This is a genomic window from Streptomyces sp. NPDC058279, from assembly GCF_042881255.1.
Taxonomy (GTDB): Bacteria; Actinomycetota; Actinomycetes; order Streptomycetales; family Streptomycetaceae; genus Streptomyces.
The window spans coordinates 225,365-449,065 of the sequence record NZ_JBHVYA010000002.1 but is presented as its reverse complement, the minus strand read 5'-3'; the positions used below and the strand labels follow the sequence as shown (position 1 = coordinate 449,065).

Here is a 223,701-nt window from a genome sequence, read left to right as displayed (position 1 = left end):
GGGGTGCGGGACTCCACCAGCCCCGACACGGCGGCGTCGCCCTGCGCGAGCCGCAGGTCGCACGGGTCCATACCGCCCGGAGTGATCGCGATCGAGGTCTCGGCGGCGAACTTCTGGTCGTCCTCGAAGGCGCGCAGCGCGGCCTTCTGGCCCGCCGCGTCCCCGTCGAAGGTGAAGATCACCTCGGCCGTCGCGTTGTCCATCAACAACCGGCGCAGGATCTTGATGTGGTCCCCGCCGAAGGCCGTGCCGCACGTCGCGATCGCGGTGGTCACCCCGGCCAGGTGGCAGGCCATCACATCGGTGTACCCCTCGACCACGACCGCCCGCGAGGTCTTCGCGATCTCCTTCTTCGCCAGGTCGATGCCGTACAGCACCTGGGACTTCTTGTAGATCGCCGTCTCGGGGGTGTTCAGGTACTTCGGGCCGTTGTCGTCGTCGCGCAGCTTGCGCGCGCCGAAGCCGACGACCTCCCCGCTGATGTCCCTGATCGGCCACATCAGCCGCCCGCGGAACCGGTCGATCGGCTTCCCGCTGCGGCTGTCCTGGGCCAGGCCGGAGGTGATCAGTTCCTTGTCGCTGAAGCCCTTGCCGCGCAGGAAGCGGGTCAGGTGGTCCCAGCCGGCCGGGCTGTAGCCCACGCTGAAGTGCGCGGCCGCGGCCTGGTCGAAGCCGCGCTCCGCGAGGAACTTGCGGCCGATCTCGGCCTCGGGGCCGTCCAACTGGTCGACGTAGAACTGGGCGGCGGCCTTGTGCGCCTCGACCAGTCGGATCCGCTCGCCGCGGCCGCTGGTCCCGGCGGTGTACCCGCCCTCCTCGTACCGCAGGGTGATGCCCGCCTGGCCGGCGAGGCGCTCGACCGCCTCCGAGAAGGAGAGGTGGTCGATCTTCATGATGAAGTCGAGGGTGTCCCCGCCCGCCTGGCAGCCGAAGCAGTGGTACAGCCCCTTGCTGGGGCTGACCTGGAAGGACGGGGACTTCTCGTCATGGAAGGGGCAGAGGCCCTTGAGGTTGCCGCCGCCGGCGTTGCGCAGCTGGAGGTAGTCGGAGACCACGGCGTCGATCGGGACCGCGTCCCGTACCGCCTTCACGTCGTCGTCGTTGATCCGTCCTGCCACGCGTGAAGTCTACGGCCGGGCGCCGACAAACCCGTCAGGCCCCCTCCGCCGCCACCAGCGAGGAAAGCGGAACGGATGGGTCCGCCAGTTTCTCCCGGTCGACCGGCGCGTGGGAGCGGATCAGGGCCTGGATGTGCTCCGTGACGTCCCACACGTTGACGTTCATCCCGGCCAGGACCCGCCCCTGCGACAGCCAGAACGCGATGAACTCCCGCTTGCCCACGTCCCCGCGGATCAGCACCTGGTCGTAGCCGCCCACCGGCGCGTACCCGGAGTACTCCAGCCCCACGTCGTACTGGTCCGAGAAGAAGTAGGGCACCCGGTCGTAGGAGACCTCCTGCCCGAGCATCGCCCGCGCGGCGGCGGGTCCGCCGTTGAGGGCGTTGGCCCAGTGCTCGACCCGCAGCCTGGTCCCCAGCGCCGGGTGGTGGGCGGCCGCCACGTCCCCGACGGCGAAGACGTCCGGGTCGGACGTCCGCAGCGACGCGTCGACGGCGATCCCGCCGCCGTGCTCCCGATCCACCAGGGCCAGCCCCGAGGTCTCGGCGAGCGCCGTGCGCGGCGCGGCGCCGATCGCGGCGAGCACCGCGTGCGCCGGATGCTCCTCGCCGTCGTCGGTCCGGGCGGCCAGCACCATCCCGTCCTGTCCGACGATCTCGGTGAGCCGGGCGCCGAAGTGGAAGCGGACCCCGTGATCGGCGTGCAGGTCCCCGAAGAGCCGGCCGATCTCCGGGCCGAGCACCGCGTGCAGCGGTGTGGCCAGCGGCTCCACGACGGTCACCTCGGCGCCGTACCCGCGGGCCGCCGCCGCGACCTCCAGGCCGATCCAGCCGGCCCCCGCGATCAGCAGGTGGCCGTTGTCCCGGCCCAGCCCGGCCAGGACCCCCTTGAGCCGCTCGGCGTGCGCGAGCCGCCGCAGGTGGTGCACCCCCACCAGGCCGGTGCCGGGGACGTCGAGGCGGCGCGGCTCGGCCCCGGTCGCCAGCAGCAGCTTGTCGTAGTGCAGCGCCGTACCGTCACCGAGGACGACCTTCTTGGCCTCCCGGTCGAGCTGGACGGCGGGCTGGCCCAGGTGCAGCTCGATGTCGGCGCGCGCGTACCAGGACGGCTCGTGGACGAAGACGCTGTCGCGTTCCTCCTTGCCGGTCAGGTACCCCTTGGACAGGGGAGGGCGTTCGTAGGGATGCTCCCGCTCGTCCCCGACCAGGATCACCCGGCCCGTGAACCCCTCCGACCTCAGCGTCTCGGCCGCCTTGGCCCCGGCGAGACCCGCGCCGACGATGACGAACGTCCGGTGTGCGTCGACCACCTGATGCCTCCTCATAACCTCTGCGCCACATGCGACCACATGCGAGCGTCCCGCACCGAGCCTGCCCCGGGAAGGGGGAGTGGCCCGATCGGCTCACCCTTCGGCGCGTCGTGGCCGCCTGGTGAGACGGGTGTGCAACGAGCGGGCCGAGGCGTCGGTGAGGGCGGCGATCTGGTCGATGACCGCGCGTTTCCTCGCCTTGTCGTCCGGCGCTGCCTCGAAGATCGCGCGGAACTGGGGGTCGAGGCCCTCGGGAGCCCGGGCGCTGAGCGCCTCGGCGAGTTCGGCCAGGACGATGCGCTGGTCCGCGCGGAGCCGCTCCTGCTCGTCGCGCTGCATCACGTACAGGTCGGCGACCGCCTTGAGGACGGCGCACTCGTTGCGCGCCTCCCGGGGCACCACCAGCTCGGCCGCGTACCGGGTGAGCCGGCCCGTCCCGTACGCCTCCCGGGTCGCGCCCTCGGCGGCCAGGCAGAAACGGCCGATCAGCTGGCTGGTGGCGTCCTTGAGCCGGGCCTGGGCGACGGCCGAGCCGTCGTAGCCGTGCGGCCACCACTCCTGCCCCATCAGCCGGTCCAAGGCCTCGCGCAACTCCTCCGGCGCGGTGTCCGCGGGCACGTACCGGCCGATCGCGACCCGCCAGATCGCCGCGCGGTCCGGCTCGGCGAAGAGCATGTTCGGGTCGAGGTGTCCGGCGTGCAGGCCGTCCTCGAAGTCGTGGACGGAGTACGCGACGTCGTCCGCCCAGTCCATGACCTGCGCCTCGAAGCACTTGCGGTCGGCGGGGGCGCCCCGCCGCAGCCAGGCGAAGACCGGCAGGTCGTCCTCGTACGCGCCGAACTTCACCGAGTCGGGGTCCGTGGGGTGCCCGCCGCGCGGCCAGGGGTACTTGGTGGCGGCGTCCAGCGAGGCCCGGGTGAGGTTGAGACCGACGCTGACCAGCTCACCCGTGGCCGGATCGGGTACGAACCGCTTCGGCTCCAGCCGGGTCAGCAGGCGCAGCGACTGGGCGTTGCCCTCGAAACCGCCGCAGTCCTTGGCGAACTCGTTGAGGGCTTCCTCGCCGTTGTGCCCGAAGGGCGGGTGGCCCATGTCGTGGGAGAGGCAGGCGGCCTCGACCAGATCGGGGTCGCAGCCGAGGGCCAGCCCCAGCTCGCGGCCCACCTGGGCGCATTCCAGGGAGTGGGTCAGCCGGGTCCGGGGGCTCGCGTCCCAGTCGTAGGAGCGGGTTCCGGGGGTGACGACCTGCGTCTTGCCGGCGAGGCGGCGCAGCGCGGCGGAGTGCAGCACGCGGGCGCGGTCCCGCTGGAAGGCGGTGCGACCGGGCCGTTTGTCGGGCTCGGCGGCCCAGCGCTCGGTGTCCGCGGGCTCGTACGGGACGGGGTGCGGGGTGGCTCGGGGGGTGGTGCGGGGGGTGCCTTCCATGCCTTCCATGTTCAGACGTTAACCGGAAGAGCCGACAAGGCGGGTGATCCGGGCGGCCCCGCTCCGCGCGCTGCCCTACGCGGTGGCGAGCACCGGCGGCGTCCGCCGCCGGGCGAGGGCCTCGTCGTAGCGCAGCAGGACGAGCCGGGCGAGGGCCGGGTGGTCGCCGAGCGGCGCCGCGGCCGGGCCGGACGCCGCCGCCGCGCTCTGGGCGGCGAAGCGGCCTGGGGCGGTGAAGTAGGAGGCCACGGCGGTCCGGTGGTGGCCCCGGGCGGCGAGGGCGCGCAGGGCGTCGGGGACGGTGGGGGCGGCGGCCGAGGCGTAGGCGGCCACCACGGGCACCCCGTCGAGCCGTTCGGACAGCAGGGTGGCGGTGCGGCGGACGTCCTCTGCGGCGTCCCGGTCGCGGGAGCCCGCGGCGGCGAGCACGACCGCCGTACCCGGAACCCAGCCGGCCTCCAGGAGCCGTTCGGACAGGGCCTCGACCAGCAGCGGGTGCGGGCCGAGCGGGGCGGCGACCCGGGTGAACAGGTGGCCGGCGCGGGCGGCCGCCGCGGGCAGGTCCCGCTTGACGTGGTGGCCGCGGCTGAGCAGCAGCGGCACGAGGACCGCCGAACCGGTGGCCCCGCCCAGGGTGTCGCCGAGCAGTGGCCGGTTCAGCTCGATGTGCCCGAGGCGGACGTCGAGGCGGGGCCGGAGTTCACGGACCCGGTCCAGGAGGGCCCGGACGGTCCGGAGGGCGTGCGGGTCACGGCTGCCGTGGGCGACGGCGACGAGGGTGGGCTGCATGCGTGGGCTCCGTGGGACCGGGCCCCCGGCGGACGCACGGCGTCCAACTGCGCCCCGAGCTGAGCGGTGATCCGGGACAGCAGCTCGCCGGCGGTTGCGGGGGGAAACGGGAAGGACGGGAGGGGCGGGAGGGGCGGGCCGGACGGGGATGCGGGAGGGTGCGCGGGCTCCGTCATGCACCGATCCTGCGGGTCGGAGATTGCCGTCGCGTTGCGCCGCGGTGACGGGTCTTTTCCGGCTGCTCACAGCCGGCCGGCCGGGCACCGACGGGCGGCGGTGAAACCGCACCGGCCCCACCGGCGTCCTGACCAGCGGAGACCGGGCGAGGACAAGTACCGGACGACAAGCCGGTATCGGACGACAAGCCGGAACCGGACGACGGCCGGGGACCCGGCGACGACCAGGAGGGGAACGTCATGCGCGGAGCGCGCCTGAGCCGGATCGCGGGCGGGGTGCGCGGCCTGGTGCCGCGTACGGTACGGGCCAGGCGGCGCGCCGTCCGGGCCGTGATGACGCTGTGTGTGCTGGCGCTGCTGCCCTCGGCGTGGACCCACGCGGTGGCCGCCGACCGGGTCGGCGACACGGCCCGGGCGCCGGCCGCCCCCGTGGCGGTGGTGTTCGGCGCGGGCCTGCTGGGCGCCCGCCCCACCCCGTACCTGGCCGACCGGCTCGACGCGGCCGCCGAGCTGTACCGCGCGGGGAAGGTCAAGGTCGTCCTGGTCACGGGGGACAACAGCCGCACCGAGTACTCGGAGCCGGACGTGATGCGGGCCTACCTGGCCCGCCACGGCGTCCCGAACGACCACATCGTCAGCGACTTCGCCGGCTTCGACACCTGGGACTCCTGCGTCCGGGCCCGACAGATCTTCGGCGTGCGGCGCGCGGTGCTGATCAGCCAGGGCTTCCACATCCGGCGGGCCGTCGCCCTGTGCCAGGCGGCGGGCGTGGACTCGTACGGGGTCGGGGTGGCGGACGTACACGACGCGACCTGGTACTACGGCGGCGCCCGCGAGGTCTTCGCGGCCGGGAAGGCGGCGCTGGACGCGGCGTTCAAGCCGAAGCCGACGTTCCTGGGGCCCAAGGAGGACGGGGTGTCGCGGGCCCTGACGCTCTGACAAACTGGCACGGATTGTCAGACTCTAGGGGTGGGGCACCGTGGTGGATCTGAAGGGCAAGGCCGTCGTCATCACCGGAGGCGCGCGCGGGCTCGGCGCCGCGGCCGCCCGGGCCGTCGTGGCCGGCGGCGGCCGGGTGCTGATCACCGACGTGCTGGAGGCCGAGGGCGCCGCGACCGCCGCCGAACTGGGCGACGCCGCGCACTTCCTGCGCCACGACGTCACGAGCGAGGACGACTGGCGGACGACGTTGGAGTACGCGACCGCCGCCTTCGGCCGACTGGACGGCCTGGTCAACAACGCGGGCATCGCCTCGGGCCGGCTGCTGGAGGAGGAGAGCGTCGAGCACTTCCGCCGGGTCCTGGAGATCAACCTGGTCGGCGTGTTCATCGGCGTCAAGGCCGCCGTTCCGCTGATGCGCGCGGCCGGCGGCGGCTCGATCGTCAACATCTCCTCGGCGGCCGGGCTCACCGGGCTGCCGCTCACCGGCGGCTACGGGGCCTCCAAGTGGGGCGTACGCGGCCTGTCCAAGATCGGCGCGGTCGAACTCGCCGAGTCCCGGATCAGGGTCAACTCCGTGCACCCCGGCATGACCTACACCGAGATGACCGCTTCCGTGGGCATCCGCACCGGCGAGGGCAACTATCCGGGCACCCCCATGGGCCGGGTCGGCGTCCCGGACGAGATCGCCGCCGCCGTCGCCTTCCTGCTCTCCGACGCCGCCGCCTACATCACGGGCGCCGAACTCGCGGTGGACGGCGGCTGGACCGCGGGTCCCACCCTGAGGCAACTGACCGGCGGGTGACCTCGGGCGCGGCCATCCTCACCGGGCCCCGGCGGGCGCGCTGAGGTCGCCGAACAAGAGGCGTAACCGGACGCGGCGGCCCGTGTAACACCGGCGGCGCACCGTGGCCGTATGAGCGCCGAAGCCACCGCCGGACCCGCCGCCACCGGCCCCGTCACCACCGGCCCCGTCACCGCCACGCACTGCCCCTACTGCGCCCTGCAGTGCGGCATGAACCTGCGCGCCGGGGCGACCGGCGGCGTCGTGGTGGAGGAGCGGCCCGACTTCCCCGTCAACCGCGGCGCCCTGTGCGGCAAGGGCCGCACCGCCCCCGCCGTGCTCTCCGCGCGGGTGCGCCTGACGGAGCCGCTCGTGCGCGGCCGCTCCGGCCGGCTGGAACCGGCCGGCTGGGACGAGGCCCTCGACGCCGTCGCCGAGGGCCTCTCCCACACGGCCCGGACCCACGGCCCGGACGCGGTCGGCGTGTTCGGCGGCGGCGGGCTGACCAACGAGAAGGCGTACGCGCTCGGCAAGTTCGCCCGCGTCGCCCTGCGCACCTCACAGATCGACTACAACGGCCGCTTCTGCATGTCCTCCGCGGCCGCCGCCCACCAGCGCGCCTTCGGCCTCGACCGGGGCCTGCCGTTCCCGCTGGAGGACGTCCCGCGCACCGGCTGCGTGATCCTCGTCGGCTCCAACCTGGCCGAGACCATGCCGCCGGCCCTGCGCTTCCTGCGGGAACTCAAGGACAACGGCGGCACGTTGATCGTGGTGGACCCGCGCCGCACCCGCACCGCCGAACACGCCGACCTGCACCTCGCCCCCCGCCCCGGGACGGACCTCGCCCTCGCCCTGGGCCTGCTGCACCTCGTCGTCGCCGAAGGGCGCACCGACGAGGCGTTCATCGCCGAGCGCACCAGTGGCTGGCCCGAGGCGCGGGCCGCCGCGATGGCGCACTGGCCGGAGCTGGTGGAGCGGATCACCGGTGTCCCCGTGCCTCGGCTGCGGGAGGCGGTGGACATGTTCTGCGCCCCGGAGTCCGCCATGGTGCTGACCGCCCGCGGCCCCGAGCAGCAGTCCAAGGGCACCGACACCGTCGGCGCCTGGATCAACCTCTGCCTGGCCACGGGCCGCGCCGGTCGGCCGCTCTCCGGATACGGCTGCCTCACCGGCCAGGGCAACGGCCAAGGCGGCCGGGAGCACGGGCAGAAGGCCGACCAGTTGCCCGGGTACCGCAAACTGACCGACCCGGCGGCGCGCGCCCACGTCGCCGGCGTCTGGGGCGTCGACCCCGACAGCCTCCCCGGCCCGGGCCGCAGCGCCTACGAACTCCTCGACGCCCTCGGCACGGACGTGAAGGCGCTGCTGCTGATGGGTTCCAACCCGGTGGTCTCCGCGCCGCGCGCCGCCCACGTCGAAGGCCGGATCCGCTCCCTGGACTTCCTCGCCGTCGCGGACGTCGTGCTCTCCGAGACCGCCGAACTGGCCGACGTGGTGCTCCCCGTCACCCAGTGGGCGGAGGAGACCGGCACCACCACCAGCCTGGAAGGCCGGGTCCTGCTGCGCCGGCGGGCCCTGACCCCGCCGCCGGGCGTCCGCACCGACCTGGAGGTCCTGCACGGCCTGGCCGCCCGCCTCGGCGTCGAGAAGGGCTTCCCCACCGCCCCCGAGGAGGTCTTCGACGAACTCCGGCGCGCCTCGGCGGGCGGCCCGGCCGACTACTCGGGCATCTCCTACGCCCGCGTCGAAGCCGAACAGGGCGTCTTCTGGCCCTGCCCCGAGGGCTCGCCCGGAACGCCCCGCCTCTTCCTGGACCGCTTCGCCACCGAGGACGGCCGGGCCCGCTTCGTGCCCGTGGCGCACCGGGACGCGGCCGAGGTGCCCGACGCCGCGTACCCGCTGCTGCTCACCACCGGTCGGGTCGTGGCCCAGTACCAGTCCGGGGCCCAGACCCGGCGGGTCGCGGAGCTCAACGCCGCCGCCCCCGGCCCGTTCGTGGAACTCCACCCCCGCCTCGCGGCCCGCCTGGGCGTGACCGAGGGCGCCCCGCTGGCGGTGGTCTCCCGGCGCGGGCGCGCGGTGGCCCCGGCCAAAATCACCGACACGATACGGGCGGACACGGTGTTCATGCCGTTCCACTGGCCGGGGGAGGGACGCGCGAACACCCTCACCAACCCGGCCCTCGACCCGATCTCGCGGATGCCGGAGTTCAAGACCTGCGCGGTGCGCGTCGAGCCGGCCTGACCGGCGCCGTCCGGCAGGGACGGCCGGGCCGCGGCCCGCTCGGACATGCGTCCGGGCGGCTTCGGGCACGTCGGCGAGGGGTAACCATCCGGTCACGCACCGGACTCAGAAAGTGCTCGCACGCCCCTCGTGGCCGTGATGTGTCGTACCCCACACTGAAATCCGGTGCCCCCGTCCTCGGAGCCCTGGAGGTCGCCCCCGTGCAGACCCAGACCCTGACCGTGAACGTGAGTCACCCCGCCCGGGTCGACGAACCCGCCGACGCGGAGGCCCAAGCCGTGGACACGGAACCGGAGGAGCCGGAGGAGCCGGAGGAGCCGGAGGAAGCCGAAGAGGCGGAGGAGCCCGGGGAGCCGGCGGCGCTCGACCTGATCGAACGGGTGCCGGCGCAACGCGGGCGCGGCGCCGGCAAGGCCGGAGGGTCGGCCGGTTCGGGTCCGTCCGCGGACCTCTTCCGGCAGTACCTGCGCGAGATAGGCAGGATCCCGCTGCTGACCGCCGCCGAGGAGGTCGAACTCGCCCGGCGCGTCGAAGCGGGACTCTTCGCCGAGGAGAAGCTCGCCGCCGCCTCCGGCCTCGACCTCCAGCTCACCCTCGACCTGGACCAGCTCGTCGTCATGGGCCGCATGGCCAAACGCCGCCTCATCGAGTCGAACCTGCGCCTCGTCGTCTCCGTCGCCAAGCGGTACGTGGGCCGCGGGCTCACCATGCTCGACCTCGTCCAGGAGGGGAACCTCGGACTGATCCGGGCCGTTGAGAAGTTCGACTACGCCCGCGGCTACAAGTTCTCCACCTACGCCACCTGGTGGATCCGGCAGGCGATGTCCCGGGCCCTCGCCGACCAGGCCCGGACCATCCGCGTGCCCGTACACGTCGTCGAACTGATCAACCGCGTCGTGCGCGTACAGCGCCGCATGCTCCAGGAACGCGGGTACGAGCCCACGGCCGAAGAGGTCGCCGCGCACCTGGAACTGACTCCCGAACGGGTGCTGGAGGTGCTCCGCCTCGCGCAGGAGCCGGTCTCGCTGCACGCGCCGGTCGGCGAGGAGGACGACGTCGCCCTCGGGGACCTGATCGAGGACGGCGACGCCGCCTCGCCCGTCGAGTCCGCCGCTTTCTTCCTGCTCCGCGAGCACCTCGAAGCGGTGCTGTCGACGCTCGGCGAACGCGAACGCAAGGTCGTCCAGCTCCGCTACGGCCTGGCCGACGGCCGCCCGCGCACCCTGGAGGAGATCGGGCGGATCTTCGGCGTGACGCGCGAACGCATCCGCCAGATCGAGTCCAAGACGCTCAACAAGCTGCGCGACCACGCCTTCGCCGACCAACTGCGCGGCTACCTCGACTGAAAGACCGTCCTGGACCTCCCCGTCGGGCGGGGACGCGCGAGGGGTGCCCCCGTACGAGGGCACCCCTTGCGGCCGACGACAGGACCTGTTCGTCCTGGTCGGTCTAGTCGACCTCGGCGACCGCCTGCGCGAACTGGGCCGCGTACAGCCGGGCGTAGGCGCCGTCCGCCTCCAGCAGCTCCTCGTGCGTGCCCTGCTCCACGATCGACCCGTTCTCCATCACCAGGATCACGTCCGCGTCGCGGATGGTGGAGAGCCGGTGCGCGATCACGAAGGACGTACGGCCGTGCGCCAGGCGCGCCATCGCCTTCTGGATCAGCACCTCGGTACGGGTGTCCACCGAGCTCGTCGCCTCGTCGAGCACCAGGATCACCGGGTCCGACAGGAACGCCCGCGCGATCGTGATGAGCTGCTTCTCGCCCGCGCTGACGCCCGCGCCCTCGTCGTCCAGCACCGTGTCGTAGCCGTCCGGCAGGGTCCGGACGAACCGGTCCGCGTGCGCCGCGCGCGCGGCCTCCTCGATCTCCTCGCGGGTGACCTCGCGCGAGGCCCCGTAGGCGATGTTCTCCGCGATGGTGCCGCCGAACAGCCAGGTGTCCTGGAGCACCATGCCGATGCCCGTGCGCAGTTCCTCGCGGGTCATCTTCGCGACGTCCACCCCGTCCAGGGCGATCCGGCCGCCCGTGACCTCGTAGAACCGCATCAGCAGGTTGACGAGGGTGGTCTTGCCGGCGCCCGTCGGACCGACGATCGCGACCGTCTGCCCCGGCTCGACGCTCAGCGAGAGGTTCTCGATGAGCGGCTTGTCCGGCTCGTAGCGGAACGCCACCTTGTCGAGGGTGACCTGACCGCGCAGCCGCTCCGGCCGCTCGGGGACCGCCACGTCCGGCTCCTGCTCCCGCGCGTCCAGCAGCTCGTACACCCGCTCCGCCGAGGCGACACCGGACTGCACGAGGTTCGCCATCGACGCGACCTGCGTCAGCGGCATCGAGAACTGGCGCGAGTACTGGATGAACGCCTGCACGTCACCGATCGACAGGGTGCCCGAGGCCACCCGCAGACCGCCGACCACCGCGATCAGCACGTAGTTGATGTTCGAGATGAAGAACATCACCGGCTGCATGATCCCGCTGACCAACTGCGCCTTGAAGGAGGCCCGGTAGAGCGCCTCGTTCTGCTCGGCGAAGACGGCCGCCGACTCCTTCTGTCGCCCGAAGACCTTGACCAGCGCGTGCCCCGAGTACATCTCCTCGATGTGCGCGTTGAGCACGCCCGTGGTCTTCCACTGCGCCACGAACTGCGGCTGCGACTTCTTGCCGATCTTCGCCGCGACGAAGATGGACACCGGTACGGTCACCAGCGCGACCAGCGCCAGCAGCGGCGAGATCCAGAACATCATCGCCAGCACACCGACGATCGTCAGCAGCGAGTTGAGCAGCTGCCCCATCGTCTGCTGGAGCGTCTGCCCGATGTTGTCGATGTCGTTGGTCGCCCGGCTCAGCACCTCGCCGCGCTTCTGCTGGTCGAAGTACGACAGCGGCAGCCGCGACAGCTTCGCCTGGAGCTCCTCGCGCATCCGGTACACGGTGCCGTTCATGACGTGGTTCGACAGCCGCGTCGCGACCAGCATCAACAACCCCGCCAGGGTGAACGCCAGCAGCGCCCACAGCGCCACGACCCCCACGGCTGCGAAGTCGATGCCCTCGCCGGGGGTGAAGTCGGTGCCGGACAGCATGTCCGCCATCCCGCCCTGTCCCTTGGCCCGCAGGCCGTCGAGCGCCTGCGCCTTGGTGATCCCGGGCGGCATCTCGCGCCCGACGATCCCCGCGAACACCAGGTCGGTGGCGTTGCCGAGGATCTTCGGCCCGACCACCGAGCAGCCGACGCTGCCGACGACGGCGGCGACCATGCCCCAGATCTTGGCCCGGTCCTGCGCGAGCTGGCCCAGCAGCCGCTTGCCCGATCCCTTGAAGTCCATGGACCGCTGGACCGGCCCCATCATCATCCGTCCTCCGGGCCCGCTCATGCGGCCTCCGCCTCCGTCAGCTGGGAGAGCACGATCTCCCGGTAGGTCTCATTGCCGGCCATCAGCTCCTGGTGGCGTCCCTCGCCCACCACTTGGCCCTCGTCCAAGACGACGATCCGGTCGGCGTCGCGGATCGTGGACACCCGCTGCGCGACGATGACGACGGTCGCGTCCTGCGTCTCGCGGGCCAGCGCGGCCCGCAGCGCGGCGTCCGTCGCGTAGTCCAGCGCCGAGAAGGAGTCGTCGAACAAGTAGATCTCCGGACGCTGGACCAGCGTCCGGGCGATCGCCAGGCGTTGCCGCTGACCACCGGAGACGTTCGTTCCGCCCTGCGTGATCGGCGCGTCCAGGCCGCCTTCGAGCTCGGAGACGAACCCGGCCGCCTGGGCCACCTCCAGGGCGCGCCACAGCTCCTCGTCCGTCGCATCGGGGCGCCCGTAGCGCAGGTTGGAGGCGACGGTCCCGGAGAACAGGTACGGCTTCTGCGGCACCATGCCGACCGTCTTGGCCAGCAGCTCCGGGTCGAGCCGGCGTACGTCCTCCCCGTCGACGAGGACCGCGCCGCCGGTCGCGTCGAACAGCCGGGGGACCAGACCGAGCAGCGTGGACTTGCCGCTGCCCGTGGAACCGATGACGGCGGTCGTCTCGCCGGGCCGGGCCAGCAGGTCCACCCCGCGCAGCACCGGCGCCTCGGCGCCCGGATAACGGAAGTCGGCGCCGCGCAGTTCGAGCTGCCCGTGGCGCAGCAGCTTGCGGACCGGGTCGACGGGCGGCACCACGCTGGAGTCCGTTTCGAGGACCTCCTGGATGCGCTCGGCGCAGACCTCGGCGCGCGGCACCATCATGAACATGAAGGTGGCCATCATCACGGACATGACGATCTGCATCAGGTAGGCCAGGAAAGCCGTCAGTTGGCCGATCTCCATGCCCTTGCCGTCGATGCGCATCGCACCGAACCAGATCACGGCGACGCTGGAGATGTTCACGACGAGGATGACGACGGGGAACATCAGCGCGAGCAGCTTGCCGGAGGCCAGGGACACCCCGGTGAGCTCCGCGTTCGCCTCCCGGAAGCGCTCCTTCTCGTAACCGTCGCGGACGAAGGCGCGGATCACCCGGTTGCCGGTGATCTGCTCGCGCAGCACCCGGTTCACGATGTCCAGCCGCACCTGCATCTTCCGGAAGAGCGGGCGCGTCTTGAAGACGATCGTGCCGACGGAGAGGCCGAGGACGGGGACGACGGCGAGCAGCACCCCGGACAGCTTGACGTCGAGCGACAGCGCCATGGCGATGCCGCCGATGCACATGATCGGCGCCGAGACCATCAGGGTGAAGGTCATCAGGACCAGCATCTGGACCTGCTGGACGTCGTTCGTCGTACGGGTGATCAGCGACGGGGCGCCGAACTGGCCGAGCTCCCTGGCGGAGAAGCTCTGCACCCGGTCGAAGACGGCGGCCCGGATGTCGCGCCCGACGGCGGCGGCGGTGCGGGCGCCGAAGTAGACGGCGCCGATGTTGCAGATGAGCTGGACGAGCGAGACGCCCAGCATCAGCGCGCCGAAGCGCAGGATGTAACCCGTGTCACCGTTGACGACACCGTTGTCGATGATGTCCGCGTTGAGCGTGGGCAGGTAGAGACTCGCGCTGGTCTGCAGCAGTTGCAGCAGGACCAGGAGGGCGATGGGTTTCCGATACGGACGCAGATGCGTCCCCAGCAGTCGTATGAGCACGCGCAGGCTCCGGTCGGCAAGATCGAGGGGGTTCACCCCATCTTCGGCCAACCGGCGGCCCGAACCCCAACCCTTTTCGCAAAGCCCGGTCAAAAGGAGTAGCCCCCCGGACGGGGGTCCTACGCCGTGACGCCCTGGAACGCCCCGGGGTGGATCTGCTCCCGCGTCGCGATGTACTGCCGGCGCACCGCCTGCCACACCGGCAACTCCTCGCCCGGCTCGAACGTCCGGCCGGCGGGGGCCGGCCACACCGGCGGGGTGTGCGGTGCCAGCGTGCCCTGCGCCACACCGAGTGCCCACGCCGCCTGGCGCGCGGAGCCCAGCGCGGCGTAGTCGGCCGGGGCCGGGACGATGACCTGCGTACCGAACAACCCCGGTGCGGCGGCCTGTACGGCGGCCAGCTCGGCCGCCGCCCCCAGCAGGAACACCCGGCGGATCTCCACCCCCCGGTGCCGCAGCACGTCCAGGGCGTCGACCAACCCGCACAGCATCCCCTCGAACGCGGCCCGCGCCAGGTGCTCGGGCTTCATCGAGTCCCGGCGCAGCCCGGACAGGGTCCCGGCGCTTTGCGGCAGGTTCGGCGTCCGCTCCCCTTCCAGGTACGGCAGGAGTACGAGGCCGTGGGCGCCCGGCGTCGACTTCAGCGCGAGCGCGCTCAGCCCCTCCAGGTCGGTGCCCAGCAGCTCGGCGGTGCCGCGCAGGGCCCGTACGGCGTTGGAGGTGTTCACCACCGGCAGGTGCATCCCGCCGGCGTCGGCGAGCGAGGTGATCAGACCGCCCGGATCGGAGACCGCCTGGTGGTGCACGGCCATCACCGACCCCGAGGCACCCAGCGAGACCACCGCGTCGCCGGGGACCAGCCCCAGCCCCAGCGCGGCGGCCATGGTCTCCCCGGTCCCGGCGGAGATCAGCAGCCCCTCGGGCGTCGTCCCGGCGGCGTCGGAAGGACCGAGCACCTCGGGCAGCAGTGCCTGGTGGCCGAGCGCCAGCTCGACCAGGTCGGGGCGGTAGGTGCCGGTGGCCGGCGACCAGTAGCCGGTGCCGGAGGCGCCGCCGCGGTCGGTGGTGCGGCGCGCGGGCCGGCCCAGCAACTGCCAGACGAGCCAGTCGTGCGGGGACATCAGCACGGCCACCCGCCGGGCCGCCTCCGGCTCGGTCCGGGCCAGCCAGGCCAGCTTCGCCAGCGGCTGCGCCGCGTGCGGGACCGAACCGACGGCCTCCGCCCAGGCATGCCGGCCGCCGAGCGCCTCGATCAGGTCGGCCGCCGCGACCTGCCCGCGCTTGTCGTTGCCGACCAGCGCCGGCCGGACCAGGGCGCCCTGCGCGTCGAGCGGGAGCAGGCCGTGCTGCTGCGCGGAGACGCCGATGGCCTGGACCCCTTCGAGGAGTCCGTTGCCGGCCGCCTCCCCGAGCGAGAGCAGCCACGCCTGCGGATCGGTCTCGTGCGGGCTCGCCCCGGCGGCCTCGCCGGTCGGCTGCGGGTGCGGGGCGTAGCCCTGGCGCAGCACGGCCCCCGTGTCGGTGTCGCAGACGACGATGCGAGTGAAGGCGGAAGAGCTGTCCAGCCCGGCGACTATCCCCATGCGGTGAATTCTGCCGCACCGCGCGCCGGTCCTGACCGCCGAGTAGGCACAGAACCGCCGCGGGCCCCGGAAAGTCCCGGGACCCGCGGCGGTTCGGCGTCGGCCGTCAGGTGTTGCTGGTACCCCACTCGTCTTCGCGGCCCGAGCCGCCCCGGCCGCGCAGCGTCCGTACCCGTCCGGCGAGGGACTCCGGCAGCGCGTCGCCGACCTTGTCGCCGACCACGGTGAACGCCTTGCCGGCGTAGGCGCGCCCGGCCTGCCCGGCGGTCTCGGCGGCGTTGCGCACCGCCGGGGTCTGCGCGACCTGACGCGCGGACTTCTTCAACTGCTCGTACCGCTCGCGCCCGGCCCGGGTCCCGAGCACGTACCCGACGGCCAGTCCGACCACGAACGTGACCTTGTACCGCATGCTTGCCACCCTTCGTCGTGTGGTGCCCGGCCCACTGCCGATACCGATTGGCGGAGCACCCCCCTGCTTGCGCTAATCTATGACTCGCAACGGGCGCTCGCCCCCCGGCAAGGCCGGAGGTGGGCTGTTCGGCGCACCGCAGCAATCCCCTGTAGCTCAATTGGCAGAGCAGCCGGCTGTTAACCGGCAGGTTACTGGTTCGAGTCCAGTCGGGGGAGCGCGATCCCCTGTAGCTCAATTGGCAGAGCAGCCGGCTGTTAACCGGCAGGTTACTGGTTCGAGTCCAGTCGGGGGAGCACGGAAGACGAGGGCCCCGGGTGGGTCCTCTTCTTTTTTGCCCCGAATCGGAACCGGGCAGCGCTCGGCACGGTCTTCCAGGGCAGGCGAAGCCGATCATGCGAGGCAGCAGATCGTATGAGCGGCTATGCTGCGGCAGACGGCGCGCACACATGTACGCGCCACGCCGTAGAGGGGCGGTAGCTCAGCCGGTTAGAGCAGCGGACTCATAATCCGTCGGCCGTGGGTTCGAGTCCCACCCGCCCCACTGCGTCGCGAACATGCAGGAACGTTCGGATCTGCATGTTCGCGATCCCGGCCCGTTCTGAATGCGGAGTAGCCGCCCAGAGGCCCGCTCGACGTCTTGCAACCGACCGTTCCGCAATGCCTTTTCGTGGTCAATGGACGGCAGCGGCGTTCGAGGAACCATGCCTGCTCCCCGAACGCCGGAACACGGGTACGGGCCGGCAGGGAGCCGGCGGTGGTCAACCGTCGGACCAGCGGTCCGTGAGCGTGGTGATCGATGCCGCGGTGCGGTCGAGCCCCGTGTCGTCCCCGCGGACCGTCCGGTTCAGTTCGAGGTGCAGGAAACGGACGTCGTCGCCGGCCGCGACCTGGCCCTGCTCGTTCTCCGTTCCCGACAGCCGGCACCGCTCGGAGTAGGCCGTGCAGACCTGTCGGCCGTCGCGGCGCAGCGCCGCGGCCAACTGCTTGGCGTCCGCCGTGGCCCGGTCGCCGGCGCCCGTGGACACCACCGCGTCGCGGCCGGGGAACGACTCGTTGGCGAAGCCGTGCAACTGGATCCCCGGGAGGTCGCGTCGCATCAGCTCGTCGACCACGCCGTGGAAGACGGAGTCCGTGCGGTGGGCCATGTCCGCCGCGCCGTCCCGGCCCGCGTTGCGGTGGGCTCCGGCGATCACCATCACCCCGCCCGGCGCCCCGCGGAGCACCCGTGCGCCCAAGAGCTCGGTGCGGGCGTCGGCGATCGGGTGGGGGACTTGTACCGACCAGCGCGGACGATGGTCGAGGTCCACGTACACGCGGCCCCAGCCCCGGTCGTCGCGACCCGACTCGCTCACCGCGTCCGCGACCTCCGCGTACCGGCGCCCGCTCACGTCGTCCGTCACGGTGCGCAGGGCGAAGTCGACGGTGGCGAGTTGTGTCCGCGCCGCGTCCTGATCGCCGTCGAGCAGGAGGGCGACGCCCCGGGTGAACGCCTGTCGTTCCCCGCTCGTGGGGACGCGGTAGCCCCCGTGCTCGCCGAAGCCGGCGGTGAAGCGGGCGATCCGTCGCACGAGGTCGTTGTCGGCGGTCGGGTGTGGCGCGGGGGCGGCCTGCCGAGCCTGCCGCGGGGAGGACGCTCCGTCCGGCCGCCCAGTGAAAAGCATCAAAACGGCACAAACCAAGGTAAACGCGCCGCATAGTATCGCAATTGTTATTCGCTGGGTCGACGGTGCGGTCATAGTCGTATGAAAATAGCGGAACGGCGCTTTCCGGTTACCCTCGCGCCGCACCCCCTCGGCCACACCGGCTCCAGGACGAAACGAAGAGGAGCCTGCGTTGGCCGCGTCGCGACCGAGGCGGCGGCGCCGCGCGCGCCGTAGAGCGGACATGTCCCTGCTCGGCGGCATCCGCCCTCCCATCGCAGCCCTCTCCGCCCTGCTGCTGGCCCTCGCCGCCCTCACCGCGTTCCAGCTCGGCCACGTGGGCAAGGGAACCGTACCGCCCGCCGTCCTCACCTCCCAGGAGCACTTCGCGGAGGACGGGGCCATCGCCCTGCGCGCCTCGCTCGACGAGAGCGTCACCGACATCGGCCGGACCGCTTCCCTGTTCACCGCGGGTGAGCCGGTCTCCCCGGACTCGGTGCTCGACAAGCTCGGCAACGTGTACCAGAAATGGCGCGGCACGGCCGTGATCGAGATCAAGTCGGGACGGCTCGAAGCCCAGCGCGGCGAGAACCTCCCGCTGACCGCCCTCGACCTCACCACCCTGAACGCCCCCAACGGCCTCGCCCCCCGCATGGTGCGGCTCGAAAACGGCGAGACCCGCCTCCTCACCCTCGCCCTGCTCTCCTGGCAGGGCCACCCGCAGCAGCTCCTGGTCGCCTCCAGCAGCCTGAAGGTGCCGGGTGTCAGCCTGGGCCAAGGACGCGCGATCGCCGTCCTCGACGCCGCCGGTCAGGTCCTCGACAGCAGCGGCGTCGGCAGCTCGGGGCGCGAGCGCAAGCAGCTCGACGCGTTCGCGAAGACCACGGCGCAGAAGGCGAAGCAGCACCCCCTGCAGTCCAAGGAGCCGGGCTCCGGTGGCTTCCCCGGCGTCAGCGGCAGCCTGCTCGGGGATGCCGCGTCCGGTCACCGCTCCGTGGCCGGCTACGCGAAACTCGCCGGTCCGGCGCCCGGTGAGGGCACCGACGCGACCGCCCTCGGCCTCACCGTCGTCTCGTTCGTCAGCGTCGCCGAACAGCGCTCCGCGGTCGGCGACTCCTTCTTCTGGCTCGCCGCGGCCGGCGCCCTGCTCGTCCTCGGGGCGCTCGCCGTCGCCCTACTCGTCGTCACCGTGCAGCGCCCACTGCTCCAACTGTTCCTGGAGAGCCGCCGGATCGGCCGCGGTGACCTGCACCGCCCGGTCACGCTCCCGAAGTACGGTGAGGCGGCCCGCATCGGCGCCGCCCTCGACCGACTGCGCCGCCAGTCGCTCGGGGAGCCCGGCTCACCCACCGACAGCCCCCGCCCGGGCCGCCGCGGCCGGATCGGATCGCGCGCCCTGCTCGCGGTGTGCGCGGTCCTCCTGCTGGTGTGGTCCGCGCCGCTCCTGCTGACGCTCAACCGCGCGGGCACCTCCGTGAAGGTGCCCCAGACGATCGTCGACGACCAGCGCGAGCGCACCGACACCCTCGCCGACCGGGTGCGTCGGGCCCTCAACGAAGGCCACGCCGACCTCACTTCCGTCGCCTCGGTGCTCACCGCCAAGGCCACGCCCGCCGAATTGACGGGCGTACTGGAACGCACCCGCAGCGAGCACGCGCGCTACGAATCGCTCTACGTCCTGAAGTCGGACGGCAGCATCATGGCGCGAGCCGGCGGCACGCCCCACCACACCGGCACCAAAGCGGCCTCCCGGGAACCGGTGACCGTGATCGACAGCGGCCACGAGCCCGTGATCACCGAGTACGCCGAGGCGCCCGCACTCGGTGGCGCGGTCGTCGTCGGTGAGCTGCGCATGGACTTCATCAACGCGTTGCTCAGGCGGCCGGGGATGGGCGAGGTCCGCGTGGTCGACGCCAAGCACCGCGTCATCGGCTCGAACAGCGGCTACCGCGCCTTCACCAAGCTGCCGGACGCCGAGCTCGACGCCCTGGTGACGAGCGCCAACCAGAAGAGCGGCAAGGGCCCCGGCCCCCACAGCAGCGTGCTGCGCCACGGCGGTACCTCCATCGCCGCCGCGGCGCCCATGACCGGTGGCGGCGTGGCCCAGCCGTTGGGCTGGACGGTCGTCACTGTGCAGCCCGCCAAGGGCCTGGAGATCGCCGCGTACACCACGCAGAACCGCACCGTCCTGGCCGGACTGCTCGGACTCACCGGCGCGGCGGCCTGCCTGGGCTGGCTGCACATCATCGTGGTACGACCGCTGCGCGCCCTCGCCGAGCGGGCCGAGGCCCTCGCCGACGGCGACCGTCGCACCGTCCTCTACCCGACCCACCACGACGAGGTCGGCGCCGTCACCCGCAGCCTCGAGGTCATCCGTCAGCAGCTGCAGGAGCAGCGCAAGCGGGACGCCGGCGGCGGCACCGGCCGGACGCCCGGCCGCACCACCCCGGCCGGAAGGAACTGATCCGCCGTGCTCTTCCTCTACTGCGTGCTGCTCGTCTGCTGCCTGGGCATGCTGGTCGCGGGCATCGTCGAGCAACGACGCCACTACGCCAACCTCGACCGAATACCCCACCGGGTCCTCGTCAACGGCATCCGCGGCAAGAGTTCCATCACCCGGCTCTGCGCCGGAGCACTGCGCGGCGGCGGACTGCGCACGGTCGCCAAGACCACCGGCACCGCGGCCCGCTTCATCCACCCCGACGCCACCGAGGAACCCGTCTACCGCAAGTTCGGCATCGCCAACGTCGTCGAACAGATCGGAATCGTCCGACGCGCCGCCGCCTACCAACCGGACGCGCTGGTCATGGAGTGCATGGCGGTCATGCCGGCACTCCAGGAGATCAACCAGTCCAAGCTCATCCAGTCGACCATCGGCGTGCTGTGCAACGTCCGCGAGGACCACGTCGCCGAGATGGGACCGACCCTCGACGACATCGGCCGCTCCCTGTCGCGGTCGATGCCGCACGGCGGTATCTGCGTCACCGCGGAGAAGGAACGCTTCCACGTCCTCCAGCAGGAGGCGGACGCGCGCGACTGCAGGCTGATCTACGCCGACCCCGACACGGTCAGCGACGAGGAACTGCGCGGATTCAGCTGGTTCACCTTCAAGGAGAACGTCGCGATCGCGCTCACCGTCGCCGAACTGCTCGGCGTCGACCGGGAGACCGCGCTCCAGGGGATGTACGACGCCCCGCCCGACCCGGGCGTGCTCTCCGTGGAACGGTACGTCGCGCCCGGCGGCAAGCGGGTGCGCTTCGCGAACGTCTTCGCCGCGAACGACCCCGAGTCCACGCTGATGAACATCAACCAGTTGCTCGACCTCGGGGCCGTCGACCGTCCACTGCACGTGGTGATCAACTGCCGGCCGGACCGGGTCGAGCGCAACGGACAGATGGGCCAGATCGTGCCCGACCTGATGCCCGAGAAGGTCTTCGTGATCGGGCACCCCGCCAAGAGCGCCATCGACGCCATCCCCGCCGAGTGGCGCTCGCGCGCCGTCGACCTCGGCGGCGACCAGCGCGACGGCGAGGAGTTCATGCACGAGCTGCTCGGCCACCTGGGCGCGGAGTCCTCGTTGGTCGCCATCGGCAACATCCACGGTCAGGGGGAGATCCTGCTGGAGCACCTCGCGGAACTCCCCGGGTTCGAGGACGAGCCCGCCCCCGAGCCGCCCGGGGAGGACCGGCCGCAGCAGCCGCAGTACGTCCCGCACCTCGACCCGTACGCGGACCTCACCGCCGCGCAGGAGGCGCGGTACGCGCAGCCGCCCGTGCCGAGGCAGTACGTGGCGGAGCAGCCGTACGGGGACCCGGCGCGGTATCCGCAGCCCTCGTACCCGCAGGACCGGCCGTACCCGCCGCAGCCGTACGACCCGCAGTGGCACGACCCGCAACAGCACTATCCAGGAGAGCCCCGTTGATCCCCGCAGTCCTCACACCCGAGATCGCCGCGATCGGCATCGCACTGGGCCTGCTCTTCTCCCTGCTGTGCTACCTGACCACGAACCTCTCGCCCGGCGGCATGATCACCCCGGGTTGGCTCGCCCTCACCCTCATCGAGGACCTGCAGCGGGCGGCCCTCGTCGTCGGCATCACCGTCCTGACGTACGTGCTGACGCTCGTCACGCAGAAGTTCGTGATCCTCTACGGCAAGCGGCTGTTCGCGGCCGTCGTCCTCATCGGCGTGCTCCTGCAGGCCACGGTGGTCATCGTGCTCCAGATGAAGTTCCCCCTGCTGTACGCCAACCAGACCCTCGGCTTCATCGTCCCCGGACTGATCGCCTACCAGCTGGTCCGCCAGCCCAAGGGCGCCACGCTCCTCGCCACCGGGTCCGCGACGCTCATGACGTACGTCGTCCTGACGTCGGGCATCCTGCTGGGCTTCCTGCCGCACGCCTGACCGACGCCCGCCCCGACCGACGCCGCGCCCGACCACCCGCACCGCCTGCCGTACCGCCCGGAGCCACGATGACCGCCAAACCCGCCCGTCGCGCCCGTCCCGTCCTGCACGCCTTCGTGGTGACGAGCCTGCTGGCCGCCAGCGCGTACTTCACCTACGAGCTGCGCACGGAGCAGCAGGCCCAAGCCCCCGCCGTCATGCGCGTGACCGACCAGGCGGTGAAGGGCGGCGCCAAGGGCGGTCAGGACGGCACCCAGAAGTGGGAGCGGCTGAAGAACCCACAGCGCTCGGTGCTCCGCAGCGGGGACGGCGCCGTCCTCGCGACGTTCACCGACGGGGCCCGGACCGCGACGCTCACCGGCAAGAGCCGTACCTTCACCGAGCCGGCCACCACGCAGACCCGTGTCGTCACCGACACCTGGGTCCGCCTGCTGCCGGAGCCCTGGCGCGTCGGCGCGGAGCGCGAGCAGTGGTTCCAGGACTGGTTCAAGAAGTACAACGGCAGCGAGGAGGACGACGTCTTCGCGATCGCCTTCCAGTACGGGGACAAGGCCCCCGTCAAGAAGGACGGGGCCGGCGTCCCGTACGCCGGCGACGCGGCCTTCGGCCCGATCAACCCCAACGGCTCCGTGGGCAACGACCTGCGCCTGGAGCAGTCGGACTTCTACGACTACCTCGGCATCCCGTACACCTTCCGCGACGGCACGACGGAGCAGCCCGAGAAGCCCAAGTTCCGGGCCGTCGACTGCTCCGGCTTCATCCGCACCGTCTTCGGCTACCGCAGCCGCTTCCCGCTGATGGCCACCGACACGGGCGGCACCGGGCTGCCCCGTACCGCCAACGGCATGGCGCGCTCAAAGGTCGGGGTGGACATCCTTCCGCTCAAGGGCGTCACGGCGAAGGACCGGCCGGCCTCCATCGACGTCCTCCAGCCGGGCGACCTGGTGTTCTTCAAGCTCGACGCGCGGACCGGCGAGCGGCTGGACCACACCGGCATGTACCTCGGCAACGACACGGACGGCCACAAGATCTTCATATCGAGCCGTGAAGAGGCCAACGGCCCCACCATCGGCGACAAGGGCGGCGCCTCCCGCCTCGACGGCAACGGCTACTACGCCACCACCCTGCGCAGCGCCAAGCGTCTCTAGTGCTGTGGCCGCGGTCAGGTAGGACACGGTCGTTTCGGTGCCTCGGCCCGGCCTTCGCCGGGGCGAGGCACCTGTGGTTCGGGGTGGTCGGGGAGGGTCAGCAGTCCTCCGTCTCGTCCGCCGCCTCGCGCAGGACGTCCAGGAAGTCCCGGTGGTGGGCGTACGCGCGGCGTTGCCGGTGGGCGCCCGAGCCGTCGCGCAGCAGGCGGGCCATCGTCTTCGCCGCGTGGTCGAGGTCTCCGTACGCCGCCAGCTCCGGGGCGACCAGGTCGAGCAGGGCCTCCGCCAGGTCGGCCGCCGGGAGTTCGACGCCCGTGTACGGGTCGAGGCCGAAGCCCTCCAGGCCGTCGTGGGCCGCCCGCCAGCGGGCGAGGCGCAGGACCTCGTCCCGCAGGGGCGGATCGGGGCGTCGCTCCGCGATCTCGTGCAGCGCGGTGGCCACCAGGGCGCGGCCCAGTTCCGCCTGGAGGACGGCCGAGTCGATGTCCGAGGACATGTCGGGCGCCCGGATCTCCAGGGTGGGCCAGTTCCCGGACGGGCGGAGGTCCCAGTAGACCATCTTGGTGTCCAGGGCGGCCCCGGAGCGGAGCAGGGTCTGCACCGAGCGCCGGAAGTGGGCCGTGGACGGGAAGTGCGGCGGCAGCCCGGCGGAGGGCCAGCCGGACCAGGCCATCGCCCGCCAGCTGGCGTGGCCGGTGTCACGGCCGCCCCAGAACGGCGAGTTGGCGGCCAGCGCGATCAGCGTCGGCAGCCACGGTCTGACCCGGTTCGACACCGCCACCGCCGTGTCCACGTCGAGGGTGCCGATGTGGATGTGCCGCCCGCAGCTGACGAGGGTCTCGGTGAGCGAGCCGAAGCGCCGGTGCTGCTCGCGCTGGCGCGGCTCGTCGTCGGTCAGGTGCAGCGGCCCCTCCACCGCCACGATCGGCGAGGGCGCCGCCACCAGCCGGCAGCCGTGCGCCCGGGCGGCCGCGGCGAGGGTGCGCCGCAGGGCCGCGAGCTCCGCGCGGAGGGTGACCGCCGAGTCGGCGACGGGGGTGGAGAGTTCCACCTGGTAGCGGGTGCCCTCCGCGTGCAGTTGGTGCGCGTGCCCGCCGGCGGTGGCGAGGATGAGCGGGGCGGCCGGGACCACCCGGAAGGTGCGGGCGTCGACGAGGAGGAACTCCTCCTCGACCCCGACCGTGAGGGGGGCGGTGCCACCGTTCAAGGTGCGCAGCCGGACCTCCGCCTCACTGGTGCTCGTGGTGCTGTTGCCAGGTTCGATCACTACGCCTCCCTGGACATACGAGTCTTTTCATCATGAGCGGAACCGGAGGGAGGGCGGCTACGCCGATTCGGTCAAATGTCCGGTGGTGGTGGCGGGTTAGCGGCAAGGGCGGCGGCAGGTCGGGGCGTGCGGGACCCGGGGGGCGGCCGTTGCGGGGGTGTGAACAGGTGTCCGGGTCCGGCGGTCCTCGACCGCAGGATGGTTATCATCCGTTGTGACCGCTACGACGACCCCGCCCCGACCCCGACAGCGCATATTCGCCGACCTGACGCCCCTGCGCACCTCCCCCGACTACCGGCGGCTGTGGGTGGGCAACACCGTCTCCTGGGTAGGCCAGGCGATGACCACGCTGGCGATCTCGCTCCAGGTCTACGAGATCACCGGCTCCAGCTTCTCGGTCGGGCTCGTCGGACTCTTCTCCCTGGTCCCGCTCCTCGCCTTCGGCCTCTACGGCGGCGCCATCGCCGACACCGTCGACCGCCGCAAGCTCGGCCTCTACAGCTCGCTGGGCCTGACCGTGCTGTCGGTCGGCCTGGCCGCCGCCGCGCTGCTCCACTACGACCGGGTCTGGCTGCTGTACGCGGTCGTCGCGCTCCAGGCGGTCTGCGGCGCCCTCAACGGGCCGGCCCGGTCGGCCATGATCCCCCGGCTGCTGCCGGCCGAGCAGTTGCCCGCCGCCAACGCGCTGAACTCCGTCACCATGACCTCCGGGATGATGGCCGGGCCGATGCTGGGCGGCCTCGCCGTCGGATGGTGGGGTTACCAGGCCGCGTACCTGATCGACGCCGTCACCTTCGTCGCCGCGCTCTACGCGATGTGGCGACTGCCCTCGATGGCACCCGAGCGGGGCGACGGCACGCGGGGCCGGGCGTCGGTGATGGACGGGCTGAGGTTCCTCGGGACGCGGCCCAACATCCGGATGACCTTCTTCTCCGACCTGGCCGCGATGGTGCTGGCCCAGCCGAAGGCGCTGTTCCCGGCGATCGCCGTGCTCTGGTACGGGGGCGATGCCAAGACCGTCGGCCTGCTGGTCGCCGCGCCCGCCGTCGGGGCGCTGCTGGGCGGGCTGTTCTCCGGCTGGCAGGGCCGGATCCGGCGGCACGGGCTGGCGATCCTGCTGTCCGTCGCCGCGTGGGGGCTCGCGATCGCCGTCTTCGGGCTGACCCGGAACCTGTGGCTCGGCCTGCTCTTCCTCGCGCTGGCCGGCTGCGCCGACACCGTCTCCATGGTGTTCCGCTCGACGATGATGCAGGCCGCGACCCCCGACGAGATGCGGGGCCGGCTCCAGGGCGTCTTCATCGTGGTCGTCGCGGGCGGACCCCGGCTCGGGGACTTCCTCGCCGGGACCGCCGCCGACCTCAGCTCCCCGGCCGTCGCGATCACCGGCGGGGGCCTCGGCTGCGTGCTGGTGGTGGGCCTGCTGGCGGCCCGCTGGCGCGGCTTCGCCCGCTACGACGCGCGTTCGCCGCAAGCCTGACGCAGGGGGTGTCCGACGGGTGGGGGTCGGGCCGACCCTGTCCCGTCAGACACCCCCTGGCTGTGACCCGGCGCCCGTACGTCCGCGCCGGCCCCGCGGGCTCGGCCGAGCCAGAGTGCCGCGCGGCGGTGACGGGCGGGTCGGATGTCCGTGTCCGCCGCCTGGGACAGGTCGAGCCGCCGGTCGCGGCCGCGGTCCGTGCGGCGAAGCGGCGTACGGGCGTCCGCGCGCAGCCGCAGCCGCAGCCGCAGCCGCTGCCGCGCACGGCGTTCCTCCTGCGCGGCCCGGCCGGACAGGGACCGGTCGCGCAGGACGCGCGGAAGGCGACGGACCACGGCGCGCCGGCGCACGGCGCTCGGCCGGGGACGCCGGCCGGCGCGGGCCGCCCCGGCGCGGCGGCGGGAACGGACGTGGTGGGCGGTACGGGACACGGACGGCTCCGGGATCGGGACGCCGCCGGGCGAGTCCGGCGGGCACTACCGGAAGCGGCAGGGGCCCGCCCCACGGGAGCGGGCCGTCATCCGCGGGCCTCCGGCGCCACGACGCCCCGGGCCACGCCGAGGGCCACCAGGTCGTGCGGGCGGATACGGAGCTGGTCCGCCGTGGCCGGGGCCTCGGAGGCGGGGCGCTTGAGGATGGCCGCCGCCAGTTCGGGGGCGATGACCGAGAAGTAGCTGTCCGGGGTGACCCAGGTGTTCCCCGGCGCGGCCAGCGCGAGGGCGCCGCCCGAGCCGCCCTCGCCGATCAGGAGCGTGGTCACGGGGACGCCGGCCGACGCCACCGCGGCGAAGGCGTCCGCGATGGCCGCCCCCGCCCCGGCCCGTTCCGCGGCGGCGTCATTGGCCGCGCCCGGGGTGTCGACCAGAGTGAGCACCGGGATGCCGAGCCGGTCCGCGAGGCGGATCACGCGGGCCGCCGTACGGTAGCCCGCCGGGAGGGTGGCGGTGCCGCACTGGGCGACGTACGCGACCGCCCGCCCGTCCCGCAGGCCGAACCCGCAGAGGAGCCCGGGGTCGGTGCCGCCCGCCCGGTCGCCGCGCAGGGGGAGGCGGAGCGTGAAGTACGCGTCCAGGTACGCCCCGGCGCGCGGCCGGTCGGGGTGACGGGCCCGCCGCACGGCGTCCCACCCCGTCGCGGGCGCCGCCACGTCGGCCAGGGCGGCCGGGGGCGCGACGGGTCCGGTCGGGCGGGGCGCGGCCAACACCCGGAGCCAGTCGCCCACGGTCCGGGCGAGCTCCGGGCCGGGCACGACGGCGTCGACGTGCCCGGCCGCGTACTGCCCCTCGGCGGTGTAGGCCGCCGGGTCCGCGTCCGGCGGGCGCACCCGGGACCCGGCGAAGCCGACCTGGGCACCCGGCAGGGCGAGCACGATGTCCGCCCCCGCCCCGAGGGTGGCCCAGCCGCCGCCGGTGGTGGGGTCGCGCAGCACGGCGATCTGGGGGAGCCCGGCGGCCCTGGTGAGGGCGGACTGGGCGGCCACGCGCTGGAGTTGGGTCAGCGCGAGCATCCCCTCCTGCATCCGGGAGCCGCCGGTGGCGATGAGGGAGACCAGGGGGAGCCGGTGCTCGCGCGCGTACCGGTACGCGGCCTCCAGTCGGTCCCCGGTGTGCCGACCCAGCGAGCCACCGAGGAAACCGAACTCGAACGAGATGAGCACGGCCTCCCGACCGCCGATGCGCGCGGCACCGACCACGACGGACTCCGTCTCCCCGGTCCTCGCGGCCGCCCGGGCGCGCGAGCCGGCGTACCCCGACCAGGCCAAGGGGCCGTCCGGAGCCGACTCCCGCTCGGGAACGTCGAGTTCGGTGTCGAGTTCGGCGAACGTGTCGGGGTCGGCGAGGGAGGCGATGGCCGCGCGGGCCGACAGGCGGGTCGTGGTCACGGGGCCACTGTAGGTCGTGGTGGTGCGGCCGTGGCCCGGTGTGTGCGGCGGCTCACGGGAGCGGGAAGGCGATCTTGAGGGCGTAGCCGGCGACCAGTCCGTAGCCGAGGCGGAACGTCCACACGCGGACCCCGGGGGAGATCCGGGCGGCCGCGAAGGAGCCGACCACGACGAGCAGTTGTTGCCAGATCAGGGAGGCCAGGCCGACGCCGACGAGGAAGGCGGTTCCGGCCGCGCCGGTGCGCAGGCTCGCCCCTTGGGCGGTGGTCAGGGCGGCGAAGTAGAGGGCGGTGGTGGGGTTCACGGCGGTGAGCCCGACGTAGCGGGCGAACGCGGCGCCCACCGATCCACCGAAGCCGAAGCCGAAGCCGAAGCCGAAGCCGAACCCGCGCCGCGCAGCCGGCACCGGCGCGTGACCGGCGGGGGCGGACCCGCCGGCGCCCGCCGGGCCCGGTCGGGCCGCTCGGAGGCTGCGGAGGGGCCGCCGGGCCCCGGGTGCGGGCGGCACGGCTCGGACGGAGCGCGTGGCACGCAGGCCCCGGGCGGCGATCGCGAGGAGGACGACCGCGGCCACCAGGCGCACCCACGCCTCGACCGGGCCGACCCGCGCGGCGACCCACGGACCGAGCGCGGTGGCCAGGGCCGCGTACCCCAGGTCCACCACGGCGATGCCCGCCGCGGCGGCCACCGCCGTACGGCGGTGCCGCATCGCCTCCTGGAGCAGCAGCACGCTCATCGCGCCCATCGGCATCGCCACGCCCAGGCCGGCCACCGCCCCCGACAGGGCGGTCGCCGGCAGCCCGCCCGGCCCGCTCATGCCGCTCAAGGTGCTCATGCCGCTCAACGCGCTCAGCCCGCTCGGATCACTCATGCGGGAGAGCCTGGTCCGGGCGGGTGCCGCGAAGGCGGCGGATATCGGCGCTGACTGCGACAATCGCGGAATGGACCGCCTGGACAGGGACATCCTCGGAATCCTGCGGGAGGATGCGCGGATCTCGTACCGCGACCTCGGCGCCCGCGTCGGGCTCAGCGCCAACGCCACCGCCGACCGCGTGCGACGGATGCGGCGGGACGGGGTGATCCTCGGCTTCACCGTCGTGGTCGATCCGGCCGCCGACACGCGCGGCGGGCTCGTCGTGTTCATCGACCTGACGCTGCGCGAGGGGGTCACCAACGAGGAGTTCGAGCAGCGCGTCGTCCGACTGCCCGGGATCACCGAGGTCGTCCATGTCACCGGCGCCTACGACTACCTCGTACGGGCCCGCGCCGCCGACGCCGCCGCGCTCGACGCGCTGCTGCGCCGGCTCAAGCGGGAGGCCGGGGTGGCCCAGTCCAGTACGCGGATCGCGCTGCGGGCCGCGAACACCGCGGGATGACGGCGGAACGCCGTCGGGCGGGAGCCCTCAGAGCGGGGATTCCCAGGTGAGCGTCGTCCCGCGGGTGCCCGCCGGCGTACGGCCGTCGTCGGTGACGGTCAGCCGGACCCGGTCCGGGACCGCGTCCACCTCCACCTCGATCGAGGTGACGTCCGCCCGGCGGTGGGCCGCGGCCAGGGCGCTGCGGAGGGCGGCGAGCAACTCGGCCGCCACCGACTCCGGGACCAGCGCGTCGACGGCCCCGGCGAAACGCACCGACGGCTGGAAGCCCAGCGGCACCGCCGCGCCGCCCGTCTCGCGCAGCACCCGGCCCCGGAAGGTCGTCGGGGCGTCCGTCGGGGGCTGCTGGAGCGCGAAGATCGCGGTGCGGACCTCCTGGATGGTGGAGTCCAGCTCGTCGACTGCCCGCCCGAGTTCGGCGCCGACCGTGTCCCCGGAGGCGGCGGACGCCGAGCGCTTCTTCGTGCTCTCCAGCATCATCTCCGTCGCGAACAGCCGCTGCACCACCAGGTCGTGCAGATCGCGCGCGATCCGGTCGCGGTCCTCGTAGACGGCCAGTTGCTCGCGGTCGTGCTGCGCGCCCGCGAGGACGAGGGCCAGCGCCGCCTGGGAGGCGAACTGCGAGGCCAACAGCCGGTCCACGGCGTCGTACGGGCGCCCGCCGCGGGCCCGCGGCAGGGCGAGGGTGCCGATCAGCCGGCCGCCGCTCTGGAGCGGGAGCATCATGCTCGGGCCGAACCGTTCCCGTACGCGGGTGGTCATCCGCGGGTCCGTCGCCGAGTCCTCTATGAAGACGGGCTCCCCACCGAGGAGTTGTTCCAGGACCGCCGAACCCGGGGCGATGGTGGTGCCGACCAGGTCGCCGGGGTCGCCGTGCGTCGAGGCGGCGACGATCTCCATGCCGCCCTCGGGGGTCGGTTGGAGCACCACCCCGGCCGTCGCGTCCGCCAGCAGCCGGGCCCGTTCCGCGACACACATCAGCGCGTCGGCCGCCGGGCGGCCCGCCAGCAGGGTCGTGGTCACCGCGGCGGCGCCCTCGATCCAGCGCTCCCGGCGGCGGGCGGTGTCGTAGAGGCGGGCGTTGCCGATCGCTATCCCGGCCTGCGAGGCCAGGACGCGCAGCAGGGACAGGTCCTCGTCGGTGAAGGGGCCGCCGCCGCGCTTCTCGGTGAGGTAGAGGTTCCCGAAGACCTCGGTGTGCACCCGGATGGGTACGCCGAGGAACCCCCGCATCGGCGGATGTCCGGGCGGGAAGCCGGCCGAGCGGGGGTCCTGGGCGACATCGTCGAGCAACAGTGGTCGCGGGTCGCCGATGAGCGCGCCGAGCAGGCCCGTGCGACCGTCCGGCAGCCGGGGGATCGCGGCCCGCTGGGCGGCCGTCAGACCGGAGGTGAACAGCTCGGTCAGCCGGCCGCGCTCCGGGTCGACGACCCCGAGCGCGGCATAACGCGCCGCGCACAGGTCGGCGGCCGAGTCCACCAGGTGCTGGAGGGTGCTGTGCAGCTCCAGCTCCGACCCGACGGCGAGCACCGCCTCCAACAGCACGGGCAGGCTCGCCGACTCCGCGGACCGTGCGTACTCCGCCGGGCCCGCAGCGTCCGGTGTGCCGGGCTCCCGGCCCGGCGCGCCCTCCGGGTGTTCAGGTGCGTGTGGCGTCATTCGGTCAAGGGGTTGAGGACCATCGGGGCGATCTTTCCTTCCAGCATCGCGCCCAGACCCAGCACGGCGCACACGTCGGGGCGTTCGGCGATGGCCACGGGCATCCCCGTCGCGTCGCGCAGCATCTGGTCCAGGCCCGGCAGCAGGGCACTGCCGCCGACCATCATGATGCCCCGGTCCGTCAGGTCGGCCACCAGGTCCGGCGGGCAGTCCCGCAGCACCTTGCCGATGCCGTCGAGCACCGCGGTCAGCGGCGTGTGGATCGCGTCGCGCACCGCCGCGGTGTCCACCTGCACCGAGCGGGCCAGCCCGGTGGCCACGTCCCGGCCGTGGATGAGGGTGGAGGCCGGACCCTCGGCGGTGATGCCGTTGCCGTGCAGGGCGAGCTGGAGCGGCCGGACGGCCTGGCTGGGGAGCATCAGCTCGTGCGCGTGGCGCAGGTGTTGCACCACCGCGTGGTCGATGGCCTCGCCGCCGACCGGAATCCGTTCGGCGGTGACGATGGACCCCAGGGACAGCACCGCCACCTGGGTGGCCGCCGCCCCGCACACCATGATCATGGTCGCGGTCGGCTGCTCCACGGGCAGGCCGCAGCCGACGGCCGCCGCGATCAGGGTGTCCACCAGCTCGACACGCCGGGCGCCGAGGCCGACCAGCGTCTCCACGGCCGCCCGCTGCGCGAGCGGATCGGCGTCGTGCGGGGTGCAGGCGGCGGCCCGCAGCCGCGGCTTGCGCCGCAGGGCCCGGCGCAGCTTCTCGCCGAGCAGGTGACGCAGCATCCGCTGCGCCATCTCGATGTCGACGACGGTGCCGCCGGAGACGGGGCGCACCACCCGGATGTAGTCGGGCGTACGGCCCGTCATCCGTTCGGCGAAGGTGCCGACGGCGATGAGTGCCCCCGTACGGGTGTTCACCGCGGCGACGCTGGGCTCGTCGACGACCAGGCCGGCGCCCTTCACGTAGACGCGGGTCCTGGCCGCCCCCAGGTCGACAGCGACGTGGCAGCGGCGCAACTGCTCAAGACTGACGGTCACGGCAGATCCCTCCGAGAGCGCTGACGCAAGAAGACCGGCGACTGCCGGTCGGACAACTCATATCTTCTCGGGTCAATAGGGTCCCGCGCCTGTTGAGATGCTCCGGCCGGGGTGGGTCGCGTGTGCCGGGCGGTGCTGCACAGGGGTGGTCTTCTGTACCGACAGGCGCCACGATGCGCGCACTGTCCGCGCTACCGGCGCGTAACGAGGTAAAGGGGACCCGATGCTGACGCCCCGCCAGGGACTGCCGGCCCTCCTGACGCTCTGCCTGACGCTCTGCGTCGCCCTCCTCGCGCCCGCGCCGGCCCGGGCGGCGGCCGGACCCGCCGAACGGACGGCCGCCCGCGATCCGGTGGTCTTCGTGCACGGTTACAACGCCGATCCGGGTGTGTGGGGGTCGCTGCGGGAGGACCTGCGCGCCGACGGGTACACCGACGCGCAGCTCTTCTCCTGGGGCTACGACACCCACCAGTCGGTGAACGAGGTCCTCGCCGGGCGGCTCGGCGCCTACGTGGACCAGGTCCGCCGGCAGACCGGAGCGGCCAGGGTGGACATCGTCGGCCACTCCTTCGGTTCGCTGGTCAGCCGCTGGTACGTGAAGTTCGGCGGCGGTACGGCGACCGTCGCCCACTGGGTCTCGCTCGCCGGCCCCAACCACGGCACCTCCACCGCCTGGGCCTGCGCCCTGTGGGACCAGGCGTGCCGGGACATGACCCCCGGTTCGTACGTGGTGAAGAACCTGGCCGTCGGGGACGAGACGCCGGGCGCGGTCGCCTACGCCACCTTCCGGTCGGACTGCGACGAAGTCGTCAACCCGGACGACAGCGTGGCACTGGCCGGGGCCACCAACGTGGTCGTGGGCTGCCTGAAACACAACGACCTGCTCGGGGACGACGCCACCTCGGCCGGCGTACGGGCCTTCCTGGCCTCCTGAGCCCGGCCGGGCGGCTCAGGCCGTCCCCGGCCGGACCTCCTGGAGGAGGCCGTACGTGAACTCCGCCACCAGCGGCGTCCCCGACGCGGTGAAGGCCAGCCGCCACCGCGTCGGGGCGGTGCCCTCCATCGGCCGGACCGGCGCGAAGGCGCGGGCCACCTCGTCCACCGTCGCCGACCAGGGCCGCAGATCCTCCGGGCCCTCCAGTACGGGCCCCGGCGCGCCCGGGGCCCGCACCAGCCACTCGTTCCACACCGCCCCGTCCGGCCCGGCCAGCACCTCGAAGCGCAGGTCGGGCCAGAGCGGCACCGGCCACAGCAGCGCCTCGCACTCCAGGTCCCCGATCCGCCGGGGCCCGGTGGACTCGGGCGGGCCGAGCACCGAGCGGTAGCGGGCCAGGGCCCCGCGGGACCGGGGCGAGCGGACCATGGCCTGCCAGCGCTTGTTGGCCTGGCGCTGCTCGGCGAGCGAGGCGCCCAGGCGCAGCCGGGCCCGTTCGGCGAGGTCCGGTCGGAAGTCCGCCATCCTGCGCAGCAGCACCAGTTGGAAGGCGGCCGGGCCGAAGGCTCCCGAGCCGGCCGGGGGTGGTTTCGGCGGGATCGCGGTCATGGAAGTCACGATTCCACACAGGATCCTTACGTTCCCGGAATCCCGCTGTTGCCGATCACCACGTAGCCTGCGGGCCCTATGAATTACTGCCCTGCCTGTCGGAGGTACCTCAACGGCGCGCTCGCGTGCGCCGGATGCGGGACCCCGGCCGAGTACCTCATACCCGCCCCGCCGGCCTCCGCCGCGGCGCCCGGCCATGAGCGGTACGGCCACGAGCAGTACGGCCCTGGACAGCCGGACCCGGCGCGGCACGACCCCGTGCGGCCGGGGTACGCGCAGCCGGAGTACGGGCACCACGGAGACCCCGGCCACGCCGGCGGGACCGCATACGCCGAGCCGGGGTACGCCGAGCCCGATTACGCCCGGCCCGAGTACGCCGAGCCGGGGTACGCCGGGCCCGAGTACGCCGGGCCCGGTCACGGCGACGCCCCCGACCCCGCCCTCCGGCCCGCCGACCCGTACACCGAGTCGATCGTGCTGCTCTCCGGGCCGGTGGAGGGCCGGGGCCGGTCGCGCGGCCGGGCCGCCGCCCGCGGCCGCCGGACCGTGCTCAGCGTCGGACTCGGCCTGCTGCTGGCGACCGGCGGTTCGGTGGCCCTGGCCCGGATGGCGACGGACGACGAGGGCGGTGGCCGGGCCGCCAAGGTCGAGCTGACCGACGAGGTCGGCCCCGAGAAGCCGGAGCCGGCGCCGGACGCGCCGAGCGGGGCCGCGCACTCCGGCGCGACGGGCACGGGCAAGGGCGCCGGGGGTGCGAAGGCCACCGGGGGCGCGACGAAGTCGGCCGGGCCCGGCGGGAGCCCGAGCGCGTCCGCGCAGCCGGGCGCCGGGGCGAGCGCCTCCGCATCCGGGACACCGGGGCCGACGCCGACCGCTTCCGGGCCGGGTACGTCCGTACAGCCCACGAAACCGGGACAGCCCGCGCCCAGCACGTCCGGCACCGCGAAGCCGCCCACGCCGCTGCCCACCCCCACCAAGACCAAGAAGCCCAAGCCGACCTGCTGGCTCTTCTGCTGGTGAGGCTCAGCCCAGCATGCGCCTGAGCAGGTCCCGCAGTGTCCCCCGCTCGGCGTCGGAGAGGCCGGCCAGCGGTTCGCGCGCGAAGTCGAGCGACTCGCGGAGCCGGTCGGCGGTCTGCAGGCCCTCCTCGGTCGGGGCGGCCAGCTTCACCCGACGGTCCGCCGGGTCCGGCCGGCGTTCGACCAGACCACGCGACTCCAGCCGGTCCACGATGCCGGTGATGTTCGAGGGCTCGCACTTGAGCTTCTGCGCGATCCGGCGCATGGGCATCGGTTCCAGGGACAGCAGGTTCAGGACGCGGGCCTGGGCGCCGGTGAGCTGGTGGCCCGCGGCCGCGTGCTCGTACTCCTGGTGGTAGCGGGCCACGACGTCGCCGATGAGTTCGACGACCTCAAGGGTCAGGGGGTCTGTGCGACGACTGGGCATGGAACCAGCGTACCCATTTACTTGACAACATGAAATATCCAGGAGCATGGTTGTTTCAGGTAGTGAAGTATTTCGCCGCCGGGTTCCGTTTTCCCCATGCCTCAGGAGCACACCATGTCCCAGATCCCCGCCGTGAGCCGCGAGTGGCACCTCGTCCGCCGCCCGCAGGGCTGGCCCGTCGCCGAGGACTTCGCCCTGCGCGAGGTCCCGGTGAACGCCGAGCCCGCCCCGGGCCGGATCCTGGTGCGCAACCTCCACATGTCCGTCGACCCGTACATGCGCGGCCGGATGAACGACGTGAAGTCCTACGTACCGCCGTTCCAGCTGGACCGGCCGATGGACGGCGGCGCGGTCGGCGAGGTCGTCGCCTCCGCCGCCGAGGGCTTCGCGGTGGGCGACCACGTCCTGCACGGGCTGGGCTGGCGCGAGTACGCCGAGCTGGACGCCAAGCACGCCACCAAGGTCGACGGCTCGCTCGCCCCGCTCTCCGCCTACCTGGGCGTGCTCGGCATGCCGGGCCTGACCGCCTACGCGGGTCTCTTCGAGGTCGCCTCCTTCAAGGAGGGAGACGCCGTGTTCGTCTCCGGCGCCGCCGGCGCGGTCGGCAGCCTCGTCGGCCAGTTCGCGAAGATCAAGGGCGCGTCCCGGGTGATCGGCTCGGCCGGCTCGGACGAGAAGGTGACGCTCCTCACGGAGAAGTACGGCTTCGACGCCGCCTTCAACTACAAGAACGGCCCCGTCGCCGAGCAGCTCAAGGACGCCGCTCCCGAGGGCATCGACGTCTACTTCGACAACGTCGGCGGCGACCACCTCGAAGCCGCCATCTCCTCCCTGAACGTGCACGGCCGGGCCACCCTGTGCGGGGCGATCGCCCAGTACAACGACACCGAGCCGGCGGCCGGCCCGCGCAACCTCGTGCAGGTCATCGGCAAGCGGCTGCGCCTCCAGGGCATCCTCGTCAGCGACCACGCCGGCATCCAGGACCGGTTCGTCCAGGACGTGGCCGGCTGGCTGCGCTCGGGTGAGCTGCGCTACGACGAGACGGTCGTCGAGGGCGTCGAGAACGCGGCCGACGCCTTCCTCGGAATGCTGCGCGGCGAGAACACCGGAAAGATGATCGTTTCCTTCACCCGTTAGGCTCACTCCACACCGTCGTGATCGTGGGCGCGAGTCACGGCGATTCCTATGGAGGATCCACTTTCATGTCCATCACGCAGTCCGACGTCGCGTACACCGCCGTGGCCACCGCCGAGAACGGCCGTGACGGTCGCGTCGCCACCAACGACGGCAAGCTCGACGTCGTCGTGAACCCGCCGAAGGAGCTCGGCGGCAGCGGCGCCGGTACCAACCCGGAGCAGCTGTTCGCCGCCGGTTACAGCGCCTGCTTCCAGGGCGCCCTCGGGGTCGTCGCGAAGAACGAGAACGCCGACATCTCCGGCTCCACCGTCACCGCCGAGGTCGGCATCGGCAAGAACGACGACGGTTTCGGCCTGATCGTCAAGATCTCGGCCGTCATCCCGAACGTGGATGCCGCCACCGCCAAGGACCTCATCGAGAAGGCCCACCAGGTCTGCCCGTACTCCAAGGCCACCCGCGGCAACATCACGGTCGAGCTGGCCGTCTGATCCCGCACCGCGCCGAAGCGAAGGCCGCACCCCCCTGGGGGGTGCGGCCTTCGCCGTAAACTGGGCCGCATGGGTGATCTTGTGGGGGGCTTCCGGTACCTGCTCGCCGGACAGCGATGGGTGTTCGGCAACGGCCGGTGGCTCGGCTTCGGCCTGCTGCCGGGGCTGGTCTCGCTCGTGCTGTACGCGGGCGCGCTGGTCGGGCTCGGGTACGGCGCCGACGACATGACGGCCTGGGCGACGCCCTTCGCCGACGACTGGTCCGCGCCCTGGCTCGGGCTGTTCCGGGGCTTCCTGACGGCCCTGGTGTTCGCCCTCGGACTCTTCCTCGCGGTGATCACCTTCACTGCCGTGACCCTGCTGATCGGTCAGCCGTTCTACGAGTCCCTGTCCGAGCAGGTCGACCGGACCGAGGGCGGCGAGGTGCCCGAGTCGGGGCGCGGCCTGTGGCGGGACCTGTGGATCTCGGGCCGGGACAGCGTGCGGCTGCTGCTGCGGGTGGCGCTGTACGGGGTCCTGCTGTTCGCCCTCGGGTTCGTCCCGGTGATCGGGCAGACGGTGGTGCCGGTGATCGGCTTCTGCGTGTCCGGCTACTTCCTCACCCAGGAGCTGACCTCCGTCGCCCTCCAGCGGCGCCGGGTCGACCTCGACGAGCAGTTGACGCTGCTGCGGGGGCGGCGGGCGCTGGCGCTCGGGTTCGGGGTGCCGCTGGTGCTGGCGTTCCTGGTGCCGCTGGTGGCGGTGTTCCTGATGCCGGGCGCCGTGGCGGGGGCGACCCTGATGGCGCGGCACCTGGTGGGGGCGGACGGCGCCGCCGAGGACACCGCCGCAGCGGATGCCGAGGATGCCGGCGAGGGCGCGGAACGCGGGGCGCGGACCGTCCCGGTCGGGGAGTTCGGTCCGCCGAAGCCCTGGTAGAACGCCGCGCTCGGACGGCGCTGCCCGGATGCCTCCGGTCGGACGGCTCTGCTCAGACCTCGACGGCGGCCGTCACCACGGAGGGCGTGCGGTCGTCCGCCTCGGCCAGGAGCGTGCCGTCCGGCGCCCATACGGCGGCGCCGCCGCAGCCGGTCCACGGGCCGGCCGGGCCGACGTGGTTGGCCAGCACCACGTACAGGCCGTGATCACGGGCGATCCCGGGGTAGACGGTGGCCCGCTCCCGGATGCCGTCGCCCGTCCCGTAGAGGGAGCTCGCCAGGTGCACCCGGCAGCCGTCGGCCGCGCCGCGCGCGGGCAGGTCCGGGAAGTGGTTGTCGTAGCAGACGCCGAGGCAGAAGCGGATGCCGCCGAGGGTGAAGCGGCCGTCGGCGGCGCCGGCCGCGAAGACGTCGTGCTCGTGCCGGTAGAGGTGCTGCTTCGCGTACGTCGTCACGTGCGCGCCGGTCGCGTCGTGGACCAGCGTGGCGAGGACGGGGCGCGGCCCGGTCGTGCGCAGGGCGACGTTGACGGCGGTGGCGATACCGGTGGAGCGCAGCGGGTCCAGTCGGGGGTCCTCGGCGTCCGTCAGCCACAGGCCCGGGTCGGACGCCAGCGCGTCCATTTCGTAGCCGGTCAGGGTGAGTTCGGGGAACACCACGAGTCCGGCGCCCTGCTCCCGCGCGGCGGCGGCGAGTGCGACGGCCGCGGCGACATTGGCCGTGACGTCGGCCGGGACACAGGTGAGCTGGGCTGCCGCGATCTTCATGGGCTTCAGGATGCCGGCCGCCGCCGGGTCCCGGACGGGGGCCCGTCCCCCTGCGCTAAGGGGTCGCGTCCGGGCCGCGGAGCAGGGTCAGGAAGGAGCGGAAGGCGGCCGGCATGTCCACCGACTGCGGGGCGAGGAGCCACTGGTACTGGAGCCCGTCCATCACCGCGGTCAGCAGCGGGGCCGCCTCCTCGGGGGTGAGGCCGGAGGGGAGGCGGTCGCCGAACTCCGCGCGCAGCACCGCGGCCATCTCGGCGCGCACCTGCGCGTAGCGGTCGGTGAAGAACTCCCGGGCCGGGTGCCCGTCGGTGACGCTCTCGCCCAGCAGCGCCGAGAAGGTCTGCACGATGCCGGGGCGCATCGCGTTGTAGTCGACGAGGGACGCCAGCAGGTCGAGCCGCCAGGTGTCCGCGGAGGCGCGCGAGCCACCGCCGGTGTCCCAGCGGTCGCGTTCCTCCAGCACCGCGACCAGCAGGGCCTCCTTGGTGGGGAAGTAGTGCAGCAGCCCCTGTTGGGTCAGGCCGACGCGTTCGGCGACCGCGCCCAGGGACGCGCCCCGGTAACCGCGCTCCGCGATCACCTCGACCGCGGCGCGCACGATCTCGCCGCGCCGCTCCTCGCTCCTCGCCCTGACCATCGCCCCGGCTCCCCTTCCGTTCGCACCTGCCAGCAGGACCGTACGGTATGCGAGTATCACAAAAACATAACAAGACCTACCGTTCAACAGGTGTCGGCATCAGGATGGGCGCACCGCACCGCACACCGCACGCATCCCAGACGAGGAGGCACGGCCGTGACCGATGCCGATCAGGCCCGCGAAGACGCCGTAGCGGCCGCGCTCGACAAGCTGGACCTCGACACGAAGGCCCGGCTGCTGTCGGGCCGGGACATGTGGTCCCTGCCCGCCCTCCCCGAGATCGGGCTGGCCTCCCTGGTCATGTCCGACGGCCCCATCGGCGTCCGCGGCGTCCGCTGGACCGCCGACGACCCGTCCGTGGCGCTGCCCTCCCCGACCGCGCTCGCCGCCTCCTGGGACCCCGCGCTCGCCCGCCGCGTCGGCCGGCTCCTCGCCCAGGAGGCACGCCGCAAGGGCGTCCACGTCCTGCTGGCGCCGACCGTCAACCTGCACCGGTCCCCGCTCGGCGGCCGGCACTTCGAGTGCTACTCCGAGGACCCGTACCTCACCGGCGCCATCGGCTCGGGCTACGTCAGCGGCGTTCAGGACGGCGGCGTCGGCACCACCGTCAAGCACTTCGTCGGCAACGACGCCGAGACCGACCGGTTCACCGTGGACAACGTCATCGCACCGCGCCCGCTGCGCGAGCTGTACCTGGCGCCCTTCGAGGCCATCGTCAAGAACGCCCGCCCCTGGGGCGTCATGACCGCCTACAACCGGGTCAACGGCACGACCATGACCGAGCACCGGCACCTCGTCAAAGACGTGCTGCGCGCCGAGTGGGGCTTCGACGGCTGCAACGTCTCCGACTGGATGGCCGCCCGCTCCACGGCCGGCGCCATCCTGGGCGGCCTGGACGTGGCCATGCCCGGCCCGCAGACCGTGTACGGGGCCGCCCTCGCCGAAGCGGTCCGCGCCGGGGAGGTCCCGCGGGAGGCGGTGGACGGCGCCGTGCGCAACGTCCTGCGGCTCGCCGCCCGGGTCGGGGCGCTGGAAGGCGCGCCCGCCGTCGTCACCGACCCCCCGGCCGGGATCGACGGCGCGGCCCTGGCCCGGGAGGTCGCCGTCCGCGGCTTCGTCCTGGTCCGCAACCAGGTGGTGGCCGAGGGGCGGCGCGCCCTGCCGCTCGACACCTCCGGCGGTCGCACGGTGGCCCTGATCGGCGCCGCCGCCCGCGACGCCCGGGTCCTCGGCGGCGGCTCCGCGACGGTCTTCCCCGAGCGGGTCGTCTCCCCGCTCGACGGCTTGGCGGCCACGCTCCCCGCCGGGTCGCTCACCTTCAGCGTCGGCGCCGACCCCAGCGAGGAGCTCGTCCCCGCCGACCAGGGCTTCGAACTCCGCGCGATCTGCCGCGACGCGGCCGGCGCCGTCCTCGGCGAAGGCAGCCTGCCGTCCGGCCAGGTCCAGTGGATCGGCGCGGACCTGCCCGCCGGCGCCGCGTACGAGACGATGGCGACCATCGAGGTCACGGGCACGTTCGTGCCGCGCGAGAGCGGCGAGCACGCCTTCGGCACCCGGGGCCTGGGCGCCTTCGCCCTCGCGGTGGACGGGCGCCCGCTCTGGGAGGGCGTCCAGTCGATGGGCGACGAGGCCGACCCCTTCGAGGCGTTCTTCGGCGCCCCCAGCGAACGCGCCCGCGTGACCCTGACCGAGGGCGAGCCCGTCGAGGTGTCCCTGACCTTCCAGGTCCCCGACGTGAGCGCCCTGCCGCTCAAGGCCATCATGTTCTCGCTGCTCCACCTCGGGCCCCGGCGGGACGCGGACGAGCTGATCGCGGAGGCGGTGGCGGCCGCCCGGGCCGCGGACACCGCCGTGGTCGTCGTCGCCACCACCGAGCGCGTCGAGTCCGAGGGCTTCGACCGCAAGGACCTGCGGCTGCCCGGGCGCCAGGACGACCTGGTGCGGGCCGTCGCCGCCGTGAACCCGAACACCGTGGTCGTCGTCAACGCCGGTTCCCCGGTGGAGCTGCCCTGGCGCGAGCAGGTGGCCGCCGTGCTGCTGACCTGGTTCCCCGGACAGGAGGGCGGCGCCGCGCTGGCCGACGTACTCCTCGGCGCGGCCGAGCCCGGCGGCCGACTGCCCACCACCTGGCCCGCCGAGATCGCCGACGCCCCCGTCACGGAGGTCGTCCCCGCGGCGGGGCGGCTGGAGTACCGTGAGGGCCTCCTGATCGGGCACCGGGCGTACGAGGCCCGGGGGGTGGCCCCCGCCTATCCGTTCGGGCACGGTCTCGGTTACACCGAATGGGCGTACGAGTCGCTGGAGGTCACCGGGTCGGTGGCGCGGGTGCGACTGACCAACACCGGCTCCCGGCCGGGCCGGGAGGTCGTCCAGGTCTACCTGGCCCCGCTCGCCGACCCCGCGGAGCGCCCGGTGAGCCGGTTGGCGGGCTTCGCGTCGGTCGCGGCGGGCGCGGGCGAGAGCGTCGAGGCGGAGATCGCCCTGCCCGAGCGGGCCTTCGAGATCTGGGACGAGGCGGCCGGGTCCTGGCGGCGGATCGGCGGCGCGTACGAGGTCCGCGTGAGCCACGCGCACGGCGACACGCGGTTGACGGCCACGCTCCAGGCGTAATGGCCGGAAATCACCCCTGAACCGGACCGGTGGAGGCCCCTGACGGCCGCCACCGGTCCTCTGCAGGCGGTGGGGGAGTTCAGCGCGGCGGCGCCGGCGCCGTCACCTGTCGGTGGGCGAGTTCCGCGAGCCGGGCCTGGCCCGCCTTGCCCGGGTGGAACCAGTCCCAGCGGCTCAACTGGTCCGTGCCGAAGGGGTACTGGAACACGGCACCGCCGTCGTAGCGGCACAGCGGGTCCTTCGAGCAGACGGTGCGCAGCACCTCGTTGTACTCGACCACGCGCGCCCGGACCCGTTCGCGCCGGGCCGTCGCCTCCCGCGTCGACGCCAGCGGCTCGGCCAGCATCGACTGGCAGATGCCGAGCTTCCAGACCTGCCGCACCATCGGGGCGTCCTTGCCCTGCTCCCACAGCCGCTGCAGGTCCGGCACGGAGGACACGTACACCTGGGTCGCGGGAGAGGCAGCCCTGAGCTCGGCGAGGGCCTTCTCGAAGTTGGTCTTGAAGGCGGCCACCGAGGTCATCGAGGAAATGGTGGGCCGGCAGGCGTCGTTCGAGCCGACCATCACCGTGACCAGGTCGGGCTTGTGGGCGGCCGCGGAGGTGAGCTGGCCCGCCAGGTCCGCCATCCGGGAGCCGGTCACCGCGTAGTTCCAGCTGTGCGCGGGCGCGTCGGAGGGGCCGAGCAGTCGGGTGGCGAGGGAGTCGACCTCGGGGTCCGCGCCGGTGGCCCACGAGACCTCGGGGCAGTCCGCCAGTACCGAACAGGCGTCGAACCCACGGGTGATGGAGTCACCCACGGCGGCGATCGACTTCGGGGCGGTGTTCCAGCGGGGCCCGGCCTGCGCCCCGCGACCGCCCTCGGTCCCCGGCCCGCCGGAATCGCAGGCCGTCACCGCCCCTGCCAGCAGGGCGGCCGTCGCGACCGCCGCCGCGAGGGTCCGGCGGGTGCGTCGGCGCGGAGCGGTGGTGCCCATCGGGGTGGTCCCTCCCTCGTCGTCCCCCGTCCCGCGGGGGCGTCCTGCTGAGTGAATGCTCTGTGTTCACGGGGTTCTGAGCGACCGTACGTCACACCAGGACCCCTGGCGCACGGTAGCTTTTTCCCGTGGCGTTTCGGCCGCAGGTCCCGCGACGCAATGTCAGATCATTTCCGTTACATTACATCTCGTCACATACTGTCCGTTTTCTGGAGTTTATTCCCGACCTCGTCCCACACTGGAGGTCCCGGTGACGACACGTGGAGTTCTGTACGTGCATTCCGCACCGCGCGCGCTCTGCCCGCACGTGGAATGGGCTGTTGCGGGGGTGCTGGGGGTGCGGGTGAACCTCGACTGGATCAGGCAGCCCGCCTCCCCCGGAACCTGGAGATCCGAATTCTCCTGGCAGGCCGAGGCGGGTACCGCCTCGAAGCTCGCCTCCGCGCTGCGCGGCTGGCACCTGCTGCGCTTCGAGGTGACGGCCGAGCCCTGCCCGACCGCCGAGGGCGAGCGCTACAGCTGCACCCCGGAACTCGGCATCTTCCACGCCGTCACCGGCCTGCACGGCGACATCCTGATCCCCGAGGACCGGCTGCGCGCCGCCCTCGCCCGGTCCGCGAGCGGCGAGAGCGACCTGGAGACGGAGATCTCCACGCTGCTCGGCAAGCCCTGGGACGACGAGCTGGAGCCCTTCCGCTACGCGGGCGAGGGCGCCCCGGTCCGCTGGCTCCACCAGGTGGTCTGAGCCCGCCACGCGGCCCGGCCCACGCGAAAGGCCCGCCCGGTCACCCGGGCGGGCCTTTCGCGGTCTTCGGGGTCGGCGCGTCAGACCGTACGGAACGCCAGCGTCACGTTGTGGCCGCCGAAGCCGAACGAGTTGTTGATCGCCGAGATCGGACCGTCCACCGGCAGCTTGCGCGGCTCGCCGCGCACGATGTCCGCGTCGATGTCGTCGTCCAGCTCGTCGACGTTGATCGTCGGCGGTGCGATGCGGTGGTACAGGGCCAGTACCGTCGCGACCGTCTCGATGCCGCCCGCACCACCCAGCAGGTGGCCGGTCATCGACTTCGTCGCCGAGATCGCGATGTGGTCGAGGTCGTCGCCGAGGACCTGGCGCAGCGCCTTCAGCTCGGCCGTGTCACCCTGCGGGGTGGACGTGGCGTGCGCGTTCAGGTGCACCAGCTCGGCCGGGTCGAGACCCGTGTTGTCCAGCAGGTTGCGCACCGCGGCCGCGACGCCGCGGCCCGTGGGCTCCGGCTGCGCGATGTGGTGGCTGTCCGCGGACAGGCCCTGGCCCAGCACCTCGCAGTAGACCCGGGCGCCGCGCGCGGCGGCGTGCTCGGCGGACTCCAGGACCACGACGCCCGCGCCCTCGCCGAGGACGAAGCCGTCACGGGCCTTGTCGTAGGGGCGGGACGCCTCGGTGGGGTTCTCGTTGTTCTTGGACATCGCCATCATGTTGGCGAACGCGGCGATCGGCAGCGGGTGGATCGCCGCCTCGGTGCCGCCGGCGACGACCACGTCGGCGCGACCGGTACGGATCATCTCGACGGCGTAGCCGATGGCCTCGGCGCCCGACGCGCAGGCACTGACCGGCGTGTGCACACCGGCGCGGGCGTTGACCTCCAGGCCCACGTTGGCGGACGGGCCGTTCGGCATCAGCATGGGGACGGTGTGCGGCGAGACCCGGCGCACACCCTTTTCCTTCAGTACGTCGTACTGGTCGAGCAGGGTGGTGACGCCGCCGATGCCGGAGGCGATCACGGTGCCCAGTCGCTCGGGGACGATCGAGTCGTCCTCGCCGGCCGGGGCGGTGTAGCCCGCGTCGGCCCAGGCCTCACGGGCCGCGATCAGCGCGAACTGCGCCGACCGGTCCAGCTTGCGGGCCAGCGGCTTGGGCAGGACCTCACTCGGGTCCACGGCGGCCTGAGCGGCGATGCGGACCGGGAGTTCGGCGAAACGTTCGCCCTCCAGGGGCTTGACGCCGGAACGGCCGGCAAGCAGACCTTCCCAGGTCGAAGCGCTGTCGCCACCCAGCGGAGTGGTTGCGCCGATACCGGTGACGACCACGGTGCGATTGGTCGGGCTCACAGGAATTCTTTCTCCACGTCTCAGGGGGTGCTGAATTGTCACGGCGCCACCGCGGGGTGGCGACAAACGCTCGGCAGGCTCTTAGGCCTGGTTCTTCAGGATGTAGTCCGCGGCGTCGCCGACCGTCTTGAGGTTCTTGACGTCCTCGTCCGGGATCTTGACGTCGAAGCGCTCTTCGGCGGCGACGACGACCTCGACCATGGACAGGGAGTCGACATCCAGGTCGTCGGTGAAGGACTTGTCGACCTGGACGTCCTCGGTCGGGATACCGGCGATCTCGTTGACGATCTCGGCGAGACCCTCGACGATCTCTTCCTGGGTGGCGGCCATGAGGCGCTCCTTCGCTAGCTAATTGATGATCAGGGAGGGAAAAACGATCCCGGCCCTAGGGGAGGGTAACGACCGTCGCGGCGTAGACGAGCCCCGCCCCGAAGCCGATGACGAGCGCGGTGTCGCCGCTCTTCGCCGCTCCGGTCGCCAGGAGCCGCTCCATAGCGAGCGGAATCGAGGCGGCCGACGTGTTGCCGGTGGTTTCCACGTCACGGGCGACCGTGACGTGGTCCGGCAGCTTGAGAGTCTTCACCATCGAGTCGATGATCCGCATATTGGCCTGGTGCGGAATGAAGACGTCCAGGTCATCGGCGGTGATCCCGGCCGCGTCGAGCGCCTGCTGGGCCACCTTGGCCATCTCGAAGACGGCCCAGCGGAAGACCGCCTGGCCCTCCTGGGTGATGGCCGGGAACTTCTCGCCGCCGCCCTTGCCGAGGTATTCGTCCCACGGCACGGTCTGCTTGATGGTCTCGGACTTGTCGCCCTCCGAACCCCACACCGTGGGGCCGATGGCCGGCTCGTCCGAAGGGCCGACGACCACCGCGCCGGCGCCGTCACCGAACAGGAAGGCCGTCGCGCGGTCCTCCAGGTCGGTCAGGTCCGACAGCCGCTCGACGCCGATGACCAGGACGTACTGCGCCGATCCCTCGACCACCATGCCCTTGGCGAGCGTCAGGCCGTAACCGAACCCGGCGCAACCCGCGGAGATGTCGAACGCGGCCGGCTTGACCGCCCCGATCCGGTGCGCGATCTCCGTCGCGACGGCCGGCGTCTGCTTGAAGTGCGAGACCGTGGAGACGATCACCGCGCCGATCTGCTCCGGCGAGACGCCGGCATCGGCCAGCGCCTTGCCCGACGCCTCCACCGACATCGCGGCGACCGTCTCCTGGGGCGAGGCCCAGTGCCGGGTCGCGATGCCGGAGCGCGAGCGGATCCACTCGTCGGACGAGTCGATCGTCTCCAGGATGACCTCGTTGGGCACCACACGGGTCGGGCGGTAACCGCCGACACCGAGGATGCGGGCGTACGGGGAGCCCTTGGCAGGCTTGATCTTCGACATGCTGAGGGGGCTCCTTCTCTCAGGCCGCGTGCTCGGCGATCAGCGCCGCGGCCTTCTGGAGATCGTCCGGGGTCTTCAGGGCCACGTTCGGAACGCCCTTGAGCGCGCGCTTGGCCAGACCCGTCAGGGTCCCGCCCGGGCACAGCTCGATGATCCCGGTGACACCCAGCTCGGCGAACGTCTCCATACACAGGTCCCAGCGGACCGGATGGGCGACCTGGCCGACCAGGCGGGCGACGACATCGGCGCCCGAGGTGACGACCCCGCCGTCCTTGTTCGACACGTACGTCAGCGCCGGGTCCGCCGGGGCGAGGGCCTGGGCGGCCTTCTCCAGGGTGGCGACCGCCGGTGCCATGTGATGCGTGTGGAAGGCGCCCGCGACCTTGAGGGCGACGACCTTCATGGAGCCTTCGGGCTTGTCGGCCTCCAGAGCGGCGATCTGCTCCAGGGTGCCGGCCGCCACGATCTGGCCCGCGCCGTTGATGTTGGCCGGAGTGAGCCCCAGCTTCTCCAGGTGCGCCACGACCACGTCGCGGTCACCGCCGAGCACCGCGGCCATGCCCGTCGGGGTGACGGCCGCGGCCTCCGCCATGGCCAGGCCCCGGGTCCGGACGAGCGACAGCGCGTCGGCCTCGCTCAGCACACCGGCGTACGCGGCGGCGGTGATCTCGCCGACGCTGTGACCGGCGACCGCGCCGAAAGCGGCGGGGGAACCCAGCGCCGAAGCGGACAGCAGACCCGCGGCGACCAGCAGCGGCTGGGCCACGGCCGTGTCACGGATCTCGTCGGCGTCGGCCTTCGTGCCGTAGTGGGCGAGGTCGAGCCCGAGAGCGTCGGACCACCCCGAGACGCGCTCGGCGGCGCCGGGGAGTTCGAGCCAGGGAGTCAGGAAGCCGGGCGTCTGAGCGCCTTGGCCTGGAGCGACGAGTACGAGCACCCTCACACTCTCTCTTGTATCCGGCCCGCGCCGCCCGTGGGGACAGGGACGAAGAACCGTCGGGGTAATTGTTGATGTCCGACAAAAGTCTAGGACTGGAGATCGCCGTCGGCCAGACGCCCCAGGATCAGGGCGATCCGGAGCGTGAACGCGGAACGGACATCCGAGGGCGACCAGCCGGTGACGTCGGTCACACGTCGGAGCCGGTAGCGCACCGTGTTGGGGTGGACGAACAACATCCGCGCCGCCCCTTCCAGACTGCTCGCCTGCTCCAGATAGACGCTCAACGTCTCCAGCAGCGCCGAGCCCGCCTCCTCCAGCGGTCTGTAGATCTCCTCCACCAGCTGCTCCCGCGCCGAGGGATCAGCCGCGATCGCGCGCTCCGGAAGGAGATCGTCCGCGAGCACCGGACGCGGGGCGTCCTGCCAGGCCGTGCACGCCTTCAGACCGGCCGCCGCGGCCTGCGCCGACTTCGTCGCGTTCAACAGGTCGGGAACCACCGGGCCGGCCACCACCGGGCCGGCCGCGAACGGCCCGATCAGCGACTTCGCCACCTGCAACGGGTTGTCGCTGCCGCCCGCGATGACCACGAGACGATCGCCCAGCACACCCGTCAGCACCTGGAGCTTGTGGTGGCGGGCCGCGCGCCGGATCGCCTCGACCGTCAGCTCGCTGTCCCCGTCGGGGGCCGTGCCCAGGACGACACACACGTGCTCCGGCGAATTCCAACCGAGCGCCGCCGCCCTCGACAACGCGCCCTCGTCCGCCTCGCCCGACAACACCGCGTTGACGACGAGGGACTCCAGGCGGGCGTCCCACGCCCCGCGCGCCTCCGCCGCCTGCGCGTACACCTGGGCGGTCGCGAAGGCGATCTCCCGCGCGTACACCAGCAGCGCCTCGCGCAGCACCGACTCGTCACCCGGGGCCGCCACCTCGTCGATCGCGGTCTCCATGACCTCGATCGTGGTACGGACCATCTCCACCGTCTGCCGCAGCGTGATCGCCCGCGTCAGCTCCCGCGGAGCCGTCCCGAACACGTCCGTGGAGATCGCCTGCGGGGTCTCCGGGTGCCGGAACCACTCGGTGAACGCGGCGATGCCCGCCTGGGCGACCAGGCCGATCCACGACCGGTTCTCCGGCGGCATCGCCCGGTACCACGGCAGGGTCTCGTCCATGCGCGCGATCGCGTTCGCGGAGAGCCGACCGGCGGACTTCTCCAGCCGGCGCAGCGTCGCGGGATGCGGATGCGCGGGTTGCGCGGCGTGCGCGGGACGCGCCGGGCCGGTCTCGGGGGAATGCTCACGTTCGGGTTGGGGCACGGGACAAGACTGCCTTATCGGCGCCCCGGCGCGGAGCCGGGTCCGGGACCGACCCTCCCGGCCGCCCGCCGGAGCCGTCCCGGAAGCACCCGCCCCGGGGGTCTACGGTGGCCACCATGATTGATGTACGCCGTGCCGCGGACCGGTACGAGGGCGGGAACCCGGCCGCTGGGATCACCACCCGGCACGCCTTCTCGTTCGGGTCCTTCTACGACCCGGACAACATCCGCTTCGGACCCGTCCTGGCTTGCAACGAGGAGCTGCTGCGGCCCGGCTCCGGGTTCGACGAGCACCCGCACAGCCAGACCGAGATCGTCACCTGGGTGGTGGAGGGCGAACTCACCCACAAGGACAGCACCACCGGCCACACCGGCCTGGTCCGCGCCGGCGACGTACAGCACTTCGCCTCCGGGTCGGGCGCGCGGCACATCGAGCGCAACGACGGCCCCGCGCCGCTGCGCTTCGTCCAGACCTGGCTCGCCCCGCTCACGGCGGGCGGCGAACCCTCGTACCGGCTCGTGCCGGGTCTCGCGGACGGGGAGCCCTACGAGATCCCCGCGGCCGGGGCGGTCCTGCGCGTGCGGCGGCCCGGCGCGGGCGAACGGATCACCGTACCGACCGCGCCCCGGGTCTACCTGCACGTGGTCCGCGGCGACCTGCGCCTGGACGGCGAGGAACTCGGCCCGGGCGACTCGGCACGGATCACCGACGAGCCTGGCCTGTCCATCGTCGCCGGCTCCCCGGGCGAACTGCTGGTCTTCGAACTCCCCTGAGCCTCGCCGGAGGCGGCTACCGCCCGCGGAGTTCGGCGAGGACCGCGTCGGTGAACGGGGTCCACGCCTCCACGGCCCACGGGCCGAAGGCGCGGTCGGTCAGCGCCACGCACGCGGCGCGCGCGTCCGGGTCCACCCACAGGAAGGTGCCGGACTGGCCGAAGTGCCCGAAGGTGCGCGGCGAGGAGGTGGTGCCCGTCCAGTGCGGGGACTTGCCGTCGCGGATCTCCAGGCCGAGCCCCCAGTCGTTGGGGGACTGGTGCCCGTAACCCGGCAGGACGCCCTTGAGCCCCGGGTGCACGACGGATGTGGCCTCGGCGACCGTGCGCACGTCCAGCAGTCGGGGCGCCTGGAGTTCGGCGGCGAAGCGCACCAGGTCGGAGACGGTCGACACGCCGTCCTTGGCGGGGGAGCCCTCCAGCGTGCTCGACGCCATGCCCAGCGGCTCGAAGACGGCCTGGTGCAGGTACTCGGCGAAGGGGATGCCGGTGGCCTTGGCGATGTGGTCGCCGAGCACCTCGAAACCCGCGTTGGAGTACAACCGGCGCTGCCCGGGCGGACCCATCACCCGGTGCTCGTCGAACGCCAGCCCGCTGGTGTGGGCCAGCAGGTGACGGACCGTGGAACCCTCCGGTCCGGCCGGCTCGTCCAGTTCGACCGCGCCTTCCTCGTACGCGACGAGGGCGGCGTACGCGGTGAGCGGCTTGGTGACCGAGGCCAGCGGGAAGCGGTGGTCCACGGGCCCGTGGGCGCCGGCGAGGCTCCCGTCGGCGCGCACGACGGCCGCCGCGGCCGTCGCCGCCGGCCAGCTCTCGATGGTCCGCAGGGTCTGCAAGGTCTCCGGGCTCTCCATGCGCCCGAGCCTACTTGCTTGGAGTGCACTCCAAGGATTTAGCGTGGTCGCCATGAGCCTGACGCAGACGCGGTACACGATCAGCGAAGTCGAGGCACGGACCGGTCTGACCCAGCACACCTTGCGCTGGTACGAACGGATCGGCTTGATGCCGCACGTGGACCGCTCCCACTCGGGACAGCGCAGGTTCACCGACAAGGACCTCGACTGGCTGGCCTTCGTCGGGAAGCTGCGCACCACCGGGATGTCGGTGGCGGACATGGTGCGCTACGCGGAACTGGTCCGCGAGGGGGAGCACACCGTCGACCAGCGGCGGGAGCTGCTGGAACGGACCCGCCGAGAGGTGCGGGCGCGGCTCTCGGAGATGAAGGACGCGCTCGCCGTACTGGACTACAAGATCGATCACTACGCGGGGAAGGCTGTACGGCAATGACGGAGAGCACGAAGAAGATCGAGCGGGTCGAACTCGGCAAGGGTGGCCCCCTGGTCGGTGTCCAGGGTCTCGGCTGCATGGGCATGAGCGAGTTCTACGGGGACACGGACGAGACGGCGGCCCGACAGACCCTGGACGCGGCCCTGGCCGCCGGGGTCACCCTCTTCGACACGGCGGACGTGTACGGGCGCGGGGCGAACGAGGAGTTCCTCGCACCGTTCGTCGCCGCGCACCGGGACGAGATCACCCTCGCGACGAAGTTCGGCATAGAGCGCAGCGACGACCCGCAGTACCGCGGCATCCGCAACGACCCGGCCTACATCCGGCAGGCGGTCGAGGGCAGCCTGCGGCGGCTGGGCACCGACGTGATCGACCTGTACTACATGCACCGGCGCGACCCGGCCGTGCCGTTCGCCGAGTCGGTGGGCGCGATGGCCGAACTCGTGCGCGAGGGCAAGGTGCGCCACCTGGGCCTCAGCGAGGTCACGGGGGCGGAGCTGCGCGAGGCGCACGCGGTGCACCCGATCGCGGCCCTCCAGTCGGAGTGGTCGCTGTTCAGCCGGGACGTGGAGCGCAGCGCGGTCGGCGCGGCGGCGGAGCTGGGCGTGGCGTTCGTGCCGTACTCCCCGCTGGGGCGCGGGTTCCTGACGGGCGCGTTCGCGGACGCGGCGGCGGACCTGTCGGAGGGCGACTTCCGCAAGTACCAGCCGCGGTTCACGGGCGACAACGCGAAGGCGAACGCGGCGCTGTTGGCCCCGGTGCGGGAGATCGCCGCCGCGCACGGGGCGACGCCGGCGCAGATCGCGCTGGCGTGGGTGCAGCAGCGGTCGGCGGTGCACGGGCTGTCGGTGGTACCGATCCCCGGCACCCGCAAGCCCGGGCGGCTGGCGGAGAACACGGGGGCGACGCGGATCACCCTGACGGATGCGGAACTGGCACTGCTGGAGCCGATCGCCGCCCAGGTCACGGGCGACCGCTACCCGGACATGTCCTCCACCTCGGCGGCCCGCGAGGGCTAGGGGGTGCCGGCCCCGCCGGCGGGGCCGGGCCATTGCAGCCCTTGCCCGGGTCCGCGGCGCGGGCCCCCGGTCCGGCCCGGCTTGGGCGGAGTCCGGGCGCGGGGGGTGGGGCGCGGCCCCACGGAGCCCGGCGCGGCAGCCCGGCCGACCCCGGCGGGGTACGGCTACGCCAGCCGGTCCCGCAGCGCCGAATACTCCGCGTCCGTGAGCAGCCCCGCGCTGTGCAGCTCGCCCAGGTGATGGAGCCGGTCCCCGCCGGCGGCCCTCGGCCCGGCGGCCGTCACCGGCATCCGCCGCCCCCGCACCGCCGCCAGCACGGCCGCCGCGAACGGCAGCGACTCGTGCACCGCTCCGTACCCCACCCCGAACACGGCCGCCGCCAGGTCGTGGTCCGGCCGGACCTCACCCGTCGCGGCGTCCCGCAACAGCAGCCGCAGGTGGCCCTCCGGCCCCTCGGGGGAGCGCCACACCACCCCCGTCACATCCCCCAACCGATACCGCTGGTCGCCCGCCTTCCACTTGGTGCTGCTGGCCCCGGTACGCGACCAGTGGAAGGTGACGGCCGTCCCGTCGAACCCGACCCGCGCGTCGTACGCCTTGAGGGGCGCGCCCGCCTCGGGGACGGCGACCAGGAAGCGCTCCGCCGCCGTCGCGGGTCCGAGCCGATCGCGTACCTCGTCCGCCAGCGCCGCGGCCTTCGGGGCCGACTCGCCGGGCAGCACCACCCGGTACGGGTCAAGGCTCTCCTTGAGCTGGCCTGCGGCGGCCTCCATCAGCGGGTCCGCCCCGGGCCGGGGCACGGCACGCAGCACCACCGAGTCCCGTTTGCCCCCCGTCAGACTGATCTCCGACAGCGCCTCCAGCGGGATCCGGCGCTCCCTGAGGGCGTGCCAGAGTCGCGGCGTCCGCAGCCCCCGCGCGAAACGGATGGTCACCGAGTCGGAGTCGAACTCCCAGACAGCATGGTTTCCGGCCAGTACGTCCCCCATGCGGCTCATGGTAAAGGGACGTGCCCCCGCTCGTCCCCCTCGCCGCAGAGACGGTTCTGTGGGGCCCGAAGGCCCGTCAGTCCCCCGAAACTCCCTGTCGGCACGTGTCGTCCCCGGTCACGCACACAACGGAACCGAACGCGCCGGTTCCGATCTTCGCGAAGTTGTCCAGCGAGGCGGTCCCTGGCTCGAAATAGCCGGTGTGGCTGCGGGCGCCCGCCGAGGACAGCAGCCGCGCGCCGAAGTCCGGCGACACCGGGTCCGCCCCGTGCCCGAGGCCGCCCAGTTCCAGGTGCGGAACGTCGGCGATCCAGTCCCCGGAGTCCCGCATCGCCCACACCCGGGCCGCCGTGTGCAGCTCGGCGGCGTTGGACACGCGCATCCCGGGGCTGCCGGCCACCACCACGTCGGTCACCCGCGACGGCAGCTCGTGCGCGGCGACCCCGCACACGACCGACCCGTAGCTGTGGCAGATCAGGGCCACGCTGGAGCGCCCGGGCAGTGCGGTGGTCAGCGCCCGCAGCCGAACGGAACCCTCCACGGCCAGCTTTCCGGTGGCGGCGTCCATGCCGACGCCGGTGGGCGCGGTGTACCCGGCCCAGGCGATGACCGCGGTACTGCTGTCCGGCGCGCTCGCGTGTTCGGCCTCGTACAGGGAGCGCGCCATGCCCGACGGCGCGGTCAGGCGGCGCTGGGTCCGCTCGAAGGTGAGCAGGTCGGTGTCGACGCCGGGCACGATCACCGACACCCGGCGGGCCTGGTCCAGGTCGCCGAAGACCTCCGCGACGAGCCCGTCGCCGGTGGGGTCGAAGAGGAGGATCTGCCGCGCCGGGTCGGCCAGCGATTCCAGGCGATGGGCGCGCCGGAGCGCGGTGGCGCGGTCGGCCGGGGTCAGCGCCACGTCCCGGCTGCGGGCCTCCTCCACCCGGCGGGCCTGTTCCAGGGAGTGCAGGTTGGCCCGGTAGCGGGTGGCGGCGGGCACCCCGTCGAGGTTTCCGACGACGAGCGGGTAGCCGTCCGCGAGCCGGGCCCGCTGGGCTCCGTCGAGCCCGGCGAAGAAGCGCGAGACCGCGGCGGCGGGGGCGTCGGCGGAGGGCAGGGCCCGCCCGTCGATCCGGGCCAGGGACCAGGCGGAGAGGGCGGCGGCCCGGGGGGAGATGCCCGCCTCGGGCCGGTGCACCGAGGTCCAGCCGGTGATCACCAGCATGACGAGGACGACCGCGAGCGCGAGCAGGGTGCGCATTGCGGCGGGGGGCGCTGTGGCGCCGGCGGTGTGGTGGACGGAGCCGGGCAGTTTCACTGCAACCAGCCTAGGAGACCGCTGGAGTACCTGGCACTCCGGGTGACGGGTCTCACCGCCGACCGTGTCACAGTCGCTCGGGCCGTCACGCTCGGCTACTGCCCCGGGCGCCGCACGTACGCCCCATGGGCGCGGTCGCTCAGCGCCAGTCCGCGGCCAGCGCCGGGCCGATCTGGTCGAGGTACGCCTCGGTCATCCGCCGGATCGCCGCCACACTGGTGTCCTGACCCTGCCCCCACAGCCGCCCCGTGACCCGCATGACGCCGGAGAAGGCGGCCACCGCCACCCGTGGCCGCGGGTCCGCGTCCACGTCCAGGCCCTCGCGGTCGGCGACGAGCCGGGAGATGCGCTCCTCCAGCTCGGTCGAGCGCCGCAGGTGCACGGCGAGCAGCGCCGGCGTTGACTCGATGAGCTGGTAGCCGCGCATGTAGAGGTCGACGGGCACCACGTCGGAGATCGCCTCGTCGACGGTGTCCCAGGCGACGAGCACCGCGTTCCGCATGGCCGTCAGCGGGCCCTCGGCGGCCGGTCGGGCCCGCAGGGCCGCCACGAAGTGCGATTCGACCAGGTCCTGGACGGCGAAGGCGACCTCTTCCTTGTTGGCGAAGTAGCGGAAGAAGGTGCGCTGGGAGACCTGCACGACGTCGGTGATCTCGTCGACCGTCGTCTTGTCGTACCCCTGGGAGAGGAACAGCAGGAGGGCCGCGCGCAGCAGCGCGTCCCGGGTGCGCCGCTTCTTGCGTTCGCGCAGGCCGGCCGTCGGGACGGCCGGCGCGGGCCGGTGCTCGGTCGTCACCGCGGGGTCCCCTTCCGGTGTGCTGCCGTCGGCCCGATCCGATGCCGAAGGCGACGCGCGGGCGGACGGCCTGTGCCGTCGGCCCGCTCTGACGCTGAGTGAGCGGTCAGGGTACCTGTGACCCACCTGACAGCGACTGTCCTGTTAAGCCGTTTGTGAAGTGTCAGTCGCTGTCACTAGCCTGTTCGCATGACTAGTCAGATCACCGCCAACGGCCGGGTGAACCTGGAGAAGTCCGGCCCGGCGCCGTCGGGTTCAGGCCTGCGCGGCCATCCGTGGCTCACCCTCTTCGCCGTCGCGATCGGCGTCATGATGGTGACCCTGGACGGCACGATCGTCGCGGTCGCCAACCCCGCCATCCAGAAGGACCTCGGCGCCACCCTCGCCGAGGTGCAGTGGATCACCAACGGCTATCTGCTGGCCCTGGCCGTCTCCCTCATCACCGCCGGCAAGCTCGGCGACCGCTTCGGCCACCGGCAGACGTTCCTCATCGGCATCGCCGGCTTCGCGCTCTCCTCGGCCGTCATCGGCCTGTCCAGCGGTGTCGAACTCGTCATCGGCGCCCGCGTGGCCCAGGGTCTCTTCGGCGCGTTGCTGATGCCCGCCGCGCTCGGCCTGCTGCGCGCCACCTTCCCCGCCGAGAAGCTGAACATGGCCATCGGCATCTGGGGCATGGTCATCGGCGCCTCGACCGCCGCCGGGCCGATCGTCGGCGGCCTGCTCGTCGAGCACGTGAGCTGGCAGTCCGTCTTCTTCGTCAACGTGCCGGTCGGCGTCGTCGCGCTCGGCTTCGGCCTGTTCATCCTGCTCGACCACCGGGCCGAGAACGCCCCGCGCTCCTTCGACCTGCTGGGCGTCCTGCTGCTGTCGGGCGCGATGTTCTCCCTGATCTGGGCCCTGATCAAGGCCGCCGAGTGGGGTTGGGGCGACACCAAGACCCTGGTCTTCCTCGGCGCCTCGGTCGTCTGCTTCGGGCTCTTCACCCTCTGGGAGAGCCGGGTCGCCGAACCGCTCATCCCGCTCGGGATGTTCCGTTCGCTGCCACTGTCCGCCGGCACCGTCCTGATGGTGTTGATGGCCTTCGCGTTCATGGGCGGCCTGTTCTTCGTCACCTTCTACCTCCAGAACGTCCACGGCATGAGGCCCGTCGACAGCGGCCTGCACCTGCTGCCGCTCACCGGCATGATGATCATCGGATCGCCACTGGCGGGCGCCGCGATCACCAAGATCGGGCCGCGGGTCCCGCTCGTCGCCGGCATGGTCGCCACCGCGGTGGCCTGCTTCGGGATGGCCCGACTGACGCCGGGCACCGGCACCCTCGTCATGTCGCTCTGGTTCGCCCTCCTCGGCCTCGGCCTCGCCCCCGTCATGGTCGGCGCCACCGAGGTCATCGTCGGCAACGCCCCGCTGGAGCTGTCCGGGGTGGCCGGTGGCCTCCAGCAGGCCGCCATGCAGGTCGGCGGCAGCCTGGGCACCGCCGTTCTCGGCGCCGTCATGGCGGGCACCGTCCGTGACTCGTTCGGCGACAACTGGCGGGCCGCGGGGTTGCCGCCGCTCGGTCCCGAGCAGCTCGACCTCGCGGAGAAGGGGGTGCAGGTCGGCATCGCGCCCGTCCCGCCGGGCGTCCCGGAGCAGGTCAAGCAGGCGATCACCACCGTCGCGCACGACACGTTCGTCTCCGGTATGAGCGCCGCCTTCACGGTCGCGGGCGTGGTCGCGGTGCTCGCGGCGGTCGTGGCCGGCTTCACCAAGCGCGGCGCGAACGCCGCCGCGGGAGCGGGCGCGGCCCACGTCTGAGCCCGCAGCCGGCCCGCCGGCCGCCCGCCGTTCGGGCGCCGCCGGCGTCAACCCCGTGCGTACGACAGCCCCGCCGGACGGTTCCGGCGGGGCTGTCGCCTATCCGGGTGGACCCGGTCGCAGCCCCTTCCGCAGCCGCGTCACCGCAGGTCAGCGTGGGGTCGTCGGAGCTTCCGGAAACGGTCCGGGGCCCGCCGTCCACCAGGAGTTGACCCGTCATGCGTACGAGTTTCCCCGCGCGTCCCGGCGCCTTCCCCGCGCGCCCCACCACCTTCCTCGCCGCCGTCGCCCTGGCCGCGGCCGCCCTCGTCCCGGGCACCGCGGGCCCCGCCCACGCCGCCGGGCCACCGACGCTCGGCGCCTGTGCCACCGGGCAGCTCTGCCTGTGGGCGAAGCCGGACTTCAAGGGCACCCGGCACACCTACGAACTCAGCACCCTCGACATCAACAGCTGCACCGCCCTGCCCGCCGGGACCAGCGCCCAGGCCCTCACCAACCGGACCGGCCGCCCGGTGACCACGTACCAGTCGGCGGAGTGCCAGGAGACGGGCGAGTTCCAGACCTACCCGGGCGACGGCGTCTGGCTGCCGCAGTCGCCGTACCAGGTACGCGCGTTCAAGGTGTGGGAGCGCTGACGGGCGCCGCCGACACGGGGCGGTCGTCCGCCGGCTCGACGCCGTCGACCGCCCCGGCCACCGCCCCGTCCGTTGCCCCGGCGCGGTCCTCCCGCGCCGGGGCGCCACCCGATCCCGGCTCCGACCCTGGTTCCGGCTGCCGCCCCGACCCCGGCTCCGGCGCCGGTCGCGCCGCGCCGCCCAGCCGGGCGACCTCGGCGCGCAGCGCCCGTACCTCTCGCGCCAGTTCGGCGATCGCGGCCGTCTGGGCCCGCTCCACCTGGTCGTCGCGCTCGAACCGGGAGATGAACCAGGCGGCGATGTTGGCGGTGACCACACCCAGCAGCGCGATCCCCGACAGCATCAGCCCGACCGCCAGCAGCCGTCCCAGCCCGGTGGTGGGGGAGTGGTCCCCGTACCCGACCGTGGTCATGGTGGTCACCGACCACCACAGGGCGTCCCCGAGGCTCTTGATGTTCCCGCCGGGCGCGTCCCGCTCCACGCTGAGCACGGCCAGCGAGCCGAACATCAGCAGCCCCACCACCGCCCCCGCCACGTACGTCGTCAGCCGGATCTGCGGCGCCATCCGGGCCCGCCGGCCCACCAGCAACAGCGTCGACACCAGCCGGAGCAGCCGCAGCGGCTGGATCATCGGCACCAGCACCGCCGCCAGGTCCAGCCAGTGACCCCGGACGAACGCCTTGCGCGACGGCGAGAGGGTCAGCCGGACCAGGTAGTCGGCGGCGAACGCGGCCCACACCACCCACTCGGCGTGCGTGCACGCCCGGTGCACCGCGGGACTCGCGTCCGGCGCCACGATCGGCACCGCGTACGCGACGGCGAACGCCACGGCGAGCACGAGCAGCGGGGTCTGGCTCCGCCGCTCCCACCGGGCCTGGCGGGAGGGTTCCTTCCTGACAGCATGGTAAAGAAAGGGTAAGGGGCGTTGGGACACCTGTCCCAACGCCCCCTCGGAAGAGTGACGGCTACGCGTCGCCGCCCGCCGCGCCCGGGTCGGCCGCCGTGACGTCCAGCAGCTGGTACCGGTCGATCGCCTGCTTCAGCACCGAGCGGTCGATCCGACCCGCCTTGGCCAGCTCGGTCAGCACCGCCAGCACCACCGACTGCGCGTCGATGTGGAAGAACCGGCGGGCCGCGCCACGGGTGTCCGCGAAGCCGAACCCGTCGGCGCCGAGCGAGGTGTACGGGCCGGGGACCCAGCGCGAGATCTGGTCCGGCACCGACCGCATCCAGTCCGAGACCGCCACGAACGGTCCCTCGGAGCCCGACAGCTTCCGCGTCACGTACGGGACGCGCTGCTCCTCCTCCGGGTGGAGCAGGTTGTGCTCCTCCACCTCCACGGCCTCGCGGCGCAGCTCGTTCCAGGAGGTCGCCGACCAGACGTCCGCCTTCACGTTCCACTCCGCGGCCAGCAGCCGCTGCGCCTCCAGCGCCCACGGCACGGCCACGCCCGAGGCCATGATCTGCGCCCCGACGCTGCCCTCGGTGCCCGCCGACACCCGGTGGATGCCCTTGAGGATGCCGTCGACGTCGACGTCGGCCGGCTCCGCCGGGTGCTGGATCGGCTCGTTGTAGACGGTCAGGTAGTAGAAGACGTCCTCCGACTCGGGGCCGTACATGCGCCGCAGGCCGTCCTTGACGATGTGCGCGATCTCGTACCCGTACGCCGGGTCGTAGGCCACACAGCCCGGGTTGGTCGACGCCAGCAACTGGGAGTGACCGTCGGCGTGCTGGAGGCCCTCACCCGTGAGGGTGGTCCGCCCGGCGGTCGCGCCGAGGACGAAACCGCGCGCCAGCTGGTCGGCCATCTGCCAGAACTGGTCACCGGTGCGCTGGAAACCGAACATCGAGTAGAAGACGTAGACCGGGATCAGCGGCTCGCCGTGCGTCGCGTACGCCGAACCGGCCGCGATCAGCGAGGCCGTGCAGCCCGCCTCGGAGATGCCGTCGTGCAGCATCTGGCCGGTCGGCGACTCCTTGTACGCGAGCAGCAGCTCGCGGTCGACCGCCTCGTACTGCTGCCCCAGCGGGTTGTAGATCTTGGCGCTCGGGAAGAAGGCGTCCATACCGAAGGTGCGGTACTCGTCGGGCGCGATCAGCACGAACCGCTTGCCGATCTCCTTGTCCCGCATCAGGTCCTTCAGGATGCGCACGAACGCCATCGTCGTCGCGATCGACTGGTGGCCCGAGCCCTTCTTGGCCGCCGCGTACGCCGAGTCGTCGGGCAGCGCGAGCGGCTTGGCGCGCACCACCCGCGTCGGCACGTATCCGCCGTGGGCGTTGCGCTGGTCGTGCATGTACTGGATCTCGGGGGAGTTGCGGCCCGGGTGGTAGTACGGCGGGGCGCCGCTCTCCAACTGCGCGTCCGTGATCGGGATGTGCAGGCGGTCGCGGAAGCGCTTGAGGTCGTCGACCGTCAGCTTCTTCATCTGGTGCGTCGCGTTGCGGCCCTCGAAGTTCGGGCCCAGCGTCCAGCCCTTGACCGTCTGGGCCAGGATCACCGTCGGCTGGCCCTTGTGGGACTTGGCCGCAGCGTAGGCCGCGTAGACCTTCTTGTGGTCGTGGCCGCCGCGCCCGAGGTGCTGGATCTGCTGGTCGGTCATGTTCTCGACCATCGCGCGCAGCCGCTGGTCACCGCCGAAGAAGTGCTCGCGGATGTACCCGCCGGACTCGGTGGCGTACGTCTGGAACTGCCCGTCGGGGGTGGAGTTCATCTTGTTGACCAGGATGCCGTCGCGGTCCTGGGCCAGCAGCGGGTCCCAGGAGCGGTCCCAGATCAGCTTGATGACGTTCCAGCCGGCGCCCCGGAAGATCGACTCCAGCTCCTGGATGATCTTTCCGTTGCCGCGGACCGGGCCGTCGAGGCGCTGGAGGTTGCAGTTGACGACGAACGTCAGGTTGTCCAGACCCTCGCGCGCCGCGATGGACAACTGGCCCAGCGACTCCGGCTCGTCCATCTCGCCGTCACCCAGGTACGCCCAAACGTGGGACTTGGAGGTGTCCGCGATCCCGCGCGCCTCCATGTACCGGTTCATCCGCGCCTGGTAGATCGCACCGAGCGGGCCGAGGCCCATCGAGACGGTCGGGAACTCCCAGAAGTCGGGCATCAACCGCGGGTGCGGGTAGCTGGACAGGCCGTACGGGGCCTTCGACTTCTCCTGCCGGAACGCGTCGAGCTGCTGCTCGGAGAGCCGGTCCAGGAGGTAGGCGCGGGCGTAGATGCCGGGCGAGGCGTGGCCCTGGAAGAAGATCTGGTCGCCGCCGTCGCCCTCGTCCTTGCCCCGGAAGAAGTGGTTGAAGCCCACGTCGTAGAGGGAGGCGGAGGAGGCGAAGGTCGCGATGTGACCGCCGACCCCGATCCCCGGGCGCTGCGCGCGCGAGACCATGACGGCCGCGTTCCACCGGGTCGCGTTCAGGACCTTGCGCTCGATCTCCTCGTTGCCGGGGAAGAAGGGCTCGTCCTTGGTCGCGATCGTGTTGACGTAGTCCGTGCTGCGCATCTCGGGCACGGCCACGCGCTTCTCGCGGGCCCGCTCGATCAGTCGCAGCATGAGGTAACGGGCGCGCTCACGGCCGCGCTCGTCGACGGCCGCGTCCAGGGAGTCGAGCCACTCCCGCGTCTCTTCCGGATCGAAGTCCGGGACCTGGCTCGGCAGGCCGCCAATAATGATCGGATTGCGATCGGATGCGGAAGCCACGCTGTTCCTTCGCTGTCGGGGGGAGTCGTGCCTTGGGTCGCCGCCTCCCATGGTCTTACGCTCGGCCCGAATCTTCACCTCTACCACTGGGTAACCCCTGGAAAGTCCGGGCAACGTCGGTGGAGCGGGCGCAAGGCTCGGCAGAGCGGGTCCGGCCGGACCGCCACCCTACGCCCCGGACGATCAACCCCTTCGCAAGACCGTTCGTCCCTCAAACAGGTGGGAAGTCCCGACCGATGCCGAATGAGGCGGAATGGTGTGGGATGAATCACCACAGGCCCGTACGGGCAGGCTCAAAGTTGCGGCGAGACGGCCGCAATCGTCACCGTTTCGACGGTCTCGGCGGCCGGGTACTTGCGCGATCCGCCGCGCCCGTGTGGACTACGCCCAATGCTGCGCGTACGCGCGCCGCCGAAAGACATTCACCGAACATGAGCAGGAGGCACCCCGTGAGCGCGACCGCGGACCACGCGGAGAGCCTGGCCGCCCGGCTGGGTTTCCAGTCCGAACAGGTGGTCCAGGAGATCGGCTACGACGACGACGTCGATCAGGAATTCCGTGACGCCGTCGAGAAGCTCGTCAGCGAGCTCGCCGACGAGGACTACGACGACGTCGCCGACGCGGTGCTGTTGTGGTTCCGCGACGAGGACGGCGATCTGACGGACGCCCTGGTCGATGCGACCGAGCTGGTCGAGGACGGCGCACTGATCCTGCTGCTGACCCCCAAGACGGGCCGTGACGGCTACGTCGAGGCCAGCGACATCAGCGAGGCCGCCGAGACGGCCGGCCTCTCGCTCGCCAAGGGCGGGCCCGTCGGCAAGGAGTGGACCTCCACCAAGCTGGTGACGCCCAAGACTGCCCCCAGCAAGACCAAGCGCTGAGCCGCGCCCGCAGCCGAGCGGGACACACCCCGCCGACCGGAATCACCCCGGTCGGCGGGGTGTGCGCTTTCCGGCGGCGTACGCGCGTTCCCCTCCCGGAGCCGATACCCCATAGGCTGGCCACACCCGAACAGCCCACCGCAGGAATGCGGGAACGAAGGGATTGCGAGAGATGGCGATCGAGGTCGGCAGCAAGGCCCCGGACTTCGAGCTCAAGGACAACCACGGCGCCACCGTGCGGCTGTCCGACTTCCGGGGGGAGAAGGCCGTCGTACTGCTCTTCTACCCCTTCGCCTTCACCGGCGTCTGCACCGGCGAGCTGTGCGAGCTGCGCGACCGGCTGCCCCGCTTCCAGAACGACGAGGTCCAGCTCCTCGCCGTCTCCAACGACTCGGTGCCGACCCTGCGCGTCTTCGGCGAGCAGGAGAACCTGGACTACCCGCTGCTCTCCGACTTCTGGCCGCACGGCGAGACCTCCCGCGCCTACGGGGTCTTCGACGAGGACAAGGGCTGCGCGGTCCGCGGCACCTTCATCATCGACAAGGACGGCATCGTGCGCTGGACCGTCGTCAACGGGCTGCCCGACGCGCGTGACCTGAACGAGTACATCAAGGCCCTCGACAGCCTCTGACGCGCACGCCGTCCGATCCGCGGGAAATTCGCTGCCGGGCGGGAACCCGTCACTAGGATCGAGACGTTGATCGGACAGCAACCGCACGAAGGGGCGCAGCCCCACATCGAAACCCAATGGAGGACCCGTGGGAGTCAGCCTCAGCAAGGGCGGCAACGTCTCGCTGACCAAGGCCGCGCCTAACCTGACGGCGGTCATCGTCGGTCTGGGCTGGGACGCTCGCACCACCACCGGTGTCGACTTCGACCTCGACGCCAGCGCGATCCTGACCAACGACCAGGGCAAGGTCGCCAACGACTCGAACTTCGTGTTCTTCAACAACCTGAAGAGCCCGGACGGCTCGGTCGAGCACACCGGTGACAACACCACCGGTGAGGGCGAGGGCGACGACGAGGCCATCAAGGTCAACCTGTCCGGCGTCCCGGCCGATGTGCACAAGATCGTCTTCCCGGTGTCGATCTACGAGGCCGAGACCCGCCAGCAGAGCTTCGGCCAGGTGCGCAACGCCTACATCCGTGTCGTGAACCAGGCCGACAACAGCGAGCTCGCCCGCTACGACCTCTCCGAGGACGCCTCGACGGAGACCGCCATGGTCTTCGGCGAGCTGTACCGCAACGGCGCGGAGTGGAAGTTCCGCGCGATCGGCCAGGGCTACGCCTCGGGCCTGCGCGGCATCGCCCAGGACTTCGGCGTCAACGTCTGAGTCCTGGCCCCAGCCAGCCGGCTGTGACCCACAGCCGCATCCTGTCCGGCGCCGTGCACTGTGTGTACGGCGCCGGACCGGCTTTACCGGCCCACCGGAATCCCCGGTTCAGCCGGCCGTCGCCGCCCCACCGCGGCACCGGCACCCGCAGCACGGGTACCACCGCGGAACCCGCGGAACCCGCAGCACCCGCAGTACCCGCAGTACCCGCACCACCATCACCACGTCGTCCGGGGAGGACCACAACATGGGCGTCACACTCGCCAAGGGGGGCAACGTCTCCCTGTCCAAGGCCGCACCGAACCTCACCCGGGTCCTGGTCGGTCTCGGATGGGACGCGCGCTCGACCACGGGCGCCGACTTCGACCTCGACGCCAGCGCGCTGCTGTGCCGCGACGGTCGGGTGCTCGGCGATTCGTACTTCGTCTTCTACAACAACCTGAAGAGCCCCGAGGGCTCCGTCGAACACACGGGGGACAACCTCACCGGCGAGGGTGAGGGCGACGACGAGTCGATCATCATCGACCTGACCAAGGTGCCGGTGGAGGTCGACAAGATCGTCTTCCCCGTCTCGATCCACGAGGCGGAGGCCCGCCGGCAGAGCTTCGGCCAGGTCAGCAACGCGTTCATCCGGGTCGTGAACCAGGCCGACGGCCAGGAACTCGCCCGCTACGACCTCACCGAGGACGCCTCCAGCGAGACCGCGATGATCTTCGGCGAGGTCTACCGGTACGGGGGCGAATGGAAGTTCAGGGCGGTGGGACAGGGGTACGCGTCGGGCCTGCGGGGCATCGCTCTAGACTTCGGGGTCAACGTTTCGTAAAGCCGTACAAGACGATGGGGTGCCAGTGGTTCTCAAAACCTTCGGCTGGTCGTTCGCAATCACTGCGCTCGGTCTGGCCGCAGCGGTGTTCTACGGGGGGTGGACCGCTTTTGGGATCGTGGCGATCCTGTCGATCCTCGAAATCTCGCTGTCCTTCGACAACGCGGTGGTCAACGCCGGAATCCTGAAGAAGATGAATGCCTTCTGGCAGAAGATCTTCCTCACGGTCGGCGTGCTGATCGCGGTCTTCGGCATGCGACTGGTGTTCCCCGTCGTCATCGTCGCGATCACCGCCTCCCTGGGCCCGATCGAAGCCGTCAATCTGGCATTGACCGACAAGGACCGCTACCAGCAGTTGGTCACGGACGCCCACCCGGCGATCGCGGCCTTCGGCGGCATGTTCCTGCTGATGATCTTCCTGGACTTCATCTTCGAGGACCGGGACATCAAGTGGCTCGCCTGGCTGGAGCGTCCGCTGGCCAAGCTCGGGAAGATCGACATGCTGTCGGCGTGCATCGCGCTGATCGCCCTGGTCATCACCTCGGCCACCTTCGCGACCCAGGCCCACCAGCACGGTGGCGCCCACGTCGACAAGGCACAGACGGTCCTGGTGGCCGGCATCGCCGGCCTGATCACTTACATGATCGTCGGCGGTCTCTCCGGCTACTTCGAGAACAGGCTCGAAGAGGACGAGGAGGCCGAGCACGAGGCCGAGGAAGAGGCGAAGCGGAGCGGGAATCCCGTCTCCGCCGTCGTCATGGCCGGCAAGGCCGCGTTCTTCATGTTCCTCTACCTCGAAGTCCTCGACGCCTCGTTCTCCTTCGACGGGGTCATCGGCGCCTTCGCCATCACCAACGACATCGTGCTCATGGCCCTCGGCCTCGGCATCGGTGCCATGTACGTCCGGTCGCTGACGGTCTACCTGGTCCGCCAGGGCACCCTCGACGACTACGTGTACCTGGAGCACGGCGCGCACTACGCCATCGGCGCGCTCGCCGTGATCCTGCTCGTCACCATCCAGTACGAGATCAACGAGGTCATCACCGGCCTCGTCGGCGTCGTGCTGATCGCCTGGTCCTTCTGGTCCTCCGTGCGCCGCAACAAGCGTCTGGCGGAAGTGGAAGGGGTCCCCGTCGAGGCATGAGCCCGGCGGTAATGCGGAACGCTCCATGTGCGGGGCGGCCAGGGGAACCCCAGGGCCGCCCCGCTTCCGTACGCGTGTGGGGTTTCAGGGGGGTAGGGGAAATGGGTCTCTTCGGCAGCGTCTTCGACAGCGGCTTCTTCGACGGCATCAGGGGCGCCCGGGCCATGCGCTTCGACTCGGGCAGCGCCTCGTCCAACGCGATCGAGCTGACGCGGCGGCATCCGACGGTGTCACTCGCCAAACAGGGGGCCGTCCACGGGAACCTGCGGGTCAACCTGTCCTGGCGGATGCGCAGCTCCGACATCGGTGGCCGCTCGGGTCAGAGCGGCCGGCTGCTGCGGCACCCGTTCAAGCTCTTCAAGCCCGACATGGTGCAGGCGCACACCCAGGGCATGGTCAACGTCGACCTCGACATCGGCTGCCTGTACGAGCTGACCGACGGCACCCGCGGCGTCGTCCAACCCCTGGGCGACCTGCACGGCGACATCAACAACCCGCCGTACGTGAAGCTCAGCGGCGACGACCGGTTCGGCGCCCCCTCGGGCGAGACCATCTTCGTCAACCTCGACCACGCCGACGAGATCAAGCGGCTGCTGGTCTTCGTCTACATCTACGACCAGACGCCCGCCTTCGACCGTACGCACGCCCTGGTCACCCTGTACCCCAGCACGGGGCCGCGCATCGAGATCCAGTTGGAGGAGCGCCACCCGCAGGCCCGGTCCTGCGCCGTCGTCTCGCTGGAGACCGTCAAGGGCGAGCTGACCGTGCGCCGCGAGGTGAAGTTCGTCTACGGGTTCCAGGCCGAGCTCGACCGGCTGTACGGGTGGGGGCTCCAGTGGGGGCGGGGCTACAAGAGCACCAAAGCCTGACCGGCCGCGCGCGCGGGCTCCCGGTCAGGCCACGGCTGGTTCCGGTGTCAGCGGCGGATGAACTGGGGGCCCTGCGCCGGCAGCCGGAAGGCGGAGTCGCCGCCCGGGCCCGGAACCGGGGACACCGGCTGCGGGTAGCCGTAGGCCGGCTCGACGGCCGGCGGGGCCTGCGTCGGCGGTGCGGGCACCGGGTTCGCCGGGGACACCGGGTTCACGGGAGGGGTCGGCGGCATCATCGCGGCCGTCTGCTCGTCGGTCGGTCCGGGAGCGGGGGTCGCCGCCTGATCGGGGGCGTTCTCGTCGACCGAGATGCCGTGGTCGGTCGCGAGTCCCACGAGGCCGTCCGAGTAGCCCTCGCCCAAGGCGCGGAACTTCCACCCCTCGCCCCGACGGTAGAGCTCGCCGCACATCAGCGCGGTCTCGGCGCCCGTCTCCGGGTGCACGTCGAAGTACGCCAGCGGCTCGGAGCCGCCGGTGGGCGTGGCGTCGTACAGGAGGATGCGCAGGTCACGGACCCGCTCGAACGGGACGTCCTCGGCAGAGGCCACCACCAGGACGCGGTCCACCACGGCCGGCACCGCGCGCAGGTCCGCCTGGACGGCGTCGGTGATCGCGTCCCCGATCTGTTTCTTGCCCAGGCGCCACACGGCCCCCGAGGGGTGCCGGGGCTGGTTGTAGAACACGAAGTCCTCATCGGAGCGCACGCGCCCGTCCGCCCCCACCAGGAGCGCCGACGCGTCCACGTCGGGCACCTCGGGTCCGGTGGTCCAGCGCAGCACCGCCCGGACCGCCACGGCGGCCACCGGGATGTTCGAGCCCTTCTGCATCGCGTGCGTCATGCCGGTCATCCTGCCCTCCCGGCCATGACCTGGACAATGCGGCCCCCCGTAGACGCCGGTCCGTAGCCACTTGTACCGAACCCGAGACCTGGGCATGGTGCAAGAGGGTTACCTGAACTTCATGCGCTTGCGGAACTCTTGACTCTCATTCGTACGTACTATTACCGGCCACGCCAGTTGGGCCGCCGAGGCAGTACGGGGGAAGCACATGCGTCACTTCGGGCACATATCGCCCAGCGTCCGCAAGGACCTCTTCCACCAGGAGCCGGCCGAATTCACCGCCGCCTCCCCCGCCCGTACGCTCGCCGCCGGACTCGGCGCCACCCTCTACAGCCCCGCGATCCGCCCCCGCCTCGCCGACGACATCCGCAAGCAGGCGGCCCGCGGAGTCGTCTCCATGGTCCTCTGCCTGGAGGATTCCATCAGCGACGGCGAGGTCACGGCCGGCGAGGCCAACCTGATCCGCCAGTTCGCCGCACTCGACGAGACCGCCGCGGAACCCCCGCTCCTCTTCATCCGCGTGCGGACCCCCGAGCAGATACCCGACCTCGTACGCCGGCTCGGTGGCTCCGCGCGACACCTGGCCGGATTCGTACTACCGAAGTTCACGGAGAGCCGCGGGACCGCGTTCCTCGACGCCGTGGCGCAAGCGGAGCGGGAGAGCGGCACGGCCCCCCTGTACGCCATGCCCGTCCTGGAGACTCCCGACCTGCTACACCTCGAAACCCGGGTCGAGGCCCTCGCCGGGATCTCCCGGACCGTGAACCGCTACCGCGAGCACGTCCTCGCCCTGCGCCTCGGCGTGACCGACTTCTGTTCCGTATACGGACTGCGCCGCACCCCCGACATGACCGCCTACGACGTCAAGATCGTCGCGGGCGTCATCGCCGACGTCGTGAACGTCCTCAGCCGCGCCGACGGCACCGGCTTCACCGTCACCGGCCCCGTCTGGGAGTACTTCCGCAGCCAGCAGCGCCTCTTCAAGCCGCAACTGCGCCGCAGCCCCTTCCTCGCGGAAGGCGTCGAGGAACTGCGCACCGCCCTCATCGAGCACGACCTCGACGGACTGCTGCGCGAGATCGAACTCGACCGGGCCAACGGACTGCTCGGCAAGACCTGTATCCACCCCGCCCACGTCACACCCGTCCACGCGCTGTCCGTGGTCTCCCACGAGGAGTTCAGCGACGCCCAGGACATCCTGCGCCCCGAGCGCGGCGGCGGCGGCGTCATGCGCTCCGCCTACACGAACAAGATGAACGAGGTGAAGCCCCACCGGGCCTGGGCCGAGCGCACCATGCTGCGCGCCGAGGTCTTCGGTGTGGCGAGGGAGGAGGTCGGCTTCGTCGACCTGCTCACGGCCGGGCTCCAGGTATGAGCCGGTCGTCGCACACTGGGTATCCGGAGCCTTCGGAGCCCATCGAGAAGGGGAAGACGATCGAAGAGGTGTGGTCGGGAACCTGGGTCGCGGACCGGCTGGGCGTACGCCTGGAACCGGTCGGCGCGCAGCCAGGCCAAGCGGCGCCTGGGCAAGCGGCGCCCGGGCAGGCCGAGAGCGGGCAGCCGCCGTTGTGTGAACTCCTCGGGCTCGCCCTCCGACGCAACCCCAAGCGGGCCCACCTGCTGGTCTCCCGCGTCCTCGGCAAGCACGTCCCGCAGTCCCCGGCGGCCGTCCACGCCGCCGGATACCGGCTCGGCGAACGCGTCCGGGACCTGCTGGGCGAGGAAACCGCCGACGCGGTCGTCCTCGGATACGCGGAAACCGCCACGGGCCTCGGCCACAGCGTCGCCGACGGCCTCCGCGTCGCCCCCTACCTGCACTCCACCCGCCGCCCCGTACCCGGCGTCGAGCCTGCCGGCGGCTTCGAGGAAGCCCACTCGCACGCCACCTCGCACCTGCTGCTCCCCGAGGACCCGAAGCTGCTGACCGGCAGCGGACCGCTGGTGCTCGTCGACGACGAGTTCTCCACCGGCAACACCGTCCTCAACACCATCCACGACCTGCACGCCCGCCACCCCCGCCGGCGCTACGTCGTGGTCGCGCTCGTGGACATGCGTTCCCCGGCCGACCGCGAACGCCTCGACACCTTCGCCGCCGGGCTCGGCGCCCGCATCGACCTCGTCGCCCTCGCCCGCGGCACCGTCACCCTCCCCGACGACGTCCTGGCCAGGGGTCGGGCGCTGGTCGAGGAGTACGAGAGCCACGGGTCCCGGGACGCCCCGGCCGATCCCGCCGGCGCCGACCCCCGCCCGGCCGCCCCCGTCCGGCGCGTCGCCCTGGAGTGGCCGGCCGGGCTGCCCGACGGGGGCCGGCACGGTTTCACCCCCGCGCACCGCGCCCGCCTGGAGGCGGCGCTGCCCGCGCTGGCCGCCCGGATCGACGCCGAGCTGGGGACCGGCCCCCGGCGGGTCCTGGTCCTGGGCAACGAGGAGCTGATGTACGCGCCGCTGCGGCTCGCGCGGGCCCTGGAGGAGTCCGGGGCGCCCGCGGGACGCGAGGTCCGCTTCTCCACCACCACCCGCTCGCCGGTCCTCGCCGTGGACGACCCCGGCTACGCCATCCGGACCCGGCTGACCTTCCCGGCCCACGACGAGCCCGCGGACGGGCCGGGGCAGCGGTACGCGTACAACGTGGCGGGCGCCGGCTTCGACGCCGTCGTCGCCGTCGTCGACTCCCACGCCGACACCGACGCGCTGCACGCCCCCGACGGGCTCCTCGCGCGACTCGCCCCGCACACGGGGCAGGTGCTGCTGGTGGTGGTGCCGTCGTACGTACCGTCGCCCGCGCCCGGGGCCGCGGCCGTGCCGTCCGTCCCGTCCGTCGTGGAGCGGCCCGCCGCCGCCGAGCGTTCAGCGTCTTCCGACCGGCAGGAGCCGATCATGACCGAGCCCCTGCGCGGGCCCGCCTTCTCCTCCTACGCGCCCGAGGACGTCGGCTGGCTGCTCCAGGACCTCTCGGACGTGGAACTGGAGGCCCCGACCGAGGAGCGGGAGGAGGCCATCCAGGCCGGCGGCGCGCACTATGCCGAGTCGCTGCCGGTGGAGTACCAGCCGTCCCCCGATTACCAGCGGCTCTACGAGAGCGCGCTGAACGCCTCCGCCACCCGAATAGCCCGCGCCGTGGGCACCGTCACCGAGACCGTGCTCGCCGAACGGTCCCCGTCCCCCGTGCTCGTCTCCCTCGCCCGCGCCGGCACCCCCGTCGGCGTGCTGATGCGGCGCTGGGCGCAGGTCCGGCACGGCCTGGACCTGCCCCACTACGCCGTCTCCATCGTGCGCGGGCGCGGCATCGACGCCAACGCGCTGCGCTGGCTGGCCGCCCACCACGACCCCGCCGACGTCGTCTTCGTCGACGGCTGGACGGGCAAGGGGGCCATCACCCGGGAGCTGCGGGATGCCCTCGCGGGGTTCGACGGCTTCGACCCGGAGATCGTCGTCCTCGCCGACCCCGGCTCGTGCGTGTCCACGTACGGCACCCGCGAGGACTTCCTGATCCCGTCCGCCTGTCTCAACTCCACCGTCTCGGGGCTCGTCTCGCGTACGGTGCTCAGGTCCGACCTGGTCGGGCCCACCGACTTCCACGGCGCGAAGTTCTACCGCGAACTCGCCGGCGCCGACGTGTCCGTCGCGTTCGTCGACGCGGTCGCCGCCCGCTTCGAGGAGGTGGCCGAGGCCGTCGACGCCGACGTCAAGGAACTGTCGGCCGCCGACCGGGCCCCCACCTGGGAAGGCTGGGCCGCCGTCGAACGGATCAGCGAGGAGTACGGCATCCACGACGTGAACCTGGTCAAGCCCGGCGTCGGCGAGACGACGCGGGTACTGCTGCGCCGCGTGCCCTGGAAGATCCTGGCCCAGCGCGGCGCCGGCGCGGACCTGGACCACGTACGCCTCCTCGCGCGCCAGCGCGGCGTGCCGGTCGAAGAGGTCGACGGGCTTCCCTACACCTGCGTCGGACTCATCCACCCCCGCTTCACGCGCGGCGCCACCGGCGCCGACGGAAAGGCCGTGGCCGCCAAGTGACCGTCCTCGTAGCCAGTGACCTCGACCGCACGCTCATCTACTCTTCCGCCGCCCTGGGCCTGACCATGCCCGACCAGGAGGCGCCGAGGCTGCTGTGCGTGGAGGTCCACGAGAGCAAGCCGCTGTCGTACATGACCGAGACCGCGGCGGGCCTGCTGGCGGAGCTGACCGCGGACCCGGGCGTCGTCTGGGTCCCCACGACCACCCGGACGCGCAAGCAGTATCAGCGCATCCGCTTCCCCGGTCGGCCGGCGGAGTACGCGATCTGCGCCAACGGCGGGCAACTACTCGTGGACGGCGCACCGGACCGGGACTGGCGGCGGCAGGTCGCGGCGCGGCTGGCCGAGGAGTGCGCCCCGCTCGGCGAGGTCAACGAGCACCTGCTCGCGACGGCGGACCCGGCGTGGCTGCGCAAGGCGCGGGTGGCGGAGGACCTGTTCGCGTACCTGGTCGTGGAGCGGGCGCTGGTCCCCGACGAGTGGCTGAAGGCACTGGTGTCCTGGGCGGAGCCGCGCGGCTGGACGGTGTCCCTCCAGGGCCGCAAGATCTACGCCGTCCCGCGCCCGCTCACCAAGAGCGCGGCCATGCGGGAAGTGGCCCGCCGCACCGGGGCCGGCACCACCCTGGCGGCCGGCGACTCGCTGCTGGACGCCGACCTGCTGCTCGCGGCGGACCGGGGATGGCGACCGGGCCACGGCGAACTCGCGGAAGCCGGCTGGACCGCCGGGTCGGTCACGGCCCTCGCGCGGGCCGGGGTCCTGGCGGGCGAGGACATCGTGCGCGCGTTCCGGCGAGCGGTGGGGGAACTCGGCACACTGGGCGCATGACCAAGGGCAACAGCACCAAGATCACCGACGAGCTCTACCGGTACGTGCTCGACCACAACCCCCCGCTGGACGCGGTCCAACGGGGGCTCGTGACGTTGACGTACGAGAAGTTCCCCGACGTGGCGGGGATGCAGTCGGCGCAGGAGCAGGGGCCGCTGCTGGCCTTCCTGGTCCGGCTCACGGGGGCCCGCCGCATCGTGGAGATCGGCACCTTCACCGGTTTCTCCACCCTGTCCATGGCGCAGGCGCTGCCCGCGGACGGCGCCCTGATCGCCTGCGACATCTCCGAGGAGTGGACCGCGTACGGCCGGCAGGCGTGGGAGGAGGCGGGCGTCGCCGACCGCATCGACCTGCGGATCGCCCCGGCCCTGGAGACGCTGCGTGCGATGCCGGGGGAGCCGCACATCGACATGGCCTACATCGACGCCGACAAGGAGAACCAGATCGCCTACTGGGAGGAGCTCGTCCCGCGCATGCGGCCGGGCGGCCTGATCGTCAGCGACAACACGCTCTTCCACGGGCGGGTGCTCGACGAGGCCGCGACCGGCGCGGCGGCGGCCATCCGCGCGTTCAACGACCGCGTACTGGCCGACGACCGCATGGAGTCGGTGCTGCTCGCCATCTCGGACGGCCTGACCCTGTCGCGCAAGCGGTAACGCGGGCCGGCCCGGTCGTGGGCCGACGGTTGTCGCCGGTGCGCGCGGGGGGCCGGTGTGCGAGGGCCGGGGTGCCTGGGCCGGTGTGCACGCGGGCCGGGGTGCGCGGGCCGGGGTGCGCGGGCCTCAGCCGCAGCCGCCCCCACCGCAGCAGCCGCCGCCCATGGCGGGGGCGGGCGTGGCGGCCGGGCCGCCCCGGGCCGATCCGCCGACCGCGACCGCGGAGAGCAGCTTGACGGTGTCGGCGTGACCGGCCGGGCAGTCGGCGGGCGCGGCGGACTCGGCCATCGGACGGCTCACCTCGAAGGTGTCGTCACAGGTACGGCAGCGGTATTCGTAACGAGGCATGCGGACAGGCTAGCCGTACCGCCGCTCCGGATGGGGCGGGCGCCGGGTGCCGAGCGCCCGTCCGGCCGCGGCCCGGTCCTCCCGCGCCGCCTCCTCGGGGTGGCGGGCACGCCAGTACGGGTTGTCGTGCGACAGCCCGCCACCGACCCGCCCGTACATGCCGAACCACATCAGCATCACGCCGACGACGAAGCTGAACAGCACGTTCGGGATGCGGAACGCGAGGAAGTTCAGCCCGGTGTCCAGCAGCGCGAGATTCACGAACCCGCTCGCGATGAACAGCAGACCCAGCACGATGTTCAGGGTCGAGGCGAAGTTCCCGCCCACCACCATCCCGTAGAACAGCAGCGCGCCGATGCAGATCGACAGGACGCTCAGCGCCCCGTTCGTGTTCAGCTCCAGCACCCTGTCGCCGCCGGTGTCGAAGAACCCGATCCGGTGCACCAGCCCCAGGACGCCGAACACGACCAGCAGCAGGCCGGTCAGGCCCGCGCCCGCCCGGTACACCCGGCTGAGCTTGTGATCGACCGGCAGGTGCTCGTCGAGCCGGGCACCGACCGGACGCCGCACGTGCGGCGTCGCGTGAGTGGCCATGACGGCCTCCTCTGCCTGGCGTCTGCCTGACGTCTGCCCGACGTCCCTCCCAGCATCCGCCGCGGGCCCCGCCCGGACAACCCCGGCCCCGCCCGGGCAAGCCCGGCCCCGCCCGGGCCTCAGGCGTGGCCGCGCTCCACCCGGATGTCGTTCACCACCCGGTTCACGGCCGCCCGTACCCCCTCCATCTCCTGGAGGAACCGCCAGTAGTCGGGGTGGCGCCCCTCCAGCCCGGCCAGCGCCCGCTCCACCCGCGCCACCGCCTCGTCCAGCGGCCGGGCGTGCCGCGGTTCGGGCACCGTACGGCCTTCCATCGCCAGCCGCTGCGCGTCGCGGATCGCGAAACGGGTCCGGCGCACCTCGTCCTGGGGGTCCCGCGCCACCGCCTCCAACCGCGTCAGCCGCTCCTGCGCCGCCGACACCGCCTCGTCGGTGGCGTCCAGACCGGCGCGGACCTCGTCGATCAGCGCCCCGACCTCGGCCCAGCGCTGGCCGTCCCGCGCCCGGCCGGCCTCCGCCAGCTTCTCCTCCGCCCGCGCGACCTCCCGTACCGCCTGGTCGGGCACGTGCTGGAGGTCCTGCCAGCACGCCGCGCTGAACCGCCGGCGCAACTCGCTGAGCACCGGATCCACCCGGTCCGCCCGATTGCGCAACGCCTGCGCGCGGGTCCGCAGGCTCACCAGCCGCCGATCGACCTCCGCCGCCCGCTCCGGCAGCCTGGCCGCCTCGGCCCGTACCGCCTCCGCGTCGCGCAGGATGCGGTCGGCGCGCTGCACCGTCTCCTGCACCCCGTGCCGGGCCGCGCCCTGGTTCAGCATGGTCAGCTCCGGCCCCAGCGCGGCGAGGCGCGCCGCCAGGTCGTCGGCCCGCATCCCCTTCGCACGAACCTCGTCCAGCGCGTCACTCGCCGCCAGCAACGCCGCCTTCGCCCGCTCCCGGGCCGGCGCGACCCGGGCCAGCTGCGTCTCCGCCTTGTCCAGCAGCGGCTGCAACCCCTGCTGGAACCGGTCCAGCTCACCCTTGACCCGTACGAGCTCGTCCCGCGCCCGCGTCAACTGCTGCCGCGCCTGCGCGGCGACCGAGCCCTCCAGATCGACACGGTCCAGGTCGTGCGCGTCGACGGCCTCGATGTACACCTGGCTGACCTGGTCGATGCGCTGCCCGAGCGCGACGAACCCCTCGGCCGCCTGCCGCGCGGCGGGCGACCCGTCCGCCGCCGCGATGGTCTCCATCGAGATCCGCAGATCCCGCTGCGCCGTGTCCAACTCGTAGAACGCGGCCGCGGCGGCATCCTTCGCCGCCTGCGCGTCCGCCCGCCGGCTCTCGTCCCGCCCACCGAACCACCGCCGGGATGCCGTTGTCACAATCCCTCTCCCGTACCGCGTCCGCCATGCCCCGCTCCATTCTCCCCTACGGGAACGCGTTTGCGCCGGGGGTGCGCCCTCCATGTACTCTGTCCACTCGTCCACGGGTGCGTAGCTCAGGGGTAGAGCGCTGCTCTTACAAAGCAGATGTCGGCGGTTCGAAACCGTCCGCGCCCACCAGCCCGAAGGCCCCCAACCGATCTTGGTTGGGGGCCTTCGGCATTCACGAGCAGCCCCGAAGCGGGCGATCCGGTCCGGTCCGGCGGCTGCCTGCCTGGCCGCCTCGCGTTGCGGGGCGGGACCGGTGGGTGTGGACAGCCCCGACCTCCGGGGCGCGTGCGATGATCACTCTCTTGCGGGTCCTTGGGGAGGGATTGCCATGGGTGAGATGCTGCGCGTCGGGCAGGTGCTGCGCTATGCGAGTGGCAAGGACCCGACCGAGCCCGTGCTCGACGGGTATCCAAACTTCCACCACCTGACGGATTCCCCCGGTCACAAGAGGGCGCTTCTCGAGTCCGGCATCAACGGCATGGCGAAGGTCCCGGTAGGCGGGCGCCGGCGACGGCCGGCGATCCTGGTCCGCTCCAGTCCGTGGAAAGCGGGCAGTGAGCAGACGCCCTGGCACGATGTCTTCGACATGGACAACGGCCACGTGCGCTACTTCGGTGACCACAAAGCCGGCCTCGCCAAGCCACCCGGAACCACCACCGGAAATGCCGCCCTGCTCGATGCATTTGCAGAGCACCAGGCACCCACGCCGGAGGAGCGAGCCGGCGCGGCTCCGCTGCTGCTGTTCCGTGCGGTGTCGCGCAATGGCAGGGTCAAGGGCTACGTCGAGTTCTGCGGAATCGGCGTCATAGAACGGGCCGAACGGATCGTTCAGTGGGCAGGACACGAGCACACCACATTCACCAACTACGTCTACGACATCGCCCTGCTCGATCTGGCGGTCGAGAACGATCAGGTCGACTGGGACTGGATCACTGCGCGTCGCAGTCCGGCCGTCGCCGATCAGGAGACCCTCGTAAAAGCACCCCGCGCCTGGCGGGAGTGGGTCAAGCGGGGCCACTCCGCCCTGCCGCGGGTCCGCCGGCGCGTTGCTCGAGCTCGCGTCACGAAGGTGCGTGATCAGCGTCCTGTGCCGGGCAGCCGACGACATGAAGACCTGCAGTTCATCTACGGGCAGTTCGACACACGCAAGCACGATTTCGAGGCTGTGGCCTCGGCCGTTGCCGCTCGCGTCCTGAAGGGCTCGGGACACAACTACCGCGAGGGATGGATCACGCGTCGCTCCGGAGACGGCGGGGCGGATTTCGTCGGCCGCATCGATCTCGGCTCAGGGCTTGCCGGTACCAGCCTTGTCGTCCTGGGCCAAGCCAAGTGCGTGAACCCGGACAGCCTCGTGTCTGCCGAGCAGATCGCACGGGTCGTGGCGCGCCTGCGCCGTGGCTGGATCGGCATTTATGTGACCACCGGTGCCTTCTCGGAGCCGGCGCAAGTGGAAATGGTGGAGGACCAGTACCCGATCGTTCTCGTCAACGGGCTGGATGTCGCCCGCGAGTTGCGCGGCATGGCCCGAGACGATCACGGGGACGACCTCACTGCCTGTCTGAACCACATCGTCTACGCCCAGGGCGTTCCGATCACCAGCCGGCGCCCCGAAGAGATCCTTCTTGAGTGAAGCGCGCCGCCGTGCGGCCCCGCCGACAGAGATCGGCCACGCCGACGGCAGCCGCAGTTCCATCGCTGTGGACCACGACGGAGACGACAGGGAGCGGGGGAGTGTGGAGGTCGTCGAGCGGGAGGTGAGGGAGCCCTGGGAAGGCGTGGTCGTGGCTCCCGTGGCGGGTGGGGAGGTCGGCGTTCTGGTGTTGGCCGGGTCCAGTGGGCGCATCGAGCGGGAGCGGGCGCGGATCCTCGCCCGGCAGGGTTTCGTGGCCTTGGCGATCCGCTGGTTCGGCGGGCCGGGACAGCCTCCGGGGATCTGTGAGGTCCCCTTGGAGACCTTCACCGCCGGAGTCGACCACCTCCGGCAGGGCGGGGCGCGACGCATCGGGATCCTCGGCACTTCCAAGGGGGCCGAGGCGGCAACGCTCACGGCGGTGCACGACCCGCGCGTCGATGTCGTCATCGCGCTGTCGCCCACCTCCCGGGTGTGGTGCAACGTCGGCCCCGGCCTCGACGGAGCCCACCATCCGTACCGTTCCTCCTGGACCTGGCGGGGGCGGCCGCTGCCCTTCGTCCCGATGGACGACGCCTGGACGCCCACGGAGCCGGACACGGGCCCGGTCGCCATCCGCGGGTGGTACGAACGCAGCGAGCGGACCTACGCCCACCTGCCGGCGCCGGCCGAGATCCCGGTGGAGGCGGCCGGAGCCGACCTGCTGCTGGTCGCGGGCGGGGACGACGCGATGTGGCCGTCGCTCCCGTTCGCCGAAGACCTCGCCCGGCGGCGGCGCGCGGCCGGCGCCCCCGTGCGTCTCATCACCCGCCCCGAGGCCGGCCACCGGCCACGCCTCCCCGGCGAGGGCCCCGCACCTGCGTCGCAGCGCTTCCTGTACGGAGGGACACCCGAAGCCGACGCGCGCCTCGGCGAAGCCGCCTGGCCCCACATCCTGGAGGCCCTCCGCGCCGGCCGCTGAATCGATCTCACCCCCACGCGGCCCGACGGCCGGCGGCGGGGATCAGCGGTTCATGGTGGTGCCGAACGAGGTAGCGGTCCTCGCGGCGGAGTTCGGCCGAGCCCCATCGGGCGCCCGTCCCGGGGTCTTGGCGGTGGGAGTAGGGCGTGGGAAGGTCGGGGGATGGGGGAGTGGGGTGCGGGGCTGGGCGGGTTGGTCGCGGTGCTCGTCGCCGGGGCGGCGTACATCGTGCTGGAGCGGCGGGCCGGGCAGGCGTTCGAGCGGCGGCGGCAGGCCGAGCGGGAGCGGTTGCTGGCGCTGCTGCCGGGGCCCGGGGCGGAGGCGGGCGATCCGAAGTACGCCGACGTCGGCGGTGTGCCGCATCCCGATCACCGGCCCACGGGGTCGGAGGACGACTTCACGACCCTCCTCGTCGAGTACTACGCCTACGGCCTCACCCAGGCCCGCAGCAGCTTCCTGACCAGTCAGCGCTTCGCCGGCGCGGGAGCGGTGATCCTCCTGGGCGGGGTGGCGCTGGCGGTGTGGAAGGCCGAGAGCAGCGGCGACCTGTACCTCGGGGTCGTCACCAGTTCCGTCGGACTCGTCGTCACCCTCATCGGGCAGCTCTTCCACCGCAGGGCCGACGTCGCGCTGCGCCACATGGCCGGGCAGACGGCCTCGCTGCGCGACGACCGCCGGTCGGCGGAGTCGATGGCGCAAGCGGTCCGGCTGCTGGACGAGGTCGCCGACCCCGAACTGCGCGGACGGCTCCAGGCCGGACTGATCATGAAACTGTCCGGTGCCGAACTGCCGGAGCAGGGCCGAGCCGCCGGGTAGCGGAGCCATAGTGGAGATATGTGCCGTTCCATTAAGACCCTGCGCCCGCCCGCCATCCCCGAGAAGGCCACCGAGGAGGAGATCCGCGCCGCCGCCCTCCAGTACGTGCGCAAGGTGTCCGGGTTCCGGGCGCCCGCCGCACACAACCGGGAGGTCTTCGACGCCGCCGTGAACGCCATCGCCGAAGCGACGGCGGCGCTCCTCGACGGCGTGCACGTACGAGGCCGGGAGCCGGTCGCCCAGGCCCGGTGACCAGATCCGGTGAATGGATCCGGTGAACAGACCCGGTACCGGAGACCGGTCGGAGACCGGCAGGCGTGCCGGAGACCGTCAGACGTGCGACTCCCTGCGCCGGCGCAGCACCCACAGCCCCGCGCCCAGCGCGCTCGCCACCAGCGCGCCGCCGATGGCGACCGGACCCGTACTCATCGAGTCCACGCTGCCGCCCAGCCCGCCACGGGCGGCGCCCAGCCCGACGGTCAACGTCACCGTGACCCGCTCGCCACCGGCGCCCCCGCACTCGAACGTGACAGGGTGCGAACCGGTGGCGGCGCTGCCGAAGACGATGGCACTGCCGGACAGCCGGGTGGCCTGGGCGTTGCCGGGCGCCAACTGCACGTCCCCGAACGCGGGCGAGGACGCCCTCGCGGTCCGGGCGCCGCAGCCCGTCACACTGAGGTTGACCCGGCTGCCCGGGGCGACGACACCGGGTGAGACGGACCCGGACGCGTTGGCGTGGGCGAGGGTCGCGGGGACGACGGCGGTGACGACCAGCGCCGCGGCAGCGGCCCCCGTCAGGCGGTACCGCTTACGGGTAGCGGGCATGGAGTGAACTCCTCGGGCTCCTCGAAACGGCGCGGCCAGGACACGGGCATGACGCGGAATGCGGTCGCGCTCCCTGCCCATGACGCTAGGAGCCCGGCCCGCACCCGGCGATCTCAGCCGGGTGAACGGGTGACCGACTGCCCCGACCGGCCCACATCCGGCCCCATGGGAGCGTCGTGCGAGCGCGGTGGGAGAGCCGTACGCATCCGCCGCGCGCGCCGTCCGCAGGAGCCGCCCTACGCCGCCGGAGCAGCCGACGGGACCGGACGGCGCAACAGGAACACCGCGAGGGAGCCCGCCGCGAACAAGGCGATGACGGACACCGCCGTACCCAGCCAGGCCGCACCCAGCCACTGCGTGCCGAAATATCCCAACGCGACGCTGTAACCGGCCCACGCCATGCCCGCCAGCACCGACCACGGCAGGAACTCCCGCACCTCCCGCTGCGTCTTGCCCGCACCCAGCGACACCACCGAACGACCCGCCGGCGCGAAGCGGGCGATCACCACCAGAGCCCCGCCCCCACGCGCCAGCGCCACGCCCAACCGCTCATGGGCCCGGGTCAACCGGCGCGAGCGGGCGATCGCCCGATCCAGCCGGGCACCACCGCGCCGGGCCAACCGGAACGCGGCCATGTCACCCAGCACCGAAGCCGTCGTCGCGATCACCAGCAGCGCCATGATGTCCGGCACCCGCGCCGGCACCGGCGCCGGCGAACCCGCGGCCCCGGCCGCCGCCGCGGCGGCCGCCGACGTGATCACCAGGACACCGCTCGGCAACACCGGCACGAACACGTCCAGCACGACGGACACCGCCACCACGACATAGATCCAGGGGGTCGTGGTCAGCGAACCCAGAGTCTCAAGCAAAGCGGGACTCCCCAGTCCGAAGCGCCGCGTCGTCGCGGGGAGCGGCAGGGGCGGCTGACAGCCATACAGCGTACGCCCGACGCCACCACCCCCGAGCCCCGGGGCAGCCGGTCCGTCAGCCTCCGCGCACAGCACGCCACACCCGGCCCGCCGACACCGGCGCCCGAGGCCCGGCACACCCTCCGCCGGTCACCCTGCCCCGGTCCGGACGTACGCGTTACTCCGGTTCGGTGAGCCGCCGGTCCAGCACCGTCACCAGCCGGGCACCCGAGCCGCCCGAACGGGCCTGGTCCAGCCAGAGCCGCGCGGTCCGCCCCGCCAACGCCAGCGTCATCAGCTGGTTGCCGAACCACGGTCCGCCCGTACGCCGCCAACTCAACGGCGGTCGGCCCGTGCGACCGTGCCGGGAGAAGCCCCGACCCAGCCACCGCCCCACCCGGGACCACCCCAGACGAAAGCCCCATTTCACCGCCGTGTGGATCGAGTTGTGGACCGGTGAGCAGGTCAACTGGAACACCCGCGCCGTGCTCGGTATTCGGGGCTCGGCCACATAGGCGTGATGCACGTCCCCGGACAGGACCATGACGGTCGCCGGAGCCCTCGGACCCGTCCCCACCTCCTCGATCAGGTCACTCAACGTCGCGAACGAGCCCGGGAACGCCGCCCAGTGCTCCAGATCCGCGCGCCGACGCAGGTCCTCCCCGATCCGCGCCCACCGCGGCCCCCGCTCCCCACGGCACAGCGCCGCGTTCCACACCTCCGCGTCATGGATCAGCGGCGGCATCAACCACGGCAGCGACGACCCGATCAGCAGATGGTCGTAACCCCCGTGTCCGGCCAGGGCGTTCTCCCGGAGCCACTGGTGCTCCGCCGGATCCAGCATCGCCCGCCCGTCCTCGGCCAGCACCCGAGCCGCCCGCGTGTCCACCATCAGCAGGCGCGAACGGCCGAAGTCCCGCCGATAACTCCACCGCACCGAACCGGGATCCGTGTCAGCCCGAGCGGCGAAGGCGCGCAATGCCTCCGTACCGTCCGGGGAAGCCCGTACCGCCCCATACAACCCGTCGGCCGCGAGCTCGGCGGGCGAGAGATTGCCGAGGTGCTGGTGCACCCAGTACGACATCAGCCCGCTGAGCACCCGCTCGCGCCACCAAGGCGTCGCCCGCATCCCCGCCAGCCACGCCTCGCTGGTGTTCCAGTCGTCCACGACATCGTGGTCGTCGAATATCTGCAGGCTGGGCACGGTGGACAGCAGCCAGCGGATCTCCGGGTCCAGCCAGGACTCGTAGTAGAGCCGGGTGTACTCCTCGTAGTCCGCGACCTGGGCACCCGGAGCCTCCCGCAGGTCCCGACGGGCCGCGAGCCATCGCCGGGTATCCCGCGACAACTGGTCGGCGTACACCTGATCGCCCAGCAGGAGCAGCACATCCGGCCGAGCCGCCTCCGGTTGGGCGGCCAGCCGCGCCGCGAGGGTGTCGAGCGCGTCGGGTCCGTGGGGTCCGCGCCGACCGGCCGGTGGCGCCGCCTGCCGGCAGGACCCGAACGTCAACCGCAGCTCCGGCGCGGCCCGGCCGGGGCCGGTGACGGCGGGCATGGTGATGGTGCTCGGCGGGAACCCGCCGCCGGACAGCGGCCACACGCGGACCCCGTCGAGCAGCACCTCGTACGCCGTGGTCGTACCCGGGGTCAGGCCCGTCACCGGGACCAACGCGTAGTGGTGGCCGGCTATCTGGAACGTGCGCACGCTCCCGGCGGCGCCGTCCGCACACCGCACCTCCGCGGTGCACGGGCGGTCGGCCTCGACCCACACCGTGGCGCAGGCGCCGCGGTCCCAGTCGACGTAACGCAGCAGCGGCCCCAGACGCAGTCCGGCCATCGAACTCCCCCTCCTTCGCATCCCCTTCGATCACGGTACGGGGTGGAGGGGGCGCCTGACCTCCCCCTGGTGGGGGAGAAAGATCGCCGTCCGCTTCCGGGCGACGGCAGGCGCCCGGGAGGGCCCGGGGAGGGCCTGGGGAGGGATGCGGGGAGGGCGACCAGGAGGCGGGGGCTGTGGGGGGACGCGGTGGGGCCGCCGCTGTCAGCAGCCGTTGAGGATGTCGACCAGGGCCGTCTTCTCGCCCGAGTTCATGCTCAGACCCCAGTACTGCTTCACGTCGACCCACATGCGGGCGTACGTACAGCGGTAGGCGGTCCTCGGCGGGAGCCACGTGCCCGGGTCCTGGTCGCCCTTGGACTGGTTGACGTTGTCGGTGACCGCGATGAGTTGCGGCCGGGTGAGGTCGTTCGCGAACTGTTGGCGCTTGGCGGTGGTCCAGGAGGAGGCGCCCGAGCGCCACGCTTCCGCGAGCGGCACCACGTGGTCGATGTCGACGTCGGAGGCGGCGGTCCAGGTGGCGCCGTCGTACTCGGAGTACCAGCTTCCGCTCACCGCCGCGCAGGAGGACGAGACGACCACCCCCGAGCCGTCGCGCTTGAGGACGGTCTCCCGGGTGTCGCAGGTGCCGGAGACCGTGCTCCAGTGCGGGAAGAGGGTGCGGCTGTAGCCGCTGAGGGAACCTTCCGCCACCGGGGTCACCGTGGCCAGGTACGAGCGGGCCGCCGCGGCGCTGATGGGGGCGGGCGGGGACGCCTGGGCCGCGGGTGCGCAGACGAGCGAGGTGAGGGCGGCAAGCGCGGCGGCCGAGGCGAGAACGCCGATCCGGCCGGCTCGACGCGCGTAGACGGAAGCTGTGAGCGCCATGGGGGCTCCTTGATGCGGGGGGTGGTGGCCGTGCGACCCGGGCGGATCGCGGCCATGGTGGCGGCGCCAGGTGTCCGACGGGTGGGCGCCAGGTGACAGCGTGCCGACATGAGCACGTCACATCAAGGTGTCCAAGGTGCCGGATTCGCAAGGGACTTGGGATGGGGCTTGGGGTGGCGCGTGAAACAGCCGGGCGAACGTGGGGTCAACGTCACATTCCGGACGCCGCACCCGTCGGCGGGCATCGCGTACCCTGGAGGAGCAGAAGGGGAGTAGCTCTTCGCCGGACCGTCGACATACTGCTGGGTCACACCAGCCGGCGCCCGGAGGCAGACCGCGTCGGCGGTCGGCCAGCGAGACCTTCGGCCGCAGTGTCCTGGCGCCACGCACTTCGCGTGGCAACGTATCCGGGGTGCCGCCGAGCCGAAGCGACCCCCGATACATCCCAGGTCTCTCGGTGCCGACGGCGTCCTGCCCGACCGATTGAGGTTCTGCCCCCGTGTTCAGCTTCAGCGTCACGGCGATCGCCTTCGGCGTCGTCTTCCTCGCCGAACTCCCCGACAAGACGGCCCTGGCCGGGCTGATGCTCGGCACCCGCTACCGCGCTTCCTACGTCTTCGTGGGCGTCGCCGCGGCCTTCGCCCTGCACGTCGGGCTCGCCATCGCGGCCGGCAGCGTGCTCACACTGCTCCCGCACCGACTGGTACAGGCCGTCGTGGGCGTCCTCTTCCTCGCGGGCGCGGCCATGCTGCTGTGGAAGAAGGGCGACGACGAGGAAGAGGTCAAGCCGCCCGCCGACCAGTCCTTTTGGAGGGTGTCGGGGGCCGGCTTCATGCTGATCCTGGTGGCGGAGTTCGGTGACCTGACCCAGATCATGACCGCGAACCTCGCCGCCCGGTACGACAACCCCGTCTCGGTCGGCGTCGGAGCCGTGCTAGCCCTGTGGGCGGTCGCCGGCATCGGCATCCTGGGCGGGCGCACGCTGATGAAGTACGTGCCGCTGAGGTTGATCACCAAGGTGGCGGCGGCCGTGATGGCGGCGCTGGCCGGGTTCTCGCTGTACGAGGCGATCGTGGGCTGAGGCGGCGCGGGCGCGGGGGTGGGCGCCGGGTGCGCGGTGCGTGCTCGCGTGTCGCCTGCCCGTGCTCGTGCGGTCGGCTGCGCGTGCGGGCCTGTTGGTGTGGGCCCGCGAGTAGCGCCCGCAGGTGCCTGGTGGCGCGGGGTCCGGAGCGGTGTGGCCGGCTGTCCGGGCCCCACGCCGCCGTGGCGTCACGCCCGGCCGGCCCCACGCCCGGCCGGGCGGCCGCCGGGCTACGGCGTCGCGCCGGGCCGGTGAGGTCAGGCAGCGGTGCTGAGCGTGAGGCGGAGGGTCCCGTCCGGAGTGGCGTCGACGCGGACCGAGCGCAGATCGGGGACGAGGGCGGTCGGAGCGTGCGCGGACGCGCGCGGGCCGATCCCGACCACACGCATACCGGCGGCCTGACCTGCGGCGATACCGGCGGCGGAGTCCTCGAACACGATGCAGTCGGCCGGGTCCACCCCCAGTTCGGCGGCGCCCTTCAGGAACCCCTCGGGGTCGGGCTTGCTCGCGCCGACCGACTCGGCGGTCACCCGTACGCGCGGCATCGGCAGGCCGGCCGCCGTCATGCGGGCGCCGGCCAGGGTGGCGTCGGCGGAGGTCACCAGGGCGTGCTGCAGGTCGGCGATCGCCGCCATGAACTCCGGGGCCCCCTCGATCGGCACCACGCCGTCGGTGTCGGCCGTCTCACGGGCGAGCATCTCGGCGTTCTCGGCGTGGTTCTGCTCCATCGGGCGCTCGGGCAGCAGGATCGCCATCGTGGCGTACCCCTGGCGGCCGTGCACGACCTTGAGCGCCTCCTGCGGGTCGAGCCCGTGGGCCACCGCCCACTCGCGCCAGCACCGCTCGACCACCGCGTCGGAGTTGACGAGCGTGCCGTCCATGTCCAGCAGCAGGGCCTTGGCGGTGAGGACGACGGTGGTACGGGCGGTGGTGCTGGCCGACATCGGCGGGGCTCCAGACACGGGGGCAAAAGAGAGCAAGTGGTTCCGTCCACCGGTCAGGGAATGAGGACGGAACCACTTTGTTCCTGCACTATACAAAACCGGGAGGGGTTCACGCCACCGAGGGTGCGGCCGGCAGTCGAGCTGTAGGCGCGCGTGGGTGCGCGGAGAGGGGCTGGGCGTCGTGGTGGGCGAGGCGAGGGACGCCGTGGTCGCTTCCGGCGCCGCGCCAAGGCGGCTGCTCGCGAATCGGGCCGGCAGCCGTGCACGCCTTCCGGAGCGGATGGAGCGGACTGAGCGGACTGAGCGGACGAAGCGGATGGAGCGGACGTCGGACCTCGCGGCCCCGTACGTGCTCCCGTCTGCGGCGACGGACGCGTTCGCCCTGCCGGCGGCCTTTCGAGGCGGCCGGGAGCGGGGTCGACACGGTCACGCGCGAGGTGATCGCCGACGACCTCCGCTTCGTGGCCGGGACCTATGGGTCCACGGACGCGGACATCGCGGAGCTCGTCGCCGCTCGTGAGTGGTGCACACCGGTCGCGGGGATTCCGCCTCCGGCGGGCAGGCGGCTCAGCCTTCCAGGGCCTTGCGGGTCGCGGGACCGTAGACGCCCCAGGGGTCCGCGGTGATGTCGTTGTTCCACTGGAACTCCGACACGGCGTCCTCCGTGGACTTGCCGAACTTGCCGTCCGGCCTGCCGCGGTAGAGGCCCTGCCCGGCCAGAAGTTGCTGGAGCTTCTTCACCTCCGGGCCCGAATCGCCGTAGCGCAGGGTCGGACCCTGAGCGGCGGGCGGAGGCGGCGGCGCGGCACTGGTACGGCTCGACGTCGGCGAAGGGGTGCGCGACGGGGCGGCCGAGGAACGGGACGCGCTCGGTGACGCGGACGGCGACGCCGAACGGGATGCGCTGGGCGACGGCGAAGCCGAGGCGGACGCCGAAGCGGACGGGCCGGCCGGCGCGCTGGACGAACCCTGCGACGGACCGGCCGGAGCCATGCCCACCGCCGGAGCCGAAGGCTTCGCGTCGACGAGCTTCGCCTCACCCGACCCGGAACCGCCGGACACGCCGACCGCCACCGCCACACCGCCGAGGGCGACGACGGCGGCGGCGCCGGCGAGCAGCAGGGGCAGCTTTCGCCGCTTCTCGGGGCCCCCGCCCTCGCCCCCGCCCCCACCCTCCCCTCCCGCTGTGACGCCGGCGGTGCCCGACGCCGCCCCCGGCGCCGCGGCCGGGACCGTGCGGAGCGGGACCGTGTGGTCCGGCCACGGCTGCGCCGCCGGTGGTACGGGGGTTCCGTACGCCGGCGTGTCCTGGCCGGGCGCGGGCGGGACCGGGGGCAGCAACTGCGTCGCGTCCGCGTCGGCGTCGGCGGGTGCGCCGGGCCGTGTCACCGCGCCCAGGACCGGCTGGGGGGACGGCCCCGCGTCACCCGCCTGGCCGGTTTCGGACAGGCTGACGTACGGGCGGATGCGCAGGGGGTCGAAACCCGCCGTCGGAGCACACCCGCAGCCGGCGCCCGGGGCGCCGCAATCTGGACAGCGCTCAGCGCTCACTGGAAACCCTCCCTGGCCAATGCCAGCGATTATGCAGACCCGCCAGGCCGCACCCAACCTCCCGAGAGGCCATAACCGGACACACCGCTCAGGATGGAAATGTTGATCCCGCCCGAGGGGGCTCGACGAGGGAGACGAGCCGTCCGCGTGACCGACGGCCGGTCTACCGGACGCCCGAGGGCCCCGACACCTACGGAGGAGCCGATGGCACAGGAAGTGACCACGTCGGCCGTGAGCCCGCGCCCGGGCTCGGAGCACACCTCCCGGGAGGTGCTCGTCGCCATCGGCGCGCTGCTCCTCGGCCTGCTCCTCGCGGCGCTCGACCAGACCATCGTCTCCACCGCGCTGCCGACCATCGTCAGCGAGCTCGGCGGCATGGAGCACCTGTCCTGGGTCGTCACCGCCTACATGCTCGCCTCCACCGCCGCCACTCCGCTGTGGGGCAAGCTCGGAGACCAGTACGGACGCAAGAAGCTGTACCAGGGCGCCATCGTCATCTTCCTCATCGGGTCGGCACTGTGCGGGTTGGCCCAGAACATGCCTCAGCTCATCGGATTCCGGGCCCTGCAAGGCCTGGGCGGCGGCGGGCTGATGGTGCTGTCCATGGCGATCGTCGGCGACATCGTCACACCCCGCGAACGCGGCAAGTACCAGGGCCTCTTCGGTGCCGTCTTCGGCGCCACCAGCGTCCTCGGCCCGCTGCTGGGCGGCCTGTTCGTGGACCACCTGTCCTGGCGCTGGGTCTTCTACATCAACCTCCCCATCGGTCTCGTCGCGCTCGTGGTCATCGCGGCCGCCCTGCACATCCCGAGGCGCTCCTCGAAGCACACCATCGACTACCTCGGCACCTTCCTCATCGCCTCCGTCGCCACCTGCCTCGTGCTCGTCGCCTCGCTCGGCGGCACCACCTGGGCCTGGGGCTCGGCCCAGGTCATCGGTCTGCTGGTGCTGGGCGCCGTGCTGCTCGTCGCCTTCATCGCCGTGGAACGGCGGGCCGCCGAACCCGTCCTGCCGCTGGGACTGTTCAAGATCCGCACCTTCACCCTCTGCTCCTTGATCAGCTTCGTCATCGGTTTCGCGATGTTCGGGGCGATGGTCTACCTGCCGACCTTCCTCCAAGTCGTCCGCGGCGTCTCACCGACGTTGTCCGGTGTCCACATGCTGCCGATGGTGTTCGGTCTGCTGATCGCCTCCACCGCCTCCGGTCAGGTCGTCAGCCGCACCGGGCGCTGGAAGGTCTTCCCGATCGCGGGCACCGCCGTCACCACCGTCGGGCTGCTGCTCCTGCACCAGTTGCAGCGCACCAGTTCCGACCTGGTCATGAGCGTCTACTTCTTCGTCTTCGGCGTCGGTCTCGGCCTGGTCATGCAGGTACTGGTCCTGGTGGTGCAGAACTCCGTCCGCTACGAGGACCTGGGCGTCGCGACCTCGGGTGCCACCTTCTTCCGCTCCATCGGCGCCTCCTTCGGCGTGGCCATCTTCGGCACGATCTTCAACAGCCTGCTGGGCGAGGAACTCTCCGCCACCCTCACCGGGGTGCCCCTGCCGCCCGGGGTGAGCGTGAACGGCCTGGAGGCCGACCCGCGGGCGATCGCGATGCTGCCCGCCGATCTGCGGCCGCGCGTGCTCGACGCCTACTCGTCCGCGATCACCGATGTGTTCCTCTACGCCGTGCCCGTGGTCCTCGTCGCCTTCGTCGTCGCCTGGTTCCTCAAGGAGGACAAGCTGCGCGGTTCGGTCACCGCACCGGACGCGAGCGAGACCCTCGCCACCAACCCCGTCCAGCGCTCATCCCGGGACGAGGTGGCCCGGGCGCTGTCGGTGCTCGGGAGCCGCGAGGGCCGCCGTCACGTCTACGAGAAGATCACCGCGAAGGCGGGTTTCGATCTGCTGCCCGCCGCGAGCTGGATGCTGTTGCGCATCAACAGATACGGATCCGTGGAACCCGCGATGCTCGCGGACCGCACCACCGTGCCCATCAAGACCATCACGGAGGCGGCCCGTCAGATCGAGGGGCGCGGGCTCGCCGTCCGCGACGGCCTGCCGCTGGTCCTGACCGAACCCGGCCGCGAGGTGGCCGGCCGGCTGTCCCGCGCCCGTCAGGAGTCCCTCGCCGAGCTGCTCGGTGACTGGTGGGGCCCCGACCGGCCGACCGACCTGGTCGACCTGCTCAAGGAACTCAACGACGAACTCTGCGGCTCCGACTCCGAGGAGCCCTACGACACCTCCCCGCGCCGCGACCACTCCAACCACTGACCGGCCGCCCAGCGCCGACCACCCCGCGCCGACCCGTTCCCGTCGGGAGCAGCCGTCAGCGGGGCAGGCCGGCCCCGACCCGTTTCTCGAACCAGTGTTCCGCGTACGGGCCGGAGTTGTAGGCGGGTATCTCGCTGTAACCCTGGCGCGCGTACAAGCGGCGGGCCTCCACCAGATCGGATCGGGTGTCCAGGCGGACGCGCTCCGCTCCCAGGTCCCGAGCCGCGTCCTCAAGAGCCCCGAGGAGGGCCGCCCCGCCGCCGGTACCCCGGGCGCGGGGGTCGACGTACACCCTGGTGAGCTCGGCGGTGGTCGCGTCGAGGAGGCGTATGCCGCCACAGGACAGGGGCCGGCCGTCGTACCGGCCGACCACGAAACAGCCCGTCGGCGCGGTGAGCCCGTCGGCCGGGTCGTCACGCAGACCCTCGTCGATCTCGGCCTCGGTGACGGGTCTGTGCCAGTACCGGCCCGCGACCTCGGCGTAGTAGGCGCGGCGCAGGGCGGTGGCGTCGGGAGTGGTGAACGGTTCGGGGGCGACCGTCCAGGTGCCCTCGGCGGTGATCTGTTCGTCGGTCATGGCGTCATTCTGGGGCGGCTGGCGGGTGGTCGCGTTGGAATATCCACAGGGACGGACCGATGATGTGAAAAGGGGTAAATCGCTTCGATGAAGAGGATGTGGGCGCCATGTCCGAACACCCTGACGCGGCCTTGGTCCGCCGTGGCTACGAGGCTTTCAACAAGGGCGACATGGAGACGCTCGGCTCCCTCCTGACGGCCGACGTCATCCACCACATGCCCGGCGACAACCCGCTCTCCGGACACCACAAGGGCCGCCAAGCCGTCCTCGACCTCTACCGGGCCTTCGCCGAGGAGACCGACGGCACCATGCGGGTCGACCTGCACTCCGTGCTCGTGGACGGCCGCGGCCACGCGATGGCCTTCCACACCACCCGCGCCGACCGGGCCGACCGCGGGATCGAGATCCACCAGGGCATCTTCTTCACCATCGTCGGCGGCAAGGTCAGCGACATGGACCAGTGCACCCAGGACATCGACGAGGAGAACACCTTCTGGGGCTGAACCCGCCAGTCTCCCCGAACCGGTGCCCCGGCGGCCGTCACCCGGCGGCCGCCGGAGCGCGGCGCTCAGCCCTGCGGCTTGGGCGCCGCCTGCTGCACGACCTCGAACGACCACACCGACGACCCCGACGCCGCGGGCTTCGGCCGCTCCCCGCCCGCACCGCCGGCGCCACCCTGGTGCGCCGCCTTCATCGGGCCCTCCATCCACGCCTGGAAGTCCTCCTCCGAACGCCACCGCGTGTAGACGAGGTACTGGTCCGTGCCCTCCACCGGGCGCAGCAGCTCGAACCACTCGAACCCGTCCGAACCCTCCACGGCCCCCGCCCGGGAGGCGAAGCGCCGCTCCAGCACCTCCCGCTGCTCGGCGGGAACGGTCAGCGCGTTGATCTTCACGATGCTCATGCCCGCCATCCTAGGGATCGCGCGCGGGATATCGTCGTCCCCAGGTAATCAAGTGGTGCATGAAGCGCGGCAGCCAGGCGAAGTCAGGGTTGCGGTCAACAGGGCGGGAGGCCGGCGAGGCGTGGCTAACGCGGCGGAGCACAGGGGTGGACCCGGACATGCCGGGGTCATAGGCGATGGCGGAAGGCTCGGCGCGGCGCGCCTCCTGCTGTGGGCGCTGGCGGCGGTGCTCGCCGTCAGACAGGCCGCCGTCGTGCTGCGCGTCCCGCCCGGGCAATGGCTCAGCGCCTTCCACCTCCCCGGCAGTCTGCCCGGCTCGCTCTACGACAGCGGTTCCGGCCAGTTCACCGGCACACCCTTCGCCGGGCTCGTCCTCAAGCCGTTCGTCGGTTTCGCGGCGCCCTCGCTGGAGGTGGCGTGGACCTGCGTCACCCTGCTGTTCGTCGCCGCGATCGGACTGGTGGCCGCCCGCGCGCTGCCCGACCCCGTACCGCGCCGCACCGCGCTCTTGGCCGCGCCCGTCCTGGTCGCGCTGATGATGGTCTCGCTGCCCGTCCGCGAGGCCGCCTCGCCCGGGCAGACCGCGGTGCTGCCGGTGCTGCTGGTGCTGCTCGCCGTCTTCCGGGTGCCCGCCGAGCGGCCCGCCGGATTCCTCGTCGGCCTCGCCGCCGCGCTGCAGCCCGGGCTGCTGCTGTTCGCGCCGTTGCTGTGGCTCACCGGCCGCCGCGCCGGGGCCCGGGCCGCCGCCGTGACCTTCGCCGGCGCGACCGCGCTGTCCTGGGCGTCCCTGCCGCGCGACTCGTGGACGTACTGGGTGCGCGACATCGCCGGCACCGGCCTCGGCGGAGCCCCCGACGGCCTCGCCAACCAGTCCCTGCACGGCGCCCTGCTGCGGCTCGGCCTGAGCGGCCCCGGCGAGATCGTCCTCTACGCCGCCCTCGCCGCCGCCGTCACCTGGATCGGCCTGCGCCGCGCGGCCCGCTACGCCCGCGACGGTCAACTGCTGCTCGCCGCCGCGATCACCGGCTGCGTGGCGGTCGCCGTCTCACCGGCCGGCTGGCGCCACCAACTGCTGTGGGTGCTGCTCGCGGTCGCCGGCAAGGTCGGCAAGCGGGCCGCCGACCGCACCGTGTGGCCGGTCGCCGTGGTCCTCGCCATGACGCTGTCCGCCGACGTGCTGCTGCCGAACCTGGCCGCGCTGGCCCCCGTACGCGACAACGTGCTGCTGCTGACGGCGCTGGCCGCGGCCTGCGCCGTACCGTTCCTGCCGCGGTCGTCCCCGTACTGGCGCGAGCCCGTCCCGACGGCCTACGGGCGCCCCGCGGCCGCCCGCTGGTCACGCGTGCCGCTGATGCCGTTCTGGCGGCGCGTGCTGTCGCGCCCCAACCTGTTGCTGGAGCTGCTGCTGATACGGGTGGGGTACTCGCTCTACTCGCACATCCGGGCCGCCGCACCCACCAGCCGCAGCCGCGCCGAGAGCAACGGCAGCCTCATCCACGGCATGGAGAAGGCGCTCGGCATCGACATCGAGCACGCCGTGAACCACGCCGTCGTGAACGCGCCCCCGGTGAAGGCGTTCTTCAACTTCTACTACACGTCGTTCCACTTCGTGGTCCCGCTGACCATCCTGGCCGTCCTGTACTGGCGCCGCCCCGGCGACTACCGCTGGGCGCGCGCCTCGCTCGGCCTGGCCACCGTCCTCGCGCTCGTCGGCTTCTGGCTGTTCCCGCTCGCGCCGCCGCGCCTGATGCCCGACCTCGGGTTCGTCGACACGGTGCACGGCGTGCAGGACCTGGCGCACCCCCAGTACGGGGCGATGACCGCCATCTCCAACCAGTACGCGGCCATGCCCTCACTGCACTTCGGCTGGTCGCTGTGGTGCGGGATCGTCATCATCGTGCTGGCGCCCAAGACCTGGCAGAAGCTGCTGGGCGCGCTGCACCCGCTGATCACGGTGTGCGCGATCGTCGCCACCGCCAACCACTGGGTGCTCGACGCGGTGGGCGGCGCCCTCGTGGTCGGCGCCGGGTTCGGGCTGGTCTACCTGCTGTCCGGGCCGCGCGGCGCGTCGGCGCCGGCCGAGGTGGGCCTGACGATGCCGCGTCCGCGCACGCCGGAGCGGGTGGGCAGCGCGAGCCCCTCGGGGGAGCGCACCAGCGCCTGACCGCGGCGCCGGCGTACGCGGGTCCGGGCAGGCGGGGGACGCGCGGATCGAAGGGGTGCCGGAGCGGCGATCGGACCGTTCCGGCACCCCTGCGTGGATCGTCGCGTCCGTCCAGGATGGCGCCGCGGGGCCGGCCCCGCCAGTCGGGACGCCCTACTGCCGCCCGTCCGCCGGGAGATGGGCCGCCGGGAGATGGGCCACCACCAGCGCGATGGCCGCCTCGGCGGTGTCGGTCTCGCCGAGGAGCTGCGCCGCACGCGGGCCGCGGACCCGGAACCGGCCGTCGGGCAGCGGCTCGACCGCCGGCACGTCCACGTTGAACGGCGGGCTGGTACGGGAGCTGAACCACAAGGTCCACTGTTTGGTGAACGGGTACAGCCGGCGCAGCCCCGGCTCGGCGGAGGCAGCCGCCAGCAGCGACAGAACGCCCTGGCTCAGCGTCTTGGACTCGGCCCGGTCCCGTACCAGCCGCCACGTCAAGGGCATGCGCTGCCAGCGGGCCTCCACCGCGTCGGCGGCCCCGCGTTCCTCCTGAAGGTTCATCCGCGCAGTGTGCTGCCCCGGCGCCGCCAGGACAACGGTTTCGCAGGTCACGAACCGGTAGAGCACGGTGTCAGGCGCGGCCGTGGCCGACCCGGAGCTCCTTGATGCCGTTGAGCCAGGCCGCGCGCAGCCGGCGCGGGCCGGGCCCGGCGAGACGCAGATCGGGCAGGGTGTCGGCGAGCGCGTTGAAGATGAGGTCGATCTCCATGACGGCGAGGGACTTGCCGAGACAGAAGTGCGGGCCGCCGCCGCCGAACCCGAGGTGCGGGTTGGGGTCGCGGGTGATGTCGAAGACGTCCGGGTTCTCGAACACCTCGGGGTCGTGGTTGGCGGAGGAGTAGAACAGACCCACCCGGTCACCGGCCTTGATCTTCTGGCCGCCGAGTTCGGTGTCCTGGGTGGCGGTGCGCTGGAAGGACACCACCGGGGTGGCCCAGCGCACGATCTCCTCCGCCGTGGTGGCGGGGCGGGTCGCCTTGTAGAGCTCCCACTGCTCGGGGTGGGTGAGGAAGGCGTGCATGCCGTGGCTGATGGCGTTGCGCGTGGTCTCGTTGCCCGCGACCGCCAGCAGCAGCACGAAGAAGCCGAACTCGTCGGAGCCCAGGTTGCCCTGACCCTCGGCGGCCACCAACTGGGTCACGATGTCCTTGGCCGGGCACTCCTTGCGGGCGGCCGAGAGGTTCATGGCGTAGCCGATGAGTTCCATCGCCGCGTTGGCGCCGACCTCCTCGGTGATCGCGTACTCCGGGTCGTCGTAGGCGATCATCTTGTTCGACCAGTCGAAGATGCGCGAGCGGTCCTCCTGCGGCACGCCGATCAGCTCCGCGATCGCCTGGAGGGGCAGTTCGCAGGCGACCTGGGTGACGAAGTCGAAGCTGCCGTCGGCGGAGGCGGTCAGCGCCTCCTCGACGATCGTCCGCGCCCGCTCGCGCAGGGCCTGCTCCAGGCCGCGGATCGCCCGCGGTGTGAAACCGCGCTGCACGATCTGGCGCACCCGCGTGTGTTCCGGCGGGTCCATGTTCAGCATGATGAGGCGCTGGGCATCAATGGCATCACGCGGGATGTGTTCGTTGAAGCGGATGATCGCCGTGTTGAGCGTCGAGGAGAACAGCTCGGGGTGCGTGGAGACGTACTTGACGTCCGCGTGCCGGGTGACGGCCCAGTACCCCTCGTCGTCAAAACCGGTCACGCCCCGCCGCTGGGCGCACCACCAGACGGGCGCCGTCTGCCGCAGCCGCGCGAACTCGGGGAGCGGGACCCGGTCGTGGAGGAGGTCGGGGTCGGTGGCGTCGAAGCCTTCGGGCAGCGCGGGACACGACATCGGGCGACTCCAGAGTCGATCTGATGGTGCATCAGAGATGGCTCGAAGGTAGTAACGAGTTCTAGAAGTGACAAGGGCCGCGGCGCCGACCGTTGAGTGTGGAATCCGTGTAAGGGGCGTGCAAGACCCTTGCGTGCCGGGCCCCCGGGTCATAAGACTGCGCAGAGAAGTAGAACGCGTACTAGTTCGGGCGGGGCGCCGGGACGGCCCGCCGCGCCGGCACCGTGCAGGAGAGGACGAGCTCATGGCCGCGGAACCCGTCATCGTCGAAGCCGTACGCACCCCCATCGGAAAGCGCGGGGGCTCGCTCGCCAACCTTCACCCCGCCTACCTGCTCGGCGAGACGTACCGCGAACTGCTGGCCCGGACCGCGATCCAGCCCGACTGCGTCGAACAGATCGTCGGCGGCACCGTCACCCACGCCGGCGAGCAGTCGATGAACCCGGCCCGCAACGCCTGGCTGGCCATGGGCCTGCCGTACGAGACGGCCGCCACCACCGTCGACTGCCAGTGCGGCAGCTCACAGCAGGCCAACCACATGGTCGCCAACATGATTTCCGGCGGGGTCATGGACATCGGCATCGCCTGCGGCGTCGAGGCCATGAGCCGCGTCCCGCTCGGCTCGGGCTCCAAGCACGGCCCCGGCAAGCCCTTCCCGGACGAGTGGAACGTCGACCTCCCCAACCAGTTCGAGGCCGCCGAGCGGATCGCCCGCCGCCGGGGCCTGACCCGCGAGGACGTCGACCGGCTCGGCCTGCTGTCCCAGGAGCGGGCCGCGGTCGCCTGGGCCGAGGAACGCTTCAAGCGCGAGACCTTCGCCGTGCAGGTGCCGACCACCGAGGCGGAGCAGGCGGCCGGGCAGGGCATGTGGCGGTTGGTCGACCGGGACGAGGGGCTGCGGGACACCTCCATGGAGGCGCTGGCCCGGCTCAAGCCGGTCATGCCGACCGCCGTCCACACCGCCGGGAACTCCTCGCAGATATCCGACGGGGCCGCGGCAGTGATGTGGGCGTCGCGGAAGATGGCCCGCGCCCTCAAGCTCAAGCCGCGGGCCAGGATCGTCGCCCAGACACTGGTCGGTGCGGACCCCCACTACCACCTGGACGGGCCGATCGACGCGACGCGCGCCGTCCTCGGCAAGGCCGGGATGTCGCTGCGCGACATCGACCTCGTCGAGATCAACGAGGCGTTCGCCTCGGTCGTCCTCAGCTGGGCCCAGGTCTTCGACCAGGACCTGGAGAAGGTCAACGTCAACGGGGGCGGCATCGCGATCGGCCACCCCGTCGGCGCCACCGGCGCCCGGTTGATCACCACCGCGCTGCACGAGCTGGAACGGCGGGACAAGGAGTTCGCGCTGATCACCATGTGCGCGGGAGGCGCACTGGCGACCGGCACGATCATCCAACGGCTGTGACGACGCGCCGGCTGTGACGACGCGCCGGCTGTGACGACGCGCCGGCTGTGACGACGCGCCGCCCGTGACGACCGCTGTGCCGGCGCGCGGCCGGCCCCCGCTGCGGGCGCGGGGCCCCTGAACCCAATGGGATGGGAAAAAGTCGAAGGCCCCGGTGGCCGGCCTGGGGAGGCCGGCCACCGGGGCCTTCGCACGCACCGGGGTGCGTCATGCGGCGTCTGCTGCCACTGGTGGCTTAGTACCAGTGGTGCGACTGCCAGAAGTTCCAGGCGCCTACGGGGCTGCCGTAGCGAGAGTTCATGTAGTCCAGGCCCCACTTGATCTGGGTGGCCGGGTTCGTCTTCCAGTCGGAGCCCGCGGACGCCATCTTCGAGGCGGGCAGGGCCTGGACCAGGCCGTACGCGCCGGAAGAGGCGTTGGTGGCGGTGTGGTCCCAGCCACTTTCACGGGAAACGATCTGGTTGAAGGCCGCGAACTGCGCCGGGTCCTTGATCATCTGGCGCGCGATGGCCTTGGCGTCCATCGGGGCCGCCTGGGCGGGGACCGTGGCGAGCATGGAACCGGCGACGCCCAGGGCGAGGACGGAGCCCACGAGGGTCTTCTTGGAGGCGGCGATGCGGCGGATGACTGCGTTGGACACGGAGAGAACCTTCCGAAGGGAACAAGGGCGGTCGCCGTGCATGTCGAGGACATGCGTGAGCCACTCACGCGGAGGAGAGGGGTTCGTCGGGCGGGGGGTGAAGACCCCTGCCGCCGTGGCGACATCACCAGTTAGCCAGGTCCGACGCGCCCTGGCAACGACCCCTGTTACTAGGCACTTTCATAGCGGCGACCCGGTGGCCCCCCATCGTCCGGGACGAGGTCCGCGCAGGTCAGGGCCGGTTTTCCGGGGTCCGGAGAGGGGGCCCAGAGGCTACTAAAGAGTGCCGTATGTGACGTGGGTCCTGTGGGCCGCCTCACCCTCGGAGGGCCCGAATCTCACGCTGAGTGACCGAGTGTGCAACGAAATAGGGTGTGGCCGGGGCCACTTTCAACGCATATCGAAGCAAATCGGGACATCGAACGCCGCTTTCCGCGTCGCCCGGCGGAGCGCTCTCAGCAGGGTCCCGCCGAGCGCGAGGGTGAGTACGACGGTCAGGACGGCCCGACCCAGGTCCCAGCCGACCGAGGTGGCGAGGCAGTACGCGAGGAAACGGGCCAGGTTCGCGGGCACCGGGTCCCCCGGGTGGAAGGAGATGCCCTGGCCCATGCCCTGGAGGAGCACCCAGCCCTGAAGGTTCATGACCGTGCCGTACGCGAACGACCCGACGAACCCGTACGCCGCGAGCATCCACAGCTCGGCCCGGCCGCGTATCCGACCGGGCCCCGGCAACAGCCCGGCGCCCAGCGTGAACCAGCCCAGCGCCAGCATCTGGAACGGCATCCAGGGCCCCACACCGCCCGTGAGCAGCGCGGACGCGAACATCGTCACGGAGCCGAGGACGAACCCGAACCCGGGGCCGAGGACCCGCCCGCTGAGCACCATCAGGAAGAACATGGGCTCCAGGCCGGCCGTACCGGCGCCCAACGGCCTGAGCGCGGCCCCCACCGCGGCGAGGACGCCCAGCATGGCGACGGCCTTGGAGTCCATCCCCTGGTCGGCGATGGTCGCGACGACCACCGCCACGAGGAGCGGCAGGAGCGCCGCGAAGAGCCAGGGGGCGTCCTGGGAGTGGGAGAGGCCGGACCGGCCGTCGGCGAGCAGGGGCCAGCCGAAGGCGGCGATGCCGATGAGGGTGACGAGGACCAGCGCGGCGGCGGCACGGGGGCCGATGCGCAGGGGGCGGGCGGGGGTCATGCGGGGCGGCCCTCCCGGGAGAGGGCGGCGGCGACCTGGGAGACCGTGAGCCAGTGGCCCGGGGTCAGGACCTTGGCCACCTGCGGCGCGAAGGCGGGGGAGGAGACGACCACCTCGGCGGTCGGACCGTCCGCGACGACCTCCCCGCCGGCCAGGATCACCACGCGGTGGGCCAGCTCGGCCGCGAGCTCCACGTCGTGGGTGGCCAGGATGACGACGTGGCCGGCGGCGGCGAGGTCGCGCAGGATGCCGATCAGGCGGGCCTTGGCGGCGTAGTCGAGGCCGCGGGTCGGCTCGTCGAGCAGCAGCAGGGCCGGTTCGCCGGTCAGGACCAGGGCGAGGGCCAGGGCCAGGCGCTGGCCCTCGGACAGGTCGCGGGGGTGGATGTCGTCGGGGACGTCGGGGAGAAGGGAGGTGACCAGGGCGCGGCAGGTGCCGGGAGGGGCGCCGGCGTCCGCGTCGGCGGCGGCGCACTCGGCGGCGACGGTGTCGGCGTAGAGGAGGTCGCGGGGGTCCTGGGGGACGAGCGCGACGCGGCGGATCATCTCCCGGGGCGGCGTGCGGTGGGGGGTGCGGCCGCCGACGAGCACCTCGCCGGTGGTGGGGGCGAGGATGCCGGCGAGGGTGGCGAGGAGGGTGGACTTGCCGGCGCCGTTGCGGCCCATGAGGGCGATGGTCTCGCCGGGGCTGACGGTGAGGGTGATGTCGTGGAGGACTTCGGCGCGGGCGCGGCGGAGGGTGAGGTGGGTGGTGCGGGCCGGTTGCTCCGCCGGTTGCTCCGCGGGTTGCTCCGCCGGGGTTGGGGCGGGGGCGGGGGCCGGACCGGGTTTGCGGCGGAGCCGGGCCCACAGGGAGGGGTGCGGCAGGGAGGGGCGCGGCGCCGTTGCGCTGCGCGGCCCCGGCTGCGCCGGGTTTTCGGGGCTCCGCCCCGTGCCCCGCGCCTCAAACGCCGGCGGGGCTGGATGTGCCGGGGTCGGCGGGGCCGGAAGGTGCGGCGCCGTTGCGCGAGCGGCCCCGGCTGCGCCGGACTGGGCGGGGCTCCGCCCCGTGCCCTCCGCCTCAAACGCCGGCGGGGCTGGATTTGCCGGTGCGGCGGTGGGGGGCGCGGTGAGGCGGGCCTTCAACGGGGCCGCGAGGCGGCGGGCGTCGCGGACGGAGAGGGGGAGGGGGGACCAGCCCGCCAGGCGGCCGAGGGAGACGACCGGGGGGTGGACCGGGGAGACGGCCATGATCTCGGCCGGGGTGCCGAGGACGGGGGCCGCGCCCGGGGCGGGCAGCAGCAGTACGCGGTCGGCGTACTGCACCACCCGCTCCAGGCGGTGCTCCGCCATCAGCACGGTGGTGCCGAGGTCGTGCACCAGGCGTTGCAGGACCGCCAGCACCTCCTCCGCCGCCGCCGGGTCCAGCGCGGACGTCGGCTCGTCCAGCACCAGCACCCGCGGGTGCGGGGTCAGCACCGAGCCGATCGCGACCCGCTGCCGCTGGCCGCCGGACAAGGTGGCCAGCGGGCGGTCGCGGAGCTCGTTCAGGCCCAGCAGGTCCAGCGTCTCCTCCACCCGGCGCCGCATCACCGCGGGTGGCAGTCCCAGGGACTCCATCCCGTACGCCAGCTCGTCCTCCACCACGTCCGTCACGAAGTGGGCCGACGGGTCCTGCCCGACCGTGCCCACCACGTCCGCGAGCTCCCGCGGCCGGTGCGTGCGCGTGTCCCGGCCCGCGACGGTGACCCGGCCTCGCAGCCGGCCGCCCGTGAAGTGCGGGACCAGCCCGCAGACGGCCCCGAGCAGGGTCGATTTGCCGACGCCGGAGGGGCCGACCAGCAACGTCAGCTCCCCCTCCGGCACGGTGAAGTCCGCGTCCCGCAGGGCGGGGGCCGACGCCCCCTCGTACGTCACCGACACCTCTTCGAACCGGATCACAGCGACGACGCCTCCTTCGGCGGTACGGGTGCCACGAGGGCGGGGAGCAGGCCGATGAGGATCGCCGCCGCGGGCCACAGCGGCAGCGTCGGCGCGAGCAGCGGCACCACCCCCGGACGCAGGGCCTCGGGGTCCAGCGTCCCGGCGTAGGAGACCAGGGCGGCCACCGCCGCCCCGGACCCGGCGACCAGCCAGGCCCGGCCGCCCCACCGGTCGGGCCGGTAGCGGGTGCGGACGCTGCGCCGGCCGCCCAGGCGCAGACCGGCCAGGGCCAGGGCGAGACCCAGGAAGAGGACGGGCAGACCGAACACGGCGCCCTCCGCCGCGAGCAGCCCGTAGGTACCGGCGCACATGCCGAGCAGCCCGCCGAGGGTGAGCGCGTTGGTGGTGCGGCGGACGGCGGGCGGGACCCGCGCGATGCGGCCGTAGCCACGGGCGTCCATCGAGGCGGCCACCGCCACCGAGCGCTCCAGAGCGCCCTCCAGGACCGGCAGGCCGATCTGGAGGACGGCCTTCACCCCGCCGGTGGGGCGTCCGCGCAGCCGTCGGGCGGTGCGCAGGCGGGCCACGTCGGCCACCATGTTCGGCGCGAAGGTCATCGCGACGACCACGGCCACGCCCGCCTCGTACAGGGCGGCGGGCAGCGACTTGAGCAGCCGGGCCGGGTTCGCGAGCGCGTTCGCGGCGCCGACGCACACCAGCAGCGCGGCCAGCTTCGCGCCGTCGTAGAAGGCGAAGACCAACTGTTCGGCGCTGACGCGGCCACCGAGACGGATGCCCTGCGCCCAGGCGGGGAGGGCGAGTTCGGGGAGGGTGAGGAGGGTGTGCGCGCCGGGGACGGGCGAGCCGAGGAGGGTGGAGAAGAGCAGGCGCAGGCCGATGACGAAGAGGCCGAGCCGCAGGAACGCGCCGTAGGAGCGGGCCCAGGGCGCGGCGGTGCGGCGGGCGGCGACGACGTAACCGGCGACGGCGACGATCAGCCCGAGCAGGAGCGGGTTGGTGGTCCGCGAGGCGGCGGTGGCCAGCCCGAGCGCCCACACCCACCAGGCCCCCGCGTGCAGGGCGTTCCCACGACGCGCCTCGGGGGCGGCGCGCAGGCCCCTTTTCCCGTACGTCGGCACCCGCGACCCCCGACCGGCCGCGACCGCGCCGCCCCGGGCCGGGGTCGCGAGGTCGGCTGCGGCGTCGTGCGTGGTTGGCGTGCGTGGGCCCCGGCGGACCGGGGTCATCGGGAGCGGCGGCGGGATTGCCGGACGGCGGCCACCGCGAGGACGGCTACCGCCGCGATGCCCGCGAGCAGTCCCGCGGAGGGCCCACCGTCACCGGCGGGGGCGGTCTGCGGTGCCCCGTGCTGCGGTGCCCCGTGCTTCGGTTCGTCGGGCGCGCCCTGCGCGAGCGGCTCGCCGCAGCCCTGCTTCGGGTAGCCGGAGATCGCGCACAGCAACGCCGCGCCGTTGTAGCGCAGCGGCTTCGCCACCGACGCCAGCGCCTCGGCGGTCGTGGCGTCCGGGGCGACCTGCGCGCAGGCGGTGCGCGGCCCGGTCTGCGGCGGGGCCTCGCCGGAGGGCGAGTCCTCGGGTAGGCCGAAGTCGATGACCAGGGCCACCCGCTTTGTCCCCGCCACCGCCGGGGTGCCCGCGCAGACCGTCGCGAAGTCGGCGTCCGTGCGCGGCCGGGACGCCTGGTCCCCGGCGTCCTTGCTCACCGCGAAGCGGAAGCCCTGGACGGTGCCGTCCGCCGGGCGGGCCGCAGCGCCCTGGGTGGCGTAGGTCCAGGGGCCCTGGGCGCCGCCGTCCCAGAACGACCAGTAGCGATAGCTCGACGCCAGTGCCGGGGACGCGGCGAGGAGGGTGAGGAGGGCGCCGAGCGCGACGGCGAAAGCGGGCAGCCTGCGCATCAGTTCTTGTTCTTCTTCCGGCGGCCGCTCAGCAGGAAACCGATGCCGACGCCGGCCGCGGCGCCCGCGCCGATGATCCAGCCGACGTTGCCGGAGCCGTTCCCGCCCTTGTCCTTCTCGGCCTTGCCCATGCCGCCCGTCGCCGGGGTCTGCGGGGTCGGGCCCGTCGCGTTCAGCGCCGCGACCAGGTCGGTGCCGCCGAAGGCGCGCGGGTCGGTGCCCGTCGCGTGCGCGGTGAGGATCAGGGTGCCCAGGGCCGCCGGGTTGCCCTTGGCCCACTGCGCCGAGTTGGCCTTGAGCCACTCCAGGGCGCCCGCCGCCGACTGCTTGTGGCCGGCCGCGGCGAGGGCGATGACGGCGTCGGCCGTGTTGCCGGTGTCGGGGGTCGGCTGGTCGGCGCCGGGGGTGACGGCGGTGAGGTGGCCGTCCTTCTTGACGGCCTCGGCGAGGTAGCCGGCCGCGCCCTGGGCGGCGGCCGCCGGGTCGCCGGCGGCCGGGTCGGCGTCCGCCGCGCAGTTCGGCGCGGTCGCCGGGGTGTCGGTGGCGGCCGGGGCGACGACCGCGCCCTTGCCGAGGCCGGCCAGGGTCGCGGCGGCCGTCGCGTCGGCGTTGGCGGGGAGCTTGCCGTCGGTCGGCTGGTAGCCGAAGGCGCCCCGGTCGGAGGCCGGGTCGGAGGCGCAGCCCAGCCGGAAGGAGAGCAGACCGTCATACGCGGACTTGCCCGCCTGGGACTTCACGTCGGCCGGCTTCTCGCCGGCCACGGCGAGCGCGCTGATGACGACGGAGGTCGAACTCGCCTCGCTCGGGGAGCCCGGAACGTACGCCCAGCCGCCGTCCTCGTTCTGGACGGACCTCAGCCAGTCCACGCCCTTCTTGACCGCCGCCGTGTGGCCGCCGAGCGTCTTGAGGGCCTGCACGGCCACGGCGGTGGCGTTGGTGTCGAGCGGCGTCGCCGGGTCGCACGCCTTCGTCGCGTCCGCGCGGAAGGAGGCGAAGCCGCCGTCGGCGCACTGCTGGCCGGCGAGCCAGTCCACGGCCTGCGGGGCGGGCCGCAGGCCGACGGTGTACTGGGCGAGCAGTGCGAAGGATTGGCGCCAGACGCCGTCGTAGGTGGGGTCGGCCTGACCGAACAGCCCCGAGGGGATGACCGGCGCCGGGGAGGGGGAGGGGGCGGCGAGGGCCACGGGGGCCACGCCCACGCAGAGCACGGCGGAGGCGGCGAGCGCGGCGGCGTTGCGGCGGACGTTCATGGCGGGGCGGGTGCCTCTCGTGCCGGGGAGCGGAGGCAGGCGCACGCGGGTGCGGGCACACGCGGGTACCGGGCTCCGGCTCCGTATACCTCGACGGTGCCGGCCGCCGGGGGCCCGGCGGCACGAGCCGCGCACTCCCGACGGGGCATCCCGGCTCCCCGCCTCGGCGGCGCCGGGGAACGGCGCCGGGACACGGGTCACGGTTGCGGGTCAGCGCCGGATTCGCACCGGCTTCCCCCCGTACGGAAGTGTGGACGACGGCCTTACTGTACCGGCCCCCGCCGGGCGTGCCGGGTGGCGCCGGCGGGGAGCGCCCCTTACCGACGCGCGGGGCCGCGCGTCACACCGCCCGGTACGTCACCGGGTCCGTGCCCGGCACCGCCTCCGCCCGGCCCTGCTTCACCAGCCGCCGAAGGTGCGCCTCCGCTTCCGAGACGGCGATGTTCCGGGACCCGTACGGGATCTGCTCCCAGGGCCGGTTCCACTCCATCCGCTCGGCCAGCTCCCACGGCGTCAGGGGCTCCGCGAGCAGCTCCCGCAGGCCGGCCAGTCGCTCCTCGTGGTGGGCCAGCAGCTCGCGCACCCGGGCCGGGGCGTCGGTGAAGGGGTGCTGGTGCGCGGGGAGCACCTCGGCGGGACGCAGTCGGCCGACGCGTTCGAGGGAGGCGAGGTAGTCCCCGAGGGGGTCGGTGACCCGCTCGTCCTGCGGGTCCTCGTAGAGCCCGATGTGCGGGGAGATGCCGGGCAGCAGGTGGTCGCCGGAGAAGAGACGGCCGTTGCCGGGAAGGTTGCCGGGGTGGGCCTCCTCCAGGTGCAGGCAGACATGGCCGGGGGTGTGGCCGGGGGTCCAGATCGCGCGCAGCGCGCGCCCGGCGAGGGGCAGCAGCTCGCCGGGGACGATCTCCCGGTCGGGGACGGCGGCCCGCAGCCCGGGCAGGGTCCGCGCCCGGCCGCCCGCCCGGGCCGCCCGCAGTGGGGCGATGTGCTCCTCGGGGGCGCCGGCGGCGGCCAGCTTTCCGCTCATGTAGTCGTACCAGACGCCCGGTTCGGCGGAGCGCGTCCGTACGACGACCTCGGTGTCGGCGGCGTGCATGGCGATCCAGGCGCCCGACACGTCCCGGACCCGCCCCGACAGGCCGTGGTGATCGGGGTGGTGGTGGGTGATGACCACGCCGTGGAGGTCGGTGACGGCGGTGCCGAGCGCGGCGAGTCCGGCCGCGAGGGTGTCCCAGGAATCGGGGTCGTCCCAGCCCGTGTCGATCAGGACGGGCCCGAGGTCGGTGTCGAGGACGTGGACGAGGGTGTGCCCGAGCGGGTTGTCGGGGATGGGGACCTTGATGCCCCACACGCCTCCGCCGTGGTCGGTGACCTGAGGTGGGGCGAGGGGTGTCATACGGGCTCCCTGGGAACGAGAACGTGTTGCATTGGTCGCCCCAGTCCACCATCCTGCGCAGGGTCCTGACTAGTCGTCGACTCCACGCCTTCGGGGCCGGGGTCGGTCCGCGCCGGTGATCGTGTCCGCGCCGTGGACTCCTGGAACTAGAACTGGTATCAGTTCTGGGACGCCCAGCCGCTGGTAGCCGCAGGAGGCATTGCCATGACCGAGCTCGTGGAACACGGACAGCTGTTCATCGGCGGGGAGTGGACCGATCCGCTGGGCGACGCCACCATCTCCGTCGTCTCACCCCACACCGAGCAGGTCATCGGCAGCGTTCCGCACGCCTCGGCGGCGGACGTGGACCGCGCCGTGGCCGCCGCCCGCAAGGCGTTCGACGAAGGGCCCTGGCCCCGGATGACCCTGGAGGAGCGGATCGCCGTCGTCTCCCGGATCAAGGACGCCATCGCCGTCCGGCACGAGGAGATAGCCCGCTCGATCAGCTCCCAGAACGGGTCCCCGTACTCCTGGAGCGTCCTCGCCCAGGCACTGGGCCCGATGATGGTCTACGACGCCGCGATCACCGTCGCACGCGACTACCCGTACGAGGAACACCGCCAGGGCGTGCTCGGGCCGATCCTCGTGCGGCGCGAGCCGGTGGGCGTCGTCGCCGCCGTCATCCCCTGGAACGTCCCGCAGTTCGTGGCCGCGGCGAAGCTCGCGCCCGCGCTGCTCACCGGGTCGGCGGTGATCCTCAAGCCCTCGCCGGAGTCCCCGCTCGACTCCTACATCCTGGCCGACATCGCGCGGGAGGCCGGTCTGCCGGAGGGCGTGCTGTCGATCCTGCCCGCCGACCGGGAGGTCAGCGAGTACCTGGTCGGTCACCCCGGCATCGACAAGGTCGCGTTCACCGGCTCGGTGGCCGCCGGCAAGCGCGTCATGGAGGTCGCCGCGCGCAACCTGACCCGGGTCACCCTCGAACTCGGCGGCAAGTCCGCCGCCGTGATCCTGCCGGACGCCGACCTGGAGTCCACCATCGCCGGGATCGTCCCGGCCGCGTGGATGAACAACGGGCAGGCGTGCGTGGCCCAGACCCGTGTCCTCGCCCCCCGGAGCCGCTACGGGGAGATCGCCGAGGCCTTGGCCGCCGCGGCGGGAGCGCTGGTCGTCGGAGACCCGCTGGACCCGGCGACGCAACTCGGGCCGCTGGTGGCCCGGCGCCAGCAGCAGCGCTCGCTGGACTACATCCGGATCGGGCAGGAGGAAGGCGCCAAGATCCTGACCGGCGGCGGCCGCCCGGCGGGCCTGGAGCGGGGCTGGTACGTCGAGCCCACCCTCTTCGGTGACGTCGACAACTCGATGCGCATCGCCCAGGAGGAGATCTTCGGGCCCGTCGTCTGCCTGATCCCGTACGGGGACGAGGCGGAGGCGGTACGCGTCGCCAACGACTCGGAGTTCGGCCTCAGCGGCAGCGTCTGGACCGGCGACGTGGAACACGGCCTCGACTTCGCCCGCGCCGTCCGCACCGGCACCTTCAACGTGAACACCTTCAGCCTGGACATGCTGGGACCGTTCGGCGGCTACAAGAACAGCGGCGTGGGACGCGAGTTCGGCCCCGAGGGGCTGAGCGAGTACCTGGAGCACAAGATGATCCACCTGCCGGCGGGATACCGGGCCCCCGGGACCGGTGCGTGATGGGCGACCGCTGGCGGATCGAGGTCGACCGGGGGGTCTGCATCGGCTCGGGCATGTGCGTGAACCACGCGCCGGCGGGCTTCACCCTCGACTCGGCGCGCCAGTCCCACCCCCGCGAGGCGGAGACCGACGCCAACGAGCCCGTCCTGACGGCGGCCGAGGGCTGCCCGGTGGAAGCCATCACCATCACGCTCCTCACCACGGGCGAGGCGGTGTTCCCGCCCGAGGAGTAGGGGCTGTCCGGGCTCAGGAGGCCGGGGCCGAAGCCTGCGCGGTGATCATCTTGAGCAGGGCCTCGGGCGTGTTGTCGTCGGGGCCGGTCCCGTCGGGGCCGGCGCCTTCGAGGGCGGCAGCCTCGGCACCGCGCGCGAACAGGGCCTGTTCGTAGGCGGTGAGCGCGGCCTCGACGTCCTCGGGGTGCGCGGCGAGGGCCTCGCCGAGTTCGGCGCCGTCGAGCATGGCCAGATTGGCGCCTTCGCCGTTCGGGGCCGAGAGGTGGGCGGCGTCGCCGAGCAGCGTCACCCCCGGCACCCGGTCCCACCGGTGCTCGGTCGGCAGCGTGTAGAGGGGACGCAGGACCGGCGCGATGTCGCTGTCGGTGATCAGCGCGGTGAGCTCCGGCGCCCAGCCGGCGAACTCCCGGGCGATCCGTGCGGTGGCCGCGGCGGCATCGGTGAAATCGATGGCGGCGAACCAGTCCTGCGGCTCGGACAGCCCTACGTAGGCGTGCAGGGTGTCGCCCCGTTCGCGGTGGGCGAAGATGTCCCGGCCCGGCGTGGGCACGATCATCGACCCGCCGCCGACCGCTTTCGCGGCGGCCGGGTGCCGGGTGTCGGCGTCGAACAGGTAGGTCTCGACGACCGACTTCCCCACGTACTCGGGCACGGCGTCGGAGAGCAGCGGCCGGACCCGCGACCACGCCCCGTCCGCGCCGACCAGCAGGCCGGTGACGACGGCGCTGCCGTCGGCGAACGCCACCTCGTGGCGACCCCCGCCGAGGGCATGGGTGCCGGCGACCTTGTGCCCCCACCGGACGGTGCCGGCCGGGAGCGAGTCGAGCAGCATCCGGCGCAGCTCGCCGCGTTGCACCTCGGGGCGTCCCCCCGTGCCGTCGTCCGGAATCTCGTGCAGGACGGTCCCGTTCGGGTCGAGGAGCCGCAGGGCCTGGCGGCCCTCCAGGATGAGGCCACGGAACTCGTCCATCAAGTCGGCTGCTTCTAGGGCGGGTTGTCCGTTGTAGTCGTGGATGTCGAGCATCCCGCCCTGCGCGCGCGCCGTGGGGGAGGACTCGGCCTCGTAGACGGCGGCCGGTATGCCGTGGAGGTGCAGGACGCGGGCCAGCGTGAGTCCGCCGAGTCCGGCGCCGATGATGGTGACGGGAATCTGCATGGTGGCTCCTCGGGGTCGGGACCGCGGTGGTCTCCGGCGGCCGTTGACCCAAAAGGTGCCAGGCCCCGCCGACAAGCCACTGACAAGCGGCCGACGGGCCACCGACACGCCGCCGACGGGCGGCCCCGCCCCCCAGGGGTGGGTTCAGGCCCTTTCCGGGGACGTCAGGTCGATCAGGCGGCAGACCGTCTCGATGTCGATCTTCACCTGGGCGATCGAGGCACGGCCCGACAGCCAGGTGATCAGCGCCGAGTGCCAGGTGTGCTCGATCACCCGGACCGCCGAGAGCTGTTCCGCCGTCGGGGCGGACTCCAGGCCCATCGCGTCCAGGATGATCGCCGTCGTCAACCGCGAGACCGTGTCCACCTCCGGGCTCACGCTGCGGTCCGCGAAGGTCAGGGCGCGGACCATGGCGTCCGCCAGGTGCGGCTCCCGCTGGAGGGCCCGGAACGCGCGCATCAGGGTTTCGGCGACGCGCGCCGCCGGGTCCTCCGCCGCGGGGGGTCGCTTGCGCAGGGTCGTGTGCATGTGCTGGAGCTGGTCCTGCATGGTGGCGACCAGCAGGTGGACCTTGGACGGGAAGTACCGGTACAGGGTGCCCAGCGCCACGCCCGCCGCCTCCGCGACCTCGCGCATCTGGACCGCGTCGAAACCGCCCCGGCCGGCGAGCTGCGCGCTGGCGTGCAGGATCCGCCGCCGGCGCGCCTCCTGGCGTTCCGTCAGGGGCGGGGACGCCGGCGTGGTCACGGCCTTCGCTTCCACTGTCATCTGTCCTGTTCCAAGGCGTTCCGTGTCGTTGGCGGGGGCTGCTCGCGTCGGGTTCGCCGTCAGCATGTCAGCCGTTGGAGCCGTGGCGTGAATCACCCGCTCCGCCTCTTACGGTGTGGTTTCCGGCCGGTAGATTCAATGCTCTTCGACGGATCAAGTCTGAAACTTGTTCTACATTATGCGAGCGGTTACGCTCCGGCGAAAGTGCAGGGAGAAGGGGGCCGAGAGTGACCGCAGAGGCCATGGTGACGAGCCCTTTCGCGGGTTCCGTCGCCGACGGCGACCGCCCGTTGCGCATCGCACTCCTCACCTATAAGGGGAACCCGTTCTGCGGCGGCCAGGGCGTCTACGTCCGGCACCTCTCGCGCGAGCTCGTCCGGCTGGGCCATTCGGTGGAAGTGATCGGCGCGCAGCCCTACCCGGTGCTCGACACCGGCGCCACGCTCACCGAGCTGCCGAGCCTGGACCTCTACCGCAGCCCCGACCCGTTCCGTACGCCGGGGCGCGACGAGTACCGGGACTGGATCGACGCGCTGGAGGTCGCCACCATGTGGACCGGCGGCTTCCCCGAGCCGCTGACGTTCTCCCTGCGGGCCCGCCGCCACCTCGCCGCACGCGCCGGTGACTTCGACGTCATCCACGACAACCAGACCCTCGGCTACGGCCTGTTGGGCGAACTGGGCGCGCCGCTCGTCACCACGATCCACCACCCGATCACGGTCGACCGGAAGCTGGACCTGGCCGCCGCCAAGGACCGCAAGAAGCGCCTCTCCGTCCGCCGCTGGTACGCCTTCACCCGCATGCAGGGCCGCGTCGCCCGCCGCCTGCCGTCCGTGCTCACCGTCTCCGGCTCCTCCCGGCAGGAGATCGCCGAGCACCTCGGCGTGCGCGACGAACGCATCCACGTCGTGCACATCGGCGCCGACACCGACCTGTGGTCGCCCGACGCCTCCGTGGCGGAGGTCCCCGGCCGGATCGTGACGACCTCCAGCGCCGACGTGCCGCTCAAGGGGCTCGTGCACCTCGTCGAGGCGCTCGCCAAGCTGCGCACCGAACGACCCGACGCGCACCTGGTCGTCGTCGGCAAACGCGCCGAGAAGGGCCCGGTCGCCCGCGCGATCGAGACGTACGGGCTCCAGGACGCCGTGCGGTTCGTGAAGGGCATCACCGACGCCGAACTCGTGGACCTGGTCCGCGGTGCCCAGGTCGCCTGCGTCCCCTCCCTCTACGAGGGCTTCTCGCTGCCCGCCGCCGAGGCCATGGCCACCGGCACCCCGCTCGTCGCCACGACCGGCGGGGCCATCCCCGAGGTCGCCGGACCCGACGGGGAGACCTGCCTGGCCGTGCCGCCCGGCGACGCGGGGGCGCTGGCCGCCGCGCTCGGCCGGCTGCTGGGCGACGAGCGGCTGCGCGCCCGGCTCGGCGCCGCCGGACGCGAGAGAGTCCTGGCCCGGTTCACCTGGGCGAAGGCCGCCGAGGGGACCGTGGTCCACTACCGGGCCGCCATCGAGCAGGCCCGTACCCGCCGCTCTCGCTGACACCGTTCCACCCAACCGCCCCGTACCCCCCGCGACCCGCGAAGGCAGGACCCCGTGCTGACCGTCGATTTCTCCCGGTTCCCGCTCGCCGCCGGCGACCGCGTGCTCGACCTGGGCTGCGGCGCAGGCCGGCACGCCTTCGAGTGCTACCGGCGCGGCGCCCAGGTGGTCGCCGTGGACCGCAACGGCGAGGAGATCCGCGAGGTCGCCAAGTGGTTCGCCGCCATGAAGGAGGCCGGTGAGGCGCCCGCGGGCGCCACCGCCACCGCCATGGAGGGTGACGCGCTGGCCCTGCCCTTCCCCGACGAGTCCTTCGACGTCGTCATCATCTCCGAGGTGATGGAGCACATCCCCGACGACAAGGGCGTGCTCGCCGAGATGGTGCGCGTGCTCAAGCCCGGCGGCCGCATCGCGATCACCGTGCCGCGCTACGGCCCGGAGAAGATCTGCTGGGCGCTGTCCGACGCCTACCACGAGGTCGAGGGCGGCCACATCCGCATCTACAAGGCGGACGAACTGCTGGGGAAGATGGAGGCCGCGGGCCTCAAGCCGTACGGCACGCACCACGCGCACGGCCTGCACTCCCCGTACTGGTGGCTCAAGTGCGCGTTCGGCGTCGACAACGACAAGGCGCTGCCGGTGAAGGCGTACCACAAGCTCCTCGTCTGGGACATCATGAAGAAGCCGCTGGCCACGCGGCTCGCCGAGCAGGCCCTCAACCCGGTCATCGGCAAGAGCTTCGTGGCGTACGCGACCAAGCCCCACCTCCCCGTCGGCGCGGCGCAGTGAGCACGCCCGGACGCACCGAACACCTGGTGCTGGACGGCGTACTGACCGCCGAGCAGGCGGCGGGCACGGTCGCCGGGATCCTCGCGGCGCAGCGCGCGGACGGCGCGATCCCCTGGTTCCGCGGCCACCACCTGGACCCGTGGGACCACACCGAGGCCGCGATGGCGCTGGACGCGGCCGGGGAGCACCAGGCCGCGGAGCGGGCGTACGAGTGGCTGGCGCGGCACCAGAACGAGGACGGCTCCTGGTACGCGGCCTACGCCGACCGGCCGGACGGGGTGGACACCGCCGCGCCGCAGGACGCGAGCCGGGAGAGCAACTTCGTCGCGTACATAGCGGTCGGGGTGTGGCACCACTACCTCGCCACGGGCGACGACCCGTTCCTGGACCGCATGTGGCCGGCGGTGTACGCGGCCGTGGAGTTCGTCCTCGCGCTCCAGCAGCCGGGCGGCGAGATCGGCTGGAAGCGGGAGGCGGACGGCACGCCCGTCGGCGACGCGCTGTTGACCGGCTCCTCCTCCATCCACCAGGCGCTGCGGTGCGCGCTGGCCATCGCCGACCACCGCGGGGACCCGCAGCCGGACTGGGAGCTGGCGGCCGGCGCGCTGGGGCACGCGATACGGCGGCACCCGGAGCGGTTCCTGGACAAGTCGCAGTACTCGATGGACTGGTACTACCCGGTGCTGGGCGGCGCGGTCACCGGCGCCGAGGCGCGGGCGCGCATCACGGAGCGGTGGGACGAGTTCGTGGTCCCGGGGCTGGGCGTGCGGTGCGTGCTGCCGAACCCGTGGGTGACGGGTGGGGAGTCCTGCGAGCTGGCGCTCGCCCTGTGGGCCATCGGGGAGTCGGACCGGGCGCTGGAGATCCTGCGCTCGATCGGGCACCTGCGGGCCGAGAACGGCATGTACTGGACGGGCTACGTGTTCCGGGACAAGGCGGTCTGGCCGGTCGAGCAGACGACCTGGACGGCCGGCTCGCTGCTGCTGGCCGTGGCCGCGCTCGGCGGCGACGAGGCGACGGGCGAGATCTTCGGCGGTCTCTCCCTCCCGCCGGGCCTCGAACCGGACTGCTGCGGCTGACCCCCGGACAGCCGGCGGCCGCCACGTCACGGGTGGCGGCGCCGGGGCGGGTTCGGGTCAGCGGCGGTAGAGCCAGCCCGAGACGACGTGGCCGATGAAGAGGTAGACCACGGCTGCCAGGCCGTAGCCGACCACCACCTGCACCCACTCGCGGTCGAAGGTGAACAGGTCGTACGACCAGTTCGCGAGCCAGGTCGCGGCGTCGTGCACGAAGTCGACGAACGCGTTCCCCCGGTTGGCGTCCAGTAGGTAGAGCAGGATCCACAGGCCGATCACGAAAGCCAGCACGTCCGCCAGGACGGCGACGGCCCGGCCCAGGCCGCTACCTCGGGCAGGTGCTCTGGTGTATGTCCGCATGCCGCGCGTCTTGCCGCCGCAGGACGGAACAAACCCCGAACGGGTCCCCCGAGTAGCGGAGTCACACGGTCCGGGCCAGGCTGCGGAGGACACCTCAGTCCCCGGAGGCAACCGTGTCCCACCCCATCACGACCGTCCGAATCCGCCGCGCGCTGACGGCGGCCCTGCTGTCCTGCGCGCTCCTGGCCGGAGCGACCGCTTGTGGTTCCGGCGGCGGTTCCGGCGCGAGCGCGAGAACCGAGAACGACGACGTCTCGGTCGCCGTGGCCGCCTTCGCCGAAGCCGAGGGAGCCGCCTCGGCCGAGGACGCCCGGGCGGCCGCCGCAGAGCCCACGCCCAGCACCTCCGCCGAACGGCAGAAGTTCGCCAAGACCCGCTTCGTGGCCAACGCCGGCCTCGCGGCCGGGGCGACGTACCAGTGGATCATCAAGCCGTACAAGGCGGGCAAGTTCAAGAAGGGTGCGAAGGGCCGTACGTTCGCCCTCGTCAAGGCCGGCCTGGCCGCCGCCTTCGCCTACAACCGACTGAAGGCGGCGATCAACAACGCGAAGGGCGACCCGCTGCTGTCGAAGGCGGTGGCCCCGCTCAGCTCCGGCATCGAGTCCCTCAAGGGCCTCGGCTCCAAGCTCCGCAAGGGTGACGCGAGCGACGCCGACGTCAGCTCCTTCCAGAACGTCATCGGCGGCGTGAAGGACGCGGGCAAGAGCGCCGGCGCCCCCGTACAGGACCAGGTCCCGAGCCTGTCCCAACTGCGCGGCTAGGACGGGCGGGCGGGAGGCGGGACGGGCGCGCAGGCCCGTCCCGCCCTCTCCCGTGTCCGGCGTCGGGGCCGCGACCGCCGGGGCCGCCGGGGCCGCGGTCCGCGACCGGCCTCGTGCCGACCGGTCTCGGGGCCGGTCTCGGGTCGGGGTGTCACACCCACCTCGTAGAGTCACGAAGGTGAGACGAGACGACGCCCCGCACCCCACGGACGCCCCCGATTCCGAGCTGCCGATGCTGACCGTCGCGCGGGCCGCCCGGTTGAGGCAACTCGCCGCGCCCTACGCCCGGGACGGCCTCCACCACTCCCTGCACAACCTGGCGCACGCCTGCCGCGCGGCGCCCGAGGCCGACTGGCCCGACCTGGTCGCCGCGCACTTCGCCGCGCTGGAGGCCGGCGCGGGCGGCGGTGAGAGCGCCGAGGAACTGCTGCGGGGCGCGCACCCCCGGCTGCTGCCCGTGGACGCCTTCACCCCCGAACTCGCCGGGGCCATGCGGTACGCGCGCGCGGTGGCCGACGGGCTCGTCCTCGCCTACGCCCTCGACCGGCCCACGAGCGTCCGCATCCTCACCGACCGGGACGTGGAGCTCGTGGGGGACCGGGAGCTGTGGCGGGCGGCGTACGACAACGTGATGCGCGTGCCCGTGGAGTACGCGGAGGTGCCCGGCGAGGGCGGGGCGCGGCTGTACTCCGTCTACGGCGACTCCCACTTCGTGGCGGCCAAGGCCGTGTACCTGGCCGAGGTGGCCCGGCAGGTCACCGGTGAGCCGCTCCCGGAGGCCGGCGCCCTCGTGGTCGTGCCGAGCCGGCACAACCTGGTGTACCACCCGATCGGTGACGGTTCCGTGCTCGGTGCGGTCAACAGCCTGGCCTCGTACGCGCTGGGCGCGTACGAGGACGGGCCGGGCGCCCTGTCGCCGCGGGTCTACTGGTGGCACGACGGCCGCCTGACGTCTCTGACCGTCATCGACGAGGACACCCGCACCTTCTCCGTACAGCCGCCGCCACCGCTGTTCGCCCTGATGAAGGGTCTGGTCCGGCTCGACGGCGCGGGCCGGCTGGCCACCGGTGAGGCGGCCGAGGCTCCCGACATCGACGCCCTCACGCATGCCACCGCCGAGTCCATAGGGCGGCTGGCCGAGGGCCCGACGGGACTGGGTGACGCGTTCGGCTCCGCCCTCGCCCTCGCGCACGCCCACTGCGCGACCGATCCCGACGCCGCGTCGATCGACACCTGGGACGCCTGGGCCACCGCTGTTCAGCTCGGCTCCGCGCTGTTCGCCGGCGCCCAGCCGCAGGAGTGCCGACTGGGCGAAGACCTCGTCCGACAGCTGCCCGAGACGCCCGCCGACCCGCCCGCGGATGCCCGCTCCTGGCTCGACGCCCTCTACCTGGCGCTCGTGTGCCGCCAGACGGAGCGGGTCGGCCGGCTGTGCCAGGTGCCCCCGACGAGGTTGCGGGAGGACGACTCCGTCGACGAGTACGTCCTGCACTGGGTCGACACCCTGCGCACCTACCTCTCGCCCCGGCAGTCCATGGACGACGTCGTGCGGAAGTTGCTCGCCACCATGCGGGCGTCGATGCCCGAGAACCTGACCCACGCGCCGAAGGACTTCGTGAACCGGGTCGACTACCAGCCCGTCGCCCTCTTCCACCGCTTGATCGCGGGCGACCACGACGCCTTCGCCGCGGCGCTCGCCGATGCGCTCTCGGAGCACGCCGGCTACTGGGACGGGTCGCCGGCGCCGCGCGCCCGACTGGCACTCGGACCGCTCGCGATGGCGAGCCTCGCCTACGACCGGGGCTTCCCGATCGACCCGAAGCAGCCGTACCTGCCGACCTACCTGCTCAACCGGGAGCGGATCGAGACCATCCCCGACGCCGGGGTGGCCTGGTGATTTGTGCCGTGGCCGGCCGGAACCCAAGATGAGCGGATGTTCGGATTCCTCTTCGTTGCCGTCGTTGCCGTCGTGGCCGCGCTGACCGGCCGGCAGGTCCGGCGCGTACAGCGCAGCCGGGCGGCGGCCGGTCCGCCCGCCGGCATCCCGTGCATGGGCCGCCACCCGGCGGGCGGGGGACGCTGGCGGGCCGGCCGGGTGTACGTCGATCAGGGCGCGGCCCGCTGGCTCCCCCGCCGGGGCCCGGCCGTCGACCTCACCGACGCCCGCGCCACCGCCGTCCGGCCGCCCTCGGTACGGGAGGGGCTCTCCATCAACCCCGGCTCCCGCATCGTCACCTGTGCCCTGCCGACCGGCCCCGCCATCGAGATCGCGGTGATGGCCCTGGACCTGCGGGAACTGCTGGCGGCCGTGCCGGAGACGGACGGAGCCGGGGTCTAGCTGTTGAGTTCCGCGAGGACCCGGAGGGTGTGCGGGTCCGGGGCGGTGAGGAGGAGGTCGGTGACCGGGCCCTTGCGCCAGAGGTCGAGGCGCTCCGCGATCCGCTCGCGCGGTCCGATCAGGGAGATCTCGTCGGCGAAGGCGTCGGGGACGGCCAGCACCGCCTCCTCCTTGCGGCCGGCCAGGAAGAGGTCCTGGATGCGGCGGGCCTCCTCCTCGTAGCCCATCCGGGCCATCAGGTCGGCGTGGAAGTTGCGGGCCGCGTGGCCCATGCCGCCGATGTAGAAGCCCAGCATCGCCTTGACGGGCAGCAGCCCTTCCGCGACGTCGTCGCAGACCTTGGCACGGGCCATCGGCGCGATCAGGAAGTTGTCGGGGAGCGCGGTCAGCGAGGCCCGGTAGACGTCGGGGCGGGTCGGCGACCAGTACAGGGGGAGCCAGCCGTCCGCGATCCGGGTCGTCTGGGCGATGTTCTTCGGTCCCTCCGCGCCGAGCAGGAGGGGCAGGTCCGGGCGCAGGGGGTGGGTGATGGGCTTGAGGGCCTTGCCCAGGCCCGTGCCGTCCGCGCCGCGGTAGGGGTGGCTGTGGAAGCGGCCGTCGAGGCGGACGGGGGCCTCGCGGCGCAGCACCTGGCGGACGACGTCCACGTACTCCCGGGTCGCGGTGAGCGGGCTCGCGGGGAACGGGCGTCCGTACCAGCCCTCCACCACCTGCGGCCCCGACAGGCCCAGCCCCAGCATCATCCGGCCGCCCGAGACGTGGTCCAGGGTCAGCGCGTGCATGGCGGTGGCGGTGGGGCTGCGGGCGGCCATCTGCGCGATGGCGGTGCCCAGCCGGATGCGGGAGGTGTGCGCGGCGATCCAGGTCAGCGGGGTGAAGGCGTCCGACCCCCATGCCTCGGCGGTCCACACCGAGTCGTACCCGAGGGCTTCGGCCTCCTTCGCCAGGGCGAGGTGGTCCGGCCCGGGGCCACGGCCCCAGTAGCCGAGTGCGAGTCCCAGGCGCATGTGCGGTCCCCCTGTGAGTCCCGGTGGGCCCCGTAGCGGACGCTATCTGACGAGGCGCCAGGAGACTGTAGGGCAACGGTCCTCCACCCGGAAGGGTGGAGGACCGTGGCGGTGCGTCGGGTCCGGGGAGGGAGTTACCCGCGCTGGATGCCCGAGGTGTCGTTCAGGACGCCGCGGCGGCCGTCCTGGGTTTGCGCGATCAGGGTGGACTCGCCGCGCTGCTCGACGGCCAGGTACCAGGTGCCGGGGGCGAGTTCCGCGATCGGGGTGGGCGAGCCGTCCTCGGCGAGGAGGGGGCGGGCCACCGGGACGGCGAACCAGAACGGGGAGAAGTCCGCCGCCGGGGCGGGGGCCGGGGTCGCGTCCTGCGGGCCGGGGGCGGGCGTCGGGGTGCCGCCGTACGGCGGCATCGGCTGGGGGGTGGCCCCGTACGGCTGCGGCTGCTGGGCGCCCGGGTACCCGTACCCGGCGCCGGGCTGGCCGCCGTACGGCGGGACGGCCGCCGGCCGCGGCTCGGGGACGAGCTGACCGGCCAGCGCCGGGATCATCGGTCCGGCGACGGCCACACCGGCCAGCGCGAGGACGGCCAGGAAGGACAGGATGGAGCCCGCGCCGAGGTCCAGCCGGGCCGGGCAGAGGATCAGGGCCCAGAGCGCGTTCCAGGCGGCGGCGACGGCGAGCACCGTGCCCCAGGAGGCCAGGGGCAGGCCGAGGACCTTGCGGGACTCCGGCTGGAAGCGGGCGGCGATCAGCAGCCCCGCCGCGATGAAGCCGAGCAGGAAGATGGCGGGCAGGGCGAGACCGCTGTAGTCGGTGTTCCACACGCTCGGCATGTCTGCGCCGGTTACGGAGTAGAAATCGAGGAACGAGGCGATGAACAGCAGCACCGCTGCTCCGATCACCACGCCGTCGCCTCGAGTGAGGGAGCGGATGTTCACGTCTTAGGTGTCCTTCTCGGTCTCGGTCGTCTCGTGGTGCCGCGGTCGCAGATCAGGGCTGGAGCGGGGCGGGCGGCACCATGGTACGGAGGTTTTCCGTGACCGAGAGGGCCGGGGCGGCGGGCCGCCCCGGTAGGACTACCCGCCCAGGAAGCCGACGATACCGTCAGCGATGCCCTGTGCCGCCTTCTGGCGCCACTGCGGATTGGTCAGCTGCGCCGCGTCCTTGCTGTCACGCATGTTGCCGCATTCGATGAACACCTTGGGCCGGGTTGAGAGGTTCAGTCCGCCCAGATCGTCGCGGATCACCAAACCCGTTCCGCTTCCGAGGTAGTTGGCGGGGCTGGAACCCGTCGTACGGGCGAAGTTGCTCGCGATGCGTTCGCCGAGCAGCCGGGAGGGTTCCACGATCTTCGCGGTGTCCGCCTTCCCGCTCTTGACCTCGGCCGGGAGGATCACGTGGTAGCCGCGGTTGCCCTCGGAGACGCCGTCCGCGTGGACGGAGACGACGGCGTCGGCCTTGGCCTCGTTGCCGATGCGGGCCCGCTCGTCGATGCAGGGGCCCCAGGCGCGGTCCGTCTCGTGGGTGAACACCACCTTGAGGCCCTTGGCCTCCAGGACGGTGCGCAGTCGGCGGGACACGTCCAGCGTGAACTCGGCCTCCATGTAGCCCGCGTTGGTGGTGGTGCCGGTGGTGTCGCACTCCTTGCGGTTGGTGCCGATGTCCACTTGGCGGTCGATCTCGGTGGTGTGGTCGAAGTTGCCGGTGTTGTGGCCGGGGTCGATGACCACGATCCGGCCGGCCAGCGGGCCCTTGGCGGGCGGCTGCGCGGAGGGCGAGCCGGCGGGGGTGGAGCCGGTACGGGTTGCGCCGGTGGCGCCGGCCGCCGTATTCGGCTTGCCGTCCAGGTCGGTGGCGTGGGAGGCGGGCAGCGGAACGGCCCGGGGCGGCTGTCGGTCCTGGCCGGACCCGGTCAGCGTCTGGGTCAGCACCCAGGCCGCCAGCGCGGCCGGGGCGAGGGACGCGACCGCGATGGTGAGGGCGGAGCGGCGCGTGAACCGGCGCCGGTCCGGACTGATCGAAGAGGCGGACTCCGGGGGCGGGGGGCTGTCGTCGTAGCGCACGTCGCGATGCTAGACCGGCCGCGCCCCGGGAGGACGGGGCTGAGCCATTCGAGGGCGTGGTCTGCTTATATGCCCGATGCGGTTCGGGCCGAGGGAGGTGCTAGATGCCCGCGCCGGTGCGTCGCAGGACGCGCAGCGAGTCGGTCACCGAGACCTCCTCGAAGGCGCCCGAGGCGAGGGCGCGCAGGTAGATCCGGTACGGGGCCTGGCCGCCGTCGGCCGGGTCCGGGAAGACGTCGTGGATCACCAGGCTGCCGCCGACCGCCAGGTGCGGGGCCCAGCCCTCGTAGTCGCCGTTCGCGTGCTCGTCGGTGTGGCCGCCGTCGATGAAGACGAGGCCGAGCGGGCCGCCCCAGGCGTCCGCGACCTGCGGGGAGCGGCCGACGATCGCGATCACGTGCTCCTCCAGGCCGGCCCGGTGCAGGGTGCGGCGGAAGGTCGGCAGCGTGTCCATCAGCCCGACCTCGGGGTCCACCACGGTCGGGTCGTGGTACTCCCAGCCGGGCTGCTGCTCCTCGCTGCCCCGGTGGTGGTCCACGGTGAGCGCGGCCACGCCCGCCTCGCGTGCGGCGTCGGCCAGCAACAGCGTGGAGCGGCCGCAGTACGTGCCGACCTCCAGCAACGGCAACCCGAGCGCGGCCGCCTCGGCCGCGGCGGCGTACAGGGCGAGCCCCTCGCCCACGGGCATGAACCCCTTGGCCGCCTCGAAGGCGGCGAGGGTCTCCGGCTTGGGGCTGGCCATGGTGTTCCTCCTGCTGGGCGGGGTGCGCGTGGGCGGCCCATGGTGCCCTACCGACTGGTAGGGCACCACGGCCGGGGTCCGCCCGGGAACCGCGCCCGGCCGACCTGGTACGCGAACAGAGCCGGGTCTGCGGCCGAAGAGGCGGGGGAGGGTGCCGGTCCCGCTTGCCCGGCGCTGCTCCCGCAGGGCCCGGCGGAGGGTGCGCCAGGTTCCCCGCGAGGCCGGCCTCCCGCTCGAAGCGGCGGACGTCCTCGGGGGTCTGTGGATACCCGATCTCCACGGCGACCAGGCGGCCCACCCGCTCGTCCCGCGCCCGCCAGACCTCACCGAATCCGCCCTTCCCGAGCAACGCCTCCAGCTCGTACCGGTCTTCGATCCGTTCCCGCACGCCCTCGGCCCCCGTAATGCCATGATCTGCCGCCCCGGCAGAGCATCATCTCCGGCCGTTCGGGCCACCCGGTGCCGCCGGGGCCCCTACGATCGACTACAGAAAGAAACCAAAGCCTCACGGCGTGTAGTTGAGGGTGACGGCTCCATGGTCAGCAGCCGCGAACTCGATCCCAGCGCCTCTCCGCCGGACTACTACGGCGCCGAACTGCGCCGCTTCAGGGAGGACGCCGGATTGAAACAGGCGGAGCTCGGGAGCAGTGTCTTCTGTACCGGCTCGCTGGTCGGCATGATCGAGAAGGCCCGCCGGGTGCCGACCCGGGACTTCTCGGAGCGGGTGGACGCGGTGCTCAACACGGGCGGCTTCTTCTCCCGGCTGGTGGGGCTGGTGCTACGGAGCCAGCTGCCGGCGTGGTTCCAGGCGTACGCGGAGATGGAGGCGCGGGCGGGGTACATCTCCACCTTCCAGGCGCAGCTGATCTACGGGCTGCTACAGACCCCGGCGTACGCGCGGGCGGTGCTGGGGTCGCGGAGCGACGACGACCTCGACGCGAAGGTGGCCGCGCGGATGGACCGGCAGCGGATCCTGGAGCGTGAGGGCCCGCCGCTGATGTGGGTGGTGATGAGCGAAGCCGCCCTGCACCAGGAGATCGGTGGCCGGGAGGTCATGCGGGAGCAGCTCGCGCATCTGCTGGAACAGCAGCGACGGGAGTGGGTGCAGGTGCAGATCCTGTCGTTCGAGGCGGGGGCGCATGCGGGGCTGCCGGGCTCGTTCAACCTCCTGCGGCTCGATGACGGGCATGACCTCGTCTATACCGAGGACTTCGTCCAGGGCCATATGACGGCCAATCCTCAAGCGTTCAGAGAGGGTTCGCTCCGATACGATCTTTTGCAGGCCGCCGCCCTCTCCGTGGAGGACTCGGCGGCGCGGATCGCCCGCGTAATGGAGGAACGTTATGGACACCATCCAGCACATGACGGGCACGTCGTGGCGTAAGTCCTCGTACAGCGGTGACACGGGCGGCGAGTGCGCCCCCCTCGGCGGCGCCGCCTGGCGCAAGTCCTCATACAGCTCCGACACCGGCGGCGACTGCGTCGAGGTCGCCGCCCAGCCCTGCCGCATCGCCGTCCGGGACTCCAAGAACCCCGGGGGGCCCGCGTTCACCGTGAGCCCGGACGTCTTCGCGGTGTTCGTACGCGGTCTCTGACCCCCCGGGCGGAAACGCTCGTCCGGGCCCGGCCCGGTTCCGGCGCGAGGCGTATGCCTCGCGCCGGTTTTCGTGTGCCTTCACCGCGCCCGCCGTGACCCATCTCCCCCTGGGCGGGTCCAAAGCGTTGAGTATCTGACCTTCCGTCAGAATGGAACGTGTTCTAGTCTGCCGCGCATGGGCATCGGAATCACGCAAGAGCAGCAGGAGTTGGCCGACGCCGTACGCGGGCGGCTCGCGCGGGACGTGCCGGTCGAAGAAGTGCGCAAGCTGCTCGACACCCCGCCGCGGACCGGGGCCCGACCCGGCTACTGGGACGCCCTGGCCGACTCCGGGCTGCTCTTCCCGCACCTGGAGGGCGGCACCCCGCTCGATCTCGCCGTCGTCGTGGAGGAGGCCGCCCGGGCGGCGCTGCCCGGGGCGTACCTGCCGAGCGCGCTGGCCTCCGTACTCCTGGAGCGGGCCGGGGCCGAGCCGCTCGGCGGACGGGTGGGGGCCGTCGCGCTCGGGGCCGGGACCATGACCGCCGTCGCCGTCGAAGGCGGCGGCCACCTGCTGGACGGTCTCGCGCCGCCCGTGCTCGGCGCCGGGGAGGCGGAGCTCCTGCTGCTCGCCGCCGAGGCCGAGCGGGGGACCCTCTGGTTCGCCGTCGACGCCGCCGACTTGGAGATCCGTACCCACGACAGCGCCGACCCGACCCGGCCCACCGCCGAGGTGCGGGCGCGCGGGGTCGTCGTACCGGCCGGGCCGCTGCCCGCGCTGGACCGAGACCTGGTGCGGGACACCGCCTGCGCGCTGTTCGCCGCCGACGCCTGCGGGACCGCCGCCTGGGCGGTGCACACCGCCGCCGAGTACGCGAAGACGCGCGAACAGTTCGGCCGGCCCATCGGGCGGTTCCAGGGCGTCAAGCACCTGTGCGCCGACATGCTGCTACGGCTGGAGCAGGCGCGGGCGCTGGCCTGGGACGCCGCCCGGGTGCTGGACGAACCGGCCGGGGCGCGCTCCCTCGTGACGGCGCTCGCCGCCGCGACCGCCCTGGACGCCGCCTACTCCTGCGCCAAGGACTGCATCCAGGTGCTCGGCGGGATCGGCTTCACCTGGGAGCACGACGCGCACATCCACCTGCGCCGGGCCGTCGTCGCCCGCCAGCTCCTCGGTCCCGGCGACGCGCACCGCGCACGTGCCGCGGGGTGCGCGGCGGCCGGCGCGCGCCGGGAGCTGCGGCTGGAACTCCCCGCGGAGGCCGAGACGTACCGGACGCGGGCCCGCGGCGTCATCGAAGGAGCGCGGGGCCTCGATCCGGCCGCCGCCCGCAGGGCCCTCGCGCCGACCGGCTACGCGGCCCCGCACCTGCCGCCGCCCTACGGGCTGGGCGCCGGCGCCGTCGAACAGCTGGTGGTGCAGCAGGAACTGGCGGCGGCCGGGGTCCGCCTCGCCGACCTCGGGATCGCCACCTGGGTCGTGCCCTCGCTGATCGCCTACGGGTCGCCGCGCCAGCGGGACACGTACCTGCTGCCCACCCTGCGCGGGGACGTCACCTGGTGCCAGCTCTTCTCGGAGCCGGGCGCGGGCTCGGACCTCGCCTCGCTGCGGACCAAGGCGGACCGGGCCGCGGACGGCGGCTGGATCGTCAACGGACAGAAGGTGTGGACGAGTTCCGCGCAGAGCGCCGACTTCGGCATCCTCCTCGCCCGGACCGACCCGCGAGCGCCCAAACACAAGGGCCTCGGCTACTTCATCGTGGACATGCGCACGCCCGGCATCGACATCCGGCCCCTCAGGGAGATCACCGGGGAGGCGCTGTTCAACGAGGTCTACTTCGACGACGTCGCGCTCCCGGCCGAAGCCCTGGTCGGCGCGGCCGACGAGGGCTGGAAGGTGGCCCGCAACACCCTCGGCAACGAGCGCGTGCACATGGCCGACCAGATGACCTTCGACTCGGGCCTGGAGGCGCTGATCGCCGCCTGCGCCACCCGGCGGGACGACTCCTACCGGGTGCGGGTCGGCGCGCTGGCCGCCGAGGCGCACGCGCTGGCCTGCATCGGCCTGCGGACAACGCTGCTCCGGGTGTCGGGGCTGGAGCCGGGCGCGGGCGCGTCCGTACGCAAACTCGTCCAGACCCCGCACCAGCAGCGGCTGGCCGAACTGGCGCTGGAACTGCTGGGACCGGCGGGCGCGGTGTGCGAGGGGGCGGGGGAGCGGGCGGTGCACGGGATGCTCATGTCCCGCTGCCTGACCATCGCCGGGGGCACCACCCAGGTCCAGCTCAACGTCGTCGCCGAGCGGATCCTCGGCCTTCCCAGGGACTGATGAGGAAGAGGAGTGGCAGGGATGAAGTCGTACATCGTGGGCGTCGGCATGACGAAGTTCGAGAAGCCGGAGTCGCGGGACTGGCACTACTGGGACATGGCGAAGGAGGCGGGGAGCGCGGCGCTGGCGGACGCGGGGATCGGGTACGAGCTGGTGGAGCAGGTGCCGGTCGGGTACTGCTTCCAGGCGTCGACGGCCGGGCAGCGGGCGGTGTACGAGCTGGGCCTGAGCGGGGTGCCCGTCTACAACGTGAACAACAACTGCGCGACCGGCTCGACGGCGCTGATGATGGCGCGGCAGTTCGTCGAGGGCGGCCAGAGCGACTGCGTGCTGGCGCTGGGCTTCGAGAAGATGAAGAAGGGCGCGCTGGGCGGCGGCGCCGACGCGGGCGCCGACTTCAAGACCTCCCCGGTCGCCCGGCACTACGGGATCATGGCCGCCGGGCACGGCTTCGAGATGTCGCCGCCGACCGCCCAGATCTTCGGGAACGCGGCGCGCGAGCACATGGAGCGGTACGGGACGACGCCCGCGCAACTGGCGGCGGTGGCGGCGAAGAACCACCGGCACTCGGCGAACAACCCGAACGCGCAGTTCCGGGACGTGTACGAGGTCGAGGAGGTCCTCGCGGCGAAGACCATCCACGAGCCGCTGACGAAGTTGCAGTGCTCGCCGACCTCGGACGGGGCTGCGGCGGCGCTGGTGGTGTCGGAGCGGTTCGTGGTCGCGCACGGGCTGCACGACAAGGCGGTGGAGATCGTGGCGCAGGCGATGACGACGGACACGGCGGCGTCGTTCGCGTCGGGCTCGTGCATCGACGTGGTCGGCAAGCCGATGTCGGCGGCGGCGGGGCGGGCGGTCTTCGAGGCGTCGGGGCTGGGCGTCGAGGACGTGGACGTGATCGAGCTGCACGACTGCTTCTCGATCAACGAGTTGCTGACGTACGAGGCGCTCGGGATGTGCGCGGAGGGCGGGTCGGGGGAACTGGTGGAGAGCGGGGCCACGACGTACGGCGGCCGGTGGGTGGTGAACCCGTCGGGGGGCCTGATCTCCAAGGGGCACCCGCTCGGCGCGACCGGGCTGGCGCAGGCGGCGGAGCTGGTCTGGCAGCTCCGGGGCGAGGCCGGCGGGCGTCAGGTCCCGGGGGCCGCGGTGGGGCTCGCGCACAACATCGGGCTGGGCGGCGCGGCGGTGGTGACGCTGCTGCGGCGGTAGCGGCGGTAGCGGCGGTAGCGGCGGTAGCGGCGGTAGCGGCGGGGGCGGCGGGGGCGGGGGGCAGGGCCGCAGCCCAGGCGTCGGGGGCGCCCGGGCACGACCCCGCTGACGGTTCACGAGGCGGGGGCTCCGTGCCGCGGGCGGCCGCCGGGGGTAGCCGGGCCCGCACGGGTGTGGCGGCGTTGCGCGGAGCGGCCCCGATTGCGCCGGGTGCCGGGTGCCGGGTGCCGGGCGTGGTCGGGGGTGGCCGGTGGGGCCGGGAGGGGCACGGCGCCGCGCAGGCCGGGATGGGCGCGGCGTCAGGGGACGTCGAGGGCGGGGTCCGTCACCGGTTCGCCGCGGGAGGCGCGGTGGAGGGATGCGGCCAGGTCCGCGAGCGGGCCGTCGCGCAGGACCAGTCCCGCCGCGCCCGCGGCGAGGGCCGCCTCGCGCAGGCCCGACCGGGCGGAGCCCACCAGTACCAGGACCGCGCACTCCGGCGCTTCCTCCCGTACCTCGCGGACCCCGTCCACCGACTCCACCAGCGCCACCGCCGGCCGGCCCATCGGCGAGGACACCACTTCGATGTCCCGCTCCAAGCCGAGCCGCACCGCCAGCGCCGGGTTCGCGGGCCACAGCAGGACCCGCAGGGACCGACCGGTTTCGTCCATCCCGCCAGGGTAGGGTCCGGGCCCCCACGCACCGGTAAACCATGCCGCGGACCGATGATCTGACGTTGAGTCAGCAGTCTTCCCAACTGCTGGGGGGTGCGTTATACATGGCCTCACCGGCCGCCTAGAACGCGTTCTACCCGCGCTTCGGCGGCCCCCGCAGACGACCTCGGCGCGGCCGACGGTGCGGACGACCGCGCCGAGGTCTTCCACTCACGGAGCACCCGCTCAGCAAGGAGCAGCATCCGAATGCCGATCGATGCCGCCAAGGCCCTCGCCGCCGAACCCCGCCGGGGGGAGATCGCATGGGACCACAAGGACGTCCAGCTCTACCACCTCGGCGTCGGCGCCGGCCTGCCCGCCACCGACCCCGACGAGCTGCGCTACACCCTGGAGTCCAAGCTCCACGTACTGCCCAGCTTCGCGACCGTCGCCGGCGCCGGCATGGCCATGCTGGGCGGCCTCGCCGCCCCCGGCATCGATGTCAACCTCGCCACCGTCCTGCACGGCGGTCACTCCATCGAGCTGCACCGCCCCATCCCCGTGAAGGGCCGGGCCACCTCCCGTTCCAAGGTCGCCGCCGTCTACGACAAGGGCAAGGCGGCGGTCATGGTGCTGCGCTCCGAGGTCGACGACGCCGACGGGCCGCTGTGGACCAGCGACGCGCAGCTCTTCGTGCGCGGCGAGGGCGGATTCGGCGGCGAGCGCGGGCCCTCCGCCCGGGAGGAGGCCCCCGACCGCGACGCCGACCGCACCGTCGAGCGGCACATCCGCGAGGATCAGGCGCTGCTCTACCGGCTCTCCGGTGACTGGAACCCGCTGCACGCCGACCCGGAGTTCGCCAAGCTCGCCGGCTTCGACCGACCGATCCTGCACGGCCTGTGCTCCTACGGGATCACCCTCAAGGCCGTCGTCGACACCGCCCTGGCGGGGGACGTGTCCCGGGTCCGCGCCTACCGCACCCGCTTCGCCGGGATCGTCTTCCCGGGCGAGACCCTGCGCATCCGGATGTGGGAGGAGCCGGGTCGGGTGCGGGTGGCGGTGACCGCCGTCGAACGGGACGACGCCCCGGTCCTCGCCGACACCGTCGTGGACCACGCCTGACCGCCGGATCACCCCCGATCGCCCACGCCCCGCCACCGCCCCCGCCTACGAGCGAAACCGAAGGAGCCGCACCGTGCGCGCAGCACTGCAGAGCGAGATCGGCCAGGACAAGCTGGAGGTCGTCGAGGACATGGAGGCCGTGGGCTTCGGCCCCGGCAAGGTCAAGATCCGCGTCAAGGCCACCGGCCTGTGCCACTCCGACCTGTCCGCGATGAGCGGCGTACTGCCGCAGCCGGCACCCTTCATCCCGGGCCACGAGGGCTCCGGCGAGATCACCGACGTCGGCGACGGAGTGACCGGGCACAAGGTCGGCGACCGGGTGCTGGTGTGCTGGCTGCCGCCGTGCGGCCACTGCCCCGCCTGCAAGCGCGGCCAGGGCCACCTGTGTCTGGAGGCGTTCGGCAACGTCGCCACCCCCAACTTCCGTCGTGCGGGAAGCGACATCTTCGGCTTCGCCGGTACGGGCACCTTCGCCGAGGAGGTCGTCGTCCCGGCGGGCTGCGCGGTGCCGATACCCGACGACCTGCCCTACGACATCGCCGCCCTGATCGGCTGCGGAGTGACCACCGGGCTCGGCGCGGCGATCAACACCGCGAAGGTGGAGGCCGGTTCCTCGGTCGCCGTCATCGGCTGCGGCGGCGTCGGCATCTCCGTCATCCAGGGCGCCAAGGTGCAGGGCGCGGCGCAGATCGTCGCCGTCGACCCGGTCGCCTCACGCCGCGAGGCGGCGCTGCGGTTCGGGGCGACGGAGGCGGTCGCACCGGACGCCTTCGGCGACGCCAAGAACCGGATCACGGCCGGGGAGGGCTTCGACTACGTCTTCGAGGTGGTCGGCAAGTCCGCGACGACGCGGACCGCGTACGAGATGACCCGGCGCGGCGGCTCCGTCGTGGTGGTCGGCGCGGGAGCACTGGACGACACGTACTCGATCAACATGTTCTCGCTGTTCTTCGACGAGAAGAAGATCCTGCCCTCGATGTACGGGGGCGGTGACGTGCTCCGCTCCTACGAGCGCACCATCACGCTGTGGCGGGCCGGCCGGGTGGACCTGGCGGGCCTGATCACGCACCGGGTGCGGCTCGGGGAGATCAACGACGCCCTCGACCAGATGCGCACGGGCGTGGCCCTGCGCACCTGCATCGAACTCTGAGCGCGACGAGAGGAATGCGGTAGATGTCACTGCCACTTGAGGGGCTCGGCGCCATCGTCACCGGCGCGGGCCGCGGGCTGGGTCGGGCCGAGGCGATCGAGCTGGCGCGGCTCGGGGCGAGCGTGGTCGTCAACGACTTCGGGCAGCCCGGCCGCGACGGTTCCGGGGAGGCGTCGGCGGCCCCGGCGCAGGAGGTGGCCGACGAGATCCGGGCCGCGGGCGGGCGGGCGGTGGCGCACCTCGGTGACGTGGCCGACTTCGCGCAGGCGCGGGAGCTGGTCGAGCTGGCGGTCGAGAGCTTCGGCAAGCTCGACATCCTGGTCAACAACGCGGGCATCCTGCGCGACCGGATGATCTTCTCCATGTCGGAGGAGGAGTGGGACTCGGTGATACGCGTCCACCTCAAGGGCCACTTCAACACCACCCACTTCGCCTCGGCGCACTGGCGGGAGCGGTCCAAGGCGGAAGGCGGCCCGGTCTACGGGCGGATCGTCAACACCTCCTCCGAGGCGTTCCTCGGCGGCAGCGCCGGCCAGCCGAACTACGCGGCGGCCAAGGGCGGCATCGTGGGGCTGACCACCTCGACCGCCCTGGCCCTGGCCAAGTACGGGGTCACCGCCAACGCGATCTGCCCGCGCGCCCGTACCCGGATGACCGAGGACGTGTTCGCGGGCTTCCAGGAGCCGGAGGAGGGCAGGCTCGACGCCCTCGCCCCCGAGCACGTCGCCCCGCTGGTCGGCTACCTGGCCTCACCGGCCGCCGCGAAGGCCAACGGGCAGCTGTTCGTGGTGCACGGCGGGATCGTGGTGGTGATGGAACGCCCCAAGGTGGCCGCGAAGTTCGACACCACCAAGGAGGCGTTCAGCTTCGAGGAGCTCGACGGGTTCCTCACCCCGCACTACGCGTCGCGCCCGCCGAACGAGACCTTCGCGGCGGCGGAGGTGCTGGGCCTCAAGCACGACTAGCGCGCGGATCACGCCCGGCCTGCCCGCTACCCGGTCCCGGCCCGACCGGGGCACGACCGGCCCCCCCCCGGCCGCGCCGGCCCTCAGTGCCGGCCCTCAGTTCAGCGGGGCCTGCTGGAGCGGCACCGGTCGTGGGGCCGTGGGAGCGGTGATCCGGACCGGCGGCGGCGGGGCCGCCGGCTGGGTCAGCGTGGCGATCCCGCACGGCACCTCCGGGGTGGCGTAGGGGAGGCGCAGCACCCCCTGCGGGGTCCACAGACCGTTCCCCAGCCACCCCGCCGGGGCGGAGAGCCGGAAGACGTGCCGGTCGGCCGGCCGCCACAGCGCGATGCCCTCGGGCACCCGCAGCGCCACCCCGCAGCTCTCCGGCATCAGCACCTGCCCCGGCTGCACCGCGAACGGCACCGCGTCCGCCGCCCGCAGGCACTCCGGGAAGCGGACCGGACGCTCGCTGCCCAGCACCCCCCAGCCCAGCCGCGGCTCGCCCGGCGCGTCCGAGCGGATCAGCAGCAGCCCGCTGTCCGGCTCGGCCAGCAGCAGCCGGTCGTCGCTGTCGTCCGCGATCTGGAGCAGCGGGGTCACCAGCCCGTCCCGGGCCAGGTCCACGGTCACCGCCTTGGTGCGCCCGGCCAGCTCGCGGTCCAGCGCCAGCAGCCGGCCGGCCCGGTCCAGCCAGACGCCGCCCGAGCAGCGGCCCGGGACCCGGGCGGCCGGCCGGGGGCCGCCGGGGGCACCGGCCACCTGCCAGAGCACCGTTTCCTCGGCGCCGACCGACAGGGCGAAGGCGCCGTGTCCGTCCGGGGACGGCGGCAGCAGGAAGACCCGTACGTCCTGCGCGCCCGGCTCGATCGAGCCCAGCGGCAGTTCCCCGGTGCGCGGCCCCACCCCGGCGCCGCCGGTCGGGTACAGCAGCGCGAAGGCGTGCCGGTCCGCCACCCGGCGGTGGATCAACACCCGGCCGTCGGCCAGCGGCAGCACCTCGCTGTCCGCCTCCTCCGGCTGCGCGAGCGGCAGCGGTACCGCGTACGGCTCGGGCCCGGCCAGGGTCCAGCGCTCCGGGTACCGGGCCTGTCCCTCCCCGGCCAGCCGCGCGGCGTACGCCCCGTCCGCCGCGATCGTGAACGCGGCAGCCGTCGTCATCTCGATGGCACAGACAGTCATCCGTGCGTCACCTCCGGTGAGGAAGCTAGTTTTCGCACTTCCTGCCGAACAACACCACCTCACCCGCTTCACACATACGGGTGGCGGCGCGGCGGTTCAGGTGTGACGCGGGGGGTGGTTGTGCTGTACGGCGCCGAGGTCCGCCGGCGCCGCGCCCGGGGGCCGCCACGGACGGTAGCCTTGGCCCGTGCCCCGTCTCCGCGAAGTCATCGCCGCCCTCGACGCTCTCTGGCCCCCCGCGCGGGCCGAGCAGTGGGACGCCGTCGGCACCGTCTGCGGTGACCCCGACGCCGAGGTCACCCGGGTCCTGTTCGCCGTCGACCCCGTACAGCAGGTCGTCGACGAGGCGGTGAAGCTCGGCGCCGACCTGGTGGTCACCCATCACCCCCTCTACCTGCGCGGCACCACCACCGTCGAGGCGGGCACCTTCAAGGGCCGCGTCGTGCACACGCTGATCAAGAACGACATCGCGCTGCACGTGGCCCACACCAACGCGGACACCGCCGACCCCGGTGTCTCCGACGCCCTCGCCGGCGCCCTGGACCTGCGTGTCACCGGCCCCCTCGTGCCCGACCCCACCGACCCCGCGGGCCGTCGCGGCCTCGGCCGGATCTGCGAACTCGACCACCCCGAGACGCTGCGCGAGTTCGCCGCCCGCGCCGCCGCCCGCCTGCCGCACACCGCGCAGGGCATCCGCGCCGCCGGCGACCCGGACGCGCCGATCCGCACCGTCGCCGTCAGCGGCGGTTCCGGCGACAGCCTGTTCGCGCAGGTCCGAGCCGCCGGAGTGGACGCCTTCCTCACCGCCGACCTGCGCCACCACCCGGCGTCCGAGGCCCGCGAGCAGAGCCCGCTCGCCCTCGTCGACGCCGCCCACTGGGCCACCGAGTGGCCCTGGTGCGAGCAGGCCGCGACACAGCTCGACGCGATCTCCGAGCGCCACGGCTGGGGCCTGCGCACCCACGTCTCGCGCCTCGTCACCGACCCGTGGACGGCGCACGCGCCGTCCGTCACCTCCTCTACCAACCCTGGAGCCCCCAACTGAACGCCGAGCCCGCCGACCAGATCCGACTTCTCGACGTCCAGGCCCTGGACGTCCGGCTGTCTCAGCTCGCCCACAAGCGCAAGTCGCTGCCCGAGCACACCGAGGTCGACTCCCTGACCAAGGACCTCACCCAGCAGCGGGACCTGCTCGTCGCCGCCCAGACGCAGGCCAGCGACGCCGCCCGCGAGCAGACCAAGGCGGAGCAGGACGTCGACCAGGTCCGCCAGCGCGCGGCCCGCGACCAGGCGCGACTGGACTCCGGCGCGGGCATCTCGGCCCGGGACCTGGCGAACCTCCAGAGCGAGGTCGTCTCCCTCGCCAAGCGGCAGGGCGACCTGGAGGACGTGGTCCTTGAGGTCATGGAACGCCTGGAGGCCGCGCAGGCGCGCGTCACCGAACTGACCGAGCGGGTCTCCGGCCTGGAGGCCGAGCTCGCGGACGCCACCGCGCGCCGCGACGCCGCCACCGCCGAGATCGACGCCGAGGCCGCGGGCATCGCCAAGGACCGCGAGGTCATCGTCGCCTCCATGCCCGAGGCGCTGATGGCCCTGTACGAGAAGATCCGCGTCAAGCAGGGCGGCGTCGGCGCCGCGCGCCTGTACCAGCGCCGCTGCGAGGGCTGCCGGCTGGAGCTCGACATGGCCGAGGTCAACGAGATCAAGGCCGCCGCCCGCGACCAGGTCGTACGCCACGACAACTGCGGCCGGATCCTGGTCCGTACGGCGGACTCGGGCATCTGATGTCGAGGCTTGTCCGGTTCGTCGTGGAGGCGGACGGCGGATCCCGGGGCAACCCGGGGCCCGCCGGCTACGGCGCGGTGGTCCTCGACCCGGCCTCGGGCGAGACGCTGGCCGAGCGCGCCGAGTACATCGGCGTCGCGACGAACAACGTGGCCGAGTACAAGGGGCTGATCGCCGGGCTGAAGGCCGCCCGCGAACTGGCCCCCGACGCGGTGGTCCTCGTACGCATGGACTCCAAGCTCGTCGTCGAGCAGATGTCGGGCCGCTGGAAGATCAAGCACCCGGACATGAAGCCGCTCGCCACCGAGGCGGCTACGATCCTGCCGCGCGCGCAGGTGACGTACGAATGGATCCCGCGCGAGCGCAACAAGCACGCCGACCGGCTCGCCAACGAGGCGATGGACGCGGGCAAGCGCGGCCGGCAGTGGGAGCCGTCGGCCTCCGCAGCCGCCCTGGACACCTCGGCGGCGCGCGCCCTGGCGACCCCGCCGCCCGCGGGCCCTCCCGGCGACGCCACCGCCGGAGCGGCCGCGGTCCGCGCGGCCCTCGCCGCCGCCTCCGTCGCCACGTCGGCACCCGCCGCGGGGGCCGAACAGGCGGCGGACACGCTGTTCGCGGAGCCCGCTCCGGCCCCCACCCCGGCCCCGGCCCCGGCGGCGCCGTCGGCCGGGTGGGGTCCCGACCTGGGTACCCCGGCCACCTTCGTCCTGCTGCGCCACGGCGAGACGGCGCTGACCCCGCAGAAGCGCTTCTCCGGCAGCGGCGGCAGCGACCCCGAACTGTCCCCCGTCGGCCGCCGGCAGGCCGCCGCGGTGGCCGGGGCGCTGGCCGCGCGGGGCACCGTCGAGGCCGTCGTCAGCTCCCCGCTGCGCCGCTGCCGCGAGACCGCCCAGGCCGTCGCCGACCGGCTCGGACTGCCGGTCGTGGTCGAAGAGGGCCTGCGCGAAACGGACTTCGGCGCTTGGGAGGGCCTCACCTTCGCCGAGGTGCGGGAGAGGTTCCCGGACGACCTCCAGGCGTGGCTGGACTCCCCGAAGGCGGCCCCCTCGGGCGGCGGCGAGAGCTTCGCCGCCGTGACCCGTCGGGTCTCCGCCGCCCGTGACCGGCTACTGGGCGCGTACGCGGGCCGCACGGTGCTGCTGGTCACGCACGTGACACCGGTCAAGACGCTGGTCCGGCTCGCGCTCGGCGCGCCCCCGGAGTCCCTGTTCAAGATGGAACTGTCGGCCGCCTCCCTCTCGGCGGTGGCCTACTACGCCGACGGCAACGCCTCGGTCCGCCTCGTGAACGACACCTCGCACCTGCGCTGAATCCGCCTACGTCGAAGCCCCCGCCACGCTGTGGCGGGGGCTTCGACGTACGGGTGGGGACAGACGAGCCGGCCTGTACGCCGGGTTCTGTCGCCCGGAGACCTCGCGGTCGCCGGGGAGACGGCCATCCATCTAGGACCGGCGTTGCCACCGGCCTCGTGCGGTCTACCCGCGAACTCGGGCGGGCAGCCCTCGAACGTTCGCGCAGGGCCGTCCGAGAACGACCCCTCTTGACCTTGCTCCGGGTGGGGTTTACCTAGCCGCCTGAGTCACCTCAGGCGCTGGTGGTCTCTTACACCACCGTTTCACCCTTACCGAGGGCCGAAGCCCCCGGCGGTCTGTTTTCTGTGGCACTGTCCCGCGGGTCACCCCGGGTGGGCGTTACCCACCACCCTGCCCTGTGGAGCCCGGACGTTCCTCGGCGGGATCCGAGGATCCCGACGCGACCGTCCGGCCGACTCGTCTGTCGTGCCGACCATGCTACCGGGTGCGCCGTCACGGCTTGACCTTGCCGCAGCGGCAGGGTTTCTACTGGGCGCCATGCGGATCGGAGAAATCGCCGCCCTCGTCGGTGTGACCACTCGGGCGGTACGGCACTACCACCACATCGGCCTGCTCCCCGAACCGGCCCGGCGCGCCAACGGCTACCGCGCGTACACCGTCCGGGACGCCGTCCTGTTGGCCCGCGTACGCCGGCTGACCGAGCTCGGGCTGGGTCTGGACGAGGTGCGTGACGCCCTCGCCGACGACGCGGGCCGCGAGCTCGCCGAGATCCTGGCGGAACTCGACGCCGACCTGGCCCGGCAGCAAGACGAACTGGCCGAACGTCGGCGGCGGCTCGCGGAACTGTCCGCCGGGCCCGGGCCGCGCGCCTTCACGGGGCTGCTCGCCGAGGCGCCGCCGACGTCCTCGCCCAGCGCCGCCCTCGACCGCGAGCACCTGGCGCTGCTCGACGCGACGGGCACCGGGGGCGAGGAGCTGTACGCCGCGCTCGTGCCCGTGGCCGCAGACCCTGCCGTACTCGCCCTCTACGAGCGCCTCGACGCGCTGGCCGGCGCCGTCCCCGACGACCCCCGCGTCCCGGAGCTCGCCGCCGACCTGGTCGCGGCCGTCCCCGACGAGGTGTTCGCGGCGCTCCCGACCGACGCGGGCCCGGCCGCCGTCCCCGGGTTCGAGGAGGCGTTGCTCGCGCAATACGCCCCCGCGCAGGCGGAGGTGGTGCGCCGGGTCATGGAGGCGTTCGCGGAGCGGGTCCGGGGGTGAAGGGCGTACGGGTCGTGCGGCGGCTGGTGCGCGGCGAGCTGCGGGCCGCCGCCTCGCTGGGGAGGTGGGTACTGCGCAGGCCGCCGCACGGGGTGGGTGCGGGCGATGTCGCGGCCGGCTACACCGGACCGCAAACGGCCATGACGTACGGGTTGCTGGGCGTGGCCCTGATCGAGACGGTCGCCCTCGGGTTTCTCGTCCCGTGGCCCGTCGTGCACGCGGTGCTGCTGGTCCTCGACGTGTACGGCGTCCTGATGGTGCTCGCCCTGCACGCCGCGTGTGTGCAACGGCCGCACGTCGTCCGCGCCGACGGGTCGCTGTGGATTCGCTACGGGGTCCTCTTCGGTCTGGCCGTCCCGCCGGACGCGGTGGCGTCGGCCCGGGTGGAGCGCCGCTACCCCGAGGGGAGCCTCGTCACGGTGTCCGAGGACGGAGTGCTCGACCTGATCGTCGGCGGCCACACCACGGTGACCGTGGAGCTGGGCCGCCCCTTGGAATTCGTCCGGCCGCTCGGCGGGCGGGGGTGGGCGCGTGTCGTGCGCTTCCATGCCGACGACCCCCGCGCGGTGGTCGCCGCGCTGCGGCGGTCCGCACCCCCGTGACGGGCTGCCGCGGCGCGGGCCGTGGGGCGACGGTGGCAAGTCGCGGCCGGGTTGTCTTGTCGAAAACGGCGCGGAGCGGCGGGGGTTACAGCAGGACGCTGGTGATGCGGCCCGGCATCCGGTCCGGGGGCGAAACCGGGGGCAGGCCGGCGCGTAGTCGGGCGAAGGCGGTGGGAGACAGGCCGGTCGGGGCCGAGCACCTCGACGAGGTCCACCCGAGCCTCCTGGAAGTGCGCCATCGGGATGCCGAAGAGCCGGTAGGCGCCGAGCGGGCTCATGTGCACCTCCAAGCGTGCACCTCGCCCGCGTGTACCCCGACCGCCGGGACGGTGCGCGGGCCGCTGATCAGGGCCGGCGAGGCGGGGCGCAGTGGTCCGGCCGTGCCGACCGGCCCGTCGGCGGTACGGGAGACCCACAGGTCCCCGTCGAAGGTGAAGACGAGTGCGACGAAGCCGGCGGGCAGCTCCGGCCTGCGCCGGGGCGCGCCGAAGTCGGTACGGAAGCCCAGGTGGTTGACGATGTGCGGACGCACACGGGCGCCGGGCGACGCAGCGCGCCCCCGACCGCGGCAGGTTTCGCGGGCGGTACCACAGCCGCGGTTACGCGGGAGCGAAGAGGATTTTCGCCGTGCCCGGGTCGGCCCGGGTCAGGCGGACCCGGATGCGTTCGCCCAGCGGGAGCTCGGCTGCGGGGGACTCGACGCGGCCGACCACCGCCGGGTCCTCCAGGTGGACCGTGCCGACCTGCGGCTCGTGGTCCTTGACGTCGATCACCGTCGCCTCGAAGGTGTCGCCGACCCGGTCCTTGAGCAGGGCCGCCTCGACCAGGTCCACGCACTCCCGCTCGGCGGTGTTGGCGAGCCGGGTGCCCTCCGCCATCTCGCGCGGCAGCGCCCCCAGCGCGGCGACGGCCCACTCCGGCGGTTCGGCCCCGGCGGACGCCGCCACGCACAGCTCGCCGGCGTACCGGTCGACGAGCCTGCGCAGCGGCGCGGTGCAGTGCGCGTACGGGGCGGCCACCGCGGCGTGCAGCAGCGGATCGGGGGTCTCGCCGGAGGTGAAGGACGTGTACCCGGCGCCGCGCAGCAGGGTCGTGCACTCCTGGAGGAACGCGGCGTGGTCGGGCCGGTGCGGATCGAGCGAGCGGACGAGCTCCGCGTACGCGACATGGTGGGGCCAGTCGATCCGCAGCGCCTTCGCCGAGCGCCGCAGCCGGGCGACGGCGCCGTCGGGGGCGCTGGGCAGGGTCCGCAGGATCCCCGTTCCGGCGGCGAGCATCAGGTCGGCGGAGGCCATCCCCGTCATCAGGGAGAGCTGCGCGTTCCAGCCGTCGGCCGGCAGCGGGGCCCGGTAGGCGAGGGAGTACGAGCCGTTCCGCTCGACGACCTCCTGCTCGGGTACGCCCAGCGAGATGCCGCCGCGCTCCGCCTCCAGGGCCTCGCGGAGCGTCCCGATGACCTTGAGCAGGGCCACGGTCTCCTCCGCCGTGCCGGAGTCGATGGCCCGCTGGACGCCGGCGTAGTCGAGTCTCGCCCGGCTGCGGACCAGGGCCCGGCGCACCTCGGTGCTCTCCACCCGGCCGTCGGCGTCCAGGTCGAGCCGCCACACGAGCGCGGGGCGGGTCCGTTCGGGCAGCAGGCTGGCCGCGCCCTCCGAGAGCGCGACCGGGTGCAGCGGGACCTTCCCGTCGGGGAAGTAGAGGGTGGTGACCCGGCGGTGGGCTTCGGTGTCGATGGCGCCGCCGGGGGTGACGAAGGCGGCGACGTCGGCGATGGCGTAGTGCACGCGGTAGCCACCGGAGGGACGTTTCGCCAGGTGCATGGCCTGGTCGAGGTCGACGGAGTCGGGCGGGTCGACGGTGAAGAAGGGGATGCCGGTCACGTCGGTCGGGGGCAGCCGGGGGTGGGCGGCGGCCTGTTCGGCCTCGGCGAGCACGGCGGTGGGGAACTGCCCCGGCACGCCCAGCCTCGTCCGCAGGTCGCGCAGCGCCGCCCGCAGGGCAGACCCGTCTGCGCCGGTCATGTGCAGGTGACGGCGTGGCATGGACCGAGCCTAGGGGCGACGGGCCCGGGCTGCCCGTCGAGCCGCCGCGAGCACACGCCGGGCCGCCGCGAGCCACGTCGGGCCGTCCCCGTCGCGCCCGCGGGGTGGACGCGACGGACGACCCCGGCCACGCCGTTTACGCTGGGCGCCGGGGGCCGCACCCCCTGCGCCGTGTCGTACCGAAGGAGAACCACCGTGCTCGTGCTGCTGCCGCCCTCCGAGGGAAAGGCCGCCGGGGGCTCCGGCGCACCGCTGGAGCCGGGGTCGCTGTCCTTGCCGGGACTGGCCGGGGCGCGCGCGGCCGTGCTGGAGGAGCTGGTCGAGCTGTGCGCGGGCGACGAGACGAAGGCGCGCGAGGTGCTCGGCCTGAGCGAGGGCCTGCGGGGCGAGGTCGCCAAGAACGCCGAGCTGCGGTCGGCGGTCGCCCGGCCCGCCGGGGAGATCTACACCGGGGTGCTCTACGACGCCCTCGGCCTGGCCGACCTCCCCGACGGGGCGCGGGCCCTGGCCGAGCGGTCGCTGCTCGTGTTCTCCGGGCTGTGGGGCGCCGTGCGGATCACCGACCGGATCCCCTCCTACCGCTGCTCGATGGGCGTCAAGCTGCCGGGGCTGGGAGCCCTGGGGGCGTACTGGCGGGCGCCGATGGCGGAGGTCCTGCCGGCGGCGGCCGGCGCGGGTCTCGTCCTGGACCTGCGTTCCTCCGCGTACGCGTCCGCCTGGAAGCCGAAGGGGGAGGTCGCGGCGCGCACCGCGACCGTGCGGGTGCTGCACTCACAACTGGTCGACGGGGTGGAGAAGCGGTCGGTGGTGAGCCACTTCAACAAGGCGACGAAGGGCCGGCTGGTCCGGGACCTGCTGCTGGCGGGCGCCGTCCCGGACGGCCCCGCGGAGCTGGTGGAGGCGCTGCGGGAGCTGGGGTACGTGGTGGAGGCGCGGGAGCCGGGCAAGCCCGCGAAGGCGTGGTCACTGGACGTCGTGGTGACCCAGATCCACTGAGCCGGTCAACCGAGCCGGCTCCACCGGACCGCGTCGACCGGACCGGGGCGCCGCACCGGGTTCACGGCACCTCCCGCGCTACCAGAGGCGGTCGATCGGCCCGGGGTAGAGCGGGACCCGCGCGGCCGTGAACAGCGCGCGGGTCGCCGCCGGGTCCGGGGTGAAGAAGGCACCCAGGACGGACTTGTCGAAGCCCGCCCGGTCGCTGGGCAGCGGATCGGCCGGGGTCCCGCCGAGCAGGACGGTCCCGGGCAGCCGTTCGAAGCCGGCGGCCTCGTAGAACGGGGTCAACTCCCGGTCACAGCTGAACAGCGCCAGGTCCACGCCCGGGTCGGCGGCCAACGCCTCGCGGGCCGCCGTCACCAGGCGGCTCCCGAGGCCCCGCCCGCGCGCGTCGGCCCGGGTCACGACCGAACTGAGCCCGGCCGCGCGGTAGGTTACGCCCGCCATCCGGATCTCCTTGTGCAGCAGCGTCAGGCAGGCGACCACCGCCCCCGCCCCGCCCGCGTCTCCGGCTCCGCCCGCGTCTGCGGCCCCCTCCCGCAGCACCACCGTGCGCGGGGCCAGGGCCGGGTCGTGCCCCGGCCCGGCGCCGGGCCAGGCCGCCGCCTCCAGCGCCGCCACCTGCGCGGCGAGCCCGGCCGGAAGCACCTCGTACACGCCGATCACCCGGTACGGCCCCTCACGCCATGGCCACCGCGGCGCCGCCCACCCGGACCCGGGGGTCGCCCGGCCGCAGCTCCACCGTCAACACCCCGGGCCGGCCCATGTCCTCGCCCTGGAGCAGCGTCAGCGTCGCGTCGTCCGGGACCAGCCCGAGTTCGCGCGCGTACGCCCCGAACGCGGCGGCCGCCGCGCCGGTGGCCGCGTCCTCGACGACGCCGCCGACCGGGAACGGGTCTCGTACGTGGAACAGCTCCGGGCCCTCGCGGTGCACCAGCTGCACCGTGGTGAGGTCCAGGCGGCGCATCAGTGCCTCCAGCCGGGCGAAGTCGTAGTCCAGGTCGGCCAGGCGGGCGCGGGTCGCGGCGCCGAGCACGAGGTGGCGGGCCCCGGCGTAGGCGATGCGCGGCGGGAAGGCCGGGTCGAGGTCGGCGGCCGGCCAGTCCAGCGCCGCCAGCGCCTCCGCGAGGTCCTCGGGCGACACGGCCTCGGTGTGCGGCTCGACGCTGGTCAGGACCGCCCGCAGGGCGCCGTCGGTCTCCGTCACCGAGACGGGCACCGTGCCCGCCGGCGTCGCGAAGACCAGCTCGCCCGGACCGATCCGCTCGCCCAGCGCCACGGCGGTGGCGACGGTGGCGTGCCCGCAGAAGGAAACCTCCGCCTTCGGGCTGAAGAACCGCAGGGTGAAGCCCCGTCCGGGCTCGGCGTCCAGGCCCCGCGGCGGGACCGTCACGAACGCCGTCTCGCTGTAGCCCAGCTCCGCCGCGATGGCGAGCATCCGTTCGTCGTCCAGGTCGCTCGCGTCGAGCACGACCCCGGCGGGGTTGCCCCCGGCCGGGTCGGTCGAGAAAGCGGTGTAGCGCAGTATCGGGGCCGGTCCCGTCGCATCAGTCATGATCAGCTCAACTCCGGGAGTGGTGGCGGTCATTCCCGGCCGCTCAGCCCCGCCCGATGTACGGCATGGTCGTCGCCATCACCGTGGCGAACTGCACGTTCGCCTCCAGCGGCAGCTCCGCCATGTGCACCACCGTGCGCGCCACGTCGGCGGCGTCCATCACCGGCTCCACGGACAGCTGCCCGTTGGCCTGGAGGATGCCGCTCTGCATCCGCTCCGTCATCTCGGTCGCCGCGTTGCCGATGTCGATCTGCCCGCAGGCGATCCGGTACGGGCGCCCGTCCAGCGACAGCGACTTCGTCAGGCCCGTCATCGCGTGCTTCGTCGCGGTGTAGGCGATGGAGTGCGGGCGCGGCACGTGCGCCGAGATGGAGCCGTTGTTGATGATCCGGCCGCCCCGCGGGTCCTGCGCCTTCATCAGGCGGAACGCCGCCTGCGCGCAGAGGAACGAGCCGGTCAGGTTGACGTCGACGACCGAGCGCCACGCCTCGTACGTGATGTCCTCCAGCGGGACCCCGCCGGGGCCGAAGGTGCCGGCGTTGTTGAAGAGCAGGTCGAGCCGGCCGTAGCGCTCGCGGACGGCCTCGAAGAGGGCGGTCACCTCGTCCGGGTCGCTCACGTCCGCCGGTACGCACAACACGTCGGCGCCGGCCCCCGCCGCCTCGGCGGTGTCCTCCAACGGCCGCGGACGGCGTCCCGCCACGGCCACCGACCAGCCGGCGCCCGCCAGGGCGAGGGCGACGGAGCGGCCGATGCCGGACCCGGCCCCGGTCACCACAGCGATCTTCTTCCCAGGTGCGTTCATGGGGCCGCAGAGTACGTCACACCGGACATTCGCCCACGGACGTTCCGACAGCTGAGAGCATGGGTCGGTCAGGGGTGCGAAAACATACGACGAGAGTGGAGTTCCGCATGCCGGAGAGAGCCCCCGGAACGGCCCGCGACCGGAAGCCGTCGTCCGTTGCCGCGGGCCCCGCTCCCACGGCGCGGCGCACCGGTCTGCTCGTCACCTTCATACTCGGCGGGCTGACGGCGTTGCCCCCGCTGTCCATGGACATGTACCTGCCCGCGCTGCCGCAGGTCACCTCCGCCCTGCACAGCCCGGCCGCCACCGTCCAGTTGACCCTCACCTCCTGCCTCGCCGGCATGGCACTGGGCCAGCTCGTCATCGGCCCGATGAGCGACAAGTGGGGTCGCCGCCGGCCGCTGCTGACCGGCATGATCGTCTACGTGCTGGCCACCGCCGTCTGCGCGCTCGCCCCCACCACCGAACTGCTCGTCGGCTTCCGACTGGCCCAGGGCCTGGCGGGCGCGGCGGCGATCGTCATCGCCCGCGCCGTCGTGCGCGACCTCTACGACGGGGTCGAGATGGCCCGGTTCTTCTCCACCCTGATGCTCATCTCCGGCGCCGCCCCGATCATCGCCCCGCTCATCGGCGGCCAGGTGCTGCGCTTCGCCGACTGGCGCGGGGTCTTCGTCGTCCTCACGGCCGTCGGCACGGCCCTGACCCTGGTGGTGTGGCGCAGGCTCGACGAGACGCTGCCGCCCGAGCGGCGCCACACCGGGGGCGTGGGCGCTGCCCTGCGGACGATGCGCGGGCTGCTCGGCGACCGGGTCTTCGCCGGGTACACCCTGGCCGGCGGCTTCGCGTTCGCGGTGCTGTTCTCGTACATCTCCGCGTCGCCGTTCGTGGTGCAGGAGATCTACGGGGCCTCGCCGCAGCAGTTCAGCCTGCTGTTCGGTCTGAACTCGGTCGGCCTGATAACGGTCGGCCAGATCAACGGCAAGCTGCTGGTGGGCCGGGTCAGCCTGGACAAGGTGCTGGCCGTCGGGCTCGCCGTCGTGACCCTGGACTCGGTGGTGCTCCTGCTGATGGCGGGCGGGGCGTTCGGCGAGGTCGGGCTGCTGCCCATGGCGGCCGGGCTGTTCGTGCTGATGTCGGCGATGGGCGTGCTGATGCCCAACACCAACGCGCAGGCGCTGATGCGTACGCCGCACGCCGCCGGATCGGCGTCCGCGCTGCTGGGCACCTCCTCGTTCCTGGTCGGCGCGGTCGCCTCGCCGCTGGTCGGGATCGCGGGGGAGGGGACGGCGGTGCCGATGGCCGTGGTCCAGCTCGTCTGCTCGTTGCTCGCCGCGGCCTGCTTCCTGGGGTTGTGCCGCCCGTGGCGGACCCGTGAGCCGATGGCGGCGGCCGGGGCGTAGTCGGCGCCGGAGCGCGGGGCGCGTCCGGCGCCGTAAACTTCCGAGGTGAACGCCTCCGCCGCCCTTCCCGCTTCCGGTCCCACCACCGCCGAGACCCTGCGCTCCGCGCTCGGCGGGCTGCTCGACGGGCTCCCGCCCAAGCAGGCCGCGGCCGCCGTCGAGCGGTTGATCGCGAACTACCGGGGCACGACCCCCACCGACGCGCCCGTCCTGCGCGACCGCTCGGACGTGGCGGCGTACGCCGCGTACCGGATGCCGGCCACCTTCGAAGCCGTGCGGCGCGCCCTGGACGCCCTGTCGGAGGCCGCCCCGGGATGGACGCCGGGCTCCCACGTGGACGTGGGCGGCGGCACCGGCGCCGCGACCTGGGCGGCGGACGCCACCTGGGACGGCCCGCGCCCCACGACGGTGCTGGACTGGGCGGAACCGGCGCTGGCCCTGGGCCGGGAACTGGCCTCCCGCTCCGCCTCCCCCGTGCTGCGCGCGGCCGAGTGGCGCCGGGCCGTCATCGGCGCCGGGATCGCGCTGCCCGAGGCCGACCTGGTGACCGTGTCGTACGTGCTCGGCGAACTCACCGCCGACGCCCGCCGGGCGGTCGTCGCCGAGGCGGCCCGCGCCGGCCGGGCGGTGGTGCTGATCGAGCCGGGCACCCCCGAGGGCTACCTGCGCATCCGCGAGGCCCGCGAGCAGCTGATCGCGGCCGGGCTGACGGTGGCCGCGCCCTGCCCGCACGACGCGGCCTGCCCGATCGAGACCGGCCGGGACTGGTGCCACTTCTCGGCGCGGGTCAGCCGTTCCTCGCTGCACCGGCAGATCAAGGGCGGCTCCCTGCCGTACGAGGACGAGAAATTCAGCTACGTGGCCGCGACGCGCTTCCCCGTCGAGCCCGCCGCCTCCCGGATTACGCGCAGGCCGCAGATCCGGAAGGGGCAGGTCCTGCTGGACCTGTGCGGTCCCCCGGAGGACGGCCTGACCCGGGTCACCGTGACCAAGCGCCACGGTGACCTCTACAAGGCGGCGCGGGACGCCGACTGGGGCCGGGAGTGGCCGCCCTCCTCCTGAGCGGGGGCCTGAGCGGGGGCGCCGTCAGGGCCGCAGCTCCTGGGTGCAGCACTTGACGCTGCCGCCGCCCTTGAGCAGCTCGCCCAAGTCCATCGGGATCGGCTCGAAGCCCCGCTCGCGCAGCGGTGCGAGCAGGCCCGCCGCGGCCTGCGGGAGCAGCACGTGCAGGCCGTCGGAGACCGAGTTCAGGCCGAAGGCCGCCGCGTCCTCGGCGTCCACGATCAGGGCGTCGGGGAACAGTCGCCGCAGGACGGCCTGACTGCCGGGCGAGAACGCCTGCGGGTGGTACATGATCTCGTCGCCGTCGAGCACGCACAGGGCCGTGTCGAGGTGGTAGAAGCGCGGGTCCACCAGGTCGAGGCCGATGACGGGGCGACCGAAGAACTCCTGCGCCTCGTCGTGCGAGAGCGGACTGGAGCGGTAGCCCCGGCCCGCCAGGATGTAGGTGGCGGTGACGGCGAAGTCGCCCTCGCCCTCGTTGATGTGGGACGGCTCGTGGATGTCCCGGAAGCCGTGGGCGCGGAACCACTCCAGGTGGATCTCCGCCTCGGCGGAGCGTTCCGGGTAGGCGAAGCGGGCCCCGAGCACACGGCCGTCGATGACCAGGGCGCCGTTGGCCGCGTAGACCATGTCGGGCAGTGCGGGGTCGGGGACGAGGGTCTCGACGGTGTGCCCGAGGGAGCGGTAGCGGTCCCTCAGGTCTTCCCACTGGGCTTGTGCGAGGGGCAGGTCCACCGGTTTCGCGGGGTCCATCCACGGGTTGATGGAGTACGTGACCTTGAAGTGCGCGGGTGGGCACATCAGGTAGCGCCGGGGTGTGGCGTCTCTGCGCAAAGAGGGCTCCTCACGACTGACTCGCGGTGCGTGTGCTGTGCGTGTGCAGAGAATCGTCTCTCCTCAACGGGGACCGCGCAGTGAACTGATTGGGTGGTTTATCGGAATGACCGGAACCGGAAGACGACCGTCTCGCATTGATACGTTGGGGACCATGAGCAGGACCCCCCGGCACGAGACTCCCGTGACCACAGCGCCCCCGGTCAAGACGCCCGACCCGACCCGCCGCAGCGACCGGTCCCGGCGGGCCATCCTGGACGCCGCGCTCGCCCTCGTCGGGGAGGTCGGCTACGACAAGCTGACCGTCGAGGCCATCGCCGCCCGGGCGGGCGTCGGCAAGCAGACCATCTACCGCTGGTGGCCTTCGAAGGCCGCGGTCCTGCTGGACGCCGCGCTCGCGCTCTTCGGCGAGGCGGAGGCCGACGTCGACCGGGCCGGCTTCCCGGACACCGGAGACCTCGCGGCGGACCTCAAGCTCGTGCTGCGGGCGACGGCCGACCAGTTCAACGACGAGAGGTACGCGGCCCCCACGCGCGCGCTGACCGCCGCCGGGGCCACCGATCCCGAGCTGGGCGCCCGCTTCACCGAGCGGCTGCTGGAGCCGCAGCTGGCCCTGTACGAGGCGCGGTTGCGGGCCGCACGGGAGGCCGGACAGCTCATGCGGGACGTGGACCTGCGCCTGACGGTGGAGATGCTGGTCGGGCCGCTGACGTACCGCTGGCTGATGCGAACGGCGCCGCTGACGCACGCGTTCACGGACTCCCTGGTGGACGCCGTGTTGGGCGGCGTCGTACCGACGGGGGCCCCGGCCACGACGTCCGCGTGACCGAGAACATATGGCCGAATTACGCGCTTTTGGGTGGGCCCGATCCGGGGGTGCGGTCACCCGGCGCCCCGGAGGGTGGGACCATGGGGAGGTCCGCCGGGGGCAACGGTGAGGTGAGGGGATAGATGGGGTCCGAGTCCGGCCGCGTCAAACGCGGCGAGCAGAGCAGGATTTCCCAGTGGCTGCGCCGCCGCTCGAAACCGGCTCCGGAAGACCCGGGCAGGGAACGCGAGGCACTCCTCCTGGCCGTCGCCGCCGCCGGCCTCCCGATCGCCCCGGCCGCCCACCCGGCCGGCTACCGGTGTTCGTGCGACCGCATCGGCTGTCCGACGCCCGCACGGCACCCCGTCTCCTTCGCCTGGCAGACCCAGGCGACCACCGACCGCGCGCAGATCGAACGATGGGTCCGTGACCAGCCCCGGGCCAACTTCATCACCGCGACCGGCATGGTGCACGACGTCCTGGACGTCCCGCTGGAAGCCGGCCGCGACGCCCTGACCCGCCTGCTGGCGGCCGGCGTGGACGTCGGCCCGGTCGCCGAGTCCGGCGGTACGGGCGACCAGGCCCGCATGCTGTTCTTCACGGCGACCCGGGGCACGCCGGAGGACGAGGACGAATGGTGGCCCTGTGAACTGGACTGCCACCCCGAGACGATGGACGAACACCCGGGCCTGCGCTGGCACTGCCGCGGCAGCTACGTCCTCGTCCCGCCGGCCTCCCTCCCGGGCGAGCAGGCCGTCGCCTGGCTGCGCGGCATCGACCACGCGCTCCCGGACCCCCTGACGCTGCTCGAAACCCTGACCGACGCCTGTGCCCAGTACGCGGGCACCTCCGAGCAGACCCCCGCCGCCGTCGCCTGGCCGCTGGGCCGCTGACGGGGTGACCGAAGAGGGGCCGGACGACAGCAGTCGTCCGGCCCCTCTTCGTTGACGCCGTCTTCGTTCACGCCCGCGGGCGGCGGCCCTCAGCCCTGCGCCTCGGCGGCGGGGGCGCCCGCCGGCTGTCGGTCCGCGGGCTTCCCCCCGCCGCTCCGGCCCTTGAGGGCCGACGGCGCCAGGAACAGGGTCAACACCGCGAGCAGGTACAGCACCCACACCACGAGCTGGACCACGGTCGGGTCGGGCTGGAAGTTGAGCGTCCCCTTCAGCAGGGTCCCGTACCAGCTGTCCGGCGGGATCGTGTCGCTGATGTCGAACGCCTTCGTCAGGATGCCGGGCAGGAAGCCGGCCTCCTGGAGGTCGTGGATCCCGTACGCCAGCACGCCCGCCGCGACCACGACCAGCATGCCGCCGGTCCAGGTGAAGAACTTGGCGAGGTTGATGCTCAGGGCCCCCCGATAGAACAGCCAGCCCAGCAGCGCCGAGGTGCCGATGCCCAGCAGCACGCCGACCAGCGGACCCGCGCCGTCGCCGGCCGCCTTCACCGAACGCCACACGAACAGGGACGTCTCCAGGCCCTCGCGACCCACGGCCAGGAACGCCGTCGTCACCAGCGCCCCGGTGCCCATCGCGAGCGCCGCGTCCAGCTTCCCGTGCAGCTCGGCCTTCAGGTGCCGCGCGGTGCGCTTCATCCAGAAGACCATCCAGGTCACCAGGCCCACCGCGATGACCGACAGGGACCCGCCGATCGCCTCCTGCGCCTCGAACGTCAGCTGCTCGGTGCCGAACTCCAGGGCCGCGCCGAAGCCGAGGCTCAGGGCGGCGGCCAGGCCGACGCCCAGCCACAGCGGCCCGAGCTTGTCCTTGTGACCGGTCTTCACCAGGTAGGCGATCAGGATGCAGACGACGAGGCTGGCCTCCAGCCCCTCGCGCAGACCGATCAGATAGTTGCTGAACACGTGGTTCCTCCTACGCGTCTACGGGTCTACGCGAACAGCGTCCGGCCCCACCAGTCGTCCTTGTCGCGGACGCCCGGCGGGACGGCGAAGACGGCCGAACCCACGTGCTGGATGTATTCGTTGAGCGCGTCGTTCTTCGACAGGTTGCGCTGGACCGGGATGAAGCCCTTGCGGACGTCCCGCTGGTAGGCGAGGAAGAACAGGCCCGCTTCGAGGCGGCCCAGCCCGTCCGTGCCGTCCGTGAAGGAGTAGCCGCGGCGCAGGATCCGCGCACCGCTGTTGCTGTCCGGGTGGGCGAGGCGCACGTGCGCCGACGGCTTCATCGCCTTGAGGAAGGGCTCGTCCCGCTCCTTGGCCTTGCCCACGGGCGCGCCCTCGCCCTTGTCGCGGCCGAAGACGTCCTCCTGCTCCTGGAGGGAGGTGCGGTCCCAGGTCTCGATGTGCATCCGGATGCGGCGGGCGACCAGGTACGAGCCTCCGGCCATCCACGCGCTGCCGTCGGAGGCGGCCGCCCAGACGTGCTGGTCCAGGGCCGCCCGGTCGGTGCCCGAGATGTTCCGGGTGCCGTCCTTGAAGCCCATCATGTTGCGCGGGGTCTGCGCGTCCGGGGTGGTGGACGAGGTCTTGCCGAAGCCGAGCTGCGACCAGCGGACGGCCGTCTTGCCGAAGCCGATGCGGGCGAGCTGGCGGATGGCGTGCACCGCGACCTGCGGGTCGTCCGCGCACGCCTGCACGCAGAGGTCGCCGCCGGAGCGGGCCGGGTCCAGGTTGTCGCCGGGGAACTGCTCCAGGTCCACCAGGGCCTCGGGACGCTTGTCCTCCAGCCCGAAGCGGTCCTTGGCGAACAGGCCGGGCCCGAAACCGATCGTCAGGGTGAGCCGGGACGCCTTCAGCCCCAGCGCCTCGCCCGTGTCGTCCGGCGGGGCCTCGGGGAGGCCGCCGTAGCCGCCGTCGCCGACGGGGTGCCCGGCCGTCATCAGCCGGGCCGCCTCGGTCCAGTCCTTGAGGAGCCGGATCAGCTCCTCGCGGTCCTTGGTCTTCACGTCGAAGGCCGCGAAGTGCAGCCGGTCCTGGACGGCGCTCGCGATACCGGCCTGGTGCTCGCCGTGGAACGGCACGGCCGCCCCGGCCGACGCCGCGGGCACCACGTCCGAGCCGCCGCCGAACGCCGCGACCGCACCGCCGGCCGCCGCTGCGCCCAGCGCCAGCCCGGCCCCGCCCCAGCCGAGCACGGCACGCCGCGAGGGCGCCGTGGCGCCTTCCGGGGTGCCGTCGTGCTCTTCCACCGTCACCGACTCCGAGTCAGCCATTCCGGTCCTCCCGCCTGCTCCGCTGTTCCCGACCGTTACTTCGCGACCGCCGCGGCCAGCTTGGACAGCGGCTCGGCCAGTGCGTTCACGGCGTCCGAGAGCTCCTTGCGCTCCGCGTCGCCGACCTTGTCGTAGGAGGTGAAGTCGTAGCCGTTCTTGTCCGCGCGGTGCTTGTCGAGCAGCGTGTCCAGCGCGGCGAACTGCGCGTCGAGCGTCTTGACGAGCTCCGCGTCGTTCTTCGCGGCGACCGGCTTGAGCAGTTCGTACGCCTTCTTCGCGCCCTCGACGTTGGCCTTGAAGTCGACCAGGTCGGTGTGGCTGTAGCGCTCTTCCTCACCCGTCACCTTGTTGCGGGCGACCTCGTCGAGGAGCTCCTTGCCACCGTTGGCCATCGAGGTGGGGGTGATCTCCGCCGTGCCGATCCGCTTCTGCCAGTCGGTCACGTCGTTCATCAGGGTGTCGGCGAGCTTCTTGTCGTTGTCGTCGATCTTGTTCTCGGCCCACAGGGACTTCTCCAGGCGGTGCCAGCCGGTCCAGTCCTTCGCCGGGTCCTGACCCGCCTCAAGCCCGTCCTCGCGCACGTCGACCTTCGGGTCGATGTCACCGAAGGACTCCGCGACCGGCTCGGTGCGCTCCCAGCCCAGGCGGGAGACGGCGTACGCCTTCTTCGCGGCCTCGACGTCACCGGCCTTCACCGCGTCCACGAAGCCCTTGGTGGCGGGCAGCGTCTCGTCGGCCTGCGCCTGCACGTATTTGCGGTACTCGGCGACCGCGGCGTCGAGCTCGGGGCTGCGCTTGGTCGCGGCGCCGCCGGTGGCCTTGACCTTCTGGCGGATGCCGTCGCCCTTCATGCCGGGCTTGCAGTTGACCTCGTAGTCGCCCGCCTTGATCTCGGCGGTGATGGTGGCCTTGGTGCCGGGGCCGATGTTCTCGCGCTCGGCGACGATGCGGTCGTCCGGGAAGAGGACGTAGACCTCGGTGACCTTGGAGCCCTTGTTGTCGACCTCGATGGTGACCTTGCCCGCCGGGAACTCCTTCTTGGAGACGTCGCAGGCGCTGTCGGAGGCGGCCACCTGGATCGTGCCCTCGGCGCCCGCCGCGCTCTTCTCGGCGCAACCGGTGACGGCGGTGAGCGCGGCCACTGCGGCGGCCGCGGTGACGACGGTGAGGCGGGCGGGGCGCATGCGGGCTCCTGGCGGGTCTGGCGTTCGGCAGAAGGCCGCCCCGTCGGGTGGGGGCGGCCGAGTGAGGCGGACCTAACTTAACCGAGGCTTACCTGACCTCGGACCCCGCGTCCAGTGATTCGGCGCACACCGTCGCGCCCTGGACACGAGGCCGTCACGGGACTTCCACGGTCGCCCCACGGAGAGGTCAAGCGAAGGCAAAGGAGGGCGCCCGTGTTTGAATGCCGGGGTGAATGATCTCGACGTGCTCTCCGTCTTCTGCGCGGGCGACGGCCGTCACGGCAACCTGCTCGGCGTCGTGCGCGACGGCCGCACCTGCCCCGACGAGGCCGCACGGCAGGCACTGGCCGCGGAGCTCGGATACAGCGAGACGGTCTTCGTCGACGACCCCGAGCGCGGGATCGTCGACATCCGCACCCCCGGTACCCGGATGCGGTTCGCGGGCCACCCCCTGGTCGGGGTCGCCTGGCTGCTCGACATCGAGGAACTCCAGCCGCCGGCAGGCCCCGTGTGGGCCCGCGACGACGGCGAGTTCACCTGGATCACCGCCCGCCCCGAATGGGTGGAGGGCAAGCGCACCGAGCAGTACGCGAGCGCCGCGGAGGTGGAGGCGCTGCCCGCGCCGCCGCCCGGCGAGGGCTGGCTCTACGCCTGGGCCTGGGAGGACGAGGCCGCCGGACGCGTCCGGGCCCGCGGCTTCCCGCGCCGCCCGGACGGGGCGATCGCCGAGGACGAGGCCACCGGCTCGGCGGCGATCCTGCTGACCGCCGAGCTGAACCGGGCCCTGAACATCACCCAAGGGGCGGGCTCCCAGATCCTCACCGCACCCGGCCCGGACGGCACGGTCGAGCTCGGCGGCCGAGTCCGCTTCGCCCACCGCGAGCCCTGACCCCCACCGGAGCGCCGCCGGGGCCGGTTCGGGCGGACCGCCTCGTACGCGGCGCGAGCCCTCACCCCGGCCCGGCCCGAACGGCGGCCCGGCGGGCCCTTCCGGGGCAGCCCCCTCGGACCCGGCCGGTGCGGTGGCCCGGCGAACCCGCTCCGTGCGGCGCCCCGGCGGGGCGATCCGGGCAGTCGCCTCGGATGCGTCACGCGCGGTGGCACGGCGGGCCCTTCCCCGGGCGGCGTCCTCGGACCCGGTCCGGGCGGTGGCGCCCCGAACCCGGCCCGGCGGTGACAGGGCGGTCCCGGCAGGGCGGTCTCCTCGGACCCGGCCGGGTGCGGTGGCACGGCGAGCCCGACACGGGCCGGTCGCCGCGGACGCGGTGCGGGCTCTGTCGGGGCCCGGGTAGCCGAGGGTGTGCCGGGCGGGGGTGCGGTGCTCCTCCGCCTGCCGGGCACCGCCGGCCCCGTCAACCGCCCGGCCAGGGCCTACGCGCTGAGGGGGAACTGCTCGCCCAGCTCCCGGAACACGGCCCCGTTCAGCTCGAACGCGCGCTTGCACTCGTCGATGATCCGCTGCTTCTCCAGGTCGTCCGCGGCGATCGCGTCGAGCAGCTCCCGGTAGCCCCGCTTGAAGGCGGCCGGGTTGGCGATGTCCGTGAACACGTAGAACCGCACCCCGTCGCCCTTGCGCGCGAAGCCCCACGTCCGCTCCGCCTTGTCCCGGATGAGCTGCCCGCCCGACAGGTCGCCCAGGTAGCGGGTGTAGTGGTGGGCCACGTACCCGCCGGGCCAGGTCGCCGCGCAGTCCTCGACCCGGGCCGCGTACGCGCGCGTCGCCGGCAGGGCCGAGAGGTCCTCCCGCCACCGCGCGCCGCGCAGGTGCGCCAGGTCGCGTTCGATCTGCGCGACGCGCATCAGCTCCGGTCGGATGAACGGCCCGGCCACCGGGTCCCCCTTGAGGGCCTCGGCCGCGTCCTCCAGGGCCCGGTACACGAACCACAGTTGTTCGGTGTAGCGGGCGTAGGCGGCCACGCCGAGCCGGCCGCCCAGCAGGTCGCTCATGAACGTCGAGGTCTCGGCCTCGGTGTGCTGCTCGTGCGAGGCGACACGGATGGCCGTGGAAAAGGCGTCCAAGGCGGACCTCCGAGGGTCGTCGGCAGAGCGGCGGGCGCGCGACGGCGCCGCCGCCCCGACCGGTCTCCTAAGAGTCTTCCCGACGCCGTGTCGGCAAAAACCTCCACCCGGGACCGCCCTACGGCAGGGTGAGGATTTCCGCGCCGGTGTCGGTCACCACCAGGGTGTGTTCGAACTGCGCGGTGCGCTTGCGGTCCTTGGTGACGACCGTCCAGCCGTCGGCCCACATGTCGTACTCGTGCGTCCCCAGCGTCAGCATCGGCTCGATGGTGAAGGTCATGCCGGGCTCGATGACCGTGGTGGCGTGCGGGCTGTCGTAGTGCGGGATGATCAGGCCCGAGTGGAACGACGTGCTGATGCCGTGACCGGTGAAGTCCCGGACCACGCCGTAGCCGAAGCGCTTCGCGTACGACTCGATGACCCGGCCGATCACGTTGATCTGCCGGCCCGGCTTGACCGCCTTGATGGCCCGGTTCAGGGACTCGCGGGTGCGCTCCACCAGCAGCCGCGACTCCTCGTCCACCTCGCCGCACAGGTACGTGGCGTTGTTGTCGCCGTGCACCCCGCCGATGTACGCGGTCACGTCGAGGTTCACGATGTCCCCGTCGCGCAGGACGGTCGAGTCCGGGATGCCGTGGCAGATGACCTCGTTGACGGAGGCGCACAAAGACTTGGGGAAGCCGCGGTAGCCGAGCGTCGAGGGGTAGGCGCCGTGGTCGCACATGTACTCGTGCGCGACCCGGTCCAGCTCGTCGGTGGTCACCCCCGGCGCGATGTGCTTGGCGGCCTCTTCCATCGCCCGGGCGGCGATCCGGCCCGCGACGCGCATTGCCTCGATGGTCTCGGGCGTCTGCACCTCCGGTCCGGTGTAGGGAGTGGGCGCGGGCTTGCCCACGTACTCGGGCCGGCGGATGTTGCCGGGAACGGAACGGGCGGGGGAGAGCTCGCCGGGTACGAGCAGCGACTGGCCAGACATGCAAGCGAGTGTAGCCGGCGGTGATGGGGCAGCATGGCGGCAGAGAGCGGTGAGAGCCGCGACGAGAGGAGCCGGCCGACGATGGCACTGTTCAAGAAGCGCCAAACGGGCAAACCGGGCGAGTGGTACTACTGCCTGGTCCACCACAAGGTCGAGGAAGGACCGGAGTGCCCGGCCAAGGACCGGTTCGGTCCGTACTCCAGCCCCGAGGAGGCGGCCCACGCCATGCAGACCGCCGAGGAGCGGAACCTGGAGTGGCAGAACGACCCCAAGTGGAACGACAAGAGCGGCGAGGCCGACGGGACGGACGGGACCGACGGGACCGGCGGACCGGCCGGGACGGCGCAGACGCCGTAGCCGCCGTCGCGGCGCGGTGTCACCAGCGGCTGGGTGGCGGGGCGGTCAGCTGATCGGCCAGCCGCGCCAGCCGGTCCCGCAGCCGGCGCGGCCCGCCGCGCGGCGCGGGCAGACTGTTCTCCCCGGCCGCCGCGCTCACCAGGTGCTGCACCGTGTCCAGGTCCAACTCGGCGGTGGCGTCCGGCACCGACAGCGCCTCGTGGGCCAGCGTGCCCAGGTCGCGGTCCCCGCCGTCCAGGGACAGTACGGTCGCCCCCGCCCGGCGGGCGTCGTGGACCCGCTCCAGCAGCCCCTCGCCCGGCTGCTCCGGGGCCACCACCAGCAGCGTGTGTCCGCGCCGGGCCGCCGCCAGCCGGCCCAGTCCCACCGACAGGTGCGGCGGCTCACCCGGCCGCACCCGGTGGCGTACCAGGGTCGGCGCCAGCTCGGGCAGCCCCGACCAGGCGGCCTCGTCCACCAGGTGGGCCGCCAGGTGCCAGGGCTCGTACCGCTCGGTGCCCACCAGCAGCAGGTTCCCGCCGGCGGGCACCACGGAACGGCGCAGCGAACCGGCGAACCGGCGCGCGGCCCCGGGCCACTGCGTACCGGCGAGCACCTCGCGCAACAACGCGACCCTCACGGCGTCCATGGCGGCATCCTGCCCCACACCGGGGACGCGCGGCGGGCACTTCGCCGCGATACGTCCCGACGGGTATGGGCGCGGGTACTCGGCAGTACCTTTGCCCCCATGACTTCCTCAGACAGCACGCAGAAGCCGCCGGCCAAGGACCCCTGGGACCTCCCGGACGTCTCGGGCCTCGTCGTCGGCGTCCTGGGCGGCACCGGCGACCAGGGCCGGGGCCTGGCCTACCGCTTCGCCCGCGCCGGCCAGAAGGTGATCATCGGCTCCCGCGCCGCCGATCGCGCGCGGACCGCGGCCGGGGAACTGGGTCTGGGCGTCGAGGGCGCGGACAACGCCGAGTGCGCGCGGCGCAGCGACATCGTGATCGTCGCGGTGCCGTGGGAGGGCCACGCGAAGACCCTCGAAGCGCTGCGCGAGGACCTCGCGGGCAAGCTCGTTGTGGACTGCGTCAACCCGCTCGGCTTCGACAAGCAGGGCGCGTACGCCCTCCAGGTCCCCGAGGGCAGCGCCGCCCAGCAGGCCGCGGCCCTGCTCCCGGACTCCCGGGTCACGGCGGCCTTCCACCACCTGTCGGCGGTGCTGCTCCAGGACGAGACGGTCGAGGAGATCGACACGGACGTGATGGTGCTCGGCGAATCCCGCGCCGACACCGACCTCGTCCAGGCCCTCACGGCCCGCGTCCCCGGCATGCGCGGCGTCTTCGCGGGCCGGCTGCGCAACGCCCACCAGGTCGAAGCCCTGGTCGCCAACCTCATCTCCACCAACCGCCGCTACAAGGCCCACGCGGGCCTGCGCGTCACGGACGTCTGACCGGTGCCCCGTCGCGACGGCCTCCGCCCCGTCGTGACGGTGGCCGTCCGGCCGGCGGGTGGGGATGGGGGACACTGGAGGGGCTCGACCCCTTCTGTGCCGCCGAGGAGCTCTGCCGCATGCCCCGCCTTGCCGTGTTCGCCGTTGTCGTCTGCGTCCTGTCCGTGGCCGCGGCCGTGGTCGCCTTCGTGGAGGGCAGCTTCCTGGGGATCGTCTGGGTCCTGCTGGCGGGGCTGACCTCCAACATGGCCTGGTACTACCTGCGGAAGGCCAAGGCGGAGAAGCGGGCCTGACCGGCCCCGGCCACAGCACTAGCGCTTGCGGCGAGGCTGCTTGATCTTGATGTGGCCGGCGCGCGGGTGTCCGACGACCGTGAGCCGCGGCGCGCCCGGGTCCGCCGGCGCCGTGGCCCCGTTGGCGATGTGGGCGGTGTTGGTGCTCGATCCGTCGATCCGCACCGCCCAGCCCCGCGGGACGATCAGCTGGATGATGCCCGATCCGCAGCGCGCCTCGACGGTCACGTCGCCGTGGACGCAGGTCGCCTCGGTGAAGTCGATGACGATGCCCAGCATCTTGCATTCGGCGACGATCTTCCGCGGCACCGTCCACCGGCCGCTCTGCCTGATGCTGCTCAGGCTGGTCTTCAGGACGAGCGTGTCGGCGTCGGTGCCTGGGCGCGGTACCGAAGGCCCCTCCCGCGGCAAGTCGGCCACCAGTACGTCGAGTTCGCCGTACGTCTTCGCGGCGAAAGCCCGGTCGAGCCGCTCCTCCAGCTCGGAAAGGCCGATCCGGCCCTCTCCCGCGGCGATCCGCAGCCGCTCGGCCACCGCCTCGCGGTCGGCGTCTCCCGCCCGGAGCTCCACCGCGTCCCGCGTCGACAGCTCCGACCCCTGTTCCCCATCGATCATGGTCCGACTCTAACGGCACCGCCGTGACCGCCGCCGGGAGAGGGACTAGCGCGACGGGATCTGGCAGTAGCCGTCCGTCTCCTCCCAGAAGCGGTACAGGTCGTGGCCGCAGTACGTCTCCAGGTCGGACACGCCCAGCGCGCCGAGGATGTCGCTGACCCGGTCGAAGAAGAACATGTTCACCTCGGGGATCCACAGCAGCGCGAACACGCCGATCAGGGCGAACGGTGCCAGCGGCGCCACCTCGCGGCGCACCCGCTGGGACAGCCACGGCTCTATCACGCCGTAGCCGTCCAGGCCCGGCACCGGCAGGAAGTTCAAGATGGCCGCGGAGACCTGGAGCAGCGCGAGGAACGCGAGCGCGAAGCGGAAGGCGAGCGGGACGCCGTCGAGCGCGTGCAGCCAGAACGGCGCCGTGCACACGGCCGCGAACAGCACGTTCGTCAGCGGCCCCGCCGCCGAGACCAGGCTGTGCTTCCAGCGGCCGCGGATCCGGTCCCGCTCGATGTAGACCGCGCCACCGGGCAGACCCAGACCGCCCAGGATCACGAAGACCACCGGCAGCACGATGCTCATCAGCGCGTGCGTGTACTTCAGCGGGTTCAGCGTCAGGTACCCCTTGGCGCCCACCGTGATGTCCCCGCCGTGCAGGGCGGTACGTGCGTGCGCGTACTCGTGCAGGCACAGCGAGACCACCCACGCGGAGGTCACGAAGAGGAACACGGCGAGCCCGGGGCTCGTCGCGAAGCCGGTCCACACGGCCCAGCCGGTGACCGCCATGACCGCGACGATGCCCAGAAACACGGAACTGACCTGCCGCTCGGCGCGGCTCCCCTGGTGACCCATGCGGCGAAACCTATCCCGGCCCGGAAATCGGTCGGCCCCGGGGGCCCGGGCAGCGACAATGGGCCGGTGCGTTACGCGATTCTCGGCACCGCCCAGGCCGTCCGCGACGACGGGAGCCCCGTCGCCGTCGGCGGAGCGCGCCTGCGCGCCCTGCTGACCGCGCTCGCGCTGCGGCCGGGCCGCACGGTGTCGACGGACCTGCTCGTCGAGCAGGTGTGGGACGGTGACCCGCCCGCCGACGCGGTCGCCGCCCTCCAGGCCCTCGTGGCGCGGCTGCGCCGGGCGCTGGGGTACGAGGCAGTGCGGTCCGCCGAGGGCGGCTACCTGCTGGCTGCCGACCGGGACGACATCGACCTGTACCGCTTCGAGCGGTTGTCGGGCGCCGCGGCGGCGGAGTCGGACCCGGCCCGCGCCGCCGCCCTGTACGACGAGGCCCTCGCCCTGTGGCGCGGACCGGCGTTGGCGTGCCTGCCCGACCCGGCGGCCGAGGCCGCGCGCTGGGAAGCCGTACGGCTGGACGCGCGCCGGGGCCGGCTGGCCGCCGCCCTCGCGCTGGGGCAGGCGGAGCGGATCCTGCCCGAACTGGGCGCACTGTGCGCCGAGCAGCCGCTGGACGAGCCGTCGCAGGCGCTGCGGATCCGCGCCCTGCGCGACGCGGGCCGGCCGGCGGAGGCACTGGCCGCCTACGAAGAAGTCCGACGGGACCTCGCCGATCGGCTCGGCACCGACCCGGGCCCCGCCCTACGGGCCCTGCACGCCGAGCTCCTGACCCCGGCGGCGGCCCCGCCCACCCCCACCCCCACCCCCGGCCCCGTTCCCGCCCCGACGACTGCTCCCGCCCCGGCGCCCCTTCCCGGCCACGCTGTCGGGGCCGGCCCCGTCGTCGCGTCCGGGCCGCCGCCCGTCCGGGGCAACCTGCGGTCCCGGCTCACCACCTTCGTCGGCCGCGAGGACGACATCCGGGTCATCGGCGACGACCTCGCCCACGCCCGCCTCGTCACCCTCCTCGGCCCCGGCGGGGCGGGCAAGACCCGGCTGTCGCAGGAGGCCGCCGAGGCGCAGGGCGCCGCCGCCCCGCCCGACGGGGTGTGGCTCGTCGAGCTGGCACCCGTGGACGACCCCGACGACGTACCCGAGGCGGTCCTCGCCGCCCTCGGCGCCCGCGAGACCAAGCTGCGCGGCGCCGCCGCCGAGGAACTGCGGGCGCTGACCGACCGGAACGGCGACGACCCCCTCGAACGGCTCGTCGACCACTGCGCGCGGCGGCGGCTCCTGCTGCTCCTGGACAACTGCGAGCACGTCGTCAAAGCCGTCGCCGGCCTCGCCGAGGAACTGCTCGCCCGCTGCCCCGGCGTACGCATCCTGGCCACCAGCCGCGAACCCCTCGGGGTGCCCGGGGAGCGGCTGCGCCCGGTGGAACCGCTGCCCGACCCGGTCGCACTGCACCTCCTCGCCGACCGGGGCGCCGCCGCCCGCCCGGGGTTCCGCGTCGAGGACGACCCGGAGGCGGCCGCCGAGATCTGCCGCCGCCTCGACGGGCTGCCGCTCGCCATCGAACTCGCCGCCGCCCGGCTGCGGTTGTTGACCGCCAGGCAGATCGCCGAACGCCTCGACGACCGGTTCCGGCTGCTCACGAGCGGCTCGCGTACCGTGCTGCCGCGCCAGCAGACGCTGCGCGCCGTCGTCGACTGGTCCTGGGACCTCCTCGACGCCCCCGAACGGGCCGTGCTGCGACGGTTGTCCGTCTTCGCGGGCGGCTGCGACCTGGCCGCCGCCGAAGCCGTGTGCGCCGAGGCCGGCCGGCCCGGGAGCGGACGGGGCGAGCCGGGACGAGGCGAGGCCGGACCGGCCGAGAGCGGCCGCTCCGAGGGCGGACAGGGCCGGGAAACCGCGGCGCGGGACGGCGTGGACGTGCTCGTGACGCTCGGCTCGCTCGTCGACAAGTCCCTCGTCGTCGCCGCCCCGGGCCCCGACGGGGACATGCGCTACCGGCTGCTGGAGACCGTCGCCGAGTACGCGGCCGAGCGGCTCGCCGAACGCCCCGGTGACCGCGAGGCCACCGAGCGCCGCCACCTGACCCACTACCGCGAACTCGCCCGCACCACCGAGCCGCTGCTGCGCGGCCACGGCCAGCGCGCGGCCGGCGAGCGGCTGGCGCTGGAGTACGAGAACATCCGTACCGCCCTGCGCCGGGCCATCGCGGTCAAGGACACGGGCGAAGTGCTGTGCCTGGTGCACTCGCTCGGCTGGTACTGGCACATGCACGACCTGCGGGCCGAGACCCGCCACTGGTCCGGTCTCGCCGCCGCCCTCGGACCCGATCCGTTCGCCCCGCCCGCGCTCCCCGCGGAGCCCGTGCGAGAACGGATCGTCGACTCCCCGCCGCCGTACAGCGGCGAACTGCTCACCGAGGCATGGCGCGGTGTGCGGATGATGTGCCTGACCTCCCGCGACCAGAACAGCGCCGACTGGAGCACCCCCGAGGTGCGGGCCCAGATCGAGACCATCGTCCGGGTCTACCGGCCGGGCCTCCCGCAGACCTGCCAGGTGCCGGGCGCCCTCTGGATCTACGCCGTCATGATCAACGGGGACCCGGAGCTGCTCCGGCGCATCCTCGACGCGACCGTCGAGACCTCCCGGGAGCTGGGCTACCGCTGGGCGTACGCCACCGCCCTCCAACTGCGGGCCAACATCCTCGCCAACCGGGCCGACTGGAGCGGCGACGCGGCCCGCGACGCGGAGGAGAGCCTGGCCGTCTTCCGGGAGCTCGGCGACGCCTGGGGCTGCGCCGAGGCCCTGTCGGCACGCGCCGAATCCCTGGAGAAGCGCGGTGAGTACGCGCGGGCCGCGGAGGACTTCCGGGCGGCCATCGCCTACGCCGAGCGCCTGGGCGCCCAAGCGCAGGTGGCCGTCCTACGGGTGCGACGGGCCGGGTCGCTGGTCGAGAACGGTCAGATCGAGGAGGCCGAAAGGATCCTCGACGACGTTCTCGGCCTCGTCCGGCAACTGAACAACGAGGCCATGCCGGCCGCCCGGATGTTCCTCGCCGGCATCTACGGCCGCACCGGCCGCATTCCCGAGGCCCGGGCCCAGCTCCAGTCGCTGCGCGAGGAGTTCGCCACCGGCGCGTACGCGATCTTCGACTGCTTCCTGCTCGCGACCCTGGCCTGGCTCGACAATCAGGAGGGCCACCACCGCGAGGCACTCGACCTGGTGCGCAGGGCCATGCGCGCCGCCGACGACCCGCTCGCCATGATGGTCGCTCCGCAGATGCCGGCCGTTTTCCTGATCACGGCGGCCGTCTCCCACAGCGGTCTCGGCGGCCCGGAGCGCGCCTACGACGCGGCCCGGCTGGTCGGCGCCTACCGGTCCCTGTTGCCCCCCGGCCACGTCCCGGTGTCCACGGAGCGCGCCGACGCCCTCCACGCCGAGGAACGGGCCCGCGCGGTCCTCGGCGACGCCGCCTACGAGGCGGCGTACGCCGAAGGCGGTGGCCTCTCCCTGGAGGAGGCCACCGCCCTCTGCTGATCCGGTCCCCCGTGCGGGGCCCGTCCGGGACGCGATCCGGAACGGACCGGCCCCCGGATCAGGTCTTCTGGCGGAACTTGCGTACCGCGAGCGGCATGGTGACGAGCGTGATGGCCACTGACCAGGCCAGCGTCACCCACACCGGGTGGGCGACCGCGCCGCCGTTGATCAGACCGCGCGCCGCGTCGGCCAGGTTGGACAGCGGGTTGTAGTCGGTGAAGGTCTGCAGCCACCCCGGCATGGTCGACGGCGGGGCGAAGATCGAGCTGCCGAACTGGAGCGGCATCAGGACCAGCATGGCCATGCCCTGGACGGCCTGCGCGGTCTTCATCGTCAGGCCGAGCAGGATGAAGATCCACATCAGGGAGGCGCCGAACACCGCGGACAGCCCGATCGACAGGAACAGGTCCAGCACCGAGGTCTTGATCGACAGTCCCAGCATGAAGCCCACGCAGAGCAGGATCGCGATGGCGACCATCATGCGGCCGAGTTCGACCACGATCTTGGCTATCAGCACGGAGGACCGGGCGATGGGCATGGACCGGAAGCGGTCCATCACGCCCTTCTTGAAGTCGTCGTTCACCCCCGTGCCGACGCCCATGGCGATGTTCATGCCCATCATCGCCATCAGGCCCGGGACGACGTAGTTGACGTACGCCTCCTGCTGGCCCTTGCCGGAGATCGCGCCGCCGAAGACGAACACGAACAGCAGCGTGAAGATGATCGGCATGAACACGACGTCGAACATCGATTCGGGGTCCTGCTTGATCTGCAGGGTGTTGCGGCGCACCAGGGCGCCGATGTGCCGCAGATTGGCCCGCAGGCCGATCCGACCCTCGCCGGCCGGTCCCGCGGTCGGCGCGGCCGAAGTGGCCGCGGGGGGAGTGGGCTTGGACGTGGTGACGGTACTCATGCCGCGACCTCCTCGGTCTGCTGGGCGAAGACCTCGGAAGAGGGCTTCTGGCCGGTGATGGAAAGGAACACCTCGTCGAGGCTGGGCAGGTAGGTGCCGAGGTCGGCTATGGCGTAGCCGCGGGCGGCCAGCAGGCCGACCACCGCGGTCAGTTGCTCGTCGCTGAGGATCGGCACCAGCAGCACGCCCTCGTCGGGCACGGCCTGGGAGCCGGCCACCCCGTCCAACCCGGCCTCGGCCAACGCCCGGGCCATGGCCGGCAGGTCGGAGGGGGACACGGGCCGGATCCGCAGGGTGCGGCCGCCGACCCGGGCCTTCAACTCGTCGACCTTGCCCTTGGCGATGACCTTGCCCCGGTCGATGACCGTCAGCTCGTCGGCGAGCTGCTCGGCCTCCTCCATGTACTGGGTGGTCAGCAGGACGGTCGCGCCTTCCGCGACCATCCGCTGCACCTCGTCCCACACCTCGTTACGGGTCCGGGGGTCGAGGCCGGTCGTGGGCTCGTCCAAGTACAGGACGGCCGGGCGGCCGATCATCGACGCCGCGAGGTCGAGCCGGCGCCGCATGCCGCCGGAGTAGTTCATCGCCGCCTTCTTGGCGGCTTCGGTGAGCGAGAACCGCTCCAGCAACTCGTCGGCGCGCGACCGGGCCTCCTTGCGGGGCAGGTCCAGCAGCCGGCCGATCATGTAGAGGTTCTCCCAACCGGAGAGCTTCTCGTCGACCGAGGCGTACTGGCCGGTCAGGCCTATGGTGCGGCGCAGTTGCCGGGGCTGGCGGACCACGTCGAAACCGGCGACCGTCGCGGTCCCGGCGTCCGGGGCGATCAGGGTGGACAGGATGCGGACCAGGGTGGTCTTGCCGGCGCCGTTGGGCCCGAGGACCCCGAGCACGGTTCCCTCGCGCACATCGAGGTCCACACCGTCGAGGGCCTTGGTCTCGCCGTAGTGCTTGACCAGCCCCCGCACCTCTACGGCGTGCGAGCCGTTCAGGGGATTCTTGTCGTTTCGCGTCATGTCCACCATGGGACCACCCGCCACTGACAAACCGCCGACAGGCGACCGACAGCCGACCGACAGCGAACCGACGGGCGGGGCGACGGCGCACCGACGGGCAAACCCGACAGCCCGCCGACGGGCAAACCCGACAGCCCGCCGGCGCGCGGGCCGACGGGCTGTCAGGAAGCGGGTTGGAGCGGGGGAGGAAGGCTCAGTGGAAGGCGTGCTCCGGCTGCGGGAACGATCCGCCGACCACGTCCTCGGCGAACGCCTTCGCCGCATCGCCCATGGTCTGCCGGAGGTTCGCGTACTGCTTCACGAACTTCGGCATCTTCCCCCCGGTCAGGCCCATCATGTCGGTCCACACCAACACCTGGGCGTCGCACTCCGAGCCCGCGCCGATGCCCACCGTCGGGATGTGCAGCGACCGCGTGACCTCGGCGGCCAGCTCGGCCGGGACCAGCTCCAGCACCACCGCGAACGCGCCCGCGTCCTGTGCCGCCTTCGCGTCGCGCAGCAGCTGGTGCGCGGCCTCGTCGCCGCGGCCCTGTACCCGGTAGCCCATGGCGTTCACGGACTGGGGGGTCAGCCCCAGGTGGGACATGACGGGGATGCCGGACTGCACGATCAGCTCGGTCTGGGCCAGCGAGCGCTCGCCGCCCTCCAGCTTGACCGCCCCGACACCCGCCTCCTTGACCAGCCGGGTCGCGCTCCGCAGCGCCTGCACGGCGCCTTCCTGGTACGAACCGAACGGCAGGTCGCCGATGACCAGGGCGCGGCGGGTGCCCCGTACGACGGCCGCCGAGAGCAGGGTCATCTCGTCCATCGTCACGGGGACGGTGGTCTCGTAGCCGAGGTGACAGTTGCCCATGGAGTCGCCGACCAGGACGACCGGGATGCCGGCCTCGTCGAACACCGACGCGGTCATCGCGTCGTACGCCGTGAGCATGGGCCACTTCTCCCCGCGCTCCTTGGCCAGGGCCAGGTCGCGGATGGTGACCCGGCGGGTGCCCGTGCCCCCGTACAGGGTGGGGCCGGAAGCTTCGCGGGCAGGCGAAACGGCATGCGTCATTGCTGCTGCTCCTTGTGTCATCTCGAGGCGTCCTGACGACGTCCCCGGACTCACCCACCATGGTGGCACTGTTCGGGCCGGAGGCGGAAGTGGTGGGATGACCGGTCCGTCACACTCCGGGGCCGGCTACGGGCCGGACTCCAGTCGCGCCTGATCGAATGTGCGCGTTTCGTGACAACCGGAACCCGGGGCGGACAGCTGTTCGTCCTCCCGTCGTACGGCCGGAACGTACGGCACGGATGGCCGCGTCGATCGCCTAGGGTCAAGGGGCGGGGACGCAGCGCAAGCACGGCAGCGAGGGCAGTCACATGGCACAGGCGTACATGACGGAGACGGGGAACGGCGGCGGCTCGGAGCCGGAGCCCTCCGGATCCGGTCTGCGGCGCCGGATCGCCGAATGGCGCAGGGACCGCGGGATCTGGCGGCGCGGGATCGTGACGGCGGCCCTGGCCGCGCTGGTCTCACTGGTGATGATCTTCCATGCGGAGCTGCCGAACGACGTCGGCAACCTCGGCAGCCTCACCGAGACCTTCCTGCCCTGGCTCGGTCTGGCCGTCCCGTTGCTCCTGGTGGCGGCCGTGATCCGGAAATCGGCGACCGCGCTGCTCTCGATAGCGCTGACCGCCGCCGTCTGGGTGAACCTCTTCGGCGGCCTGGTCACCGACAAGTCCGGGACCGGCGGCGACCTGACCATCGCCACCCACAACGTGGACGCCGCCAACCCGGACCCCCGCGGCACCGCCGAATCGGTCGCCGCGGCCGGGGCCGACGTACTGGCCCTGACAGAGCTCAAGGCGGGCGCCGTCCCGGCCTACGAGAAGGCGCTGGAGCCGACGTACAAGTACCACGCCGTCGAGGGAACGGTCGGCGTGTGGAGCAAGTACCCGCTCACCTCCAGCCGGCCCGTCGACATCAAGATGGGCTGGACGCGGGCGATGCGCGTCACCGTGAAGACCCCCGCCGGGGACGTGGCCGCCTTCGTCGCGCACCTGCCGTCCGTCCGGGTCAAGTTGAACGCCGGGTTCACCGCGAACCAGCGGGACAACAGCGCCGACGCGCTGGGCGCCGCGCTCGCCGCCGAACCGCTCAAGCGGGTCGTGCTGCTCGGCGACCTCAACGGCACCGTCAACGACCGGTCGCTGTCGGAGATCACCTCGCAGCTGCGGTCCACCCAGGGCGCGGCGGGCGACGGCTTCGGGTTCACCTGGCCGGCCCGGTTCCCGATGGCCCGTATCGACCAGATCCTGGTCCGGGGCGTCACGCCGAAGGCGTCCTGGACCCTCCCGCGCACCGACAGCGACCACCTGCCCATCGCGGCCCGGGTCGCGCTCACGCCGTAACGCCTCCGGCACATACGCCGGGGCCCCGGCCGCCGAGAAGAGCGGCCGGGGCCCCGGGCGTACGGAGCGCCCGTCCTAAGCGTGCTCGCGCCAGCCGTTCGTGATGGGCAGCCGGCGGTCCTTGCCGAAGCCCTTCGCGGAGATCTTGGTGCCCGGCGGGTACTGGCGGCGCTTGTACTCGGCCGTGTCCACCATCCGGAGGGTCTTGGCGACGAGCTCCCGGTCGTAGCCGGCCGCGACGATCTCCTCGATCCCCCGGTCACGGTCGACGTACAGCTCCAGGATCGCGTCGAGCACCGGGTAGTCCGGCAGCGAGTCCGTGTCCACCTGCCCCGGGCGCAGCTCGGCGCTCGGCGGCTTCACGATCGAGTTCTCCGGGATCGGCGGGGTCTCGCCGCGCTCGGCGGCGGCCCGGTTGCGGTACTCCGCCAGACGGAAGACCACCGTCTTGTAGACGTCCTTGATCGGGCCGTAGGCGCCGACCGAGTCCCCGTAGAGGGTCGAGTAGCCGACGGCCAGTTCCGACTTGTTGCCCGGGGCCAGCACGATGTGGCCCTCCTGGTTGGAGACCGCCATCAGCGTGGTGCCGCGCAGTCGGGACTGGAGGTTCTCCTCGGCCAGACCGGTCAGACCCAGGGAGCCCATGTACGCGTCGAACATCGGCTCGATCGGCACCGTGCGCAGGTTCAGACCGGTGCGCCGCGCGAGTTCGGCCGCGTCGCCCTTGGAGTGGTCCGAGGAGTACTTCGAGGGCATCGAGATGCCGTACACGTTCTGCGCGCCGATGGCGTCGCAGGCGATGGCGGCGACGAGCGCGGAGTCGATGCCGCCGGACAGCCCGATCAGCACCGAACGGAACCCGTTCTTCTTGACGTACGCGCGCAGGCCCACGACCAGCGCGTCGTAGATCTCCTCATCGTCGTCGAGGCGCTCGGCGTAACCGCCCGGCACGACCGGCTCGTACGGTTCCACCGGCTCCTCGGAGAGGATCACCCGGTCGATCCGCAGACCGTCCTCGACCACGCCCTCCGGGGCGTCCGCGCGGGCGGCGGGCAGGTCGAGGTCGACGAGGACGCACCCCTCCGAGAACTGCGGGGCGCGCGTGATGACCTCGCCGTCGGCGCCGACGACGATCGAGTCCCCGTCGAAGACCAGCTCGTCCTGCCCGCCGATCATCGCCAGGTACGCCAGCGTGCAGCCGGCCTCCTGGGCGCGCTTGCGGACCAGGTCCAGGCGCGTGTCGTCCTTGTCGCGCTCGTAGGGCGAGGCGTTGATCGACACCAGCAGGCCGGCCCCCGCGGAGCGGGTCGCCGGGACGCGGCCGCCCTCCTGCCACAGGTCCTCGCAGATGGCCAGCGCCACGTCGACGCCGCGCACCCGGATGACCGGCTGGGTGTCGCCCGGCACGAAGTACCGGAACTCGTCGAAGACGCCGTAGTTGGGCAGGTGGTGCTTGGCGAAGCGCAGCACGACCTCCCCGCGGTGCAGCACCGCGGCCGCGTTCTCCGGGGAGCCGGGCGGCAGGCCGAGCCGCTGGGCGGTCCGCTCGGAGCGGTCGAGGTAGCCGACGACGACCGGCAGTTCGCCGAGGCCCTCGGCCGCGAGGCGCCGCGCGAGGTCGCGCAGGGCCGCGCGGGAGGCGTCGACGAAGGAGCCGCGCAGGGCGAGGTCCTCGACGGGGTACCCGGTCAGCATCATCTCCGGGAACGCCACCAGATGGGCGCCCTGCTCGGCGGAGTGCCGGGTCCAGTGGACGACCGAGTCGGCGTTCGCGGCGATGTTGCCGACATGCGAGTCGATCTGATTCAGAGCGAGGCGTAGTTGAGGCACGGGCCCAGTCTAATCGTCTTACTGACGCGATGTCCTGGGGACCCGGTGCCGGGTCCCGCGTTCCGCCTCCCGTACGGGCGCTCGGCGCGGGACCCGGGCCGTCGGCGGGACCGTCAGCCGATGCTGCCGAGGAAGCGGGCGGGCGGCCCGGGGATCACCGGGGAGACCTCGGCGGTGATCCTCTTCGTGCCCTCGGGGACCTCGTACGCGGCGAAGCCGGTGGCGGTGGCGTCGGGCCGGATGGTGCCCGTCACCATCTTCGGCGTGGCGCCGTCGAAGACGAGCTTGCCGCGCCCGCCGTGCTCGTCGCGGACGGTGGGGAGCGCGTAGATGACCTCGATGGGTTTGTCGGAGGTGTTGGTGATCGTGATGTCCATCCCCACCGCGTTGCCGACCTCGATGTACTTGCTCTTCGTGACGTACTCCTTCGGCTCGGACAGGCTGACGCGGACGCCGTTCGGGTAGTCCACGGTGCTGCCGAAGGGGACCGGGACGCCGAGGCCCCGGGTGGGGTCCGGGTCCGGGTCGGCGGTGTCGTCGGGGTCGGCGCTCGGGTCCGGGTCGTCCGGCAGGATCCGGTCGGGGTCCAGCCTGCGGTCCACCTGGTCCGACGCCCGGTGGATGACGGCGACCGTCAGGTAGTAGCCGCCGACCGAGGCGAAGAGGCCGAGGACACAGAGCACCGTGGCGATCACGGACATCGTCTTGCGGGGGGCGCCGCGGGAGGCGCCGACGATGGCGGCGATGCCCAGGCCGAGGCCGACGAGGCCGGTGAGGGCGCCGATCCAGAACGCGAACGGGATCGCGCCGAAGCAGAGGGCGGTGAGCCCGAGGACGAGGGCGGCGACGGCCAGGTGGTTGGCCGGTCGCGCGGGGGGGACGGGGTAGCCGGGCTGTCCCGGGTATCCGGCGTATCCGGACTGACCGGCGTATCCGGAGTGGCCGGGGGGCGCGAAGGGGTTGGCCTGCGGGGCGGGGCCCGGGTAGGCCGGTGCCTGCGGGGCGGGGCCCGGACCGCCCTGGTGGGCGGCGTACGGCGCCGGGTACGGCGCGGCGCCGGGCGGCGCCGCCTGAGGCGCGGTGGGCGGCGGGGTGAGCGGCGCGAAGTGGGAGGGGGCGGGCGTCTCCCGGGGCGGGGCGTCCTGGGGCGCGGCCCGGGGGGTTTTGGTGAGCGAGAGCGGCTCGGCGGAGGGCGTCGCGTCCTCGGGGTCTGCGGGTGCGGGGCGCGGGGTCTTGGCCAGGGAGAGGGGCGGGGTGGGCGGCGCCGCGTCCTCGGGGCCCTCGGGTATGGGATGCGGGGCCGGGGGTGCCGTGTCCTCCGGTATGGGGGTCCCCGAGGGCTCCGTCGGCGGGTCGCTCGGGCTGCTCGGCGGGTTCGGGGGCGTAGTCATACCTGGCGGTGTCCTTCGGAACGGCGGTGGTGGTGCCCCGCATCGGCGGACGACGCGGTGATCACCACCCTGCCACGCCCTCCGACCCCCTCCAACCGCTTTGGGCCCCCACCGCTTTGGCCCCCGCCGATCCGGGACGGCGTCACGTTCCGGCATGAGCCGCACCATCCATGAGCCGCACCATGTGCGAGCGCCGGACCGGCCGCGGGGCCGGGCGCGGTGCCCGGCGGCGAGCGCCCGCTGCCCGGACGTGGCCGCCGAACCGCTCACGCCGCGGGCCACGCACCCGACCACCGCCCCCGTCACCGCCCCGGCGGCGTACGACCCGGCCGCGGGGCGGGGCACGCGGCGCCGGCGGGTCGAGGTCGTCGAGCCGGCCGGGCACCCGGGCGTGCCGCACCGCCCGCGCCGGGTGGCGCGGGCGGTCCTCGAAGCGGCGTCGGCCGTCCCGCCGGTCAGCGCCGGGCGTAGACCTTCTCGACGAAGCCGGCGATCTGCTCCTCCGAGAGGTGCTGCGCCAGGTCCGCCTCGCTGATCATGCCGACCAGCCTCTTGTCCTGGATCACCGGGAGCCGCTTGATCTGATGGCTTTCCATCTCGTCCAGTACGTCGGAGATGTCCGCCTCGGCGTCGATCCAGCGCGGTGTGCCCTGACAGAGGTCACCGCAGGTGACCACCGACGGGTCGTGTCCCTTGGCCACGCACGACACCACGATGTCGCGGTCCGTGATGATGCCGCAGAGGCGTTCGTTCTCGTCGCTGACGGGCAGGGCGCCCACATTCAGCCGGGCCATGAGCTGAGCGGCCCGGTCCAGGGTTTCACCGGCCGGGATCCACTGGGCCCCGGGGTGCATGATGTCTGCGGCGGTCGTCATCTCGTGTACCTCCTGAGCGCGCCGTTCGGGCGGGCGCGGACGCACCCGTCCCGGCGTCCCCATCGTCGTTCGGCCGGACGGACTACGCGACCCCACCCGAACGGGGGTAGGCCCGGACGGGTGAAAGGCCGGACGTAAGACCAGGTGAGAGGCCAGGTGGAAGGCGCGGGGGCCGACCGTGAGGCAGCGGCCGAGGCGCCTCCCACCACCGTACGGGCGTCACCCCTCACGCGCTCGGCGCGGCCCCGCGCTGCTTCAGCATGTCGGCCATCAGCGTCAGCTCCGACCGTTGCGCCGCCACCATTCCCTCGGCCAGCTTCCGCTCCGCCGGGGTCGCGCACCGGCTCGCGCAGCCCTGGGCCATCGCGACGCCGCCCTTGTGGTGGTCGGTCATCAGCTGGAGGTAGAGCACCTCCGCGTCCCGGCCCTGGGCGGTGCGCAGCCGGTCCAGTTCCTCCTTGGTGGCCATGCCGGGCATCAGCGCGCCGGGCTTCGTGGTGGCGCCGCCCATGTCGTGACCCGACATGTCCTGCCCGCCCATGTCGTGCCCGTCCATCCCCGACATGTCGTGCCCGTCGTCGCCGCCCATCCAGGACATCGGCGGTTCGTCCGCCACGACCTTCGGCAGCCCCCACAGGTCCAGCCAGCCGAGCAGCATGCCCCGCTGGTTGGCCTGGGTGTTGGCGATGTCGTAGGCGAGGCCGCGGACCGCCTCGTCCTGGGTGCGGTCCCGGACGATGAAGGACATCTCCACGGCCTGCTGGTGGTGCACCGCCATGTCCCGGGCGAAGCCGGCGTCCGCCGAGTAGAGCCCCGGCGTCCGGGAGGAGGAGCCCGAACCGTCGTCGCCGGCGCCGCCGTTCGCGGTGGCGACCGTGGCCCCGATCGCGAACAGCGCGGCGACGACGACCGCCGTGCCCGCGGCCCAGTACGTACGGGACACGCCCCGCCACCCCTGGGACGGGGTCACTTTCCGGCCAGCCCGTTGGTGCAGGCCGCGCCCGGCTCCGGGGTCTGCGGCCCCTGCACGTACTTGGTGAAGAACTGCGCCACCCGCGGGTCGGCCGCGTTGCTCACGGTGAGCTGCTTGCCCCACGCGCTGAGCATGATCGTCCCGGCCTGCGTCTTGTCCGGGCTCATCAGCGTGTACGGGGTCTTGCGGACCTTCTCGGCCAGCGTGTCCACGTCCGCCTTGGCGGCCTTCTCGTTGTACGTCACCCAGACCGCGCCGTGCTCCAGCGAGTGCACCGCGTTCACCTCGGGCAGCGGGTTCGGGTAGACGTCGCCGTCGCAGTTCATCCACCGGGGGTTGTGGTCACCGCCGACCGGCGGGTTCATCGGGTAGGTGACCGGGGTCTCGACGTGGTTGCGGCCCAGCGTCTTGAGGTCCCAGCTCCGCTCGCCGCTCACCGGCGCCTTGCGGGCCGCGGCGGCGTCCTTCTCCTTCTGCTTCTGGTTGATCAGCATCCACGAGCCGAAGCCGATGAGGGCGGCGAAGACGGCGGTCGAGGCGGTGATCGCGATGATCTTGTTACGCCGGTCGCGTGCTTTCTCCGCGCGGCGCATCTCGGCTATGCGGGCCTGCCGCGCGTTGTGGTCGGTGGTGGTCTTGCCGGACTTGCTGGCCATGTGCCCTGTTCCTTCTGCTGAGGGGGGTGGAAGGCGGTTCCGCTATGGGGGCGCGGTCGGGCGCGCCCGAGGGCGTCAGGTCCGCAGTACCTGGAGGGCGTGCAGGTCGGGGGCGCGCGCGAGGGTCCCCGGCGCCCGGACCGGGCCGGCGTACGCGGGGCGCGCGGTCACCACCGCCCCGGCCCCCACCGCGGCGAGGGCCGACGCGGGGACGGGCAGTACGGCGGGCGGCGCGTCGGAGCGTGGGACACAGCCCGGCAGCTCGTACGGGGCCACGCAGTCGGCGTGCGCCGGACCGGGCGCCGGGCGGTAGGCGGCCCCGTACGTCGTCACGTACGTCGTCGCGTACGCCGTCCCGTGAACCGTCCCGTACGCCGGATGGTGCGCGGGGTACCGCACCGGGTGGCGCGCCTGCGCGACGGCCGTCCGGGGCCCGTGGGCCACCGGGTTCCCCGCGCAGGGGAAGGCGGCACCCCACAGCAGCACCCCGAGGGCGAGCACGGCGGCCACGGCCACCGGCGCCGCCGACCGGGCGGCACGCCGGGCCGGGGGACCGGTGTGGCCCCCGAGCTCCCTGTGCTTCCAGCCCCCCATGGCCGCAGATGGTAATGCTCATGACCGGCCCGAGGTCAGTGCGGGGGTGCCACGACCTTTCAGGGGTGCGTAATGTGGCGGAAACCACGGGTGGCGATACTGGGCCGGCCCGACTGTGCTCCCCCTCCGGGGGGCGGTGGTGCACACGCCGTCTGAACTGCGAGGATGAAGGCATGGACAAGCAGCAGGAATTCGTCCTCCGGACGCTCGAGGAGCGCGACATCCGCTTCGTGCGCCTGTGGTTCACCGACGTGCTGGGCTTCCTGAAGTCCGTCGCGGTCGCGCCCGCGGAACTGGAGCAGGCCTTCGACGAGGGCATCGGCTTCGACGGCTCCGCCATCGAGGGCTTCGCGCGGGTCTACGAGTCCGACATGATCGCCAAGCCGGATCCGGGCACGTTCCAGATACTGCCGTGGCGCGCCGAGGCGCCCGGGACCGCCCGGATGTTCTGCGACATCCTGATGCCGGACGGCTCCCCGTCGTACGCGGACCCCCGCTATGTCCTCAAGCGCATCCTCAACAAGACCTCCGACCTGGGCTTCACCTTCTACACCCACCCGGAGATCGAGTTCTTCCTGCTCAAGGACAAGCCGCTGGACGGCACCCGGCCCACTCCCGCGGACAACTCCGGCTACTTCGACCACACCCCGCAGAACGTCGGCATGGACTTCCGCCGCCAGGCGATCACCATGCTCGAATCCATGGGCATCTCGGTCGAGTTCAGCCACCACGAGGGCGCCCCCGGCCAGCAGGAGATCGACCTGCGCTACGCCGACGCGCTCTCCACCGCCGACAACATCATGACCTTCCGCCTCGTCATGAAGCAGGTGGCCCTGGAGCAGGGCGTCCAGGCCACCTTCATGCCGAAGCCGTTCTCCGAGTACCCGGGCTCGGGCATGCACACCCACCTCTCCCTCTTCGAGGGCGACCGCAACGCGTTCTACGAGTCGGGCGCCGAGTACCAGCTCTCGAAGGTCGGCCGCTCCTTCATCGCCGGCCTGCTCCGGCACGCCGCGGAGACCGCCGCCGTCACCAACCAGTGGGTCAACTCCTACAAGCGCATCTGGGGCGGCTCGTCCCGCACCGCCGGCTCGGGCGGCGAGGCCCCCTCGTACATCTGCTGGGGCCACAACAACCGCTCGGCCCTGATCCGCGTCCCGATGTACAAGCCGGGCAAGACCGGCTCCTCCCGCATCGAGGTCCGCTCGATCGACTCCGGCGCCAACCCCTACCTGACGTACGCCGTCCTCCTCGCGGCGGGCCTCAAGGGCATCGAGGAGGGCTACGAGCTGCCGGCCGGCGCCGACGACGACGTCTGGGCCCTCTCCGACGCCGAACGCCGCGCGATGGGCATCGAGCCCCTCCCGCAGAACCTGGGCGAGGCCATCTCCCTGATGGAACGCAGCGAACTGGTCGCCGAAACCCTCGGCGAGCACGTCTTCGACTTCTTCCTGCGCAACAAGAAGCAGGAGTGGGAGGAGTACCGCTCCGAGGTCACCGCCTTCGAACTCCGCAAGATGATGCCGGTGCTGTAACCGCAGGTCAGAAGCGGTATCCCAGTCAGACGGCATCCCGGATCGGCGGCAGAAAGCCGCCGGCCCGGATCCGTCTCACCCCTCCTGGGCCGTCTGTGGGCCGTCAGCCGTCGGATCGGTGGCCTCGTAGACCTCGTCCAAGGCCCTCAGGGCGCGCTCATGACTGCTCGGCATCAGGTGCGTGTAGACCCGGAGCGTGAACCCGGGGTCCCCGTGTCCGAGGTAGGTGCTCAGCGCCTTGATGTTCTCCCCGGAGTCCAGCAGCACCGACGCGTAGAAGTGCCGCAGCGCGTGCATCCCGTGCTCGCGCGCGGCCTGATGCCGCTGGGCCGGCCGCGGCTCCGGGATGACGCCGGCCTGCGCGAGGGCGAACTTCCACACCCGGGTGTTGAAGTCGGTGCGCCGCACCGCGCCCCCGCCCGGAAGGGAGAACAGCAGCCGCTTGGTGACGAGGGGCCCGTCCGGCTTGAGCCAGGGGAGCGTCACGTCGACCGGCGGGAAATCCTCGCGATGCTCTCGCAGCACCTGCGCGATGCGGCGGGGGAGCGGCACATCTCGTTCCTTTTCCCGCTTGGGTAGACCGAAGACGAGGTGCCCGTTCGCCACCTTCACCTGATTGGCCACCCGGAGCCATTCACCGCGGAAGTCATCGGGGTCGTCGGGCAGGCCGAAGATCTCCCCCTGCCGGAGCCCCAGCCCCGCGCCGGCGTCGGCCATCGCTCGGTACCGCTTCGGCAGCGCCGCCCGGACGGCGAAGAGCCGCTCAGGCGTCCACGGCCTGACCCGCGGAGCGACCGGAGCCGGTGCCCGGACCGTACGGGCCTTGCACGGGTTCTTCGCCAACAACTCGTCGTCAACCGCGGCGGCGAGTACGGCAGACACGCTGGCGAAGATCACGCGCCGGTATGAGGAGACCGGTAGGGCCTGTTCCAGCTCGCTGAGCCAGTCGCGGATGTGCTCGGGCCGGAACGAGTCGAGTGGCCGCGGGCCAAGGTAGGGCAATGCGTGCTTGCGGATCTGCACCTCGACAGACGATCGCGTGGTGACGTCCGTCGTCAGCGACGCGAGCCATTTCTCTGCGTACTCCCGGAACGTGATCCGGCCGGCGGCGGGATCGATGTACTGCCCCCGGGACATGTCCGCCTCGATGTGCGCCAGCCACTTCTCGGCGAGCCGCTTCTGCCTGTCGGGGAAGCTCTTCGACTTCTCGGTGCCGTCCGGTCCGATGAACCGTGCGCGGTAGCGCATGCCGCTGCCGTAGCGATCGGTCTTGATCCGACGGGGCTTGCCGTCGGGTCCCTGCTCGGTCTTGAACCACCGGTCTTGGATGTGGCCTGCCACGCGTGGGCCTTTCTGGGCAAGCGCCGAGGGCGGGCCCGGGTGGGCCCGCCCTCGGCGGTCATGTGGTTGGTTAGGCGGCTTGGCTGATGTCCTTGCGCTTCTGTTCGGCGATCCACGCGTAGAGGTCGGCGGGGTCGTAGCGGGTGTGCTTGCCGACGCGGAATCCGGGCGGGCCGGTCCGCTTCTTCCGCCACTGGTAGAGGGTCTCTACGGGCACGTCGAGAAGTTCGGAAACGTCGTCAGGGGTGAGGTAGCGGTCGGGGAGTCCACCGCGCAGGGTGGTGCGGGGGTCAGCTTGAGCGGGCATTGCTCCTCCGGCGGGTTGGAAAGGTACGTGTCTGTCCGACGTGCGGAGTTCTACTCATCGCGTCAGCTATGCGGCCCAAGGTCCGACCTGCGGTTTCGCTGACGGCAGGCCGTGGTGGCGCCGGCTAGGACGTTGCCTCCTGCTTGCCGGGCGGTGTCGCATCGGGCGGCCCATCGGGTTCCTTCGGCTCGCTCCGGGGCGCGAAAACCCCGGAAAGTACTGACAGAACTGACAGAACCTCGCCACGTGGCCTCTGACCTGCGGATTTGGGCGGTTCGGGCCGCGTGACAAAACCTCAAAAAACTCTGACAGAACCTCGAAAACCTCGGTTCTGTCAGACCGGGCGGCTCGCCCGCGGCGAGGTTTTTTGAGTTCTGTCGGAGTTTTCGGAGGTTTTGTCAGAGCTCCGAAAGTGCCCGTTTCTGCAGGTCAGGTGGCTAGTCGGGAGGTTCTGTCAGTTCTGTCAGAGGTTTCGGGGGCTTCAGGCGGCGGGGGTGATGCGGGGGTGGGTTTCGTAGCGGGGGGAGGGCGGCCGGCCGCCGCGTGTGGTGCGGGGCGGCGGGGGCTGCTGGCGGACCCAGCCGTGTTCCTCAAGGAGGTCTAGGGCGGGGTCGAGGTCGCCCATGGCCGCGAACTCGCTGCGGGGCATCGCGCGGAACAGGTCGCGTTTGGTGAAGGCGGCGGTACGGGTCTCGCTCAGGTGGGTCAGTACGGTGTGGGCGGCTTCCTGGGCGGGGTCGGCCTTCATGGCGTTGAAGACGTCGAGGGCGTGGGCGGTGAAGTAGTCCCCGAGGCGGGTGGCAGCGGCCATGGTCTCGACGGCGATAGGCCGCGTCCAGGCGTCCTCGGGGTGGGTGGCGAGGTGGAGGAGGCCCGCGATGCGGGCGACGGCGCCGTCACGCTTGCTGGCCCAGTTCACGATCGGAGCAAGAGGTCCGTCCTTGCGGAGTCGGGCTTCGGTGACGCGCTGGTAGGCGAGGAGGACGGCGTCGGCCTCCGGGGTGAGGGTGAGCGTGACGGTCTCGGTCCAGGCCGCGAGGGTCAGTGCCAGACCTCCAAGCGTCTTGGCGTAGGTGCCAGCGATGTCGGGGTTGAGGAGGTCGGGGGTGAGGTTGCGGTAACCGACGAGGGATTCGGGCTTGGAGTAGAGGAAGCGGGCGAGCAGGCCGCGGCCGTCGGCGCCCTTGATCTGTCCGATGGAGTCCAGGACATCCGGCTGTACGGCCAGGCCCATGGTGATGGCGGGGTTCTCGATGTACTGGGCGTCTCGGGCCTGGCGGTTGACGCGGGCCATGTCCCCTGCGTGGCCCTTGAGGAAGATCCCCATGTTCGGGACGCCGGAGTACCGCCCGGCGATGATCTCGAAGATCTCGCCTTCGGGGGACAGGATCGCGATCCGTCCGTCTTGCTGGGCGAGGAGGCTGGTCAGGCTCTCTGCCGTGACGTCGTCGGCGACGAGCTGCGGCTCGACCGGGACGACGGCCCGCTCGGCGGCCTCGGACAGTGAGATGGCCTGGGCGGTCAGTCCGGCGAGCTTGTCGGCATCGGCGTTGGCCGCCAGCTTCTCGGCCCTCTCGGCCGCGGCCTTCGCGATCCGGGCGGAGGCGGCGGCCTCGGCCCGCTGGGGCGCTGTGAGGTCGATGAGGGCTTTCTCGGCGGCGAGGAGGGGTTTGGTCATGAGCCCGAACACGGCGCTTTTGCGGTTGCCGGGCGGGAGAGCGACGGCGGTGTAGAGGTTGACGGGTTCGGTCCATTGCCCGCGGACGGTCACGGTGAGGCGTCCGCCGGCGGCGGTGCCGATGACGGCGAGCGCGAGACACCCGGCGAGGTCGACGGGCGTCTGCGTCTCCTCCGCGACTCCGGCCGTCATGGCGGCGAGCCAGTCGGGCAGGGCGTCCACGGGGAACGTGGGGAGCTGCCCCCGCGGGTTGAGGGGTACGGGCTCGTCCCACACGGGCCCGGCGACGTCCTCCGGGGTCATCTCGTTGAACCCTTCCCACAGCTCCGGGTCGTGCGTGGTCATGCGACTTCCCTTCGCGAGGTGAGACGGGGGCAAGTGGCTCGGTGCTGTTCGTGATCGGCGATCAGGGCTAGCGCGCGGGTCTGGCCGGCGGCGAACAGGTCTCGGCCACAAGCGCACCAAGAGCGGACGGTGGGGGTGGTGCCGCGTCCGGGGGCGACGATGTGGAGCCAGGCCACCGGCCGGCGTCCGTCGTCGGCGCGCGGGTCAGGGCGAACAGATGAAAGGACGCCTTCGGCGACGACCTTCGGCGCACCACGGCCCTCCGGGGTGAGGGTCGGCTCGGCGGGGTGCGGTCCGGTGGTCATGAGACCGTCCCCGCCGCTACGAATCCGCGGGTCACGGCGCGTTCGGCGTACGGTTCCGGGACGCCGACGGAGACCGCTGCGGCGGTGATCTGCTGCCCCAGGAGCGTCAGCCCGCACGGGCCGGGGCAGCCGGTGTGCTGGGCAGCGAGGAAGCGAGCGACGGCGAACGCCTGGGATCCAGCTCCGGACTCGACGCAGGCCGTGACCCGGGCGAGCCCGTGGGCCAGTGCCGTGCGGACGTATCCGGCGGTGTGGCGGCACCCAGTGGCTACGCTGCGGTCCCACGTGGCGCGGACCGGAGATGAAGAGGCCACCCCCACCCCCGAGGACGGGGTGGCCTCTTCCTTCACCGCGAGGGCGCGGACGGCGTCGGGCAGGAGCGCCGTGGTGCCGGTGCCGGCCCCGAGCCAGCGGGCGTAGGCCATGAGGGACTTGATGTCCACGCCGGGCCGCACCCCGTTGGGGGAGGTCATGGTGCCGCGGTAGATCCAGTGCTGTCCGCGGGTGGTGGCCACGGTGCGAGTGGGGGGCAGGTTTTCGCGGGCCCAGGTGACGGCGGCCTGGTTGTCGAGGTCGACGACGGTCACCCCGGCACCGCCGGGGTGGTAACCGACCGCGCCGGCCTGCCGCCACGCGGAACGCCACGCGACCGAGGTGAGCACATCAGGGTCTGTGGTGGCGGCGGCCCAGGCGTGGCACGGCGCCGGGCACAGGCAGGGACCGGGCACCTTCATGCCCGGCCGGCCACCACAGGTGTTGTCACGGCAGCCCGGGCAGTTGCCCATGGGCCCCTTGTCGGCCCGTAGCGGCAGCACCGGCACGCTGCGGCGAGCTAAGGCGAATGCCACGCGTAGGTGCGCGGGCGGGAGGTGTTGGGTCATGCTGGAGACCTCCACAGGTCTGTTGAGGGCTTGGGAAACGAGGGCGGCCCCGGTTCATTGGCGTGAGAGGGGGCCGCCCTCGCTGTGTTCAGTGGCGGGTGTGGTCGGTGGCGAGGTCGGTCAGGCGCTTGGCTTCGTCGGGGGTGACGTGGCGGTAGCGGACCGAGACCCGGCAGCCGGGGTGCGGGCAGCGGACGGTGCGTGTGCCGGTGAGGAGCGCGAGCGCGTCGGCGACGCGCTCGGGCAGGGGCTGGTTCACGCGGTGGCCTTTCAGCGGTTGTTGAGGGTTCCGGTGGCGCGTCCGGACATGGGTGAGGGCGGCCCGGTCTTCGGTGAGAGGGGGCCGCCCTCGTTGCGTCCGTGGGGCGTGGCGTTCAGTTGTTGATCTGTCTGCGGACCTCGGCGACGAGGCGGAGGATTTCGAGTGCCATGTCGGTGATGGCCTGTAGTTGCTCTTCGACGTCCGCCGGGCCCGTGAAGGAGAAGGATGGTTCGTGGTCCGGTCTGGGGTTGGTGAACGAGAACGACACGGGGTGGCTCCTGCCGGGTCAGATGTTCGTGTGGTGTGCGCGTCGGATGGCGGCCTCCCACACGCCGCGTACCTGTGCGCCGGTGTGGGAGTCGTTCCAGGAGGGGATCGACTCCCACTGTTTGCCGTGCTGGCGGCGGGCTTCGTCCAGGAGGAGGTTCCCGGCGTCTCGGTAGGCGGCGTTGCGGGCGCCGGCGGCGGCGCGCAGGGCGCCGATGGAGCAGCGGGCGCCCTCGGGGTGGATCAGGCGGTGCTTGGCCCAGCCGTGGGTGTCGAGGAGGGCCAGGGCGTCGGTGAGGGTCTTCTCGACCGGGCCGGGCCAGTGCACGGGCGGGGCGGCGGCGAGGATGACGGAAACCGGTGCGGGCTCGGCCGGGGCCGCGGGGGCGACAGGCTGCGGGGCCGGGTCGAGGAGCTGGAATGCCTTTGCGTACAGGTCCTGCTCGATGGGGGTGAAGCGGGTTTCGGTGCGGGTGTTCATGCGGCCTTCCACAGTCCGTTTTCGTTGGTGATCTCGTCTCGCTTTTTCAGCTCGGACAGGCGCGGCTTGATGTTCTTGGCGGTGGTGCCGAGCTTTCGGGCGATGGTCTCGGCGGTCATGGGGATGGATTCCTCCCGAAGGAGTTCGAGGATTCGCGGCTTGATCAGCTCCTGTCCGTCCGCAGGAGCCGTGGGGCCAGCGGGTTCGTTCTGGGCCCGCTGCTGGGGCAGTGCGGACGGTCCCTGCTGGGCCTTGGTGAGGAGGTCGGCGAGGCTGCCGATCAGGTTCTTGCCTCGCTGGTCGACCACCGGGGTCCGTGTGATCGCCTCCCGGTGCCGCCATGCCTGGCAGTCCTCCGCGGTGACGGGCGGCTGGCCTCCGGCCAGGGAGGCGGGCGGGACGTCCAGGTAGAGGGAGCGGAACTGGACGGCCTGTGAGCCGGGGGTGAGGAGGTAGCCCAAGCCGAAGGTGCCGTCCTCGGGACGGGCGACGGCCTCGGTGTTCAGGCCGCTCATGTCCCGGTCGGCGACCTTGGCGTATTGGCCCGGCCACTGCGGGGGGATCTTCGACAGGTCGATGCCTTCGGCCCCTTCGACCGCGTTGGCTCCGACGAGGGAGCCCTGGCCCTTGGCGCAGCGCAGGAAGACGGCGCCGCCGCCGATCAGGAGCTGGGAGCGGATGATCGAGGAGTTGCCGAGGTCTTCGGCGAGCGGGGTCTGGGTGGCCAGGACCACGCCGATCCCTCGCTTGAGGGATCGGCGGGTCATCTGCTCCACGATCGCCTTGGCCTCCGCGTGGTACGGCGAGGAGACCGACAGCAGCATGTGCGCTTCGTCGATGACGATCAGCAGGAGCGGGTCGATGAAGGGGAAGGCCGGGGAGCGGTAGCGGGCTTCGCGGTCGAGCATCATCGCGTAGGCCAGGCGCAGGGCGCCCATCGCTTCGTCCAGGCCGTCGCCGCAGTAGGCGGCCAGGCCTGCTCCGGCGATGGTTCCGGCCTGTGGGGAGGACAGGATCACCGCGATGCGTGACTTATGTGCGGAGAGCAGAACCTGCTCCAGCACTCCGGATTTGCCGGAGCGGGACCCGCCGACGAGGTACAGGTGGCGGGCGCCGGAGCCGGGCTGGGCGAGGGGCACGAGGGCGGGCTGGGCGTCGATGTAGGTGCCCAGGCGGACGTATCCGCGCGCGTCCATGGCCAGCTCGTCCACCACGGTGGAGAGCATCGTGCCGTGCATCAGCGCGTGCTCCTTCATCACGCGCACCCCCATTTGCGAGGGCTTGTCGGTGGGGGTGAGAGCGATCTGGATCGTCTCCAGGTCGAGGTTCCCCGCGAGGTCTTGGATGTTGACCGTCCCGATCGCCCTGCGGGCGCGGGTGGCGATCCCTTCCCAGTCCAGGGGCCCGTCGTAGCGGGTGAGCGTAAGGGTGGTGCCGGGCATCGCTCCGTCCGGGACGGCGACGTGTGCGGCCCACAGCTCCTCGGGAGTCGTGGGGGCGCCGGCCGTGATCTGCGGTGCTGCCGATGGCTTCGTGAGGTGGACGGTGATCGGGAGCGCGTTCGGGGCGTAGTGCTTGGGGTCGCCCATCTCGACCTGGGAGACGGGGATCTGGTAGACGGCGGCGATGTCCGCGGCCTTCACCCTCACCTGCTGGCCCTGGGGCAGCGTGATGATCCCGGAGAACGACAGGTGGTCGTCCCCGACGTCGAGGGCGAGGTGGGCGAGGACGGCCCCGGCCTGGATCAGCTTGCGGCCCTCGGTCTGGGTGGGTCCGGAGATGAACTCCGTCCACCACGCGGTGATGAGCTGCGCCTGCGAGGTCTGCCCCGCGGTGGTCGTGGCCGGGAGGGCGGGGAGTTCGCCGGCGGTGTTGCGGTGGTGGGCCAGGACGGCCGCCCCGGCTGGCACCGCGAGGCCGAGGGCCAGCAGCGGGTCCATGCCGCTGGCGAGGATTTGGTGGGCGGCGATGCCGCATCCGCCGGCAGTGATCCCGCAGGCGATCAGGGAGCGCAGGACGGGGGTGGAGGCGCCCACGGCCCACGCCCCCGCTCCGGCCGCCGCTGCGGCGATAGCGGACCAGGGGCCGACAGCGGCAGATGCCACCGCGAGAGCGGCGGGCGCGTACTGGATGAACTGTGCTCGGGTCGGCCCCATGGCCCTTCTCCTTCCTACTGCTGGGTGTAGAAGGCGGCTTCGGCCATCTCGACCGGCGAGGTCTCCACGGCGTCGGCGATGCCCCCGTGGTCGGACTCGACGGTCGTCTTCGCGTCGTCGGCGGCCGCGGCCGCGCTGTCCGCCGCCGCGGTGTAGGCGCCGGCGGCTTCCTTGGCACCCGTCATGGTCAGGGCGGCGTCGGCGAACTCGGCGGTGGTGGCCGCATCCACGGCCAGCGCCTTCATCGTTTCGGAGGCGTCCTGCATCTGCTCGGCCGTGTCGTCAACGTCGGTGGTGAGCTTGGTGACGGTCTCGGCGTGGACGTGGACCTGGTGGGTGAGCCAGGCGAGCTTGACACGCAGGGCCGCATACGTGGCGGCGTCCTTGAGGGATTCGGTGGCAGACATCCGGGCTGCTCCTATCGGGCGTTGTAGAAGTCGCGTTCGGCGGGCTTGGTCAGCGGGGAGTCGGCAACGGCGCGGAAGATCTGGCCGTGTCGGACCTCGGCGTTCGCGGACGCGGTCCGGCACGCTTCCTCGCCGCCCTGGATCTGGTCGTGGAGCTTCTGCGCGGCGGCGGCCTGAAGGTCGAGCTGTTCCTTGAGGTGCTCGCACTTGCCGATGAGGTTCGCGCCGACGCCCTTCTCGGTGATCTCGGCGATGAGCACGTCGCAGTCCGCGGCGAGCTGCGCGGACTCGTCCACAAGTTCCAGGCAGGTCTCGGTGCTGGACTGGCACAGGGTGGCGGCGCCTTCGGCGAGGTCGATGACCTGGGTGAGGGTGATGACCTCACCGCCGCTGTAGGTGCGGGTCTTGCCTGCGGCGGTGGTGACGTGGACGCCCTGGGCGTCGACGGTCGCGGTGTGCGGGACGGGCGGGTTGGGCTGCATCGCGGGGTCCTTCCTGATCTGCTCGGGGATCGTGACGGTCGGCGGCATAGGGACGGTGCCGGGCGGCGGGATCGTCGGTCCCGGCGCAGGCGTGGGAGGCGCGGTGGCGGACGAGGGAGGTTCTGGCGGTGGGGCGGCCGGGGGCGTGGCGGGCGCCGGCGGTGTGGTGGGCTTCGGCGGCACGGTGGTTCCCGAGGCAGGTACAGAGGGCCCCGGAGGAGGTGTGGCGGAGGGTGAAGCGGAAGGTGTAGTGCCGGGCTTCTTCATGTAGGCGGACCGCCATCCGTCACGCAGGCCACCGGCCCAGTGAGCACCTGCGAGAAGCCCGTAATGCGCTTTCGCTGCCGCGTTGTAGGAGGCGTTTCGGAAGGTGTCCGGTGCCCGGGTCGGCTGCCATTTGGTTTTCGGTTTGGGCGGGGGTTTCTTGATTCCCGCCTGCTCGTATTTGCCGTGGGTGTTGTCGACGCCGACGAGGTAGGTGATGGCGAGCAGGATGAGGAGTTCCACGAGCCTCCTTACGTGACACTGTGTAGTTGTCGGGGGTTACCGGTTACCGGTTACAGGTCCTGCGGACGCCGGTTCTGGCCGCACGGGGCGGGTGACGGCGGTGTCTGCGGGCTGTAACCGGTAACCGGAACCGCCACGGATGTTCGCTCAGCGTGATGTGCCGATGTTGCTGACCGTGCTGTTCGCGGTGTTGAAGACGGATTCGAGGGTGCTGCGGATCTCGTTGCTGAACGGCGTGTACGGCAGGAAGATCCCGGAGACGATCAGCATCAGGCAGATTGCCATCTGCTTTCCCTTGGTCTTCTTGAAGGTGAAGAACAGGGCCCAGCAGAACAGGGCCAGGGCGAAGAACTGGAGTGTCATTTCACGCACCCTTCTCGAAGGTGAATCCCTTGTTGTTCGCGGGGGCGACCGCACCGGAACCGGAGGGTGCGGAGAGCTTCTTGTAGGCGACGAGTCCGCCGCCGCCGACGAGTGCCACCCACAGCCAGGGGCTGGACGTGATGCCGTCGCTGGCACCGCCGGTGGGCTCCTGCTTCTTGGGGGCCGCGCCGGCGAGGGTCGGGGCGGCACAGGCGGGGATCTTCGACACCTCGTACGAGGCGGCCTTGGCCACGGCCGCCGCCCGGACCTTCATGCACTCCTGGTAGACGGTCATCTCCCGCTCGTACAGGGTCTTGGCCGCGGCTTCCTCGGTCTGCGCCCTCTGCTTGTCGGCCTCTGCCTCGACCAGGGCGTTCGCGGCCTTCTCCTGGGCTCGCGCACGGTCCTGGGCGGCCTGCTCGCCCTGCATGCTGGTGACGGCCACGACCGTCCCGCACACCGCGAGCACGGCGATCGTGCCGCACATCGCGAGAGCGGCGGTGTTGCGGCGGACCCCGCCGATCTTGCCGATCGTGGCGGAGAACTTGGACGACGTGCTGGGCTTCCGTGGGGCTTCGGTGTTCATGCGGGTGAACTCCTCGTCCCAGTCGATTCCGGACATGCGGTTCCCTCCTTCCGGTGTTTGAGGTAGTGCTGAAGGGCGGTGAGCGGGGTGCTGTCCAGTCAGGTCATGCACCAGCCGGAGTCACATCCGGGGTCGGTGTCGTCGAAGGGGAGGGTGTCGACGCCGTCGGGGATCGCGGCCCGCAAGGGCCGGCCGAACCGGGTGAGGTAGACGTGGTCCTTGCCGAGGGTGTCGCGGCGTTGGTTGAGGAGTTCTTCGAGCTGGCATGCCTTCTCGGAGAGTTCGGGCTGTTCGCGGCGCATGTCGTGCCAGGCGTCGGGCCGGTGGAAGGGGCAGAACCAGCACGATGACTTGGGCGGGACGGGCAGGCCGGCGGAGCGGATGATGCGGGCGCAGTCGATGCGGCGGATTCCGCGTTCCAGCAGGGGGTATTCGACCTGCTCGTGCGGCTCGCTGCGGCGCTTGTTGGCCCGGCCGATCTCGTCGAGGCTGATGCCGATTCCGACCGTGGCCGGCTGGTCTTTGGTGGCGCCGCGGCGTTTCAGTTCCCGGCCGATGACCTTGATCTTGTAGTCGGCGGTGCAGGAGCGGGTGCCGGGGGCGCCGTTGCTCATCCGCACCGGGATCTTCAACGATCGGGAGCCCTCGCGGGTGAGTTCCCCGTACAGGGTGCGGGTCTCGCCGGAGCGGATCATGACCCGGTCCAGGAGGACCAGCTCAAGGCCGTGCTCGGCGGCGTAGGGGCGGGCGTAGAGGTCGAGGTACGCCATGGTGGCCGGGTTCTCCGAGTCGTCTCCGACGTTGGCCATCAGGAATGTCCGGTAGTCCAGCTCGCCGGTCGCGGCCAGCACCAGGGCGGCCATGGACTGCCAGCCGCCCCCGAAGCTGAAAGCACGAAGGCTCATGTGCTGCTCTCTTCCTGTGCCATCAGCGCGGTCCAGGCGTCCCTAACTCGCTGCTCGCCGCCGACGAACCCGGCCTTGCGGAAGGCCATGACGGCCTGTCGGTAGGAGAGGGCCGGGTCTTCGGAGTAGCGCAGGAAGCGGAGGACCACGATGAGCTGTTCGTCGGTGAGGGCTTGAGCCGGGAGGGGCTCGGGCACGCCCGTCACGGCGGCGACCTCGGCCAGCGTGACGGCCGTGACGGACGCCGTGACGCCGTCCTCCTCCACGACGGCGGCCGGGTCGCTGATCTGCGTGTCTTGCTCGTCACAGGTGTCTGTGACGGGGGCGCTGTCGGCGGGTGGGACGGCGGGGAGGGCCTGGGGTTCGAGGACGGGCGGGAGGGCGGGAGTCACGGCCGCCGTGACGGCGTCACGGCCAGCCGTGACGGGCTCGATCGGGGGTGTGACGGTGATGGCGAACATGTCGCCGAGGGCGACGTCCGCGCCGGTGGTAATCCGCTCCCGCTGGACGTCCAGCAGTCGGGCCCCGAACGTGGTGTCCGCGGTGCCGACCTTGCGGGCCAGGCGCCACGACGCCCGGTCCGAACGCTTCCGGACCTTCTCGTCGGGGTGGTTGGCCGCGCGGGCGCGGTGATAGGCCAGGGCCTGGACCACAGCCGCCGCCCGCGCCTCGGACTCGGCATCCCGCCCATCGACGTGGACCACGATCCGCCGGGCGAGGAACGCCATGCCCTCGGCCGACACGGACATGCCCAGGGGGGTGATCGCGTAGATCACCGTGCGAGGCCCGTCCGGAGCAGCGACGGCAGACATGGCCGACGCGGCGGCGGGCAGCGCCCACAGCCCGGCACGGACCACGGCCGGGGAGGACTGCCCCAGCATGGTCAGCCCCAGGAGCACCAGCGCGAGTACTGCGGTGGCGCCCTCGCCGGCGGCGACCGCGCCGAGGGCGGTGCCGGAGTTGTAGGCGCCCTTGATGTTGGAGTACGTGCCGTATCCGCCGGCCGCGCCCGTGGCGATCATCGGCGCGAACGCGAGGCCGAGGACGAACTTCTGGGCTCCCGTCAGCGGGCGGCCGGTCACCGCTCTCCCCCGTCCTTCTTGTCTTCCCAGAGGGTGTAGGTGACGGGCTCCTCGGCGGTCCGGGTGCGGATCGCGGCTGCGGCCAGCCGGGGGTCCCGGCTGACGGCGCGGTTCGATTCGATGACGATTCGCACGGCGAGTGCGCGGCGCTCAAGCAGCCGGTAGTAGAGCCGCTCGTCCGCCTCCGTGATCGACGGCAGCGGCAGGTTCAGCGCTGCCACAATCGCTTCCAACAGGTCGACGTGGGCCGCTTCGGTGCGCTCGTTCATGCCGCGTCCCCCGAGACCTGCGTACCGGCGGCGCGGTTGGCCGCGTCCCGGCGGGCGGTCAGTACCCGCTGGTGGGCCCGCCGGACGCGGCGGCCGTCAAACTCCGAGGCGGGCCGGTCCAGCATCGCGATCAGCGCGTCGAGCAACTCGACCTCGGCCAAGACCACCGGCATCTCGGTCTCGATTGCGTCCAGCTCCGCGTCTGACGGCTCCAGGCCGTCAGACCACGGGGTAACAACGTCGTGAAGTGCAGCGATGGACTTCATGGGTCTTGCTCCTTCTACAGAGGAACGGGACTCAGCAGCCCCCGGCGCGGGAACGCCGGGGGCTGCCCTGCGTTGGATGAAGCAGGAACAGGGGGTCGGACGTGCAGTGCGAAAGATGTCTCGCCTTCGGGAACACGAGCTCCCGTTTCAGGCATGCGAGACGGTGACCTTTCGGTCTCGCCCTCCGGTTGACCAGGGATCCGGGGCCCTCGGCCCTTGCGGGCCTCAATGCCTGAGCTGCGCCGTGAAGGCACATCTCTCCCGTTCAGCCTGACTCACTTGGCTAGCCCGGTCGGCATGGGAATAACGTAGCCAGCCTGGCTAGTCACGTCAACACCTGACTATCCAAGCTGTCCAAATAGTCAGGTTGGCCGTAGCATCGAGGGCATGACCTTTGCGCTTGAACCCCTGGACCCGGACGACGACCGGCCGCCGTACGAGCAGGTAGCGCGCAGCCTGGGGGCGGCTATCCGCACAAGGAAGCTGGGGCCCGGGGAGAAACTGCCGTCGCACAAGATGCTGACGGACCACTACGGCTTCGCTCGGGCGACGATTCAGCGGGCGCTACGGGACCTCGAAGACGAGGGGCTGGTCGTTTCCCGGAAGGGCAGCGGCGTCTTTGTCCGCAACCGCACGGAGAGGCCGGCAGGGCTGCGGCCGTACGTCGAGCAGGCTTTCGCGAGTCGGCAGGTGACGATCGACTTCGCGGGGTTCTCCAGCGAGACCCTGCATGGGGCGTTGCAGGAGCCGCTCGACAAGATCCGGATCGGGCGCCTTACGCCGACCAGCATCCGGATTCGCATTTTGGTCCCTGACATGACGGTGCCGCAGGCGGCCCCGGTCCGGCGGGAAAACTGCGCCGACGATCCGCGGCTGCGTGCCCGCATGCACGACATCATGGTGGGTTACACCCGGAGCATCTCGGATGCCATAGGGGAGTTGAGTCACCTCGGCCTGGTACAAGAGAGCAGCGTCAGTGTCCGCGTTCACAGCGGGACGCAGTTCTTCAAGCTCTACGTCATCAACAACGAAGACGCGTTCTTTGGCTACTACCCCATCAGGCCCAACAAGGTGGTGGCTCAGGGCGAGCCGATCGAGATCTTCGACCTTGTCGGTAAGGACACGATCCTGTTCCACCACTCGCTCAACGACGGAGACTCTTCAGGCGGAGCCCAGCAAGTGGAACAGGCCCGTATGTGGTTTGACAGCATCTGGGACACCATCGCGAGGGACGTGGATGCCAATGTCCTCTGAGGCCCTGGCTGGCGTCCTCCGGGCGTCCGCTGCTGTTCTCTTCGACTTCGACGGGCCTATCTGTGACGTGTTTCGAGGGCTGCCCGCATCCGGTGTTGCGGCCGAGCTAGCCGATCTGGTGGCCGTCCAGTCCCCGACCCTCGCGGTCCGTGCACGAGGGACTGAGGACCCCATGGAGGTCCACCGCCTCTCACAGGAAGGCGGTGAGGCGCTGCTCCGCGCCGTAGAAGCCGCTCTTACCGCGGCGGAAGTCAGGGCCGTCAAGGTCGCCGGGCCACCGGTGGCGGGGGCGGTGCAAGCACTGAAAACGGCGCGGGACTCGAAGCTGCCTGTTGCGATCGTCAGCAACAACTCGTCGGAGTGTGTGAACGAGTTCTTGGCGCTCAATGAGCTTGAGGGACTAGTAGCCGTCGTCATCGGGCGGCCGGTCCTGCGGCCAGACCTCATGAAGCCCGCCCCGTACCCGCTCCTAAGCGCTGCGGCGGCCCTGGGTGTGGAGCCCGAGAACATGGTGCTCATCGGGGACTCCCTGACGGACATCGAAGCTGCCCGCGCCGCCGGCGCTCGGAGTATCGGCTATGCCAACAAGCCCCGAAAGTGGTCGGCCCTCACCGAGGCCGGGGCGGACGTCGTCGTCCTCGCCATGCAGGTGCTGGCCGACGTGCTCGCCCCCGACGGGGGTCCGAATCCCCCGCGCTGACGGCGTCATTGGGCGGTGTGTGGGCCAGCGTCGGCCCCAGGCCGGTCCTGACTGACTAAAGCGCAGGTCAGACCACGATGGATGGTGAAACCCGGAGCTCTCTGGAGGACCGTCCCTGTCTGAGCGCGGTAAGAGTTTCTCTACTTCATCAAGTGCAGTTCGCTCCGCTCCCCGCACGCGGCCTGGCCCCCGGCCGGGCCTGCGCTCCTGTCTCCGGCCCGCTCCAGCCCGGCCGGCGCCCGCGCCCACGCACGACGATTGGCCACCTGAGGCCAATGGAGGGCGTGACAGTCATAGCCAGCCGAAGGCTATAAACACTGAGTGAAGTAGCCGAATTCATTTCAAACTCGAACCCTTGTAGGTGGAGGGATCGACTTCCCGCCAACCCTTCGAGCTTACAACGCCACCAACATATACTTCCCGATAGCTCGAAAATCCATCCGTTTCCCACGTGGTGTTGTTCAAATGTGTCAGGTCTGCAGTAACTTTAAACTTCCCGTCATTAGCGTCAGGGTTCCTTACGGGAATATCGTGAGAATCCTTACCGTCCACCACTTTGAGCTCAAGCGAGAACTTGCAGTAGTGTTTCTTGCTCTGAGCGGAGACTGTTAGTGTTTGTTGCTCGCCCTGCTCCAGTGAGATGTCATGGTGAGCGAAATAGTTCCCACGGAAATTATATCCGTCGTATTCTTGCGCTGTAGGGCGATCCTCATCGAGATTGAAACCTATTCCGACAGTGTCAGCTTGCCCCGCGCTCGGCGAATATAGGTAAGCTCCCTGGAGGGGGTTCGCGCACTCCCTCTCTGCGATCCGGACATCAGTGATCAACACCGAGTGCCCCCTGTTGCCCTCAACCGTAATCCGAATGTCCGTGACAAACGGATCAACTCCCCCGCGTGCGTCCATCCAGCTGACATATTGCGAGTCGTCATGTATCTGATCAAGACGCTTCAGTTCGCTTGCTGAAAGATTCAGCGCGTCAGGGAAAATGTACGTTCCATAGTCGCCAATCCGCTTCACTTTCACTGTGTTCACTTGAACTGGGCGCTGCCCTACGGGATTTCTCACGCGGGTGATGTCTCCCCCTGGTGCGAAGTAATTATAAATGCTCTCTCCGAGCCCTGTGGCGAAGGCTGTACCGATCAATGCGGCAACCGCCACTATGGCCCCCCACAATTTTTTGGAAATCCGCCACTTCGGTGGCTTAGGGTGATGCTGATGGGGTCCGGAGCGTACATTCTGCCGACGTCTGCTGTAGCCCGACATGTCCATCCCCTGAAATTTGTCGCGTGGCACATCTGAAGCTGCAGCTCTTCGCGGCCGCAGTCCCGTCGTCCTTCTATAAGAGCAAAGCACTTAAAGGTGCAGGCCGCGACTTGGCAGATCAATCGGAGCAGATGCAGCAGTTTCGCCTGCGCAGGCGACGATGCGGCTGGGGCCTTCCACCAGTTCAACATGCCGATCTAGTCTTCTGAGTCGGGAATTCTGTTCAGATATGAGGCGAGGCGTTCGAGGATCTCGTCCGCGGTCTTGGTCCAGATGTAGGGCCTGGGGTCGGTGTTCCATGCTGCGATCCAGGCCCGGATGTCCTGTTCCAGAGCCTGGACGCTCTTGTGGACGCCTCGCCGTATCTGCTTGTTTGTCAGCTCGGCGAACCATCGTTCCACCAGGTTGAGCCAGGACGATCCGGTCGGCGTGAAGTGCAGGTGGAACCGGGGGTGGGCCAGCAGCCAGGTCTTGATCGCTGGGGTCTTGTGGGTGGCGTAGTTGTCCAGCACCAGGTGGACCTCGAGACCGGTCGGTACTTCCTTGTCGAGTTTGATGAGGAACTTCTTGAACTCCTCAGCCCGGTGGCGGCGGTGGAGTGAGCCGATCACCTTGCCGGTGGCGATCTCAAGGGCGGCGAAGAGGGTGGTGGTGCCGGCGCGGACATAGTCGTGCGTGACCCTTTGCGGGACGCCAGGCATCATCGGCAGGACGGGCTGCGAGCGGTCCAGGGCCTGGATCTGCGACTTCTCGTCCACGCAGAAGACCAGTGCCCGCTCCGGCGGGTCCAGGTAGAGCCCGACGACGTCGTGGGCCTTGTCGACGAAGTACGGGTCGGTGGACAGCTTGAAGGTCTCCGAGCGGTGAGGCTGCAGGCCGAAGGCCCGCCAGATCCGCGAGACCGTCGACTGCGACAAGCCTGCCTCCTTCGCCATCGACCGTGTCGACCAGTGCGTCGCGTTCTTCGGGGTGGACTCCAGCGTCCGGGCGACCAGCGGGGCCACCTGCTCGTCCGTGTCCGACCGGGGGCCACCCGAACGTGGCATGTCACCCAGGCCGGCGATCCGATGCTCGACGAACCTTGCCCGCCAGCGGCCCACCGCATGGGGAGTCGAGCCGAGCTGAGCCGCGACGTCCTTGTTGGAAGCGCCCTCGGCGCAGGCAAGGATGATCCGGCACCGAAGAGCCCACGCCTGCGGCGTGGAACGACGCCGCACCCACCCCTCGAGCGCAACCCGTTCCTCACCGGACAGGATCACCTCGGCCTTCGGCCGCCCATTACGTGCCACATACCAAGCTTATACATCTGAACGGAATTCCCGACTCAGAAGGCTAGTTTCTGTCCGACCTCATCCGCAGCACCCCCAGGCGTGTGTCCCTTACTCGTCTGCGTTGAGGATCTGGGACGCGAGCGAACCTAGATCGGATATGGCTCGACTTGCCTGCTCACGTGCAGCAGAGAAGGCGTTTTGCTCTGCTTCCTTCCAGCGAAACTCGCACATGCCGGAATGAAGCGCGAGCCATTCTTCGTTCAGGCCGTCCACGACGGGGGCGATCCGGGGCGCGATCTGGACGGGACCGGCTAGGAGAATGTCCACGGCTTGCACCTTGAGGCTCTTTAGCTGCGCACTTAGCTCATCTGATGCGGTAAACGTGTCTCGCCATGCAGGTAGGGGGGCGGCGTCTATTTCTAGTTTTGCAAGGCTTAACATCTGATTTTCAAGGGCTTGTTCGACGTTCGAAATGGATGTCATGAAGGCTCGATATGCGTCGCGTCGTTCAGTACGCACTGTTCGTCTGTGCTCGATCATTCCCTGATCGCGCACTTGCGTTCGCGCTGCGATGAATGTCAGTACGGCAGTCCCTATGGTTCCGACAACTCCAACGCACGCTCCCAGCACGGCCGCTGTCCCCTGATCCATGCCGGACATCATGCCGCTCGGTGATGCGCCTTCGGGGCGAATCACAGACCTTGGGCTGTCTCTGGGCCGTCCGTGGGCCGTCAGGGGGTGGCCACCAGCCACCGAGGACGACCATTGGCGGCCCCTCCGATGCTGGTCGGTGCCGGGTCGGAGGACGACCCGCCTGGTGGGCGAAGGGGGTTATGACTTCCTGCGCAACAAGAAGCAGGAGTGGGAGGAGTACCGCTCCGAGGTCACCGCCTTCGAGCTCCGCAAGATGATGCCGGTGCTGTAGCCGCAGGTCAGCGCCCCTGGGCCTGATGCAACACTCCGGGCCGGTGGTCGACGACCACCGGCCCGAAGTCGTGGTGCGTCAGCTGCCGGGCAGCTTCTCCCGCAGCCAGTCGAAGACGACGTCGCAGTGCTGCTGCGGGGCCATCGGGGAGCAGTGCAGTTGCGCGCCGGTGGCCGCGGTGAGTTTCACGTAGTCCTTGGGAGCCGTCAGTTTGTCGAACATCAGGCGCGGCTGGCCGGGATAGAACTGCTCGTCGTCGTAGTCGAGGACCAGCGTCGGCGCCTTGATGCGGCCGACGACGTTCGTGATGTCCATCGACTCGATGAGTTTCGCGGGGGTCCAGAAGTCGGTGAACATCTTGCCCTTGCGGGCGTCGAGCATCGCCGGTACGGAGAAGGGCTCGACGCGCTTCTTGATCGTCGCGGCCGCGTCCGGGGGCAGCGCGGGGACGACCTCCTTGTTCCAGATGGTGTTCGTCGCCTCCTTGTCCGGCGTCACGATCTTGCGGAGCTCCGGAGGGAAGCCCAGCCACGGCGACAGGCAGCCGGGCATCGCCACCAGAGCGGCGATCCGGTCCTCGAAGGCCGCGGCCCGGGGTGCCAGGTCGCCGCCCATGCTCAGTCCGGTCAGGGCGATCTTGTCCGGGTCCACGTCCGGGCGGGCGACCAGCCAGTCGACGAGCGGCGTCACGACGGTCTCCCAACGCGGCGTGAAGACCACCCGGTCGACGAAGAGCAACTGCCCCTGGCCCGGGCCCTCGTACACCAGGGCGTTCCAGCCGCGCGCCAGGGCGGCCGAGACGCCGTAGGTCCACATGTCGACGTTCTGCCCGTCGCTGCCGTTCGTGAGGATCACGGTGGGGCGCCGCTCGCCCGAGGTGTCCGGCCGGAAGAACCACACCGGCAGCGGCGTCCTCGGGTACGCGACGTTCGCCTTCACCGGCGGCGGGTCCCACAGTCCGCAGAACGTGTCCCAGGCGCCGCGCCCGGCCTTGTAGAGCTGTTCCTCGCTGCCCGGGTCGTCGGAGCCGAGGACGAAGAACAGGGCCTGGGCGTAGTACTGCGCGGCCCGCAGGGCGCGCGAGCGGGTGGTTACCCGGTCGGGCTTGCCGTCCCGGGGCGGCGCCATGAGCTGATCGCCGAGTGCCTTGAAGGTCGCGGTGTACGTCCGGGCGGAGAGGCCGGCCTTGTTGATCGTGTTCACGGCGGTGAGCACCTCGCCCACCTCGGCGGTGCCGAAACCGGCCCCGCCCAGTGCCAGGAGCCCGTTGAAGTTGAAGGCGGGGTCCTTGAAGAGGGTCATCACCCCGGGTGTGGGGCCGCCCGCGGGGGAGTCCGAGGGACCGGGGGCGGGCGCGTTCGCGGGCGGGGCGCCCGACGAGGTGCATCCGGCGGCCAGCACGGCACCGGCCCCGCCGACGAGCCCGGCAAGCGTGGTGCGACGGGTGGGGCCGGCGGCGCGGGTCGGTTCGTACGTCATGGCAGCCGAACGTAGGAGCCGCACCCGCGACCTCCTGGTGCGCGACACCCGTGGTTCCCCCGAATGGCGCTGCACACCGCGGTCGGACGCCTCGACCGCCCGAGCCTCGGCCGCCCCGGAACCGGCACCGCCGCGCGCTGTCGCTCAGACGGCGGCGCGCAGGCGCTTGCCCCGCCGGCCCAGCACCACCTTCACCGGCACCAGTACCGCCCACCACCACTCGGCGCCCGCGGGCGAGACGAAGGCGAGCGGCACGGCGGCGGCGAAGACCAGCACCATCGAGGCCAGGTCGAGCACATCGTTGCGCGCCACGTGATCGGGGATGGCCTTGCTGCTCAGCCACGGGCGCTTCCAGAGCACCAGCGTCAGGGAGAGCTGTGCGGCCCCGATGGCCGCGACGGCGCCGGAGTAGACGGCCACCGACTGCGGCTGCTCCCCGTACTCGGCCAGCAGGGTGGTGGGGAAGGGCATCAGGGCGATGAGCCCCAGGTTCAGCAGCCCGAGCTTGACGACCGTTCCGTCCACCTCCCGCACGTGCTGGAAGACCTGATGGTGGCCGCGCCAGAACGCCGCGATGACCACGAAGCTGAGGGCGTACGCCCACAGGTTGGGCATCAGCTCCCCCAGCGCGTGCTCGAAGCCGGCCGGGGCCAGCCCGGTGGGCAGGGTGATGTCCAGTGCCAGCAGTGTCATGGCGATGGCGAAGACGCCGTCCGACAGCGCGAGCACCCGGGCCGCGCTCCCCTCCTCGTCCCGCGCCCGCCGGTAACCGTTCACCGCGCCACCATAGGGCCGGGCATCCCGGAAGGCCCTGATATCGACGTGCGTCGCGCCGACTTCGACGGTCCGCGGCGGGCCGGGTCAGGCGCGCGGCGTCAGCGGGAAGAGCGCCGGGTGCCAGGTGGGGTGGGGGGCGCCGGTGGGCGGGGCCGTGGTGGTGTGCAGCGCGGCGTCGAGGCCGAGGACCGCCGTCGTCGTGGCGCCCGTGTGGTCGAGGGTGGCGGACGGGGCGCCGGTGTAGAGCATGGCGGACTCCGTCCAGGCCGGCGGGCCGCCGACCGAGGTGGTGCTGACGGTGCCGGTGTCGGCGCGGCCCGCCACGAGGCGGCCCGCGACGCCGACCGCGCCGTAGCCGGCCCGGCCGCCCGACTCGGTGATGGGCGAGACCTCCGGCTTGCCGGGACCGGCCGTGACCAGGGCGCTGCGGACCACGCCCGAGTCGGGGCGGCGGAAGTAGAGCCGCACGCCGGGGCCCTCGGGGGCCGCGGTGATGGGCACCGTGGTGGCGGGGAGGTTCGTCTGGAAGGGCCCCTGGAGCGGGGCGTCCGGGGCGGCCTGGGTCCAGGCGAGCACGGAGGTGCTGGTGGTCGCGTAGACGTGGCGGCGGCCTGCGGCGTCCACCGCCGAGACCGGGTCGCTCTGCAGGTCCGCGCCGCCCAGGTGCTGCCATTCGCCGAAGGCGCCGGAGGGCTGCTGGGCGGCGGCGCGCAGGGTGCGGTGGGAGTCGCGCAGGTAGACCGTCAGCCGGCCGTCCGGGCCGACGACCGCCGTCGGGGCGCTGATCGCCGAGGTGCCGGTCTCGTCCGCCGCCTCGGGGGTGCCGAGCGACTGCCAGGTGCCGAAGGGGCCGCCCGGTGTCGACTGGGTGAGGGTGACGACCTCGCGGCGGTAGTCCTTGCCCCGCTCGCCGAAGGCGGTGCGGGTCGCGACGACCGTGATCCGGCCGTCGGGGAGGCGGGTGGCGAAGACGCCGGGGTCGATGCCCTCGCCGGGCAGGAGTGCCGGGCCGGTCCAGAGGCCGGTGGCTTCGCGGGTCCAGAGCGCCAGCCGGCCGTCCAGTACCGCGAAGGCGTAGAGCCGGCCGAGGGTGCCCTCGGTCAGCCAGGAGGTGTTGTCGGCGCGGGCGTAGCGCAGGGACTGGGCCCAGTTGCGGCCGGTGGGGCTGCCGGCCACCTTACGGTCGCCACAGCCGGCGACGCTGCCGCAGTAGTTCTCGTGGTCGAGCCAGGCGTAGGTCTTGAGGTAGCCGATCTTCGTCTCGGCCGTCTGCGGGTCCAGCGCGTGCGGGAGGCTTCCGGTGTGGTACCCGAGGTAGTTCTGGACCGAGAAGTGGGGGCGGTCGCTGATCTGGCGGGCGTAGGCGGCGTACCCGGCCTGGACGAAGCGTGCGCCGTACATGTGGTCCTGGTGGTCGGTGTACTTGCCGGTCAGCAACTCCCGGCCGGGGGTCGGGTCCTGCATCCGTATCGTCGTCGGACGGTACTTCGTCAGGACCCCGGCTATGACCTGGACCACCTGGTCCTTGGTGTACGTGAACGGCTGCGTGACGGGGCTGCCCGAGGCGAGCTGGGCCTCCAGGGCGGGTATCTCGCCGTTCCACAGGCCGCGCAGGCTCTCGGGGGTCTCCGCGGTGGTGGTGCGGGCCTCGCGGAGCTGGAGCCAGACCAGGTTGATCTGGGGGTGGGCGACGAGGACGTCCACCTCGGCGTGGCCGCCGCCGACGGTGGGTATGACCGTGCGCTGCCACGGGCTCGTGCGGTCCCCGGTCACCATCTGGGCGTACGCGCAGCGGATGCCGTTCTGCCGGGCCTCCGCGTAGTGCGCGCGGTCGGCGGGCTGCTCGGGGTCCTTGGCGGCGCCGCCCGCCGCCTCGTTGCGGCCGTCGGCCTCCCCGGAGGTGAGGTAGACGGTGGTGAGCGGGATACCCGCCGTCAGGGAGCGGCTGAGGTCCGGGTTCATGAAGAAGAGGTCGTCGTCCGGGTGCGCCACGACCTGGACCACCGACCCGGCCGTGGTGCTGGCGGGTAGGACGGGCGCGGCGGGGTGCTTGTCCTGGCTGGCCTCGGCCGAGGTCTGCTCTCCCGAGGCGATGGCGAGCACGCCGGTGGTACCGACCGTCAGGACGGGCAGCAGGGCGGCGGCCAGCAGAAGGCGGCGGCGGGTCATCGGCATGGTCACGCCTTGGGGTCGTTCCGAGCGGGAAGAACCGCGAAGCGGTCACTCAAAGAGAGGTCAATCCGGGCGACTTGGTTCATCGATGTCGCCGATGACTCGTGCTTTCCGAAAAACGACCGGATGTGATTGTGCCTTGCGCGAGTTCGATCGAGGCAATGGCCCACCATGCGGACGCCTTTGTCCCGCCCCGTGAGCCAACTTTCGCTGCGATATAAGGTGTTGAGTCCTCTATAAGTGTTTTGTGCGTTTTAGGTGAATTTCTACGTTTCTGAGCCCGCCGCGCCCGATCCCCGGCCGCCCCCGCCCCGCCCTCGCCACGGGCACGTTCGCGCCGGTCAACGCGTTGGCGGGCGCCCCCACCAGCGGCGGCGGTTGGCCGGCCCACCCCCCGGCGAGACCGCCCCGCCGGCGCCCACCCGGCCCGCGCTGTGACGTTGTTCACGTCGGCCGCCCGCCACGAGCCGACGTGGCCCGCGCCCCCGCTCCGCCCGCCCCCCGTCCGCCCGCCGCGTGGCGCCTCCCCGCGCCCCGGTGAGCCGCGCGCCCGCTCCGGCTAGGCTCGGCCCCAGGCACGGCCGGGCCACCCCCGGCAGCGACGCACGCGGGAGGCGGCGGGATGACAATCCCGGGACGCAGGAGCAGCACCTTCATCCGGCTGCTGCGGAGCGGGTTCACCGACCCCTCCGCCGCCGCCCGCCTGCTGGAGAGCCCGGTGCTGGCCTCCGTACGGACCGACCCCGTGCTCCTCGACGCGCTCGGCGCCACCGCCGACCCCGACCTCGCCCTCCTCGGCCTCGTCCGGCTCGCCGAGGCGCAGCGACCCGACGAGCTGCCCGTGCTCCTCGACACCCTGCTCAGCGCCAAACCGCTGCGCGACCGACTGCTCGGCGTGCTCGGCGCCTCGGAAGCCCTCGCCGACCACCTCGCCCGCCACCCCCGCGACTGGCACGCCCTCGTCACCTACGAAGCCGCCGACCTCCACCCCGGCCTCGCCGACTTCGAACGCGGCCTCGCCGACGCCCACGACCCCGTCACCCTGCGCATCGCCTACCGCCGCTGCCTGCTGTCCATCGCGGCCCGCGACGTCTGCGGCACCATCGACCTCGCCGAGACCGCCGCCGAACTCGCCGACCTCGCCACCGCCACCCTCCGCGCGGCGCTGCGCATCGCGAGCGCCGCCGCCCCCGAGGACGCGGCCCGCTGCCGCCTCGCCGTCATCGCCATGGGCAAGTGCGGCGGCAACGAACTCAACTACGTCTCCGACGTGGACGTCATCTTCGTCGGCGACGCGACCAAGGGGACCGACGAGGGTCAGGCCGTCCAGGCCGCCACCCGCCTCGCCTCCCACCTCATGCGGATCTGCTCCGAGACCACCGTCGAGGGGACCATCTGGCCCGTCGACGCCAACCTGCGCCCCGAGGGCCGCAACGGCCCGCTGGTGCGCACCCTCGCCTCCCACCTCGCCTACTACCAGCGCTGGGCGAAGACCTGGGAGTTCCAGGCCCTGCTCAAGGCGCGCGCCGTCGCCGGCGACCCCGAACTCGGCGCCCAGTACATCGAGGCCATAACTCCGCTCGTGTGGCAGGCCGCCGAACGCGAGAACTTCGTCGCCGACGTCCAGAAGATGCGCCGCCGCGTCATCGACAACATCCCCGCCGCCCAGGTCGACCGCGAACTCAAGCTCGGCCCCGGCGGGCTGCGCGACGTCGAGTTCGCCGTCCAACTGCTCCAGCTCGTACACGGCCGCAGCGACGCCACCCTCCACTCCGGCACCACCCTCGACGCCCTGCACGCCCTCGCCGCCGGCGGGTACGTCGGCCGCGCCGACGCCGCCCAGCTGCACGACGCGTACCGCTTCCTGCGCGTCATGGAACACCGCATCCAGCTCTACCGGCTGCGCCGCACCCACCTCGTCCCCGAGGACGAGAACGACCTGCGCCGCCTCGGCCGGTCCATGGGCCTGCGCACCGAACCCGTCGCCGAACTCAACAAGGCCTGGCGCCGGCACGCCTCCGTCGTCCGCCGCCTGCACGAGAAGCTGTTCTACCGGCCGTTGCTCGACGCCGTCGCCCAGCTCACCCCCGGCGAGACCCGGCTCTCCCCGCGCGCCGCCGGCCAGCGCCTCGAAGCCCTCGGCTACGCCGACCCGGCCGGCGCCCTGCGCCACCTCGAAGCCCTCGCCTCCGGGGTCAGCCGCAAGGCCGCCATCCAGCGCACCCTGCTGCCCGTGATGCTCGGCTGGTTCGCCGACTCCGCCGATCCCGACGCCGGGCTCCTCAACTTCCGCAAGGTCTCCGACGCCCTCGGCCGCACCCCCTGGTACCTGCGACTGCTGCGCGACGAGGGCGCCGCCGCCGAGAACCTCGCCCGCGTCCTGTCCGCCGGGCGCCTGGCCCCCGACCTGCTGATGCGCGCACCCGAGGCGGTCGCGCTGCTCGGCGACCCCGAGGGCCTCCAACCCCGTACGAGCGAGGCGCTCGAACAGGAGGTGCTGGCCGCCGTAGGACGCGCCGAGGACCCCGAGACCGCCGTCGCCGCGGCCCGCGGGGTCCGCCGCCGGGAGCTGTTCCGTACCGCCGCCGCCGACATCATCGCCTCCTACGGCACGGAGGACAGCCCCGCCGAAACCGACCCCGGCGCGCTGGTCGACCGGGTCGGCCGGGCCGTCTCCGATCTCACCGCAGCCACCATCGGCGGCGCCCTGCGCGCCGCCGTACGGGCCCAGTGGGGCGACACGCTGCCCACCCGCTTCGCGGTCATCGGCGTCGGCCGCTTCGGCGGCCGCGAGCTCGGCTACGGCTCCGACGCCGACGTCCTGTTCGTCCACGAAGCCCGCGAGGGCGTCGACGAGCAGGAGGCCGCGAAGGCCGCCCAGGCCGTGATCGCCGAGATGCGCAGGCTGCTCCAGCTGCCCACCGCCGACCCGCCACTGCTCATCGACGCCGACCTGCGGCCCGAAGGACGCTCGGGCCCGCTGGTGCGCACCCTGGCCTCCTACGCCGCGTACTACCGCCGCTGGTCCCTGACCTGGGAGAGCCAGGCGCTGCTGCGCGCCGAACCGGTCGCCGGCGACCCGGAACTCGGGGCCCGCTTCATCGAGTTGATCGACCCGCTGCGCTACCCCACGGAGGGCCTCGGCGAGACGGCGGTCCGCGAGATCCGCCGGCTCAAGGCCCGCATGGAGACGGAACGGATGCCGCGCGGCGCCGACCCCACCCTGCACACCAAACTCGGCCGCGGCGGCCTCAGCGACGTCGAGTGGACCGTCCAACTGACCCAGATGCGCCACGCCTGGAACGAGCCGGGGCTGCGCACCACCCGAACCCGCGAGGCGCTGGCCGCGGCGCACGCGGCGGGTCTCATCCCGACGGAGGAGGCGCAGATCCTGGACGAGGCCTGGGTGCTGGCCACCCGCGTCCGCAACGCCGTCATGCTGGTCCGCGGCCGCGCGGGGGACACCTTCCCCTCCGAGCCGCGCGAACTGGCGGCCGTGGGCCGCTACCTCGGCTACGCGGAGGGCACGGTCGGCGACATGCTCGACGACTACCGCCGCACCACGCGCCGGGCGCGGGCGGTCGTGGACGACCTGTTCTACGGCGCGTAGCGCGCGACCCGGGGCCCGGCCGGTGGGCGTCAGGGCTCCAGCAGGCCGCGCGCGTACGTCAGGAACGCCGTCCGCGTCCGCACCCTCGACCCGACCCGCCCCGAAGCCCGCGCGGTAGCCGTCCGCGCCGGCGAGATCCTCGCGGTCGGCGAGGAGAGCGACGTACGCGACTGGCGCGGCCCCGGCACCGAACTGGTCGACCTCGGCGGGGCCACCCTCACCCCCGGCCTCACCGATGCCCACAGCCACCCCGTCCGGGGCATCGAGATGGCCACCGGAACCGACCTCTCCGCCGTCCGGGACCTCGCCGGCCTGCGCGCCGGCCTGCGCGCCGCCGAGCCCGGCCCCGGCGGCCGGGTCACCGGCCACGGCCTCGACCACAACGCCTTCGGCGGCCGGCCCGTCGACCGGGAGCTGATCGAGGACGTCCTGGCCGGCGCTCCCGCCTTCCTGCGCCTCTACGACGGCCAGTCCGCCCTCGCGAGCGGCGCCGCCCTGCACGCCGCCGGGATCACCGGGCCGCGCCGCTTCGACCAGCGCTCCGAGATCGTCTGTGACCACGCCGGCCGCCCCACCGGGCACCTCGTCGAGCACGCGGCGATGGAACTGGTGTCCGCCCTCGCACCCAAACCCGCCACCGCCGAGCGCCGGGCCCGGCTGCCGGCCCTGCTCGCGGACATGGCCGCCACCGGACTCACCGGCGCCCACGTCATGGACCTCGGCGACGGCGACGTCCCCGACCTGCCGGCCGCCGTGGAGGAGGACTCCGACCTGCCCGTGCGGCTGCGCCTGGCTCCCTGGTGCATGCCCGGCGCCGACGGCGCCGACCCGGCCGCCCTGATCGCGCGCCGGCGCAGGTCCGGCCGGCACTGGCGGGTCGGGGGCGTCAAGTTCTTCATGGACGGCACCGTCGAGGGAGGCACCGCCTGGCTGGAACACCGACTGCCACGGCCAGGGCACCGACGCCTTCTGGCCGGACCCCGAGGCGTACGCCCGCGCCGTACGCATCCTCGACACGTCCGGGGTGGGCACCGCCACCCACGCCATCGGCGACGCCGCCGTCCGGCACGTCCTCGACACCGTGGCCACCCTGGGGCCGCAGGCCCGGATGCGGCACCGGATCGAACACATCGAGACCGTCCCCGACGACCAACTGCCGCGGTTCGCCCGGTTCGGGGTGATCGCCTCGATGCAGCCCCCGCACACCGCGTACACCCGCGCCGACCACACCGACGAGTGGTCCAAGCGCCTCGGTGAGGACCGGGCCCGCCGGGCCTGGCGCTGCCGCGACCTGCGGGACGCCGGCGCCGTGCTCGCGCTCGGCTCGGACTGGCCCATCGCCCACCACGACGCCCGCCGGGTCCTGGCCACCTCCCGCAGCCCGCTCGGCGCGGCCACGGCAGGACGCGCCCTGACCGGGCTGATGGCCCTGGAGGGCATGACCTCGCACGCCGCACTGGCGGCCGGGGAACAGCGGCTGGGAGGCAGGATCGCCGCCGGGTACCGGGCGGACCTGACGGCCTTCGCACTCGACCCCGTACGGTGCCCGCCGGACGAGCTCGCAGAGGCCCCGATCCGCCTCGCGATGTCGGGCGGCCGGATCACGTGCCGGGAAGGGGCGGCCTGGCGGCGCCGCAGGGCCGCACGCCCAGGACCGCACGCCCAGGGCCGTACGCCAGGGCCTGCGCCTAGCGGCGGAAGCGGCTCACGAGCGCGGCCGTCACCGGGTGCGGGTCCGTGGCCCGGGGGCGGCGCGGCAGGCGGTGGGGGAGCGAGCCGTACCAGAGGCCCGAGACGGTGTAGCCGAACGCCAGGCAGAGCATGCCGCCCGCCGCGTCCAGCCAGAAGTGGTTCGCGGTGGACACGATGACCACCAGGGTCGCCGCCGGGTACAGCAGCCCCAGGATCCGGGCCCACGGCGCCGACGCGACCGCGAAGAGCGTCAACCCGCACCAGAGCGACCACCCTATGTGCATGGACGGCATCGCCGCGTACTGGTTCGACATGTGCTTGAGGTTCCCCGAGGCCATCGAACCCCACGTGTGGTGGACGAGCACCGTGTCGACGAAGTGCTGCCCGTTCATCAGCCGGGGCGGCGCCAACGGGTAGAAGAAGTAGCCGAGCAGCGCCACGCCCGTCGTCGCGAACAGGACGAAACGGGTGGCCGCGTAACGCCCGGGATGGAAGCGGTAGATCCAGACCAGCACGCCGATCGTCACGACGAAGTGCAGCGTGGCGTAGTAGTAGTTCATGCCCACGATCAGCCACGTCACCGAATTGACCGCGTGGTTGACGCTGTGCTCCACGGCGATGCCGAGCATGTGCTCGGTGCGCCAGATCCAGTCGGCGTTCGCCAACGCGGCCGTCTTCTGCTCCGGCACGGCGTTGCGGATCAGCGAGTAGGTCCAATAGCTGATCGCGATGAGCAGGACCTCGAACCAGATCCGCGGGCGACGCGGCATCCGCAGACGGGCGAGGAGCGTGCCCCGGGAGCCCGGGCGGGTCTCCTGCTCGGTCACGAGGGGTGACGAGACGTCCGTCCGGGTTTCCAGTGTCTTCACGCTCGCTTCACCCATGGGGAAAGAGTCTGCCAGATGGCTTCCTGCCCACGATCATCCCTCGGGACGGTCTCGGGCGCAGCCGCTCAGCCCTGGGGAGTACGCCGGACCCTTAGGTGGCCCGCCGCTGCCCGGGCCCGGAAGCCGTCGATCCGCGCACCACCAGCTCCGGCAGGAACACGAACTCGCTGTGCGGAGCCGGCGTCCCGCCGATCTCCTCCAGCAGCGTGCGCACCGCCGCCTGCCCCATGGCCTGCACCGGCTGCCGGATGGTGGTCAGCGGCGGATCGGTGAACGCTATGAGCGGGGAGTCGTCGAAGCCGACCACCGACACGTCCTGCGGCACCCGCAGCCCCTGCTGGCGGGCCGCGCGGATCGCGCCGAGCGCCATCATGTCGCTCGCGCAGACGATCGCCGTGCAGCCGCGCGAGATCAACGCGGACGCGGCGGCCTGTCCGCCCTCCAACGAGTACAGGGAGTGCTGGACCAGTTCCTCCGTCTCGGCCCGGCCCAGACCGAGCCGCTCCTGCATGCCGAGCCGGAACCCCTCGATCTTGCGCAGCACGGGCACGAACCGCTTCGGTCCGACCGCCAGGCCGATCCGGGTGTGCCCGAGGGCGCTCAGGTGCGTCACCGCGAGCTGCATCGCCGCCCGGTCGTCCGGGGACACGAACGGCGCCCGCACCTTGTCGGAGAAACCGTTGATCAGTACGAAGGGGACGCCCTGGCCGCGCAGTTGGTCATAGCGGCCCATGTCGGCCGTGGTATCCGCGTGCAACCCCGAGACGAAGATGATCCCGGAGACCCCGCGGTCGACCAGCATCTCCGTCAGCTCGTCCTCGGTGGACCCGCCGGGCGTCTGCGTCGCCAGCACCGGGGTGTACCCCTGCCGCGTCAGCGCCTGCCCGATGACCTGGGCGAGCGCCGGGAAGATGGGGTTGTCCAACTCCGGGGTTATCAGGCCGACCAGGCCCGCGCTGCGCTGACGCAGCCGTACGGGCCGCTCGTAGCCGAGCACGTCGAGCGCGGCCAGCACGGACTCGCGGGTGCCCGCGGCCACACCGGGCTTGCCGTTGAGCACGCGGCTGACTGTGGCTTCGCTGACCCCCGCCTGGGCTGCGATGTCGGCTAGCCGTGCGGTCACGGCACTGGACTGTACCGGTCGCACGTCACAATGCCCACCACGTGCACGACTCCGGCGGCAACAGCACCGTGCGCCCGTCCGTCTCCACCGGCGCGCTCGACAGGACGGGCCGCCCGGGCGCCGGCAGTTCGAGCGGGGTCGGCCGGCTGTTGAGGGTGCAGGCGAAGCCCGGCCGGGTGAACAGGAGCACCCCCTCGGGCGCCGGCAGCCAGGTCAGCCCGCCGGCGTCCGGCGAGCCCAGCCCCGGCAGCGCGCGGCGCAACTCCAGGGCGGCCCGGTACAGCTCCAGCGTCGAATGCGGGTCACCCGTCTGCGCGGCGACGCTCAGCCCCGCCCACTCGGCCGGCTGCGGCAGCCAGCTGCCGCCGTCCCCGAAACCGTACGGGGGCTCCTGGCCGGACCAGGGCAACGGGATGCGGCAGCCGTCGCGCAGCCCCTCCTGCCCGGCGGAGCGGAGGAACGCCGGGTCCTGGCGCACGGCGTCCGGCAGGTCCACCACCTCCGGCAGGCCGAGTTCCTCGCCCTGGTACACGTACGCCGACCCGGGCAGGGCCAGCATCAGCAGCGCGGCGGCCCGCGCCCGGGCCAGGCTGCCGTAGCGGGTGCGGTGCCGCACGACGTCGTGGTTGGACAGCACCCACGTCGTCGGCGCCCCCACGGAGGCGGTGGCGGCCAGGGACTCGTCGATGACGGTCCGCATCGCCGCCGCGTCCCATGGACAGTTCAGGAACCGGAAGTTGAAAGCCTGGTGCAGTTCGTCGGGCCGTACGTACAGGGCCAGCCGCTCCGAGGTCGGCGCCCACGCCTCCGCGACCCCGATCCGCGCGCCCTCGTAGGAATCGAGCAGCCGTCGCCACGAGCGGTGGATCTCGTGCACCCCGTCCTGGTCGAAGAACGGCAGCGGCTGGGTGCCGATCAGCGTCGCCTGCGCGCCGTGCCCGATGTCGGGCAGGCCCGCGGCCTTGACCATGCCGTGCGCCACGTCGACCCGGAAGCCGTCCACGCCGACGTCGAGCCAGAACCGCAGGACCGAGGCGAACTCCTCGGCGACCTCGGGGTGGTCCCAGTTGAGGTCGGGCTGCTCGGGCGCGAACAGGTGCAGGTACCACTGCCCGTCCGCGACCCGGGTCCAGGCCGGGCCGCCGAAGACGGACTCCCAGTCGTTGGGCGGCAGCGCCCCGCCCGCCCCGCGCCCGGGCCGGAAGTGGTAGCGGGCGCGCGCCGCGGGATCGGCGAGGGCCTCGCGGAACCAGGGGTGCCGGTCCGAGGTGTGGTTCGGCACCACGTCCACGATGACCCGCAGCCCGAGGTCGTGCGCGGCCCGTACGAGGTCGTCGGCGTCGGAGAGGTCACCGAACAGGGGGTCGACGGCGCGGTAGTCGGCGACGTCGTAGCCGCCGTCCGCCTGGGGGGAGACGTAGAAGGGCGTGAGCCAGACGGCGTCGACCCCGAGCCAGGCCAGATGCGGCAGCCGCTCGCGCACGCCGCGCAGGTCGCCCACGCCGTCGCCGTCACTGTCGGCGAAGGACCGTACGTACACCTGATAGATGACGGCATCGCGCCACCAGCCGCCGTTCACGGTCCCGTCGCTGGAAGCGCTTGCAAGCCGGGACGCGGTCAGCTCATGGGTCATATCGGGGTCAACGCGAGCACCCGGCCCCTGGTTGCGGGCCTGAGCAGGCGAAGGTGGGCCGAACCAACAGCAAGCCGCGGCAACCGTACGGACACACGGATGTAACGATCACCAGCACTTGCAGAAAATTGCCGCAAGGTCTTTCGGTCGGCTTTCAGTCTTGTTACGTTCCTGGCAACTCGGGACCGCGAGGCGCGGCCGGGATCATCGAAGGAGTTCATATGCGGCGTGGCATAGCGGCCACCGCGCTGGTCGCGACCCTGGCACTCGCGGCGACGGCGTGCGGCGGTGACACCAAGGACAGCGGCGGCGACAGCCAGTCCGGCGGCGAACTCTCCGGGACCGTCACGTGGTGGGACACCTCCAACGACGCGGAGAAGGCCAGCTTCCAGAAGATCGCCGAGGCGTTCACCGCGAAGCACCCGAAGGTCACCGTCAAGTACGTCAACGTGCCCTACGGCGACGCCCAGAACAAGGTCAAGAACGCCTTCAGCAGCGGCTCCGAGGCCCCCGACGTGATCCGCGCCGACGTCGGCTGGGTCGCCGACTTCGCCTCGCTCGGCTACCTCGACGAGGTCCCCGCCGACACGGTGAAGAAGGTCGACGCCGAGTTCCTGCCGCAGGCCGCCGCCAGTGGCAAGTACGAGGGCAAGACGTACGCCGTGCCCCAGGTCATCGACACCCTCGGCCTCTTCTACAACAAGAAGATGCTCGCCGACGCCGGCGTCCAGCCCCCCAAGACGCTGGAGGAGGTCAAGACCGCCGCCGCCGCCATCAAGGCGAAGACCGGCAAGGCCGGCCTGTACCTGCGCGGCGACGACTCCTACTGGTTCCTGCCGCTGATCTACGGCGAGGGCGGCGACCTCGTCGACGCGAAGACCAAGACGGTCACGGTCGACAACCCGGCGGGCGTCAAGGCATTCAAGACGGCCCGTGACCTGGTCACCTCCGGCGCGGCGATCACCAACGCCACCGACGGCTGGACCAACATGCAGACCGCCTTCAAGTCGGGCGAAGCCGCCATGATGATCAACGGTCCGTGGGCCGTCGCCGACACCTACGCGGGCGACCAGTTCAAGGACAAGGCCAACCTCGGCGTCGCGCCCGTCCCGGCCGGCTCCGTCAAGGCCGGCTCCCCGCAGGGCGGTCACGACCTCGCCGTCTACGCCGGGTCCAAGAACCGCTCCGCGGCCCACGCCTTCGTCGAGTACATGACCTCCCAGGAGGTGCAGGTCCAGTCCGCCAAGGAACTGAGCCTGCTGCCGACCCGCACGGCCGCGTACGAGCAGCCGGACGTCAAGTCCAGCGAGATGGTCCAGTTCTTCAAGCCGGCCGTGGACAAGGCCGTCGAGCGCGCCTGGATCCCGGAGAACGGCTCGCTCTTCGAGCCCCTCAAGGTCGAGTACACCAAGGCCATCACCGGCGCGGCGTCCCCCGAGGACGCGGCGAAGGCGGCCGGCGTCGAGTTCCGCAAGATCCTCAAGGGCTGGAAGTAGACAAGAAGATGGCTGCTCACACCAGCCAGTCGGTGGCGAAGGCCGCGGACGGCGGGGGCGCGGACGCCCTCGCCGGCCGCGGCCGGAGCCGCAGGACTGACAACCGAGGGGGAGCGAGGCGCGCCCTCGCCACCCACTGGTACGCCTGGGCCATGGTCGCCCCGGTGGTGCTCGTGCTCGGCGTGATCGTCGGCTGGCCGCTCGTCCGGGGCGTCTACCTCTCGCTGACGGACGCCAACGAACGCAACGTCGCCCGCACCATCGGCGCCAACCACATCGAGGCGACGTACTCGTTCGTCGGCCTCGACAACTACGCGGACGTCCTCGCCGACCCGGTGTTCCTGCAACGGCTGGTGTGGACCGTCAGTTGGACCGTCCTGTGCGTGTCGATCACCTTCGCGCTCGGACTGGGCCTCGCCACCATGCTCAACCGCCGGTTCCGCGGCCGGGCCGCCTACCGCATGGCGCTGATCCTGCCCTGGGCCGTCCCCGGCTTCGTCTCCGTCTTCGCCTGGCGGTTCCTCTTCAACCGCGACAGCGGCATCCTCAACAAGCTCCTCGACGGCGGCGGGATCTCCGCGATCCCGTGGCTCGACGACCCGACCTGGGCCAAGGTCTCCGTCATCGCCGTCAACGTCTGGCTCGGCGTCCCCTTCATGATGGTCGCCCTGCTCGGCGGACTGCAGTCCATCCCCGGCGAGCTGTACGAGGCCGCCGAGATGGACGGGGCCACCCCCTGGCAGCGGTTCCGGCACATCACGCTGCCCGGGCTGCGCGCGGTGAGCATGACGGTGATCCTGCTCTCCACCATCTGGACCTTCAACATGTTCCCGGTGATCTTCCTGCTGACGCGGGGCGGCCCCGGCGACTCCACCGAGATCCTCGTGACCCAGGCGTTCCGCGAGGCGTTCGTCGCCAGTCCGCGCGACTTCGCCGGCTCCGCCACCTGGGGCGTGCTGATCCTCGCCCTGCTCATGATCTTCGCGCTGGTCTACCGGCGCTCGCTGCGCAAGCAGGGAGAGGTGTGGTGACGACCGTGACGACCCCGCTCACGACATCGGACAAGGCCCCGGGCGAAGCGCCCCGCACGTCGGGCAAGGCCCCGCGGACGACGTCCGGCAAGGCCCCGCTCGGCCGCGGCCGGCGCTCCCCGCTCGCCTCCGTCGGCCTGCACCTCACCCTGATCGTCGCCTCCGTGATCGCCGTCTTCCCGGTGCTGTGGGTCCTGCTGACCTCCCTCAAGCCCGCGAAGTTCGCCATCTCCACGGACTTCGTGAAGCAACCCACCTTCGAGAACTACCGCTACCTGGTGCAGTCGACCTCCTTCTTCACCTGGTTCGGCAACTCCGTCCTCGTCGCCGGCATCACCACGGTCCTCGGCGTGTTCATCGCCGCCACCACCGGATACGCGGTCAGCCGGTTCAAGTTCCCCGGCATGAAGCCGCTGATGTGGACCCTGCTCATCACACAGATGTTCCCGATGGCCATCCTCATCGTCCCGCTCTACAACCTCATGGGACAGCTCGGGCTGCTCAACCAGCCCATCGGCCTGGTCATCACCTACCTGACCATCGCCGTGCCGTTCTGCGCCTGGATGATGAAGGGGTTCTTCGACACCATCCCGATCGAGATCGACGAGTCCGGTCGCGTCGACGGACTCAACCCCTTCGGCACCTTCTGGCGCCTCATCCTGCCCCTCGCCAAGCCCGGTCTCGCGGTCACCGGCTTCTACGCCTTCATCACCGCCTGGGGCGAAGTCGCGTACGCCTCCGCGTTCATGGTCGGCGACGAGCACCTCACCCTCGCCGGGGGTCTGCAGACCTTCGTCACCCAGTACACCTCCAACTGGGGTGCGATGAGTGCGGCTTCCGTCCTCATCGCGATCCCCGCGGCGTTCTTCTTCCTCTTCGCCCAGCGTCACCTCGTCGCCGGCATGACAGCGGGCGCGACCAAGGGCTGACCACCCTGCCCGCTTCCCGTTCCGGCCCGACCTCTCCAAGGACACCATGACCCAGCACCTCGCCGACGCACTCCCCACCACCAGCGCCACGCGGCCCGGCTGGTGGAGAGAAGCGGTGATCTACCAGGTCTATCCGCGCAGCTTCGCCGACTCCAACGGGGACGGCATGGGGGACCTCGAAGGCATCCGCAGCCGACTGCCCTACCTCAAGGAACTGGGCGTCGACGCCGTATGGCTCAGCCCGTTCTACGCCTCCCCGCAGGCCGACGCCGGCTACGACGTCGCCGACTACCGGGCCATCGACCCCATGTTCGGCACCCTGCACGACGCCGACGCCGTGATCCGCGAAGCCCATGCCCTGGGCCTGCGCATCATCGTCGACCTCGTCCCCAACCACTGCTCCGACCAGCACGAATGGTTCAAGCAGGCACTGCGCGAGGGGCCCGACAGCCCGCTGCGCGAACGCTTCCACTTCCGCGCGGGCCGGGGCGAGGACGGCTCCCTGCCCCCGAACGACTGGGAATCGATCTTCGGCGGACCGGCCTGGACCCGGGTGCCGGACGGGCAGTGGTACCTGCACCTGTTCGCCCCCGAGCAGCCCGACTTCAACTGGGAACACCCCGCCGTCCAGGACGAGTTCCGCTCGATCCTGCGCTTCTGGCTCGACCTCGGCACCGACGGCTTCCGCATCGATGTCGCGCACGGCCTCGTCAAGGCCCCCGGCCTGCCCGACCTCGGCCGCGACGAACAGCTCAAACTGCTGGGCAACCAGGTGCTGCCGTTCTTCGACCAGGACGGCGTCCACGAGATCTACCGCTCCTGGCGCAAGGTCCTCGACGAGTACGCCGGCGACCGCATCGGCGTCGCCGAGGCATGGACCCCGAGCGCCGACCGCACCGCGCTCTACCTGCGCCCCGACGAGCTGCACCAGGCGTTCAACTTCCATTACCTGAACACGGGTTGGGACGCGGACGCGCTGCGCGCCGCCATCGACGAATCGCTCGACGCGATGCGGCCGGTGGGGGCGCCGACGACGTGGGTGCTGTCCAACCACGACGTCGTGCGGCACCGCACCCGCTACGGCAGCCTGGATCGGGCGCGGGCCGCCGCGCTGCTGATGCTGGCCCTGCCCGGGTCGGCGTACGTGTACCAGGGCGAGGAACTCGGCCTGCCGGAGGTGGTGGACCTGCCGGACGCCGTGCGCCAGGACCCGTCCTTCTTCAAGGAGAACGGCCAGGACGGGCTCCGCGACGGCTGCCGCGTACCGATCCCGTGGTCCGGGACCGAGGCCCCGTACGGCTTCGGGGACGGCGGCAGCTGGCTGCCGCAGCCGGCCGAGTGGGCGGGGCTGAGCGTCGAGGCGCAGACGGGTGACCCCTCGTCCACGCTGGAGCTGTACCGGGCCGCGCTGCGCATCCGCCGCGAACGGGCCGAGCTGGGCGCGGGCGACGCCGTGGAGTGGCTGGACGCGCCGGCCGGCGTCCTGGCCTTCCGGCGGGGCGACTTCGTCTGCACGGTCAACACGACGGGCGAGGCCGTACGGATGCCGGCGCCGGGCCGGGGCCGGGTGCTGCTGGCCAGCGCGGAGCCGGTCGAGCCGGGCGTCCTCGCCGCCGACAGCGCGGTGTGGTGGCTGGGGTGACTTCCCCGCTGCGGTTGACGGACATCGCCGCGCAGGCGCAGGTCAGCGAGGCGACCGTCAGCCGGGTGGTCAACGGCAAGGCGGGCGTGGCGGCCGGCACCCGACACAAGGTGCTGGCCGCCATGGACCTGCTGGGCTACGAGCGGCCGGTACGGCTCAAGCGGCGCAGCAACGGCCTGGTGGGGCTGCTGATCCCGGAGCTCACCAACCCGATCTTCCCGGCGTTCGCGCAGGTCATCGAGCAGGCGCTGGCGGGGCACGGGTACACGCCCGTGCTGTGTACGCAGACGCCGGGCGGGGCCACCGAGGACGAGCTGGTGGAGCAGTTGGAGGAGCGGGGGGTCACGGGGATCGTCTTCCTGTCCGGTCTGCACGCGGACGCGTCCGCCGATCCGGGGCGCTACCAGCGGCTGGCGGCGCGGGGAGTGCCGTTCGTACTGATCAACGGGTTCAACGAGGCGGTGAACGCCCCCTTCATCTCCCCGGACGACCGGGCGGCGGCGGACATGGCCGTACGCCACCTGGAGGACCTGGGGCACCGGCGGATCGGGCTGGCCATCGGGCCGACGCGGTACGTGCCGTCGGCGCGCAAGGAGCAGGGGTTCGTGGCGGCGGTGCCGGGGGCGGAGGCCGAGGGGCTGATCCAGCGCACCCTGTTCACGGTCGAGGGCGGCCACGCCGCGGGCGGCGCCCTGCTGGACCGGGGGTGCACCGGGATCGTGTGCGGGAGCGACCCCATGGCACTCGGGGTGATCCGGGCGGCGCGCGAGCGGGGGCTGCGGGTGCCGCAGGACGTGTCGGTGGTCGGCTTCGACGACTCCCCGCTGATCGCCTTCACGGACCCGCCGCTGACGACGGTCCGCCAACCGGTCCGCGCGATGGCGACGGCGGCGGTCGGAGCCCTCCTGGAGGCGGTGGCCGGCACCCCGGTCCAGCGCACGGAGTACGTGTTCCGGCCGGAACTGGTGGTGCGGGGCTCGACGGGACAGGGGCCGGGGGAGTAGGGGGCGGGGGTCGGGAGGGCCGGTCTCAGCGCTGCCCGCCCGAAGCCCCGGTCCGCCCACGGCGCCCCGGATCGCTACGCGCTTCCCCTGTCACGCGTCTGCGGCCCGTCCCAGGGTCGGACGGGCAGCTTGTTTGCGCTGTCCACGCGAGACCTTGCGTTCGTCGGCCCTGAGACCCCGAAGGGTCCACAGCCCGTAGAGAGCCGGCAACGGGTTGACGACCATCCAGTCGCCAGGACGGTAGTCGTCCGCGCGCACGAGCCTCTCGGCCAGGTCCGGGCGCTGTCGTCGCAAGTACGCGCGGGCCTTGAGCGCGTGAGCCGGCTGGGAGGCGATCTTGATGCGGTCGACGTCTTCGAGCAGTGGGATCACGTTCGCGATGTTCTCCCATGTGGTCGCGCTGTGGTCCTCGAGGAAGACGGTGCCGTCGAACCCGCACACCGACTTCGCGTAATCGGCAAGCAACCTGGCCTCAGTGGTGCCACCGCCGGTCGCACCGCCGCTGAAGATCAGGCGAGAATCGCGCGGGTGGTCGGCGTGGACGGAGCGGATTCCGATCCGGACTCGCCGGCGGTTGACGAAGTTCGCCGTCGTTTGCGGGTTCCGGTAGCCCAGCACGACCACGGCCTCGGAATCACCCTCACGGTTTCCGACAAGAGTCCGAGACCAGCGCCAGTTCAACCATTCGCCCCAGGTCAGGGTCGCGGCGAGGGCCAACGCCAGTCGCGTCCTTCGTCGCATGCGGTGACTCCAGTAAATGACGCTCCGCCACCGCCGGGACCGGCGGTGGCGGAGGAGGTCAGACCGACGCCGGGGTGCCGAGGAGGGCCGAGGCCCTTTGGAGGGGGCTGAGGGCGGGGGCCGCCGGGCGGAGGGGGGTGGCCGTGCGGCAGGTGAAGCCGAGTGCCGTCATGGCCCGGGTGACCTCCGCCGAGCTGAAGTCGCGGCGGTCCTGGCGGGTGACGACCTCACCGACCTGCTTCACGGGGTACTGGCGTCGGCCGATGATGACCGAGTCACCGGCGACCGGTTCGGGCTTGACGCCCTTCATCGCCTCCAGCACACCGGTCTTGGTGAGCTCGAAGGGGAAACGGGCGATGACGCAGCGCATGGGACCTCACAGGGGAGTGGGAGGGGAAGGGTCGGGACGGCCGTGAGTGGGCTACGCCGCCGCGCCGAACGACCGGCGACGGCCGCCGCCGCGGCGGGCCGCGCCACCGCGGGAGGTGCGGGGGGCCGGGGGCGCGGTGATGGTGACGGGGATGCCGGAGGGGGCCTGGGCGCCGGTGATGCGGTTGAGTTCGGCTTCGCCCGAGCGGACCTGCGTGGTGCGCGGGGTGATGCCGGCGGCGGCCATCAGGCGCACCATGTCGCGGCGTTGGTTGGGCGTGACCAGGGTGACGACGCTGCCGGACTCGCCCGCGCGGGCGGTGCGGCCGCCGCGGTGGAGGTAGTCCTTGGGGTCGGTCGGCGGGTCGACGTTGACGACGAGGTCGAGGTTGTCGACGTGGATGCCGCGTGCCGCGACGTTCGTGGCGACGAGGACGGTGACGTGCCCGGTCTTGAACTGCGCCAGGGTGCGGGTGCGTTGCGGCTGGGACTTGCCGCCGTGCAGCGCCGCGGCGCGCACGCCGCTGTTCAGGAGGTCCTGGGTGAGGCGGTCGACCGCGTGCTTGGTGTCCAGGAACATGATCACGCGTCCGTCGCGGGCGGCGATCTCGGTCGTGGTGGCCTGCTTGTCGGTGCCGTGGACGTGGAGCACGTGGTGTTCCATCGTCGTGACGGCGCCGGCCGAGGGGTCCACGGAGTGCACGACGGGGTCGGTCAGGTAGCGCCGGACCAGCAGGTCGACGTTGCGGTCCAAGGTCGCGGAGAACAGCATCCGCTGTCCCTCCGGGCGTACTTGGTCCAGGAGGGCGGTGACCTGGGGCATGAAGCCCATGTCGGCCATCTGGTCGGCCTCGTCGAGGACGGTGATGGCCACCTGGTTGAGCCGGCAGTCACCGCGGTCGATGAGGTCCTTCAGGCGTCCGGGGGTGGCGATGACGACCTCGGCGCCGCCGCGCAGCGCGCTCGCCTGCCTGCCGATGGACATGCCGCCGACGACGGTGGCCAGCCGCAGCTTCAGCGAGCGGGCGTAGGGCGTGAGCGCGTCGGTGACCTGCTGCGCCAGTTCGCGGGTGGGTACCAGGACCAGCGCGAGCGGCTGACGGGGCTCGGCGCGCTGTCCCGCCGTGCGGGCCAGCATGGCCAGTCCGAAGGCCAGCGTCTTGCCCGAGCCCGTGCGGCCACGGCCCAACACGTCGCGTCCGGCGAGGGTGTTGGGGAGCGTCGCGCCCTGGATCGGGAACGGTACGCAGACCCCCTCGGCGCCGAGGGCGGCGAGCAGTTGCTCCGGCATGTCGAGGTCGGCGAAGGCGTCGACGGCCGGCAGCGCCGGGGTGTGGGTGACGGGCAGGGCGAATTCGCCCTGGAGCGCGGCCGGCCGGCGGCCGTAGCCACCCGAGCCGCCCGGACGGCCCGCGCCACCCGAGCGGGCCGGTGCGGGGGACCCGAAACGGCTGCCGCGCCCGGCGAAGCCGCCGGCGGTACGGGTACGGGAAGAGCGGTCGTTCGTGCGTGTGCGGTTCATGCTGAACCTTCCTCGATACGGGACGGCACGCGTCGAGGAAATTCAGCGGCGGAATATTCGCGCGAATTCACAGGAACGAGCCGATGGAATGCGAACGGCGGTGGCGGCATCGAATGCCGGCCGAAATGCCGTGGTGTGTACGCCGCCATGGACGGCGGGAGTGCTACCGCCATTCGGCGGGAAATCCGGGGTGAGTGGTGCGCCCGGTGCGTGCTCGCGCGGGCCGTGGCCGGCCGGCGGGGACGGGGGGTAACGCAACGAGCCGGGGCCCGCACCCCAAGGTGCGGGCCCCAGCTGCGTGGTGATGCGTCAGCGTCAGGCGGTGACGATGTTCTCGGCGGTCGGGCCCTTCTGGCCCTGCGCGATGTCGAAGGTCACCTTCTGGCCTTCCTGGAGCTCGCGGAAGCCCTGGGAGGCGATGTTCGAGTAGTGGGCGAAGACGTCGGGACCGCCGCCGTCCTGCTCGATGAAACCAAAGCCCTTTTCGGCGTTGAACCACTTCACGGTGCCATTAGCCATGTTGAATCTCCTTCGGGGCACAGCCCAGAGTCCGCACTGTGCGGATCTCAAGTCGCCGCGATGATCGCCCGCCCGGAAATTTCCGGCACACAGAAGCCTTCCGCCGGATTTTTCGTCCGGCGGGTGGGACTGAAAGTTTGGGAACCACAACTGCAACTGAAATCACAGTAGCACGGTGTCGCCGAGCGGGCGTCGGAAAAACGCTCGGGTTCCCCCGGAGGGCGGAAATGCTCATCGGGTCCGCTCCGCAATTCTGTGCTTGCCGCGACAGGTATGAGGGAAATGCGGGGTCGGATTTTCCCTCGAAATTCAGGGCTCTGGCGGCCGGGGCGCGGGCTCCGCCCCGGCCGTGGGTCGCCGGCGGGCCGGGTGGCGCGCCGAGGGGGCACGGGCGCGCTCTTCCGGGCGACACGCGCAGGAAACATTTCTGCAATCTCTTGCGCAAGGTCTTGCAGGTGCTCTGTCCGGCACCTACGGTCGCTGCAATCCCCGCCTGTTCCACGCCCGTCCCCGCCTGTTCTGCGCCTCTCCGCCAGGAGGAACCCCCACATGCCCGCGATTTCGCGCATCCCCAGAGCCCTGCTCGCCGGCGCCGTTGTGGCCGCCGCCTGCGTCACCGCACAGGCGGGTCCCGCCGTGGCCGCCGCGCCCGGAGGCAAGGACGTCACCGCCGTGCTGTTCGAGTGGCGGTTCGACTCCGTCGCCAAAGCCTGTGCGGAGAGCCTGGGCCCCGCCGGGTACGGGTACGTCCAGGTGTCACCGCCGCAGGAGCACATCCAGGGGGCGCAGTGGTGGACCTCGTACCAACCCGTCAGCTACAAGATCGCCGGGCGGCTCGGTGACCGGGCCTCCTTCAAGGCCATGGTGGACGCCTGCCACGCCGCCGGGGTGAAGGTCGTCGCGGACTCCGTCATCAACCACATGGCCTCCGGCGACGGGACCGGGACGGGCGGCACTTCGTACACGAAGTACAACTACCCCGGCCTGTACTCCGGCTCCGACATGGACGACTGCCGGGCCACCGTCTCCGACTACCGGGACCGGGCCAACGTGCAGAACTGCGAGCTCGTGCAGTTGGCGGACCTGGACACGGGCGAGGAGTACGTGCGCGGCCGGATCGCCGGGTACCTCAACGACCTCCTCTCCCTCGGGGTCGACGGGTTCCGGATCGACGCCGCCAAGCACATGCCCGCCGCCGACCTCGCGAACATCAAGTCCCGGCTGACGAACCCGAACGCCTACTGGAAGCAGGAGGCGATCTACGGGGCCGGCGAGGCGGTCTCGCCCACCGAGTACCTCGGCAACGGCGACGTCCAGGAGTTCCGCTACGGCCGCGACCTCAAGCGGGTCTTCCAGAGCGGGAACCTCGCGTACCTGAAGAACTTCGGCGAGGCGTGGGGCTACCTCCCCTCGGGGCAGGCGGCCGTCTTCGTCGACAACCACGACACCGAGCGCGGCGGCGACACCCTCAGCTACAAGAACGGCTCCGACTACACCCTCGCCAACGTGTTCATGCTGGCCTGGCCTTACGGCTCGCCCGACGTCCACTCCGGCTACGAGTGGACCGACAAGGACGCCGGTCCGCCGAACGGCGGCGCGGTGAACGCCTGTTACACCGACGGCTGGAAGTGCCAGCACGCCTGGCGGGAGATCTCCTCCATGGTCGCCTTCCGCAACGCGGCGCGCGGCCAGGCCGTCACCGACTGGTGGGACAACGGGGGCGACCAGATCGCCTTCGGGCGCGGCGCGAAGGCGTACGTCGCCCTCAACCACGAGGGCACCGCCCTGACCCGGACCTTCCAGACCTCCCTCCCGGCCGGCGCCTACTGCGACGTGCAGAGCGGGCGGACGGTCACCGTCGGCTCCTCGGGACAGTTCACGGCCACCCTCGCGGCGGGCACCGCGCTCGCCCTGCACGTCGGCGCCCGCACCTGCCCGGGGGCCTCGACCCCGGCCGACCCGGTCCCCCCGGCCGGCGCGGCCGGAGCCTCGTTCGCCGTCACCGCCGGCACCGTCCCCGGCCAGGACATCTACGTCACCGGCGACCAGGCGGCCCTCGGCGGCTGGAACACCGGCAGCGCCCGCAAGCTCGATCCGGCGGCCTACCCCGTCTGGAAGCTCGACGTCACGCTCCCGGCCGGGACCGCCTTCGCGTACAAGTACGTCCGCAAGGACGCGGCCGGGAACGTCACCTGGGAGAGCGGTGCCAACCGCACCGCCACCGTGCCCGCCGACGGCAAGGTCACGCTGACCGACGCCTGGCGCGGCTGACCCTCCGCCGTCCCCTCCAAGGAGATCCGCAGTGATACGCCCCGTCGTCGCAGGAGTGCTCGCGGCCGCCCTGGCCGTGACGTTCCTGCCCGCCCTTCCGGCGGCGGCCGCCGCCAAGGCGCCACCGCCACCGCCCTCGGACGCGAAACTCGCGGCCGAACCCGCCCGCCACGACCTGACCCGGGAGCAGTTCTACTTCGTCCTGCCCGACCGGTTCGCGAACGGCGACCCGGGCAACGACCGGGGCGGGCTGACCGGAAGCCGGCTGGAGACCGGCCTGGACCCGACGGACAAGGGCTTCTACCAGGGCGGTGACCTCAAGGGGCTGACGGACCGGCTCGACTACATCAAGGGGCTCGGCACCACGGCCATCTGGATGGCGCCGATCTTCAAGAACCAGCCGGTGCAGGGCACGGGGAAGGACGCTTCGGCGGGCTACCACGGCTACTGGATCACCGACTTCACCCAGGTCGACCCGCACTTCGGGACCAACGCGGACCTTTCGCGGCTGATCGACACGGCGCACAAGAAGGGGATGAAGGTCTTCTTCGACGTCATCACCAACCACACCGCCGACGTCGTGGACTACCGGGAGGGGTCCCACGACTACCTGTCGAAGGGCGCCTTCCCCTACCTGACCAAGGACGGGGTGCCGTTCGACGATCAGGACTACGCCGACGGGAAGCGCAAGTTCCCCGCGACCGGCACCGCCTCCTTCCCCCGCACTCCCTTCGTGCCCGAGGCGAAGAAGAACCTCAAGTCCCCGGCGTGGCTCAACGATCCGACGATGTACCACAACCGCGGCGACTCGACCTTCGCGGGCGAATCAGCCGAACAGGGCGACTTCTCCGGCCTGGACGACCTGTGGACCGAGCGTCCGGAGGTCGTCACCGGGATGGAGAAGATCTACGAGAAGTGGGTCGCGGACTTCGCGGTCGACGGGTTCCGCATCGACACCGTCAAGCACGTCGACACCCCGTTCTGGACCCAGTGGGCGACCGCGCTCGACGCCTACGCGGCCCGGCACGGCCGGAAGAACTTCTTCATGTTCGGCGAGGTGTACTCCGCCGACACCGCCGTCACCGCCCCCTACGTGACCCGCGGCCGGCTCGACGCCACCCTCGACTTCCCGCTCCAGGACGCGATCCGCGCCTACGCCTCGCAGGGCGCGGCGCCGGGACGGTTGTCCTCCGTCTTCGCTGACGACTACCGGTACACCACCGACAAGGCCAACGCCTACGAGCAGGTGACCTTCCTCGGCAACCACGACATGGGCCGCTTCGGTTCCTTCCTGAGACAGGACCGGCCGGGGGCCGGGGAACAGGAGCTGCTGGACCGCTACCGGCTCGCCAACGAGCTGATGTTCCTCTCCCGGGGCAACCCGGTGATCTACTCCGGCGACGAGCAGGGCTTCACCGGCTCCGGCGGCGACAAGGACGCCCGCCAGCCGCTGTTCGCCACCCGGATCGCCGACTACCTGGACGACGATCAGCTCGGCACCGCCCGCACCCACGCGAGCGATGCCTACGATCCGGAGCACCCCCTCTACAAGCAGATCAGTGCTCTCTCGAAGCTGACCAAGGACCACCCCGCCCTGCGCGACGGCGTCCAGAGCGAACGTTTCTCCGACGGCTCCGTCTACGCCTTCGCCCGTACGGACCCCCGCAGCCGCACCGAGTACCTGGTGGCCGCCAACAACGCCGACCAACCCCGTACCGTCACGCTCGACGCGCCCGCCGGCGCCGCGTACCGCACCCTGTACGGCGGCTCCGCCACCCCGCGCGCCGACGCCGCCGGGAAGCTCACGCTCACCGTGCCCGCCCTCGGCTCCGTGGTCCTCCAGGCCACCGCCCCGCCCGCCGCCCCCACCGGCCGGCCCGCCCTCACCCTCGACGCCCCCGCACCCGGCGCCACCGGCACCGTCGAACTCCGCGCCGACGTCACCGGCGGCGGCCTGAACCGGGTCGTCTTCGCCGCCCAGAGCGGCACCGACCCCTGGCAGGTCCTCGGCTCCGCCGACCACCCCCCGTACAAGGTCACCCAGAACGTCACCGCCGCGCCCGGCACCCCCCTGCGCTACAAGGCCGTCGTCGTCGACGCCGCCGGGCACACCGCGAGCGCCGTCGCCGCCTCCACCGCCGGCCAGGCCCCGCCCGTCGGGGTCCCGACCGCCACGCAGCGCGAGTACGCCGTCGTCCACTACCACCGGCCCGACGGCGACTACACCGACTGGCGGCTGTACGCGTGGGGCGACCTCGCGGACGGCGAGGCGACTCCCTGGCCCGCCGGGCACGACTTCACGGGCCGGGACGCGTACGGCGCCTTCGCCTACGTCCGGCTCAAGCCCGGCGCGTCCTCACTCGGCTACCTCGTCATCGACAAGGACGGCACCAAGGACGTCAGCGCCGACCGCACCCTGGACGTGACCAAGTCCGGCGAGGTCTGGCTTGAGCAGGGCCAGGACGCCGCCCGCACCGACCGCCCCGGCTACCCGCCCCAGGACACCACCAAGGCCGTCCTCCACTACCAGCGGCCCGACGGCGCCTACGACGGCTGGGGCCTGCACGTGTGGACCGGCGCCGCCACCCCCACCGACTGGGGCAAGCCGCTCCCGCCCGTCCGCACCGACTCCTTCGGGGCCGTCTACGAGGTCCCCCTCGCCGCCGGCGCCACCAGCCTGAGCTACATCCTCCACAAGGGCGACGAGAAGGACCTCCCCACCGACCGGTCCCTCGATCTGAAGGCCACCGGCCACGAGGTGTGGATGCTGGGCGGCCGGGAGACGTACCTCCTGCCGCAGCCCGCCGGCTCGGCCGCCGCCCTGGACCTCACCAAGGCCGAGGCCGTCTGGATCGACCGCGACACCGTCGTCTGGAACGCCCCCGAGGCGGCCGCCTCCGTCCAGCTCCTCGCCTCCGGCGAAGGCGCCGTCACCACCGACAACGGCGTCCTCCACGAGGGCGGCGCGCAGTGGCTGCGGCTGGGCCGCTCCCGACTCACCGCCGCCCAGCAGCAGAAGTTCCCGCACCTGGCCTCGTACGCCGCCTACACCGTCGAACCCCGCGACCGCGACCGGGTCCGCGGCGCCCTGCGCGGACAACTCGTCGCGAGCGCCCGAGCCGCGAACGGCGCGGTCCTGGCCGCGACCGGCGTGCAGCTCGCCGGAGTCCTGGACGACCTGTACGCCACCACCACCGCCCTCGGCCCCGTCTTCAAGGACGGCCGCCCCACCTTGTCCGTATGGGCGCCCACCGCCCGGCAGGTCTCCCTCGAACTCGACGGCCGGACCGTGGCCATGCGCCGCGACGACGCCACCGGCGTCTGGTCGGTGCGCGGCGAGCGGAACTGGACCGGCAAGCGCTACCGGTACACCGTCACCGTCTGGGCCCCCACCGTCCGCCACATGGTCCGCAACCTGGTCACCGACCCGTACTCCACCGCCCTGACCACCGACTCCGCCTACAGCCTGGCCGTGGACCTCGCCGACCCCAAGCTGGCGCCGCCCGGCTGGCGCGAACTGCGCAAACCCGCGCCCGTGCCCTTCACCTCCGCGCAGATCCAGGAACTGCACATCCGGGACTTCTCCGTCGCGGACCGCACCTCCGCCCACCCCGGCCAGTACCTCGCCTTCACCGACACCGCCTCAGCCGGCATGCGGCACCTGCGCGAGCTGGCCGCCTCGGGCACCTCGTACGTGCACCTCCTGCCCGCCTTCGACATCGCCACCATCCCCGAGAAGCCGTCCGATCGCACCGAACCGGCCTGCGACCTCAAGGTGTACGCCCCCGACTCGGAACAGCAGCAGGCGTGCGTGGCGGCGGCGGCCGCGAAGGACGCCTACAACTGGGGCTACGACCCGCTGCACTACACCGTGCCCGAGGGCTCGTACGCCAGTGACCCCGAAGGCACCGCCCGCACCGTGGAGTTCCGCCGCATGGTGCAGTCCCTGAACGGCGCCGGGCTGCGCACCGTCATGGACGTGGTCTACAACCACACGGCGGCGGCGGGCCAGTCGGACCGGTCCGTGCTGGACCGCATCGTCCCGGGCTACTACCAGCGGCTCCTGGCCGACGGCAGCGTCGCCACCTCCAGCTGCTGCGCCGACACGGCCCCCGAGAACGCCATGATGGGCCGGCTCGTCGTGGACTCCGTGGTCACCTGGGCCAAGCAGTACAAGGTCGACGGCTTCCGCTTCGACCTGATGGGCCACCACCCCAAGGCCAACATCCTCGCCGTGCGCGCCGCCCTCGACGCGCTGACCGTGGAGAAGGACGGCGTGGACGGCAAGCGGATCATCCTCTACGGGGAGGGCTGGAACTTCGGCGAGGTCGCCGACGACGCCCGCTTCGTCCAGGCCACGCAGCAGAACATGGCCGGCACCGGCATCGCCACCTTCTCCGACCGCTCCCGCGACGCGATCCGCGGCGGTGGCCCCTTCGACGAGGACCCGCGCGCCCAGGGCTTCGCCTCCGGTCTGTTCACCGACCCCAACACGGCTCCCGCGAACGGAAGCCCCGAACAGCAGCGGGCCCGGCTGCTGCACGACCAGGACCTGATCAAGGTCGGGCTGACCGGCAACCTCGCCTCGTACGCCTTCACCGACACCACCGGCCACCGGATCAAGGGCTCCGAACTCGACTACAACGGCGCCCCCGCCGGGTACGCGGCAGCCCCCGGCGACGCCCTGGCCTACGCGGACGCCCACGACAACGAAACCCTGGCCGACGCCCTGACGTACAAGCTGCCCGCCGGGACGGCCGCCGCCGACCGGGCCCGGATGCAGGTCCTGGCCCTGGCCGTCACCACTCTCTCGCAGGGCCCGGCGCTCTCCCAGGCCGGCACCGACCTGCTCCGCTCGAAGTCCCTGGACCGCAACTCCTTCGACAGCGGCGACTGGTTCAACGCGATCCACTGGGACTGCCACGACGGCAACGGCTTCGGCCGCGGCCTGCCGCCCGCCGCCGACAACCGCGCCAAGTGGCCCTACGCGAAACCGCTGCTGACCACCGCCGCCCCCGGCTGCGCGGAGATCGACGGCGCCTCGGCCGCCTACCGCGACCTGCTGCGCATCCGGACCACGGAGCCCGCCTTCGCCCTGACCACGGCCGAAGCGGTCCAGTCGGGCGTGGCGTTCCCGCTGTCGGGGGCGGCGGAGACGCCGGGGGTGATCACGATGACCGCCGGCGATCTGGTGGTGGTCTTCAACGCCACCCCCACCGCGCAGACCCAGCGCGTCCCGGCCCTCGCGGGCACCGGCTACGCCCTGCACCCGGTGCAGGCGGCGGGCGCCGACAACACGGTCAAGCAGGCGACCTATGACGCCGCGACGGGCGGGTTCGAGGCGCCGGCCCGTACGGTCGCGGTCTTCCGGCGGGCCCGTTCCTGACGGGCGGCCCATGACCGCCGGTGGGGCGGTGGCGGACACCTCCGCCACCGCCCCACCGGCGCTCACGGCTGCTCACCGCCGCCTCAGACGTCCAGGCGCCGCTCCAGCAGGATCACCCCGTAGACCCGGCCGTCCGCGCCCTGTTTGGACGGGCATTCGCCGACGACCCGATAGCCGGCGGCCCGGTAGTAGCCCAGCAGTCGCGGGTTGGTCGACACGCAGTCCAGCCGGGAGCGCTCCCGCCCGGTCCGGGCGATCCGCCACTCGGCGTGTTCGAGTATGCGCCGCCCGGCGCCCGGGGGAGCCGCCTCCCGCTCGACCATCAGCCGGTGCACGTAGCCGGCGACGGGCGGCTGCACCCCCCACGCCTCCTCGTCGGACCACCAGAGTTCGTACGCGCCGACGACCCGCCCGTCGGCGTCCTCGGCCAGCCACACCTCACCGTCGCGCATCCGCGCGCGGAAGTGCGCCACGTCCTTCTCGCCGGGCTTCCACTGGTCGATCCCGTGTTTGCGCATCCACCGCGCGGCCTGGTCGTACAGCTTCACCAGCGTGCCGGCGTCCTTCTCCCCGGCCTGCCGGAACAACATCCCGTCGTCAATGATCACGCGGGCATTATCACGCGGGGGCCGTACCGCGTCATGATCACGTGGTGCCCGGGACCAGCGCCGCCAACCGCCCCACGAGCACGCCGAACGGGCCGTCGGCCGGTTCCGCGGAGAGGATGCGCACCAGGATCTGCGCCATCTCCTCGTCGTAGGCCGCGCTCACGGCCGCCAGCGCGGCGAAGTCGTGCACGAGTTGGAGCTCCAGCTCCGAGCGCGGGATGCGCCGGCCGTCCAACCAGATCAGCGCGGTGGACTCGGCGAGCGAGACCCACGAGCGCACGACGAGCTCCAGCCGCGCGGGCGGGGCGTCGGGCGAGACCCCCAGGTGCTTGAGGATCTCCTCGTAGGCGGCCTGACGCACTTCGTCGATCATCGCGTTGGCACGGCTGCTGCCGGCCGCCGGACCGCCGCGCATCAGCGCCGAGAAGCCGGGCCCGTGTTCGTCGACGAAGGCGAAGAACCGCCCCATCACCCGCAGCAGCCGGGCCCCGAGCGGACCCTCCTGCGGCTCCACGAACCGCAGCGCCAGCTCGTCGGCGGCCCGGCGCAGCGCCGCCTCGTACAGGCTCAGCTTGCCGGGAAAGTAGTGGTACACCAACGGCCGCGATATGCCCGCGGCCGCCGCGATCTCGTCGATCGACACATCGTCGGGCGACCGGTGGCTGAACAGCTCCAGGGCCACCCCGATCAGCTGCTGCCGCCGCTCCTCGACACCCATCCTGCGCCGCACCCCGGTTGTCATGCGGACACCCTACTTCCACTCCGCCGCGCGCCTCGGCGGGGTGCGGGCGCCCCCGCGACCTACGCGTCCAGGACCAGCCGGTCCGAGGCGGCGCGGGAGACGCACAGCAGCATCGAGTCCGCGCGTTCGGCGTCGGTGAGGAGGTCGTCGCGGTGCTCCACCTCCCCTTCCAGCACCCGGTGTCGGCAGGTCCCGCAGAAGCCCTGCCGGCAGGAGTACGGGGTGTCGGGCAGCGCGCGGAGCACCGCCGTCAGGGCGCTCTCGTCCGCCGCGACCTCGATCGTGCGCCCGGAGCCGCGCAGTTCGATGGTGAAGGGCTTGCCCCCGCCGGTGGGCGCGGCGGCGGTGAAACGTTCCAGGCGCACCGCCGACGGGTCCGGGGCGGCGGCCAGCACCGCGGCCATCAGCGGCTCCGGGCCACAGCAGTAGACCGCGGCGGTCGGCGCCGCGGCGAGCGCGCTCAGGTCCGGCAGGCCCGCCTCGTCCTCGGGCACGATCGTGACCCGGTCCCCGTACGCGGCGAGTTCCGCGAGGAACGGCATCGAGGCGCGGGTGCGCCCGCCGTAGAGCAGCGTCCAATCGGCCCCGGCCGCCGTGGCGGCCCGCAGCATCGGCAGGATCGGCGTGATGCCGATCCCGCCCGCCACGAACGCGTACGTCGGCGCCGGCGCGAGGGGGAACCGGTTGCGGGGCGCCCGCAGCCGCAGTTCGGCGCCCTCCACCAGCCGGTCGTGCGCCTCGCGGGAGCCGCCGCGGCCGTCTTCGACCAGCCGGATCGCGATCGTGTAGCGGCCGGTGTCCGCGGGATCGCCGCACAGGCTGTACTGGCGCACCAGCCCCGACGGCAGGACGACGTCCACGTGCGCCCCCGGAGCCCAGGCGGGCAGCTCCGCCGATGCCACGGTCAACAGGACGACGCCCTCGGCCGGTTCGTCGCGCGCGACGATCGGGGCCCGCAGCAACCGGCGCGGGGAGTGACCGCTGATCGGGGTCTCCAGGGCCGGCAGCGGCCACAGGGGCGAGCGGCGGATGCGCCGGCGCAGCGCGCGGCGGGTGACGAACGCGGCGCCCGCCGCCGCCGTGAGCGTCAGGGCGCGCCTCATGCCCGCACCCCGCCGTTCGCGCCGGGCGAGGTGGCGAGGTAGGCCGCGGCCTGGGCCGTCGAGCCTTCCTGCGAGGGATGGTAGCCACGGGAGAGGTACGTCGGGATGGACTTGAGCATCGAGCCGGTCGAGGGGAGGACGCCCTGCTGCCCGGCCCGGAACAACTGGCCCAGCGAAGCCTTGGCGGCCGGGAGTTCGGGGTCGTTGTCCATGAAGAAGCGGGCGCCGCGCTGCCAGAGGAAGGTCAGGGCCGCGAAGGCCGTCGCCCAGGTTCGCACCCGGCGCCGGTAGCCGCCGTCGACGTGCATGAAGAGGTCGAAGGCCACCGCGCGGTGTTCGACCTCCTCCGCCCCGTGCCAACGCAACAGGTCCAGCATCATCGGATCGGCGCCCCGACGGTCGAGTTCGTCGGCGTTCAGCACCCAGTTGCCGAGGAACGCCGTGTAGTGCTCGACCGCCGCGATGATCGCGACCCGTTCCATCAGCCACCACTTGCGGGCCCGGCCCGGCGGCAGGGTCCGGTCGCCGAGCAGCTTCTCGAAGAACCAGTCGACCTGCGCCGTGTACGGGGTCGGGTCCAGGCCGAGCCGTTTCAGGTGCGGCAGCACGTCGTCGTGCGCGGCGGCGTGCATGGCCTCCTGACCGATGAAGCCGACGACGTCCGCGCGCAGCCGCTCGTCCGTGATGTACGGGAGCACCTGCTTGTAGACGTGCACGAACCAACGCTCGCCCGCGGGCAGCAGCAGGTGCAGCACGTTGATGGTGTGACCGGCGAACGGGTCGCCGGGGAGCCAGTGGAGCGGGGTGTCCTCCCAGGAGAAGGACACGTTCCGCGGCTGGAGGCCCACCTGCTCGTACCGGCCCGGATCTTCCGACGCCACGGGGGCGGGCGCGTGCGGCGTATTAGACATGGCGTCAATGTACTGAGGGGTAGGGGCGAGCAGAACCCCTCCGCGCCAGGATTTTCCGCACGGTCGCCCGACGCGCGGCCGATGCCGGCCGCCCAGGCGTCGACCCCGCGCCGCCGGCCGGCCGGCGCCCTCAGTGGCCGGCGCCCTCAGCGCCGGCTTCGATCAGCGCAGGGCTTCCGCCTTGGTGCCGTCCGTCAGCTTGCCCGAGAGGTCGACCTGGGCGCCCTGGGTCGCCTTCACCGCGAGCCGGTTCCCGGTCGCGCTCCCGTTCACCCCGCCGCCGGACGCCGAGACGGAGGTGAACTGGGCGCTGCCCGCGGCCAGTACGTACCACTGGCCCGCCTTCGACTTCCACAGCACGCCCGCCAACACCCGGGGCTCCCGGGGGCCACACGCGGCGGAGCCCTCCGCCCGCGCCGCCTGGGCGGCGAGCGGCGCGCCCGGGGCCAGGAACTGGGCCTGGACCCGATCCGTGGTGCCCTGCCAGGTCTCGGCCCGGCTGCACAGCCAGGTCGCCGTCCCGTCCCCCTCGGGCAGCGGCTGCTTCGCGTACGTCCAGGCGTTGACGCTGCGCACCCCGTGCGAGCGGACCGAGGGCAGCAGGCACGCCGTCCGGGACCACTCGCCCAGCTCGGCCGGCTCCGTCACGTCGCGCTCGGCGCCCGGCGCGCCCGACGTGAGCCGGACCGGGGTCAGCTCGCCGAGGTCCGTCACGAGCCGGGTGGCGCCGTCGCCGGTCAGGGCCAGCGCGTTCCAGCTCGTACACGTGCCCGCCGGGGCGGGTCCGGGCACCGGCGGAGTCATCCCGTCCGGGGTCAGCTTCAGCACCGAGGGCGAGTCGCCCGGCTTGAGCAGGTCCCGCAACGAGGCGCCGACCACCCAGGGGGCCGCCAGGTAGCGGACGTTGCCGTCGACCCGGCTCAGCACGAGAGCGGTCGCGGTGTCCGCCGACGCCCCGTCCGTGCGGGCGAAGTCGAGGGCGGCTCCGGCGGTCCCGCCGCGCGGCTCGGCGTAGCGGATCACGCGCAGCCCGTCGTACAGCAGGACCACCACCGCCTGGTCCACGGCTCCGGCGAACAGCAGTTGCGGCGGGCCCATCGGCGGCCCCGACGGCGTGCCGGGGGTGGCCGAGACGACCACCGAGCGGCCGGGGCGGGCCCACACGGCGAGCGCCCGGCGCAGCAGCGCGGTGTCGTCGGCCCGGTCGCCCCGGGCCGGCCAGGCGGAGAAGTCCGTACGGGAGGAGGTGCGCCAGAGCGTGGGCGCGACCCGGACCAGTTGCCCGGGGTCGAGCGCCTGCTCCGCGACGGCGTTCTTCGCGTACGGCGGGGCGGCGGGCCCGTCCGCGCCCCAGCCGCCGCCGGGCAGCGCGAGCAGGGCGCCGCAGACCGCGAGGGCGGCCGCGCCGGCGATCCCGGCCCGCGTGAGGCGGCGCCGCCGCAGCAGGTCGGTGGGTCGGGCCTGGAGCACGCACGGGTCGAACTCGGGGGAGGCGAAGAGGGCGTCGTGCGCCGGGTCCCCGGACTCCGCGACCGCCCCCGTCGGGTTCGCCACCCCGGCGTCGGCGAGCACCCTCAGGACGTCCGGCTCCGCCAGCCCCTCCAGGGCGCGCAGTACGCAGGCCGCGCGCCCGGGACCGCTCAGGGTGGTCAGCCACTGGTCCAGCGCCAGTTCCTCGGCCCCGCCCGAGCGCGGGAACAGCCGCAGCCCCCACACCTGGGGGAGCAGCCGGGGCAACTGCCCGCGCAGCGGGAGCGCCCGGAAGGTGAACGGGACGCCCGCCTCCAGGGCGGCGCGCAACACCCGCAGCCGCACGTACGGGTACCCGGACTCGGGGCCCTCCAGGCCGCCCCGCTGCGCCGGCACCCCACCGCGCACGGCGGTGTCGCCGCCGCCCCGGCGACCGCGCGGCAACGCCCGCTGGGTCAGCGAGTGGGCGGTGAGCACCCGCCGGTTGCGCCCGAGGGAGGGCGGCAGCACCAGGTAGGCGAGCCGCACCAGCCGCGGGTAGTGCTCGACGATGGCGGCCTCGGCCTGCTCTAGGCCGGGCGTCAGGGGAGGCAGGGGGCGGGTGGCGGTATCCGGCGCAGTCACGTTCAGCAGAACGAGCGAATCGTCGGATGGTCACCCGCTGCCGGCGCACCCGTTCGGGCGATTCCGCGTGCCGTCAGGCGGTCAGGCGGTCCCGCAGGGCCTCGACGGTCCCGTCGGGAACGCCGAGTCCCTCCCGTACGTACTTCTCCATGGAGCCGTAGCGGGCGGCGACCTCCTCCAGCGCCGTCCGCAGGTAGGAGGGGAACACCCCGATCAGCGCCAGGGCGATCTCCGGGTCGCCGCCGGCCGCCGTGAACCCCTCGATCATGGGCGCGAACGCCTGTTTGACCGCCGGGTTCACCGACATGTACTCGGCCATCAGGGTGTCGTCGTCGGCGCCGAGCAGCGACAGGACGACGGTCGCGCCCCACCCCGTGCGGTCCTTGCCGGCGGTGCAGTGGAACAGCAGTGGACCGGCCTGTGGATCGGCCGCCTCGGTCAGCAGCAACCGGTAGGCGTCCTGCGCGGAGGCCGAGTTCACGAAGGACCGGTAGACCTCCCCGAAGATGGCCTGCGCCTTTCCGCCGCCCAGGTGTTCCTCGGCCACGATCGGGTCCGCCATCAGGTCCTTGAGGTGCGCCGCCGGGGGCATCTTCCCCAGTCCGGCGTGCAGCGTGTCCGCCAGTACGTCCCGTACCAGCAGCCGCGCGCCGGTCGGCAGCCGGTCGGGGCGGTCGGCTCGCTCGCCGTCGCTGCGGAAGTCGACGACCGTACGGATGCCCAGCGCGGCCACCGCCGGATCGGCGTCCGGGTCGAGCCGGTCGAGCGCGCCGGAGCGCAGGACCAGCCCCGGGCGGACGGTGCGGCCGCCCGAGAGCGGAGTACCGCCGAGGTCGCGGAGGTTCGCGACGGTGGTGGAGGGGATGGCGGTCATCGGGCGGCTCCAGTCTCCGGTCTGATCAGACCGATTTTCTGATGATTCGTTCCGGAGCGACACTCGACGGCCAAGGAGAGGCCGATGCCGATCCCCAGGGCGACCAGGTGCCC

At 72.4% G+C, this 223,701-nt stretch carries 205 protein-coding genes, 4 tRNA genes, 1 other RNA gene, 2 pseudogenes and 1 riboswitch (2 of these 213 only partly in view); of the genes and pseudogenes, 91 read left to right on the top strand and 121 right to left on the bottom strand.

Annotated features, from left to right (window positions below; genetic code table 11):
• The 4 genes from dnaG to ACFVXJ_RS06820 all read right to left on the bottom strand — a co-directional run.
• Positions 1-1,118 carry the 5' portion of a DNA primase gene (dnaG, locus tag ACFVXJ_RS06835; protein ID WP_389659738.1) on the bottom strand. It extends 784 nt beyond the left edge of the window, so the window shows 1,118 of its 1,902 coding nt (coding positions 1-1,118); it begins with the start codon at positions 1,116-1,118; the stop codon falls past the left edge of the window.
• Positions 1,119-1,152: 34 nt separating this feature from the next.
• Positions 1,153-2,427, bottom strand: coding sequence for an NAD(P)/FAD-dependent oxidoreductase (locus ACFVXJ_RS06830; protein ID WP_389659735.1), 1,275 nt, complete (start codon positions 2,425-2,427; stop codon positions 1,153-1,155).
• A 93-nt stretch (positions 2,428-2,520) separates the two neighbouring features.
• The gene (locus ACFVXJ_RS06825; RefSeq protein ID WP_389659732.1) at positions 2,521-3,861 is read right to left on the bottom strand and encodes a deoxyguanosinetriphosphate triphosphohydrolase; all 1,341 of its coding nucleotides are present in this window, start codon (positions 3,859-3,861) and stop codon (positions 2,521-2,523) included.
• A gap of 66 nt (positions 3,862-3,927) precedes the next feature.
• On the bottom strand, positions 3,928-4,641 hold the full coding sequence (locus tag ACFVXJ_RS06820) for a sirohydrochlorin chelatase (protein ID WP_389659729.1): 714 nt from the start codon (positions 4,639-4,641) through the stop codon (positions 3,928-3,930).
• Between the two features lie 416 nt (positions 4,642-5,057).
• On the opposite strand from ACFVXJ_RS06820, the gene ACFVXJ_RS06815 reads away from it, so the two are divergent.
• From ACFVXJ_RS06815 to ACFVXJ_RS06800, 4 genes are all read left to right on the top strand, one after another.
• Positions 5,058-5,756: a vancomycin high temperature exclusion protein gene (locus ACFVXJ_RS06815; RefSeq protein ID WP_389659726.1), complete on the top strand. Its 699-nt coding sequence runs from the start codon at positions 5,058-5,060 to the stop codon at positions 5,754-5,756.
• 40 nt (positions 5,757-5,796) lie between these two features.
• On the top strand, positions 5,797-6,561 hold the full coding sequence (locus ACFVXJ_RS06810) for a glucose 1-dehydrogenase (RefSeq protein ID WP_389659723.1): 765 nt from the start codon (positions 5,797-5,799) through the stop codon (positions 6,559-6,561).
• 111 nt (positions 6,562-6,672) lie between these two features.
• The gene (locus ACFVXJ_RS06805) at positions 6,673-8,784 is read left to right on the top strand and encodes a molybdopterin oxidoreductase family protein (protein WP_389659720.1); all 2,112 of its coding nucleotides are present in this window, start codon (positions 6,673-6,675) and stop codon (positions 8,782-8,784) included.
• Positions 8,785-8,984: 200 nt separating this feature from the next.
• Positions 8,985-10,130, top strand: coding sequence for an RNA polymerase sigma factor (locus ACFVXJ_RS06800; protein ID WP_389659718.1), 1,146 nt, complete (start codon positions 8,985-8,987; stop codon positions 10,128-10,130).
• Positions 10,131-10,233: 103 nt separating this feature from the next.
• Here ACFVXJ_RS06800 and ACFVXJ_RS06795 read toward each other — a convergent pair whose 3' ends face one another.
• The 4 genes from ACFVXJ_RS06795 to ACFVXJ_RS06780 form a co-directional block, all read right to left on the bottom strand.
• Positions 10,234-12,156: an ABC transporter ATP-binding protein gene (locus ACFVXJ_RS06795; protein ID WP_389659715.1), complete on the bottom strand. Its 1,923-nt coding sequence runs from the start codon at positions 12,154-12,156 to the stop codon at positions 10,234-10,236.
• Positions 12,153-13,886 carry an ABC transporter ATP-binding protein gene (locus ACFVXJ_RS06790; RefSeq protein WP_389660101.1) on the bottom strand — a complete coding sequence of 578 codons (1,734 nt, stop codon included), beginning with the start codon at positions 13,884-13,886 and terminating at the stop codon, positions 12,153-12,155. Before ACFVXJ_RS06790 ends, ACFVXJ_RS06795 begins: the two co-directional genes overlap by 4 nt.
• A 119-nt stretch (positions 13,887-14,005) precedes the next feature.
• Positions 14,006-15,469, bottom strand: coding sequence for an FGGY family carbohydrate kinase (locus ACFVXJ_RS06785; protein WP_389659712.1), 1,464 nt, complete (start codon positions 15,467-15,469; stop codon positions 14,006-14,008).
• Positions 15,470-15,575: 106 nt separating this feature from the next.
• Positions 15,576-15,878: a YtxH domain-containing protein gene (locus tag ACFVXJ_RS06780; protein WP_389659709.1), complete on the bottom strand. Its 303-nt coding sequence runs from the start codon at positions 15,876-15,878 to the stop codon at positions 15,576-15,578.
• 145 nt (positions 15,879-16,023) lie between these two features.
• Between ACFVXJ_RS06780 and ACFVXJ_RS06775 the strand changes: the two genes are divergently transcribed.
• The 3 genes from ACFVXJ_RS06775 to ACFVXJ_RS06765 all read left to right on the top strand — a co-directional run bounded on the left by ACFVXJ_RS06775 (position 16,024) and on the right by ACFVXJ_RS06765 (position 16,422).
• Positions 16,024-16,096: transfer RNA gene (locus tag ACFVXJ_RS06775), tRNA-Asn, on the top strand.
• A gap of 5 nt (positions 16,097-16,101) precedes the next feature.
• Positions 16,102-16,174: transfer RNA gene (locus tag ACFVXJ_RS06770), tRNA-Asn, on the top strand.
• Positions 16,175-16,348: 174 nt separating this feature from the next.
• Positions 16,349-16,422 (top strand) — tRNA-Ile (locus ACFVXJ_RS06765).
• 217 nt (positions 16,423-16,639) lie between these two features.
• Here ACFVXJ_RS06765 and ACFVXJ_RS06760 read toward each other — a convergent pair.
• Complete coding sequence (locus ACFVXJ_RS06760) at positions 16,640-17,449, bottom strand: hypothetical protein (protein WP_389659706.1); 810 nt, start codon at positions 17,447-17,449, stop codon at positions 16,640-16,642.
• A 316-nt stretch (positions 17,450-17,765) separates the two neighbouring features.
• Here ACFVXJ_RS06760 and ACFVXJ_RS06755 point away from each other — a divergent pair, with 316 nt between their 5' ends.
• The 4 genes from ACFVXJ_RS06755 to ACFVXJ_RS06740 all read left to right on the top strand — a co-directional run bounded on the left by ACFVXJ_RS06755 (position 17,766) and on the right by ACFVXJ_RS06740 (position 23,070).
• Complete coding sequence (locus ACFVXJ_RS06755) at positions 17,766-19,985, top strand: HAMP domain-containing protein (RefSeq protein WP_389659703.1); 2,220 nt, start codon at positions 17,766-17,768, stop codon at positions 19,983-19,985.
• Positions 19,986-19,991: 6 nt separating this feature from the next.
• Positions 19,992-21,443, top strand: a complete 1,452-nt coding sequence (gene pgsB, locus ACFVXJ_RS06750; RefSeq protein WP_389659700.1) for a poly-gamma-glutamate synthase PgsB — start codon at positions 19,992-19,994, stop codon at positions 21,441-21,443.
• Complete coding sequence (locus ACFVXJ_RS06745) at positions 21,440-21,922, top strand: poly-gamma-glutamate biosynthesis protein PgsC/CapC (protein ID WP_136213015.1); 483 nt, start codon at positions 21,440-21,442, stop codon at positions 21,920-21,922. The genes pgsB and ACFVXJ_RS06745 overlap by 4 nt, the downstream gene beginning before the upstream one ends.
• A gap of 68 nt (positions 21,923-21,990) precedes the next feature.
• Positions 21,991-23,070 (top strand): C40 family peptidase, encoded by a 1,080-nt coding sequence (locus ACFVXJ_RS06740; protein ID WP_389659695.1) that lies wholly within the window; start codon positions 21,991-21,993, stop codon positions 23,068-23,070.
• Between the two features lie 97 nt (positions 23,071-23,167).
• Here ACFVXJ_RS06740 and ACFVXJ_RS06735 read toward each other — a convergent pair whose 3' ends face one another.
• On the bottom strand, positions 23,168-24,337 hold the full coding sequence (locus tag ACFVXJ_RS06735) for a glutamate--cysteine ligase (protein WP_389659692.1): 1,170 nt from the start codon (positions 24,335-24,337) through the stop codon (positions 23,168-23,170).
• Positions 24,338-24,551: 214 nt separating this feature from the next.
• On the opposite strand from ACFVXJ_RS06735, the gene ACFVXJ_RS06730 reads away from it, so the two are divergent.
• A complete protein-coding gene (locus ACFVXJ_RS06730) occupies positions 24,552-25,814 on the top strand; it encodes an MFS transporter (protein ID WP_389659689.1) in 1,263 nt (420 codons plus the stop codon).
• Here ACFVXJ_RS06730 and ACFVXJ_RS06725 read toward each other — a convergent pair.
• The 3 genes from ACFVXJ_RS06725 to ACFVXJ_RS06715 all read right to left on the bottom strand — a co-directional run bounded on the left by ACFVXJ_RS06725 (position 25,787) and on the right by ACFVXJ_RS06715 (position 28,567).
• Complete coding sequence (locus ACFVXJ_RS06725; protein WP_389659686.1) at positions 25,787-26,245, bottom strand: hypothetical protein; 459 nt, start codon at positions 26,243-26,245, stop codon at positions 25,787-25,789. The genes ACFVXJ_RS06730 and ACFVXJ_RS06725 overlap by 28 nt on opposite strands.
• An 86-nt stretch (positions 26,246-26,331) precedes the next feature.
• Positions 26,332-27,696 carry a carboxyl transferase domain-containing protein gene (locus tag ACFVXJ_RS06720; protein WP_389659683.1) on the bottom strand — a complete coding sequence of 455 codons (1,365 nt, stop codon included), beginning with the start codon at positions 27,694-27,696 and terminating at the stop codon, positions 26,332-26,334.
• A 52-nt stretch (positions 27,697-27,748) separates the two neighbouring features.
• On the bottom strand, positions 27,749-28,567 hold the full coding sequence (locus ACFVXJ_RS06715; protein WP_389659680.1) for a LysE family transporter: 819 nt from the start codon (positions 28,565-28,567) through the stop codon (positions 27,749-27,751).
• A gap of 70 nt (positions 28,568-28,637) precedes the next feature.
• Between ACFVXJ_RS06715 and ACFVXJ_RS06710 the strand changes: the two genes are divergently transcribed.
• A complete protein-coding gene (locus tag ACFVXJ_RS06710; protein WP_389659677.1) occupies positions 28,638-29,072 on the top strand; it encodes an Lrp/AsnC family transcriptional regulator in 435 nt (144 codons plus the stop codon).
• 27 nt (positions 29,073-29,099) lie between these two features.
• Here ACFVXJ_RS06710 and ACFVXJ_RS06705 read toward each other — a convergent pair whose 3' ends face one another.
• Positions 29,100-30,731: a GAF domain-containing protein gene (locus ACFVXJ_RS06705; RefSeq protein WP_389659674.1), complete on the bottom strand. Its 1,632-nt coding sequence runs from the start codon at positions 30,729-30,731 to the stop codon at positions 29,100-29,102.
• Positions 30,728-31,765: a rod shape-determining protein gene (locus ACFVXJ_RS06700; protein WP_389659671.1), complete on the bottom strand. Its 1,038-nt coding sequence runs from the start codon at positions 31,763-31,765 to the stop codon at positions 30,728-30,730. The genes ACFVXJ_RS06705 and ACFVXJ_RS06700 overlap by 4 nt, the downstream gene beginning before the upstream one ends.
• 223 nt (positions 31,766-31,988) lie before the next feature.
• Here ACFVXJ_RS06700 and ACFVXJ_RS06695 point away from each other — a divergent pair, with 223 nt between their 5' ends.
• Complete coding sequence (locus ACFVXJ_RS06695; protein WP_389659668.1) at positions 31,989-32,699, top strand: esterase/lipase family protein; 711 nt, start codon at positions 31,989-31,991, stop codon at positions 32,697-32,699.
• A 15-nt stretch (positions 32,700-32,714) separates the two neighbouring features.
• On the opposite strand, the gene ACFVXJ_RS06690 is transcribed toward ACFVXJ_RS06695, so the two are convergent.
• Positions 32,715-33,308, bottom strand: a complete 594-nt coding sequence (locus ACFVXJ_RS06690) for a hypothetical protein (RefSeq protein WP_389660098.1) — start codon at positions 33,306-33,308, stop codon at positions 32,715-32,717.
• Positions 33,309-33,386: 78 nt separating this feature from the next.
• Between ACFVXJ_RS06690 and ACFVXJ_RS06685 the strand changes: the two genes are divergently transcribed.
• On the top strand, positions 33,387-34,328 hold the full coding sequence (locus tag ACFVXJ_RS06685; RefSeq protein WP_389659665.1) for a hypothetical protein: 942 nt from the start codon (positions 33,387-33,389) through the stop codon (positions 34,326-34,328).
• Between the two features lie 3 nt (positions 34,329-34,331).
• Here the strand turns inward: ACFVXJ_RS06685 and ACFVXJ_RS06680 are convergent, their stop codons facing one another.
• The gene (locus tag ACFVXJ_RS06680; protein ID WP_389659662.1) at positions 34,332-34,754 is read right to left on the bottom strand and encodes a MarR family winged helix-turn-helix transcriptional regulator; all 423 of its coding nucleotides are present in this window, start codon (positions 34,752-34,754) and stop codon (positions 34,332-34,334) included.
• Between the two features lie 114 nt (positions 34,755-34,868).
• Here ACFVXJ_RS06680 and ACFVXJ_RS06675 point away from each other — a divergent pair, with 114 nt between their 5' ends.
• The 3 genes from ACFVXJ_RS06675 to ACFVXJ_RS06665 all read left to right on the top strand — a co-directional run bounded on the left by ACFVXJ_RS06675 (position 34,869) and on the right by ACFVXJ_RS06665 (position 37,297).
• Positions 34,869-35,891, top strand: coding sequence for an NADP-dependent oxidoreductase (locus tag ACFVXJ_RS06675; RefSeq protein WP_389659659.1), 1,023 nt, complete (start codon positions 34,869-34,871; stop codon positions 35,889-35,891).
• Positions 35,892-35,956: 65 nt separating this feature from the next.
• On the top strand, positions 35,957-36,379 hold the full coding sequence (locus tag ACFVXJ_RS06670) for an organic hydroperoxide resistance protein (protein WP_389659656.1): 423 nt from the start codon (positions 35,957-35,959) through the stop codon (positions 36,377-36,379).
• 69 nt (positions 36,380-36,448) lie between these two features.
• A complete protein-coding gene (locus tag ACFVXJ_RS06665) occupies positions 36,449-37,297 on the top strand; it encodes an EI24 domain-containing protein (protein WP_389659653.1) in 849 nt (282 codons plus the stop codon).
• A gap of 52 nt (positions 37,298-37,349) precedes the next feature.
• On the opposite strand, the gene ACFVXJ_RS06660 is transcribed toward ACFVXJ_RS06665, so the two are convergent.
• Both ACFVXJ_RS06660 and ACFVXJ_RS06655 read right to left on the bottom strand, forming a co-directional pair.
• Positions 37,350-38,063: a carbon-nitrogen hydrolase family protein gene (locus tag ACFVXJ_RS06660; RefSeq protein ID WP_389659650.1), complete on the bottom strand. Its 714-nt coding sequence runs from the start codon at positions 38,061-38,063 to the stop codon at positions 37,350-37,352.
• Between the two features lie 55 nt (positions 38,064-38,118).
• Positions 38,119-38,700: a TetR/AcrR family transcriptional regulator gene (locus ACFVXJ_RS06655; protein WP_389659647.1), complete on the bottom strand. Its 582-nt coding sequence runs from the start codon at positions 38,698-38,700 to the stop codon at positions 38,119-38,121.
• Positions 38,701-38,856: 156 nt separating this feature from the next.
• On the opposite strand from ACFVXJ_RS06655, the gene ACFVXJ_RS06650 reads away from it, so the two are divergent.
• Positions 38,857-41,310, top strand: coding sequence for a beta-glucosidase (locus ACFVXJ_RS06650; RefSeq protein ID WP_389659644.1), 2,454 nt, complete (start codon positions 38,857-38,859; stop codon positions 41,308-41,310).
• Between the two features lie 79 nt (positions 41,311-41,389).
• On the opposite strand, the gene ACFVXJ_RS06645 is transcribed toward ACFVXJ_RS06650, so the two are convergent.
• Positions 41,390-42,286, bottom strand: a complete 897-nt coding sequence (locus ACFVXJ_RS06645; protein ID WP_389659641.1) for an SGNH/GDSL hydrolase family protein — start codon at positions 42,284-42,286, stop codon at positions 41,390-41,392.
• A gap of 250 nt (positions 42,287-42,536) precedes the next feature.
• On the opposite strand from ACFVXJ_RS06645, the gene ACFVXJ_RS06640 reads away from it, so the two are divergent.
• On the top strand, positions 42,537-43,031 hold the full coding sequence (locus ACFVXJ_RS06640) for a DUF3145 domain-containing protein (RefSeq protein ID WP_389659638.1): 495 nt from the start codon (positions 42,537-42,539) through the stop codon (positions 43,029-43,031).
• 80 nt (positions 43,032-43,111) lie between these two features.
• Here the strand turns inward: ACFVXJ_RS06640 and fabF are convergent, their stop codons facing one another.
• The 5 genes from fabF to ACFVXJ_RS06615 form a co-directional block, all read right to left on the bottom strand.
• The gene (gene fabF / locus ACFVXJ_RS06635; protein ID WP_389659634.1) at positions 43,112-44,377 is read right to left on the bottom strand and encodes a beta-ketoacyl-ACP synthase II; all 1,266 of its coding nucleotides are present in this window, start codon (positions 44,375-44,377) and stop codon (positions 43,112-43,114) included.
• 81 nt (positions 44,378-44,458) lie between these two features.
• A complete protein-coding gene (locus tag ACFVXJ_RS06630; protein ID WP_361310667.1) occupies positions 44,459-44,707 on the bottom strand; it encodes an acyl carrier protein in 249 nt (82 codons plus the stop codon).
• A gap of 55 nt (positions 44,708-44,762) precedes the next feature.
• A complete protein-coding gene (locus ACFVXJ_RS06625) occupies positions 44,763-45,767 on the bottom strand; it encodes a ketoacyl-ACP synthase III (protein WP_389659631.1) in 1,005 nt (334 codons plus the stop codon).
• Between the two features lie 19 nt (positions 45,768-45,786).
• Positions 45,787-46,704 (bottom strand): ACP S-malonyltransferase, encoded by a 918-nt coding sequence (locus tag ACFVXJ_RS06620; RefSeq protein WP_389659628.1) that lies wholly within the window; start codon positions 46,702-46,704, stop codon positions 45,787-45,789.
• Between the two features lie 89 nt (positions 46,705-46,793).
• A complete protein-coding gene (locus tag ACFVXJ_RS06615; protein WP_389659625.1) occupies positions 46,794-48,023 on the bottom strand; it encodes a PucR family transcriptional regulator in 1,230 nt (409 codons plus the stop codon).
• Positions 48,024-48,139: 116 nt separating this feature from the next.
• On the opposite strand from ACFVXJ_RS06615, the gene ACFVXJ_RS06610 reads away from it, so the two are divergent.
• Positions 48,140-48,796: a pirin family protein gene (locus tag ACFVXJ_RS06610; RefSeq protein WP_389659622.1), complete on the top strand. Its 657-nt coding sequence runs from the start codon at positions 48,140-48,142 to the stop codon at positions 48,794-48,796.
• A gap of 16 nt (positions 48,797-48,812) precedes the next feature.
• On the opposite strand, the gene ACFVXJ_RS06605 is transcribed toward ACFVXJ_RS06610, so the two are convergent.
• Positions 48,813-49,631 carry a serine hydrolase domain-containing protein gene (locus tag ACFVXJ_RS06605; protein WP_389660095.1) on the bottom strand — a complete coding sequence of 273 codons (819 nt, stop codon included), beginning with the start codon at positions 49,629-49,631 and terminating at the stop codon, positions 48,813-48,815.
• A 70-nt stretch (positions 49,632-49,701) separates the two neighbouring features.
• On the opposite strand from ACFVXJ_RS06605, the gene ACFVXJ_RS06600 reads away from it, so the two are divergent.
• Together ACFVXJ_RS06600 and ACFVXJ_RS06595 are read left to right on the top strand one after the other, a co-directional pair.
• The gene (locus tag ACFVXJ_RS06600; RefSeq protein WP_361310654.1) at positions 49,702-50,082 is read left to right on the top strand and encodes a MerR family transcriptional regulator; all 381 of its coding nucleotides are present in this window, start codon (positions 49,702-49,704) and stop codon (positions 50,080-50,082) included.
• Complete coding sequence (locus ACFVXJ_RS06595; RefSeq protein ID WP_389659618.1) at positions 50,079-51,101, top strand: aldo/keto reductase; 1,023 nt, start codon at positions 50,079-50,081, stop codon at positions 51,099-51,101. The genes ACFVXJ_RS06600 and ACFVXJ_RS06595 overlap by 4 nt, the downstream gene beginning before the upstream one ends.
• A gap of 164 nt (positions 51,102-51,265) precedes the next feature.
• Here ACFVXJ_RS06595 and ACFVXJ_RS06590 read toward each other — a convergent pair whose 3' ends face one another.
• From ACFVXJ_RS06590 to ACFVXJ_RS06580, 3 genes are all read right to left on the bottom strand, one after another.
• A complete protein-coding gene (locus ACFVXJ_RS06590) occupies positions 51,266-52,090 on the bottom strand; it encodes a DUF4429 domain-containing protein (RefSeq protein WP_389659615.1) in 825 nt (274 codons plus the stop codon).
• A 76-nt stretch (positions 52,091-52,166) separates the two neighbouring features.
• Entirely contained in the window at positions 52,167-53,333 is a 1,167-nt protein-coding gene (locus tag ACFVXJ_RS06585) for an alpha/beta hydrolase (protein ID WP_389660092.1), read from the bottom strand.
• Between the two features lie 196 nt (positions 53,334-53,529).
• The gene (locus tag ACFVXJ_RS06580) at positions 53,530-54,186 is read right to left on the bottom strand and encodes a TetR/AcrR family transcriptional regulator (RefSeq protein WP_389659612.1); all 657 of its coding nucleotides are present in this window, start codon (positions 54,184-54,186) and stop codon (positions 53,530-53,532) included.
• Positions 54,187-54,375: 189 nt separating this feature from the next.
• Here ACFVXJ_RS06580 and ACFVXJ_RS06575 point away from each other — a divergent pair, with 189 nt between their 5' ends.
• Both ACFVXJ_RS06575 and ACFVXJ_RS06570 read left to right on the top strand, forming a co-directional pair.
• Complete coding sequence (locus ACFVXJ_RS06575; RefSeq protein WP_389659609.1) at positions 54,376-55,983, top strand: MFS transporter; 1,608 nt, start codon at positions 54,376-54,378, stop codon at positions 55,981-55,983.
• 218 nt (positions 55,984-56,201) lie between these two features.
• On the top strand, positions 56,202-56,618 hold the full coding sequence (locus ACFVXJ_RS06570) for a peptidase inhibitor family I36 protein (protein WP_389659606.1): 417 nt from the start codon (positions 56,202-56,204) through the stop codon (positions 56,616-56,618).
• On the opposite strand, the gene ACFVXJ_RS06565 is transcribed toward ACFVXJ_RS06570, so the two are convergent.
• Both ACFVXJ_RS06565 and aceE read right to left on the bottom strand, forming a co-directional pair.
• Positions 56,599-57,456 (bottom strand): potassium channel family protein, encoded by an 858-nt coding sequence (locus ACFVXJ_RS06565; RefSeq protein ID WP_389659603.1) that lies wholly within the window; start codon positions 57,454-57,456, stop codon positions 56,599-56,601. The two genes, ACFVXJ_RS06570 and ACFVXJ_RS06565, sit on opposite strands and share 20 nt — an antisense overlap.
• Before the next feature lie 127 nt (positions 57,457-57,583).
• Positions 57,584-60,316 (bottom strand): pyruvate dehydrogenase (acetyl-transferring), homodimeric type, encoded by a 2,733-nt coding sequence (aceE, locus tag ACFVXJ_RS06560; protein ID WP_389659600.1) that lies wholly within the window; start codon positions 60,314-60,316, stop codon positions 57,584-57,586.
• A 449-nt stretch (positions 60,317-60,765) separates the two neighbouring features.
• Between aceE and ACFVXJ_RS06555 the strand changes: the two genes are divergently transcribed.
• From ACFVXJ_RS06555 to ACFVXJ_RS06530, 6 genes are all read left to right on the top strand, one after another.
• Positions 60,766-61,197, top strand: a complete 432-nt coding sequence (locus ACFVXJ_RS06555; protein ID WP_361310631.1) for a DUF3052 domain-containing protein — start codon at positions 60,766-60,768, stop codon at positions 61,195-61,197.
• A gap of 172 nt (positions 61,198-61,369) precedes the next feature.
• Positions 61,370-61,828, top strand: coding sequence for a peroxiredoxin (locus tag ACFVXJ_RS06550; protein WP_389659597.1), 459 nt, complete (start codon positions 61,370-61,372; stop codon positions 61,826-61,828).
• 127 nt (positions 61,829-61,955) lie between these two features.
• A complete protein-coding gene (locus tag ACFVXJ_RS06545) occupies positions 61,956-62,531 on the top strand; it encodes a TerD family protein (protein ID WP_136214179.1) in 576 nt (191 codons plus the stop codon).
• Between the two features lie 247 nt (positions 62,532-62,778).
• The gene (locus tag ACFVXJ_RS06540) at positions 62,779-63,354 is read left to right on the top strand and encodes a TerD family protein (protein WP_136214178.1); all 576 of its coding nucleotides are present in this window, start codon (positions 62,779-62,781) and stop codon (positions 63,352-63,354) included.
• Positions 63,355-63,379: 25 nt separating this feature from the next.
• Positions 63,380-64,498, top strand: coding sequence for a DUF475 domain-containing protein (locus ACFVXJ_RS06535; protein ID WP_389659593.1), 1,119 nt, complete (start codon positions 63,380-63,382; stop codon positions 64,496-64,498).
• Positions 64,499-64,599: 101 nt separating this feature from the next.
• Complete coding sequence (locus tag ACFVXJ_RS06530) at positions 64,600-65,367, top strand: Tellurium resistance (protein WP_389659590.1); 768 nt, start codon at positions 64,600-64,602, stop codon at positions 65,365-65,367.
• 47 nt (positions 65,368-65,414) lie between these two features.
• On the opposite strand, the gene ACFVXJ_RS06525 is transcribed toward ACFVXJ_RS06530, so the two are convergent.
• A complete protein-coding gene (locus ACFVXJ_RS06525; protein ID WP_389660089.1) occupies positions 65,415-66,206 on the bottom strand; it encodes a TerD family protein in 792 nt (263 codons plus the stop codon).
• Between the two features lie 208 nt (positions 66,207-66,414).
• On the opposite strand from ACFVXJ_RS06525, the gene ACFVXJ_RS06520 reads away from it, so the two are divergent.
• The 4 genes from ACFVXJ_RS06520 to ACFVXJ_RS06505 are packed head-to-tail and all read left to right on the top strand — an operon-like array spanning position 66,415 to position 71,706.
• Positions 66,415-67,581 carry an HpcH/HpaI aldolase/citrate lyase family protein gene (locus ACFVXJ_RS06520; protein WP_389659587.1) on the top strand — a complete coding sequence of 389 codons (1,167 nt, stop codon included), beginning with the start codon at positions 66,415-66,417 and terminating at the stop codon, positions 67,579-67,581.
• Positions 67,578-70,223 (top strand): phosphoribosyltransferase, encoded by a 2,646-nt coding sequence (locus ACFVXJ_RS06515; RefSeq protein ID WP_389659584.1) that lies wholly within the window; start codon positions 67,578-67,580, stop codon positions 70,221-70,223. Before ACFVXJ_RS06520 ends, ACFVXJ_RS06515 begins: the two co-directional genes overlap by 4 nt.
• A complete protein-coding gene (locus tag ACFVXJ_RS06510) occupies positions 70,220-71,050 on the top strand; it encodes an HAD family hydrolase (RefSeq protein WP_389659581.1) in 831 nt (276 codons plus the stop codon). The genes ACFVXJ_RS06515 and ACFVXJ_RS06510 overlap by 4 nt, the downstream gene beginning before the upstream one ends.
• Positions 71,047-71,706: an O-methyltransferase gene (locus ACFVXJ_RS06505; protein WP_389659578.1), complete on the top strand. Its 660-nt coding sequence runs from the start codon at positions 71,047-71,049 to the stop codon at positions 71,704-71,706. Before ACFVXJ_RS06510 ends, ACFVXJ_RS06505 begins: the two co-directional genes overlap by 4 nt.
• Before the next feature lie 126 nt (positions 71,707-71,832).
• Here ACFVXJ_RS06505 and ACFVXJ_RS06500 read toward each other — a convergent pair whose 3' ends face one another.
• The 3 genes from ACFVXJ_RS06500 to ACFVXJ_RS06490 form a co-directional block, all read right to left on the bottom strand.
• Complete coding sequence (locus ACFVXJ_RS06500) at positions 71,833-72,054, bottom strand: zinc ribbon domain-containing protein (protein WP_389659575.1); 222 nt, start codon at positions 72,052-72,054, stop codon at positions 71,833-71,835.
• A 9-nt stretch (positions 72,055-72,063) separates the two neighbouring features.
• On the bottom strand, positions 72,064-72,648 hold the full coding sequence (locus ACFVXJ_RS06495; RefSeq protein WP_389659572.1) for a DUF4383 domain-containing protein: 585 nt from the start codon (positions 72,646-72,648) through the stop codon (positions 72,064-72,066).
• A gap of 119 nt (positions 72,649-72,767) precedes the next feature.
• Positions 72,768-74,012 (bottom strand): hypothetical protein, encoded by a 1,245-nt coding sequence (locus ACFVXJ_RS06490; protein WP_389659569.1) that lies wholly within the window; start codon positions 74,010-74,012, stop codon positions 72,768-72,770.
• 105 nt (positions 74,013-74,117) lie between these two features.
• Here ACFVXJ_RS06490 and ACFVXJ_RS06485 point away from each other — a divergent pair.
• From ACFVXJ_RS06485 to ACFVXJ_RS06465, 5 genes are all read left to right on the top strand, one after another.
• Positions 74,118-74,192: transfer RNA gene (locus tag ACFVXJ_RS06485), tRNA-Val, on the top strand.
• A 199-nt stretch (positions 74,193-74,391) separates the two neighbouring features.
• Entirely contained in the window at positions 74,392-75,693 is a 1,302-nt protein-coding gene (locus tag ACFVXJ_RS06480; RefSeq protein WP_389659566.1) for a restriction endonuclease, read from the top strand.
• The gene (locus tag ACFVXJ_RS06475) at positions 75,686-76,654 is read left to right on the top strand and encodes an acyl-CoA thioester hydrolase/BAAT C-terminal domain-containing protein (RefSeq protein ID WP_389659562.1); all 969 of its coding nucleotides are present in this window, start codon (positions 75,686-75,688) and stop codon (positions 76,652-76,654) included. Before ACFVXJ_RS06480 ends, ACFVXJ_RS06475 begins: the two co-directional genes overlap by 8 nt.
• 162 nt (positions 76,655-76,816) lie before the next feature.
• Positions 76,817-77,470, top strand: a complete 654-nt coding sequence (locus ACFVXJ_RS06470) for a hypothetical protein (protein ID WP_389659559.1) — start codon at positions 76,817-76,819, stop codon at positions 77,468-77,470.
• Between the two features lie 18 nt (positions 77,471-77,488).
• Complete coding sequence (locus tag ACFVXJ_RS06465; RefSeq protein ID WP_389659556.1) at positions 77,489-77,722, top strand: DUF2277 domain-containing protein; 234 nt, start codon at positions 77,489-77,491, stop codon at positions 77,720-77,722.
• Positions 77,723-77,800: 78 nt separating this feature from the next.
• Here ACFVXJ_RS06465 and ACFVXJ_RS06460 read toward each other — a convergent pair whose 3' ends face one another.
• The 4 genes from ACFVXJ_RS06460 to ACFVXJ_RS06445 all read right to left on the bottom strand — a co-directional run bounded on the left by ACFVXJ_RS06460 (position 77,801) and on the right by ACFVXJ_RS06445 (position 81,907).
• Entirely contained in the window at positions 77,801-78,295 is a 495-nt protein-coding gene (locus tag ACFVXJ_RS06460; protein WP_389659553.1) for a hypothetical protein, read from the bottom strand.
• A gap of 236 nt (positions 78,296-78,531) precedes the next feature.
• Entirely contained in the window at positions 78,532-79,164 is a 633-nt protein-coding gene (locus ACFVXJ_RS06455) for a DedA family protein (RefSeq protein ID WP_389659550.1), read from the bottom strand.
• A 217-nt stretch (positions 79,165-79,381) separates the two neighbouring features.
• Positions 79,382-81,040 carry an alkaline phosphatase D family protein gene (locus ACFVXJ_RS06450; RefSeq protein ID WP_389659547.1) on the bottom strand — a complete coding sequence of 553 codons (1,659 nt, stop codon included), beginning with the start codon at positions 81,038-81,040 and terminating at the stop codon, positions 79,382-79,384.
• 204 nt (positions 81,041-81,244) lie between these two features.
• Complete coding sequence (locus tag ACFVXJ_RS06445; protein WP_389659544.1) at positions 81,245-81,907, bottom strand: HNH endonuclease family protein; 663 nt, start codon at positions 81,905-81,907, stop codon at positions 81,245-81,247.
• A 499-nt stretch (positions 81,908-82,406) separates the two neighbouring features.
• Here ACFVXJ_RS06445 and ACFVXJ_RS06440 point away from each other — a divergent pair, with 499 nt between their 5' ends.
• Positions 82,407-82,988 (top strand): TMEM165/GDT1 family protein, encoded by a 582-nt coding sequence (locus ACFVXJ_RS06440; RefSeq protein WP_389659541.1) that lies wholly within the window; start codon positions 82,407-82,409, stop codon positions 82,986-82,988.
• Between the two features lie 257 nt (positions 82,989-83,245).
• Here ACFVXJ_RS06440 and ACFVXJ_RS06435 read toward each other — a convergent pair whose 3' ends face one another.
• A complete protein-coding gene (locus ACFVXJ_RS06435) occupies positions 83,246-83,932 on the bottom strand; it encodes an HAD-IA family hydrolase (RefSeq protein ID WP_389659538.1) in 687 nt (228 codons plus the stop codon).
• Between the two features lie 260 nt (positions 83,933-84,192).
• Between ACFVXJ_RS06435 and ACFVXJ_RS06430 the strand changes: the two genes are divergently transcribed.
• Complete coding sequence (locus ACFVXJ_RS06430) at positions 84,193-84,558, top strand: DUF5713 family protein (protein WP_389659535.1); 366 nt, start codon at positions 84,193-84,195, stop codon at positions 84,556-84,558.
• Here ACFVXJ_RS06430 and ACFVXJ_RS06425 read toward each other — a convergent pair.
• Positions 84,500-85,483 (bottom strand): peptidoglycan-binding protein, encoded by a 984-nt coding sequence (locus ACFVXJ_RS06425; protein WP_389659532.1) that lies wholly within the window; start codon positions 85,481-85,483, stop codon positions 84,500-84,502. The two genes, ACFVXJ_RS06430 and ACFVXJ_RS06425, sit on opposite strands and share 59 nt — an antisense overlap.
• 204 nt (positions 85,484-85,687) lie before the next feature.
• Here ACFVXJ_RS06425 and ACFVXJ_RS06420 point away from each other — a divergent pair, with 204 nt between their 5' ends.
• On the top strand, positions 85,688-87,739 hold the full coding sequence (locus ACFVXJ_RS06420) for a DHA2 family efflux MFS transporter permease subunit (protein ID WP_389659529.1): 2,052 nt from the start codon (positions 85,688-85,690) through the stop codon (positions 87,737-87,739).
• A 55-nt stretch (positions 87,740-87,794) separates the two neighbouring features.
• Here the strand turns inward: ACFVXJ_RS06420 and ACFVXJ_RS06415 are convergent, their stop codons facing one another.
• On the bottom strand, positions 87,795-88,316 hold the full coding sequence (locus tag ACFVXJ_RS06415; protein WP_389659527.1) for a GNAT family N-acetyltransferase: 522 nt from the start codon (positions 88,314-88,316) through the stop codon (positions 87,795-87,797).
• Positions 88,317-88,423: 107 nt separating this feature from the next.
• On the opposite strand from ACFVXJ_RS06415, the gene ACFVXJ_RS06410 reads away from it, so the two are divergent.
• A complete protein-coding gene (locus ACFVXJ_RS06410) occupies positions 88,424-88,819 on the top strand; it encodes a nuclear transport factor 2 family protein (RefSeq protein ID WP_389659524.1) in 396 nt (131 codons plus the stop codon).
• A 65-nt stretch (positions 88,820-88,884) separates the two neighbouring features.
• Here ACFVXJ_RS06410 and ACFVXJ_RS06405 read toward each other — a convergent pair whose 3' ends face one another.
• The gene (locus ACFVXJ_RS06405; RefSeq protein WP_361310573.1) at positions 88,885-89,220 is read right to left on the bottom strand and encodes an antibiotic biosynthesis monooxygenase; all 336 of its coding nucleotides are present in this window, start codon (positions 89,218-89,220) and stop codon (positions 88,885-88,887) included.
• A gap of 121 nt (positions 89,221-89,341) precedes the next feature.
• On the opposite strand from ACFVXJ_RS06405, the gene ACFVXJ_RS06400 reads away from it, so the two are divergent.
• Positions 89,342-91,384: a bifunctional glycosyltransferase 87/phosphatase PAP2 family protein gene (locus ACFVXJ_RS06400; protein WP_389659520.1), complete on the top strand. Its 2,043-nt coding sequence runs from the start codon at positions 89,342-89,344 to the stop codon at positions 91,382-91,384.
• A 153-nt stretch (positions 91,385-91,537) separates the two neighbouring features.
• On the opposite strand, the gene ACFVXJ_RS06395 is transcribed toward ACFVXJ_RS06400, so the two are convergent.
• Both ACFVXJ_RS06395 and ACFVXJ_RS06390 read right to left on the bottom strand, forming a co-directional pair.
• Complete coding sequence (locus ACFVXJ_RS06395; protein WP_389659517.1) at positions 91,538-91,927, bottom strand: DUF6193 family natural product biosynthesis protein; 390 nt, start codon at positions 91,925-91,927, stop codon at positions 91,538-91,540.
• 70 nt (positions 91,928-91,997) lie between these two features.
• Positions 91,998-93,248, bottom strand: a complete 1,251-nt coding sequence (locus ACFVXJ_RS06390) for a cytochrome P450 (protein WP_389659514.1) — start codon at positions 93,246-93,248, stop codon at positions 91,998-92,000.
• Positions 93,249-93,492: 244 nt separating this feature from the next.
• On the opposite strand from ACFVXJ_RS06390, the gene ACFVXJ_RS06385 reads away from it, so the two are divergent.
• Positions 93,493-94,662, top strand: a complete 1,170-nt coding sequence (locus ACFVXJ_RS06385) for a steroid 3-ketoacyl-CoA thiolase (protein WP_361310562.1) — start codon at positions 93,493-93,495, stop codon at positions 94,660-94,662.
• A 235-nt stretch (positions 94,663-94,897) separates the two neighbouring features.
• Here ACFVXJ_RS06385 and ACFVXJ_RS06380 read toward each other — a convergent pair whose 3' ends face one another.
• From ACFVXJ_RS06380 to ACFVXJ_RS06350, 7 genes are all read right to left on the bottom strand, one after another.
• Positions 94,898-95,302, bottom strand: a complete 405-nt coding sequence (locus ACFVXJ_RS06380) for a transglycosylase SLT domain-containing protein (RefSeq protein WP_389659511.1) — start codon at positions 95,300-95,302, stop codon at positions 94,898-94,900.
• A gap of 390 nt (positions 95,303-95,692) precedes the next feature.
• Positions 95,693-96,499, bottom strand: coding sequence for an ECF transporter S component (locus ACFVXJ_RS06375; RefSeq protein WP_389659508.1), 807 nt, complete (start codon positions 96,497-96,499; stop codon positions 95,693-95,695).
• The gene (locus tag ACFVXJ_RS06370) at positions 96,496-98,418 is read right to left on the bottom strand and encodes an ABC transporter ATP-binding protein (RefSeq protein WP_389659505.1); all 1,923 of its coding nucleotides are present in this window, start codon (positions 98,416-98,418) and stop codon (positions 96,496-96,498) included. Before ACFVXJ_RS06370 ends, ACFVXJ_RS06375 begins: the two co-directional genes overlap by 4 nt.
• Positions 98,415-99,647, bottom strand: coding sequence for an energy-coupling factor transporter transmembrane protein EcfT (locus ACFVXJ_RS06365; protein ID WP_389659502.1), 1,233 nt, complete (start codon positions 99,645-99,647; stop codon positions 98,415-98,417). Before ACFVXJ_RS06365 ends, ACFVXJ_RS06370 begins: the two co-directional genes overlap by 4 nt.
• Positions 99,644-100,315 carry an SCO2322 family protein gene (locus ACFVXJ_RS06360; protein WP_389659499.1) on the bottom strand — a complete coding sequence of 224 codons (672 nt, stop codon included), beginning with the start codon at positions 100,313-100,315 and terminating at the stop codon, positions 99,644-99,646. Before ACFVXJ_RS06360 ends, ACFVXJ_RS06365 begins: the two co-directional genes overlap by 4 nt.
• Positions 100,315-101,565: a prenyltransferase/squalene oxidase repeat-containing protein gene (locus ACFVXJ_RS06355; RefSeq protein ID WP_389659496.1), complete on the bottom strand. Its 1,251-nt coding sequence runs from the start codon at positions 101,563-101,565 to the stop codon at positions 100,315-100,317. Before ACFVXJ_RS06355 ends, ACFVXJ_RS06360 begins: the two co-directional genes overlap by 1 nt.
• A 143-nt stretch (positions 101,566-101,708) precedes the next feature.
• A riboswitch (cobalamin riboswitch) is annotated at positions 101,709-101,803 on the bottom strand.
• 102 nt (positions 101,804-101,905) lie between these two features.
• Positions 101,906-102,958 carry an MBL fold metallo-hydrolase gene (locus ACFVXJ_RS06350; protein WP_389659493.1) on the bottom strand — a complete coding sequence of 351 codons (1,053 nt, stop codon included), beginning with the start codon at positions 102,956-102,958 and terminating at the stop codon, positions 101,906-101,908.
• Positions 102,959-103,162: 204 nt separating this feature from the next.
• On the opposite strand from ACFVXJ_RS06350, the gene ACFVXJ_RS06345 reads away from it, so the two are divergent.
• Positions 103,163-104,635: an aldehyde dehydrogenase gene (locus ACFVXJ_RS06345; RefSeq protein WP_389659490.1), complete on the top strand. Its 1,473-nt coding sequence runs from the start codon at positions 103,163-103,165 to the stop codon at positions 104,633-104,635.
• Positions 104,635-104,868 carry a ferredoxin gene (locus tag ACFVXJ_RS06340; protein WP_389660086.1) on the top strand — a complete coding sequence of 78 codons (234 nt, stop codon included), beginning with the start codon at positions 104,635-104,637 and terminating at the stop codon, positions 104,866-104,868. Before ACFVXJ_RS06345 ends, ACFVXJ_RS06340 begins: the two co-directional genes overlap by 1 nt.
• A 13-nt stretch (positions 104,869-104,881) precedes the next feature.
• On the opposite strand, the gene ACFVXJ_RS06335 is transcribed toward ACFVXJ_RS06340, so the two are convergent.
• Positions 104,882-106,024: an FAD-dependent oxidoreductase gene (locus ACFVXJ_RS06335; protein ID WP_389659487.1), complete on the bottom strand. Its 1,143-nt coding sequence runs from the start codon at positions 106,022-106,024 to the stop codon at positions 104,882-104,884.
• Between the two features lie 144 nt (positions 106,025-106,168).
• Entirely contained in the window at positions 106,169-106,792 is a 624-nt protein-coding gene (locus ACFVXJ_RS06330) for a TetR family transcriptional regulator (protein ID WP_389659484.1), read from the bottom strand.
• Between the two features lie 227 nt (positions 106,793-107,019).
• Here ACFVXJ_RS06330 and ACFVXJ_RS06325 point away from each other — a divergent pair, with 227 nt between their 5' ends.
• Genes ACFVXJ_RS06325 through ACFVXJ_RS06315 form a run of 3 tightly spaced genes read left to right on the top strand, consistent with a single transcriptional unit; the run spans position 107,020 to position 110,198 of the window.
• A complete protein-coding gene (locus ACFVXJ_RS06325) occupies positions 107,020-108,330 on the top strand; it encodes a glycosyltransferase family 4 protein (protein WP_389659481.1) in 1,311 nt (436 codons plus the stop codon).
• Between the two features lie 54 nt (positions 108,331-108,384).
• Entirely contained in the window at positions 108,385-109,119 is a 735-nt protein-coding gene (locus ACFVXJ_RS06320) for a class I SAM-dependent methyltransferase (RefSeq protein WP_266577493.1), read from the top strand.
• The gene (locus ACFVXJ_RS06315) at positions 109,116-110,198 is read left to right on the top strand and encodes a prenyltransferase (RefSeq protein WP_389659477.1); all 1,083 of its coding nucleotides are present in this window, start codon (positions 109,116-109,118) and stop codon (positions 110,196-110,198) included. The genes ACFVXJ_RS06320 and ACFVXJ_RS06315 overlap by 4 nt, the downstream gene beginning before the upstream one ends.
• A 57-nt stretch (positions 110,199-110,255) precedes the next feature.
• On the opposite strand, the gene ACFVXJ_RS06310 is transcribed toward ACFVXJ_RS06315, so the two are convergent.
• A complete protein-coding gene (locus ACFVXJ_RS06310) occupies positions 110,256-110,555 on the bottom strand; it encodes a hypothetical protein (protein WP_389659474.1) in 300 nt (99 codons plus the stop codon).
• 113 nt (positions 110,556-110,668) lie between these two features.
• Here ACFVXJ_RS06310 and ACFVXJ_RS06305 point away from each other — a divergent pair, with 113 nt between their 5' ends.
• From ACFVXJ_RS06305 to ACFVXJ_RS06295, 3 genes are all read left to right on the top strand, one after another.
• On the top strand, positions 110,669-111,316 hold the full coding sequence (locus ACFVXJ_RS06305) for a hypothetical protein (protein ID WP_389659471.1): 648 nt from the start codon (positions 110,669-110,671) through the stop codon (positions 111,314-111,316).
• Between the two features lie 178 nt (positions 111,317-111,494).
• Positions 111,495-113,213, top strand: a complete 1,719-nt coding sequence (locus ACFVXJ_RS06300; protein ID WP_389659468.1) for an immunity 49 family protein — start codon at positions 111,495-111,497, stop codon at positions 113,211-113,213.
• 36 nt (positions 113,214-113,249) lie between these two features.
• On the top strand, positions 113,250-113,654 hold the full coding sequence (locus ACFVXJ_RS06295; RefSeq protein ID WP_389659465.1) for a hypothetical protein: 405 nt from the start codon (positions 113,250-113,252) through the stop codon (positions 113,652-113,654).
• Here ACFVXJ_RS06295 and ACFVXJ_RS06290 read toward each other — a convergent pair.
• The 4 genes from ACFVXJ_RS06290 to ACFVXJ_RS06275 form a co-directional block, all read right to left on the bottom strand.
• Entirely contained in the window at positions 113,651-114,661 is a 1,011-nt protein-coding gene (locus ACFVXJ_RS06290) for an LLM class F420-dependent oxidoreductase (protein ID WP_389659462.1), read from the bottom strand. The genes ACFVXJ_RS06295 and ACFVXJ_RS06290 overlap by 4 nt on opposite strands.
• Positions 114,662-114,795: 134 nt before the next feature.
• Positions 114,796-115,599, bottom strand: coding sequence for a hypothetical protein (locus ACFVXJ_RS06285; RefSeq protein WP_389659459.1), 804 nt, complete (start codon positions 115,597-115,599; stop codon positions 114,796-114,798).
• A gap of 138 nt (positions 115,600-115,737) precedes the next feature.
• The gene (locus ACFVXJ_RS06280) at positions 115,738-116,724 is read right to left on the bottom strand and encodes an N-acetylmuramoyl-L-alanine amidase (RefSeq protein ID WP_389659456.1); all 987 of its coding nucleotides are present in this window, start codon (positions 116,722-116,724) and stop codon (positions 115,738-115,740) included.
• Between the two features lie 100 nt (positions 116,725-116,824).
• On the bottom strand, positions 116,825-117,466 hold the full coding sequence (locus tag ACFVXJ_RS06275; protein WP_389659453.1) for a class I SAM-dependent methyltransferase: 642 nt from the start codon (positions 117,464-117,466) through the stop codon (positions 116,825-116,827).
• A 535-nt stretch (positions 117,467-118,001) separates the two neighbouring features.
• On the opposite strand from ACFVXJ_RS06275, the gene ACFVXJ_RS06270 reads away from it, so the two are divergent.
• From ACFVXJ_RS06270 to ACFVXJ_RS06255, 4 genes are all read left to right on the top strand, one after another.
• A complete protein-coding gene (locus tag ACFVXJ_RS06270; RefSeq protein ID WP_389659450.1) occupies positions 118,002-118,850 on the top strand; it encodes a Scr1 family TA system antitoxin-like transcriptional regulator in 849 nt (282 codons plus the stop codon).
• Positions 118,828-119,061 carry a DUF397 domain-containing protein gene (locus ACFVXJ_RS06265; RefSeq protein WP_389659447.1) on the top strand — a complete coding sequence of 78 codons (234 nt, stop codon included), beginning with the start codon at positions 118,828-118,830 and terminating at the stop codon, positions 119,059-119,061. Before ACFVXJ_RS06270 ends, ACFVXJ_RS06265 begins: the two co-directional genes overlap by 23 nt.
• Before the next feature lie 177 nt (positions 119,062-119,238).
• Entirely contained in the window at positions 119,239-121,371 is a 2,133-nt protein-coding gene (locus ACFVXJ_RS06260) for an acyl-CoA dehydrogenase family protein (protein ID WP_389659444.1), read from the top strand.
• Between the two features lie 21 nt (positions 121,372-121,392).
• Entirely contained in the window at positions 121,393-122,583 is a 1,191-nt protein-coding gene (locus ACFVXJ_RS06255; RefSeq protein WP_389659441.1) for a lipid-transfer protein, read from the top strand.
• A gap of 299 nt (positions 122,584-122,882) precedes the next feature.
• On the opposite strand, the gene ACFVXJ_RS06250 is transcribed toward ACFVXJ_RS06255, so the two are convergent.
• The gene (locus tag ACFVXJ_RS06250; protein WP_361310491.1) at positions 122,883-123,233 is read right to left on the bottom strand and encodes a DNA-binding response regulator; all 351 of its coding nucleotides are present in this window, start codon (positions 123,231-123,233) and stop codon (positions 122,883-122,885) included.
• A 249-nt stretch (positions 123,234-123,482) separates the two neighbouring features.
• Between ACFVXJ_RS06250 and ACFVXJ_RS06245 the strand changes: the two genes are divergently transcribed.
• The 3 genes from ACFVXJ_RS06245 to ACFVXJ_RS06235 all read left to right on the top strand — a co-directional run bounded on the left by ACFVXJ_RS06245 (position 123,483) and on the right by ACFVXJ_RS06235 (position 126,452).
• Positions 123,483-124,337, top strand: coding sequence for a MaoC/PaaZ C-terminal domain-containing protein (locus ACFVXJ_RS06245; protein WP_389659438.1), 855 nt, complete (start codon positions 123,483-123,485; stop codon positions 124,335-124,337).
• Between the two features lie 73 nt (positions 124,338-124,410).
• Positions 124,411-125,487 carry a Zn-dependent alcohol dehydrogenase gene (locus ACFVXJ_RS06240; protein ID WP_389659435.1) on the top strand — a complete coding sequence of 359 codons (1,077 nt, stop codon included), beginning with the start codon at positions 124,411-124,413 and terminating at the stop codon, positions 125,485-125,487.
• 23 nt (positions 125,488-125,510) lie between these two features.
• On the top strand, positions 125,511-126,452 hold the full coding sequence (locus ACFVXJ_RS06235; protein ID WP_389659432.1) for a 3-oxoacyl-ACP reductase: 942 nt from the start codon (positions 125,511-125,513) through the stop codon (positions 126,450-126,452).
• A 96-nt stretch (positions 126,453-126,548) separates the two neighbouring features.
• Here the strand turns inward: ACFVXJ_RS06235 and ACFVXJ_RS06230 are convergent, their stop codons facing one another.
• A complete protein-coding gene (locus tag ACFVXJ_RS06230; RefSeq protein ID WP_389659429.1) occupies positions 126,549-127,613 on the bottom strand; it encodes a hypothetical protein in 1,065 nt (354 codons plus the stop codon).
• 187 nt (positions 127,614-127,800) lie between these two features.
• Here ACFVXJ_RS06230 and ACFVXJ_RS06225 point away from each other — a divergent pair, with 187 nt between their 5' ends.
• The 3 genes from ACFVXJ_RS06225 to ACFVXJ_RS06215 are packed head-to-tail and all read left to right on the top strand — an operon-like array spanning position 127,801 to position 130,708.
• The gene (locus tag ACFVXJ_RS06225) at positions 127,801-128,658 is read left to right on the top strand and encodes a Nif3-like dinuclear metal center hexameric protein (RefSeq protein ID WP_389659426.1); all 858 of its coding nucleotides are present in this window, start codon (positions 127,801-127,803) and stop codon (positions 128,656-128,658) included.
• Positions 128,655-129,398 (top strand): zinc ribbon domain-containing protein, encoded by a 744-nt coding sequence (locus tag ACFVXJ_RS06220; protein WP_389660083.1) that lies wholly within the window; start codon positions 128,655-128,657, stop codon positions 129,396-129,398. The genes ACFVXJ_RS06225 and ACFVXJ_RS06220 overlap by 4 nt, the downstream gene beginning before the upstream one ends.
• Positions 129,398-130,708: a bifunctional RNase H/acid phosphatase gene (locus tag ACFVXJ_RS06215; protein WP_389659423.1), complete on the top strand. Its 1,311-nt coding sequence runs from the start codon at positions 129,398-129,400 to the stop codon at positions 130,706-130,708. Before ACFVXJ_RS06220 ends, ACFVXJ_RS06215 begins: the two co-directional genes overlap by 1 nt.
• A gap of 60 nt (positions 130,709-130,768) precedes the next feature.
• Here ACFVXJ_RS06215 and rnpB read toward each other — a convergent pair.
• An RNA gene (rnpB, locus tag ACFVXJ_RS06210) (RNase P RNA component class A) lies at positions 130,769-131,170 on the bottom strand.
• Between the two features lie 78 nt (positions 131,171-131,248).
• Between rnpB and ACFVXJ_RS06205 the strand changes: the two genes are divergently transcribed.
• Both ACFVXJ_RS06205 and ACFVXJ_RS06200 read left to right on the top strand, forming a co-directional pair.
• Positions 131,249-131,971 carry a MerR family transcriptional regulator gene (locus ACFVXJ_RS06205; protein WP_389659420.1) on the top strand — a complete coding sequence of 241 codons (723 nt, stop codon included), beginning with the start codon at positions 131,249-131,251 and terminating at the stop codon, positions 131,969-131,971.
• The gene (locus ACFVXJ_RS06200) at positions 131,968-132,573 is read left to right on the top strand and encodes a hypothetical protein (protein WP_389659417.1); all 606 of its coding nucleotides are present in this window, start codon (positions 131,968-131,970) and stop codon (positions 132,571-132,573) included. Before ACFVXJ_RS06205 ends, ACFVXJ_RS06200 begins: the two co-directional genes overlap by 4 nt.
• A 274-nt stretch (positions 132,574-132,847) precedes the next feature.
• On the opposite strand, the gene ACFVXJ_RS06195 is transcribed toward ACFVXJ_RS06200, so the two are convergent.
• Both ACFVXJ_RS06195 and ACFVXJ_RS06190 read right to left on the bottom strand, forming a co-directional pair.
• Entirely contained in the window at positions 132,848-133,105 is a 258-nt protein-coding gene (locus ACFVXJ_RS06195; protein WP_389659414.1) for a hypothetical protein, read from the bottom strand.
• Positions 133,106-133,172: 67 nt separating this feature from the next.
• Positions 133,173-134,615, bottom strand: coding sequence for an RNB domain-containing ribonuclease (locus ACFVXJ_RS06190; protein ID WP_389659412.1), 1,443 nt, complete (start codon positions 134,613-134,615; stop codon positions 133,173-133,175).
• 195 nt (positions 134,616-134,810) lie between these two features.
• Between ACFVXJ_RS06190 and yaaA the strand changes: the two genes are divergently transcribed.
• Positions 134,811-135,611, top strand: a complete 801-nt coding sequence (gene yaaA / locus ACFVXJ_RS06185; RefSeq protein ID WP_389659407.1) for a peroxide stress protein YaaA — start codon at positions 134,811-134,813, stop codon at positions 135,609-135,611.
• A 78-nt stretch (positions 135,612-135,689) separates the two neighbouring features.
• Here the strand turns inward: yaaA and ACFVXJ_RS06180 are convergent, their stop codons facing one another.
• The 3 genes from ACFVXJ_RS06180 to ACFVXJ_RS06170 are packed head-to-tail and all read right to left on the bottom strand — an operon-like array spanning position 135,690 to position 137,974.
• On the bottom strand, positions 135,690-136,280 hold the full coding sequence (locus ACFVXJ_RS06180; protein ID WP_389659404.1) for a GNAT family N-acetyltransferase: 591 nt from the start codon (positions 136,278-136,280) through the stop codon (positions 135,690-135,692).
• Between the two features lie 13 nt (positions 136,281-136,293).
• Positions 136,294-137,169 carry a PhzF family phenazine biosynthesis protein gene (locus tag ACFVXJ_RS06175; protein ID WP_389659401.1) on the bottom strand — a complete coding sequence of 292 codons (876 nt, stop codon included), beginning with the start codon at positions 137,167-137,169 and terminating at the stop codon, positions 136,294-136,296.
• A gap of 43 nt (positions 137,170-137,212) precedes the next feature.
• Positions 137,213-137,974 (bottom strand): SDR family oxidoreductase, encoded by a 762-nt coding sequence (locus ACFVXJ_RS06170; RefSeq protein ID WP_389659398.1) that lies wholly within the window; start codon positions 137,972-137,974, stop codon positions 137,213-137,215.
• A gap of 107 nt (positions 137,975-138,081) precedes the next feature.
• Between ACFVXJ_RS06170 and ACFVXJ_RS06165 the strand changes: the two genes are divergently transcribed.
• Both ACFVXJ_RS06165 and ACFVXJ_RS06160 read left to right on the top strand, forming a co-directional pair.
• A complete protein-coding gene (locus ACFVXJ_RS06165) occupies positions 138,082-139,374 on the top strand; it encodes a Bcr/CflA family multidrug efflux MFS transporter (protein ID WP_389659395.1) in 1,293 nt (430 codons plus the stop codon).
• 45 nt (positions 139,375-139,419) lie between these two features.
• On the top strand, positions 139,420-140,436 hold the full coding sequence (locus ACFVXJ_RS06160) for a small ribosomal subunit Rsm22 family protein (RefSeq protein ID WP_389659393.1): 1,017 nt from the start codon (positions 139,420-139,422) through the stop codon (positions 140,434-140,436).
• A gap of 24 nt (positions 140,437-140,460) precedes the next feature.
• Here ACFVXJ_RS06160 and ddaH read toward each other — a convergent pair whose 3' ends face one another.
• Positions 140,461-141,324 (bottom strand): dimethylargininase, encoded by an 864-nt coding sequence (ddaH, locus tag ACFVXJ_RS06155; protein ID WP_389660080.1) that lies wholly within the window; start codon positions 141,322-141,324, stop codon positions 140,461-140,463.
• A gap of 100 nt (positions 141,325-141,424) precedes the next feature.
• Between ddaH and ACFVXJ_RS06150 the strand changes: the two genes are divergently transcribed.
• Complete coding sequence (locus ACFVXJ_RS06150) at positions 141,425-142,096, top strand: TetR/AcrR family transcriptional regulator (protein ID WP_389659389.1); 672 nt, start codon at positions 141,425-141,427, stop codon at positions 142,094-142,096.
• Positions 142,097-142,221: 125 nt separating this feature from the next.
• The gene (locus ACFVXJ_RS06145; RefSeq protein WP_389659386.1) at positions 142,222-142,971 is read left to right on the top strand and encodes a bifunctional DNA primase/polymerase; all 750 of its coding nucleotides are present in this window, start codon (positions 142,222-142,224) and stop codon (positions 142,969-142,971) included.
• 89 nt (positions 142,972-143,060) lie between these two features.
• Here ACFVXJ_RS06145 and efeU read toward each other — a convergent pair whose 3' ends face one another.
• Genes efeU through efeO form a run of 3 tightly spaced genes read right to left on the bottom strand, consistent with a single transcriptional unit; the run spans position 143,061 to position 146,427 of the window.
• Positions 143,061-143,933 carry an iron uptake transporter permease EfeU gene (gene efeU / locus ACFVXJ_RS06140; protein WP_389659383.1) on the bottom strand — a complete coding sequence of 291 codons (873 nt, stop codon included), beginning with the start codon at positions 143,931-143,933 and terminating at the stop codon, positions 143,061-143,063.
• A gap of 26 nt (positions 143,934-143,959) precedes the next feature.
• Positions 143,960-145,243: an iron uptake transporter deferrochelatase/peroxidase subunit gene (efeB, locus tag ACFVXJ_RS06135; RefSeq protein WP_389659380.1), complete on the bottom strand. Its 1,284-nt coding sequence runs from the start codon at positions 145,241-145,243 to the stop codon at positions 143,960-143,962.
• Between the two features lie 35 nt (positions 145,244-145,278).
• The gene (gene efeO / locus ACFVXJ_RS06130; RefSeq protein ID WP_389659377.1) at positions 145,279-146,427 is read right to left on the bottom strand and encodes an iron uptake system protein EfeO; all 1,149 of its coding nucleotides are present in this window, start codon (positions 146,425-146,427) and stop codon (positions 145,279-145,281) included.
• Positions 146,428-146,656: 229 nt separating this feature from the next.
• Between efeO and ACFVXJ_RS06125 the strand changes: the two genes are divergently transcribed.
• Positions 146,657-147,316 (top strand): PhzF family phenazine biosynthesis protein, encoded by a 660-nt coding sequence (locus ACFVXJ_RS06125; RefSeq protein WP_389659374.1) that lies wholly within the window; start codon positions 146,657-146,659, stop codon positions 147,314-147,316.
• A gap of 482 nt (positions 147,317-147,798) precedes the next feature.
• Here ACFVXJ_RS06125 and ACFVXJ_RS06120 read toward each other — a convergent pair whose 3' ends face one another.
• Together ACFVXJ_RS06120 and map are read right to left on the bottom strand one after the other, a co-directional pair.
• A complete protein-coding gene (locus ACFVXJ_RS06120) occupies positions 147,799-148,446 on the bottom strand; it encodes a heme oxygenase (biliverdin-producing) (RefSeq protein ID WP_389659371.1) in 648 nt (215 codons plus the stop codon).
• A gap of 118 nt (positions 148,447-148,564) precedes the next feature.
• Positions 148,565-149,422 carry a type I methionyl aminopeptidase gene (gene map, locus ACFVXJ_RS06115; protein ID WP_361310440.1) on the bottom strand — a complete coding sequence of 286 codons (858 nt, stop codon included), beginning with the start codon at positions 149,420-149,422 and terminating at the stop codon, positions 148,565-148,567.
• Between the two features lie 81 nt (positions 149,423-149,503).
• On the opposite strand from map, the gene ACFVXJ_RS06110 reads away from it, so the two are divergent.
• Complete coding sequence (locus ACFVXJ_RS06110) at positions 149,504-149,779, top strand: hypothetical protein (RefSeq protein WP_389659368.1); 276 nt, start codon at positions 149,504-149,506, stop codon at positions 149,777-149,779.
• A gap of 19 nt (positions 149,780-149,798) precedes the next feature.
• On the opposite strand, the gene ACFVXJ_RS06105 is transcribed toward ACFVXJ_RS06110, so the two are convergent.
• Positions 149,799-150,407 carry a hypothetical protein gene (locus ACFVXJ_RS06105; protein WP_389659365.1) on the bottom strand — a complete coding sequence of 203 codons (609 nt, stop codon included), beginning with the start codon at positions 150,405-150,407 and terminating at the stop codon, positions 149,799-149,801.
• Positions 150,408-150,506: 99 nt separating this feature from the next.
• Here ACFVXJ_RS06105 and npdG point away from each other — a divergent pair, with 99 nt between their 5' ends.
• Positions 150,507-151,211 carry an NADPH-dependent F420 reductase gene (npdG, locus tag ACFVXJ_RS06100; protein ID WP_389659362.1) on the top strand — a complete coding sequence of 235 codons (705 nt, stop codon included), beginning with the start codon at positions 150,507-150,509 and terminating at the stop codon, positions 151,209-151,211.
• 119 nt (positions 151,212-151,330) lie between these two features.
• Entirely contained in the window at positions 151,331-151,504 is a 174-nt protein-coding gene (locus tag ACFVXJ_RS06095; RefSeq protein ID WP_389659359.1) for a hypothetical protein, read from the top strand.
• 18 nt (positions 151,505-151,522) lie between these two features.
• On the opposite strand, the gene ACFVXJ_RS06090 is transcribed toward ACFVXJ_RS06095, so the two are convergent.
• Positions 151,523-152,119 (bottom strand): DUF1707 domain-containing protein, encoded by a 597-nt coding sequence (locus ACFVXJ_RS06090; protein WP_389659356.1) that lies wholly within the window; start codon positions 152,117-152,119, stop codon positions 151,523-151,525.
• Between the two features lie 45 nt (positions 152,120-152,164).
• Positions 152,165-152,965 (bottom strand): site-2 protease family protein, encoded by an 801-nt coding sequence (locus tag ACFVXJ_RS06085; RefSeq protein ID WP_389659353.1) that lies wholly within the window; start codon positions 152,963-152,965, stop codon positions 152,165-152,167.
• Positions 152,966-153,031: 66 nt separating this feature from the next.
• On the opposite strand from ACFVXJ_RS06085, the gene ACFVXJ_RS06080 reads away from it, so the two are divergent.
• Positions 153,032-156,493: a BTAD domain-containing putative transcriptional regulator gene (locus ACFVXJ_RS06080; RefSeq protein WP_389659350.1), complete on the top strand. Its 3,462-nt coding sequence runs from the start codon at positions 153,032-153,034 to the stop codon at positions 156,491-156,493.
• 58 nt (positions 156,494-156,551) lie between these two features.
• On the opposite strand, the gene ACFVXJ_RS06075 is transcribed toward ACFVXJ_RS06080, so the two are convergent.
• The 3 genes from ACFVXJ_RS06075 to panB form a co-directional block, all read right to left on the bottom strand.
• On the bottom strand, positions 156,552-157,406 hold the full coding sequence (locus ACFVXJ_RS06075; RefSeq protein WP_389659347.1) for an ABC transporter permease: 855 nt from the start codon (positions 157,404-157,406) through the stop codon (positions 156,552-156,554).
• Entirely contained in the window at positions 157,403-158,428 is a 1,026-nt protein-coding gene (locus ACFVXJ_RS06070; protein ID WP_389659344.1) for an ATP-binding cassette domain-containing protein, read from the bottom strand. Before ACFVXJ_RS06070 ends, ACFVXJ_RS06075 begins: the two co-directional genes overlap by 4 nt.
• 184 nt (positions 158,429-158,612) lie before the next feature.
• Positions 158,613-159,494, bottom strand: a complete 882-nt coding sequence (panB, locus tag ACFVXJ_RS06065) for a 3-methyl-2-oxobutanoate hydroxymethyltransferase (protein ID WP_389659341.1) — start codon at positions 159,492-159,494, stop codon at positions 158,613-158,615.
• Positions 159,495-159,781: 287 nt separating this feature from the next.
• Between panB and ACFVXJ_RS06060 the strand changes: the two genes are divergently transcribed.
• Positions 159,782-160,813, top strand: coding sequence for an endonuclease/exonuclease/phosphatase family protein (locus tag ACFVXJ_RS06060; protein WP_389659338.1), 1,032 nt, complete (start codon positions 159,782-159,784; stop codon positions 160,811-160,813).
• Positions 160,814-160,888: 75 nt separating this feature from the next.
• Here ACFVXJ_RS06060 and ACFVXJ_RS06055 read toward each other — a convergent pair whose 3' ends face one another.
• The 6 genes from ACFVXJ_RS06055 to ACFVXJ_RS06030 all read right to left on the bottom strand — a co-directional run bounded on the left by ACFVXJ_RS06055 (position 160,889) and on the right by ACFVXJ_RS06030 (position 167,132).
• Positions 160,889-162,643 carry an NAD+ synthase gene (locus ACFVXJ_RS06055; RefSeq protein WP_389659335.1) on the bottom strand — a complete coding sequence of 585 codons (1,755 nt, stop codon included), beginning with the start codon at positions 162,641-162,643 and terminating at the stop codon, positions 160,889-160,891.
• Positions 162,644-162,756: 113 nt separating this feature from the next.
• Positions 162,757-164,034: a hypothetical protein gene (locus tag ACFVXJ_RS06050; RefSeq protein ID WP_389659332.1), complete on the bottom strand. Its 1,278-nt coding sequence runs from the start codon at positions 164,032-164,034 to the stop codon at positions 162,757-162,759.
• Positions 164,035-164,489: 455 nt separating this feature from the next.
• Positions 164,490-164,909 (bottom strand): CBS domain-containing protein, encoded by a 420-nt coding sequence (locus ACFVXJ_RS06045; protein WP_361310401.1) that lies wholly within the window; start codon positions 164,907-164,909, stop codon positions 164,490-164,492.
• Between the two features lie 226 nt (positions 164,910-165,135).
• Positions 165,136-165,852 carry a DUF305 domain-containing protein gene (locus tag ACFVXJ_RS06040; RefSeq protein ID WP_389659329.1) on the bottom strand — a complete coding sequence of 239 codons (717 nt, stop codon included), beginning with the start codon at positions 165,850-165,852 and terminating at the stop codon, positions 165,136-165,138.
• 23 nt (positions 165,853-165,875) lie between these two features.
• Positions 165,876-166,538: a DUF3105 domain-containing protein gene (locus tag ACFVXJ_RS06035; protein WP_389659326.1), complete on the bottom strand. Its 663-nt coding sequence runs from the start codon at positions 166,536-166,538 to the stop codon at positions 165,876-165,878.
• A gap of 75 nt (positions 166,539-166,613) precedes the next feature.
• A complete protein-coding gene (locus ACFVXJ_RS06030; protein ID WP_389659323.1) occupies positions 166,614-167,132 on the bottom strand; it encodes a hypothetical protein in 519 nt (172 codons plus the stop codon).
• Between the two features lie 173 nt (positions 167,133-167,305).
• On the opposite strand from ACFVXJ_RS06030, the gene glnA reads away from it, so the two are divergent.
• Entirely contained in the window at positions 167,306-168,667 is a 1,362-nt protein-coding gene (glnA, locus tag ACFVXJ_RS06025) for a type I glutamate--ammonia ligase (protein ID WP_389659320.1), read from the top strand.
• 75 nt (positions 168,668-168,742) lie between these two features.
• Here the strand turns inward: glnA and ACFVXJ_RS06020 are convergent, their stop codons facing one another.
• The 16 genes from ACFVXJ_RS06020 to ACFVXJ_RS05945 all read right to left on the bottom strand — a co-directional run bounded on the left by ACFVXJ_RS06020 (position 168,743) and on the right by ACFVXJ_RS05945 (position 181,557).
• The gene (locus ACFVXJ_RS06020) at positions 168,743-170,008 is read right to left on the bottom strand and encodes a tyrosine-type recombinase/integrase (protein WP_389659317.1); all 1,266 of its coding nucleotides are present in this window, start codon (positions 170,006-170,008) and stop codon (positions 168,743-168,745) included.
• Positions 170,009-170,078: 70 nt separating this feature from the next.
• Positions 170,079-170,315 carry a helix-turn-helix transcriptional regulator gene (locus ACFVXJ_RS06015; protein ID WP_389659314.1) on the bottom strand — a complete coding sequence of 79 codons (237 nt, stop codon included), beginning with the start codon at positions 170,313-170,315 and terminating at the stop codon, positions 170,079-170,081.
• A 481-nt stretch (positions 170,316-170,796) separates the two neighbouring features.
• Positions 170,797-172,338: a YfjI family protein gene (locus tag ACFVXJ_RS06010; protein ID WP_389659311.1), complete on the bottom strand. Its 1,542-nt coding sequence runs from the start codon at positions 172,336-172,338 to the stop codon at positions 170,797-170,799.
• Between the two features lie 301 nt (positions 172,339-172,639).
• Positions 172,640-173,524 carry a DNA primase gene (locus tag ACFVXJ_RS06005; RefSeq protein ID WP_389659308.1) on the bottom strand — a complete coding sequence of 295 codons (885 nt, stop codon included), beginning with the start codon at positions 173,522-173,524 and terminating at the stop codon, positions 172,640-172,642.
• An 88-nt stretch (positions 173,525-173,612) separates the two neighbouring features.
• On the bottom strand, positions 173,613-173,783 hold the full coding sequence (locus ACFVXJ_RS06000; RefSeq protein WP_389659305.1) for a hypothetical protein: 171 nt from the start codon (positions 173,781-173,783) through the stop codon (positions 173,613-173,615).
• A gap of 115 nt (positions 173,784-173,898) precedes the next feature.
• Positions 173,899-174,054 (bottom strand): hypothetical protein, encoded by a 156-nt coding sequence (locus ACFVXJ_RS05995; RefSeq protein ID WP_330261746.1) that lies wholly within the window; start codon positions 174,052-174,054, stop codon positions 173,899-173,901.
• A gap of 18 nt (positions 174,055-174,072) precedes the next feature.
• A complete protein-coding gene (locus ACFVXJ_RS05990; RefSeq protein ID WP_389659302.1) occupies positions 174,073-174,534 on the bottom strand; it encodes a hypothetical protein in 462 nt (153 codons plus the stop codon).
• Positions 174,531-176,690, bottom strand: coding sequence for a hypothetical protein (locus ACFVXJ_RS05985; protein WP_389659299.1), 2,160 nt, complete (start codon positions 176,688-176,690; stop codon positions 174,531-174,533). Before ACFVXJ_RS05985 ends, ACFVXJ_RS05990 begins: the two co-directional genes overlap by 4 nt.
• 14 nt (positions 176,691-176,704) lie before the next feature.
• Positions 176,705-177,097, bottom strand: a complete 393-nt coding sequence (locus ACFVXJ_RS05980; protein WP_389659296.1) for a hypothetical protein — start codon at positions 177,095-177,097, stop codon at positions 176,705-176,707.
• 11 nt (positions 177,098-177,108) lie between these two features.
• Entirely contained in the window at positions 177,109-177,579 is a 471-nt protein-coding gene (locus tag ACFVXJ_RS05975; protein ID WP_389659293.1) for a hypothetical protein, read from the bottom strand.
• A 654-nt stretch (positions 177,580-178,233) separates the two neighbouring features.
• Positions 178,234-178,449 carry a hypothetical protein gene (locus ACFVXJ_RS05970; protein WP_389659290.1) on the bottom strand — a complete coding sequence of 72 codons (216 nt, stop codon included), beginning with the start codon at positions 178,447-178,449 and terminating at the stop codon, positions 178,234-178,236.
• A gap of 1 nt (position 178,450) precedes the next feature.
• Positions 178,451-179,071, bottom strand: coding sequence for a hypothetical protein (locus tag ACFVXJ_RS05965; RefSeq protein ID WP_389659287.1), 621 nt, complete (start codon positions 179,069-179,071; stop codon positions 178,451-178,453).
• Between the two features lie 62 nt (positions 179,072-179,133).
• A complete protein-coding gene (locus ACFVXJ_RS05960) occupies positions 179,134-179,940 on the bottom strand; it encodes a phosphoadenosine phosphosulfate reductase (RefSeq protein ID WP_389659284.1) in 807 nt (268 codons plus the stop codon).
• Entirely contained in the window at positions 179,937-181,022 is a 1,086-nt protein-coding gene (locus ACFVXJ_RS05955) for a hypothetical protein (protein ID WP_389659281.1), read from the bottom strand. The genes ACFVXJ_RS05960 and ACFVXJ_RS05955 overlap by 4 nt, the downstream gene beginning before the upstream one ends.
• Positions 181,019-181,291 (bottom strand): hypothetical protein, encoded by a 273-nt coding sequence (locus ACFVXJ_RS05950; protein ID WP_389659278.1) that lies wholly within the window; start codon positions 181,289-181,291, stop codon positions 181,019-181,021. The genes ACFVXJ_RS05955 and ACFVXJ_RS05950 overlap by 4 nt, the downstream gene beginning before the upstream one ends.
• On the bottom strand, positions 181,288-181,557 hold the full coding sequence (locus ACFVXJ_RS05945) for a DUF6284 family protein (protein WP_389659275.1): 270 nt from the start codon (positions 181,555-181,557) through the stop codon (positions 181,288-181,290). The genes ACFVXJ_RS05950 and ACFVXJ_RS05945 overlap by 4 nt, the downstream gene beginning before the upstream one ends.
• Positions 181,558-181,944: 387 nt before the next feature.
• On the opposite strand from ACFVXJ_RS05945, the gene ACFVXJ_RS05940 reads away from it, so the two are divergent.
• Entirely contained in the window at positions 181,945-182,811 is an 867-nt protein-coding gene (locus tag ACFVXJ_RS05940) for a GntR family transcriptional regulator (protein ID WP_389659273.1), read from the top strand.
• Positions 182,801-183,511, top strand: a complete 711-nt coding sequence (locus tag ACFVXJ_RS05935; RefSeq protein WP_389659270.1) for an HAD family hydrolase — start codon at positions 182,801-182,803, stop codon at positions 183,509-183,511. The genes ACFVXJ_RS05940 and ACFVXJ_RS05935 overlap by 11 nt, the downstream gene beginning before the upstream one ends.
• A 336-nt stretch (positions 183,512-183,847) precedes the next feature.
• Here ACFVXJ_RS05935 and ACFVXJ_RS05930 read toward each other — a convergent pair whose 3' ends face one another.
• Positions 183,848-184,672, bottom strand: a complete 825-nt coding sequence (locus ACFVXJ_RS05930; protein WP_389659267.1) for a hypothetical protein — start codon at positions 184,670-184,672, stop codon at positions 183,848-183,850.
• Between the two features lie 128 nt (positions 184,673-184,800).
• Between ACFVXJ_RS05930 and ACFVXJ_RS05925 the strand changes: the two genes are divergently transcribed.
• Entirely contained in the window at positions 184,801-184,986 is a 186-nt protein-coding gene (locus ACFVXJ_RS05925) for a hypothetical protein (RefSeq protein WP_389659265.1), read from the top strand.
• Here ACFVXJ_RS05925 and ACFVXJ_RS05920 read toward each other — a convergent pair.
• Both ACFVXJ_RS05920 and ACFVXJ_RS05915 read right to left on the bottom strand, forming a co-directional pair.
• Positions 184,975-186,066 carry an IS630 family transposase gene (locus ACFVXJ_RS05920; RefSeq protein ID WP_389659262.1) on the bottom strand — a complete coding sequence of 364 codons (1,092 nt, stop codon included), beginning with the start codon at positions 186,064-186,066 and terminating at the stop codon, positions 184,975-184,977. The two genes, ACFVXJ_RS05925 and ACFVXJ_RS05920, sit on opposite strands and share 12 nt — an antisense overlap.
• A gap of 90 nt (positions 186,067-186,156) precedes the next feature.
• Positions 186,157-186,531 carry a hypothetical protein gene (locus ACFVXJ_RS05915; RefSeq protein ID WP_389659259.1) on the bottom strand — a complete coding sequence of 125 codons (375 nt, stop codon included), beginning with the start codon at positions 186,529-186,531 and terminating at the stop codon, positions 186,157-186,159.
• Positions 186,532-186,868: 337 nt separating this feature from the next.
• Between ACFVXJ_RS05915 and ACFVXJ_RS05910 the strand changes: the two are divergent.
• A pseudogene (locus ACFVXJ_RS05910) lies at positions 186,869-186,973 on the top strand (glutamine synthetase); the annotation flags it as partial.
• 78 nt (positions 186,974-187,051) lie between these two features.
• Here ACFVXJ_RS05910 and ACFVXJ_RS05905 read toward each other — a convergent pair.
• The 3 genes from ACFVXJ_RS05905 to ACFVXJ_RS05895 all read right to left on the bottom strand — a co-directional run bounded on the left by ACFVXJ_RS05905 (position 187,052) and on the right by ACFVXJ_RS05895 (position 191,404).
• On the bottom strand, positions 187,052-188,452 hold the full coding sequence (locus ACFVXJ_RS05905; protein WP_389659256.1) for an alpha/beta hydrolase family protein: 1,401 nt from the start codon (positions 188,450-188,452) through the stop codon (positions 187,052-187,054).
• 144 nt (positions 188,453-188,596) lie between these two features.
• On the bottom strand, positions 188,597-189,229 hold the full coding sequence (locus ACFVXJ_RS05900) for a TMEM175 family protein (RefSeq protein ID WP_389659253.1): 633 nt from the start codon (positions 189,227-189,229) through the stop codon (positions 188,597-188,599).
• A gap of 84 nt (positions 189,230-189,313) precedes the next feature.
• Positions 189,314-191,404: a PIG-L family deacetylase gene (locus tag ACFVXJ_RS05895; RefSeq protein ID WP_389659250.1), complete on the bottom strand. Its 2,091-nt coding sequence runs from the start codon at positions 191,402-191,404 to the stop codon at positions 189,314-189,316.
• Between the two features lie 619 nt (positions 191,405-192,023).
• On the opposite strand from ACFVXJ_RS05895, the gene ACFVXJ_RS05890 reads away from it, so the two are divergent.
• A complete protein-coding gene (locus tag ACFVXJ_RS05890) occupies positions 192,024-195,011 on the top strand; it encodes a bifunctional [glutamine synthetase] adenylyltransferase/[glutamine synthetase]-adenylyl-L-tyrosine phosphorylase (protein WP_389659247.1) in 2,988 nt (995 codons plus the stop codon).
• 72 nt (positions 195,012-195,083) lie between these two features.
• A pseudogene (locus tag ACFVXJ_RS05885) lies at positions 195,084-196,623 on the top strand (amidohydrolase); the annotation flags it as partial.
• A 76-nt stretch (positions 196,624-196,699) separates the two neighbouring features.
• Here ACFVXJ_RS05885 and ACFVXJ_RS05880 read toward each other — a convergent pair.
• From ACFVXJ_RS05880 to ACFVXJ_RS05870, 3 genes are all read right to left on the bottom strand, one after another.
• The gene (locus tag ACFVXJ_RS05880) at positions 196,700-197,587 is read right to left on the bottom strand and encodes a phosphatase PAP2 family protein (RefSeq protein WP_389659244.1); all 888 of its coding nucleotides are present in this window, start codon (positions 197,585-197,587) and stop codon (positions 196,700-196,702) included.
• A gap of 94 nt (positions 197,588-197,681) precedes the next feature.
• Positions 197,682-198,713, bottom strand: a complete 1,032-nt coding sequence (locus tag ACFVXJ_RS05875) for a LacI family DNA-binding transcriptional regulator (RefSeq protein WP_389659241.1) — start codon at positions 198,711-198,713, stop codon at positions 197,682-197,684.
• Positions 198,714-198,738: 25 nt separating this feature from the next.
• Entirely contained in the window at positions 198,739-200,346 is a 1,608-nt protein-coding gene (locus ACFVXJ_RS05870) for a glycoside hydrolase family 13 protein (RefSeq protein WP_389659238.1), read from the bottom strand.
• A gap of 221 nt (positions 200,347-200,567) precedes the next feature.
• On the opposite strand from ACFVXJ_RS05870, the gene ACFVXJ_RS05865 reads away from it, so the two are divergent.
• From ACFVXJ_RS05865 to ACFVXJ_RS05845, 5 genes are all read left to right on the top strand, one after another.
• The gene (locus ACFVXJ_RS05865) at positions 200,568-201,842 is read left to right on the top strand and encodes an extracellular solute-binding protein (protein ID WP_389659235.1); all 1,275 of its coding nucleotides are present in this window, start codon (positions 200,568-200,570) and stop codon (positions 201,840-201,842) included.
• Between the two features lie 8 nt (positions 201,843-201,850).
• On the top strand, positions 201,851-202,873 hold the full coding sequence (locus ACFVXJ_RS05860; RefSeq protein WP_389659232.1) for a carbohydrate ABC transporter permease: 1,023 nt from the start codon (positions 201,851-201,853) through the stop codon (positions 202,871-202,873).
• A gap of 137 nt (positions 202,874-203,010) precedes the next feature.
• Positions 203,011-203,802, top strand: coding sequence for a sugar ABC transporter permease (locus tag ACFVXJ_RS05855; RefSeq protein ID WP_389660077.1), 792 nt, complete (start codon positions 203,011-203,013; stop codon positions 203,800-203,802).
• A 46-nt stretch (positions 203,803-203,848) separates the two neighbouring features.
• Positions 203,849-205,444, top strand: a complete 1,596-nt coding sequence (locus ACFVXJ_RS05850; protein ID WP_389659230.1) for a glycoside hydrolase family 13 protein — start codon at positions 203,849-203,851, stop codon at positions 205,442-205,444.
• Positions 205,432-206,448 carry a LacI family DNA-binding transcriptional regulator gene (locus tag ACFVXJ_RS05845; protein WP_389659227.1) on the top strand — a complete coding sequence of 339 codons (1,017 nt, stop codon included), beginning with the start codon at positions 205,432-205,434 and terminating at the stop codon, positions 206,446-206,448. The genes ACFVXJ_RS05850 and ACFVXJ_RS05845 overlap by 13 nt, the downstream gene beginning before the upstream one ends.
• Before the next feature lie 90 nt (positions 206,449-206,538).
• Here the strand turns inward: ACFVXJ_RS05845 and ACFVXJ_RS05840 are convergent, their stop codons facing one another.
• The 4 genes from ACFVXJ_RS05840 to ACFVXJ_RS05825 all read right to left on the bottom strand — a co-directional run bounded on the left by ACFVXJ_RS05840 (position 206,539) and on the right by ACFVXJ_RS05825 (position 209,599).
• Positions 206,539-207,189, bottom strand: coding sequence for a YdcF family protein (locus ACFVXJ_RS05840; RefSeq protein WP_389659224.1), 651 nt, complete (start codon positions 207,187-207,189; stop codon positions 206,539-206,541).
• A gap of 58 nt (positions 207,190-207,247) precedes the next feature.
• The gene (locus ACFVXJ_RS05835) at positions 207,248-207,559 is read right to left on the bottom strand and encodes an SCO5918 family protein (protein ID WP_389659221.1); all 312 of its coding nucleotides are present in this window, start codon (positions 207,557-207,559) and stop codon (positions 207,248-207,250) included.
• A 51-nt stretch (positions 207,560-207,610) separates the two neighbouring features.
• A complete protein-coding gene (locus ACFVXJ_RS05830) occupies positions 207,611-209,080 on the bottom strand; it encodes a DEAD/DEAH box helicase (protein WP_389659218.1) in 1,470 nt (489 codons plus the stop codon).
• A gap of 315 nt (positions 209,081-209,395) precedes the next feature.
• A complete protein-coding gene (locus ACFVXJ_RS05825; RefSeq protein ID WP_389659215.1) occupies positions 209,396-209,599 on the bottom strand; it encodes a cold-shock protein in 204 nt (67 codons plus the stop codon).
• A gap of 549 nt (positions 209,600-210,148) precedes the next feature.
• On the opposite strand from ACFVXJ_RS05825, the gene ACFVXJ_RS05820 reads away from it, so the two are divergent.
• Together ACFVXJ_RS05820 and pulA are read left to right on the top strand one after the other, a co-directional pair.
• Positions 210,149-211,870, top strand: coding sequence for a carbohydrate-binding module family 20 domain-containing protein (locus ACFVXJ_RS05820; protein ID WP_389659212.1), 1,722 nt, complete (start codon positions 210,149-210,151; stop codon positions 211,868-211,870).
• Between the two features lie 31 nt (positions 211,871-211,901).
• Positions 211,902-217,256, top strand: a complete 5,355-nt coding sequence (gene pulA / locus ACFVXJ_RS05815) for a pullulanase-type alpha-1,6-glucosidase (RefSeq protein ID WP_389659209.1) — start codon at positions 211,902-211,904, stop codon at positions 217,254-217,256.
• Positions 217,257-217,339: 83 nt separating this feature from the next.
• Here the strand turns inward: pulA and ACFVXJ_RS05810 are convergent, their stop codons facing one another.
• The 7 genes from ACFVXJ_RS05810 to ACFVXJ_RS05780 all read right to left on the bottom strand — a co-directional run.
• A complete protein-coding gene (locus ACFVXJ_RS05810; protein ID WP_389659206.1) occupies positions 217,340-217,864 on the bottom strand; it encodes a GNAT family N-acetyltransferase in 525 nt (174 codons plus the stop codon).
• Positions 217,865-217,901: 37 nt separating this feature from the next.
• Positions 217,902-218,606, bottom strand: a complete 705-nt coding sequence (locus ACFVXJ_RS05805) for a TetR/AcrR family transcriptional regulator (RefSeq protein ID WP_136215531.1) — start codon at positions 218,604-218,606, stop codon at positions 217,902-217,904.
• Between the two features lie 59 nt (positions 218,607-218,665).
• Complete coding sequence (locus tag ACFVXJ_RS05800) at positions 218,666-219,709, bottom strand: PDR/VanB family oxidoreductase (RefSeq protein ID WP_389659201.1); 1,044 nt, start codon at positions 219,707-219,709, stop codon at positions 218,666-218,668.
• A complete protein-coding gene (locus ACFVXJ_RS05795) occupies positions 219,706-220,620 on the bottom strand; it encodes a metal-dependent hydrolase (protein ID WP_389659198.1) in 915 nt (304 codons plus the stop codon). Before ACFVXJ_RS05795 ends, ACFVXJ_RS05800 begins: the two co-directional genes overlap by 4 nt.
• Positions 220,621-220,782: 162 nt before the next feature.
• Positions 220,783-222,714, bottom strand: coding sequence for a hypothetical protein (locus ACFVXJ_RS05790; RefSeq protein WP_389659195.1), 1,932 nt, complete (start codon positions 222,712-222,714; stop codon positions 220,783-220,785).
• A 73-nt stretch (positions 222,715-222,787) separates the two neighbouring features.
• On the bottom strand, positions 222,788-223,588 hold the full coding sequence (locus ACFVXJ_RS05785) for a tyrosine-protein phosphatase (protein ID WP_389659192.1): 801 nt from the start codon (positions 223,586-223,588) through the stop codon (positions 222,788-222,790).
• Positions 223,585-223,701, bottom strand: the 3' portion of a protein-coding gene (locus ACFVXJ_RS05780; RefSeq protein WP_389659189.1) for a rhomboid-like protein. It continues 513 nt past the right edge of the window; 117 of the gene's 630 nt are visible here — the last part of the coding sequence; its start codon lies beyond the right edge, outside the window — the gene reads right to left on this strand; it ends in the stop codon at positions 223,585-223,587. Before ACFVXJ_RS05780 ends, ACFVXJ_RS05785 begins: the two co-directional genes overlap by 4 nt.

Excerpts from the sequence above, each read along its gene's own strand:
- ACFVXJ_RS06550 (WP_389659597.1), top strand. The coding sequence starts at position 61,370 with ATGGCGATCGAGGTCGGCAGCAAGGCCCCGGACTTCGAGCTCAAGGAC.
- ACFVXJ_RS06470 (WP_389659559.1), top strand. The coding sequence starts at position 76,817 with ATGGGGGAGTGGGGTGCGGGGCTGGGCGGGTTGGTCGCGGTGCTCGTC.
- ACFVXJ_RS06785 (WP_389659712.1), bottom strand. The coding sequence starts at position 15,469 with ATGGGGATAGTCGCCGGGCTGGACAGCTCTTCCGCCTTCACTCGCATC.
- ACFVXJ_RS06375 (WP_389659508.1), bottom strand. The coding sequence starts at position 96,499 with ATGACCCCCGCCCGCCCCCTGCGCATCGGCCCCCGTGCCGCCGCCGCG.
- ACFVXJ_RS05830 (WP_389659218.1), bottom strand. The coding sequence starts at position 209,080 with ATGAACCGCACACGCACGAACGACCGCTCTTCCCGTACCCGTACCGCC.
- ACFVXJ_RS06590 (WP_389659615.1), bottom strand. The coding sequence starts at position 52,090 with ATGGGGGACGTACTGGCCGGAAACCATGCTGTCTGGGAGTTCGACTCC.
- ACFVXJ_RS06250 (WP_361310491.1), bottom strand. The coding sequence starts at position 123,233 with ATGGACGAAACCGGTCGGTCCCTGCGGGTCCTGCTGTGGCCCGCGAAC.
- ACFVXJ_RS06645 (WP_389659641.1), bottom strand. The coding sequence starts at position 42,286 with ATGGGCACCACCGCTCCGCGCCGACGCACCCGCCGGACCCTCGCGGCG.
- ACFVXJ_RS06235 (WP_389659432.1), top strand. The coding sequence starts at position 125,511 with ATGTCACTGCCACTTGAGGGGCTCGGCGCCATCGTCACCGGCGCGGGC.
- ACFVXJ_RS06390 (WP_389659514.1), bottom strand. The coding sequence starts at position 93,248 with ATGTCGTGTCCCGCGCTGCCCGAAGGCTTCGACGCCACCGACCCCGAC.
- npdG (WP_389659362.1), top strand. The coding sequence starts at position 150,507 with ATGACTTCCTCAGACAGCACGCAGAAGCCGCCGGCCAAGGACCCCTGG.
- ACFVXJ_RS06460 (WP_389659553.1), bottom strand. The coding sequence starts at position 78,295 with ATGCCCGCTACCCGTAAGCGGTACCGCCTGACGGGGGCCGCTGCCGCG.
- ACFVXJ_RS05935 (WP_389659270.1), top strand. The coding sequence starts at position 182,801 with ATGTCCTCTGAGGCCCTGGCTGGCGTCCTCCGGGCGTCCGCTGCTGTT.
- ACFVXJ_RS06015 (WP_389659314.1), bottom strand. The coding sequence starts at position 170,315 with ATGCCCGCTCAAGCTGACCCCCGCACCACCCTGCGCGGTGGACTCCCC.
- ACFVXJ_RS06260 (WP_389659444.1), top strand. The coding sequence starts at position 119,239 with ATGGGCATCGGAATCACGCAAGAGCAGCAGGAGTTGGCCGACGCCGTA.
- ACFVXJ_RS05975 (WP_389659293.1), bottom strand. The coding sequence starts at position 177,579 with ATGCAGCCCAACCCGCCCGTCCCGCACACCGCGACCGTCGACGCCCAG.
- ACFVXJ_RS05905 (WP_389659256.1), bottom strand. The coding sequence starts at position 188,452 with ATGACGTACGAACCGACCCGCGCCGCCGGCCCCACCCGTCGCACCACG.
- ACFVXJ_RS06075 (WP_389659347.1), bottom strand. The coding sequence starts at position 157,406 with ATGAGTACCGTCACCACGTCCAAGCCCACTCCCCCCGCGGCCACTTCG.
- ACFVXJ_RS06595 (WP_389659618.1), top strand. The coding sequence starts at position 50,079 with ATGACGGAGAGCACGAAGAAGATCGAGCGGGTCGAACTCGGCAAGGGT.
- ACFVXJ_RS06340 (WP_389660086.1), top strand. The coding sequence starts at position 104,635 with ATGGGCGACCGCTGGCGGATCGAGGTCGACCGGGGGGTCTGCATCGGC.
- ACFVXJ_RS05950 (WP_389659278.1), bottom strand. The coding sequence starts at position 181,291 with ATGAACGAGCGCACCGAAGCGGCCCACGTCGACCTGTTGGAAGCGATT.
- ACFVXJ_RS06295 (WP_389659465.1), top strand. The coding sequence starts at position 113,250 with ATGTTCGGATTCCTCTTCGTTGCCGTCGTTGCCGTCGTGGCCGCGCTG.
- ACFVXJ_RS06505 (WP_389659578.1), top strand. The coding sequence starts at position 71,047 with ATGACCAAGGGCAACAGCACCAAGATCACCGACGAGCTCTACCGGTAC.
- ACFVXJ_RS06570 (WP_389659606.1), top strand. The coding sequence starts at position 56,202 with ATGCGTACGAGTTTCCCCGCGCGTCCCGGCGCCTTCCCCGCGCGCCCC.
- ACFVXJ_RS06095 (WP_389659359.1), top strand. The coding sequence starts at position 151,331 with ATGCCCCGCCTTGCCGTGTTCGCCGTTGTCGTCTGCGTCCTGTCCGTG.
- ACFVXJ_RS06705 (WP_389659674.1), bottom strand. The coding sequence starts at position 30,731 with ATGACGCCACACGCACCTGAACACCCGGAGGGCGCGCCGGGCCGGGAG.
- ACFVXJ_RS06030 (WP_389659323.1), bottom strand. The coding sequence starts at position 167,132 with ATGGGGGGCTGGAAGCACAGGGAGCTCGGGGGCCACACCGGTCCCCCG.
- ACFVXJ_RS06575 (WP_389659609.1), top strand. The coding sequence starts at position 54,376 with ATGACTAGTCAGATCACCGCCAACGGCCGGGTGAACCTGGAGAAGTCC.
- glnA (WP_389659320.1), top strand. The coding sequence starts at position 167,306 with ATGGACAAGCAGCAGGAATTCGTCCTCCGGACGCTCGAGGAGCGCGAC.
- ACFVXJ_RS06530 (WP_389659590.1), top strand. The coding sequence starts at position 64,600 with ATGGGTCTCTTCGGCAGCGTCTTCGACAGCGGCTTCTTCGACGGCATC.
- ACFVXJ_RS06805 (WP_389659720.1), top strand. The coding sequence starts at position 6,673 with ATGAGCGCCGAAGCCACCGCCGGACCCGCCGCCACCGGCCCCGTCACC.
- ACFVXJ_RS06215 (WP_389659423.1), top strand. The coding sequence starts at position 129,398 with ATGTCGAGGCTTGTCCGGTTCGTCGTGGAGGCGGACGGCGGATCCCGG.
- ACFVXJ_RS06050 (WP_389659332.1), bottom strand. The coding sequence starts at position 164,034 with ATGACTACGCCCCCGAACCCGCCGAGCAGCCCGAGCGACCCGCCGACG.
- ACFVXJ_RS05820 (WP_389659212.1), top strand. The coding sequence starts at position 210,149 with ATGCCCGCGATTTCGCGCATCCCCAGAGCCCTGCTCGCCGGCGCCGTT.
- ACFVXJ_RS05825 (WP_389659215.1), bottom strand. The coding sequence starts at position 209,599 with ATGGCTAATGGCACCGTGAAGTGGTTCAACGCCGAAAAGGGCTTTGGT.
- ACFVXJ_RS06680 (WP_389659662.1), bottom strand. The coding sequence starts at position 34,754 with ATGCCCAGTCGTCGCACAGACCCCCTGACCCTTGAGGTCGTCGAACTC.
- ACFVXJ_RS05890 (WP_389659247.1), top strand. The coding sequence starts at position 192,024 with ATGACAATCCCGGGACGCAGGAGCAGCACCTTCATCCGGCTGCTGCGG.
- ACFVXJ_RS06360 (WP_389659499.1), bottom strand. The coding sequence starts at position 100,315 with ATGCGCAGGCTGCCCGCTTTCGCCGTCGCGCTCGGCGCCCTCCTCACC.
- ACFVXJ_RS06110 (WP_389659368.1), top strand. The coding sequence starts at position 149,504 with ATGGCACTGTTCAAGAAGCGCCAAACGGGCAAACCGGGCGAGTGGTAC.
- ACFVXJ_RS06410 (WP_389659524.1), top strand. The coding sequence starts at position 88,424 with ATGTCCGAACACCCTGACGCGGCCTTGGTCCGCCGTGGCTACGAGGCT.
- ACFVXJ_RS06255 (WP_389659441.1), top strand. The coding sequence starts at position 121,393 with ATGAAGTCGTACATCGTGGGCGTCGGCATGACGAAGTTCGAGAAGCCG.
- ACFVXJ_RS06795 (WP_389659715.1), bottom strand. The coding sequence starts at position 12,156 with ATGAGCGGGCCCGGAGGACGGATGATGATGGGGCCGGTCCAGCGGTCC.
- ACFVXJ_RS06310 (WP_389659474.1), bottom strand. The coding sequence starts at position 110,555 with ATGCGGACATACACCAGAGCACCTGCCCGAGGTAGCGGCCTGGGCCGG.
- ACFVXJ_RS06335 (WP_389659487.1), bottom strand. The coding sequence starts at position 106,024 with ATGCAGATTCCCGTCACCATCATCGGCGCCGGACTCGGCGGACTCACG.
- ACFVXJ_RS06780 (WP_389659709.1), bottom strand. The coding sequence starts at position 15,878 with ATGCGGTACAAGGTCACGTTCGTGGTCGGACTGGCCGTCGGGTACGTG.
- ACFVXJ_RS06525 (WP_389660089.1), bottom strand. The coding sequence starts at position 66,206 with ATGACGCACGCGATGCAGAAGGGCTCGAACATCCCGGTGGCCGCCGTG.
- ACFVXJ_RS06165 (WP_389659395.1), top strand. The coding sequence starts at position 138,082 with ATGCCGGAGAGAGCCCCCGGAACGGCCCGCGACCGGAAGCCGTCGTCC.
- ACFVXJ_RS06690 (WP_389660098.1), bottom strand. The coding sequence starts at position 33,308 with ATGACCGCGATCCCGCCGAAACCACCCCCGGCCGGCTCGGGAGCCTTC.
- ACFVXJ_RS06450 (WP_389659547.1), bottom strand. The coding sequence starts at position 81,040 with ATGGCCGGACTGCGTCTGGGGCCGCTGCTGCGTTACGTCGACTGGGAC.
- ACFVXJ_RS06820 (WP_389659729.1), bottom strand. The coding sequence starts at position 4,641 with ATGCAGCCCACCCTCGTCGCCGTCGCCCACGGCAGCCGTGACCCGCAC.
- ACFVXJ_RS06625 (WP_389659631.1), bottom strand. The coding sequence starts at position 45,767 with ATGTCGAAGATCAAGCCTGCCAAGGGCTCCCCGTACGCCCGCATCCTC.
- ACFVXJ_RS06045 (WP_361310401.1), bottom strand. The coding sequence starts at position 164,909 with ATGACGACCGCCGCAGACATCATGCACCCCGGGGCCCAGTGGATCCCG.
- ACFVXJ_RS05940 (WP_389659273.1), top strand. The coding sequence starts at position 181,945 with ATGACCTTTGCGCTTGAACCCCTGGACCCGGACGACGACCGGCCGCCG.
- ACFVXJ_RS06655 (WP_389659647.1), bottom strand. The coding sequence starts at position 38,700 with ATGGTCAGGGCGAGGAGCGAGGAGCGGCGCGGCGAGATCGTGCGCGCC.
- ACFVXJ_RS05860 (WP_389659232.1), top strand. The coding sequence starts at position 201,851 with ATGGCTGCTCACACCAGCCAGTCGGTGGCGAAGGCCGCGGACGGCGGG.
- ACFVXJ_RS06710 (WP_389659677.1), top strand. The coding sequence starts at position 28,638 with ATGGACCGCCTGGACAGGGACATCCTCGGAATCCTGCGGGAGGATGCG.
- ACFVXJ_RS06350 (WP_389659493.1), bottom strand. The coding sequence starts at position 102,958 with ATGACACCCCTCGCCCCACCTCAGGTCACCGACCACGGCGGAGGCGTG.
- ACFVXJ_RS06385 (WP_361310562.1), top strand. The coding sequence starts at position 93,493 with ATGGCCGCGGAACCCGTCATCGTCGAAGCCGTACGCACCCCCATCGGA.
- ACFVXJ_RS05965 (WP_389659287.1), bottom strand. The coding sequence starts at position 179,071 with ATGTCCGGAATCGACTGGGACGAGGAGTTCACCCGCATGAACACCGAA.
- ACFVXJ_RS05870 (WP_389659238.1), bottom strand. The coding sequence starts at position 200,346 with ATGACCCATGAGCTGACCGCGTCCCGGCTTGCAAGCGCTTCCAGCGAC.
- ACFVXJ_RS06035 (WP_389659326.1), bottom strand. The coding sequence starts at position 166,538 with ATGGCCAGCAAGTCCGGCAAGACCACCACCGACCACAACGCGCGGCAG.
- ACFVXJ_RS06345 (WP_389659490.1), top strand. The coding sequence starts at position 103,163 with ATGACCGAGCTCGTGGAACACGGACAGCTGTTCATCGGCGGGGAGTGG.
- ACFVXJ_RS06090 (WP_389659356.1), bottom strand. The coding sequence starts at position 152,119 with ATGATCGATGGGGAACAGGGGTCGGAGCTGTCGACGCGGGACGCGGTG.
- ACFVXJ_RS06355 (WP_389659496.1), bottom strand. The coding sequence starts at position 101,565 with ATGAACGTCCGCCGCAACGCCGCCGCGCTCGCCGCCTCCGCCGTGCTC.
- ACFVXJ_RS06205 (WP_389659420.1), top strand. The coding sequence starts at position 131,249 with ATGCGGATCGGAGAAATCGCCGCCCTCGTCGGTGTGACCACTCGGGCG.
- ACFVXJ_RS06610 (WP_389659622.1), top strand. The coding sequence starts at position 48,140 with ATGATTGATGTACGCCGTGCCGCGGACCGGTACGAGGGCGGGAACCCG.
- ACFVXJ_RS06105 (WP_389659365.1), bottom strand. The coding sequence starts at position 150,407 with ATGGACGCCGTGAGGGTCGCGTTGTTGCGCGAGGTGCTCGCCGGTACG.
- ACFVXJ_RS05800 (WP_389659201.1), bottom strand. The coding sequence starts at position 219,709 with ATGAGGCGCGCCCTGACGCTCACGGCGGCGGCGGGCGCCGCGTTCGTC.
- ACFVXJ_RS06190 (WP_389659412.1), bottom strand. The coding sequence starts at position 134,615 with ATGCCACGCCGTCACCTGCACATGACCGGCGCAGACGGGTCTGCCCTG.
- ACFVXJ_RS06435 (WP_389659538.1), bottom strand. The coding sequence starts at position 83,932 with ATGTCGGCCAGCACCACCGCCCGTACCACCGTCGTCCTCACCGCCAAG.
- ACFVXJ_RS06395 (WP_389659517.1), bottom strand. The coding sequence starts at position 91,927 with ATGAACCTTCAGGAGGAACGCGGGGCCGCCGACGCGGTGGAGGCCCGC.
- efeO (WP_389659377.1), bottom strand. The coding sequence starts at position 146,427 with ATGCGCCCCGCCCGCCTCACCGTCGTCACCGCGGCCGCCGCAGTGGCC.
- ACFVXJ_RS06445 (WP_389659544.1), bottom strand. The coding sequence starts at position 81,907 with ATGGCGCTCACAGCTTCCGTCTACGCGCGTCGAGCCGGCCGGATCGGC.
- efeB (WP_389659380.1), bottom strand. The coding sequence starts at position 145,243 with ATGGCTGACTCGGAGTCGGTGACGGTGGAAGAGCACGACGGCACCCCG.
- ACFVXJ_RS05985 (WP_389659299.1), bottom strand. The coding sequence starts at position 176,690 with ATGGGGCCGACCCGAGCACAGTTCATCCAGTACGCGCCCGCCGCTCTC.
- ACFVXJ_RS06415 (WP_389659527.1), bottom strand. The coding sequence starts at position 88,316 with ATGACCGACGAACAGATCACCGCCGAGGGCACCTGGACGGTCGCCCCC.
- ACFVXJ_RS06405 (WP_361310573.1), bottom strand. The coding sequence starts at position 89,220 with ATGAGCATCGTGAAGATCAACGCGCTGACCGTTCCCGCCGAGCAGCGG.
- ACFVXJ_RS06265 (WP_389659447.1), top strand. The coding sequence starts at position 118,828 with ATGACGGGCACGTCGTGGCGTAAGTCCTCGTACAGCGGTGACACGGGC.
- ACFVXJ_RS05990 (WP_389659302.1), bottom strand. The coding sequence starts at position 174,534 with ATGAACACCCGCACCGAAACCCGCTTCACCCCCATCGAGCAGGACCTG.
- ACFVXJ_RS06070 (WP_389659344.1), bottom strand. The coding sequence starts at position 158,428 with ATGGTGGACATGACGCGAAACGACAAGAATCCCCTGAACGGCTCGCAC.
- ACFVXJ_RS06275 (WP_389659453.1), bottom strand. The coding sequence starts at position 117,466 with ATGGCCAGCCCCAAGCCGGAGACCCTCGCCGCCTTCGAGGCGGCCAAG.
- ACFVXJ_RS06270 (WP_389659450.1), top strand. The coding sequence starts at position 118,002 with ATGGTCAGCAGCCGCGAACTCGATCCCAGCGCCTCTCCGCCGGACTAC.
- ACFVXJ_RS05980 (WP_389659296.1), bottom strand. The coding sequence starts at position 177,097 with ATGTCTGCCACCGAATCCCTCAAGGACGCCGCCACGTATGCGGCCCTG.
- ACFVXJ_RS06330 (WP_389659484.1), bottom strand. The coding sequence starts at position 106,792 with ATGACAGTGGAAGCGAAGGCCGTGACCACGCCGGCGTCCCCGCCCCTG.
- ACFVXJ_RS06230 (WP_389659429.1), bottom strand. The coding sequence starts at position 127,613 with ATGACTGTCTGTGCCATCGAGATGACGACGGCTGCCGCGTTCACGATC.
- ACFVXJ_RS06665 (WP_389659653.1), top strand. The coding sequence starts at position 36,449 with ATGGGTGATCTTGTGGGGGGCTTCCGGTACCTGCTCGCCGGACAGCGA.
- ACFVXJ_RS06500 (WP_389659575.1), bottom strand. The coding sequence starts at position 72,054 with ATGCCTCGTTACGAATACCGCTGCCGTACCTGTGACGACACCTTCGAG.
- ACFVXJ_RS05795 (WP_389659198.1), bottom strand. The coding sequence starts at position 220,620 with ATGTCTAATACGCCGCACGCGCCCGCCCCCGTGGCGTCGGAAGATCCG.
- ACFVXJ_RS06600 (WP_361310654.1), top strand. The coding sequence starts at position 49,702 with ATGAGCCTGACGCAGACGCGGTACACGATCAGCGAAGTCGAGGCACGG.
- ACFVXJ_RS06755 (WP_389659703.1), top strand. The coding sequence starts at position 17,766 with ATGTCCCTGCTCGGCGGCATCCGCCCTCCCATCGCAGCCCTCTCCGCC.
- ACFVXJ_RS06815 (WP_389659726.1), top strand. The coding sequence starts at position 5,058 with ATGCGCGGAGCGCGCCTGAGCCGGATCGCGGGCGGGGTGCGCGGCCTG.
- ACFVXJ_RS06245 (WP_389659438.1), top strand. The coding sequence starts at position 123,483 with ATGCCGATCGATGCCGCCAAGGCCCTCGCCGCCGAACCCCGCCGGGGG.
- ACFVXJ_RS06465 (WP_389659556.1), top strand. The coding sequence starts at position 77,489 with ATGTGCCGTTCCATTAAGACCCTGCGCCCGCCCGCCATCCCCGAGAAG.
- ACFVXJ_RS06290 (WP_389659462.1), bottom strand. The coding sequence starts at position 114,661 with ATGCGCCTGGGACTCGCACTCGGCTACTGGGGCCGTGGCCCCGGGCCG.
- ACFVXJ_RS06695 (WP_389659668.1), top strand. The coding sequence starts at position 31,989 with ATGCTGACGCCCCGCCAGGGACTGCCGGCCCTCCTGACGCTCTGCCTG.
- ACFVXJ_RS06630 (WP_361310667.1), bottom strand. The coding sequence starts at position 44,707 with ATGGCCGCCACCCAGGAAGAGATCGTCGAGGGTCTCGCCGAGATCGTC.
- ACFVXJ_RS06585 (WP_389660092.1), bottom strand. The coding sequence starts at position 53,333 with ATGCGCACCCTGCTCGCGCTCGCGGTCGTCCTCGTCATGCTGGTGATC.
- ACFVXJ_RS06365 (WP_389659502.1), bottom strand. The coding sequence starts at position 99,647 with ATGACCCCGGTCCGCCGGGGCCCACGCACGCCAACCACGCACGACGCC.
- ACFVXJ_RS06145 (WP_389659386.1), top strand. The coding sequence starts at position 142,222 with ATGGGGTCCGAGTCCGGCCGCGTCAAACGCGGCGAGCAGAGCAGGATT.
- ACFVXJ_RS05945 (WP_389659275.1), bottom strand. The coding sequence starts at position 181,557 with ATGAAGTCCATCGCTGCACTTCACGACGTTGTTACCCCGTGGTCTGAC.
- ACFVXJ_RS06060 (WP_389659338.1), top strand. The coding sequence starts at position 159,782 with ATGGCACAGGCGTACATGACGGAGACGGGGAACGGCGGCGGCTCGGAG.
- ACFVXJ_RS06515 (WP_389659584.1), top strand. The coding sequence starts at position 67,578 with ATGAGCCGGTCGTCGCACACTGGGTATCCGGAGCCTTCGGAGCCCATC.
- ACFVXJ_RS06480 (WP_389659566.1), top strand. The coding sequence starts at position 74,392 with ATGGGTGAGATGCTGCGCGTCGGGCAGGTGCTGCGCTATGCGAGTGGC.
- ACFVXJ_RS05835 (WP_389659221.1), bottom strand. The coding sequence starts at position 207,559 with ATGCGCTGCGTCATCGCCCGTTTCCCCTTCGAGCTCACCAAGACCGGT.
- ACFVXJ_RS05785 (WP_389659192.1), bottom strand. The coding sequence starts at position 223,588 with ATGACCGCCATCCCCTCCACCACCGTCGCGAACCTCCGCGACCTCGGC.
- ACFVXJ_RS06495 (WP_389659572.1), bottom strand. The coding sequence starts at position 72,648 with ATGGCCACTCACGCGACGCCGCACGTGCGGCGTCCGGTCGGTGCCCGG.
- ACFVXJ_RS05970 (WP_389659290.1), bottom strand. The coding sequence starts at position 178,449 with ATGACACTCCAGTTCTTCGCCCTGGCCCTGTTCTGCTGGGCCCTGTTC.
- ACFVXJ_RS06010 (WP_389659311.1), bottom strand. The coding sequence starts at position 172,338 with ATGACCACGCACGACCCGGAGCTGTGGGAAGGGTTCAACGAGATGACC.
- panB (WP_389659341.1), bottom strand. The coding sequence starts at position 159,494 with ATGACACAAGGAGCAGCAGCAATGACGCATGCCGTTTCGCCTGCCCGC.
- ACFVXJ_RS05960 (WP_389659284.1), bottom strand. The coding sequence starts at position 179,940 with ATGAGCCTTCGTGCTTTCAGCTTCGGGGGCGGCTGGCAGTCCATGGCC.
- ACFVXJ_RS06825 (WP_389659732.1), bottom strand. The coding sequence starts at position 3,861 with ATGGAAGGCATGGAAGGCACCCCCCGCACCACCCCCCGAGCCACCCCG.
- ACFVXJ_RS05915 (WP_389659259.1), bottom strand. The coding sequence starts at position 186,531 with ATGACATCCATTTCGAACGTCGAACAAGCCCTTGAAAATCAGATGTTA.
- ACFVXJ_RS06715 (WP_389659680.1), bottom strand. The coding sequence starts at position 28,567 with ATGAGTGATCCGAGCGGGCTGAGCGCGTTGAGCGGCATGAGCACCTTG.
- ACFVXJ_RS06675 (WP_389659659.1), top strand. The coding sequence starts at position 34,869 with ATGTCCCAGATCCCCGCCGTGAGCCGCGAGTGGCACCTCGTCCGCCGC.
- ACFVXJ_RS06540 (WP_136214178.1), top strand. The coding sequence starts at position 62,779 with ATGGGCGTCACACTCGCCAAGGGGGGCAACGTCTCCCTGTCCAAGGCC.
- ACFVXJ_RS06170 (WP_389659398.1), bottom strand. The coding sequence starts at position 137,974 with ATGAACGCACCTGGGAAGAAGATCGCTGTGGTGACCGGGGCCGGGTCC.
- ACFVXJ_RS06520 (WP_389659587.1), top strand. The coding sequence starts at position 66,415 with ATGCGTCACTTCGGGCACATATCGCCCAGCGTCCGCAAGGACCTCTTC.
- ACFVXJ_RS06150 (WP_389659389.1), top strand. The coding sequence starts at position 141,425 with ATGAGCAGGACCCCCCGGCACGAGACTCCCGTGACCACAGCGCCCCCG.
- ACFVXJ_RS05880 (WP_389659244.1), bottom strand. The coding sequence starts at position 197,587 with ATGGGTGAAGCGAGCGTGAAGACACTGGAAACCCGGACGGACGTCTCG.
- ACFVXJ_RS06175 (WP_389659401.1), bottom strand. The coding sequence starts at position 137,169 with ATGACTGATGCGACGGGACCGGCCCCGATACTGCGCTACACCGCTTTC.
- ACFVXJ_RS05895 (WP_389659250.1), bottom strand. The coding sequence starts at position 191,404 with ATGCCGATGACCCGCCGCCGCCTTCTGCTGGCCGCCGCCCTGCTGCCC.
- ACFVXJ_RS06740 (WP_389659695.1), top strand. The coding sequence starts at position 21,991 with ATGACCGCCAAACCCGCCCGTCGCGCCCGTCCCGTCCTGCACGCCTTC.
- ACFVXJ_RS05805 (WP_136215531.1), bottom strand. The coding sequence starts at position 218,606 with ATGACAACCGGGGTGCGGCGCAGGATGGGTGTCGAGGAGCGGCGGCAG.
- map (WP_361310440.1), bottom strand. The coding sequence starts at position 149,422 with ATGTCTGGCCAGTCGCTGCTCGTACCCGGCGAGCTCTCCCCCGCCCGT.
- ACFVXJ_RS05850 (WP_389659230.1), top strand. The coding sequence starts at position 203,849 with ATGACCCAGCACCTCGCCGACGCACTCCCCACCACCAGCGCCACGCGG.
- ACFVXJ_RS06005 (WP_389659308.1), bottom strand. The coding sequence starts at position 173,524 with ATGACCCAACACCTCCCGCCCGCGCACCTACGCGTGGCATTCGCCTTA.
- ACFVXJ_RS06670 (WP_389659656.1), top strand. The coding sequence starts at position 35,957 with ATGTCCATCACGCAGTCCGACGTCGCGTACACCGCCGTGGCCACCGCC.
- ACFVXJ_RS05865 (WP_389659235.1), top strand. The coding sequence starts at position 200,568 with ATGCGGCGTGGCATAGCGGCCACCGCGCTGGTCGCGACCCTGGCACTC.
- ACFVXJ_RS05840 (WP_389659224.1), bottom strand. The coding sequence starts at position 207,189 with ATGCGACGAAGGACGCGACTGGCGTTGGCCCTCGCCGCGACCCTGACC.
- ACFVXJ_RS06085 (WP_389659353.1), bottom strand. The coding sequence starts at position 152,965 with ATGGGTCACCAGGGGAGCCGCGCCGAGCGGCAGGTCAGTTCCGTGTTT.
- ACFVXJ_RS06420 (WP_389659529.1), top strand. The coding sequence starts at position 85,688 with ATGGCACAGGAAGTGACCACGTCGGCCGTGAGCCCGCGCCCGGGCTCG.
- ACFVXJ_RS06660 (WP_389659650.1), bottom strand. The coding sequence starts at position 38,063 with ATGAAGATCGCGGCAGCCCAGCTCACCTGTGTCCCGGCCGACGTCACG.
- ACFVXJ_RS06685 (WP_389659665.1), top strand. The coding sequence starts at position 33,387 with ATGAATTACTGCCCTGCCTGTCGGAGGTACCTCAACGGCGCGCTCGCG.